Origin of the sequence: Pseudomonas sp. S49 (assembly GCF_009866785.1) — a bacterium.
Classification (GTDB): domain Bacteria; phylum Pseudomonadota; class Gammaproteobacteria; order Pseudomonadales; family Pseudomonadaceae; genus Aquipseudomonas.
On the sequence record NZ_CP019432.1, the window covers coordinates 130,001 to 360,686 of the forward strand.

Sequence of the window (230,686 nt, forward strand, 5' to 3'; positions counted from 1 at the left end):
ACCCTTTAAAGAAAGCGTAATAGCTCACTAGTCGAGTCGGCCTGCGCGGAAGATGTAACGGGGCTCAAACCATACACCGAAGCTACGGGTATCACCTTCGGGTGATGCGGTAGAGGAGCGTTCTGTAAGCCTGTGAAGGTGAGTTGAGAAGCTTGCTGGAGGTATCAGAAGTGCGAATGCTGACATGAGTAACGACAATGGGTGTGAAAAACACCCACGCCGAAAGACCAAGGTTTCCTGCGCAACGTTAATCGACGCAGGGTTAGTCGGTCCCTAAGGCGAGGCTGAAAAGCGTAGTCGATGGAAAACAGGTTAATATTCCTGTACTTCTGGTTATTGCGATGGAGGGACGGAGAAGGCTAGGCCAGCTTGGCGTTGGTTGTCCAAGTTTAAGGTGGTAGGCTGAGATCTTAGGTAAATCCGGGATCTTAAGGCCGAGAGCTGATGACGAGTGTTCTTTTAGAACACGAAGTGGTTGATGCCATGCTTCCAAGAAAAGCTTCTAAGCTTCAGGTAACCAGGAACCGTACCCCAAACCGACACAGGTGGTTGGGTAGAGAATACCAAGGCGCTTGAGAGAACTCGGGTGAAGGAACTAGGCAAAATGGCACCGTAACTTCGGGAGAAGGTGCGCCGGTGAGGGTGAAGGACTTGCTCCGTAAGCTCATGCCGGTCGAAGATACCAGGCCGCTGCGACTGTTTATTAAAAACACAGCACTCTGCAAACACGAAAGTGGACGTATAGGGTGTGACGCCTGCCCGGTGCCGGAAGGTTAATTGATGGGGTTAGCTAACGCGAAGCTCTTGATCGAAGCCCCGGTAAACGGCGGCCGTAACTATAACGGTCCTAAGGTAGCGAAATTCCTTGTCGGGTAAGTTCCGACCTGCACGAATGGCGTAACGATGGCGGCGCTGTCTCCACCCGAGACTCAGTGAAATTGAAATCGCTGTGAAGATGCAGTGTATCCGCGGCTAGACGGAAAGACCCCGTGAACCTTTACTATAGCTTTGCACTGGACTTTGAATTTGCTTGTGTAGGATAGGTGGGAGGCTTTGAAGCGTGGACGCCAGTTCGCGTGGAGCCATCCTTGAAATACCACCCTGGCAACTTTGAGGTTCTAACTCAGGTCCGTTATCCGGATCGAGGACAGTGTATGGTGGGTAGTTTGACTGGGGCGGTCTCCTCCTAAAGAGTAACGGAGGAGTACGAAGGTGCGCTCAGACCGGTCGGAAATCGGTCGTAGAGTATAAAGGCAAAAGCGCGCTTGACTGCGAGACAGACACGTCGAGCAGGTACGAAAGTAGGTCTTAGTGATCCGGTGGTTCTGTATGGAAGGGCCATCGCTCAACGGATAAAAGGTACTCCGGGGATAACAGGCTGATACCGCCCAAGAGTTCATATCGACGGCGGTGTTTGGCACCTCGATGTCGGCTCATCACATCCTGGGGCTGAAGCCGGTCCCAAGGGTATGGCTGTTCGCCATTTAAAGTGGTACGCGAGCTGGGTTTAGAACGTCGTGAGACAGTTCGGTCCCTATCTGCCGTGGACGTTTGAGATTTGAGAGGGGCTGCTCCTAGTACGAGAGGACCGGAGTGGACGAACCTCTGGTGTTCCGGTTGTCACGCCAGTGGCATTGCCGGGTAGCTATGTTCGGGAAAGATAACCGCTGAAAGCATCTAAGCGGGAAACTTGCCTCAAGATGAGATCTCACTGGAACCTTGAGTTCCCTGAAGGGCCGTCGAAGACTACGACGTTGATAGGTTGGGTGTGTAAGCGCTGTGAGGCGTTGAGCTAACCAATACTAATTGCCCGTGAGGCTTGACCATATAACACCCAAGCAATTTGCGTCGAAAGGCCAGATTGCGGTGTGTGAAGACGAAACGAACCGAAAGTTCGATGTTCACAAAACACCTAGCTGTCACATACCCAATTTGCTGAAGCGAGGCCGCAAGGCCACGACTCAGTACCCGAATTTCTTGACGACCATAGAGCGTTGGAACCACCTGATCCCATCCCGAACTCAGCAGTGAAACGATGCATCGCCGATGGTAGTGTGGGGTTTCCCCATGTGAGAGTAGGTCATCGTCAAGATTAAATTCCAAAACCCCTGTCTGCTAACGCAGTCAGGGGTTTTGTTTTAGTAGAAACATCCGTTTTTGCTGGCTTGTTACCGTGTTGACGGGCCAGATACAGAATTTCTTGACGACCATAGAGCGTTGGAACCACCTGATCCCATCCCGAACTCAGCAGTGAAACGATGCATCGCCGATGGTAGTGTGGGGTTTCCCCATGTGAGAGTAGGTCATCGTCAAGATTGAATTCCGAAACCCCTGTCTGCTTACGCAGACAGGGGTTTTGTCATTTCAGGGCCAGGCAACATCAGCGATCAAACCGCTTTGCGTGCCTTGCTGATACGTCGAGCCTGCCATTTACGCCACCAGATGTAGACGCCAGTCCCTGACAACCCTGCAATCAACAGACCTAACACCGCGATCATGACTTGCCCTGTAACGCCAATGATCCGCCCACCATGTATCGGCAATTGCAGCCGATAAAACTGCTCTCCCAACGTTCCCTGCCCTGCAATCTCCTGGCCTAACAAGCGCCCGTCCGTACCATGAAAGAACAACCAGGATTTGCCATGAGCTTCTGTGTCGTGTTGTCCAAATCCTGCGCCGTAAAAGTTGTATTCAAAGCTGTAATACAACTCTCCGATCGCCGCTGTCAGCCCTAGCCTTTTCCCCTCCTGTAATGCCCTCTCGTATGCCTGTTGATAACTCAATCGCGTCACCCCCAAGTCTGCGGGAGGCATTCGTCCTCGTGCCTCATAGACGCTCGGTTCAATCGGCGAAAACAACGAAACCGCTGGTTTGAATACCTGACTCGGCAAGTTCATGGCGACGCTGCTGACCGCGATCGGCAGCAGCAACAACCATAGCCATAAACCCCCGGCGCGATGCAGGTCGAAATTCAGCCGATAGGCATGGCCGCCCTTCACTTTCCAGGCAGTTGACCACTTCTTCCAGAACGGCTTTCCACGCGGCAATGTCAGCCAAAGCGCAATGAAACAATCGATCACCCAGGCAATCGCAACCAAGCCCATCAACAACAATCCCCAGTTCCCCGGCAGCGTCAGGTTGTAATGAAACTCGAGAATGAACGGGACAAAATTCTCCCGCTGAAAACAGCACTCACCCCAGTAGCGCTGGCCCTTTTGCTCAGCATTTACCGGATCCAGATAGAACACCTGATTACGCTCAGCAAATGGTTTGCCGGTCGCCGGATCATTACGCGCGACCGCAGCGAGCAACGCCGTATGCCCCGGCTCATTCGGATACTCCATGTACCAGACCTGCAACCGCGGATGCGCAGCCTGCACGGCATCAACCAAATCACCGGGTGGCAGCCGCTCGCCTACGGCAGACGCCGCATAAAATTCCGGGTTCAACCATTCATCCAATTCATGATTGAACGCCAGAATGCTCCCGGTAATACCTGCCAGCAGCAAAAACACTGCCGTGGCCAAGCCGATATAACGGTGCAACAACACCAAAAACGCACGCATGAGAATTTCCCCACAGAAACGACAAAGCCAGCCCCTGAAACATCAGGGGCTGGCTTTTTTATGCACAGGACAAAGGCCTAGAACTGGTAGCTGACCGTCGCCGCCACGTTGCGCTCTTCGCCCATGTAGCAGAAGTTCAGACTGGCGCAGGAGGCGACGTAGGATTCGTTGGTCAGATTGTTCGCATTCAGACGGACGTCGACGCCCTTCAGACCGACCTTGCCCAAGTCATAACCAATCGAGGCATCAAACAACGTGTAGGAGGGCACCTTCATGGTGTTCTCCGCATCCGCCCAGCTATAGCCGACATACCGCACACCGCCGCCCAGGCGCAGGCCATCGAGTGCGGCACTGTCGAATTTGTAGTCCGCCCATAACGACGCCATATGCCGCGGCGCCTGCGTTGGTGAGTTGCCTTTGTTTTCGATCACGTCGGTTGGCGTGCTCAACGTACTGACCATCGACTTCGAGTATTCGATATCGGTGAAGGTGTAGCTGCCGAGGACTTTGAGGTTATCGGTCAACTGCATGTGCGCTTCCAGTTCCAGACCTTGGGAGCGCACAGCACCGACCGCACGATAGAAGTTTTCCTGCGGCAGCTTGGTCGCCAGGTTCTCCTGATCGATGCGGAACAGCGACGCGGTGAACAGGTTGTCAGTGCCCGGCGGTTGGTACTTCAAACCGACTTCCCACTGCGTGCCATCGGTAGGTGCCAACGGATTACCGGCGCTGTCGGCATAGGAGTTCGGGTTAAACGATTCGGAGTAGCTGATGTACGGCGCCAAGCCGTTATCGAACAGGTACAACGCACCGGCCCGGCCAGTGAGTTTGGTGCGTCGGTCATTGATTTCCGTGCCGACCGGACGTCCGGCTTCAGCGATACGGTTTTCATCCGACGTCTCGACCCAGTCCTGGCGCAGACCCAGCGAGAAACGCCACTTGTCCATCTCGATCAGGTCTTGCAGGTAAACCCCGGTCTGCTCCAGGCGCCGCAGGTAGCTGGTCTCGCCATACATGTCGATCGCCGAGTTGCCATACACCGGATTGAACGCGTTGATCGGCGCGAGTCCGCCACTGGTCCAGTCGACCACGGTTTTACGCCGCTGATAATCCGCGCCCATCAGCACCGTGTGTTTGGTCGCACCAGTAAAAAATTCGGCCTGGAGCATGTTGTCGACGATGAACGCATGCAGGCGCTCATCACCGCCAGTGTAATAGCGGTTCAACTCGTTGCTGGTCGGCGAGGTCCAGCCATACGCGTAGACCTGATCCATGTTTACTTTGGAATCGAGGTAACGGAAATTCTGCCTTGCGGTGAAGACATCGTTGAAGCGATGTTCAAACTGATAACCGAACGATTGCTGATCACGCGAATAGCCATCGACGCCCGGCTCGCCTTCGAAGAAGTGCGGCGAGATGCGGTTGCCGTTGCGCTGATCAATTGTGCCGTCCGCCGGTACGCCACCGTGGTAACCGCCATCCGGATCGTGTTGCAGATAAGCCTGCAGCGTCAGTGAAGTGTCTTCACTGAAATCGATACTGAGGGTCGGTGCGAGGGCGAAGCGCTTTTCCTTGTTGTGGTCGAACTGCGTGTCGGACTGATCCGTTAAGCCAATCAGACGATAGGCAATGCGCTTGTCGTCATCGACCGGGCCACTGAAGTCAAAGCCGACCCCGCGCTGGCCCTGAGTGCCCACCGTGGCTTGCACCTGATGGTAAGCCTCGTACAGCGGTTTTTTGCTGGTCAGCGCCACCAGTCCGCCTGGCGAACTGCGACCGTACAGCACCGACGATGGTCCCTTGAGAATGTCCACGCGCTCAAGGAAATACGGATCGACCTGCATGGTGCTGTAAGTGCCGCTGTCGCCCATCGACTTGAGGCCGTCGAGGTAGATGTTGTCCACCGAGCCGTCGTTGAAACCGCGCATCGCCACATAGTCATAGCGGTGAGTCGCGCCGTACGGGTTGGTCAGCACGCCTGGGGTGTAGCGCATTGTCTGCGAGACAGTCTGCGAGCCCTGGTCATCCATTTGCTCGCGAGTGACCACGGACACACTTTGCGAGGTTTCCAGTAGCGCAGTACTGGTCTTGGTGGCGATCTGGCTGTGAGTGGCGTTGTAGCCGTCCATACTGCCCAATGCGTTACCGAGGGCGAAACCTTTGATATCGGTGGTTGGCAGGGCCAGTACTTCGGATTCAGCGAGCGGACGCAGGATGTAACTGCTGCCGTCCTGGCTGACCGCTTCCAGGCCGGAGCTGCCGAGCAAATGGCTCAGCGCCTGATCGGTCGAATAATCGCCCTGAACGCCTGGCGATTGCCGGCCTTGAGTTTGCTGCGGGGTCATCGACAACGTGATGCCGGCCTGACGGGCAAACTGATTCAGCGACTCTCCCAGCGGACCCGCGGCAATGTTGTAGCGATGGCTGACTTCACTGGCCGCCGGATTATCCGCCATGCTCAAACCGGGCATCACACTAACGCCCAGCGCCGTGGAAAAAAGCGCTGCCCGAACGGCGTGGCGCAGCAGGCCCGATTCGGCAGTTAAATTCAGAGTGTTCTTACAGGTGGCGCGGACAGTCATTGTAGGTTTCCGTAGGAAGTCGCAAACGCTTGAATTGAAGTGCTTACTGACTAAGCCGGACCTGCAGCAAAAACCCGCCAAAATAATTTCAGGCGACGCGCTCCAGCGTCACCCACCAGCGCGTGCGATAGCGCAATTGCACTGGCAACGTCTGCGGCAGGATGGCCAACAGCTTGTCGGTGTCTTCCAGGCGGAATACCCCGGACAAGCGCAGATCTGCCACCTCCGCCGCGCAGTTCAGAAAGCCCTGACGATAACGCCCGACTTCAGCCATAAAGTCGCCCAGACGCATGTTGCGCGTGACGATCAAGCCGTCGACCCAGGCGCCGGCATCCATAGCCAGCGGCGGCGCCGGGCGAACCCTATGGTGATCGATCAGATAACTTTGCCCCGCCAGTGCCTGTACCGAAGTGCTGCCGGAACGGATCGCAACCTGACCATGGGTGACGCTGAGCAGAGTGCAATCATGTTCCTGACGCAGGATGAATCGGGCGTCGAAAGGTTCGTAAGTGCCGTGACGGTTTTGTATCCGCAGCGGTCGATCAGACGACGCCCCCTGATCAGCGCCGCCACAGGTGACGATGATCTCGCCGCGCGTCAGTTTGATCAGCCGCCGCTGCGCGGTGTAATCCAGATCCACTGCACTCGCGGTGTTGAGTTCGATCCGCGTGCCATCCGGCAACTGGAAGCCGCGCCGCTCGCCCGTCGCTGTAGCGTAATCGGCGCTCCATTGCTGCCAAGCGGCAGTGTCCTTGGCCAGCCATGCAGCGGAGCCCATCAGCAATGCGCCAGACAACAACTTCAAGGCCTGTCGCCGGCCCAAACCCTGAGCACTGTTTTCCAGAGTGTTGAACGCCACTTGCGCACCAGGCACCGCGCGCAGGTTATTGCTCAATTCGGCTTGCAGCGACTGCACCCGTTGCCAGGCCAGTTCATGCTCATGATGTTCGGCGCGCCACTGTTCACACTGGCGGTTCAGGCGCGGATTGCCATGATTGTTGCGCAGGCGCAACAGCCAGTGAATGGCCTGTTTGACCACCTGTTGCTGCGGCTCGGTGCGACGGCCAAGAGAAAGATTATCCACAGGCATCAGTTTTCGTACCGCAGCACGTAGCAGTGATACAGCGCGCCGGCGATGTAACGTTCGACCGAGCGCAACGACAGGCCCATCTGTTCGGCGATCTGCTTGTGGGTCAAACCTTCGCACTGCGCCAGCAGAAACGCCTGACGCACTTTCGGCTTCAGTCCTTCAAGCATCCGCGCGATGCTTTCCAGCAATTCGATCACCAGTGCGCGGGCTTCGGCGCTTGGCGTTTCGGCTTCGGGTAGATGCGCGATGGTTTCCAGATAGGCGCGTTCGATTTCCTCGCGACGCCAATGATCAATCACCAGACCACGCGCGATGGTGCGCAGAAAGGCGCGAGGTGCTTTGAGTTCGAGGCGTTCGGTGCGTTGCAACAGGCGTACGAAAGTATCCTGGGCCAGATCCGCCGCATCCGCCGCGTTGCCCAAACGGGCGCGCAACCACGCGTTAAGCCAGCCGTGATGACTACTGTAAAGCGTCTGTACTGCAAACTCGGGTGAGGACATGAACGCGAACGTCACAAATGATAATTACTCGCATTGTCATCAAGGGTTACGAAATTTGCAACTGTCACCCGAACATCAGCACTGAAAAACATCGGGCAGAACGCTCTGGCACGCCGTTCGGCGGGAATCCGGCAGAAATGCCATCCATTTCCCACTCAGCCCTAAGATTTCTCCGACACGTGCCGACAGACTGGTGAGACATGCGTGCACCAAAGTAGAGCGGCCAGAAGAACGCTGCCTGCGCTGTACATGGAATGTTGCATCCGGAACGCATCCCCACTTTTGGCATAAGAAGTCCCATGAAATGAATCTCAAGTTCAGCCATAAAATCCTGTTGGCCGCCTCGGGCGTCGTGGTCCTGGCGTTCGCGCTGTTCACCCTCTACAACGACTATCTGCAGCGAAACACCATTCGTCAGAACCTTCAGTCCTCCGTGCAGCAGGCCGGTGATCTGACCGCCAGCAGCGTGCAGAACTGGATGAGCGGGCGGATTCTGGTGCTGGAAAACCTCGCGCAGAACGTTGCCCATCAGGGCAAGGACGCCGACTTCCCGGGTCTGGTCGATCAACCGGCCTTCACTTCGAATTTCCAGTTCACCTACGTCGGTCAGGCCAACGGTGTGTTCACCCAGCGCCCTGACGCGAAGATGCCGGACGGCTACGACCCGCGTCAGCGCCCTTGGTACAAGCAAGCCGTTGTGGCTGACAAAACCATGCTGACGCCGCCGTACATGGCCGCTGTCGGTGGCCTGGTAGTGACCATCGCCATGCCGGTGAAAAAGAACGGCGAGCTGCTCGGCGTGGTCGGTGGTGACCTGAGCCTGGAAACCCTGGTGAAGATCATCAACTCGGTGGACTTCGGTGGCCTTGGCCATGCGTTTCTGGTCAGCGCCGACGGTCAGGTGATCGTCAGCCCGGACAAAGACCAGGTCATGAAGAACCTGAAAGACATCTACCCGAACACCAGCGTGCGCATCGAGAAGGGCAACCAGAACGTGGTGCTCAACGGCCAGGAACGCATTCTGTCGTTCACCCCGGTCAGCGATCTGCCGAATGCGCAGTGGTACATCGGTCTGTCGATTGATCGTGATAAAGCCTATGCCGCACTCAGCCAATTCCGTACTTCGGCACTGATCGCGATGTTCGTTGCGGTGGCCGCCATTGCACTGCTGCTGAGCCTGTTGATCAACGTGTTGATGCGTCCGCTGACCACCATGGGCCGCGCGATGCAGGACATTGCTCAGGGTGAAGGCGACCTGACTCGCCGTCTGGTTGTGGAAAGCAAAGACGAGTTCGGTGAATTGGGCAGCGCGTTCAACCAGTTCGTTGAGCGGATTCACGCGTCGATTTCCGAAGTCTCCTCGGCGACTCGCCATGTGCATGACCTGTCGCAACGGGTGATGGCTTCGTCCAATGCCTCGATCGTCGGCTCTGACGAGCAAAGTGCACGCACCAACAGCGTCGCTGCGGCGATCAACGAACTGGGCGCTGCTACTCAGGAAATTGCGCGCAACGCCGCCGATGCTTCGCAGCACGCCAGCGGCGCCAGCGAGCAGGCCGATGACGGTCGTCAGGTGGTCGAGCAGACGATTCTGGCGATGACTGAACTGTCGCAGAAGATCAGCCTGTCGTGCACGCAGATCGAAACCCTGAACGCCAGCACCGACAACATCGGCCACATCCTCGATGTGATCAAAGGCATTTCGCAGCAGACCAACCTGTTGGCGCTCAACGCCGCGATCGAAGCAGCGCGTGCCGGTGAAGCCGGACGTGGTTTTGCCGTGGTGGCGGATGAGGTGCGTAACCTCGCCCATCGCACCCAGGAATCGGCGGAAGAGATCCACAAGATGATCACTTCCTTGCAGGTCGGTTCGCGTGAAGCGGTGACCACGATGAATGCCAGTCAGGCCTCCAGCGAGCAGAGCGTGGAAGTGGCCAACCAGGCCGGTTTGCGTCTGGTCAGCGTGACCCAGCGCATCGGCGAAATCGACGGTATGAACCAGTCGGTGGCAGCGGCCACTGAAGAGCAGACCGCCGTGGTGGAAACTCTCAACGTCGACGTTAACCAGATCAACCTGCTGAACCAGCAGAGCGTGGCCAACCTCAATGAAACATTGAAGGATTGTGATGCGTTGTCGCAGCAGGCCAACCGCCTGAAGCAATTGGTCGACAGCTTCAAGATCTGACCTCAAGTCAGACCGCGTTATCGTTCTTCGCGAGCAGGCTCGCTCCCACATTTGGAATGCATTTCCCTGTGGGAGCGAGCCTGCTCGCGAAAGCGGTGGTGCATTCACCGCAAAGCCGAAGCCTTAAACAAACAGCCTCAGCACATTCCCCATCGCATCATCCGCAAACCCCTGCACAAAATCCTTGAACCCCGGCAGCGCCTCTTCGCCGCCCGAGGCCGGCTCGGCAATGATCGTCCACGTCGCGCGAGACTTGTCTGCGCCCAGCGCTTCCACATTCATCGCCGCCCACAGATTCGCCACCCCCAAGGTGTTGTAAATCGTTGTCCAGGTCATGCTCCGCGCGTGCTCATCGCGGGAGTTGAGTTGCTCGACCACCACGTTGCCATCCTTGAAGCATTTCTTGCGCAGCGAGGACACGCCTTCGCCGATTGTTTCGATGTGCGACAGCGCCGGAATGAAACGGTCGAAACCGCCGAAGCTGCCGACCAGCGCCCAGACTTGCGCGGCGTCCGCCGGCACTTCTACCGAAGAGACAACGTGGCAGCCGTGCGGGTTTTTGATCAGGGTATCGGGTTGCAGAGTGCTCATGGTGTTGCTCCTTTTGTTGGATCAGATGAAGTTGATTTCTTTCAGGTAGTCGCAGCCACGACGCAGCAGCGCCGGGGATTTCTGCGGGTAATGCGCGCCCATCTGCTGGACGCCGGCTTCAGCGTTGGCGTGGCCGATCAGGGAGATGTCGCCGATGTCTTCTTCAAAGCCGTTGAGGTAGAAACCGAGCACGCCGAACAGCGCGTTATCGGCGTCGACCCGAGCCAATTGCTGTTGCCAGTCGGCGACGCTGACCAGCGCGAATTCGCTGCCGGTTTCACGGAACGAAGCGACGTAGGCGTCCCAGCTCAGCGGCTCGGGGTTGTGCAGGTTGAACACCGCCCGCTCGGGTGAATAACGGCTGGCGTGGAAGGCGATGAAACGGGCGAGAAAGTCCACCGGCATCAGGTCGAAGTTCAGCGCGAAGGCCGGCACCTGACCGAGCTGGATCGAGCCCTTGAGCATCAGCATCAAACGGTTTTTGTGCGGCTGACAAACACCGCTCAGGCTGTTGAAACTGATATTGCCGGGACGATACAGATTGACCCGTACGCCGCGTTCCCGCGCCCGTTCGAGGATGCGCTCGCCGACCCATTTCGACAGGTTGTAGCCGTTGCGAATGTAGATCGGTGGCGTCAGCGCGGCGGGCAGTTCCAGCACCCGTCCCGCATCATCGACCGTGCTTGAAGCCGACAGCGTCGAGACAAAATTGAAGACCTTTTTGCTCTGCCCTTCGCACAGGCGCAGCAGGGCGAAAACCGGCTCGACGTTGTCCGCTGCCAGTGACTCGTAATCGAGTACGTGATTAACGTTGGCAGCGTTGTGCACCAGCGCACCGAACTCGCGATCGAGGCGCTGATAATCTTCGTCGTTCAGGCCCAGTTGCGGGCGCGAAATATCTGCCGCGTAAACCCGCACACGACTCAGATCCAGATGTTCCAGACGGTTTTCCCGCAGCGAATCGGCAAAGCGCTGCGCCGCTGTTTTCCCGTCGCCATCACGCACCAGACACGCCACCTCGCTGGCGCCCCAACCGAGCAGTGCCTCGACGATGTGCACGCCGACAAAGCTGTTGGCGCCGGTGACGATGACCTTGTGCACATCGCCCATGCGGCTGATCGGCAGCGGTTCGATTTGCAGTGCACGCTCGGCGTCGGCCATGGCCTGGGCGCTGAGCACCGCGCTGTCATCGGTGCCGCGCACCAGCGTTGCGAGTTTGATGATGGTCGGCAGTTCGATGAAGCGATTGATCGAAATGCTGCGACCGAATTCCTCACGCAAACGCAGCAACATCCGCGACAGCAAAATCGAGTGACCACCCAGATTGAAGAAACTTTCATCGGTGGAAATATCGCTGTTCGGCAGCTCCAGCAACTCCGCCCAGATCTCCAGCAGCAGTGCTTCATCAGCATTCGCCGGCAGGCATTTCGGCCCGCTGCCCTGCACGCTTACCGGCAGGTCCAGCAGCGTTTTACGGTCGACCTTGCCGTTGCTGGCGAACGGCATGCTCGACAGCTCAGTCCACGCCACGGGTTGCATGTAGTCGGGCAGAAACTGGCGCGCGTGGGCCTTCAGTGCTTCGCGCGCGGTGTCCGATTGCGGCTGGGCGAGGAACGCCAGAATCCGACGCTGAGTGTCGATTACTACTGCGATTTGCCGGTACAACTGGCTCTCGCGCAGGCAGCGTTCGATCTCTTCCGGCTCGACCCGAAAACCACGGATCTTCACTTGATTGTCGCGCCGTCCGCACAGCTCGATACCGTGCTCGCCCCACTTGGCCATGTCGCCGCTGCGGTAGGCGCGCAGCGTCTGCCCGTCCGGCAGATTCAAGGTCAGATAACGCTCGGCGGTCTGCTGTGGATTGTTCAGATAACCGAGGCAGACGCCGGGGCCGACGATGAACAATTCGCCGACGGTGTGCTCCGGCACCGGTTGCAAATCATCATCGAGAATCAGCACCTGGCTGTTGGCGATCGGCGCACCGAGGCTGCGGTTGCTGTCGCCGGGTTTGAGCAGGCGTGCGGTGATCAGCACCGTGGCTTCGGTCGGTCCGTAAAGGTTGTGCAGCGTGCCCTGACGGGTCAGTTGCTCGATGACGAATGGCTCGCAGACATCGCCGCCGGTCATCACTTGCACACCCTCCAACTGCTCCAGCGGCAGGATGCTCAACAGCGCTGGCGGCAGGAATGCGTGGGTCAGTTGCCGGCGGCGGATCAGCGCGACCAGTTGTAGCGGATCGCGCCGTTGCGTGTCGTCGGGCACCACCAGTTCGGCGCCTTCGAGCAGGGTCGGGAAGATGTCGATCAGTGATGAGTCGAAGCTCAGCGATGAGAACTGCAAGACCCGACTTTCTGCCTGCAACTGCACGTAATCGGCATACCACACGGTGAAGTGCGCAAGATTGGCCTGACTGAGCAAAACACCCTTCGGATGCCCGGTGGTGCCCGAGGTATAGAGCGCCATGCACGGTGCGTCGAGTTCAGGGTGGCGGCGCATCAGCGGGTGGCTGAGATCTGCCTCGGCGCTGTCGATACAACTGACATCCAGCCCCGCCATTGTTGCGCTCAGTGGATGCACGCCATCATGCAGCAACAGCACTGCACCGGCGTTTTGCAAAATGTATTGCTGGCGCTGCAATGGATGGCTCGGCTCCAGCGGCAAGTAAACCGCGCCGCTGCCGAGGATTGCCAGAATCGAGGCGAACAGCGCCGGGCTTTTCTGCAGGCAGACGCCCACCACCCACGGTTGCGGATGTTGCTCGAGCAAGGGCTGCAAACGCTGCTGGATCGCGCGACTGTGGGCGTGCAATTGCCGATAGCTGATCGACTGTTCGGCGAGGTGCAGCGCCGGTCGTTCGGCATGCCGGATCAGGCTCTGTTGCAGGCGCTCGATCACTGGGAGCTGCGCCTGCTTCAGCAGCGCCGGATTGGCCGTCTCATTGAGGCGATGGACGTACGTCAGGCTGTCGAGAAACAGCAGGTTTTCCATCCGCTCGAAATCCGGCGCAGGCACAGATACGGCCCGCTGAAGATATTCCGCATCACGGGAGACGCGGCTGACCAGCAACGCCACTTCGTCCACCACCTGCGTCAGCACCCTTTGCCGCAGGGCCTGACCGTTGCCGGACGGCTCATCGGCAATCGGCACGCGGCTGATCAGTGACGAGCCGAGGAAGCACAGCAAATCGAGCGATGGCAAACCGCCAAGGCTCGGCGCGCCAACCCCCAGACGCAGATGCAGGTGCGGGATCGCGCAGAAGTCACCAGCGCCAATGAAGCCATCGTCGATGATCAGATCCACCGTCGATGCCGCAACGCCGCTGCGCTGTAATGAGTGACCGTGTTGTTCAAGTTCCAGCGCCAGGTCGGTCATGGCCTGGCTGGCGCCAATCAGCAAAATGTCGAGACGTTTCATGTCGGCCTCCTTGTCAAACCAGGTAATCGCGCAGGGCGTGCTGCACGCACGGTGTGTCGAGCAGCGAACTGTTGTGGAAGAACTTGACGATGTTGCCCACCAAGGGATGGTGGCGATTGATCGGGAACGCGAGCCCGGCCATTTCATCCCTGAGCGAACGGCGCGTGGTTTCGCTGACCGGCAGTGCGTCGATCAGGCGCAGGTCGAAGGATTTCTGGATGTCGTTGGTCAGGTAATGGCCGATGAACACCGGCAGAATCTGCGCGATGGTTTCGCGATCCGCCGCGCTGGCGGTGTGCCAATAGATGCGCACCATTCGCGCCCAGAAACTCGAATGGCGACCCTCATCGAGCAAGTGATCGGCCATCAGGCCTTTGATCGACGGCTTGACCGTGTCGTCGCGGGCGAACGCCGCGACATCACCGGTCACGGTGTTTTCGGCGATGGCCACGCAAATCAATTCCATCGCGCTGCGCAGGTGTTCCGGTGCCAGCGCGACGGCGGCGGGAATAGCCCGGCTCAGTTCGATTTCATCGGGCAACTGAATCGGTTCGATGCCGGTCATCGCGACCGTTTGCTGCATGAAATCCATCGCCACCAAGGCGTGGTAATCCTCGTCGACCACCACGGTCATCGCGTCGTAACGGCAGGCAAACGGGAAGGTCACAGCGAAGCGGTTCTTGGCGATGCTGCGCGCAGTCTTGTCGACGATCTCGGTCTCGAAAATCACCACATCGTTGATGAATTTGTACAACGTCTGCACCAAGGCGAAATCACGTTGCTGCGGACACTCGCGCAGGAAGGTTTCGCTGAGCACCAGCGGTTGACGGCTGAGCGGGTAGATCAGGCGTTCATCGTCTTCCAGCACGCGACGCGGGCGGGTGCGGATGGTGGCGCGGTTCTCCCAGGCATCGGCAAAGGATTGATAGTCGGCGGCGTTCATTGGGCGACCTCCGCCAACGGTTCGCGCATGCTCAGGCGCAGGCCGTCCCACAAGGCTATGCGGCTTTCCACGGCGGCGATGGCACTGGCGTAGACCTCGGCCTCGCGCTGCGGATCGCCGTCGACCAGACGCTCGAGCAGGTGTTCTGCTGCCGGGCCGTGATCTTCGGAGTCGACCTCGATGTGCCGTTCCAGGTAATAGCGGAAGGTCGGCGCCTGCTCGATACCGATGCCCCAGTCGTCGAGGATGCGCTGGAACATGGTCGGGATCACGCTCTCACGGCCATGCAGAAACGCCGCCGCCACGCTGTGCCCCGGGGCATGCAGGGCGGTGCGCAAGGTGTCGCGGACAAACTGCGCGGCGGCCGGATCAACCTCGATGCTTTGCAGCGCGACGTCATAGCTCACGCCTTCCTGTTGCAGGGCGATAAAGCGCTCCACGGCGGTGGTACTCGCGCCGATTTCGCGCATGGCATCCAGGTACAACTCGAAATGGCTGTAATGCCCTTCGGTCAGACAATCATCCGATTCCTCACCCAGAACGATCTCGTTGATCAACCGGGCGGCGTGAGGATCACGCGGCGGCAACCACGGCAACCGGGTGCAAGTCAGCTCCTGCTGCAGGCGTTTGGTCAGCGACATGAAATCCCACACCGCAAATACGTGGGTTTCCATGAAACGTCGCAATACCGATAGCGAAGTGATCTCGGAAAAGATCGGGTGAATGCTAAGTTCGGCTTTCTTTAGGGCGAGTTGGTTCTTGGTGGGCATCATGATGTCCTTTATCGTTGATATGTAATGGAACTGCTCGGGTAACTGCGCAATCTGTGAAACCACGACTTACTTGTTTTCTGTCGGCGGACGACAGCCTTCCTTCCTGATAGGTAAGTGCGGACCGGATATATCTGTGACATGGCTTCATGTCTGCCCATAAGGCGCTGCTGTTGTACCGCAGGCATTGGGTGGGTGCCGAGGTGAAGGGTGAAGTTCAAACTTGGCGAGGAAAAACTAATACACCGACAAAGTATTTAACAAGTACATTTTTAATTATTTTAAGTTGGCTGTTTTTTGAAGTTGAGTAGTTCCGATAAAACTTTTGGCTGAAGTTTTATTTGGGCGTAGTTGCTCCTTTCGGCGAATAACTGCCAAAATTGATCGATAAGAGTGAATGCCTCACTCGAAGCAACTTTCCAGTAATAAGAGTTGAATGATTTAAAAGGGGCGGAAGTTGGCCGTGACCCCGCGCCATGACTTCCTTTTTCCCGTGGCAAGGCTCCTTCCGTAGGTTCCTGGTGCGGGGACTGCGCCGTCAGTGCGGCGCGTCGCCCGTTCTTTATGGGGTTGGCCGTTCAAGAGTGCGGGTAAATGATCGCCACGGCTATTCCCGTTTCAACATCGGCAAGGTGCAAATTTCGGACTCAACGGCGCAGGGAGGTTAGAGCGGGCACGCGGATCCGCCCACCCGAGGGCTGGCAGATCGCTTGGGGATTTGTAAGAGAGTTATTCGCGGAGGGTGCGCGCTCAGCGCGCGGCTTTGCGGCTTTGCGCGGCGGGGGTAGCCAGATAGCGGGTAATCACCTCGACGCCCCGATTAAGGTGCTGCTCGAGGAGTTCGATCGACCGTTCAGTGTCGCGATCCTGCACGGCTTGCAGCATCGCCCGGTGATCGTCCTGGGACAATTTGCCCAGGCTCATGGCCTCAAGGTTGAAACGCAGAAAACGTTCTTCTTCGTTGAGTCCGTCTTCGACCAGTCGCAGCAAGCGTTTGTTGGGCGCCTTGCTGTAAAGGGCCATGTGGAACAAACGGTTGAGCCGGCCGATTTCCGTGTAGTCGTGTTGCGCCTCCAGCTCTTCGATGTAAGCCGCTGCCCGTGCGTGATCGGCAGCGGTCAACAGCGGAACCGACTGGCGCATGGCTTCGGATTCGAGGAGGATGCGCAGCTCGTAGGTTTCAGTGGCATCGCCCTGAATCAACGGCGCAACCACTGCGCCTTTATGCGCAGTAACGCTGAGCAGTTCCTGGGCTTCGAGCTGGCGCAAGGCTTCGCGCACCGGCATGCGGCTGACGCCGAACAAATCGGCCAGATCCTGCTGACGCAGCGCCGTGCCGCAGGGCAGACGCCCATCAAGAATTGCCGAGCGCAGGGTTTCTTCGATCACCGAACGGGCCAGATGCGCAGGAATCGGTCCGTCGACTTTAATGCTGTCCAGCGGTTTGGGCTTCTGTGTCACGACTACGCACCCTGTATGTCGGCCTGATTTGGATCCAAATGACACTAGTGATTGCTCTACAGGTTGTCAAACCTTGTAAAACATTGCGCTGGCAAATGAAGTTTAGCGTGCCGTGGATGATCTCATGGTGCCATTGTTTTTTGCCGGGCTAAGCTTCACCATCAAACGCTTTCTATCCTGCCTTCTGGAAACCTGCTGTGGCGGTACGTTTCGCGATCCCCCGGACGTTGCGCTGGCTAGGCTGCGCACTGTTGCTGGCCGGCATGATGCTGGGCGGCCTGCATGCCGATTGGGATTTTTCCGCGATCAGCCGCAAAGCCACGGCACTCTATGGGCCGCTGGGTGCCGGGCAGCAGCGCATCGATGCCTGGCAGAACCTGTTGGCCACGCAGAAGCAGGTCAGCGAGATGGAAAAGCTGAAAGTGGTGAACCTGTTTTTCAACAAACAGGTGCGCTACGTCGAAGACATTGATCTGTGGCACGAAGTCGATTACTGGGAAACACCCATCGAGGCGCTGTGGAAGGGCGCCGGCGACTGTGAAGACTACGCGATCGCCAAGTATTTCAGCCTGCGCCACCTCGGGGTTTCCAGTGACAAGCTGCGCATCACCTATGTCAAAGCGTTGCGCCAGAACCGCGCGCACATGGTCCTGACTTACTATGCCACCCCCGATGCCATGCCGCTGGTGCTCGACAGCCTGATCGATCCGATCCAGCCGGCGTCGCAGCGAACCGATTTGCTGCCGGTCTACTCTTTCAATGCTGAAGGTCTGTATTTGCCGGGGGCCAAAGGCAACAAGAAGGTCGGTGACACCAAACGCCTGTCGCGCTGGCAGGATGTCTTGAAGAAAATGCAGGCCGAAGGTTTCCCGGTCGAGACGACTAACTAGGAGCACGCGCTCAGATGTCTTTGTTCAAACAGCTGTTGATCGCTATCTGTCTGTTCCTGGTGGTCGCCTTCACCGGCAGCTTCATGGTCAGTCTGGAAAGCTCGCGCACCCAGTACGTCAACCAGTTGCGTTCCCACGCCCAGGACGCCGCGACGGCGCTGGCTTTGTCACTGACGCCGAATATCGACGACCCGGCGATGGTCGAGTTGCTGGTCAGCTCGATTTTCGACAGCGGTTATTACGCGAGCATCCGCGTGGTCGATCTGAAAACCGATCAGACGATCGTCGAGCGCAACGGCATTCCGGCCGTCACTAACGTGCCGGACTGGTTCGTCAAACTGATTGGCCTGGAACCTGCCGGTGGTGACGCGCTGGTCAGCCGTGGCTGGGAACAGGCGGCGCGGGTCGAGGTGGTCAGCCATCCGATGTTCGCCGTGGCCAAACTCTGGCAGAGCGCGTTGGGCAGCCTCGGCTGGCTGCTGATCTGCGGTGCGATCAGTGCCGTCCTCGGTGCGCTGTTGCTGCGCCGGCAGTTGAAGCCACTGGATTACATGGTCAAGCAATCCCACGCCATCGCCCGGCGCGAATTCCTCAGCCTGCCGGATCTGCCGCGCACGCCTGAGTTGCGTCGCGTGGTGCAGGCGATGAACCAGATGGTCGAGAAGCTCAAGGCACTGTTTCAGGAGCAGGCCGAGCGCAGTGAAAAACTGCGCGCCGAGTCCTATCAGGACAACCTCACCGGGCTGGCCAACCGGCGCTATTTCGAAATGCAGTTGAACAATCGGGTGAGCAACCCGGAGCAGGCCAGTTCCGGTTATCTGCTGCTGTTGCGGGTCAAGGATCTGGCCGGGCTCAACCAGCGTTTGGGCGGTCAGCGCACCGATGAATTGCTCAAAGCGGTCGGCGAGCAGCTGTCGCGCGAATGTGCCAAATATCCGGAAACCCAGAACCTTGTCACACGTATTCGTGGCGGTGAATTCGCTGTGCTGGCGCCGGGGCTGGTTCGTGAGGAAGCGCTGCAACTGGCGCAGAACCTCGACAGTGCCCTCAGCAGTCTGCACGCCACCGGCGCGACCGACGTCGCAGCGGTGGCGTCGATCGGTCTGGCGCCGTTCACCCACGGCGATTCGCCGCAACAAGTGCTGACGCTCGGCGATCAGGCGCTGGCGCAAGCCGAAGGACAGGGCGAGCAGAACTGGGCCTGCATCGATCAGAGCCTGACGGCGGACGTTGGCGACGATCACCACGCCTGGCATCGCTTGCTCGATCAGGCCTTGAGTCAGCAGCGTTTCGAGCTGTATTTCCAGCCGGTGGTGGCTGCCGCCGACACGCAACTGGTGCTGCATTACAAAGTGCTGTCGCGCTTGCTCGATGATCAGGGCCAGACCATTCCGGCCGGGCGCTTCTTGCCATGGCTGGAGCGCTTTGGCTGGACCGCGCGACTGGATCGGCTGATGCTCGAACGCGTGCTGGAACAGATGAAAGCGCATGAGGATTCGCTGGCGCTGAACCTGTCTTCGGCTACCTTGGCTGATCCGCAAGCGCTGAATAAAATCTTCGAGATTCTGCGCGCGCATTCCAACCTCGGCGCGCGCCTGACCCTTGAGATCGGCGAGGAGCAGTTGCCGGAGCAAGCGGTACTGGAGCAGTTGACCCGGCGCCTGCGTGAACTCGGTTTCTCCCTGAGTCTGCAGCGGTTTGGGGGGCGCTTCAGCATGATCGGCAACCTGGCGCGGCTGGGGCTGGCGTACTTGAAGATCGATGGCAGCTACATTCGTGCGATTGATCAGGAGGGCGACAAGCGCTTGTTCATCGAGGCGATCCAGCGGGCGGCGCACAGCATCGATCTGCCGCTGATTGCCGAGCGGGTCGAGACGGAAGGCGAGTTGGCGGTGATTCGCGAGATGGGCTTGTATGGGGTTCAGGGGCAGTTGTTGGGTGAACCGAAGCCTTGGCGGTGAGTCATCGCAAAAGCAACCCTCACCCTAGCCCTCTCCCAGAGGGAGAGGGGACTGATTGGGGGATATTCGGGAAATACGCCGACGTGAGCGATTTGCGCTGAATCCATAATCGACTCGATTTCTCAGGTCGATGTACAGCGCCAGACACCTCGGTCGGCCCCGTCCCTCCGTGAGAGCGGACTGATTGGGGATATTCGGGAAATACGCCGACGTCAGCGATTTGCGCTGGATCCATAATCGCCCCGGTTTTTCAGGTCGATGTATGACGCCAGACACCTCGGTCAGCTCCCTCTCTCACCGGGAGAGGGCTGGGGTGAGGGTAGGCTTTTGATTACGGGAGGTCAGATCAACCCGCCTTCATCCTCATCAATCAACTGACTCAACCCACCCAACGCTTCCCGCGCCTGGGTCCGGTCCATCAGTTTGGCCTGGGCCGCCGGTGGCAGATCGGTGACGCGGATCACGCCTTTCTGGGTCAGCACCTGAATCAGGTCGTCGAGGACCCGAATCATTTCGAAGTCGCTCTGCTTGAGCTGTTTGAGGCTGGTTTCCACCACTTCGTTGGCGAACCAGGCCTGGATTTCATGGCTGTCGGCCGGCAGGGTTTCCGTGGCCTCGGCGTAGGCCGCGGCTTCCACGCGAATCAACAGACCTTGCGCATCGCGTTGCACGTAAAACATTGAGCATCCCTCGGAAATGAACCAGCGTCATGCTGTCAGCAGCATAGCCAACTGCGCGCGAGTATGCGGTGCGGCGACGTAATCGTCACCGTCGCGGTAAGCGCAAACGTGACGGCCGCCCCAGAAGGGCGGCCGTTTTTGTTCACGTATCAGCTGTTGTTGTGGTCGACTTTGATCGTCGGGTCGCTGCCGGCAATCAGGTTGTGAATGTTGGCGCTCGACCAGTTGTTGCCTTCCAGTTTGATCGTCACGTCCGGGGTTGCCGCCGCAGCGTCGCCGGAGTTGAACTTGCCCGCCGAGCTGACTTGCAGCGACGACGTGCCATCGACCGTGGTGATCTTCAGGAAGTTATCGATGGTGCTGCCGGTCTCGCCCTGCAACAGATCGCGCAGGTCGATGCGGTCACCTTCACTGGCCTTGAAGTCCTTGATCACGTCATTGCCGGTATCGCCCGCCTTCCAGACGAAGGTGTCGGCACCCGAACCACCGATCAGGATGTCGTTGCCCTGACCGCCGATCAGCGTGTCGTTGCCAGTGCCGCCGAGCAGGATGTCATTGCCTTTGCCGCCATCGAGCCAGTCGTTGCCGCCCGAACCGAAGAGGATGTCATTGCCCGCGCCACCCAACAGCGTGTCATTGCCGTCATGCGCACCGGACACATCGAACGCCTGATAGTGCTCGGTGATGTACTGGTGCACGTTGCTGGTGGTGACTTTGCTGACGTCGACCCCGGTTTCCTTGGCCACGAACGCCTGCATCGCCTGATAACCCTCGCCGGCAATGCCGTTGAAGCTCACCAGGTCGCCGAACAGGATGTCGTTGCCGTCGCCACCGCTGACGGTGTCGTTGCCCGGCATCGTCGCTTCGGTGTGGCCGATGATCGAGTTGGCCAGGTCCTTCGGATCGATGTTGGTCTGCGGCGTTTTGTCCGAGTCGTAAGGCTTCAGATCGTTGAGGCTGACATCGTTGTTCAGACCGATAGCCTCGACGTTCGACAGACCGCTGAGCAAGGCAAAGCCACTGGTCGAGTTACTGGTCGTTGACGAGTTGGTGCTGTTACCGGTCCCCGCCAGACTCGACAACTCATAGGTGCCGTCGCCCTGCGCGTGGATGGTGCCCAGATTAGAGCTGCTCCAGCCCCACCACGAATTGTAGGTTTGCAGGGTCACGGTGCCGGCGCTGTTGATCGTCAACGCGTGGGTATTGTCGATGTAGGTGCTGAAGGTGTCGCCCGGCTTGTAATTGCTGGTTTTCACCACATCGTCGAGCTTCACGTTGCCGTACAGCGTCGGGTTGGTCTGCTCGCCGCTCTGGTAGTAGGTCGGCTGGCCATCGGTGATGAAGTACGTGAGGTTCTTCGCCCCGGTGTTGGCCACCGCGTCAGCGCTCTGGAACCAGTTGGCCGTGGTCTTGAACACATCCTCGTAGTTGGTGCCGCCACCGGACGCCATCGAATCCAGTACCGCTTTGAGCTGGGTCAGCGCGTTCGGGTCGTTGAGGTTCACCGACACCGACTTGTTGACCTGGGTATCGAAGTCGACGAGGAAAATGTTCACCGTGCCCGAGTTGCTGCCGCCCAGGCTCTGCTTGAGGCTGTTGAACACCGAGGTCAGTGAGTCTTTGGCCGCGTTGAGCGACGAACTGCTCATGCTGCCGGAGCTGTCGACCATGAACGCGATGTTGTAGTTGGTGCCCGGCACCACGGTCAGGCCACCGATGTCGGCGACGATGATGTCGTTGCCATCGGTGCCGGTGACAGTGTCGTCGCCCGAGGTTGCCACGACCGCGTTGTAGACCGCCGGCACCACGGTGACCGGAATGGTCGCGGTGCTGCTGGCCGAGCCGCCGACCATCTCGGTGGAGGTCGAGGTCACGGTCAGGTTGAACTGGCCGTTGTAGTACGGCGGTGGCGTTACGGTCAGGCTGCCGAGGTTCCAGCCGGTGACGTTGGCGTCGCCGCTGCTGGCGGTGACGGTGAAGGTATGACCCGCGCCATCGCTGAGCACCGAGCCGACCGGTGCGCCGCTGATCTTCACGCTCAGGGTTTCCGAGCCGTCGGTGTCGGTCAGGGCGGTGGTGATCGCCGAGAGTTTCACCGTGGTGCCTTCGGCGCCGGTGTTGAGTTTGTAGCCGTCGTAATAGCCTTCGCCGTTGCTGCCGTGCAGATCGGAGACGGTCACGCCCGAATTGATCAGATCCTGCACGCCGGTGTAGATCGGCACGCCGGCGCTGCTCAGGTCGATTGGCGTGCTGCCGTTGACCGACAGGTTGACGTCGTAGCTGCCCGGGCCGCTCTGGTTGTGGTGGTAGATGTCCAGGGTGTAGTAGCCGCTGGTGGTCGGGGTGAACGAGCCATTGATGGCGCCGCCCGCGCCCCAGGTCCCCGAAGCCACACTCTTGCCGCCGATCGTGATCAGCAAACTGTCATCGGCAATACCGCTGAAGGTGTAGGTCTTGCCGGCTTCCAGATAAATCAGGCCTGACGTCTTCGATGCCGTGCCCGCCGCAACGCTACCGTCGGACTGCACATTGGTGACCGAGCCACTGGAGTTCGGTTTCCCGGCGCCGTCGATGACGTTTTTCAACGTGGTCGAATCCGCGCCATTGCCGTTGGTGCCCAGACCCGAGAGACCAGTCCAGACTTCCTTGATCAGGCCGGTGGACTTCACGCTGTTGTCGGCCACGCTCACGGTCGGCGCATCCGCCACTGGCGTGATGTCGATTTTCACGGTGCCGGTGTTGCCCAGCAACTGGCCGTCGGTTGGCTGGAACTTGATCTGCGCATAGTCCGCCTGGTTGTTGCCCAGGCCGCTGCCGCCGTAACCGTTGACACCCGATTCGTTGGCATCCGGCAGGAAGCGCAGCTTGCCCGCGTCGATGTCAGCCTTGCTGAAGGTCTGGTTGTTGGCGACGTCTTTCCAGGTCGAGCCGTCCAGATACTGCAGTTTGCCTTCACCCGGCAGTTGGGTGATTTTGATGCCGAGGCTGCTGGCCGGGCTGTCGACGTCAGTTACACCGAAAGTCGACCAGCCGAGCACCAGCGGCGTGTCTTCGGTGCCGGTGACATTGCTCGGTGCAGCTACCGGTGCGTCGTTGACCGCCACCACGTTGACCGTGGTGGTCGCGGTGTTGGAGTAGTTGCCGCCATCGGTCACGGTCACGGTGATGATCCGTGGCACGGTGCTCGGGTTTTCACTGCCGTTGGTGAAGCTGATGTTCTTGATGGCCTGCATGTAGTCGGCCAGTGTCGCGTTGCCCGACAGCGTCAGGGTCACGGTGCCGTTGGTGCTGTTGGCATTGATGGTGATGCCGTTGACGCTGTTGCCGAGGTTCAGCGCATCGCCGTCCTGACGGTTGGTCAGGACCACGGTGGCACCGGTCAGCAGGGTGCTGTCCGGGTCGGTGATGCTGATGTCGGTGTCGGCAATCGACACGCCGGCGCCCGGGGTGTTTTCGGTGAAGGTCACCTTGTAGTCGGCACCGGTGGCGCCGCTGGAGTTGTTGGCATCCAGGTCGAGCACCGGCGGCGCATCGTTGTCGATGATCGAGGTGCTGACGCTGCCGTTGGTGCTGCTGACCGCGAGGTTTTCGAAGTTGCCGCCGGTGGCGGAATCGATCTTGACCACGAAGTTCTCGGTGCCTTCGGTGATCTTGTCATCGATGGTGGCGACGTTGAACTGCGCGCTGCTCGCACCTGCCGGAATCTTCACGGTGTACACGCCGGTGAAATCAGAACCGTCGGCGGCGGTACCGCTGTAGACGATTTTCAGGGTCACTTCGGTTTGCGCCGGGTGGTTCAGGCTGACGGTGTAGCTGGCCGTCTGGCCTTCGGTCACCGAGCTGCTGCCAGTGATGCTGACGGTGGTGGTATCGACCGTGTCGGTGACGTTGGTCACGGCTGGCGTGTTGTTGGTCACCAGATTTTCGAAGCCGCCGCCGCTGGTGCCAGTGATGGTTGCCTGCACGGTGCCGGCGTCTTTGTAGACGTCGTCAGCCGGAGCCGGGACGGTCACGGTGCCGGTGGTTTTGCCAGCGTCGATGGTGATTACCGAGCCGTTGCTCAGGGTTACGGTGACTGGCGAGCCAGCGGCGTTGGTCAGGGTCGCGGTGTAGGTGATCTGGCCACCTTCGGCCACTGTGCCGGTCGCGGACAGCGACAGGTTGGTGGTGTCGACGGTGTCGGTGACGGTAGTCGAAACCGGGGTCTTGTCGGCCACCAGATTCTCGTAGTTGCCGCCCGTGACGTTGGTAATCGAATTGGTCAGCGGCGCGTGACCGGTTAATGCATCGTTCGGCGCAGTGGTGGTCGCGGTGCCCGTGGTCTGGCCGATGCCGATGGTGATGGTCTGACCGTTGGCCAGGGTCACGACGACTGGCGAACCGGTTACCGGTGCGCCAACCGTGGCGGTGTAGACGACGTTGCCGCCTTCAGCCGCTGTACCGGTGGCGGTCAGTTTCACGGTGGTGGTGTCGATGGTGTCGGTGACGCTGGTCACGGCTGGCGTGGTGCTGGTCACCAGGTTCTCGAAGCTGCCCCCAGTGGCGGTTTTGATCGTTGCCTGAACGTTGCCGGCGTCTTTGTAGACGTCATCGGCTGGCGCTGGAACGGTTACGGTGCCAGTGGTTTTACCGGCGTCGATGGTGATTACCGAGCCGTTGCTCAGGGTTACGGTCACTGGCGAGCCAGCGGCGTTGGTCAAGGTTGCGGTGTAGACGATCGAACCGCCCTCGGCTACGGAGCCGGTCGCACTGAGCGACAGGTTGGTGGTGTCGACAGTATCGGTCACGTTAGTGCTGACCGGGGTTTTGTCGGCCACGAGGTTCTCGTAGTTGCCGCCCGTGACGTTGGTGATCGAGTTGGTCAGCGGCGCATGACCGGTCAACGCATCATTCGGTGCGGTGGTGGTCGCGGTGCCGGTGGTCTGGCCGACGCCAATAGTGATGGTCTGACCGTTGGCCAGGGTCACGACAACCGGCGAACCGGTGACTGGCGCGCCGACAGTCGCGGTGTAGACAACGTTGCCGCCCTCGGCTGCAGTTGTGGTTGCAGTGAGTTTTACGGTGGTGGTGTCGATCGTGTCGGTGACGCTGGTCACGGCCGGAGTCGTGCTCGGCACGAGGTTTTCGAAGTTGCCACCGGTGGCGGTGCTGATGGTCGCCTGCACGGTACCCGCGTCTTTGTAGACGTCATCGGCTGGCGCTGGAACGGTTACGGTGCCAGTGGTTTTACCAGCGTCGATGGTGATCACGGCGCCGTTTGACAAGGTGACGGTCACTGGCGAGCCAGCGGCGTTGGTCAACGTCGCGGTGTAAACGATCGAGCCGCCTTCAGCCACAGAACCGGTCGCACTGAGCGACAGGTTGGTGGTGTCGACAGTGTCGGTCACGGTAGTGCTGACCGGCGTTTTGTCAGCCACGAGGTTTTCGAAGTTACCGCCGGTCACGTTGGTGATCGCGTTTGTCAGCGGTGCATGACCGGTCAATACGTCGTTTGGCGCGGTAGTGGTCGCGGTGCCGGTGGTCTGGCCAACACCAATGGTGATGGTCTGACCGTTCGACAGGGTTACCACGACTGGCGAGCCAGTCACTGGCGCGCCGACAGTTGCGGTGTAGACGACGTTACCGCCTTCAGCGGCAGTGGCGGTCGCGGTCAGTTTCACCGTGGTGGTGTCGATGGTATCGGTGACGCTGGTAATAGCCGGAGTCGTGCTCGGCACCAGATTTTCGAAGTTGCCACCGGTGGCGGTGCTGATCGTGGCCTGCACGGTGCCAGCGTCTTTGTAAACGTCGTCTGCAGGTGCTGGAACGGTCACGGTGCCGGTGGTTTTGCCGGCGTCGATGGTGATTACCGCGCCGTTGGACAGGGTCACGGTCACTGGTGAACCAGCGGCGTTGGTCAGCGTGGCGGTGTAAACAATCGAACCGCCTTCAGCCACAGAACCGGTCGCACTGAGCGACAGGTTGGTGGTGTCGACAGTGTCGGTCACGTTGGTGCTGACCGGGGTCTTGTCGGCCACGAGATTTTCGTAGTTGCCGCCGGTCACGTTGGTGATCGCGTTGGTCAGTGGTGCATGACCAGTCAATGCATCGTTTGGCGCTGCGGTGGTTGCGGTGCCCGTGGTCTGGCCTACACCGATGGTGATGGTTTGACCATTGGCCAAAGTCACGACAACTGGCGAGCCGGTAACCGGCGCGCCTACGGTAGCGGTGTAGACAACGTTGCCACCCTCAGCCGCCGACTCGGTGGCCGTCAGTTTCACGGTGGTGGTGTCGATGGTGTCGGTAACGCTGGTGACGGCGGGAACAGTGCTCGGCACCAGGTTTTCGAAGTTGCCACCGGTGGCGGTGCTGATGGTCGCTTGCACGGTGCCGGCGTCTTTGTAGACGTCGTCAGCCGGGGCCGGAACGCTTACGGTGCCGCTGGTTTTGCCGGCGTCGATGGTGATCACCGCGCCGTTGGACAGGGTCACGGTCACTGGTGAACCAGCGGCGTTGCTCAGGGTCGCGGTGTAGACGATCGAGCCACCTTCAGCGACCGAATTGGTAGCGCTGAGTGACAGATTGGTCGTGTCGACGGTGTCGGTGACATTGGTCGAAACCGGGGTCTTGTCGGCCACCAGGTTCTCGAAGTTGCCACCTGTTACGTCAGTGATCGCGTTGGTCAGCGGAGCATGGCCAGTCAATGCGTCGTTTGGTGCCGTGGTGGTCGCGGTACCGGTGGTCTGGCCGACGCCGATGGTGATCGTCTGACCGTTGGCCAAGGTTACGACAACCGGCGAGCCGGTGACTGGCGCGCCGACAGTCGCGGTGTAGGTGACGTTGCCACCCTCAGCTGTCGACTCGGTGGCGGTGAGTTTTACGGTGGTGGTGTCGATGGTGTCGGTGACATTGGTGACGGCGGGAACAGTGCTTGGCACCAGGTTCTCGAAGTTGCCACCGGTCGCGGTCGAAATGGTTGCTTCGACTTTGCCTGCATCTTTGTAAACGTCATCCGCCGGCGCAGCGACGGTGACGGTGCCAGTGGTTTTACCCGCCTCAATGGTGATCACGGCGCCGTTCGACAGGGTCACGGTGACTGGCGAGCCAGCCGCGTTGGTCAGCGTTGCGGTGTAGATGATCGAACCACCTTCAGCAACCGAACCCGTCGCGCTCAGCGACAGGTTAGTGGTGTCGACGGTATCGGTGACCGTGGTTGAAACCGGGGTCTTGTCTGCCACCAGATTTTCGTAGTTGCCGCCAGTGACACCCGTGATCGAGTTGGTCAGTGGCGCCTGACCGGTCAGCGCATCGTTCGGTGCGGTGGTGGTCACGGTGCCGGTGGTTTTGCCAACTTCGATGGTGATGTTCTGGCCGTTGGCCAAGGTCACGACAACCGGCGAACCGGTTACTGGCGCGTCGACAGTGGCGGTGTAAGTGACGGTGCCGCCTTCAGCGACCGACGTATCAGCCGTGAGTTTGACGGTCGAGGTGTCGATGGTATCGGTGACCTCGGTCACGGCCGGAACAGCGCTCGGCACCAGGTTTTCGAAGTTGCCACCGGTAGCGGTGGAGATCGTCGCTTCAACCTTGCCGGCGTCTTTGTAGACGTCATCGGCCGGGGCTGGAACGGTCACGGTGCCAGTGGTTTTGCCGGCGTCGATGGTGATCACCGCGCCGTTGGACAGGGTCACGGTCACTGGCGAGCCAGCCGCGTTGGTCAGCGTCGCGGTGTAGATGATCGAGCCACCTTCAGCAACCGAACCAGTCGCGCTCAGCGACAGGTTGGTGGTGTCGACAGTATCGGTGACGTTGGTGCTGACCGGCGTCTTGTCGGCCACGAGGTTTTCGTAGTTGCCGCCGGTTACGCCAGTAATCGCGTTGGTCAGCGGTGCGTGGCCGGTCAGCGCATCGTTCGGCGCGGTGAAGGTCACGGTGCCAGTGGTTTTACCGACTTCGATGGTGATGTTCTGACCATTGGCCAGCGTCACCACGACAGGCGAGCCGGTCACTGGAGCGCCGACAGTGGCGGTGTAAGTGACGGTGCCGCCTTCAGCGACCGACGTATCAGCCGTCAGTTTGACGGTCGAGGTGTCGATGGTGTCGGTGACTTCGGTCACGGCCGGAACGGTGCTCGGCACCAGGTTTTCGAAGTTGCCACCGGTAGCGGTGGAGATCGTCGCTTCAACCTTGCCGGCGTCTTTGTAGACGTCATCGGCTGGCGCTGGAACGGACACGGTGCCAGTGGTTTTGCCGGCTTCGATGGTAATCACCGCACCGTTCGACAGGGTCACGGTGACTGGCGAGCCAGCTGCGTTGGTCAATGTCGCGGTGTAGATGATCGAGCCGCCCTCAGCCACAGAACCGGTCGCGCTGAGCGACAGGTTGGTGGTGTCGACGGTGTCGGTCACGGTGGTGCTGACCGGTGTCTTGTCGGCCACGAGATTTTCGTAGTTGCCGCCAGTGACACCCGTGATCGCGTTGGTGATCGGCGCGTGCCCGGTCAGCGCATCGTTCGGTGCAGTGAAGGTCACGGTGCCAGTGGTTTTACCGACTTCAATGGTGATGTTCTGGCCGTTGGCCAAGGTCACGGTGACCGGCGAACCGGTGACTGGAGCGCCGACAGTGGCGGTGTAGGTGACGGTGCCACCTTCAGCGGCAGTCTCGGTCGCCGTCAGTTTCACGGTCGAGGTGTCGATGGTGTCAGTCACTTCGGTGACCGCTGGAACAGTGCTCGGCACCAGGTTCTCGAAGTTGCCACCGGTGGCGGTGGAGATCGTCGCTTCGATTTTGCCGGCGTCTTTGTAAACGTCATCCGCCGGAGCTGGAACGGTGACTGTGCCGGAAGTCTTGCCCGCTTCGATGGTGATCACGGCGCCGTTGGACAGCGTCACGGTGACTGGCGAGCCAGCCGCGTTGGTCAGCGTCGCGGTGTAGATGATCGAACCGCCTTCAGCCACGGTGCCGGTTGCAGTCAGCGACACGTTAGTGGTGTCGACGGTGTCGGTGACGTTGGTCGAAACCGGCGTCTTGTCGGCCACCAGATTCTCGTAGTTACCACCACTCACTTCGATGATCGCATTGGTAATCGGTGCGTGACCGGTCAATGCATCGTTCGGGGCGGTAGTGGTTGCGGTCCCGGTGGTTTGGCCAACGCCAATGGTGATGGTCTGACCGTTAGCCAGGGTCACGACCACAGGCGAACCGGTGACTGGCGCGCCGACGGTGGCGGTGTAGGTAACGGTGCCACTCTCAGCCGCCGATTCGGTCGCGGTGAGTTTGACGGTGGTGGTGTCGATGGTGTCGGTGACGTTGGTCACTGCCGGTACGGTGCTCGGCACCAGATTCTCGAAGTTGCCGCCGGTTGCATCCTTGATCGTCACTTCGACTTTGCCGGCGTCTTTGTAGACGTCATCGGCTGGAGCCGCGACGGTTACGGTGCCGGTGGTTTTGCCGGCTTCGATGGTAATCACCGCACCGTTCGACAGGGTCACGGTGACTGGCGAGCCAGCTGCGTTGGTCAATGTCGCGGTGTAGATGATCGACCCGCCTTCAGCCACCGAATCGGTTGCGGTCAGGTTCAGGTTGGTGGTGTCGGTAGTGTCCGAAACCGCGGTGTCGGCGGACTTGCCGTCGACCGCGAGTTTTTCGTAATTGCCGCCAGTGGCGCCGTCGATGGTCACGCTCAGCGAGCTGCCGCCGGCCAATGGGCTGTTCGGCGCAACGAAGTTCACCGAGCCGGTGGTTTCACCGACGGCAATGGTGATGGTCTGGCCGTTGGACAGAGTTACGACAACCGGCGAACCAGTCACTGGCGCGGTCACGGTCGCGGTGTAGACCACGGTTTCGCCTTCGGCGACGTTCGCCGTGGCAGTCAGTGACACGGTGGAGGTGTCGATGGTGTCGTTGACGGTGGTGACGGCCGGCGCTGTGCTGGTGACCAGGTTTTCGAAGTCGCCACCGGTCGCTCCCTTGATGGTCGCTTCAACAGTGCCGGCGTCTTTGTAAACGTCGTCTTTCGGTGCGTCGACGGTGACAGTGCCAGTGGTTTTGCCGGCGTCGATGGTGATCACAGCACCGTTCGACAGGGTCACGGTGACCGGCGAGCCAGCGGCATTGGTCAGGGTCGCGGTGTAAGTGATCTGACCGCCTTCGTTCACCGAACCGGTGGCGCTCAGCGACAGGTTGGTGGTGTCGACAGTGTCAGTGACGGTGGTGCTGACCGGGGTTTTGTCGGCCACGAGGTTTTCGTAATTGCCGCCGGAAACGTCAGTGATCGCGTTGGTCAGCGGAGCGTGGCCAGTCAACGCATCGTTTGGCGCGGTGGTGGTCACGGTGCCCGTGGTTTTACCGACTTCGATGGTGATGTTCTGACCGTTGGCCAGGGTCACCACAACTGGCGAGCCAGTGACTGGCGCACCGACCGTGGCGGTGTAGGTGACGGTGCCACCTTCAGCCGCAGACTCGGTGGCGGTCAGTTTGACCGTCGAAGTGTCGATGGTATCAGTGACGTCGGTAACGGCTGGCGTGGTGCTCGGCACCAGGTTCTCGAAGTTGCCGCCAGTGGCGTCCTTGATGGTCACTTCGACCTTGCCGGCGTCTTTGTAGACGTCATCGGCTGGCGCAGGAACCGTCACGGTGCCGGTGGTTTTGCCGGCCTCGATGGTAATGACCGAGCCGTTCGACAGGGTCACAGTCACCGGCGAGCCAGCCGGGTTGGTCAGCGTCGCGGTGTAGATGATCGAACCGCCCTCGGCGACCGAGTTGGTGGCGCTGAGCGACAGGTCAGTGGTGTCGACGGTGTCAGTGACCGTAGTCGAAACCGGGGTCTTGTCAGCCACCAGGTTTTCGTAGTTGCCGCCGCTCACACCCGTGATCGAATTACCCAGCGACGCCTGACCGGTCAACGCATCGTTCGGCGCGGTGAAGGTCACGGTGCCAGTGGTCTTGCCGACTTCGATGGTGATGCTCTGACCATTGGCCAGGGTCACCACGACCGGCGAACCGGTGACCGGCGCGCCGACAGTGGCGGTATAGGTGACAGTGCCACCTTCGGCCACAGTGGTGTCGGCCGTCAGCTTCACGGTCGAGGTGTCGATGGTGTCAGTCACTTCGGTCACGGCCGGGACAGTGCTCGGCACCAGATTCTCGAAGTTGCCGCCCGTGGCGTCTTTGATGGTGACTTCGACTTTGCCTGAGTCTTTATAGACATCATCGGCAGGCGCCGGAACGGTCACGGTGCCGGTGGTCTTGCCTGCCTCGATGGTGATCACCGAGCCGTTGCTCAGGGTCACGGTGACCGGGCTGCCAGCGGCATTGGTCAGGGTCGCGGTGTAGGTGATCTGGCCGCCTTCAGCCACAGTTCCCGTCGCGCTCAGCGACAGGTTGGTGGTATCAGTGGTGTCGGTGACGGTGGTGCTGACCGGGGTTTTGTCAGCCACGAGGTTTTCGTAATTGCCGCCGGAAACGTCGGTGATCGCATTGATCAACGGTGCATGGCCAGTCAGCGCATCGTTCGGTGCGGTGGTGGTCACGGTGCCGGTGGTTTTGCCGACTTCGATGGTGATGTTCTGGCCGTTGGCCAAGGTCACGACGACAGGTGAACCGGTGACTGGCGCGCCCACGGTAGCGGTGTAGGTAACGGTGCCACCTTCAGCCGTCGACTCGGTAGCGGTCAGTTTGACCGTCGAGGTGTCGATGGTGTCAGTGACGTCGGTTACGGCTGGGGTGGTGCTCGGAACGAGGTTCTCGAAGTTGCCGCCAGTGGCGTCCTTGATGGTCACTTCGACCTTGCCGGCGTCTTTGTAGACGTCATCGGCCGGAGCTGGAACGGAGACAGTGCCGGTGGTTTTGCCGGCTTCAATGGTGATCACCGAACCGTTGCTCAACGTCACGGTCACTGGCGTGCCAGCCGGATTGGTCAGCGTCGCGGTGTAAACGATCGACCCGCCTTCCGCCACGGTGCCGGTCGCAGTCAGCGACAGGTTGGTGGTGTCGACGGTGTCAGTAACAGTGGTCGAAACCGGGGTTTTGTCGGCGACCAGATTCTCGTAGTTACCGCCGCTCACATCAGTGATCGCATTGGTGATCGGCGCGTGGCCGGTCAATGCATCGTTCGGTGCGGTGGTGGTCGCGGTGCCGGTGGTCTGGCCTACGCCAATGGTGATGGTCTGACCGTTAGCCAGGGTCACGACCACAGGCGAACCGGTCACTGGCGCGCCGACGGTTGCGGTGTAAATCACGCTGCCACCCTCAGCCGCCGACTCGGTCGCGGTGAGTTTGACGCTGGTGGTGTCGACGGTGTCAGTGACGTCGGTTACGGCTGGGGTGGTGCTCGGAACGAGGTTCTCGAAGTTGCCGCCAGTGGCGTCCTTGATCGTGACTTCGACCTTGCCGGCGTCTTTGTAGACGTCATCTGCTGGCGCAGGAACCGTCACGGTGCCGGTGGTTTTACCGGCTTCGATGGTGATCACCGAGCCGTTGCTCAAGGTAACGGTCACTGGCGTGCCGGCCGGGTTGGTCAGCGTCGCGGTGTAAACGATCGAACCGCCTTCCGCCACGGTGCCGGTCGCAGTCAGCGACAGGTTGGTGGTGTCGACGGTGTCAGTGACAGTGGTCGAAACCGGGTTTTTGTCGGCGACCAGATTCTCGTAGTTACCGCCGCTCACATCAGTGATTGCGTTGCTCAGCGGGGTGTGGCCGTTCAACGCATCGTTTGGCGCTACGGTGGTTGCGGTGCCCTCGGTCTGGCCAACACCGATAGTGATGGTTTGGCCGTTGGCCAACGTCACGATCACTGGCGAACCGGTCACTGGCGCGCCGACAGTCGCGGTGTAGGTAACGGTGCCACCTTCAGCGGCAGTCTCGGTGGCGGTCAGTTTGACGGTGGTGGTGTCGACGGTATCGGTCACGTCGGTGACGGCCGGAACGGTGCTCGGCACCAGATTCTCGAAATTGCCGCCGGTGGCGTCCTTGATCGTGACTTCGACTTTGCCGGCGTCTTTATAGACGTCATCAGCGGGCGCCGGAACGGTCACGGTGCCAGTGGTTTTGCCGGCTTCGATGGTGATCACCGAACCGTTCGACAGGGTCACGGTAACAGGCGAGCCTGCGGCGTTGGTCAGGGTCGCGGTGTAAGTGATCTGACCGCCTTCAGCCACGGTGCCTGTTGCGCTGAGCGTCAGGCTGGTGGTGTCGGTGGTGTCAGTCACGGTGGTGCTGACCGGGGTTTTGTCGGCGACGAGGTCTTCGTAATTGCCGCCGCTCACGCCCGTGATCGCGTTGGTGATCGGCGCTTGGCCGGTCAACGCGTCATTCGGTGCAGTGGTGGTCACGGTGCCGGTGGTTTTGCCGACTTCGATGGTGATGTTCTGACCATTGGCCAGGGTCACGACAACAGGCGAACCGGTCACCGGCGCGCCAACAGTGGCGGTATACGTGACAGTGCCACCTTCAGCCGCCGACTCGGTGGCGGTCAGCTTGACCGTGGTGGTGTCAACGGTATCGGTCACGTCGGTGACGGCTGGAACGGTGCTCGGAACGAGGTTCTCGAAATTGCCGCCGGTAGCGTCCTGGATGGTCACTTCGACCTTACCGGCGTCTTTGTAGACGTCATCGGCAGGCGCCGCAACGGTCACGGTGCCAGTGGTTTTGCCGGCTTCGATGGTGATCACCGAACCGTTCGACAGGGTTACGGTAACAGGCGAACCTGCGGCGTTGGTCAAGGTCGCGGTGTAAGTGATCTGGCCGCCTTCAGCCACAGAACCGGTTGCGCTCAGCGACAGGTTGGTGGTGTCGGCGACATCGGTAACGCTGGTCGAAACCGGGGTCTTGTCGGCCACCAGATCTTCGTAATTGCCACCCGAAACGCCAGTGATCGAATTGGTCAGCGGCGCATTGCCGGTCAACGCATCGTTAGGGGCGGTAGTGGTCACGGTGCCGGTGGTCTTACCGACTTCAATGGTGATGCTCTGACCGTTGGCCAGGGTTACCACGACAGGCGAACCGGTCACCGGCGCACCGACGGTGGCGGTGTAAGTGACGGTGCCACCTTCAGCAACCGAGGTATCAGCCGTCAGTTTCACGGTAGAGGTGTCGATGGTGTCGGTCACTTCGGTCACGGCCGGGACAGTGCTCGGCAGCAGATTCTCGAAGTTGCCGCCCGTCGCATCCTTGATCGTGACTTCGACTTTGCCGGAGTCTTTATAGACATCATCTGCAGGCGCCGGAACGGTCACGGTGCCAGTGGTTTTGCCCGCCTCGATGGTGATCACCGAGCCGTTGCTCAGGGTCACGGTGACTGGTGTGCCGGCAGGATTGGTCAGGGTCGCGGTGTAAACGATCGAGCCGCCTTCAGCAACGCTGCCGGTCGCTGACAACGACAGATTGGTGGTGTCGATCGAATCGGTAATTGTGGTGGTCGCTGGCGTGGTGTTTGGCACCAGGTTTTCGAAGTTGCCACCGGTTGCGCCGGTAATCGTGGTGCTGACGGTGCTGCCATTGTTGTAAACGTCGTTGGCCGCGGTTGGCACGTTGACGGAGCCGGTGGTCTTGCCGGCTTCAATGGTGATGGTCGAGCCGTTCGACAGGGTGATCGTCACCGGGGTTTGCGCGGCGTTGGTCAGCGTCGCGGTGTAAGTGATCTGGCCGCCTTCGACGACGGTACCGGTGGCGGTGAGGCTGACGCTGGTGGTGTCGATCGAATCGGTAACGGTGGTGGTCGCGGGTGTGGTGTTTGGCACCAGGCTTTCAAAGTTGCCGCCGGAAGCTCCGGTAATGGTGGTGCTGACGGTGCCGCCATTGTTGTAGACGTCATTGGCCGCGGTCGGCACGTTGACGGTGCCGGTGGTCTGGCCGGCTTCAATGGTAATGGTCGAACCGTTCGACAGGGTGACGGTTACTGGCGTCTGCGCCGGGTTGGTCAGGGTCGCGGTGTAGGTGATCTGACCACCCTCGACCACTGTGCCGGTGGCGGTCAGGGTCAGGTTGGTGGTGTCGATCGAATCGGTGATGGTGGTCACCGCTGGCGTCGGGTTCGGCACCAGGTTTTCGAAGTTGCCGCCAGTTGCACCGGTAATCGTGGTGGTGACGGTACTGCCGTTGTTATAGACGTCGTTGGCCGGGGTCGGCACGTTGACAGTGCCGGTGGTCTGGCCGGCGCCGATGGTGATGGTCGAGCCGTTCGACAGGGTGACGGTCACCGGGGTTTGCGCCGGGTTGGTCAGGGTCGCGGTGTAAGTGATCTGGCCGCCTTCGGTGACACTCGGCCCGGCCGTCAGGGTGACGGTGGTGGTGTCGATGGTGTCGGTGACCTGGGTCGTGGCCGGAGTCGTCGGCGGGGTCACGGTGATGCCATTGCCGCCGGTGGTTCCGGTAACGGTTACATCGATCTGGCTCGGGTCGTTATAGACGGTGTCGTTCGGCGCCAGCGGCACGTTGACCGTGCCGGTGGTTGCACCTGCCGGAATCACAATCACCGCGCCGTTGGACAGGGTGATGGTCAGGTCGGTCAGCGGCGCCTGGGTCAGGGTCGCGGTGTACACCAGCACGCCGCCGGCTTCGGTGATGCTCGGCGTGGCGCTAAGGCTCAGGGTCGACTCACGCAGAGCATTGGTGGTGGTGTCGGTGGTCTGGCCGCCAGTAATGTTTTGCGCGGCCTGGCCGGCAGCGTTGATCCCTGCGGTCGGGAAACCAATGGTTGGGTCAACACGGCCAGCGGTGGCGTCGAGCATGACGAAGCTGTGGCCGCCACCAGCAGCACCGCCCGTACCTGCGGCGCTCGGGCCGGCAGCGGTGGCGTCAAGCGCGGTGGTCGGGTCGACACCGGCGGCAATGGCTTGCTGCAGTTCGGCTACTGACGGCGCAGCCTGCGCGGTGGCTTCTGCCAGGTCAGTGCTGGAGTCGGGGGCGGTGGCGCTCCACTGAGTTTCACGGCCCAGATCGAGGGTGCGACCATCTGCCAATTCAAGCGACACGGCGCCGGAGAGGCCGGTGTCGATCTGGTCGCCGACAAACAGGCGATCGCCTTCAACGAGTACGCGGCGCACGCCCTCTGGGGACACCACGAATACCTGACCGACAATGCTTTTGACGATGGCAACAACACTGCTCATTGAAGACTCTCCGGGGTGTCACGTTCAGTTGACTTCCATGGACCTGAGGGCATGGGCGCCGATTCAGTCTGGACGTACTTTAAAAATTTGCGAAACAAGTTTGACGCATGTTTTCGTCAATATTTTGGCTAGATTCTTTCGCTATTAACTTTATGCCAAACTATTGACCTTCTGGGTGCCATCCTAAACAATCGTCCCACTAATGTCACATTGATATTTCCGCGGCGACCTGTCCTTCAGCGTGTGATCCAGTTCTTGTTTTGAACTTTCCGACATACGGTCAATCTGGTTGCCATCATCCGACGCAGCGCCACGTTTTGCTGTGATTCAAGACAAGAAGTTCTGGGAAATTCCTACCATGCGTTCGCCCCTGTTTCTGGCTGTACCCTTCGCTCTCGCCGCCTCTTTTGTACAAGCACAATCCTTACCAGAAGCCATGCAGCAGGCATTGGATGTCCATCCGGAAATCCAGGCAGGGGTAAATAGTCGTTTGGCCGCGGATTATCAATTAAGAGCGGCGAAAGGTGGATACCTGCCCAAGGTCGATCTGCTCGGCGGTTATGGCCGTGAAGGCACCGACAGCGTCACCACCCGCGCCAATTCCGGTAACCACTACGAAACCCTGAATCGTAGCGAGTCAAGTTTACGTCTCTCGCAAATGGTCTTTGACGGTTTTGCGACGTCCAGCGAAGTCGGGCGTCAACAAGCCACCGTCAACTCCCGCGCTTACTCGCTGCTCGGTACTTCCGAGCGCACCGCGCTGACCGTCGCCCAGGTTTACCTGGACGTGCTGACCCGCCGCGAATTCGTGCGTCTGGCCGAAGAAAACCTCAAGAGCCACCAGCGCATCTACGACCAGATCCAGCTGCGCACCCAGCGTGGCGTCGGCAGCGGTGCCGACCTCGATCAGGCCGAAGCGCGGATGGCCCAGGCCCGCAACAACCTGATCACCGAGCAGACCAATCTGGCCGACTCGGAAACCAACTTCCTCAGCGCCGTCGGCCAGATGCCCGATCAACTCGAGCGTCCGGCGCCGTTCATGGCGATGATGCCGGCCAACCTCAATGAAGCGCGCCAGCAGATGCTGGAAAACAGCCCGATCCTGCGTTCGGCCGAATCCGACATCGCCGCTGCCGAGAAGCAGTACGAAACCGCCAAGTCGACCTTCTACCCACGTTTCGACGCCGAACTGGGCCGCACTGCCGACAACGATCTCGACGGCCAGAACGGTCACAACAACGAGTGGCAGGCGATGCTGCGCATGCGCTTCAACCTCTATTCCGGTGGCAGCAACAAGGCCGATCTGGAATCCAAGTCGTACCTGTCGAACCAGGCGCTGGACATCCGCAACAACGCTTTGCGTCAGTTGAACGAAGAACTCGGTCTGGCCTGGAACGCCTTGAACAACGCCAACGCGCAGGTGCCGATCGCGCAGCAATACGTCGACCACAGCACCTCGGTGCGCACCGCTTACCAACGTCAGTTCAGCCTTGGCGAACGTACCTTGCTGGATTTGCTCGACAGCGAAAACGAGTTGTTCACCGCTTCGCGGCGTCTGGCTGAAATCAAAAACATTCAGTTATTTACTCAGTACCGAATCAAGGCGACCATGGGCGAGTTGCTCAGAAGCCAGGGAGTGGTCGCACCGTTGGCATCCGTTGTGCAAAACGACGTGAAGCCCAAGGTCCAGCTGCCTGGGATGAATTGAGTTATCCCTTTTCAACTGTCAAAGAGTGTCGAGCGTGGAATCAGAAGTCAGTCGAGTTCAACTCAGTCATGATCCACGCGCGTTGCACGACGATCCTTTACTGGACGGACTGCTCGCCCTTTGCATGCTTCATCAGAAACCCGCCAGCGCGGCGATGCTGACCACCGGCCTGCCGCTGCCCAAACAACGCCTGAGTGTCGAGTTGCTGCCCCGTGCGGCGGCTCGCGCCGGCCTGCAAGGTCGGGTGCTGCAACGCAAACTGGAAGAAATTCCGGCGATCGCCATGCCGGCCTTGCTGCTGCTCAAGGATGGCCGCAGCGCCGTCCTGCTCGGCTGGCAGGGCGACAACGAAGCGCGGGTGCTGCTCAGCGAAACCGACGGCGGCGAGTCCATCGTCAGTCGCGAACTGCTCGCCGACGATTACACCGGCAAAGTCTTCTTCGCTCAGCCGCAACACAAATTCGACGTCAATCACGGCACGCTGATTCCGCGTGCACGCTCGTGGTTCCGCGACACCCTCAAGCGTTCGCGCTGGCTGTATGCCGATGCGATCGCCGCGAGTTTCCTGATCAACATCATCGCCATGGCCGCGCCGCTGTTCGTGATGAACGTCTACGACCGCGTGGTGCCGAACCAGGCCGAAGCGACCCTGTGGGTGTTGGCGCTGGGCATCACCGGCGCCTACCTCTTTGACCTGATCCTCAAGAGCCTGCGCAGTCTGTGCCTGGATCTGGCCGGGAAGAAAACCGACCTGATCATCTCGGCGACGCTGTTCGAACGCATCGTCGGCATGTCGATGAAATACCGCCCGGCGCGGGTCGGCAGCTTTGCGCAGAACATCCACGAGTTTCAGAGCCTGCGCGACTTCCTTGCCTCGCTGACCCTGACCAGCCTGATCGACCTGCCGTTCACCATCCTCATCTTCATCGTCATCGCCATTCTCGGCGGGCATCTGGTGTGGATTCCGGTGCTGGCGTTCCCGATTGCGTTGCTGATCGGCTACGCCTTGCAGAAGCCGCTGGTGGCCACCATGGAACGCACCATGGCCCTCGGTGCCGAGCGCCAGTCGAGCCTGATCGAAACCCTCGCCGGCCTCGACGCGGTCAAGGTCAACAACGCCGAAAGCGAACGTCAGTACCAGTGGGAGCAGACCATCGGCACCCTCAGTCGCCTCGAACTGCGGGTGAAAATGCTCTCCGGCCTGGCGATGAACATCACCCTGCTGATCCAGCAACTGGCCGGGGTGATCATGATCGTCTTCGGCGTCTACCAGATCATTGCCGGCAACCTGAGCATGGGTGGTCTGATTGCCTGCTACATGCTTAGCGGCCGCGCCCTCAGTCCGCTGGCCTCGCTGTCCGGTCTGTTGACCCGTTATCAGCAGGCACGGGTAACCATGACTTCGGTCGACCAGATGATGGAGCTGCCGCAAGAGCGCAACTTCGAAGAGCGCCCGTTGAGCCGCAAGGTTTTGCAGGGCGCGATCGAATGCCGCCAGCTCAACTTCACCTACCCGGAACAACAGAACCCGGCGCTGAAGAACATCAATCTGGTGATCCGCCCCGGCGAGAAAATCGGCATTATCGGCCGCAGCGGCTCGGGCAAGAGTTCGCTGGCGAAACTGCTGGTCGGCCTGTATCAGCCGGACGACGGTGCGTTGCTGGTCGACGGTGTGGATATCCGCCAGATCGACGTCAGCGAGTTGCGCTACAACATCGGCTACGTGCCGCAAGACATCCAACTGCTGGCCGGCACCCTGCGTGACAACCTCGTCTCTGGCGCACGCTATGTAGAAGACGAGCTTGTTCTGCAGGCGGCCGAACTGGCCGGCGTCCACGAATTTGCCCGTCTGCACCCGCAAGGCTACGAGCTGCAAGTCGGCGAACGCGGGCAGAACCTCTCCGGTGGCCAACGGCAGAACGTCGCGCTGGCCCGGGCGCTGTTGCTCAATCCACCGATCCTGCTGATGGACGAGCCGACCAGTGCGATGGACAACACCGGTGAAGAACGCCTCAAGCAACGCCTCGCCGCCGTGATTGAAAACAAGACCGTGGTGCTGGTCACGCACCGGGCTTCACTGTTGTCGCTGGTCGATCGTCTGCTGGTGATCGATCGTGGACAAATTCTCGCCGATGGCCCGAAAGCCGCCGTGATGGAAGCGTTGAAGAAGGGGCAGATCAGTGTTGCTTAAGTCGGGTTTCAAGGATTCGATCCGTCGCTACTTCAAGGGTTCGGCATCGTTGCAGGGCCAACCGCTGCCGGAGGTCAACAAAGCGCTGATCGAAGACGCCCCGCGCGTCGTGCGCCTGACCATCTGGGCGATCATCGGCTTCTTTATCTTCCTGCTGCTGTGGGCCAACTTCGCCGTGATCGACGAAGTGACCAAGGGCGACGGCAAGGCGATTCCGTCGTCGAAGATCCAGAAAATCCAGAACCTTGAGGGCGGGATCATCTCTGAACTGTTCGTCAAGGAAGGCCAGATCGTCGAAGCCGGCGCACCGTTGATTCGTCTCGACGACACGCGATTCGCCTCCAACGTCGGCGAAACTGAGGCCGATCGTCTGTCGATGCTGCTGCGCGTTGAGCGTCTCAGCGCAGAGGTCGACGACCGTCCGCTGAATTTCCCCGAGGACGTGCTCAAGGCTGTTCCGGGTCAGGCAAAAAGCGAAGAGTCGCTGTACATCAGCCGCCGCCAGCAACTGCATGACGAGATCGGTGGTTTGCAGGAGCAGTTGATTCAGCGTCAGCAAGAGCTGCGCGAATTCGCCTCCAAGCAAGCGCAGTATCGTCAGCAGCTCGGCTTGCAGCGTCAGGAAATCAACATGTCCGAGCCGCTGGTGGCCCAGGGCGCGGTGTCCCCGGTGGAAGTCTTGCGTCTGAAGCGTGCCGAGGTGGAAACCCGTGGTCAGCTGGATGCGACGACGCTGGCCATCCCGCGTGCCGAATCGGCGATCAAGGAAGTGCAGCGCAAGATTGATGAAACCCGTGGCAAATTCCGCAGTGAAGCGCTGACCCAACTCAACGAAGCACGCACCGACCTGAACAAGGCCAGCGCCACCGGCAAAGCGCTGGAAGACCGCGTCAGCCGCACGCTGGTGACATCGCCGGTGCGCGGCATCGTCAACAAGCTGCTGGTCAACACCATCGGCGGCGTGATCCAGCCGGGCAGCGACATGGTCGAAATCGTACCGCTGGACGACACCTTGCTCGTCGAAGCGAAGATCCGTCCGCAGGACATCGCCTTCCTGCACCCGGGGCAGGAAGCGATCGTGAAATTCACTGCCTACGACTACACCATCTACGGCGGGCTCAAAGCCAAGCTTGAGCAGATCGGTGCCGACACCATCACCGACGAAGACAAGAAAACCACGTACTACATCATCAAGGTGCGCACTGAGCGTAGCCACTTGGGTACCGATGAAAAGCCGTTGCTGATCATCCCGGGGATGGTTGCGTCGGTGGATATCATTACCGGCAAGAAGTCGGTGTTGAGTTATTTGCTCAAGCCGATCATCCGCGCGCGGGCTGAGGCGTTGCACGAGCGTTGATTTTTTAGTGACCTCACTGGCCTCATCGCGAGCAGGCTCACTCCTACAGTAACCGCATTTCTCCAGATGGAATGCGATCCCTGTAGGAGTGAGCCTGCTCGCGATGGCGGCAGCCCAAACACCACATCTCTGTCAATAAGTGACAAAAACCGTCACTCACCACTCAGTCCATTCCTCACCATTCGCCATATCGTTATTCAATAACGGTATTTAATCTCCAGTTCTTATAGCTATAAAGTCATCCCCCTGCGTACCTGCCGACCAATCGGCGCGCCGCACGACCTGAACCAACACGCAATCCAGCGTGAGTGTCTGATCGACGAGCGCGCCCGTGAGCGCGCCGTGCGTGGGAGATGGAAAGATGTCCGCAGCTACTGCTTCCCCAAGCGCCGCGACCGCCGCGCCGCAATCCTTTGAAATCCGCCCGTTCAGCGGTGCCGTCGGCGCCGAAATCATCGGCCTCGACCTCACCCGGCCGATCAATGATCAAGACTTCGCGCGCATCCATCGCGCGCACCTGGATCACCACGTCGTGGTGTTCCGCGACCAGCAAATCACCCCGCAGCAACAGATCGACTTCAGCCGCCGCTTCGGCGTGTTGCAGATCCATGTGCTCAAGCAATTCCTGTTGGCCAACCACCCGGAAATCCTCATCGTTTCCAACATCGTCGAAAACGGCCAGAACATCGGCCTCGGCGATGCCGGCAAGTTCTGGCACTCCGATCTCTCCTATAAAGAACTGCCAAGCCTCGGCTCGATGCTTCACGCGCAAGAACTGCCGTCCGAGGGCGGCGATACGTTGTTCGCCGATATGCACAAAGCCTGGGACAACTTACCCGAAGCGTTGCGCAAAGCGGTCGAAGGCCGCAGTGCTGCGCACTCCTACACGGCGCGTTACAGCGAAACCAAATTCGAAGGCAACTGGCGCCCGACCCTGACCCCGGAGCAATTGGCTCAAGTCGCCGAAGTGGTGCATCCGGTGGTGCGTACGCACCCGGAGAACGGACGCAAGGCGCTGTTCGTCAGCGAAGGTTTCACCACGCGCATCGTCGGCCTGCCGGAAGACGAGAGCCAGCAACTGCTGAGCGAGCTCTATGCCCACAGCGTGCTGCCGCAAAACATCTACCGCCATCAGTGGCAGCCCCACGACCTGGTGTTCTGGGACAACCGCTCGCTGATCCATCTCGCCGCCGGCTGCCCCGCGCACCTGCGCCGCAAGCTGTATCGCACGACCATTCAGGGCGACGCGCCTTTCTGATTCGCCGGAGATTGATCAAAAAATGAACGCTCCCTTGCCAGGCCACGCGGCCAGCAACCCGATCGCCCGCAGCGACGCGTTGCTGGCGGTCGATCATGTCAGCCTCGAATACCGCACGCCGCAACGCGTAGTGCGCGCCACCCACCAAGTCAGTTTTGAAATCGACCCGGCCGATCGCTACGTGCTGCTCGGCCCGTCCGGTTGCGGCAAATCCACCTTGCTCAAAGCGGTCGCCGGGTTCATTCAGCCGTGCGAAGGTGAAATCCGCCTGCAAGGCCAGCGCGTCGACGCACCGGGGCCAGACCGGATTGTGGTGTTTCAGGAATTCGATCAGCTGCCACCGTGGAAAACCGTCAAACAGAACGTGATGTTTCCGCTGCTCGCTTCGCGCACCCTGAAGAAAAAAGCAGCTGAAGAGCGCGCGCTGCACTATCTGGAAAAGGTTGGGCTGGCGGCGTTTGCCGATGCCTACCCGCATACCTTGTCCGGCGGCATGAAAGCGCGCGTGGCGATTGCCCGGGCGTTGGCGATGCAGCCGAAAATCCTCTTGATGGACGAACCGTTCGCCGCGCTCGATGCACTGACCCGACGCAAGATGCAGGAAGAGTTGCTGCTGCTCTGGGAAGAAGTGCGTTTCACCCTGTTGTTCGTTACCCACTCGATTGAAGAAGCGTTGGTGGTCGGTAATCGCATCCTGCTGCTGTCGCCGCATCCCGGCCGAGTGCGCGCCGAAGTGCACAGCCATCAATACGACTTGCACAGCTTGGGTGGCGTGGCGTTTCAGGAATCGGCGCGGCGCATTCATCGCCTGCTGTTCGACGAAGGCCAGTCGCCGGAAACCGAGCGTGACCACGACTTCAACGACATTCGCATCGCCTATTGAGCGGCCAGGAGGACAACCCGATGAGCCAATCATCATCCGTGCGTGAAGAATTCGAAATTGTGCTGGAGCCGCTGACTGAAGTGCCGGTTGAGCGTGATCTGTCGCTCGGCACGCGGCTGTGGCAACAGGGCTGGCTGCGTAAAGGCCTGATCCTGATTGTGCTGGCGGTGCTGTGGGAAGTGGTCGCGCGGATTCAGAACAATGACCTGATGCTGCCGAGTTTCCTGCAGACCAGCCACGCGCTGTTCGAGGGTCTGCTCAGTGGTGAGTTGTTGGCCAAGGTGTGGATATCGCTGGTGGTGCTGATCAAGGGCTACCTCATCGGCATCGTTCTGGCGTTTGCCCTGACCACGCTGGCGGTGTCGACGCAATTGGGCCGCGATCTGCTGAGTACGATGACCTCGATGTTCAACCCGCTGCCGGCGATTGCTCTGTTGCCGCTGGCGTTGCTGTGGTTTGGCCTGGGGCAGAACAGCCTGATTTTCGTGCTGGTGCATTCGGTGTTGTGGGCCCTGGCGCTGAACACCTATGCCGGGTTTCTCGGGGTTTCGGACACCCTGCGCATGGCTGGGCGCAATTATGGTCTGAAGGGTTTGCGACTGGTGCTGTTCATCCTGATCCCGGCGGCGCTGCCGTCGATTCTCGCCGGGTTGAAGATCGGCTGGGCGTTTGCCTGGCGCACGTTAATCGCCGCTGAGCTGGTGTTTGGCGCGACCAGTGGCAAGGGTGGGCTGGGTTGGTACATCTTTCAGAATCGCAATGAGCTGTACACCGACAAGGTGTTTGCCGGGTTGGCGGTGGTGATTCTGATTGGCTTGCTGGTGGAGAATCTGGTGTTCGATACGCTGGAGCGGGTGACCGTCAAGCGTTGGGGGATGCAGCGGTAATTTTTGGCGTGACGGCTGGCTCCTTCGCGAGCAGGCTCGCTCCCACATTTGATCTCCTGTGGGCACAGGTTTTATGAACGACTGAAGTCCATTGTGGGAGCGAGCCTGCTCGCGAAGGCGTCTTTGAAGGCGCCGCCAAAGCTGAGGATGTTTGCTAGCATTGCGCCCAGATCAATCCTGATCAGCCAAGAGTGCTCAGTATGCAACTCCCGGACATGAACCTTCTGGTCGCCCTCGACGCCTTGCTCGACGAGGGCAGTGTGGTCGGCGCCGCGCGGCGGATGAACCTCAGTCCGGCGGCGATGAGCCGCACGCTGACGCGAATCCGCGAAGCTATCGGCGATCCGATTCTGGTGCGAGCCGGTCGGGGTCTGGTGCCAACGCCCAAAGCCCTGGAATTACGCGAGCAGGTGCGCGATGTGGTCGAGCAGGCCGCGCTGTTGTTCCGCTCCGCCGACACCGTGGAGCTGGGCACGCTGCGTCGGCGCTTCAGCATCCGCGCCAATGATTTTTTCATTGGCGTTTACGGCGGCAAGCTGTTCGACACCCTCGATCAACTGGCGCCGCACTGCGAGTTGCGCTTTGTCCCGGAAGGCGATGGCGATGATGAAGCCCTGCGAGAAGGGCGCATCGATCTGAGCGTCAGCAACACCCGGCCCGTCACCCCTGAAGTCAAAGTGCAGAACCTGTTTTCTACGCACTTTGTGGGCTTGGTACGCGAAGACCATCCCTTGCTCGACGGCGAAATCACTGCCGAGCGCTATGCCGGGTTTTCCCACATCAGCATGTCGCGCCGCGGCATCGCTCGCGGCCCGATTGATACCGCGCTGAATGCGCTGGGTCTGGAGCGGCGCGTCGCGGTGATCGCGCCGAGTTTCCATGCGGCGATGTTTGCGTTGCCTGATTCCGACCTGATCCTGCCGGTGCCCAAGGAAGCGCTGCTGAGTGTGCGCCGGCTGGGTTTGAAACTGCGTTCGTTCGACCTGCCAATCCCTTTGCCGACGCTGATGCTGACTCAAGCCTGGCATCCCCGATTCGACAAGGATCCCGCGCACCGCTGGCTGCGCGAAACCCTCAAGGCCTGTTGCGACGAAACGTGGCTGGCGGCCCAGCCTTAATCCCCGAGAAAACACAAAACCCTGTGGGAGCGAGCCTGCTCGCGAAAGCGCTGGATCAGTCACCCATGATATTGACTGACCCGACGCCTTCGCGAGCAGGCTCGCTCCCACAAGGGAAGTTCATTGTTGTGTCTGGCGCACTTATAACCTGCCAATAAGTCAATTTTCGTCATTGCCAAGCCCGACTAAGATGCTCCGGTATTTTTCCCTCCGGAGTGTGAATTCATGACATCCCTGACGGCAGCAGCGCCCATCGCTGCGGCCAGCCCGGCGACGGCGGCCACGCCACCGGTGTTCGGGGCGCGGATCATCATTGGCCTGGTCGGCGTGCTGCTGGCGGTGCTGGTGTCGGGCCTCAACGAGATGGTCACCAAAGTGGCCCTGGCCGACATCCGTGGCGCGCTGAGCATCGGTTACGACGAAGGCACCTGGCTGGTTGCCAGTTACACCGCCACCTCGGTCGCGGCCATGGCCTTCGCGCCTTGGTGTTCGGTGACCTTCTCGCTGCGCCGCTTCACCCTCTGCGCGATCGGTCTGTTCACGTTGCTCGGCGTGCTGTGCCCGTTCGCACCCAATTACGAAAGCCTGTTGCTGATGCGCATCCTGCAAGGCCTCGCCGGCGGTGCGTTGCCGCCGATGTTGATGACCGTGGCCCTGCGGTTTCTGCCCGCCAACATCAAGCTTTATGGTCTGGCTGGTTATGCGCTAACGGCGACATTCGGCCCGGGTCTGGGCACGCCGCTGGCCGGTTTATGGACCGAATACGTCGGTTGGCAATGGACGTTCTGGCAGATCATCGTGCCGTGCCTGATCGCCATGGCGGCTGTGGCGTATGGCTTGCCGCAGGATCCGCTGCGCCTGGAACGCCTCAAGTCATTCAACTGGAAAGGCCTGCTGCTCGGCTTTCCGGCGATCTGCATGCTGGTGATCGGTTTGCTGCAAGGCAATCGACTGGACTGGTTCGAGTCGAGCCTGATCTGTGGATTGCTCGGCGCCGGCTCGTTGCTGCTGGTGGCGTTTTTGATCAACGAGTGGTCGCAGCCGATTCCGTTTTTCAAATTGCAAATGCTCGGTATCCGTAACCTGTCGTTCGCGCTGATGACCCTGGCCGGTGTGCTGATAGTTCTGCAGGCGGTGGTGTTGATTCCGTCGAGTTATCTGGCGCAGGTGCAGGGTTATCGCCCGGCGCAGACCGCACCGATCATGCTGATCGCCGCATTGCCGCAGCTGATTGCGCTGCCGTTGGTGGCAGCGTTGTGCAACCTGCGCTGGGTCGATTGCCGCTGGGTGCTTGGCATGGGTTTGAGCATGTTGACGCTGTCCTGCCTGGGCGGATCGCTGCTGACTTCAGAATGGATTCGCGACAATTTCTACGTCCTGCAATGGCTGCAGATCTTCGGTCAGCCGATGTCGGTGTTGCCGCTGTTGATGTTGTCCACCGGCAGTATCCAGCCGCAGGACGGGCCGTTCGCCTCCGCGTGGTTCAACACGGTGAAAGGCTTGGCGGCCGTGGTCGCTACCGGGGTGATCGAAGCGCTGACCACCGCGCGTCTGCATTTCCATTCGACCATGTTGGTCGACAGCCTCGGCAATTCACCGCTGGCCGATCGCAGCGATCCGGGCCTCGCCCATCGCCTGCACGAACAGGCCGTGGTGCTGACTTCTTCCGATCTCTACGTGTGCATGGCTGGCGTCGCAGTGGCGTTGATCCTGCTGATTTTCTGGCTGCCGACGCGGATTTATCCGCCGCGCGCACCGACCTGATTGCTGCACTGAACAATGAAGGTTTTTATGACGACTCAAGCAAAGCAAAAACTTGCGGTAGCCGTGGCGGCCGCGCTGGCCGTAGGCGTACTGGTGTATCTGGCGCTGCCCGGTGTGTTTGGCAAACGTACCCAGCAAAATACCAACGACGCGTTTGTGTCCGCTGATTACACCCTGGTGGTGCCGCGTGTGGCCGGCTTCATCAAGGAAGTGCTGGTGGAAGACAATCAGCAGGTCAAAGCCGGGCAGTTGCTGGCGCTGATCGATGATCGCGATTTGCGTGCGTCGGCTGAAGCGGCGGATGCGCAAACTCTGGTGGCGCGGGCGCAGTTGCAGAACGCCAAGGCGACGCTGGAGCGCCAGACTTCGGTGATCGCTCAGGCGCAAGCCTCGGTAGTCTCGGCCAAGGCGGAAATGGCGTTCGCCCAGCAGGAATTGAATCGCTATAACCACTTGGCGGGCGTTGGCGCCGGCACCGTGCAAAACGCGCAACAGGCGCGCACGCGCATCGATCAGGCCACGGCTCATCTCGACACCGCCACGGCGAAACTGGCGGCAGAGCGCAAGCAGGTCGACATTCTTACCGCTCAACGAGATGCGGCCGAGGGCAGTTTGAAGCACGCACAAGCGGCGCTGGAAATCGCCAGTTTCGAACTCTCCTACACGCGCATCACTGCGCCGCAGGACGGCATGATCGGCGAGCGTGCGGTGCGCGTCGGCGCCTATGTGACGCCGGGCAGCAAGCTGCTGGCCGTTGTGCCGCTGAAACAGGCTTACGTGGTGGCCAATTTTCAGGAAACACAACTGACTGACGTGCAGCCGGGGCAAGAGGTGCAAGTACGCGTCGACAGCCTAGGTGGTGAAGCGCTGACCGGTCGCGTCGAGAGTATCGCCCCGGCGACGGGCGTGACCTTTGCGGCGGTGAAGCCGGACAACGCCACCGGCAACTTCACCAAGGTGGTGCAACGGATTCCGGTGAAGATCATGCTCGAACCGGGTCAGCCGTTGGCCGAGCGCTTGCGCGTGGGGATGTCGGTGGAAGCGAGTATTGATACCGCCAGTTCGGCGATGTCGGTGCGTGAGGTGACTCAGCGATGAGCATTATTGACCGAACCGACGCCTTCGCGAGCAGGCTCGCTCCCACAGGGAAAACGCAATCCAAAATGTGGGAGCGAGCCTGCTCGCGAAGAGGTCAGTGGCAGCAAATCAGTTTGAGTGCCTTGCTAACAGTAAGCCTCACCGCCTGCACTGTAGGCCCAGACTTCCAGAAGCCCGAAGCCCCACAAATCGCCGACTGGGCCAAACCCGCCAAGTCCGCCCCCAGTCAAGCCGTCAGCGAACCCCTCAACGAACGCTGGTGGGAAGTCTTCCACGACCCGCAACTCTCCGCACTCACTCAGCGTGCGGTGCAGAGCAACCTCGACCTGCAACTGGCCAGCAGTCGTCTGCAACAAAGCCGTGCCGCGCGCCAAGTTATCAGCGCTGACCGTTATCCGAGCACCGCCGCCACGGGCAGTTACGTGCGCAAACGCAACAGCGGCGAGGGCCTGAACGACCCGTCCGGGCACAACGGCGATTCCGCCTTCAACCTGTGGGATGCCGGTTTCTCCGCCTCATGGGAACTGGATTTCTGGGGCCGCGTGCGCCGCGAAACCGAAGCCGCCGACGCCAACCTCGAAGTCGCCGAAAACGACCGCCGTGGCGTGTTGCTTACTGTGCTTGCTGATACCGCACAAAACTACGTTCAGTTGCGCGGCGTGCAGAACACTCGCGCGGTCACCGAGCAGAACCTCGATGTCGCCCGGCACAGCCTCAAGCTCTCGCAATTGCGTCTGGCCGACGGCGTGGCGACGGACCTCGACGTCGCCGAAGCCGCCGCGCAAGTCGCGGCCATCGAATCGCGCTTGCCGGCACTGGAACAACGTCAATCGCAGTTGATCAACGCCATCAGCCTGCTGATGGGCGAACCGCCACAGGCCCTCGCAAAAGAGTTATCCACCGACGCCGCCGTGCCGCAGTCGCCGCTGCAAGTCGCCATCGGCCTGCCGTCGCAACTGGCCGAACGGCGCCCGGACATCCGCCAGGCCGAAGCGCGACTGCACGCGGCCACCGCCAACATCGGCGTGGCCAAGGGTGATTTTTATCCACGCATCACCTTGTCCGGCAACCTCGGCTCGCAAGCCATGCAACTCAGCGATTTCGGCTCCTGGGGTTCGCGTGCCTTTGGCATCGGCCCGCAATTCAGCCTGCCGCTGTTCGACGGCGGACGCCTGCGCGGCGTGCTGCAATTGCGTGAAGCGCAGCAGCAGGAAGCGGCCATCGCCTACCAGCAGACCGTGTTGCGCGCCTGGCATGAAATCGACGATCAGTTGACCGCTTACAACGCCAGCCAGCGCCGCCGCGACAGCCTTGCCGAAGCCGTACGTCAGAACCAGATCGCCTTGCGCACCGCGCAACAGCAATACGTCGAAGGCGTGGTCGATTTCGTCAACGTTCTCACCGTGCAAGGCGCACTGCTGGCAACGCAGGAGCAATGGGTGGAGAGCTCCACCGGCGTGTCGCTGGCCATGGTCGGGCTGTACAAGGCTTTGGGCGGCGGTTGGCAATCGGTGTATCCATAGGCGAAAATCGCCGCCGGGTTGCCGGGTGTCGTGAAAGCGCCAACCGGCATCGACGGTTCCGCCGTGGCTGACCTAAAGTGATGGGCAGGTTGGCGCGTCATACTCTCGTGGCGCTGCGGCGCGGCAAGAGGAAGCGATGGCGGTCAACAGAGTCACGCCAATGGGCGACACGCAAGATCCGTTTGCCGCGCCCGGTTCCTGGTTCGGCAGCCTGCGTTGGGTGCGCTGGGTAAAAAATCACTGGCTGTGGCCAATTCTGGCGCTGGCCGCGTTCGTGCGTTTTTATGACCTGACGGCGGCGGCGATCTGGGGCGATGAAGGCTCCAGCCTGCTGCTGGCGCGCTACTCGCTGAGTGAAATCTGGCAACACGCTGCGTTCGATGTGCATCCGCCGCTGTACTTCATGCTCTTGCATGGCTGGATCGGGTTGTTCGGGGACGGCATCTTTGCGCTCCGCTGTCTCAGTGCGCTGGCCGGCATTACGGCGGTCGGACTGGGCATTTGGCTGGTGGACCGTCTGGCCACTCGACGCGCCGCGTTTATCGCCGGATTGTTGCTCGCACTGCTACCGACCGCGGTGCGTTACAGCCAGGAAGTGCGCATGTACGCGCTGCTCGGTGCGCTGCTGCTCGCCGCGAGCCTGGCGCTGGTCTACTGGATCCGGCGCCCGCAACGCCGTGACTATCTCGTGGTTTACGTGGTGTTGATGAGTGCGGCGTTCTACACCCATTATTTCGCCGTGATGGCCGCACTGTGTCACTGGGTTTATCTGCTCGGCATTCGCGTGCAGCGCGGTTATCGCTTCCGGCATATCCAGCGCGCGGACTGGTGGTTGGCGAATCTGGCAATAGGCGTGCTGTATCTGCCCTGGTTGCCAAAACTGCTCGACTTGATGCAGCACATGCAACAACTCGAAGTCGGCGGCGATGTCGGTTGGGAGCCAGCGGTGACGCTGGGTTCGCTGCCGTCGATGATCTGGTCATGGCTGATTCAGGACGATGGCGAGAGTCTGCCGCTGCTGGTCTTTGGCGCGCTGCCGTTGGCACTGCTGGTGCTGGCAGTTGTCGCCGTCATGCGCGATCGCAGTGTGTCGCGCGGCAGCATTCTGCTGGCGCTGTACACCGGTCTGCCGCTGTTGCTGGTGTATCTGGTGTCGTTCATTACGCCAGTGTTCATCGAGCGTTATCTGACGGCGTACGCCCTCGGCCTGCCGATGCTGACGGCGTTGGCGATCGACCGTTTGTACAACCGCGTGCGGATGTTGGCATTGGCGGTGCTGCTGTCGTTGATCGCTGTGGAACTGGTCGGCGTGAACAACAACGCCACGGTCGACAGTCATGATCAACTCGACACGGTAGTGACGTACGTCAACCAGCATTTCCTGCCCGGTGACCGCATCGTCACCAGCGACATGCTCTGGTATCTGAGCTACGTCTACTACGATCGCACTGGGGCGCAGGTGCGCCTCTTCACGCCACCGAAAGCCGATGGCCAATCGACGCGGCCAAATGAGTACGGGTTCGGCACGCTGGTGACGAGTGATGTCTATTTGAACAGCCTGACGGAGCTGCCAGCCGGAGGCCGGGTCTGGCTGGTCGGAACCGTCGACGAGCCACAAGAGTTCTCACCGCTACCCGCAACCTGGCAGCCCAGCGCTGAAGTCCATGCGGGCGGGATGCAAGCACGCTTGTTCGTGCCCAAACCTGCGGGTGAATAGGCGGGTCAGGATTTCCCCGACAAATCCGCCATGCCCTTGAGCAATTCAATCGGCAACGGAAAGACAATCGTCGAACTCTTGTCACCGGCAATCGAACTCAAGGTCTGCATATAGCGCAACTGCATCGCCCCGGGCTGGCGACCGAGCATTTCTGCTGCTTGCATGAGTTTTTCCGAAGCCTGCAATTCGCCTTCGGCGTGGATCACCTTGGCCCGCCGCTCGCGCTCGGCTTCAGCCTGTTTGGCAATCGCCCGCACCATCGATTCGTTGAGGTCGACATGCTTGATTTCGACGTTGGCGACCTTGATGCCCCAGGCATCGGTCTGCGCATCGAGCACTTGCTGGATATCGATGTTCAACTGCTCGCGTTCGGCCAGCAGTTCATCCAGTTCATGCTTGCCGAGCACCGCACGCAGGGTGGTCTGGGCTAACTGGCTGGTAGCGGAAAGATAGTCCTCGACCTGAATAATCGCCTTTTGCGGGTCGAGTACGCGGAAATACAGCACGGCATTGACCTTGACCGACACGTTGTCACGGGTGATCACGTCCTGCGGCGGCACGTCGAGCACCACGGTGCGCAGGTCGACCCGAACCATTTGCTGCACCACCGGAATCAGCAGGATCAGCCCTGGGCCTTTGACTTGCCAGAAACGTCCGAGCTGGAACACCACGCCGCGCTCGTATTCACGCAGGATGCGGAACGTCGAGCCGGCGAGAACAATCACCAACAGCAGCAGCGCAACAAAACCGATTTGCAGACCCATGATCACTCTCCGAGCGGTGCCGCGTCAGTCGCGGCCACTTGCAGCAACAATCCCTTGCGACCCACCACTCGCACCGATTGCCCGGTGTGCAGCGCAGTGGCGCTGAGCACTTGCCAGCGCTCACCTTGCAGTTGCACCCAGCCATTACGGGCATCGCCCGGTTGCACCGTGGTGATCGCGGTGACACTGCCGAGCAGGCCGGCATCGCCACTGACCGCGTGCCGGGGGCGGGTTTTCAGGGCGCGAATCAGCAGCGCAATCAACAACAGAGCGCTGATCAGGCCAAGGCCGATCATCATCGGCACCGGCAACTCGGCGTTGCTCAGAATCAGCGCGCCGATGACGAACATGATGATCCCGCCCAGGCCAATGACGCCGTAATTGGGCAGTGCAGCTTCAGCGATCAGGAACACGATACCCAAGGTGATCAGCCACAAACCGACCGGACTCATCGGCGGCAATGAAGTGTCGGCAGCGAGGGTTGAACCGCTGATCAGCAGGAGCAAGGCAAGCGCACAACATCGGCTGTTCACGTGACCCTCCGTGAGCGTCATGTCTGTTATTACAGTCTAGTTGAGGGTTGCACTGGCTGAGTTTTGATCAATGTGCGGATGTGTCCAGTGGGCGGAATTCTCTGCACCAACCCCTCGCCGAACTAGACTCAAAGACACGGCAACCACCGTTCAGCGCGACACCGAGGTGCATCATGCGCATGGCAAGAAAAGTACAGAGCAGCCTGAACCGGGCGCACTGCGAATACGACGTCGTCGCTCACCGGCATTCATCGAGCAGCCTGGAAACCGCACGGGTCGCCGGGGTGCCTGCCGAGCGGGTGGCCAAATCGATCATCCTCGACGACCACCATGGGCATTACCTGATGGCCGTGCTCCCGGCCAGCCGTCACCTGGACCTGAGCAAAGTGCGCACCAGCGGCGAATGGCAACTGACCCGCGAAAGCAATCTGGCGCACATTTTCGATGATTGCGAACGCGGCGCGGTGCCGCCGCTGGGTGGCTCTTATGGCCTGGACATGGTCATCGACCCGTTGCTGACGCGGCAGAAGGATATTTATCTGGAGGCGGGCAACCACAACTATCTGCTACACATGAGCATGCCGGAGTTTCTGAAAATGGTGCCGCATGCCGAGGTGCGGGAGTTGAGTGATTAGGTTTCGTGGCGCCGGCACTGACGCCTTCGCGAGCAGGCTCGCTCCCACAGGTTGATCGCATTCCCCTGTGGGAGCGAGCCTGCTCGCGAATAATCTTCCAAACACCCCATTCATCAAGGAATTGCTCAATGGAAAGCCCAACGCACAGCTTGCCATCCCTGTTCAAACAACTCGGCCTTCCCGACGATCCGGTCAACATCGACAAATTCATCGCCACCCATTCCCCGCTCAAACCCAAACTGCATTTGGCTGATGCGTTTTTCTGGACGAAGAGCCAAGCGGATTTTTTGCGTGACGAGATTTTGGATGACGCCGATTGGGCGGAGGTGGTGGATCAGTTGGATGTGTTGTTGCGTAAGGGCAGAAGTGTGTAAAAAAAATTGTAGGAAAAGGCTGTAATGTAAAAAAAACATGCGCGATGTAAAAAAAACTGGGCTTTAATCGTCGCAGTGAATTTTTTATGTGGACGATGACGATGCCAACTGTTGGATATGCCCACCTGCGTGATGCGCTGAAGCTTAATGCATTTGCCCCCAAGCGCATTGCGATGATCAAACCGGTTACCCGGATTACCTTGATCGGTGAGTGTCTAGCGGTTCCAAACGGCGTCGCGCCGGCACAGGGTTCGACACTTGAGCACATCTTGTTTGCTCTGAAGCATGAGGGAATAAACCTGTGCATTCTTGCTCAAGCGCTTGAAACCGTTGAAGCGGACGAGTTGCTAGGTGAGTTGAGCCGATCACCTAACGGGGTATTTATCCGCAAAGCCTGTTTTCTTTGGGAAAGTTTCACGGGCAAACAGCTGGAATATTCCGTACCGGTTCGGGGCAACGTTGTCGCTTTGTTTGATCCCAAGCGTTATGTCACCGGGCCTGCAATTCGAAATAGTCGTTGGCGGGTAGATTTTAACGGGTTGGGGTCAATGCGTTACTGCGCCACAGTCGAGCGTACGACGGAGCTGCAGGCGCTGCTTGATCTGGACATCCTTGGTCGAGCCCAGGCTTTTATGGCGACGTTGCCGCCGGAAATGATGGATCGGGCAATCAATTGGGCCTATCTGCATGAGACCCGCGATTCTTTCGCCATTGAGAAAGAAGAGCCCAACGAAGAAAAGTCGCGCCGTTTTGTTCGGCTTCTCCGCCAAGCCCATGAGCGAACAGAGTTGAGCGAAGACTATTTGGTCGAGTTGCAGAACAGTACGGTTTCCAATCCTTTCGATAAAGCTGTGCTTTTCCGTCATGAACAGAACCATTTACACAACGGCTTGAGAGGCGCAGCTGGCGTCAGCTATGTCCCGCCTCCACCGCAATTGTGCAGGGAGTTGATGGACGAGTTGATGAGTTTTGCCAATCACTCAGCCAAGCAGGTTGATCCGTTGATAGCTGCAGCGGTTGTGGCTTTCGGGTTTGTCTTTCTTCACCCGTTCATGGATGGCAATGGTCGACTTTCACGTTTCCTGATTCACCAGACGCTTTGCCACTCTGGCGCTCTAAAAAATGGTTTGTTGTTACCGGTTTCCGTAGCGATGAAACACGAAGAGTCTGGCTATCTCGAAGCGTTAAAGGAGTTCTCGAAACCAGCAAGAGAGTTCTGGAATGTCACTTGGCTGGACGCTGATCAGATGGCTTTCGATTTTATTGGGCACGACTCAATCTATCGATTCTGGGACGGGACTCAATGTGCAGAATTTACCTTGCAGATGGCCTTGCGAGCATTGGAAGTGGAGCTGCGCGAGGAGACCGAGTTTCTTGAAAAATACGACTACGTCATCAAAGAGGTGAATGGGCGTTTTGACGTACGGGGGAGCGACCTCTCGAAACTGGTAATGATGTGTCTGGACAACGGTGACAAAGTTTCAAAGCATCGACGTAAGCAGTTCCAGTTCAGCGTGCCGGAGGAGGTTTTCGATTTCATTGAGCAGATAGCGGGTGATTTCGATTCGGTAGGCTAACCCTGAACAGGCAATTTGTTTCAAAACTTGACTGAAATTCCCCTCCAATGCGATATTGATAGTTAGCAAACTAACAGTGTGCATTTCCCCTTGCCGAACGATCTCGACGCTCTCCAGATGAACATCAGCAGTGCCATGGTGGTGGCCGCCAGGCATTGGCGGAAGATCTGCCAGACCACGCTGGTCAACTATGGAATCTCCGAAGCCTGCGCCGTCCCGCTGCTAATGATCGGGCGTCTGGGCGAGGGCGTGCGCCAGGTGCAAGTGGCGCAGGCGGCCGGGATGGAGAGTCCGTCGCTGGTGCGTCTGCTCGATCAGTTGTGTCATTCCGGCTACGTCTGCCGCACCGAAGATGCCCAGGATCGCCGGGCCAAATGCCTGAGCCTGACCGACACCGGGCGTGAACTGGTGCAAGCGGTGGAGATCGAACTGGTGCGCTTGCGTCACGAGGTGCTCGAAGGCATCGAGCAAAGCGATCTGGAAGCTACGCTTCGGGTACTCAGAGCTTTTGAGGCGGCCAGTCCGCCTTTGGTGGTCAATTCTTGAACGGTTTTTTCTCCGGCATTCCGCCGGCCCGTGACTGGTTCTACGGGGTGCGGACTTTTGCAGCGTCGATGATTGCGCTGTACATCGCCTTGCTCATGCAAATGCCGCGTCCGTATTGGGCGATGGCCACGGTGTATATCGTCTCCAGCCCGTTTCTCGGGCCGACCAGTTCCAAGGCGCTGTACCGTGCCATCGGTACCTTTCTCGGTGCCGCGGCGGCGGTTTTTTTCGTGCCGATGTTTGTGCAGAGCCCGTATGTGCTGGTGGTAGTCATCGCGCTGTGGACGGGGATTTTGCTGTTCCTGTCTCTGCAACTGCGCACGGCCAACAACTACGCATTGATGCTTGCCGGTTACACCTTGCCGCTGATTGCCTTGCCGGTGGTGGATAACCCGCTGGCGGTGTGGGACGTGGCGGAAGCGCGGACCGAAGAGATTTTCCTCGGCATCGCCGTGGCTGCGGTGGTCGGCGCGATGTTCTGGCCACGCCGTCTGGCGCCGGTGTTCAACGACGCGGTGAGCAAGTGGTTCGCCGACGCAACGACCTATAGCCTGAAATTCCTCAGCCGCGATGTGCAGCCCGAAGAAGTCACCGCACTGCGCATGGCCATGGTCGCTAACTTCAACAGCCTTGAATTGATGATCGGCCAGTTGCCCCACGAAGGCGCGCGACCGCAAACCGTGCGCAACACCAAAGAATTGCGCGGGCGGATGATTCATCTATTACCGGTGATCGATGCGCTGGAAGATTCGCTCTACGCCCTAGAGCGGCGCACACCAGAGCTGGTCGAAAAATTCGCACCGCTGCTGGCCGCGACCCGTGAATGGCTCGGTCATCAAGATGCTGATCTCGACCGCTGGCAAGCGCTGAAAGATCAGCTCGAAGCCCTGCAACCGAGCGTCGAGGCGCTTGAGGATCGCAGGCAATTGCTGTTCTCCAACTCGATTTATCGCCTCGGCGAATTCATCGATTTATGGCAGGACTGTCGCAGTCTGCAGGACGCGATTCTTTGCGAACGCCAGGACAGCTGGCGCGCGGTGTATCGCCACTGGCGCCTGGGTCGTCTGACGCCGTTCATTGATCGTGGGCTGATGCTCTACTCGGTGGCCTCGACCGTTCTGGCGATCATCACCGCCTCGGTGCTGTGGATTCTGCTCGGCTGGCCGGACGGCGGTAGCGCAGTGATTCTGGCGGCGGTGGCCTGTAGCTTCTTCGCCTCGATGGACGACCCGGCACCGCAGATTTACCGGTTCTTTTTCTGGACCGGCATGTCGGTGCTGTTCGCCAGCCTTTATCTGTTTTTGATTCTGCCCAACCTGCATGACTTCCCGATGCTGGTGCTGGCGTTTTCCATCCCGTTCATCTGCGTCGGCACGCTGACGGTGCAGCCGCGTTTTTTCCTCGGCATGCTGCTGACGCTGGTCAACACCTCGTCGTTCATCAGCATTCAGGGCGCTTACGATGCGGATTTTTTCGCCTTCGTGAACTCCAACCTCGCTGGACCGATCGGCCTGCTGTTCGCTTTCATCTGGACGCTGGTGGCGCGTCCGTTCGGCGCCGAGCTGGCGGCCAAGCGCCTGACCCGTTTCAGCTGGAAAGACATCGTCCATATGACCGAACCGGCCAACCTTGCCGAACACCGCAAATTGGGCGTGCAGTTGCTCGATCGACTGATGCAGCACCTGCCGCGTCTGGCCCTCACCGGCCAGGACACCGGCATCGCCATGCGCGAAGTGCGCGTCGGCCTGAACCTGCTCGATTTGCTCGCCTACACCCCACGGGTGACCGGCGCGCCGAACGCGCTGTTGCAGCAAGTGGTCAGTGAAGTCGGCGAGTATTTCCGCGCCTGCCTCAAGGCCGGCGAACGCTTGCCGGCGCCAGCGCCGTTGTTGATGACCCTCGATCGCACTCGTCGCGCACTCAATGGCCACGGCGACGATGAAACCCGTCTGAATCTGTTGCACGCCTTGAGCGGTTTGCGTCTGGCGCTGTTGCCCGGCGTCGAATTCGTCTCCAGTGCCGACTCCGAAGAACCGCTGCCCGATGGAGCGCCCCTATGATCGGTGATCTGGACATCAGCGGCATTTTCCTGCCGACCCTGCTGGTGTTGATGGGCATCACTTATGTGCTGTTTTTGCTGGTGCATGCCGTGCTTACGCGCGTGCACTTTTACCGTCTGGTCTGGCACCGGGCATTGTTCAACGTGGCCCTCTACGCCGTGCTTCTGTACGGCGTGGACTCACTCAGTCGATACCTGATGACATGAAAAAACCGTTCTTGACCATCGGTCGCGTGGTACTGACCCTGCTGATCGTGACTTTTGCCGTTGTCCTCGTCTGGCGCATGGTGATGTATTACATGTTTGCGCCGTGGACCCGTGACGGCCACATTCGCGCCGACATCATCCAGATCGCCCCGGACGTGTCCGGATTGATCCAGCAGGTTGAAGTGAAAGACAACCAGTTGATCAAGCGTGGCCAGGTACTGTTCAGCATCGATCAGGATCGCTTCAAACTGGCGCTGCGTCAGGCCAAAGCGGCTGTCGCCGACCGCGAAGAAACCCTCGCTCAGGCCCAGCGCGAAGCCAAGCGTAACCGTGGTCTCGGCAACCTGGTGCCCGCCGAGCAACTGGAAGAAAGCCAATCGAAGGTTGCCCGCGCGCAATCGGCACTGGCCGAAGCCATGGTCACCGTGGACAGCGCCCAGCTCAACCTCGACCGCTCGGTGATCCGCAGCCCAGTCGACGGTTACGTCAACGACCGCGCGCCGCGTCCGCAGGAGTTCGTCACCGCCGGGCGTCCGGTATTGTCGGTGGTCGACAGCAATTCGTTCCACATCGACGGCTATTTCGAAGAGACCAAACTCGACGGAATTCATGTCGGCCAGTCGGTGGATATCCGCGTGATCGGCGACCGCGCCAAACTGCGTGGGCATGTCGAAAGCATCGTCGCCGGCATCGAAGACCGCGACCGCAGCAGCGGCAGCAACTTGCTGCCGAACGTTAACCCGGCATTCAGCTGGGTGCGGCTGGCGCAGCGGATTCCGGTGCGGATTGCCTTTGATGATGTGCCGGCAGATTTCCGCATGATCGCCGGGCGCACTGCCACCGTTTCGATCATCGACGATCAGAAAGCCGACGACCGCAAGCAGGAGCCCGTGCAATGAACCGGGCGCTGATGATCGCCGGGTTGGGCGTGATGCTCTCGGCCTGTCAGATGGTCGGGCCGGACTATCAGGTGCCTGAGGATGCGGCGGTGCAGCGCAAGGATTTTCAGGGTGAACTGGCCGTGGCCGGCAAACCGGTAGTCTCGGCGCCGGTGCCGGCCGATTGGTGGCGTCTTTATAAGGATGCGCGGCTGGATCAACTGGTGCAGCAGGCCATGGCCTCCAACACCGATTTACGCGTCGCGGCGGCGAACCTGCAGCGGGCTCGCGCTCAGGTCGATGAGGCCGAAGCCGCGGGCGGCTGGAGCGCAGGCGTGAAGATGGGCGCGCAGCGTTTGCAAGAGTCTGGTCAGGCATTCTTGCTGCCGGAAAAAGTCCCGGTCGATAACGTCGGCGACATCGGCATCAGCGCTTCTTATCAGTTCGATCTGTGGGGCACATTGCAGCGTGGCATCGAAGGCGCAAAGGCCAATGCCGACGCGACCCAGGCCGCGGCAGACACGGCGCGGATCACCTTGGTGGCAGACGTCGTGCGTGCTTACACCCAAGTCTGCGCGGCCAACGAAGAACGGGAAATCGCCGAGCATTCCCTCGACCTGCAATCGCAAAGCACCACGCTGACCCAGCGTCTGCGCGACGCTGGACGTGGCGATGAAACTCAGGTGACCCGCTCGCAAACCCAGTTCAAATCCTTGCGCGCCGAACTGCCCCGCTATGAAGCCGCGCGTCAGGCAGGGCTGTTCCGTCTGTCGATGCTGTTGGCGAAACCGGTCGATCAATTGCCGGCCGGTACCGCTACCTGCGCAGAACTGCCTAAAATCGCCCAACTGGTACCAGTCGGCGATGGCGCTGCGCTGCTCAAACGTCGCCCGGACATTCGCCAGGCCGAACGTCGTCTGGCCGCTTCGACCGCCGGGATCGGCGTCGCCACTGGCGAGTTGTATCCGGACATCAGTATCGGCGCGACCATCGGCACTGTTGGTCTCATCGATGACTTGGGTGATCCGTCGACCAACCGCTGGGGCTTTGGCCCATCGCTGAGCTGGAAGGTTCCGACCAACGGCGCCCGCGCGCGAATCCGCGAGGCAGAAGCGGCGACCCAAGGCGCCTTGGCGCACTTCGACGGCGTGGTGCTCAACGCCATTCGCGAAACCCAGACCGGTCTGGCCCAGTACAGCGCGCTGTTGCAACGCCGTGATGCGCTGGCCGATGCCGAGCAATCGGCGAAACTGGCCGCCGACCAGACCCACCGCTTCTTCCAGGCCGGCCGCGAGTCGTTCCTGGCTGACCTGCAAGCAACCCGCACCTACACCGATGTGACCGCGCAATTGGCCGCCGCCAACACCCAGGTTGCGATGAGTCAGATCGATTTGTTCCTCGCTTTGGGCGGCGGCTGGGAAAGCGGACGAACGCACGCGACAAGCGCCAGCAAACCCTGAGGCCGTTGCTATGCTTTGAAGTGTTGAAGGGGCGCCCCGTGCACAGCGCCCCTTCAGCGCACATTGCTAGCGCTGGTCTAGGGGAAACCAATAATGAAAAACCCTTACGCTCTCGGCTTCTGGTGCGCCCTGGTAGCGTTGGTGCTGCTCTCGGCCACTTATTTCTACGGCATCATGCTGGCTCACCAGATCGACAAGGCCATGGTCTTCCTCGACAGCGCCGTCGCGCTGATCGCGGTCATGGCAATCGTCGTCGTGGCGTGGGCGTCGGTTCAGGTGCAACGGGTCAAGAAACGGCAGCTTGAACAAGGCAAGACTCTGGTGCTGATCTGGGACACCAAAGTCGCTCTGCGCCGGGTCGAAACCGTGTTCGACCGGTATTTCTGGGGTAGCTACTGGCAACCCGGGCGGACCTTCGCCGAGGTCATGGGCGAGCTCACCGGCACGCCACTGGAAAAAAGCCTCGAAGCGCTGAAAAAGCAGTGTCTGGAACTCGACAAGCAGATTGATGGCGAGGGCTGGCACTGGCTCAACAATGCCCGGGAATTGTCCGACGTCGCCACGGCTATGGCCCGTGAACGCTATCAACTGGATTTTTGCGACCCGCGCGCCGACGGGCCGGGCGGGGCGGTGATTGATCGGGACTTTGAAGTGCTGGTGTACACCTGGACCGCGCGGCTGAAAAGCTTTGATCATCAGCTGGATGAGATCGAGGTTCAGTATTCCTGATTCTCTGCTGAATCATCTGGCCCCTTCGCGAGCAGGCTCGCTCCCACAGGTACAGTGTTGTCCTTGTGGGAGCGAGCCTGCTCGCGAAGGCGGACTGAAAAACACCGAAACTCTTCCCGCCTGTCGACTGTCCACAATTCCCATAGACACTCTTTAACCTTTAAACATTGGGCCAGCTCACGCGCCCGGTGCTAATCTCCACCGCTGAATTCAGCGCAGTCGAGCCGCGACCCGGTCACGGGTTCAGGGAAGACGACACTCACAGCCACGGAAATCGATCAGGTCATTCATGAATAAATCAGCAGGCGTGCTCCTCGGAATTGTTGTTGCCATCGGCGCGATCAGCGCAGGCGGGGCCTGGTACACCGGGACCAAGATCGAAGGCGTGCTGAACAACGCCGTCACCAACGCCAACCAAGAGCTGCAAACCGCGATGGCCGGCTCCAACGGCACCGCATCGCTGGAGCTGGTGTCGCTGGAACGCCACACCTTCACCAGCACCGCGCACTACCGCCTCAAAGGCGAAGGCGAGATGTTTGGTGATGCGCCGGTCGAACTGCTGTTCGTAGACCACATCGAACATGGCCCGCTGCCGTTCTCGCGTCTGGTTTCGCTGAAATGGCTGCCGGTCATGGCCACCAGCAACTACGAGCTGGAAAAGAACCCGGCCACCGAGAAGTGGTTCGCCGCCACCAAGGGCGCCGCGCCGCTCAAAGGCGTGACCAGCCTCGGCTACGACGAATCGACCACCAGCACCCTCGACCTGCTGCCGTTCGAAACTGCGCTGGATGAGCAGTCGAGCCTGAAGTTCTCCGGCCTGACCATGAATATCTCTGCTAATGCCAAAGCGCAGAAGGTCAAGGCGGACGGCTACATGGACAACCTGAAACTGGTCACCGTGGCTGAAGACCAAGCGCCGGTGCAGGTCGAACTCAACGGTCTGACCCTGGCCAGCAACCTCGCCAAGAGCAGCTATGGCTACTACACCGGGGAAAACACCCTGGTGCTGACCAACAGCAAAACCACCTTCGGCACCAAGCAATCGGTGCTTGGCGTGAAGAACTTCGAAATGAAGAACCTCACCGAAGAAAACGGCAGCAATGCCTCGGGTCGTGCTGACTACAAGATTGGCGAAGTCAGCCTCAATGACAAGAAAGTCGGCTCGGCGAACATGGCCATGAGCCTGAAAAACCTCGACATCCCGTCGACGATGTCACTGATGCAGATCTACCAGACCAAATTGCAGCCTTATGAAAAAGCTGCCGCCGAGGCAGCAGCCCAAGGCTTGCCAGCGCCAGAGCTGAACCTGACCGAAGCGGAAAATGCGCAGGTCAAAGCCGATCTGCAAAAACTGCTGGCCGCCGGCCCACAGTTTGCGCTGGAAAATCTCTCGTTCAACACCGCCAATGGCGAGAGCAAGGCCAATCTGGTGATCGACCTGACCAAACCGCAATCGATGGATCTGCCGCCGGATCAGTTGGGCAAACAACTGATCGCGTTGCTGGACCTGAATATTCAGGTATCGAAGCCGATGCTGGTCGATCTGCTCAGCGTGCAGGCGCAACTGGATGGTCAGACTGACGCCAAGGCGATCGTCGATCAGTCCAAGGAAGCGGCCGATATGTTCGCCGGCATGGCGGTCGGTTCGCAGCTGGCGGTCGTCGACGGCAGCAACGTCGTGACCAAGTTGCATTACGCCGCCAATCAGGTCGAATTCAACGGCCAGAAGATGACCGTCGAGCAGTTCGTCGGCTTCCTGATGAACAAGTTCGCCGGCGTCACGCAAGTGCAGTAATCCTGCGTTCTTGATAGCAACGCCCGGCCTCTGTATCGCACAGACGCCGGGCGTTTTGCTGTCTGGCGTTCGGGTTTTCGGCTGAACCGCCAGCACGATTCTGAACAATTATTGTGTTCTGGATATTGCTCTGCGCTTGCGTGCAAAACTGCCTGACTAAGCTTGGCCGTTGCATGTGCATTGGCGGCCACCGTTACGAAAGGGCAAGGAGGGCATTGCGACCCGGCTGGCCATGTAAGGATGCTGACGAATGCCGCGGATTGATGTTCCCGTATTACATCGTGGTTTACGCCCTTTGTTTCGAGTCGCGCTGTGCAGCCAGTTGCTCTGGCCGGCGCTGGCGTTTGCCGACACACCCTACGATCAGATGGTGCGCGACGCCCGTGCCGGGCAAACCACACCTGCGCTAACGGTTTTGCGTCAGGTGCCGCTCGGCCAGTCGACCACCGGGCAGATCAGCGATCACCTGCAGATCGCCAGTTGGGCCGGACTCGACGCCGAAGTGGTGCAGGTCTATGAAACCCAGGGCCGCGACCGCGTGCTGCCGGTTCAGGCGCTGACCGCCACTGCGCGCGCCTACCGCAACCTCAAGCGCTGGGATCAGGCGACTCAGGTCTACAACAAGGCTTTGGCGTTGGAGCCGGATAACGCCGACCTGCAACTGGGCCTGGCCCTGACTCAGGCTGACGCCGGTAAACCCGACGAAGCGGTGAGCCGCGCCAAAGCGCTGGTGGCGGCCAAACCTGATGATCCGTCGCGCCGCCTCGCCTTGGGCTACGCCCTGACCCGTGACAACAAACCTTACGACGCCCTGTTCGAATACGATCAGGCCTTCAAACGCTCCGGCAGCAAACCGGAAGTCGCCCGTGAATACGTGATCGCCCTGCAAAAGGCGCGTCTGCCGGAGCCAGCGCTGCGTCTGGCCAATCAGCGTCCGGGCCTGATCGATCCGGTGACCCTGCGTCGCCTCGAAGGCGATCTGGCCGCCGAGCGCGTGCGCCTCGCCGAACTCGCCACCCGCAGTGAAAAAGAACGCTACGTCATCGCCGATCGCGCGCTGGCCGACTACGACAAACTGCTCGCCAGCTGGACACCCGACGCGACCGCTCACGACGACGTGATTCGCTGGCGCATCGACCGCATGGGCGCGCTCAAGGCCCGGGCGCGTACCGCCGACGTCATCACCGAATACCAGAAGCTGCAAGCCGAGGGCGTGAGGATTCCGACCTATGCCCTGCGCTGGGTGGCCGCGTCTTATCTGGATCAGCGTGAGCCGGAAATCGCCACCGACCTGTATCGCCAAGTGCTGGCGGCGCCGGACGCCGATGTCGGTGATCGACTCGTAGACACCACTGCGCTGTACTACTCGCTGCTGGAAAGCGACCGCGCTGATGAGGCGCGCAAAGTCGCCGAGGACGCTGCCAAATCCCAGCGCCCGCGTGTCGAACTCAAAGGGCTGCCCATTGGCAACCCCAACGATGAATGGATGGACGCCCAGCAACTCGCTGCTCAGGCCGGCACTTACGGTTCCGACTTGCCGCACGGTGAGGAGCGTTTGCAAACCCTGGTCGATCAGGCGCCGGGCAACATCGGCTTGCGCCTCGCTCAGGCCGATCTGTACCTGGCCCGCCAATGGCCGCGTCGCGCGGAAAACCAGCTCAAGGAAACCGAGAGCATGGTGCCGCGCGACATGGGCCTGGAAATCGGTCAAGCCCACACAGCCATGGAACTGCAGGAATGGCGGCAGATGGATGTGCTGACCGACGATGTCGTCGCCCGTTATCCGGACAACCGCCAAGTGCAGCGTCTGGCCCGCGAACGTGAAGTGCATGACATGTCCGAACTGCGCGTCGAAGCCTACGGCGGCAAGGCCAACGGTGGCGGCAGTGGCGATGCCGGAGCCGTCAGCGGCAGCCGCGATTTTGGCATCCAGACCACCCTGTATAGTTCGCCGATCGATGAAGACTGGCGCGTCTTCGCCGGCGTCGGTTATGCCACCGGCGACTTCGCCGAAGGCACCGGGCACCACCGCTTTCAGCGAGTCGGCCTGGAACGCCGCACTCGTGACATGACCCTTGAAGCCGAAGTGTCCAATCACGATTACGGTTTCGGCGACAAACAGGGTGCGCGGCTGGCGATCGCCCGTGACATCAACGATCACTGGCAGTACGGCGGCAGCCTTGAATACCTCTCGGCAGAGACCCCGCTGCGCGCGCTCAACAGTGACATCAAGGGCAACGGCGGCAGCGGTTTCATTCGCTGGCGCGCCAATGAAAGTCGCGAGTGGCGCCTGTCGGTGAGCCCGTCGCACTTCAGTGACGGCAACAACCGCGTCGAAGCCTTGCTCACCGGCCGCGAGGGCGTTTACAGCGCGCCGAACGTGCAGGTCGATGCGGGACTGGAAGTCGGCACCAGCCACAACTCCAAGTCCGATGACGTGCCGTACTTCAACCCCAAATCCGACTTCAGCGTGATGCCGCTGGTCAACGTCAATCACGTGCTCTACCACCGCTACGAAACGGCCTGGAGCCAACAATTCCAGGCCGGCGCGGGGACGTACAGCCAGCGTGAGCACGGCACCGGCGGCATGGCGTTGCTCGGTTACGGCCAGCGCTATGCCTGGAACGACGTGTTCGAGGTGGGCGGTTTGCTCAGTGTGATCAACCGGCCCTACGACGGGGATCGGGAGACCGATCTGCGTCTGCTCGTCGACCTCACTTTCCGCTTCTAGAAGAGTTTGAAGATGCCTTTGATTTCGCGTTTCATCCTTCTGCTGGGAGCGCTGCTGGTCAGCGCCTGCGCCCAGCAAGCTCCGGCCTTCGCGCCGCCGTCCGAGCGTCCGCTGGCGGCCAGCGAAAAACCGTGGCCGAAAAACCACGTGCTCGGTATTGCCTATCACGACGTTGAAGACCGCGATCCTGATCAGGCCGTAGTTGCGGTGCGCACCGAGCGCCTGATCGAGCAACTCGCTTGGCTGCGCGAGAACGGCTACAAACCGGTCACCGTCGACCAGATCATGGCTGCGCGCAAGGGCGGCCCGGAGCTGCCGGCGAAAGCGATTCTGCTCAGTTTCGACGACGGTTATTCGAGCTTCTACACTCGCGTGCTACCGGTGCTGCGTGCCTATAACTGGCACGCGCTGCTGGCGCCGGTCGGCAGCTGGATCGACACGCCGCTCAATCAGCCAGTGGATTTCGCCGGTGCTCCGCGTGCGCGTTCCGACTTTCTGACCTGGGATCAGATTCGCGAAATCTCACACTCCGGGCTGGTGGAAATCGCTGCTCACACCGACGCCAATCACAAAGGTATTTTGGCCAACCCGCAGGGCAACCTGCAGCCTGCGGCGGCCACCCGGCGTTATGACCCAGTGACCAGACGCTATGAATCCGAGGCTGATTTCCAGGCGCGGATCCGCACTGACGTGAACAGCATCTCGGAAAAAATCCGCAAGGTCACCGGCAAGAAACCACGCGTCTGGGTCTGGCCGTATGGCGCGGCGGACGGCACATCGCTGACGGTGGTCGGCGAGGAGGGCTACGAAATGGCCCTGACCCTCGAAGACGGTCTCGACGCCCTCGACAACCTGATGAGCAGCCCGCGCTTTCTTGTCGCTTCGGATCCTGACGGCGAGCGTTTCGCCAACAGTATCGTCGACGTGCAGTCGGATTTCGTCATGCGCGTTGTGCATGTTGATCTGGACAACGTTTACGACCCGGATCCGGCGCAGCAGGACATCAACCTCGGAAAACTGGTGCAGCGCATCGCTGACTTGGGCGCCAACACGGTGTTCCTGCAAGCCTTCGCCGATCCCAAGGGCGATGGCCTGGTGCATTCGCTGTACTTCCCCAACCGTCACTTGCCGGTGCGTGCGGATATTTTTAACCGCGTCGCCTGGCAACTGCGTACCCGCGCTAACGTGAAGGTCTTCGCGTGGATGCCGGTGCTGAGTTTTGGTCTCGACTCGAAACTGCCGCGCGTGACCCGTTGGGACCCGAAAACCGGCATCACCTCGGTGGATCCGGATCAGTACCAACGCTTGTCGCCGTTCGATCCTGAAGTGCGACGGATCATCGGTGAAATCTACGAAGACGTGGCGCGCCTGACCTCGGTCAACGGCATTCTTTACCACGACGACGCGGTACTGTCGGATTTCGAAGATGCCGGTCCTGAAGCCTTGAAAGCCTACGCTGCCCACGGTTTGCCGGGTTCGATTGCCGCATTGCGCGACGATCCGGCAGCGATGCAGCGCTGGACGCGCTTCAAGAGCCAATACCTCATTGACTTCACCAACGAGCTGACCGCCAAAGTCCGTGCGATTCGCGGTCCGCAAGTGCAGACCGCACGCAACATCTTCGCCGAACCGATGCTCAATCCCGAGAGCGAAGCATGGTACGCACAGAACCTAGATGACTTCCTTGTGACTTACGACTGGACCGCGCCGATGGCCATGCCGCTGATGGAAAAACAGACCCAGGCAGAGTCCGGCCCGTGGCTGGAAGCGCTGGTGGCCACGGTCAGGAAACGCCCCGGCGCGCTGGATCGCACGGTGTTCGAATTGCAAGCACGGGACTGGACGAAAAAGGATCAGGCCGACATCGACGGTGCCCTTCTGGCGGACTGGATGGGCCGTCTCAAGCGTCAGGGCGCGACCAGTTTCGGCTACTACCCGGACAACTTCCTCGACAACCTGCCGGACCTGAAAACCGTAAGGCCTGCGCTCTCCAACAAATGGAATCCATAACATGCTGGATAGACTGTTAGCCCTGCTTGTTCTGGCGCTCGTCCTCGGCGTGCCGCTGGGCCTGATCTTCCTGGTGACCGGGCAGTTCTTGATGGACTTCGTGTTCTTCTACCCGTTGTTCATGTCCGGGTTGTGGATCGCCGGTGGCCTGTATTTCTGGCTGCACTGGGAGCGCCACTGGCCGTGGCAGGACGACACCCTGCCGCCGCCACTGGAAGGCGAGCCGCTGATCTCGATCCTGATCCCTTGCTACAACGAAGGTGACAACGCCGCCGACACCATCCACGCGGCGCTGGCCCAGCATTACCCGAACATCGAAGTCATCGCGATCAACGACGGCTCCAAGGACAACACTGCCGAAGTGCTCGACGCGCTGGCCAAGGAAGATCCTCGTCTGCGCGTGCTGCATCTGGCGGAAAACCAGGGCAAAGCCGTCGCATTGCGCATGGGCGCCATCGCGGCGCGCAGTGAGTATCTGGTGTGCATCGACGGTGACGCGCTGCTGGCGCCGAACACGGCAGCCTATCTGGTCGCGCCGATGCTGGATAACGCACGCCTTGGCGCGGTGACCGGCAACCCACGGATTCGTACGCGCTCGACGCTGGTCGGGCGGGTTCAGGTGGGCGAGTTCTCGTCGATTATCGGTCTGATCAAACGAACGCAACGGGTGTTCGGGCGGATCTTCACGGTCTCTGGGGTGATCGTCGCGTTTCGCCGCACGGCGTTAAACCGGGTTGGCTACTGGAGCCCGGACATGATCACCGAAGACATCGACATCAGCTGGAAGCTGCAACTCGATCACTGGAGCATCTTCTACGAGCCGCGCGCGCTGTGCTGGATCCTCATGCCGGAAACCCTCGGCGGCCTGTGGAAGCAGCGTCTGCGCTGGGCCCAGGGTGGCGCCGAAGTGCTGTTCAAGAACATTCGCGGCATCTGGCAGTACCGTCATCGTTACCTGTGGCCGCTGCTGTTTGAATACTGCCTGTCGACCGGTTGGGCGTTTACTTTCCTGTTGTCGGTGATTTTCTGGGGCGTGGGCAAGTTCGTGGTCATGCCAGAGGCTATTGCGGTGGATCACCTGATGCCACCGGCGTTCACCGGACTGCTGCTGGCGTTTGTCTGCCTGGTGCAGTTCGCGGTCAGCATCGTCATCGACCGACGCTATGAGCCGGGGTTGGGCAAGACCATGTTCTGGGTGGTGTGGTACCCGATCGCGTTCTGGTTTGTCAGTCTGCTGACCACGCTGGTCAGCTTCCCGAAAGTGCTGTTCGGCCAACATCAGAAACGTGCGCGTTGGGTCAGTCCCGACCGGGGTATCAAGCCGATTGGTGACGACGAAGAGGAGGTCATCAAATGAAAATCATCCGGACTCGCCAGCGGCCTTTTCTGGTCGTGGTCGATGTGGTGCTTACCGTGGTGGCGTGGGTGGGGCTGCTGTTTCTGCTGATCCGTGGCTTGTGGCCGCTGGTCGAAACTCACGCGGGCGGCCCGCTGATCGATAAATCTGCGTTCGACGCGCTGGGCACCCTGCAGATTTATCTTTGGATTGCCTTGGTCAACGCGGTGATTCTGATTTCCTGGGCACGTTATCAACAGCGCAAGAGTCGCAGTTTCGCGCAACGCCGGTTGCCTTCGCCGGTGATCGACGATGAAGGGTTGAGCAAGAGTTTCAAACTCTGCGATGACCGCTTTCAGAAACTGCGCACGCCCGGGGTGATGACCATTCACAACGATCAGGAAGGCGATATCAGTCACGTGGTGACGCATTTCTGGCCGGTGCAAAAGGAAGAATTGCCACCGCCGCTGGCACCGCTGGAGCACCCGCGCGTGATCTTTCTGCATGCCGAAGATGACGATAATCGCGAACCCCTTACCCGGCTTTGATCGTTCCCACGCTCTGCGTGGGAATGCCTCTTGGGACGCTCCGCGTCCAGTGACGTGCATTCCCACGCAGGAGCGTGGGAACGATCAATCGGCCGCTAATCGCGGATCAGTTCCCAAGCCTCTTCCATCGGCAGCGGTTGCTTCATGCGCTCGGTGAGTAACGCCATCGCTCTTTCTTTCTCGCAAGCCACGGCGGCAACTACCATACCGTTTCTACCGAACAGACCAATAAATGGCGGATGTTCAGGCTCGCCGAGAAACTCCACCTCATCCCAATGCTCGGCGTGGCCGAGGTAGTCGTAGTTCTTGCCGAAATGCCAAGTCCAGAAGAACGGCACGTCGAGGTAACGTTCGTCGCCACCGAGCATGTTGGCGGCAGCGATACGTGCGTGCTGCTGGGCCAGGCGCCAGTGCTCGATGCGTTGTAACTGGCCGTTCAACGGGAACGTGGCGATGTCGCCGATGGCCCACAGATTTTCGCTCACACGCAGGCCATCATCGACGCGCAATGACTGATCTTTTTCCCTCGGCAATGACGCGAAAGCTTCGGTGGCCGGGTGCACACCGATCCCCGCCAGAACCAGATCCGCAGAAAGCCGCAGGCCATTGTCCAGCAGCACGGCCTCTACCTTGTCGTCGCCGATGATCTCGGTGGCTTCGTGTTCGGTGATGAATCTCACCCCGTTCTGTTCGTGCAGCGCGCGGATCGCCTTGCCCACGGCTTCGCCGAACTGCGCAGCGAAGGGAATTGCGTGCCGAGCCAGCACTGTTACGTCGAGGCCATACTGGCGCAGGGCCGAGGCGCATTCGAGAGCGATGAAACTGTCGCCGATGATCACCGCGCGTTGCTCGGGTTTGGCGGCATTCATTATTTGCTCTGCCTGGGCTTTTGAACGCAGGACGAAGACCTGCGGCAGGTCGGCGCCGGGAAATTCCAATGGATTGGGTTCACCGCCGGTGGCGAGCACGGCCGCGTCATAACGCAGGGACTGACCGTCGTTCAGATGCAACGTCTGGTTTGCAGCATCCAGAGAGGTGATTTGTTTTTCCAGTCGCTCGATGCGCTGCTCTTTATAGAAAGTTTCATCTCGCAGCGGCGGCGCTTCCTCGGGTGGCATTTCCCCGGCGAGGACAAATTTGCTCAGCACCGTGCGGTCGTAACCGGCATCGGTCTCGCGGTCGATCATGACGATGCGGCCACCGAAACCCTTTTCCCGCAGCGCCGCTGCACATGCCGTACCAGCGGCGCCCGCGCCGACAATCACGAACGTACGCGAATCATCCGCCGGAGGAGTATGCGCATCGGGCAACGGTTGTTCATCGACCCAAACCTCATCGCCGCGCAGCTCCAGTGGATACCGCTTGAGGCTGTCGAGCGCTGGCGGCTCACATAGTGCGCCGTCTTCTGCGCGAAACGCCGCCTTGTGCCACGGGCAGATCAGCCGTCCGTGACACAACGCGCCGTCAGCCAGCGGCGCCCCGGCATGTGGGCATTCGCCCTGAAAGGCGCGTAACTGCCCACCGGCGCGCAGCAGCACAATCTTGCACTCGCCGATTTCAACTTGCAGGCCACGGTCTTCAGGGACATCGGCGATACGGGCGACACGGTGCAGGGACATGATCGGCTTCCTCGCGGGCATTTCTCTTGTGAGTTTGCGCCGCAGGGCGAGGTTCAGCCATTTGCCACTGCCACGGCACGAACGGTACAGCTATAGTTTGCAGGCCGACGACGGCCCAACTGCACAAGGTGCTCCCGGAATGACCCGATTGACCTCTCTCAACCCCTGGCTGGCGGCCATTGCCGTCACCCTTTGCGTGCAGTTTCCAGCGCAGGCGCAGGAGCGTTTCACCCTGAGCATTCCGGGTGTTTCCGATAACCGCCTGTTTACCTCGGCAGCGGCCAGCGATGCCGCCGGTTGTGGCGGCAAGAACCAGTCGCCGGCCCTGAGCTGGAACGCAGGTCCTGCCGGCACCCAGAGTTACGCGATCGTCATGCACGACCCGGACGGCCAGAAAGGCCTGGGCGTCGATCACTGGATTCACTACGGCATCAAGTCCACCACGCGGCAGATTGCAGCGGGCGTCGGCGCTAAATCCGCATTCGAAGGTGTCGGCGGCACCAACAGCAAGGGCAACACCCACTACATGGGGCCGTGTCCGCCAGTGGGCGACAGTGCGCACCACTACATCATCCAGATCTACGCGCTGGATCTGGCGCCGGATGCCTTGCCGGCCGGTTTGACCCGCGCCGAGCTGATGGAAAAAATCAAAGGTCACGTGCTGCGTAACAGCAGTGCGGTGCGGCGTTATCACCGCTGAAAATATTTTTAGCGGCGTTTAACCCGAACTGAAAGGGCTGCCCGTCTCAGTGGATGAATGATCAATTTCATCCCGAGGTCAGCCCCCATGTCACTTCCTCTCTTGCGTCCTGTTGCGGTTGCTGTGCTACTGGCGCTCGCCGGTTGCGGTGCTTCGTCCACACCCGATTCCGTCGCTGTGCCAGCGCCGGCGCAGCCTGAGGTGCTGGTTCAGCAGGAGGCGGTCATGGCTGACACCTCAATGGCCAAGCGCGCGCTGTACAGGATGCCCAATGCGGGCAGTGCGCCGATGCCGTTGAGTGAAAGTTATCCACAGGGCTATCGCGATACGCAGCGCGAGCAGTATCAGGCGCTGGCCGACAACCCGATCCATAGCGTCGTCGAAACCCCGGTTTCAACGTTCAGTGCTGACGTCGATACGGGCGCTTATGCCAATGTCCGTCGCCTGCTCAATCAAGGCCGATTGCCGCCGGAAGGCGCGGTGCGGCTGGAGGAAATGGTCAATTACTTCCCCTACGAGTACGCGCTGCCCAGCGACGGCTCGCCGTTTGGCGTGACCACAGAATTGGCTGCGTCACCGTGGAACCCGCACACTCGCTTGTTGCGCATCGGCATCAAGGCGTCCGACCGTGCCGTGACGGAACTGGCCCCGGCCAATCTGGTGTTTCTGGTCGATGTGTCCGGCTCGATGGATCGCCGCGAAGGCCTGCCGATGGTCAAAAGCACGCTGAAATTACTGGTCGATCAATTGCGCGATCAGGATCGCGTTTCGTTGGTGGTGTATGCCGGCGAATCGAGAGTGGTGCTGGAGCCGACTTCTGGACGTGAAAAAGCGAAAATTCGTACAGCCATTGAGCAATTGACTGCGGGCGGTTCGACCGCTGGTGCCTCCGGTATCGTACTGGCCTACCAAATGGCGCAGCAGGCCTTCATTCCCAAAGGCATCAACCGCATCCTCCTGGCCACCGATGGCGATTTCAATGTCGGCGTCAGCGACTTCGATAGCCTCAAACAAATGGCTGTGGATAAACGCAAAAGCGGGATTTCGCTGACGACCTTGGGTTTTGGTGTGGATAACTACAATGAACACTTGATGGAGCAACTGGCCGACGCCGGCGACGGTAACTACGCCTATATCGATAATCTGCGCGAGGCGCGCAAAGTGTTGGTGGATCAGTTGAGTTCGACCCTCGCCGTGGTGGCAAAAAACGTCAAACTGCAGGTGGAATTCAACCCGGCGCAGGTCAGCGAATATCGCCTGCTCGGCTACGAAAACCGTGCGTTGAAGCGTGAGGATTTCAGCAATGACAAAGTCGATGCCGGCGAAATCGGCGCAGGACACACGGTCACCGCGCTGTACGAAATTGTTCCGGCGGGTGAAAAGGGCTGGCTGGAGCCGCTGCGTTACGGCAAGTCGGAACCGGTTGTTTCCGGGAAAAGCGGAGAATTGGCGATGCTGCGTGTGCGTTATCAACAGCCTGAAGGTGAGAAAAGTCTGCTGATCGAGCGGCCGATCGCCAATCAGACCGCGCCGGCTAGCGAGGATCTGCGTTTTGCTGCTGCTGTTGCCGCGTTTTCCCAGCAGCTCAAGGATGGCCGTTACACCGGCGACTTCAGCCTGAAAGACACGGAGACACTGGCCCGTGGTGCTCGTGGCGATGATCGCTTCGGTTTGCGTAACGAGTTCGTGCAATTGGTCGAATTGGCGCAAAGTCTGCGCACCTCGATCGCTTCGAACGCGCTGGCCACTGAACGACGGATTGAATAAGTGAGTCGTCTGAAAGGCTTCATCAGTCAGCTGTTTGCCTCGGCAGACAGCTCAACCGCCAGCAGCGATGAGTCGCTGCTGGCGCGTTATCGCGAGGGCGACGGCGCGGCGTTCGAGATCTTGTACGCGCGCCATCGCCAAGGCTTGTACCGGTTTCTGCTCGGATTGAGCGGCAAACCGGAACAGGCCGACGAAGTATTTCAGGAGACCTGGCTGAGCCTGATCCGCAGCAGCAGTCGGCCACAAGGTCGGGCGACCTTTCGTACATGGCTGTTCCAGATCGCCCGCAATCGCTTGATCGATTACTGGCGTAAACACGGCGCCCGACAACCGCTACACGACAGCTATGACGAACAAGCGCATGCCGTCAGCGATGAAGCGAATGATCCCGAACAACTGCTCAGCCTCAGCCGTGACAGCCAGCGCCTGGAAAACGCCCTGCAAAGCTTGCCCGTCGACCAGCGCGAAGTGTTCTTGCTGCGCGCCCACGGCGACCTCGACCTGGCACAAATCGCCAGCCTCACCGAAACACCGCTGGAAACCGTCAAAAGCCGCTTGCGCTACGCCCAGCAAAAACTGCGTCGGCTGCTGGCCGAGGAGGTACTGACATGACTGACGCCCGCCAGACACCCGAAGATCCGCTAATCAAGCATGTGCGTGAACAGCACAATGCCGAACCGCCAGCGCACCTTGATGCGTTCATCCTCAACGCCGCGCATCGTCAAACCCCTGCGCCGAAATCAACCTTGTGGCAACGCTGGCTGGAGATCTGCCGCAAACCACGCTGGCAAGTCGCGTTTGCCAGCCTCGTCGGCGTGGCATTGATGTTGTCGCTGGTACAGCGCGCCCCTGAACCGCTGCGCCAGTACGACTACGCCCCAGCCCCCGAACTTGCCGTACCCATGACCGAAACGGACTCAGCGCAACTGCACCGACTGTCCGCCCCGGCCGGCGCCCTGCCGGCACCTGTGCCGATGATGGAAATGGCCGCGCCGATGCAAGATCAAGCGATCAGCGTCGATGAAACCAAACTCAGCAAACGCGCCGCTGCCCCGGCCAACGGCCTCGACGAACAACTGCGCGAAGTCCTGCGTCTGCGTGAATCCGGCCAATTGCAAGCCGCCGACAGCCTGTTCAACAACCTGCACAAACGCTACCCGAACGCCGATCTCGACGCCCGACTCGAACAGTTGCAGAAAAAATGACCGCCTGATCCCCCAGCCATTTGGCATTACCCCGCAAAAACGCGCACTATCGGGCTATTGCCAATGCGCTGGAGGACAACGTGGCAGCAAAAATTGACCGCATCGCCCAACTGCTCAACTGCCCGGAGAAGGGCGAAGAGATGCGGCGCGCGATAACTGAAGCACGTAAGGAATTTCTGCTGAATCAGCCGGAAGAGGATGTCGTTGATGAAGACGAGGTTTTCGAAGAGGAGGTTGAGGAGGAAGAAGACGAAGATGAGGATTACGATGAGTTTGACTGGACGACGGAGTGACGTCGTCCCAGTCTCTTTGCATCGCCCACAAAAAAGCCCCGGACCATCACAGTCCGGGGCTTTCTCGTTTAAATCAATGGTGCACCAGGCGGGATTCGAACCCACGACCCCTGCCTTCGGAGTCCTAAAAGTCGGCGTTTGGAATCAGTACGTTAGCGGGGATTAGCCGGAAAATCAATGAGTTGAGTTAGCTGGGGTTAGCGGGTTTTCGCCTCGGTTAGCTGGGCGAGTGTGGCAAAAATGTGGCACTTCAACCAGTTAGCCAAACGTAACCACACACACCTAATCGACCGATTTAGTCAGAGTGGTGAAGGGCAGTGAGCGGCCAGAAGTTGGACGGGGCGCTGCACCACCGCTTCGCTTATCAACAATGTTAAAAATTGTCGCTCAGGACCTACAGATCGTCCCTAGTGAGTTGCCGCACTACGATGAGCCTGTTCTGATAAACCTGTAATTTTTACGTGCATAACGAAGCGTAAGCGTCCCTGCCGTGCTGTGTGGTCTGACTATATGGCTTGGCGGCCTACACCAACAGCGGCAGTCCAAGCTCTTTCAGGAACGCGTTGTGTTTGTCTCGTGCCGTCTTTATAGACTCTTCCAGCGCGACCAGCTCGTCATTGACAGCCTTTAACTCAATCTCTTGCTCGATGCTGACGGTGCTGATGTAGCGGGAAATATTCAGGTTGTAGCCATTTTTCTCGATCTCCTCCATTTCCACCCTACGTGCATACCGGGGTTCTTCCTCGCGGAACTGGTAGGTCTCGATAATCTTGGCTATGTGCTCTTCGGTCAGCTGGTTTTGCCGTTTGCCTTTGTTGAAATGTTCCGCCGCGTTGATGAACAACACGTCATCCGGTTGTTTGCACTTTTTCAGCACCAGAATGCACACCGGAATACCCGTGGAGTAGAACAGGTTCGAGGGGAGGCCGATTACCGTGTCGATATGACCGTCCTTGAGAAGCTTGGTGCGGATTCGCTCCTCGGCGCCGCCTCGGAACAGCACGCCATGGGGCAGGATAATGGCCATCACGCCTTGGTCTTTCAAAAAGTGAAAGCCATGCAGCAGAAAGGCAAAGTCCGCAGCCGATTTTGGCGCCAGGCCGTGATTCTTGAAGCGCACGTCATCCGCCATGGCTTCGCTTGGGTCCCAGCGGTAACTAAAGGGTGGATTGGCGACCACAGCATCGAACACTGGTTTTTTCGCCGGGTTCAGCTCGCGCAGAATGTCCCAGTCGTTGCTCAGGGTGTCGCCGTGATAAATCTCAAACTCGGTGTCTTTGACCCCATGCAGCAGCATGTTCATCCGGGCCAAGTTATAGGTGGTGATGTTCTTTTCCTGGCCGTAAATCTTGCCGATGCCATGGGCGCCCATGCGCTTGCGTACGTTAAGCAGTAGCGAGCCGGAGCCGCAGGCGAAGTCCAGCACACTTTCCAGGCGTTTCTTGGTGCCGGTCTTTGGGTCTTGGCTGTCGAGGGTGACGAGGGCGGAAAGGATGTCGGATACCTGTTGTGGGGTGTAGAACTCGCCCGCCTTCTTGCCCGAACCAGCAGCAAACTGGCCGATCAGGTATTCATAAGCATCGCCCAGTGCATCAATATCTGTGGAGAAGTCCGCCAGCCCCTCAGCGATTTTCTGGATGATGGTACAGAGCTTGGCGTTGCGCTCCGTGTAGTTTCTACCCAGCTTAGGGGAACCCAGATCGATTTCTGAGAAAAGGCCTTGGAAGGTGCTCTCAAAAGACTCTGTCTCGATATATTTGAAGCCTGCTTGCAACGTGGCGAGCAGTTCATTGTCCTGAGTGCGGGCCAAATTGGCGATGCTGTTCCACAGGTGTACTGGCTCAATGACGTAATGCACCTTGCGGCGCATCTGTTTCTCGAAGGCGGAGACATCCGATTTGTTCTCCTCATACCAGACTTGTAAAGGAGTTGATGCCCCCGTTTTTAGCAAAACGTCAGTGGCTAGTTCTGGATAGTCTCTCCCAAGTTCCTTCTTAGCCGCTATCTCGTAGTTGTCCGAAAGGTAGCGCAGGAAGAGGAAGGACAGCATGTAGTCGCGAAAATCATCCGCATCCATAGCGCCGCGCAGTTGGTCGGCAATGGCCCAAAGGGTTTGGCCAAGTTGTTTTCTATTGGTGTCATTCATATGCTGGATTCGCTTATGGGCCTGGGAATGGTGCTGACGCCGCTACGGCTGGTTTAGCACCCGGTAGGTCAGGCAGGGCAAATTTAAATGTACTGATGAAGTCATTGAGAATGAGGCGGAACAGATTTTTATTGTCCTCGCCCATTTCGGTCGGCTCATGGATGGCGTACTTGCCATGGCTTAGCAATTGGAGGGCACGGTTGTAGAGCGCAGTATCTTCTTCGCTCGCGAGTGCTTTAAGGCAGAAGGAAATATCGGTATGACCAAAGAATGAGGCCGTTTTTTCCATGATGGTGCGCAGCGCATTGAAGTGGAAGGTGAAGAGCCTGCCAGAGGCGGGATTGGCGGCCGCCTGTAATTCTGCGAGTGCCGCAACGTGGTGGAAAAACGGAGTGTCGTCGGTGGCCCGCAGGGTAAAGGTATCTTCACCATTCACACGGTGCAGGTTGTAACGTTTGTGAGACACCTTCGGCTCCCCTTCCTTCGCTCGCCCAATCTCATTGCACATCACGTTGAAAAAGAGGGCGTGATGGGAGGAAAAGACAATCTTCATTGGAGCCGCTGCGCCACTCTGGCCTGCTCTGCTCGCTGCACGACGAAGAAGTTTGGCGAGGTCGCATGCGACGGATATAGCATTATTATCGTCCAGTGATGAAATCGGGTCGTCGATATAGACGTGCTTCACCGCCGGATAAGCGTCGGGATATTTCAAAAGCTGTTCAAAGATGGCCATGAAGACGCACCAAATAAAAATGTTCTGCTCACCGCGGGAAACTTTGATGTGCGACTGCTCGCCTTTGCGGAAACTTACGAACACAGGTCTGGAAAAAGATTCGTTGCCCTGCTGCACTTCTTGGAACGTGAAATCAAAGTCAAAGTCTGCGTAGCGCTTCAAATATTCATGAATAGCCGGCTCTAGAGGCTCATTCTTGAATCCATCAAAGAACCGCGATGACTGGTTTATTTCTAGGCCACGAGCGGTGTCATTTTCAATATCATTGTCCCAAGTGAACAGATCTTCAGTATAGGCGTTGAAGTATAGGGTATCTGCGATTCCATCCGGATTCTTTTTCGTCTTACGCTTTCCGATGTTCTTGAACTCCATCGAAAGCCGCGTCTTACCGGTGCGGTTGTAGGCATATACAAGAATGAGATCTGCGCCACCTAGATCGTCACGTAGCTTCCTTGCGAGCGTATTATGATTGGTATACTTGTTGATCTTTGGCTTGTTGCTCATGCCTCAGCCACCTCTATGCTCGGAAAAATCTGTTGGATCAGTCCTTTTTTGTACGTTTTGAGGGCTTCTAGCTTTTGGATATGCGCGGCGATGAGGTCGTCAAGGGTATTGAGGCAACCGGTGATGCGTTGTTGTTCGAGCATCGAGTTGGGAAAGGAGAAAACAACTTCGCCAATTTTTGTCGGCGATGTATGTCGCACCTTTGCGCCGGATGAGCTGGCATGAATCGCCTTCCGGACCGGTTGGGTGTTGAAAACGTGGAAGAAGAATTCGGTCATCCATGCGACCCCGGGCTTTTTCGTAACAAGACCTAGTCGCTGGTTGTGCAGAAATTTATCGGACTCTGGAACGAGTATTGGGCTGCCAAGCAAACCGGCAGCTTGCTCTGTCATGGCTAGGAGCAAGTCTCCACAATTGAGTATGTAGTCTCGGGGGATCTCGCCGCTGTAGTATTTTTGTTTCTCGCCTCGGTCTCGGTAGCCGCCTTCTTCGTAAAAGTTACCGGGCGTGAGGAGTACATACTCGCCTTCGTTGGTGAAAAACGTTCCATCGAAGGCGAAGCCGTGTTTGATGCTGCATAGATTTGAAAAAGATTTCTCCTCCCACTCACCAGAGCCCATGAATTCTGGGAAGCGGAGGCGAGGTTGGGTTTCGCCTTCGCGCGGGAAAAGCTGCTGCATCAGCCCTTTTTTATGGGTTTTGAGTGCATCCACTTTGCTGGCTTGCGCAGCGATTAGTTCGTCTAGCGAACTAATGCAGTCGGCGATCTTTTGTTGCTCATCGGGTGACGATACAGGCACAGGCATTGCCATAAAGTCGGAGCTTGATATGGCCATTCTATCATGGCGTGCACCAGTGCTAGATGCCTGTCGCATGTAAGTGTGCCAGCCAGTAGTTTTGAAAAAGTGTTCGTAGAATTCATTCCTGTCGTCTTTGAATTTGAAAACTATATAGAGTGGCGACATTACGCCTATGCCGATTTTGTTTTTTGATATGGGGCCTACAGGCGCGATTGAAGATATGCGTGGGTTATATACGTAGCTCCCGCGCTCAACAACAATATAGCCCTCAAGTTTTCCTTGAATGGCGATGTCCTTATCAAAAAAATCTCGCTGATCCACTATGCCAAACTCAGCAGAGTTGGTTAGTGCGCGTTTAATTTTTTCGTCTCGATTCTTCTGTTTAGCTCGAATCGCTAAGCGATTCAGAGAGATATATTTCCACCCCTCCGCCTTCCGAAACTCCGGAAAGCGTAATTTCGACACCAATGTTGGGTTGTTATCTTCCATCGCGTCGCTTGCTTTTTGCTTACTGCTCATACGCGCTCAGTCCTGAAATCTCGCGGCCTTGGGCGCGTTTGTTAAGAAGGGAGTGCAGGTCTTTCATCAGCGCCTGTTCAGCCTGGGCACGGGCTTTCCAACCCAGATCAAGCGGGGCCATCAGGTCGCTGAGTCGTTCGCCGTCGAAGATCCTGCGTTGAAGGATGCCCTCGACAAACTCTTGCAGGGCGTCTTGGGCGAGCTGGTGTTTGCTGGCAATCGCTGCAAGTTCGGCGGAATCCTTGTGTTGCTTAAAGTTGCTGTAGCCCTCCCGGATTGCGCTTTCGCTCAGGCCTTCGCCAGCCTTGAGGGTGGCGATATAGGCGGCAATGTCGTCGCGCTCGTTGATGAACTTGGCATCGGCCTGGATCAGGCCGATCAATTGTTCGCGGCTCATCTTCTGCTTGCTCGGCTCTTGCTGCGAGAAGCGTGACATCAGCCCCATGATGTAGTCGTAATCGATAACGGCAGAGGCGAAGAGCACGAACTCGAAGTCGAGCTGATCCACGGCTTCGCTGTTGCCAACTTTGGACTTTTCGTTCTTTTCCTGCAGGGTCTTGAGCCGCTGGGCTGTTTCCAGATAGGCACCGCGAAAGCCCAGTAGGCTTTCCTTGGGCAGAATCTGTTCGATGGTGGCGGCGTTGTCGGCGGTGAGGTCGGTGTATTGGTCGAGCTGAGTTTTCAGGCGCTGTACTTCTTTGAAGCGGCCGATGAACGCAGCACGGGCATCATCGCCTTTCAGGTTGTGTACGTCTTCCGGTGCACAGGCCAGGCCTTGGGAGCGCATGAAGTCGTCCAGCTTTTGCACGGCGGCCTGGAGTTTTTCAATCACCACCGGGGCTTTGTCCACCAGCCAGATTTCGCGGGCCTGCTCGCCGGTCTGTTCGCCAGAGAAACGGGTTATGGCGGTGTCGACTGCATCCTGCTGCTGGCGGAAATCCAGAATGTTGCCGTAGGGCTTGGTGCTGTTCAGTACACGGTTAGTGCGTGAGAAGGCCTGGATCAAGCCGTGGTACTTGAGGTTCTTGTCCACGTACAGGGTGTTCAGGTGCTTGGAGTCGAAGCCGGTCAGCAGCATGTCGACCACGATGGTGATGTCGATTTTCTGCGCATGGGGGTAGTCGGTATTGGGCCACTGCTGGTCTTTGATACGCTTTTGCACGTCTTGGTAATAGAGGTCGAACTCGCCGATGCTGTGGTTGCTGCCGTAGCATTCGTTGTAGTCGGCCAGGATGGCTTTGAGTGCAGCTTTCTTGCCTTCCGGGTCTTCGTCGTTGTCCTGCTTTTCTTGTGGCAGATCTTCCTGAATCTGTTTGACGTCGGCATTGCCTTCGGCAGGCGGCGAGAATACGCAGGCGATATTCAGCGGCTGGTAGTCCGGGTCGGCCAGGCGTTTGGCTTGTTGCACGTCGGCAAACATGCCGTGGTATTCGATGGCGTCATTGATGCTTGCCGTAGCCAGAATGGCATTGAAACGGCGTTGGGCGGTGGCCATGTCGTGTTTGGTGAGAATAGCCTCGACCACGGCGCGCTTGGCCAAGGCTTCCCCTGGCTTGGGCGTTTTCTTGCCCTCTGGCTTGAAGTAGTCGATATGAAAGCGCAGTACGTTGGTGTCTTCAATCGCGTGGGTGATGGTGTAAGCGTGGAGCTGCTTCTCGAACAGCTCATCGGTGGTTTGGTAAGACGCTTGCTCGCCTTCCACTTTTACCCGTGTGGCGTTCTCTTCGAAGATGGGGGTGCCGGTAAAACCAAAGAGCTGGGCCTTGGGGAAGAACTCCTTGATGGATTTGTGGTTTTCGCCGAACTGGGAGCGGTGACATTCATCGAAGATAAACACCATGCGTTTTTCGCGCAGGGGGGCCAGCAGCTCTTTGTAGGTGGGCTGGTCGTTGCGTTTGCGCTGTTTGTTGCGCTTGCTGCTTTCATCCAGGGCGAGGCCAAGTTTTTGGATGGTGGTGACGATGACTTTGTTGGCATAGTCCTCGGACAGCAGTCGGCGTACCAAGGAGGCAGTGTCGGTGTTTTCCTCGACGCAGCCTTCCTGGAACTTGTTGAATTCCTCACGAGTCTGGCGGTCGAGGTCTTTACGGTCGACCACGAACAGACATTTCTCGATCTCGGAGTTGTCCTTGAGCAATGTGGAGGCCTTAAAGGACGTGAGGGTTTTGCCGCTGCCGGTGGTGTGCCAGATATAACCGTTGCCGCAGTTTTGCTCTATGCACTCGACAATGGCTTTCACCGCATAGACCTGATACGGGCGCATCATCATGAGCTTCTGCTCGCTGGCGATCAGCACCATATAGCGACTGATAGTCTGGCCAAGCGTGCATTTAGCGAGGAAGGTCTCGGCGAAGTGGTCGAGGTCGGTGATCTTTTTGTTCGCCTCGTCGGCGAACTGATAGATGGGCAGGAAGCGCTCATCGGCGTTGAACGAGAAGTGTCGGGTGTTGTTATTAGCGAAATAGTAAGTGTTGTCGCGGTTGCTGACTATAAACATTTGCAGGAAGCACAGCAGGGTTTTGCTGTAGCCGTTACCGGGATCGTTCTTGTATTCGACGATTTGCTCCATGGCGCGGCGCGGATTGACCCCCAGAGTTTTCAGCTCAACTTGAACGCACGGCACACCGTTGATGAGGATTAGCGCATCGAATCGGTGATGGCTATTATCGGTGTTGATACGGAGCTGGTTGACCACCTCGAAGCTGTTCTTGCACCAGTCTTTGATATTGACCAGCGTGTAGTTCAGCGGGGTGCCATCTTCGCGGGTGAAGGCATTACGCTCGCGTAGGATACGGGCTGCTGTGAACACATCAGGGGTAACGATCTCGTCAAGCAGGCGGGCGAATTCACCATCGGTCAGATTGACGCGGTTGAGTGCCTCGAACTTCTCGCGAAAATTGCGCTCTAGCGAGGCGCGGTCGGTGATGTCATCACGGTAGGTGTACTTGAGCTCAACTAGCTTGTCGATAAAGCCCTGCTCGATTTTTTTCTCACTCATTGAGGATGCTCTGCGATCGTATGGCCCGTAGTAAACATGGCTGCACTGAGTGGCCACGTGTTGGCGAGAAAGGGCAGGGTTGTAGTCACTGGGCCAGATGACCTGCACGATAACTATCCCTTGGCACGTACTGAACGATAGCGCAGGCATAATGCGGGTTTGGTATAGGTAAGCCCAGCCGCGTCACGGCCGACTAGCATCCACTCCTGGTCGCTAATCGCGGGTGAAGAGCGCCTACACGGGGGGAAGCGCTTTTTCGTGTCTACACATTATCATGGCTGAGTGCATGCTCGAAGGACTTGGTAAAGCCGATAAGGTCAGTGCCGAGGACAAGACACAGATCACGAAGCTGGACCATGTCCAGCCGTCTGATTCCCCTTTCCACATCACTCATGAACGACTGCGGCCTCCCCAGTGCGGCGGAGCACTGAGCTTGGGTCATCCCCGACTCAACACGTATGCGCTTTAGCTCCTGCAGGAAGATCACGTGCTCACGTCGATAGATAGCTTTGGTCATGGCCGTATCCGGGCAAGGGGCGGCTGATCAAGCTATATCTGCTTTTGGGATATCTGATTTTCAGTTATTTTGTGCTGAACAGTTGATTCAGGAAAACGTGATGAGAGTGCTGTGGGAGCTTTTTAGAGTGATGTGGGCTGTCGGGTGCCTACCGGTTGGTGCGCTGCTGCTGGTAGTGGTCGTTTTGTGCGGTTTCAATCTGCCGTTTTTTTTGGGTTTTTCCGGTGGCGCCGATCCAGCCGTTCGATGGTTGTTCTGGGCTCTGGTTTTCTACTTCGCAGGTGGGGCATGGCTGTTCTGGCGTGTTAACGAGCGCTATGCCGAGAAGCTGAAACAACTGGTCGCCGGGTTCAAGGGTGCAGGTTTTCAACCGAACCTTGAGTTGTTCGCGAAAATGAATGATGCCTACCTAGGTATCGATGGTTCAGCGCAGCAGTTGCTAGCCTACCCAGTAGACGGCGCGGAGCAGTTCTTTAAGTTTGATGAAGTTAGTTCTTGGCGGATCGTACCGGCAGGGAAGCACAATCATCGATTGGAGGTGCTGACCAGTAATCTTAATATTCCTGCCTTCAGCCTCGTGCTGAGGTCGAGAGAGGTGCTCAATACTGAGGCGCGGCTCAATACGTTGCTGGGTGCATGACGGAACGTATCAGTCAGGAATTCTTGAGGGACGACGCATGAGCAAGTCAATTAAAAATAGCGCAGTGCTGGCTGATATTTCTCGCCTGGAGCAAGCCAATGCAATGATGCGCTCGGTGAATCACGCGATTGCCCGCGATGATATCGGGGCGCTCGAGGCCTTGGGGTTTACTCATCCGCATATTGAGCAACTGAAGTGTACTGGAGGTTTCCGCTCTACTTCCATTGGTCAAAACTCAAGACTGATCACCCGACTCCTCAAGGAAGGAGATGCAGATGATCAGTAACAATAGGCCACTGTCGATTGCTGCCCGCGTTCTGAGGAGTACCACAATTGAATCCCTTCTGCGATCTCCGTCTTTCCACGCGGGGAGCTGGCAAATACTTGATCGATGGGCATTCAACTCTCCAGATAAGCTTCGTCTGCTGGAAGCGGATGGTGAGGTCGTTTTGTTGGGGCGGCTACTAGAACAGCAGATTTTCGAACATGAAGCGTTGAGCTCTGCTGCAGGTTTAGAGTATCGCCATCAGGGTCTGACAGTGCATGAGGCTCTGTCGCTTCATGGGGTCGTTACCGAGTTTTGAACCAAAGGATAGTGGTGGACTGTGGCGATCTGGTGGGGTCTCGGGGCTTGCCCTGAGCAGGGGGGTAGGAAGCGAGGAGGGAGTCTAACGACTGAAGCGCTGTCGGTTGCACGATCGCCATCCATGGCGGGAGTACAAACCCTACCTTGTCCTAGCCTTTCCTTTCAGAATCTAGATGAGCTTTGCACTATCCAGGTACAGTCGAGATGCAAGAGGCGCTGGCATTGAGGGGGGAATATGGGTACGAAAAAAAGACGAATTCAAAACGATTACATAAGCAAAAAATGCATCATCCATCAGTAGCTGAGGATACGACGATTGGACGGCGAGAAAGACGCTAGAGCGACAGCTAGGATTTACCGAATTACCCCTGGCCTTGCGTGACTTTCTGATACAGAGGGAGGGTATAAACAGCATGCGTGCATGTGTGACGTTCATAAGCGTGAGACGATTTTTGGACGGTTGTGGTGATGCGGAGGCACAAAGGCTAAAGTGACGAGTCTGAGGGAGCTATTTGACACTGGCGTGTAGATCTCAGGTAATTCTCTCAGGATACCTTGGAGACAGTTATGGAACAGTCCAGTGACTCCGAAAGTAGCTTCGCCGAGATTATGGATCTGAAGCGCTCCAATCGTGAGCGGTTGATTCGTGCTATCCAGAACGCCTCCTCCGAAGAGCTCGAGATTTCTGCTCAGTGCATCAAGGAAGTTCTGCTTGACTCTGTCAATCCAAGCCAGCGCCGACAGCGCATTGCCCCGCCAGCGTTCGCTAAGAGCAAATAGCTCCTCACATATCGAAAGTTTTTTGAGAGAGCTGCGGCATGCGGGTCGTCGTATTCATTGCGGAGTTCGCACGTTTCACAGAGTAGTGCGAGGTCATTATCAATTAGTGATCAGGCTGGCTGCTACTGCCCAGGCTCTGCATGGGCGGTCGTAGGCAGCAACTGTCTTTTGGATTCACTCCACGATCATCAGACACAGACCTCAAACATAATTTTCCAAACTCCGGATAACATGCGGCGTACCACATTTGCCCACGCTGGCAACCTTGCGAAGGGAATCCTGATGTCCGTTCCTACATACGACAAATTCATTGAGCCGATCTTGCGCTACCTGGCGGCGAATCCGGAAGGCGCGACAGCACGCGACGCGCATGAAGCTGCGGCCCGGGCTTTGAATTTATCTGAACCACAGCTTCAAGAGCTGATTGCGAGTGGGCAAGCGACCTATAAGAACCGCGCTGGATGGGCTCACGACCGTCTCAAGCGCGCAGGGTTATCCTCCAGCGCCAAACGAGGCTACTGGAGACTCACCGAAGCTGGCACTGCTTATTCCACACAGCACCCGTCACCGCTCACGGCGAATCAGGTTGAACAACTCGCCATCGGTTTCATGGACGTGAAGCTTAGGAGCCCCACAGATGCCGTCCCGCTAGATGGGCTAGAGCAGGGTGCAGATACACCGGTATCAGCGACTGTGAGCCCAGACGATCGGTTGGAACAGGCTCTGCGTGAGCTACGCGATGCAACAGCAGCAGATCTACTGGATAACCTGCTACAAGTCAGTCCCAACCGCTTCGAAGTTATTGTGCTCGACGTGTTGCACAGCCTTGGCTACGGGGCTAGCCGAAACGATTTGCAGCGTGTTGGTGGTAGCGGAGATGGCGGAATTGACGGGGTAATCTCGCTCGATAAGCTCGGGCTGGAAAAAGTCTATGTCCAAGCAAAACGCTGGCAAGGCACTGTAGGCCGTCCTGAGCTGCAAGCTTTCTATGGAGCACTTGCCGGGCAAAAGGCCAAGCGAGGGGTATTTATTACTACGTCAGGTTTCACTGCTCAAGGAATCGACTTTGCCCGTTCAGTGGAAGGCATGGTGCTGGTGGATGGCATCCGCCTGGTCAACCTGATGATGGACTACGAGGTTGGGGTAACGTCCCGGCTTCTCAAACTGCCGAAACTGGATAGCGATTACTTTGACGAGGAATGAGGATTTTGGACCTTGTCATAGTTTCTTGGCGCCGGGGGCAGGGCTAGTAAATGAGCATTGGACACTAGCGCTCCGATGATCAAAAAACCATTACCAATCAGACTCCAGCTCGGTGCTTAGGTGGATAAACATAACCTTTGCCTTGCGATATCTCAGCGGCTCCGCATTGATCTCCAGGGCGACAAGTCGACTTGCAGCGATGACTAAGCTGTTGAAGCGGTCATTGTGAACGGCGACATATACGATGAGTTTTTTGCCAGTCGCCTGCATGGAACCGATGCAGCGAGGAACCGACTTGTCGCTTAGGAGTAATGGGTCAACGTATAGGTAGCATTCTAGGGCTGGGTATTTGAATGCTTCAGGGTATCGGACGGAGCCGTAAAGCTTGATCGCAGTGTGCTCTGAATAATGGTGTCCGATTCGCCTGGTATCGGTCGGCGTGGCCATGCTGAACGACCAGGACATATCCCATCCCCATATCCGGGCTTGGAGAATTATTCGCTCAACGGTGGTACGACTCCGGTTAGCCATAGCATTCATCTTCCGCGTTTGAGCCGGCTGCGGACAATCTCTCGACTGCTCGTTAGGGGCTGAACTTCCGTCCGAGATCCGATTAGTACTGATTAGGTTAAGATTAGTTTTTACAGGGGCACATGCTGCGGCCTTTGTGCTATCAGGCTGACAGGCACTATTGACTGTGGATAGCCTACCTTTTGGAACGGGCTACACTACCCGCTGCAACGGCAAGCGTTACCTGCTAGAACGGTATTCTCTACCCGCTAGGACGGCACGCATCATTTTTGTTTTTTCCACCCTCGAGAGATGTCGGCACTGTGTCAGGCTTTCCTGTCTTTGGACGTGTACCAAATCACCTCGAATGGCGTACTCGAATGATTTACCGTGTTTGTTGTAGGCAGCGCTCAAAGCGTCAAACGCGCGACATAACGTTTGGGTGAACTTCCAGATTTCGCGGGCTTCGCTTCCACAGAGCTGGTGCAGTGTGCTTACTTTAAGTCCGTAAGCTTTTGCATGGCTCGAATAAAATCCATGAAGCCATTGGGCGAGTGGCTGGCCATCCAATGCAGACCGAATACTCCAATCGATGTAACTGAAGCCAGACTTGGAGAACAGTGCGTTTAGCCTGGCGTCAAGGATTACGACGTATTCCAAGCTATTCTCGTCCTTATAGAAGTGCTTGATCAGGCTGCCGGTGTAGGAAATATCACCCAGCACTACCTCAACGGTGCACGCTGCCAATCGCAGCAAGCGATCGTGCAGCAGCTTCCTATTCTTACCCGTGTCGGTCTTTTTCATGAGTTTAAGCACGCCGTAAGCCTTGTAGCGGAGCTCCTGGCCTAGCATTTGCTGTCGAGAGAGGTGCAAGACGCTTAGCCATACGGAAAGGTCAATCTGGTCGAGACGCGTTCCTGTATAAGAAATTTGCACGCCCCCGATTGAGTTTATCGCCACCCTTTTTAGATCAATCCGACTGCCCTTCCTTACTGCTCCGAAAAGTGCCGACCGCAAGAACGCATTCGGTACGCCGCGAAATTCATCCGGCCATGTTCTAAGCGTTGGATTTTTAATCGCAGGCTTTGGCTTGAGCTGCGCCTTATTAGCCGCTCTTGCTTGAGCTTCAAGTTTGGCGAGCTGTGCAAGGCGCCTGCTCCCTGAATTCGCGATGTCATTCGTATGGAGCTCTGGCGACATTAGCGGCTCGTTAATAAACGAAGTGACCACTGCTTAATTTTGAATGGAGGCAGGTGTACGAGTGCTCATTTTCTAGCCTCGACTTGCTCTTTTTTTGTGGGGCGGCCAACTCGATTTCCTGGCGTAGTTTTTAACACTGGCTTGACTGGCGAAGTCGAAGTGCATTCGGGACCATGGCGCATCCACTGGCGAAGATCGCCGAGACGCCAGCGTAACCGCGATAGTCCCGGAAGGGGATCAAGCCCCGGCAGTTTGCGCTGACGCACGGTTAACACGCTGAATCCTGTCAGCGCCGCGACCTCGGCTACGCCTATCAGCACGTCATCTGAAAGCTTCTGGATTTTTTGAATGGTTTCGTAATCGACGCTCATCGCTAATGTCGCTCGGTTGCTATGGAGTAAGTGCAGCTTTCGCCAATCGACGACCGATCAACTAGGACACCTTTTTGACAGATGCGGCTGTTAGCCAAAGAATGGGCACATGCAGCCATCATCCTTTGAGTCCGATATCAATCCCGAAGAAATCTTTCAGCTCGTTTTCCGTGAGATAGAAAATCACCAGGAAACCGGTCGGAAAAACTTTGTTGTCCGTGTTCCGGTGGATCTGGTGGAGTACCTGTTCTCCGGGATATTGCAGAAGTCTGGTATGTCGAAGGTCGCGCTAGAGCGATTGCTTACGGACCTCGGGATTTACGGTTTCAAGGATGCAGATGGGCGGATTCTGCGGCGGTATCTGAGTGGCCAAACGCGCATGGCTTGGGATACCTACCAGCGGCTGTTGTTTTGGGCTTTATCGAAGGCGTGGGTCAGCGATTGGACTTTTCGCGACTTGCTGTTGAGGACGTATCTGCGGGAGGCGGCTCAGCTCAGTGCGCGCAATATTCTGAACACCCTCAAGCGCCGGGTATCGATCTCGGACTTAACCCGTGAGCAGGTTATCGAGTGTTTCAACGAGGTTTATCTGCTCAAGCAGCGGGAACGCGAGGAGACAGCGCTAACCCGTGTGCGAACGGATTCAGAGACCAGAGAGCTGGCTCGCTCCCTGGGTCTTGAGATTATCGACAGACCATCAAGCTAGCTTCGCCGCGAGTTCTTCTGCGGTGATGTTGTAGTAACGCTTCAGCATGTTCACCTCGCGGTGTCCCGTCACGCTGGCCAGCTCAATCAGATTGGGAAGTTTGGTGGCCAGTCGGCAGGTGGCCTCATGGCGTAGGTCGTGGAAGCGCAGATCGAGCAGAAAGTCTTCCTGGGGCGTTACCAGAGCGCGTTCGCAATCTCCTAAGTATTTCGTCCTTGCTCGCTCCAAACCGCGTGTGAAGGCCTTCTTGAGAGCGTCTGCGGTGGTGGGGAAGACTCGGCCGCAACGTGAGCGTGGCAAGTCCTTGAGCAGCTGAATAGCTCGCGGGGAGAGTGGGACGGTTCTTGGTAGCCCGTTCTTGGTCGCTGGAAGATGAGCGGTTTTGCGATCTAGATTCACATGCTTCCAGCGCAACTCGAATAGCTCGCCACGGCGCATGGCGGTTTCAATTGCCAGCTGCACAATGGACCGTATCCAAGGGTTGTGCGAGGCGTCCGCATAGGTTCCATCGGCACGGCGCTCCCGAAGCTCCAAGGCGTTAAGGATGTATTGTTCTTCAATTGGGTCCAGGCGTCGCGAGCGTTCGTCGTTATAGCTAGGGCGGCTGACCATCCGCACCGGATTCTCGGCAAGATGGATTCCCCATTCGCGGCGAGCGACCTCAATCACGCATTGAAACAATGCCAGCTCACGCTTGACCGTATTGCCCTTGCGGATCTTCAGGCGCTCGTCACGGTAGCGGGCAAAGTCGGAGGAGGTGAGGGTGGCAACGATGCGCGTAGCCAGCGGATGACGCTTGAGCGCTTCCAGACGTTTGATTTCCGAATAGACGCCTTTGTGCTTCGGAGCGATCTCTGAGATGTAGCGATCAATGAGTTGATGAAAGGCGGTGCGTTCAGCCTCGACGCGAGAGACAAAAATGCCTCGGTCGATTTCGCTTTCGATCATGCGTGCCCAGGCTTGGGCATCGGCTTTAGTTTCGAAGGTTTTTCTTTGGGCTGGATAGCCCTTGCGGCGGATTTGCGCTTCCCACTGATACTCGCCGCGATTCCTGATTGTTGCCATTTCGACCATTCCCGCCACGTTCAAGTGTGGCAAATTTGTGGCAAAAACGACTTTCAGGACTAGGACAGGTTTCTGTCAGGAGCGCTATCCCCTTGTAATACAAGGGAAAGAAGATGGTGCACCAGGCGGGATTCGAACCCACGACCCCTGCCTTCGGAGGGCAGTACTCTATCCAGCTGAGCTACTGGTGCAGCGGGCGACATCATACCTAGGTCGGCTCGGGGCGTCCATGCTGGGTTTGAGCAGGTATTGTCAGTGCGCGTGTCGGCGCAAATCGCGGTATTCCATAAAGCGGTAACGTCCTGCAAAACCCTCGCTTGGCGCTTTCTCGGGACTGTTCTATGGTTTTGTTGCGGCTGAGGCTTTTGGTTCGTTGATCTGAAAAATTCCACAAACACGCCGTTTTTGTTCTTTTTTTCGAACGACCTATTGTCCTTTAACCCCTTTGATCCTACGATCCGTTTGAGATTTCAAACGCTCGTTGACCGGGCGTTGAAGCGCCGGTGTTTCGAATCGTGCACTGTCGATGCGCCACGCCCGGTCACTGATTTCCCTGACGGCAGCCTTGCGAGGCGCCTTTCTACAATCATAATTTGCTCCGCGCGGGCCGCGGTGCTGTTAAGGAAAGCCGACATGCAGCTTAAAGACACCCTGTTGTTCCGCCAGCAAGCCTTCATTGATGGCGCTTGGGTCGATGCGGACAACGGTCAGACGATCAAGGTCAACAACCCGGCCACCGGCGAAATCCTCGGTACCGTGCCGAAAATGGGCGCCGCCGAAACCCGCCGTGCCATTGAAGCCGCTGACAAAGCGCTGCCGGCCTGGCGTGCACTGACCGCCAAAGAACGTGCTGGCAAGCTGCGTCGCTGGTTCGAACTGATGATCGAGAACCAGGACGACCTCGCGCGCCTGATGACCCTCGAACAGGGCAAGCCGCTGGCCGAAGCCAAGGGCGAAATCGTTTACGCCGCTTCGTTCATCGAGTGGTTCGCCGAAGAAGCCAAGCGCATCTACGGTGACGTGATTCCGGGTCACCAGCCTGACAAGCGCCTGATCGTGATCAAGCAGCCAATCGGTGTGACCGCTGCGATCACCCCGTGGAACTTCCCGGCGGCGATGATCACCCGCAAGGCCGGTCCAGCGCTGGCTGCCGGTTGCACCATGGTGCTCAAGCCTGCTTCGCAAACTCCATTCTCCGCTTTCGCCTTGGCCGAACTGGCCCAGCGCGCGGGTATTCCTGCGGGCGTGTTCAGCGTGGTGTCCGGCAGCGCCGGCGACATCGGCAGCGAGCTGACCAGCAACCCGATCGTGCGCAAGCTGTCCTTCACCGGTTCGACCGAAATCGGTCGTCAACTGATGTCGGAATGCGCCAAGGACATCAAGAAAGTCTCGCTGGAACTGGGCGGCAACGCGCCGTTTATCGTGTTCGACGACGCGGACCTGGATAAGGCCGTCGAAGGCGCGATCATTTCCAAGTACCGCAACAACGGCCAGACCTGCGTCTGCGCCAACCGTCTGTACATTCAGGATTCGGTCTACGACGCGTTCGCCGAGAAGCTGAAAGTGGCTGTGGCCAAACTGAAGATCGGCAACGGTCTGGAAGACGGCACCACCACTGGCCCGCTGATCGACGAAAAAGCCGTGGCCAAGGTGCAAGAGCACATCGCTGACGCTGTAGCCAAAGGCGCCACCGTGCTGGCTGGCGGCAAGGCGATGGAAGGCAACTTCTTCGAGCCGACCATCCTCACCAACGTGCCGAAAAATGCCGCCGTGGCCAAGGAAGAAACCTTCGGTCCACTGGCGCCGCTGTTCCGCTTCAAAGACGAGGCCGAAGTGATCGCGATGTCCAACGACACCGAGTTCGGTCTGGCTTCGTACTTCTACGCTCGTGACCTCGGTCGTGTGTTCCGTGTCGCTGAAGCGCTGGAATACGGCATGGTCGGCGTCAACACCGGGCTGATCTCCAACGAAGTCGCGCCATTCGGCGGCATCAAGGCTTCGGGCCTGGGCCGTGAAGGCTCCAAGTACGGCATCGAAGATTACCTGGAAATCAAATACCTCTGCCTGGGCATCTAAGCTCGGACGAGGATCGCTGCAAACGCAAAGGGCACGAGAGCGCTGTCCCTTTGCGTGGTTTCAAACCGGAATTTTCTCTGCGGCCAGGAACGCCGTGGCAGTCGATCATCGCATGCTGCCACCGTCGATTTCTCCCGCTTAATCCTTGAGCCACGCCGCCCGATGAGCGGCGAATGAGGACTGTAATGAGCAAGACTAACGCTGAACTGATGGCCCGTCGTACCGCAGCTGTTCCACGTGGTGTTGGCCAGATTCACCCGATCTTCGCTGAATCGGCCAAGAACGCTACCGTGACTGACGTTGAAGGTCGTGAGTTCATCGACTTCGCTGGCGGCATCGCTGTACTGAACACCGGCCACGTGCACCCGAAAATCATCGCCGCCGTGACCGAACAGCTGAACAAGCTGACCCACACTTGCTTCCAGGTGCTGGCTTACGAGCCGTACGTTGAGCTGTGCGAAAAAATCAACGCCAAGGTTCCGGGTGATTTCGCCAAGAAAACCCTGCTGGTCACCACCGGTTCCGAAGCCGTGGAAAACGCCGTGAAAATCGCCCGTGCCGCCACTGGCCGCGCTGGCGTGATCGCCTTCACCGGCGCTTACCACGGTCGCACCATGATGACCCTGGGCCTGACCGGTAAAGTCGTGCCGTACTCGGCCGGCATGGGCCTGATGCCAGGCGGCATCTTCCGCGCGCTGTACCCGAACGAACTGCACGGCGTGAGCATCGACGATTCGATCGCTTCCATCGAGCGCATCTTCAAGAACGACGCCGAGCCGAAAGACATCGCCGCGATCATCATTGAGCCGGTTCAGGGCGAAGGTGGTTTCTACGTTGCGCCGAAGGAATTCATGAAGCGTCTGCGCGCGCTGTGCGACCAACACGGCATCCTGCTGATCGCTGACGAAGTACAGACCGGCGCTGGCCGTACCGGTACGTTCTTCGCCATGGAGCAGATGGGCGTTGCTGCCGACCTGACCACTTTCGCCAAATCCATCGCTGGCGGCTTCCCGCTGGCCGGCGTGTGCGGCAAGGCCGAATACATGGACGCCATCGCGCCAGGCGGTCTGGGCGGTACCTATGCTGGTAGCCCGATCGCTTGCGCCGCTGCACTGGCAGTGATGGAAGTGTTCGAAGAAGAGCAACTGCTGGATCGCTGCAAGGCTGTCGGCGAGCGTTTGGTCACTGGTCTGAAAGCTATCCAGGCCAAGTACCCGGTGATCGGTGAAGTCCGTGCCCTGGGCGCGATGATCGCGGTCGAGCTGTTCGAAAACGGCGACAGCCACAAGCCGAACGCTGCAGCAGTAGCGTCCGTTGTGGCCAAGGCGCGCGACAAGGGTCTGATCCTGCTGTCCTGCGGCACTTACGGCAACGTTCTGCGCGTCCTGGTACCGCTGACCTCGCCGGACGAGCAACTGGACAAAGGTCTGGCGATCATCGAAGAGTGCTTCTCCGAGCTCTGATCTGCCTGTGATCTGATCGACAAAAAACCCGCTTCGGCGGGTTTTTTTACGCCCTTTGAAACACATCGAGCGCTTTAGCGCTGTATCGAATGGCCAGCATTGGCTAAGGTTCAGGCATTGCAAGGGAGAGCGCGCATGACTGCCGTTGATTTACCTGCCGTACCGCGAGTACTGATTGCTGAGGCCGATCCGTGGTCTCGCGACCTGCTCAAACAAGTGCTGCTGAACGTGCGTTGCGATGCGCGGCTGGACCTGTGTGCCGATGGCCAGCAAGCCATGTCGATGCTCAGCGAAATTCCTTATGACCTGGCCATCGTCGATTGGGAGCTACCCGGCGTCGATGGCTTGAGCGTGTTGCGCAGCGTGCGGCAGCGCAAACGCAATCCGTTGCTGCCGTTTATTCTGATGAGCAGCCGCAATGACAGTGCCAGCGTGCGCGAAGCGATTCCGTTGGCGCCGACGGCGTATCTGACCAAACCACTGAACATGGAAAACCTGACTGAGCGTCTACAGGGCTTGTTGCTGAATGCCGGTGAAGAGGTGTTCTGTGAAGTGCCGGCATTGGCGCCGGGCATGACCTTGTCGGTGTTTCTCGAGCGCCGCCGCGAGCAGGCCGACGGCGCACCGTTGATGACCGATGTGCAGGTGGCGGTGAAGCGCAGTCTCAATCCCAATGGGCTGGATTTGAAGCTGCTGGAAGACGAGATCAAAACCGATCCACAGATCACAGCAGTGCTGATCGCAGCCGCCAACAGCGCGGCGCAGCACCACGGCGCACCGGTGCAAACCTTGGCGCAGGCGCTGCACCGGTTAGGCACCGGGCAGAGCATGAACCTGATTCTGGGGTTGGCACTCAAGCGCAGTGCGAAACTCAGTGTTCCCTGTCTGGCCGATTACGCTGAGCGTTACTGGGGGCTGTCGCTGCACACCGCTGAATACGCGCGCACCCTGGCGCGCCTGCTCGATCTCGATCAGGAGCGCTGTTACTGCGCTGGCATGCTGCATCGCTTGGGTGATCTGGCGTTGCTGCGTTGTCTGCAGGAATGGCAGCAGGCCGGTGGTGAACTGGATGAGCTGGAGGAAGTCGGCGAGGCGCTGGCCGAGTTCGGTGCCGCTTATGGTTCGGCCCTGCGCACCCGCTGGCGTTTGCCGCTGGAATTGCGTGAGCTGATTGCGTCGGTCTACCAACTCGGCGGAGGGGTGTATTCCCGCGAGGCGCTGGTCATGAACATGGCGGCGCAGATGGCCCGCTTGACCGAGCATGAGGGCGTTGAGGAGTTGGCCAAGAGCCGCACGGCGCGGTTGCTCAAGATCGGGCTGCCGGAATTGATGCGGATGCGCAAATAACCTGCATCACCACTGACTCTGTGGGAGCGAGCTTGCTCGCGAAAGCGGTGTGTCATTCAGCGCTATGTTGACTGACAAGACGCCTTCGCGAGCAAGCTCGCTCCCACAGTAGTTATGTGTTGGGTTGAGGTATCGGGTTCAGGCAGAAATGATGCGATTCTTGCCCTGTCGCTTGGCCTCATACATGGCCGCATCCGCGCGGGCGAACAGGCTGTCGAGGCTTTCGTCTGCCTCGGTCAGACTGGTCAATCCTTGGCTGACAGTGATGCCGTACGTCTGGCCGTCATGGCTGAAACTCAAGCGCTGAATCTCCTGCTGCAGTCGCTCGGCCACTTGCATGGCCATGTCCGGTGCGCACCCTGGAAACACCGCCGCAAATTCTTCCCCGCCAATCCGCCCGAACAGATCACCGCGCCGCAACGAGCCACGCCCGCACTCAGCGATCCGCTGCAACACGTTGTCGCCTTCGGGATGGCCGTAACTGTCGTTGATCACTTTGAAGTCATCGATATCCAGCAGCAAAAACGCCATCTGCGAACCATGCACACGTGCCTCTTCGAACTCGCGGTTGGCGCATTCGAAGAAGTGGCGGCGATTGCTGCTTTGCGTCAGTACGTCGGTGGTCGCCAAGCGATGCAGCTCGGTTTCCATCTGCTTCTTGTCAGTGATGTCCTCGGCGATGCCGACGATGATCACCGGTTGCCCCGGCTCGTCCTGACGGTTGATGAAGCACTTATCGCTGAGCCAGCGCACCTGACCGTCGGCGGCGATGATGCGGTATTCGCGATCCTCCACCGCGCCTTTGTGCAGGACTTCGGCAAGGCTGCGTTCGGCGTATTCCAGGTCGTCGGGGTAAATGCTGTCGCGCCATTGGTTGTAGTCGGCGAGCAGGAGGCCGGCGGAGCGACCGAAAATCCGTTCGTAGGCGGGGCTGACGTACAGCACCTGACGGGTTTCCCAGTTGAAAGCCCAAAGCACGGCGTTGACGCTGACCAACAAAGAGCTGAACAGCTGCTCGCGTTCGCTTAGCCGAGCGACTTCGCCTTGGGCGTGCATCAACGCCATGAGGGTTTGCGCGGCCTCGGGCCACTGCGGGAAGGATGAGTCTTTTTGGTTGTTATTGACCATCGGCACAGATCTCAAAGGACGTGCCGCAATTCGACAACGGCCACAGTACAGCCCGCCGGGATGGCGAAGTGTCTTTGAGATAGGCGATTTTTAGCGAAGTTCCGAAGGGTGCACCCGGGAGCCGGGTGCACCGATCAACGGTCTCAGACCGCCGCAGGACGCAGCGAGTAGGTTTTCAACTGGTCAGCGAATTCACGCAGGGACTGGATACCGCTGGCTTCAGCCTCGTGAATCCACTCCTTGATGGCGGCGAGCATGTCGTGGCCATTTGCGCTGGTCTTGACCCAGATCTGCTGCAGGGCCAGGCGTTTTTCGTAAATTACCTTCAACGCCTGACTGTGCTCGAGCATGGTCTGGATGCGCAAGTGATGACGGTCTTCCAGCAGGCTGGTTTCCCGCGACAGCAGACGTTTGGCGCGGTGGAACTGATGACGTACCGAATGATCGACCTTGGCCAGCTCTTGCTTGACCAGCGGGCCGATCACCAGTTTGCGGTACTGGGCCATGATCTGGAAGCGGTTGTTCAGGATCGCCATGGCGGTGTCCATGTCCAGATTGCCCTTGCCTTCGACACGGTGGGCGATCGGCGCGACACGCTGGACCTTGGCCAGACGCAGGAAGCAGAAGACTTTGATCCACGCCCAACCGAGGTCGAACTCCCACTTCTTCACCGACAGCTTGGCCGAGTTAGGGTAGGTGTGATGGTTGTTGTGCAGTTCTTCGCCGCCGATCAGGATGCCCCACGGCACCAGATTGGTCGCCGCGTCGCGGCATTCGAAGTTGCGGTAACCGACAGCATGGCCGAGACCGTTGATTACGCCGGCAGCCCACACCGGGATCCACATCATCTGGATCGCCCAGATGGTGATGCCGATGGTGCCGAACAGCAGCAGGTCGATAACGCCCATGATCGCCACGCCCAGCAGCGGGTAGCGGCTGTAGACGTTGCGCTCGATCCAGTCTTCGGGGCAGTTCTTGCCGTAGATGCGCAGGGTTTCCGGGTTCTGCGCTTCGGCGCGATACAGCTCGGCGCCGGTACGCAGCACGGTGGAAAGGCCTTTGATGACCGGGCTGTGCGGGTCATCTTCGGTTTCGCATTTGGCGTGGTGTTTACGGTGGATGGCGGTCCACTCGCGGGTGTTCTGCGCCGTGGTCAGCCACAGCCAGAAACGGAAGAAGTGCTTCAGCCCGGCATTCAGCTCCAGCGAGCGATGGGCCGAGTAGCGGTGCAGATAGACCGTGACGGCAACAATCGTCACGTGGGTCATCAGCAGGGTGACTGCGACCAGAGACCAGGCCGACAAGCCAAGAAAACCTTCGTACCACATAGGCTATAGGGCCCTCGATAAAGATAAAAACAGCCGTTGCATTATCACCAAGCACACAGATAAAACCAGTCGCCCTTTCAGATAAGAGTCGCTGAATGTTTCTTGACCTATAATTCCAACCTTTTTGTAGGGACATGGACAGCCGAATGCCTGCCACTTACCGCGATGCTTTGCGTGCAGCGCTGCTTTATCTCGTGCTTGCCGCTGCCTGGCTGCAGGGCACTGATCATTTATTAAACAATTTCTTCGATGACTCCGTCGATCTTGCCCGATGGCAACTGATCAACGGTTACCTGTTTGCGGCAGTCAGCGCCGGACTGATTTTCCTGGCGCGAGCGCGTTTGTGGGAGTTCCTCGGGATTGGCGCGCGTTTGCGTGAGCGCCACGCTGATCGCGAACGCTTACGCCAAGCGGCGGCAGTGTTCGATTGCACCCGTGAAGGCGTATTGGTCACCAACCGTGATGGATTGATCGTGCACGTCAACCGCGCGTTCATGGAGATCACCGGCTACCAGCGCGAAGAAGTGCTCGGTCAGCAGCCGAGCCTGTTCAAGTCCGGCCACCATCCGCCGGGTTTTTATCAGGCAATGTTTGCCACCCTGGAATCTCAGGGCGAGTGGAGCGGCGAGATCTGGAACCGGCGCAAAAGCGGCGAGATTTATCCACAGTGGCAGACCATTCGGGTCATTCACGATGATCAGGGCCGGATCAGCCATTACGTTGCGGTGTTTTCCGACATCAGCGCGATCAAGGATTCGGAGCATGAACTCAAGCACCTCGCGCACCACGATCCGCTGACTGATCTGCCCAATCGTTTGCTGTTCAGCGACCGCGCCGAGCAGGCGCTGGCCTCGGCGCAAAACCACAAGCGCGGCTGTGCATTGCTGATGCTCGATCTCGATCACTTCAAGATGATCAACGACAGCCTCGGCCATAACGTAGGCGATCGCTTGCTCAAGGCTGTGGCGGCGCGTTTGCAGGCGCTGTTCGGCCCCGGCATTACCCTGGCGCGGCTCGGTGGTGACGAGTTCGCGGTGCTGGCGGAAAGTTGTCCACAGCTGGTGCAGGCAGCGGCGTTGGCGCAACGGATTCTCGATGCACTGAAGGAGCCGTTCAGCATTGATGGCAATCAGTTGTTCATCAACGCCAGCCTCGGCATCAGCCTGTTCCCCAGTGATGCGTTGAGCGCCGAGCAGCTGTTGCGCAATGCCGACGCGGCGCTGTTCAAGGCCAAAAGTAGCGGTCGCAACGGTTACGCCTTGTATACCGAAGAACTCACTGCTCACGCCCAGCAGCGCGTCGAAATCGCTTTCGAACTGCGCCGCGCGCTGGAACAGCAGGAATTGCGCGTCTACTACCAACCGGTGCATGACTTGAAGACCGGTCGCCTGATCGGCGTCGAAGCCTTGGTGCGCTGGCAGCATCCGCAGCGTGGTCTGGTGTCGCCGGCGGAATTCATCCCGATTGCCGAGCGCACCGGGCTGATTGCCGAAATCGACGCGTGGGTGATGCAGCAGGCATGTCGGCAGATGTGTGAGTGGCAGCAGGCCGGGGTCGTGCTGTCGTTTGTCGCGGTGAATGTTTCGTCACGATTGTTCGCCCGGCGTGAGTTGTATCAACAAGTCGCGCAGGTGCTGCATGACACCGGTCTGGATCCGGCGTATCTGGAACTGGAGGTGACGGAAAGCGCGGTGATGGATGATCCGGAGGTGGCGCTGGAGCAGATGCATCGTTTGCGCGAATTGGGCATTCGCCTGGCCATCGATGATTTCGGCACGGGTTACTCGTCGCTGCTGCGGCTCAAGCGCTTGCCGGTGCAGAAACTGAAAATCGATCAGGGTTTTGTCGCAGGGTTGCCGTGGGATGAGGATGATGCGGCGATTGTCCGGGTGATTATCGCGCTGGCCCGGAGTATGGGCATGCAGGTGCATGCCGAGGGCATCGAGCAGGTTGAGCAGGCGGCGTTTTTGCTGGAGCAGGAATGTGATCTGGGGCAGGGGTACTGGTTTGGGCGGCCGGTTCCGGAGCAGGAGATTGATTGGGCGAGAACTCCGGTGATTGGTTTAAAGATCAAATGATCGCAGCCTGCGGCAGCTCCTACACCGATCCCTGTAGGAGCTGCCGAAGGCTGCGATATTTTGCTTCAACAGGCTGCAAACCCTTGCCCCGCCACATAATGTTTTTCAGTTATATAAACATTCTTAAATAGTCTTTTTAAGAATATCCGTGCCTCTCTTATATTGCTCCTACGCCGAACGCAGTGCCGCCCACTGCCAGGCATATCCCATTCAAAGGAGCAGCACCATGAGCGCATCCCTTCGCAGCGTTGACGGTCAGGACGAAAGCACCATCTTGCGTGAAATCCAGAGCGCCCTGCGCGATCTGCGTTTTGGCGCGGTGGAAATCACTGTGCACAACGCGCAGGTCGTACAGATCGAACGCAAAGAGAAATTCCGTTTGCAGCAACCCGGTAAACAACCGGGCTAAAAGATCGCAGCCTGCGGCAGCTCCTACAGGGGGCTGTGCGTAGGAGCTGTCGAAGGCTGCGATCTTTGAACCGGCAACACGATTTCCGAAATACATAAGAAAAAGCCACCACCAAGAATTTCAGGAGCTTTCACCATGTCGTCGATTCGCCGTTACGCTTTGGCCGCGCTGGCCAGTGCTGTGTTTGCCGGTTCCGCGGTTGCCAAGGATTACGAACTGCTCAATGTGTCGTATGACCCGACGCGCGAGCTGTATCAGGACTACAACGCTGAATTCATCAAGTTCTGGCAGAAAGATCACGCCGGCGACACCGTGAAAGTCCAGCAATCCCACGGTGGTTCGGGCAAGCAGGGTCGTGCGGTGATCGACGGCCTGCGTGCTGACGTGGTGACCCTGGCACTGGCCGGTGACATCGACGAAATCGCCAAACTCGGCAAGACCCTGCCCGCCGACTGGCAGAAGCGTCTGCCGGAAGCGAGCACGCCGTACACCTCGACCATCGTCTTCCTGGTGCGCAAGGGCAACCCGAAAGGCATCAAGGACTGGGGCGATCTGGTCAAGAACGACGTCTCGGTGATCACGCCGAACCCGAAAACCTCCGGCGGCGCACGCTGGAACTTCCTCGCCGCATGGGCCTACGGCCTGAAAGCCAACGGCGGTGACGAAGCCAAAGCCAAAGAATACGTACAGACCCTGTTCAAGCACGTGCCGATCCTCGACACCGGTGCACGCGGTTCGACCATTACCTTCGTCAACAACGGTCAGGGTGACGTGTTGCTGGCCTGGGAAAACGAAGCGTTCCTGGCGCTGAAAGAAGATGGCGGCGCCGACAAGTTCGACATCGTCGTGCCTTCGCTGTCGATCCTCGCTGAACCGCCAGTAGCCGTGGTCGACAAGAATGCCGAGAAGAAGGGCAACGAGCAGATCGCCGAAGCCTATCTGAAGCACCTGTACAGCCCGGCCGGTCAGGAAATCGCCGCAAAGAACTTCTACCGTCCGCGTGACAAGGACGTGGCCGCGAAGTACGCCCAGCAGTTCCCGAAACTGGACCTGGTGACCATCGACAAGGACTTCGGCGGCTGGAAAACCGCGCAGCCGAAATTCTTCAACGACGGTGGCGTGTTCGACCAGATTTATCAGGCGCAGTAATCTGACTTCAGCCACACATCAAGCTTGAAGCCAGGCGCGGAAAATGTGGGAGTGAGCTTGCTAGCGAAAGCGGAGTGTCAGACGACGTAGAGTTGACTGATACTCCCTCCTCGCGAGCAAGCTCGCTCCCACATTGGTGCGTTCAGCGGAATGCTTTTTAACCAAGGACTTTTATGTCGCGTCGTATCTCCCCCGTCATACCCGGCTTCGGGCTGACGCTGGGCTACACCTTGGTGTACCTCAGCCTGATTGTGCTTATCCCGCTGGCGGCGATGTTCGTCCACGCCGCCCAACTCACCTGGGATCAGTTCTGGACGATCATTTCCGCGCCGCGGGTGCTGGCGGCTCTGAAGCTGAGCTTCGGCACCGCGCTGTGTGCCGCAATCATCAACGGCATCATCGGCACGTTGCTCGCTTGGGTGCTGGTGCGCTACACGTTCCCGGGGCGCAAGGTGATCGACGCGATGATCGATCTGCCCTTCGCCCTGCCGACAGCGGTGGCCGGTATCGCGCTGACCGCGCTGTATGCGCCGGCCGGTCTGGTCGGGCAATTCGCCGCTGATCTCGGTTTCAAGATTGCCTATACCCCGCTGGGTATCACCCTCGCGTTGACCTTCGTCACCCTGCCGTTCGTGGTGCGCACGGTGCAACCGGTGTTGGCCGACATTCCCCGTGAAGTCGAAGAAGCCGCCGCGTGCCTCGGTGCGAAGCCATGGCAGGTGTTCCGCCACATCCTCGTCCCCGCGCTGCTGCCCGCGTGGTTGACCGGTTTTGCCCTGGCGTTCGCGCGTGGCGTCGGCGAGTACGGTTCGGTGATTTTCATCGCCGGCAACATGCCGATGAAAACCGAGATTCTGCCGCTGCTGATCATGGTCAAACTCGACCAATACGATTACACCGGCGCCACCGCTATCGGCGTGTTGATGCTGGTGGTTTCCTTCGTCCTGTTGCTGCTGATCAACTTGCTGCAGCGGCGCATCGAAACCCCATAAGGAGGCGCGAACCATGTCCCAATCGTCTATTGCGGCCGCCTCTTCGGCCAACGCCGCGCGTCGTGGCAGTGCCACTTCGCGCAGAATCCTGATCGGCCTTGGCTGGCTGGTCTTTTTCCTGTTTCTGCTGCTGCCGTTGTTCATCGTCGTATCGCAGGGTTTGAAGAATGGCCTCGGCGCATTTTTCACCGCGATCTTTGAACCGGATGCACTGTCGGCACTGAAACTCACCGTGTTCGCCGTGCTGATTTCGGTGCCGCTGAACCTGGTGTTCGGCGTCAGCGCTGCCTGGTGCGTGAGCAAGTACTCGTTCCGCGGCAAGAGCATGCTGGTGACGCTGATTGACCTGCCGTTTTCGGTATCGCCGGTGATCGCCGGTCTGGTCTATGTGTTGATGTTCGGTGCGCAGGGCCTGTTCGGGCCGTGGTTGCAGGATCACGACATCCAGATCGTCTTCGCCTTGCCGGGCATCGTACTGGCGACGATCTTCGTCACCGTGCCGTTCGTGGCCCGTGAGCTGATCCCGCTGATGCAGGAACAAGGCACGCAGGAAGAAGAAGCCGCGCGCCTGCTCGGCGCCAACGGCTGGCAGATGTTCTGGCACGTCACCGTGCCGAACATCAAGTGGGGTCTGATCTATGGCGTGGTGCTGTGTACCGCGCGGGCCATGGGTGAGTTCGGTGCGGTGTCGGTGGTCTCCGGGCACATTCGCGGGGTGACCAACACCTTGCCGCTGCACGTCGAGATCCTCTACAACGAATACAACCACGTGGCCGCGTTCGCCGTGGCGAGCCTGTTGCTGATCCTGGCGCTCTTCATCCTGCTGCTCAAGCAGTGGAGCGAAAACCGTATCAACCGCCTGCGCGCCAGCGCCGCGGAGGAATAATTCATGTCGATCGAAGTGCGTAACGTCAGCAAGAATTTCAATGCCTTCAAGGCGCTGGACAACATCAGCCTGGACATCCACAGCGGTGAGCTGGTCGCGCTGCTCGGCCCGTCGGGCTGCGGCAAAACCACGTTGCTGCGGATTATCGCCGGTCTGGAAACCCCGGATAACGGCAATATCGTCTTCCACGGCGAAGACGTTTCCGGTCACGACGTGCGTGATCGCAACGTCGGTTTCGTGTTCCAGCACTACGCGTTGTTCCGCCACATGACCGTGTTCGACAACGTCGCGTTCGGCCTGCGCATGAAACCGAAAAACCAGCGCCCGAGCGAAAGCCAGATCGCGACCAAGGTGCATGAACTGCTGAACATGGTGCAGCTGGACTGGCTGTCGGATCGTTATCCGGAGCAGTTGTCCGGTGGTCAGCGTCAGCGTATCGCCCTGGCCCGTGCCTTGGCGGTCGAGCCGAAAGTACTGCTGCTGGATGAGCCGTTCGGCGCGCTCGATGCCAAGGTTCGTAAAGAACTGCGCCGCTGGTTGGCGCGTCTGCACGAAGACATCAACCTGACCTCGGTGTTCGTGACCCACGACCAGGAAGAGGCGATGGAAGTTGCTGACCGCATTGTGGTGATGAACAAGGGCGTGATCGAACAGATTGGCTCACCGGGCGACGTCTACGAAAACCCGGCCAGCGATTTCGTTTATCACTTCCTCGGTGATTCGAACCGCTTGTTGCTGAGCGACGACAATCACGTGCTGTTCCGCCCGCATGAAGTGTCGTTGTCCAGACATGAGCTGGAGGATCACCATGCGGCTGAGGTGCGTGATATCCGGCCGTTGGGCGCGACCACGCGGGTGACGTTGAAGGTGGAAGGGCAGACTGATCTGATCGAGGCCGAAGTGGTGAAAGATCACGACAGCCTGATCGGCTTGGCCAAGGGTGAAACCTTGTTCTTCAAGCCGAAGGTCTGGCAGAAAGTCGCCAGCCTTTAACTGATCGTTCCCACACTCTGCGTGGGGATGCATCCCGTGACGCTCCGCGTCACAGTGGACGCGGAGCGTCCATGGCGGCGTTCCCACGCAGAGCGTGGGAACGAGCAGGGTTGAAGTCTAGATAGCCGCACGATTCGGATTGACCCGCACTACCCCCGCCCGCGCCTCGATCTGTTCTTTCAATTCATGCCGCATCCCGAGCATGAATGCCAACTCGGCCACGACAAACAACGGCCCGACAATCAGCCCCGACACGTCATCGACAAACGCCGGTTTGCGCCCTTCATAGTGATGCCCGACAAACTGGATCACCCAGCCAACGACAAACATCGCCAGCCCGCTGCTCAACCAGACCATGGTGCTCTGCTGCGCCAATACATGCCCGGCCCAGACTGACAGGCCCATCAGCACCGTCATCAACACCCCGAGCTTCACTTCCAGGCGCAAGTAAAACCACGCCGACGCCAGCGCCACGATAACGGCCGGAGATATCCACAACCCGCCCAGCGACCATTCCGGACGCGACAACAACACCGCCACGGCCACCACGATCAGCGGAATGCCGATAAAGTGGCTGGCGATGTTGCGCGGATCGCGGTGGTAGGCGGCGTATTGACTGAGATGGTCGACGAGGCTTTTCATTGTTGTTCCTCCGGTAGGGTTGATCGCATCATCCCTCGGGATCGGGGTTCGCTCTGTCAGGCAGGCGACAATCCAGGAGTGTTTATGCAAATTCGTTCGCGATTGATGAGCGGCCAGTGGTTCAGTCATCTGCCGGCATCCTTTCAGGATAGTCTGTTGGCGGCGGCCCGGGAGCGGCGGCTGACGGCAGGGCAGCGCTTGTTTCAGCGTGGTGATGCGCCGTGCGGCTTATACGCAGTACTCGACGGCGCGGTGCGCATCGGTGCGGTGAGTGAGCAGGGCAAAGAGGCGTTGTTGAGTCTGGTGGAGGCGCCGCACTGGTTCGGCGAAATCTGCCTGTTCGATGGCCAGCCGCGAACCCATGACGCTTATGCGGTCGGGCCGTGCACGCTGCTCAATATCCCGCAGGCACCGTTACTGAAGCTGCTTGATGAAAATCCAGTGTACTGGCGACATCTGGCGCTGCTGATGAGCCACAAACTACGCCTGACCTTCATCAACCTCGAACAACTGAGCCTGCTGCCAGCGCCGGCACGTCTGGCTCATCGGTTGCTGATGATCGCCGAAGGCTACGGCGAACTCGACGCGCCGCGTCGTGTACTGCAACTGCCGCAGGAGCAGTTGGCGTCGATGCTGTCGCTGTCGCGGCAGACCACCAACCAGATCCTCAAGGATTTGCAGGGGCAGGGGATTATCGGGCTTGGGTACGGCGAGATCGAAATCCTTGATGCCGCGCGATTGCGTGCCCTGGCCACGATCTAACGGGCACCTGAGATCCCCTGTGGGAGCGAGCCTGCTCGCGAAAGCGGTGGGTCATTCAACTGACATTTCGACTGACCCGACGCCTTCGCGAGCAGGCTCGCTCCCACATTTTTGATCTGTGTTGATTTAGGAACCGCGATAGGTCGAGAAGCCGTACGGGCTGAGCAGCAGCGGGATGTGGTAATGCTGATCGGTCTGCTTCACTTCAAAAATCACCGGAATCTCCGGGAAGAAGGTGTCGTGCTTGATCTTCTTGTAGTACTCGCCGGTCTTGAACACCACCCGATATTCACCCGCTTCAAAAGGCTGTTTGGCCGGGAACAATTCGGCAATCCGCCCTTGTTCATTGGTCGTGCCCTGCGCCAACGGCTGCCAGTTCTGGCCAACGTGTTTTTCCAGGGTCACGTCGATGCCCGGCGACGGCAGGCCGTTTTCCAGGTTGAGCACGTGCACGCTCAACGGATTACCGGCGGCGAGTGCAAGGCTTGAAAACGCGCTCAGGCCGAGCGCGGCGAGGGTCATGCGCAAAGTGCTCATGGATGCATCTCCTTATTGGGAACGGGTAGTGGCCAGACCGGTTTTTCCGGCAGCCTTGATCGCACAGTTTTCGTCTTGCTCACCGCCGCCGGAACCGGCCACGCCAATCGCGCCGACCAGCTCATCAGCGGCGAACAACGGAATGCCGCCGCCGAGCAACAACAACTCGTCGAGGGTGTTGAGGTTGGCGGTTTCCGGATTGCTGCGAGCACGTTCGGCGAACAACCGGGTGGCGGTTTTGGTCGACAGCGCGGTATACGCCTTGCGTTGGCTGGCGGCGGTGTTGTGCGGACCGACACCGTCGCCGCGCAGGGCCACCAACAGATTGCCGCCCCGATCGAGCACCGACACCGTGCCGGTGCAGTTGGCCATTGCCGTGTCGGCGAGAAGGCGTGCAGTTTTCAGGTCGAGGTCGGCGTGACGCGGCAGCTCAGGGCTGGCGACAGCGGCGCCACTGAGGCCGATCATCAGGCCTGCAACGAGGAATTTAACGGTCATGGACAGCCTCCAAAAGCGAAGGTCGCCACCTTAATCGCCGGCCTTCGTCAGAACCTCGTCAGTCTGATTACAAGTTTGTAATGGGCAACGCCGCCGAAGGCGCCTAGCCTGTGTGCCTGATCAATCGAGGTGTGCCATGCGTTTGCTGGTCGTAGAAGATGAAGCCAAAACCGCGAATTTCCTCGCCAAGGGCCTGGGCGAGTCCGGTTTTGCCGTGGACGTGGCGCTCAATGGCCTCGATGGGCGCTACTTTATCGAGCAGCAGGAATATGACCTGATCATCCTCGACGTGATGCTTCCCGGCCTCAACGGTTGGCAATTGCTGCAACTGATCCGTCAGCGCGGCGCCACGCCGGTATTGTTCCTGACCGCCAAGGACGCCATCGAAGACCGCGTGCGCGGGCTCGAACTGGGCGCCGACGATTACTTGCTGAAACCCTTCGCCTTCGCCGAACTGCTCGCGCGGGTACGCACGTTGCTGCGGCGCGGGCCAATGCGCGAAGCTGAGTCGTACACCATTGCCGATCTGGAAATCGATGTGCTGCGCCGCCGCGTCAGTCGCGGTGGTCAGCGCATTGCCCTGACCAACAAGGAGTTCGCCCTGCTGCAACTGCTCGCCAGTCGCCAGGGCGAAGTGCTGTCGCGTACACTGATCGCCTCGCAGGTGTGGAACCTGAATTTCGACAGCGACACCAACATGGTCGAGGTTGCAGTGCGTCGTTTGCGCTCCAAAGTCGATGATCCCTACATGCCGAAACTGATCCACACCGTGCGCGGTGTCGGTTATCAACTGGAAGCGCCCGACGATGCGCTCTAGGTCGATCGCCTGGCGCCTGGCGCTGGCGTTCGCATTGGTCTGCGCCTTGGTGTTGAGTGCTATCGGCGTATTTCTCTACCGCTCGCTGGCCTCGGAAATCGCCTACCGCGACGACCTCGCATTGCTTGGACGACTGGAGCAAGTGCGCGCCTTGCTCGCCGACAGCGACAGCCTCGATGCCTTGCAGGCACGGCCGCGGCTGTATCAGAACATGCTCGGCAATCTCGACAGCCTGCTATTGGTGCGCCGCGCCGATGGCTCCAGTGTGATCGCCATCAACCCACGTCAACGCGATCTACCGAGGCTGAACGCGATCCCCCGCGAGCAGGCGCCGCAGCGCCGCGATGTGCTGACCTGGCAGGCTGCGGATGGTGCCGAACTGGCCCTGTTATCCGGCGATGCACAAGGACCGGACGGTGAGCCGCTGACGGTTATCGCCGGCAAAGTGCTGAGTGAACGCGAGCAGATGCTCGGTAGCTATCGCTTGCGCTTGTACCTGTCCGTTGGACTAGGCGCGTTGCTCGCCTTTGCCCTGGGCTTGCTGTTGTTGCGCCGGGGTCTGCAACCGTTACGGCAGTTGAGCGAAGCGGTACGCGGCATCGATCTGCGCAGCCTCGATCAACGCTTGCCCGCCAACGGCACGCCTGCCGAACTGCTCGAACCGGTGCAGGCGCTCAACGGCATGCTGGCGCGGCTGGACGACAGCGTGCAGCGCCTGTCGCAGTTCTCCGCCGACCTCGCCCACGAGATTCGTACGCCGCTGCACACCTTGCTGGCGAGCAACGGTCAGGCGCTGAATCATCCGCGCAGCACCGAGGAGTATCAGGAAGTGCTGGCGTCGAACATGGAAGAGTTCGAACGGCTCAAGCGCATGGCGGAAAACCTGATGTTCCTGGCCCGCGCTGAGCAGGCCGAGCGCGCGCTCAATCTGCAAACGCTGGATTTGCAAAGCGTTGGCAGTGAACTGTGTGATTACTTTGAAGCCTTGGCCGATGACCGCGAGTTGCGCCTGGACAATCAACTGCATGGCGAACTGCTTGCCGATCAGCAACTGTTGCAACGTGCGCTGGGCAACTTGCTGGCGAATGCCGTGCGCCACGCTGACTCCGGAACCGTGATCAGCCTGCGTCGCCGCGATGAGGCGGGTTGGTGCTGGTTGCAGGTGCACAACCTCGGGCCGACAATTGCGTCGGAGCATCTGGGCAAGCTGTTCGACCGGTTCTACCGCGTTGATCCTTCGCGCGCGGAGCCGGGGGATTCGGGTGGGTTGGGATTGGCGATCGTGCAATCGATCATGCTGTTGCATGGAGGGCAGGTGTGGGTGAACAGTGATGCGGCGGGTACGGTTTTTGAGCTGGGTTTTGTGGTGAATTGAAGGACGTCTTCGCGAGCAGGCTCGCTCCCACATTTGGAATGCGTTTCACATGTGGGAGCGAGCCTGCTCGCGAAGGCGTGGGAGCTGACGACCCAACCCTGGAATCAGTCAGCGCAACCCATCACGAAACTGCCCAGGTGTCAGCCCCGTCCAGCGCTTGAACGCGCGGCTGAAGCTGCTGGTGTCGGCAAACCCGAGCAAATAACTCACCTCACTCAACGAGCACTGCGGATCGCGCAGATGCAGCAACGCCAGATTCTCGCGGCTCTCATTGAGCAACGTGTCGAAGCGACAACCCTCATCCGCCAGATGCCTTTGCAGGCTGCGCAAGCTCAGGTGCAACGCTTGGGCAATCCGTTCAGCACTCGGCTCGCCTTCCGGCAATTGCTCTTCAATGGCATCGCGCACCTTGCGCTCCCATGTCAGCGGTTTGAGCTGGGCCATCGTGCGTTTGAGCACGGCTTCGTTGTGTTCGGCGAGTTCCGGGTTGGCGTCGTCGAGGTGGCTGTCAAAGTCGGCAAGGGCGAACTCCAGGCGATCCTCCGCACAACCAAAATGCACCGGAGCGCGGAAGACCTTGTGCCATTGGTGCGCATCGCTCGGTTCCGGGCGGCGCAGATAAACCGCCAGCGGCGCGTAATCGCGACCAAGACGATTGCGGCAGGTGCGCACGTAGATCGCGGTAAACGCATCGATGGCTTCGAAGGCCGGCGCCGGATTGCCTGACGGAATTTTCAGACGGAATTGATAGCGGTCGTCGCTGCGGCTCAGCTCCAGTTCCAGCGCGTCGCTGACCACCGGGTGATAGCGCACGATGCGCTCGAACACCTCGCGCAAACTGCCGCTGGCGACCAGCGCATAACCGAGGGCATGGAACGTGGTCGGGCTGACAAAACGTGACACACGCAAGCCAATCGCCGGATCGCCGCTGACCTGCACGGCAATTTCCCACAGGCGCGTGGTGCCGGACAGTGGATAGCGCGCGTTGGGGTCGTCCATCAAATTCGGATCGAGCCCGGCCTGCTGACACAGGGCAATGCTGTCCAGTCCCAGCGCATCGAGTTGTTTGCGCAAGGCTCGGGTCCAGCTGGCGAGGGAGGTCGGTTCCTTCATGCTGATTGGCGCTTCCGGTCAACAGGTTGGCGTTTTCGGCTACCGCAATTGAAGCCTTGGCGAGGCACGATGCGAACATCATAAACCCGAGGATGGAAGCATGGACGGTACTTCTGCAAGTCCCCAGCGACACAATGCGGCCCAGCGATCAGCGCATATTCGCCAAGTGGTGCTGGCCAAAGGCGTCGAATTGCGCGAGCGCTACCCGATTCTCAAGCATCAGGACGCGCTGGGCGCGGGGATTCTGGCCTTTGCCCTGATCGGGATGATTGGTTCGGCGGCGCTGTACATCAGCGGCCACATGGCGTGGTGGGCTTGCCTGCTGCTCAATGCGTTTTTCGCGTCGCTGACCCATGAACTGGAACACGATCTGATCCACAGCATGTATTTCCGCAAACAGCGTGTGCCGCACAATTTGATGATGGGCTTGGTGTGGCTGGCGCGGCCGAGCACGATCAATCCGTGGATTCGTCGGCATCTGCACCTCAATCATCACAAGGTTTCTGGCACAGAAACCGACATGGAAGAACGCGCGATCACCAACGGCGAGCCGTGGGGCTTCGCGCGCTTGCTGATGGTTGGCGACAACGTCATGTCAGCGTTCATCCGCATGCTGCGGGCCAAGACCTGGGCGCACAAGTTCAGCATCATCAAGCGCACGTTGAAGGTGTATGCGCCGCTGGCGCTGGTGCATTGGGGCGCGTGGTATGTGTTTCTCGGTTTTCACGCGGCCAATGGCATCGCCTATCTGCTGGGCTCGCCGATCGAATGGTCAGCGACGACGTTGTCGGTGATGCAGGTGATCGATATCGCCGCCGTGGTGATCATCGGCCCGAACGTGTTGCGCACCTTTTGCCTGCACTTCATCAGCTCGAACATGCATTACTACGGCGATGTCGAGCCGGGCAATGTGTTGCAGCAGTGTCAGGTGCTCAACCCTTGGTGGCTGTGGCCGTTGCAGGCGTTCTGCTTCAATTTTGGCAGCAGTCACGGGATCCATCATTTTGTCGTGAAGGAGCCGTTTTACATTCGCCAGATGACCGTGCCGGTGGCGCATAAGGTGATGCGTGAGATGGGCGTGCGGTTTAATGATTTCGGCACGTTTGGGCGGGCGAACCGGTTTGTTCGTCGGGATGAAGTTGCGGTGTCTGGGGAGGCGGTGGAGGCCTGACAGAAGGCGCCCTCACCCTAGCCCTCTCCCGGAGGGAGAGGGGACCGATTGGGGGATATTGGGGAAGTACGCCGACCTGAATGTTCCTCAGTGAATCCATAATCGACCCGATTTTTCAGGTCGATGTATAGCGAAAGACACCTCGGTCGGCCCCCTCTCCCTCTGGGAGAGGGATGGGCGGGCGGCGTTCCGATGAGGGGCTTTTGATCTTCGCCTCAATCCGGCTGAAACGGCGACTCACTGAGAATAACCCCGGTTTCCTCGACATACTGCTGCCAATGCCCAATCAACGCGCTGAGCTTCTCCGGCTGACTCACCGCCAGATCATGAATCTCTCCCGGATCGCTGGCCAAATCATAAAGCTGCCAAGTCGCCGGCCCGACCGGTCCCGGGATCCACACCGCTTTCCAAGACCCCTGTCGAATCGCCCGGCGCCCGAACAATTCCCAACCCGTGACCGTGTGCTCGTCATGCACCTGCGCAGTCTCACCCGACAAGAATCCCAACCAGGATTTGCCACGCAGCGGTGCTACCGGTTTACCGTGCCAGAGCTTGCCCGGATGACGCACACCGGCCAGATCGAGAATCGTCGGCGTGATGTCCATCACCGTGCCGAAGCCATGGCTGATCTGCCCTTTGATCGCCAGCTGCGGATAGTGCAGCAACGCCGGCACGCGAATCCCGCCCTCGGTGGTGAACGCCTTGAACAGCCGCGACGGTGCGGTAGCCACCTGCGCCCAGTTCGGCCCGTACCAGACATAGGAATTAGCCCGACCAATGTTGTCGAGGCTGTTGTCGTAATGCTGGCTGAGATACGTCACCAGTTCCGGGCCGAATTTGGGGAACGCTTCCAGCAGCGCACCTTCGGCACCGTTGTCCGACATGAACAGGATGAACGTATTGTCGAGCTGCCCTTGCTGGCGCAGATAGTCGACGACCCGGCCAATGTTCCAGTCCATGCGCTCGACCATTGCCGCGTAGACCTCCATGGTCCGCGCGGAAATCTGTTTTTGTTCCTCGCTCAATGCGTCCCACTGCTGGGTCAACTGAATCAGTGGATGCGGCTCGACGTCCGGTTCGATCAGGCCGAGGGATTTGAGTTTTTCCAGACGCTCCAGGCGCAGCACTTCAGGGCCCGCGTCATAGCGGCCACGGTATTTTTCGACGATCTCGGCCGGTGCCTGCAACGGCCAGTGTGGCGCGGAGAACGGCAGATAAGCGAAGAACGGCCGGGTCTGGTCACGTTCCTTGAGGTACTGCAGCAACTTGTCGCCAAAGGCATCGGAGGAATAAAAGTCCTTCGGCAATTCATCAAGGAAAGTATCGTCCTCGATGTACAGCGCCGGAGTGGATTTCAGCAGGCCGGGTGTTTGCTCATCGTAGGTTGGCTCGAAACCGTAATGGTTGGCCGCGCCCGGCAGCAGCGAAAACGAACGCTCGAAACCTCGCGCATGGGGCGCCAGTTCAGCCTTCAAACCGAGGTGCCATTTGCCGCTCATCAATGTTTGATAACCGGCGTCGCGCAGCAACTCCGGCAGCGCCACCACGCGATCGTTGAGATAGCCCTCATAACCCGGTTTACCGATCAGTTCCGGCGTCAGCGTTTCGGCCATGGTGCCGATGCCGGCGATGTGGTGATCGGTGCCGGTGAGCAGCATCGAGCGGGTCGGCGAGCAGGTCGGTGCGGTATGAAAGTCGGTGAGGCGCAGGCCATTGTTGGCCAGGGCATCAAGGTGCGGCGTGGCGATTTCGCCGCCGAACGCGCCGATATCGGAGAAGCCTAAATCGTCGGCCAGAATCACCAGAAAATTGGGACGTTGCGGCATCGCAAAACTCCTGTTCAGCAGGCAATGAACGTCAGCGGCAGATCGCGGATCTGCACCGGCACGCTCGGTTGGTAATGGTCGTCACTGGTCAGCTCGTGCAGCAGTTCTTCACGCAGCTGATGGAAGTCGAAACTGCTGCGCTGGCGCGGGTGCGGCAGGGCGATGTCGACCACTTGCTTGATCCGCCCCGGACGCGGCTCCATCACCACCACGCGGTCGGCGAGGAAGATCGCTTCTTCGACGTCATGGGTGACGAGGATCGTGGTGATTTTCGCGCGATCACGGATCGCCAACAGCTCGTCCTGCATCTGCTGGCGAGTCAGCGCATCGAGCGCGCCGAAGGGCTCGTCGAGCAGCAGAATACGCGGGCTGGCGACGAGGCCGCGAGCAATCGCCACACGCTGGGCCATGCCGCCGGACAGCTGGTGCGGATAGGCGCGAGTGAAGTCGCGCAGGCCGACCAGCTCGATGAAGTCGTTGATCCGTTGTTGCTTCTGCGCAGCGCTCAGCGGCTCGTTGACCAGGCCCAGGCCGATGTTGTCCGCGACGGTCAGCCACGGGAATAAACGGTGCTCCTGAAAGACGATGCCGCGCTCGCCGCCGATGCCGCTGACGGCTTTGCCGTCGACTGTGATCTGCCCGCGAAACTGCGTATCAAGACCCACCAGCAAACGCAGCAAGGTAGATTTGCCGCAGCCGCTGGAACCGACAATGGCGACGAATTCGCCTTCGGCAATGTCCAGGTTGAATTCGCGAATCGCCTCCAGTTCGAAACCGTCGACGTCGAAGGATTTGCCTACGTGTTTAAAGCTGACAATCGGTGCGTTCATGCGTGTCTCCAGCGGGTCGCGCGAATTTCCAGGCGTTGGCCAATGAGGTTGAGCAGGGCGCCGGTGAGACCGACGAAAAGCATGCCGGCCATGATCAGATCCATGCGCAACAACTGTTGTGCGCCGATCATCTGGCTGCCGATGCCGCCATTGGACGGCATGAAATATTCCGCACCGATGGTGCCGAGCCAGGCGTAGATCAGGCTCAATCTGAGGCCTGCGAAAATCCCCGGCGCAGCGCCCGGCAACACCAGTCGACGCAGGCGTTGGCCGAGGCTCAGGCGCAACACTTGGCCGGCTTCGCTGAGTTGTGGCGACAGGTTGGCGACGCTGCGCTGCGTGGCGATAAACAGCGGAAAGAACGCGGCGAGGGCGACGAACACCCACTTCGCCAGTTCGCCCAGACCGAACCACGCGGTGAGCAGCGGCACCCAGGCGAAAATGGCGATCTGGCGGAGGGCGGCGAGGGTTGGACCGAGCAGTCGTTCGCTGGTGCGCGACAAGCCCAGCAGCAAACCGAGGGCGAAACCGAGTCCGCCGCCCAACAGCAAACCGCCGAGGGTGCGACCGAGGCTGAGGGCCATACCGCTGATCAACGTGCCATCAAGCAGGCCGTTCCATGCCGTGCTCAAAACGGCCAGCGGGCTGACCAGAATATTGGCATCGACCCACTGCAGTTCGTTTGCCAATTGCCACAGCGCCAACAAGCCTAGCGGCAGCAGCCACGGCTGCAGACGCTGCCAGCCGTCATAACGCGGGCCGCGACGAATTTCGGCGGTGGCCGGATGCGGCCAGTGCACCAGTTTTTTGTCCAGCAGACCGATGCCGCGATCCATTGCCACGCCAATCAACCCGATCACCACGATGCAGACGAAAACGATATCGAGCATGAACAGCTGTCGCGCCCAGACCATCAGGTAACCAATGCCTTCACTGGAGGCCAGCAGTTCGACCGCCAGTAATGAGGTCCACCCGGCGGCCAGTGCCAGACGCACGCCAGCCATAAACGCGGGAAGAGCAGCGGGCAACACCAGGCGGCGCACCAGCAAGTGCGGCGGCAGACGCAGAACCGCGGCGGCTTCACGCAATTTCGGTTGGGCGTCACGCACGCCGACCAGCGTATGCAGGGTCACCGGCACCACAACCGCTTTGATCAGCACCACCAGTTTCAGCACCTCGCCGATACCGAAAAACACCATGAACAGTGGAATCCACGCCAGCGTCGGTATTTGCGAAAGCCCAGCGAAGGTCGGGAAGATCAAGCGTTCAAGACGACGACTGAATCCCAGCGCTGCACCGAGCAATGCCCCCGCAGAAACCCCCGCGAGCAGGCCCCAGAACAAACGTTGCAGACTGATCCACAAATGGCTCCACAGCTCGCCCTGCGACAACTCGACAGCACTGTTCCACACCAGTGAGGGCGCGGGCAGGATCTGTTCGCTCATCCACTCATTGCGCGCGGCCAGCCACCACAGCGCGAACAGGCTCAGGGGCAACAGCCACGGCAACAGACTTTGGTTCAGGCTTGGCCAGGTACGGCGGCTTTTCAGCGGCGGCGCGGGGAGCGGGAGACTGAGCAAGGATTGGCGGGCCATGGGTGACCTCCGTTGTCGGGTTGGCTCAAGATCAAGATCAAAAGATCGCAGCCTTCGGCAGCTCCTACGGGGGAATGCGTCCTTGAATTGACCCCTGTAGGAGCTGCCGAAGGCTGCGATCTCTAGCGGCATTAGCTAAGAGCTAATGGTTATAAATAATCTTTAATAAGTTATTTTTAGAGATAAGCAGCGCCATTTAAGGCTTCCAGCCCACACGCATCCAATGCATTCGAAGAATATTTTCGATGCTGTTAATGCATACGCCGCTGCAAGCCCCGTTGTTGCTTGCTTAGCGTTAAAAGCTATAAAAATGTGCATTTATAGTATTTAAGCGAAGGTATTCATTCGGCCTACTTTCGGCTCCTCAACGCCTGTCGTGATCAAGGAGCTGCACCCATGAACCTCCCCTTCAAACGTGTTTTCAGTCTGTTTGCCGTTCCTGCTCTGGCGGGCCTGCTGGCGTTCACCGCCCACGCTGACGAACTCAAGGAAATCAGAATCGCCGTGCCCGACCTGAGTGCTGGCACCCAGCACAGCGGCGGCGGGGTGGTCGACGTATTGCGAGATCAGCAGATCCTCGAAAAAGCCTTCGCTGATCAGGGCATCAAGATTCAGTGGAGTTTCTTCAAAGGTGCCGGGCCGGTGATCAACGAGGCATTTGCCAATGGCCAGGTTGATCTGGCATATCTGGGCGATCTGGCGGCAATCATCGGCAAGTCCAATGGCCTCGACACCCGCTTGCTCAGTGCCACGGCGCGTGGGGTGAAGCAGTATCTGGGCGTGGTGCCGGGCTCCGGAATCAAGACCCTGCAGGATTTGAAAGGCAAGCGCGTGGCGATCTTTCGGGGCACCGCAACGCAGTTGTCGTTTGATGCGGCACTGGCCAGCCAGGGCTTGAGCGAGAAGGATCTGAAAGTCATCAACCTCGACTTCACTGGCGCGACCGCTGCGCTGGCAGCGAAGCAGATCGATGCATCGTGGGGCAGTTCCGGGTTGGCGGCATTGCAGACCAAGGGCTTGGCCGAGTTGCCGCTCAACACCAAAGATCTCGGCGGTGCTGGCAGCGTCCAATCGGTTCTGGTCGGCACTGGCAAGTTTGTCGATGCACATCCGGAGGCGGTGGCGAAATTGCTCAAGGCGCAGCAGCAGGCAGTGGAGTGGCTGACCCAGGACAGCAACAAGGCTGCCTATGTGCAGTTGGTTTCGGGGCTGGCGAGTTATCCGCCGGTAATCCTCACCGAAGATCTGAAGGATCAGAAATTGAGCGAAGTGTTCCCGTCGACGCTGGATCCGGTGTTCCTTGGCAGCTTGCAGGACAAAGTCGATCTGGCGGCGCAGCAGAAGCTGATTCGCAAGCCGTTCAAGGTGAATGATTGGGTGGCGCCTGAGTTGGCGGCGGCCAAGCTCTAACGTACACCGATCGTTCCCACGCTCTGCGTGGGAACGATCCCCTTAAACAGCGACGCTGACCTCCTGCCGATCCACCGCGACCAACGTCTCGATCATCGCCCGCGCCGCCGGCGACAGCCGAAATCCGGTGCGACTGACAATCCCGCACCGCGCATTCATGCTCTCCAGGTTCTGCGGCAAATTTCGCCAGTGCAGCAACACCAGCGAACCCTTGGCAATGTCCTCGACAAACGCCTCTTCCGTACCGACGCCAATCGCATTCGATTGCAGCACCACTTTCACCAGCGCCGGAAAATGCTCGGTCTCGATGGTCGGGGAGAAATCGATGCGGCCACTGAGGTTCGCCAGCAATTTTCGAATGCCCGGTGGGATCAGCGTCGTCGCCAACGGGTAGTCGAACATGTCGTTGGTCGACAGGCTTTCCTTGGCCAATAGCGGATGCCCCGGCCGGCAGAAAAACACGCCGCGTTTGGGCGTCAGTGCCTGGGTCTGGAAGTTGGGATCGGACTCGAAATGGCGGATGTCGGCGATGAAGAATTCGATCTCTTCACGGCTCAACGCGCGGCTGAGTTTTTCCCAGTTATCCACCTGAAAACAGGTGCGCACTTTCGGGTGCGCATTGATGAATTGCGCCACGGCGTCCGGTACCAGTTTCACCGCCGGCGCCGGGCCGCAACCGAAGTGCACTTCACCGGCATCGAGCTTGGTCATCTGCGTCACTTCAGCGCTGAGTAAGGCTGCGCCCTGCACCAGGCTCAGGGCGTGTTGCAGCACCACCTGGCCTTCGGGCGTGGGGCGCAGATCCTTGTTGCCGCGATCTACCAACACGCAGCCGAACTCCTGCTCGAGCCCCTGAATACTGCGGCTGAACGCTGGTTGAGTGATGCCCATCGCGTCCGCCGCACGGACAAAACTGCGGTGTTCGTTGAGGGCGATGAAGTACCGCAACTGGCGAAGATCCATATGCTTTTCCGGCATCCTAAAAATAGCTCGAAGGCATTTGCGACGAGGGTTGCTAGAGGTTTTAAATGCAAGTTCTTATTCCGTCAACGAAGCATGTGAATATCTATTAGATGTAAATGGAATATAGATAGAGCGTTGTTTCGCTGCCGTCCAAACCGTAAGCAGTCGATGAGGGTCTACCCATGAGCAATGCCGCACTCGCAGTTAAACCCGCTGTCCACGCGCTGGAAATCCATCCGGTGGCCGGTCGTATCGGCGCCGAGATCCGTGGCGTGCATTTGTCCGGTGAGCTGGACGCCGCCACGGTCGAAGCGATTCAACAGGCGCTGGTTCAGTACAAAGTCGTGTTCTTCCGTGAGCAGACCCAGCTTGATGATCAGCGTCAGGAAGCCTTCGCCCATCTGCTCGGCGAGCCAGTGGCGCACCCGACCGTCCCGTCCCGTGAGGGCACCCGTTATCTGCTGGAACTGGACGGCGCTGAAGGCCAGCGCGCCAACTCCTGGCACACCGACGTGACCTTCGTCGACGCCTACCCGAAAGCCTCGATCCTGCGCTCGGTGGTGGCCCCGGCCTTCGGCGGCGACACGCTGTGGGCCAACACTGCGACGGCTTACAACGGCTTGCCAACCGAGCTGCGAGAACTGGCCGACAAACTGGTTGCCGTGCACAGCAACGAATACGACTACGCCAGCGCGAAGCCGGACGTCTCGGCAGAGAAGCTTGAGCGCTATCGCAAGGTCTTCACCTCTACCGTTTACGAGACTGAGCACCCGGTGGTCCGCGTGCATCCGATCAGTGGCGAAAAGAGCTTGCTGCTGGGGCATTTCGTCAAACGTATCAAGGGTTATTCGCAGGCGGATTCGGCGCATCTGTTCGGGCTGTTGCAGAGCCATGTGATCCGCCAGGAAAACACCGTGCGCTGGCGCTGGAAGGCCGGTGATGTGGCGATCTGGGATAACCGTTCGACGCAGCACTATGCGATTGATGATTACGGCACTCAGGATCGGGTGGTGCGTCGGGTGACGCTCAAGGGGGAAGTGCCGGTGGGCGCGAATGGGCAGCGTAGTCAGACCATCAAAGGTCGTGACTGAAGATCAACATCCCCTCATCGGAACGCCGCCCGCCCAGCCCTCTCCCAGAGGGAGAGGGAGCCGACCGAGTTGTCTCCCGTTATGCATCGACCTGAAAGATCTTTATCGATTATGGATTCGGTGAGGCACGATCAGGTCGGTGTACCTCTGAAATATCCCCCATTCAGTCCCCTCTCCCTTTGGGAGAGGGTTAGGGTGAGGGGCTCTTCCCGCTACCAAACACCAATCTGAACAACCTTCTCGGCTTCCGGCTCACCATAGCGAAACCGCTGCCCGCGCAAATCTATCTCCCGATGACTGATCGTGGTGCGCCGCTTCAACCCGCGCACCCACTCAAACAAATACCCCGCATGTTCCTCGCGCACCGCCGCGAACGCCGGGTCATCCCCCAGGTCGCGCAACTCCTGCGGATCATTCAGCAGATCAAACAACTGCGGTCGAAAACCGTCGTACGCCAGGTATTTCCAGCGCTCGCTACGCACCATGGTCATGCGGCAACGGTCGATCGGCTGGCCCAAACGCTCACGCGCCGGCGCCTGGAAGGCGTAGTCGTATTCACTGATTGCATAGCGGCGCCAGTCCGGATGTTCACCGTGCAGAAGCGGGATCAACGAACGCCCTTCAAGCCGATGCTCCGCCCCCGGCAATCCCAATGCCTGAAGAAACGTCGGCAACGCATCGATGGTTTCTGTCAGTCGATCATCGACGGTTCCCCGGGTGACATCCGCCGCCGCCCGAGGGTCTCGCACGATCAACGGTACCCCCACCGCCTGCTCCAGCAAAAACTCCTTCTCACCGAGCCAGTGATCGCCCAAAAAGTCGCCGTGATCGCTGGTGAACACGATCAGCGTGTCATCCCATCGACCATTGCTCTGCAGAAAATCGAACAGCCGTCCGAGTTGATCATCCACCTGCTTGATCAGGCCCATGTACGTAGGGATTACAGTCAATCGTACTGAATCGCGGGAAAAGTTGAGGCTTTCCTCATGCTGGCGAAAGGCAGCATATACGGGGTGTTTGCTGACTTCGGAGGGCGTCGCGCGGACCGCTTCGAGAATCGATTTCGTACTGTACAAGGCGTGGTACGGCGCTGGTACGATGTAGGGCCAGTGCGGTTTGATATACGAGAGGTGTAAACACCACGAGTTCTCGCCTTGCTCGGTGATGAAGTCGATGGCTCGATTTGTAGTGTAGACAGTCTCTGAGTGTTGCTCGGGAATTCGTGCTGGCAAATTCGCATGACGCATTTTCCAGCCGCTGAGGATTTCACCGTTTTCGCCTTCGGCGGCATTGGCCCAGTCGTGCCAGGGGTTTTTGCCGTCGAAGCCGTGTTCACGCAGGTAATGCGTATAGGGCGCGGATTCGCGTTTGTCGTCGAACAGCGGGTCGTCGGGGTAGATGCCGTCGTGGCGCATGTAGGGTTCGAAACCGACTTCGTTGAGGATTTCGGCTTGCTCGCTTTCGGGATTGATCGCCAGGCGTTGCAAGGCATCGACATTCGCGGTGGCGTGGGTCTTGCCGACCAGTGCGGTACGAATGCCGTGCGGGCGCAGGTAATCGCCAATCGTCAGTTCTTCCAGCGGCAGCGGCACGGCGTTCCACGCCACTTGATGGCTGCTGACATAACGTCCGGTGTAGGCCGACATCCGCGATGGGCCGCAGATCGTGCCTTGGGTGTAGGCGCGGCTGAAACGTACGCCGGCAGCGGCGAGGCGATCGATGTTTGGCGTGTGCAGATGCGGATGGCCGTAGCAGGACAGGTAATCGCGGCGCAGTTGATCGCACATGATGTACAGCACGTTGCGCACGGGGTTTGGCGGGGTGGGCATGGGGTTCACCGGTCAATGGGACAGGCGAGGTATTTCGCTAGGCGTGAGGGTGTTCGGCAAGTGCATTTGGGGAATGGGTTTTATGCAGTGGATGCATCGGTACCTGTGCCGGCCTCTTCGCGAGCAGGCTCGCTCCCACATTTAGACTGCGTTCCCCTGTGGGAGCGGGCTTGCTCGCGAAGAGGTCCGATCAGACGGCGAGATTCTGCAGCGAGCAAACCTCCTCATCCTGCTGATCAATCGCTTTGATCTGCTCAATCATCGCCTCCGCCAACGGCGACAACCGATACCCCGCCCGGCTGACAATCCCATAACGCGTATACAGCTCCTCAAGATCATCGGCCAACCCCTCAATGCGCAAACACACCAGCTCGCCCTTGGCCTGATGCAGTGCATCCGAGTACGCACCGACAATCCCGATCGCATCCGAACGTAGCACCACACTGAGCAGACTCGAGCTGTTCTCACACTCCACATTCGGCGTGAAATCTGGCCGTCCACTGAGATCGACAATGACTTTTCGCAAGTTCGGCGGACGAATGCTCACCGCCAGTGGATAGCTCATCAACTGCTCGGCGCTGACCTTATCGAAAGCCGCCAGCGGATGCCCCGCACGGCAACAGAAATGCCATTTACGCGGCCGCAACCGGTGCGTCAGATAATCCGGATCCGCCTCGAAGTAGCGTGTGTCCGCGACAAAGAATTCGAATTCCTCGCTCATCAGTCGCTTGCTCAGACTCTGCCAATCATCCACCTGAAACTGCACCCGCGCTTTCGGATAGCGCCCGATGAAGCTGCCAATCGCCCGAGGAATCAAACCCGCCGCCGGCGCCGGCCCACAACCGAAGCGCAATTCCCCAGCCTCAAGCCCATTGAACTGGCTGATCTCGTTGGCCATCTGCTGCGCGCCGCTGACCAGTCGCCGCGCGTGTTCGAGCAGCACCTGGCCCTGTTTGGTCGGCGGTAATTCCTTGCGCCCGCGATCAACCAACTGACAGCCGACACTGTGTTCCAGCGCCTGAATGCTGCGGCTGAACGCTGACTGCGACAGATTCACCGCCTGCGCGCCGGCGACGAAGCTGCGTTGTTCAGCCAGGGCGATGAAGTGACGAAGTTGGCGCAAGTCGATATGCATTTTTCACATAAAAAATATCTGGGAAATGCATTGGATATGCATTAGGTCGACTCCTTATAAAGGCAATCTCTTATGCAGTAAATATCTGTAAATACATAAATAAATAACTTAAAAGAATATGCAGCGCTGAAGATGTCTGTGTGTTTTTTGACCAGGAGCCGCGCCATGAGTCCGTTGAACCTTGCGTCACCCTTAACGCCACGACGGCTCAAACGCCTGCCTCTGGCCCTGTTGCTGGCAGGGAGCGCGAGCTGGACTCACGGCTACGCCGCCGATTCTGATACCCCGGCGCCAGTGCCGGCCGGCAAGCCTGCCGCCAACAGTTCGCAACTCGAAACCGTGACCGTCACCACCCGCCGCCGCGAAGAAAGTTCGCAGGATGTACCGACGCCAATGAGCGTGGTCAGCGGGCAGAATCTGGAGACGCAGCGGGTCTACCGGATTCAGGATTTGCAACAACTGGTGCCCAGCGTCAACGTCGCCTACATGCACGCACGCCAGTCCAGCGTGTCGATCCGTGGCCTGGGTAATAACCCGGCCAGCGATGGTCTGGAAGGCAGCGTCGGCCTGTACATCGACAACGTCTATCTGGGCCGCCCGGGGATGGCGGTGTTTGACTTGATGGACATCGAACAGCTTGAAGTCTTGCGGGGGCCGCAGGGCACGCTGTTCGGCAAAAACACCACCGCCGGGGTGATCAACATCAGCACCCGCGCGCCAACCTTCACCCCTGAGCGCAGCATCGAAACCTCGGTCGGTGAGGACGGGTATTTCCAGACCAAGGGCACGATTTCCGGCCCGCTCAACGATCAACTGGCCGGGCGTTTTTCGGCCTACCGCACGCGCAGCGACGGCGACATCAAAAACGAATACGACGGCCATGATTTGAATGGCGGCTCGCGCGAGGGCTTCCGCGCGCAACTGCTGTTCAAGCCCAACGAAGATTTCAACCTGCGCTGGATCGGCGACTACAACGAAGAGGATTCCAGCGCGGGCACCCGTGTGCTCTACAACACCGGGCCGACCATCAACGGCGTCAACCTGTACCAGTCGCGCGCCAACGCCGCCGGGGCAACATTGGTCAACGGTTCGCACCGCAAGGTCAATCTGGACAACGACCAGCATGTCACCGTGCATCAGGGCGGTACCTCGGTGGAGGCTAACTGGACGCTACCGAGCGATTTCACGCTGACCTCGATCAGCTCCTATCGCTTCTGGAATTTCACTCCGCGCAACGACGACGGCCTCAACGTGCCGGCGAGCTACAACGCCGGGGTTTCGGTGGAGGACAAACAGTATTCGCAGGAGTTTCGCCTGGCCTCGCCCAAGGGTGAGTTCTTCGATTACGTCGTCGGCGCCTACTACTTCGGTTCGGATCTGGACAATAAATCCTTCGCCTATTACGGCCCGCAAGCCGATATCTGGAATGGTACGGCGCCCGGTGCGCTGGCCAACGTCACCAGTGTTGGCAACGGCCATATCAAGACCGACAGCTTTGCGCTGTTCGCCCAAGGCACCTGGCATCTTACCGAGCGGCTGGATTTCACCGCCGGGGTGCGTGGCACTTATGAAGAAAAATCCGCCTGGGTCACGCGCAATGCCCCGGTCGGCGGCGCGGCGGTCACGGGGGCGGCGGCCACGGCGCGACGCGGTCGTGCCGGCGCTTACGATTCCGGTGACTTGAATCAGTACAGCTCCAGTCCCTCCGGGCTGCTCAATCTCAGCTACCGGATCACCGACGATGTGCTCGGCTACGCCACGTTATCCCACGGCGAGAAATCCGGCGGGGTTAACCTCGCCGTCGGTTCCGCTCCGGTGGCCGGCGCCGATTCGCTGCTGATCGGCACCGAACGCGCGAACAACGCCGAACTCGGCTTCAAGAGCACGCTGTGGGATCACCGCCTGCAACTCAACGCCAACGTCTTCTGGACCCAGGTCAACGCCTACCAGACCAACGCCTACGACGCCGAAAACCGCGTGCAGTACCTGACCAACGCCGGTTCTGTGCGTTCGCGCGGGGTCGAGTTCGAAAGCACGATGATCCCGTTGCGCGGCCTGACCCTGAACATCAACGGCTCCTACAACGACGTCAGCTACCTGTCGTACAAAGACGCCCCATGCCCGCCGGAAGTCAGCCAGGCGCCGGGTGCTCCAGCGTCTTGCGATCTCAGCGGCCATCAAGTGGTCGGCGCTTCGAAGTGGATCGGTAACGCCAACGGCGAATACAAATGGAATCTGGATAACGGCTTCGAACCTTACGTCACTGCCAGTTATGCCTTCCGTTCGAAAGCGGTCGGCACGGTCGAGGATTCCGACTACGGGCAGATCCCGAGTTACGCCGTGGTCAATTTTTCCACCGGTCTGCGCGGCGACTTCAACCAAGGCCAGTGGGACGTGTCGCTGTGGCTGAAAAACGCCTTCGACAAAACCTACTACACAACCCTGTGGACGGGCGGCAACGGCGGCTATGAAGGCCTGCTCGGCACACCGCGCACCCTCGGCGTCACCGGTCGCTACGACTTCTGATTCGTCACTCAAGGAGCTGCATCATGTTGCGTATCAAAACCGCTTTGCCGGTGTTGCTGTCCGGCGCAGTGCTCAGTGCCGGCGCCTTCGCTGCACCGAGTGTTTACCCGACGGGCGTCACTCGTTACGACCCGAACAAGGCGTTCAACCAGTACGTGATTTTCAGCGGCGCCGACAAGCAGACACACCTGATCGACATGAACGGCAACGAGGTGAAAACCTGGCCACAGGCAGGTTTCCCGTCGGCGATCATCGATCCAAAACTGGTCGGCGGCGAGCGCGGGCATGTGTTGCTGCAACTGAGTGAAAAGGATCCCGGCAAACTCGGTTCGGCCGGCAATGGTCTGGGCAATCAGAGTATCGGTGAGCTGGACTGGAACGGTAAAGTTGTCTGGCAGTGGGGCGACAAGGCGCCCGGTGGCGCGGCGCAACAGCACCATGATCAGCGCCGTTTGAGCAACGGCAACACCGTGGTGCTGGCGAACAAGGTGCACAAGGTCAAAGGCTTCAAAGTGCCCGAGGTGATCGACGATGCGATCTATGAAGTCAGCCCCGAAGGCGCGGTGAAATGGCAGTGGCTGGCCTCGGAGCATCTCAATGAGTTCGGCTTCACCGCCGAGCAGTTGAAGCTAGTGCGCGCCAGCGAAAATCCGGACTACCTGCACATCAACAACCTCAGCCTGGTCGGGCCGAACAAGTGGTTTGATGCCGGTGACAAGCGCTTCAATCCGGACAACCTGTTGATCGATTCACGCAACGCCAACTTCATCGCGATCATCGATAAGAGCAGCGGCAAAGTGGTCTGGCGTCTCGGACCGAATTTGCCGCTGATCAACCCGAAGACTGCACAGAAACTACCGCGTCCGGTGGATCAGTTTGTCGGCCAGCATGATGCGCACATCATTCCGGCCGGATTGCCCGGTGCCGGTAACGTGCTGGTATTCGATAACCAGGGTTCGGCGGGTTATCCGAACGTCACCCTCGGGCTGATTTCCGGTTCGCGGGTATTGGAAATCGACCCGGTGAAAAACGAAATCGTCTGGCAGTACAGCGCGGCGAATTCGAAGCAGCCGGGTTGGGCGTTTTACAGCTCGTTTATCAGCAGTGCGCGGCGCTTGCCCAACGGCAACACGCTGATCGACGAAGGCATGAACGGGCGGTTTTTTCAGGTGACGAGCAGCGGTGAAAACGTCTGGGAATACGTCAGCCCCTATCTCGGCAAAGCGCCGGGCAGCGACGCGATCAGCAACTGGGTGTATCGGGCGCTGCCTGTGAGTTATGACTGGGTGCCAACGGGCACGCCACGCTCCGAGACGGCGGTTAATGCCCCGATTGTCGGTGTGCAGCAAACCAATGCCAGTCGTTAGCTGAATTGGAATTAGTGCTCGAACGAACGGCGATAAGTTATGACCGGGTTGAACAGTGCATATTGCAATTTAGTTAGTTGCCTGCGTGGACAATAATTGAATGTCCAACCATCCTGACTGTCGTGAGTTTCCAGGAGGAAACTTGCTCTCATCGGAAGACACTTATCCCAACGATAAAGGAAATCGAATCATGTCGAGCATTAATGGCACTTATGTCAATTCCAACTCTGGCGCCAAGCTGGTGATTACCGATGGTAATGATTCCAACGGCTCGTTCAGCGGAACGTTGAGTCAGGGTGGCGTGAATTACGACATCCGTTATGGAAACTACCATTTCCAGAACAGTACCGGTAACCCAACCACCATTGCAGTACTTGCTCAGAATGGTAATAGCGGTTATCAGACATGGGCACTGTTTTCGCCGGATCATAACTACGCAAAATTGCGCGCTGCCGGCTCCCGTACAAACTTCGATGGTGATGTGGTGACCCTGGGCGGGGAATTCGTTAAACAGTAGTCTTGTTTAAAAATTTAAAAGGCCGGTGCACGAAAGTGCTCCGGCCTTTTTTGTTATTCAGGAAAAATTATCATCAGTTATCTACTTGGTATTAGTCGTCCTGCAAAACCGTGTCAGTCGTATTTGATGCGTTGCATGAATACTTTTAATGCCTGAAAAGCATGCACTTTTTCACCTGTCGCTGCAGCCCGCGTGGCGCGTGGCTTTGGCGGAATTGATCAATTCGCATATTCCATAATGACCTATGCATAACGTTAAAGATTACTTTCGGAGATAAGCGCCAAGCCCAATGATTCACCCGTCGATCCGCCGTTGGGGGATTCAACAAAACGGTTGATCGGCAGTTTTTGTAGAGAACGCAAAAAGACCGCAGGGAGTGAATCAATGGGCAATGTCCAGACCGCCGCCAGCGCAGAGGAATTGCTGTGGCGTCAGACGCCGGGTGGCGAGTTGGTCGATCTCGGCCGGCCGCATCGTGTGCCGTTGGGGCAGTTGCGTTTGCAGCGTGCGCCCCAGGGCATTCTGAGTCGGCGCGAAACAATTCTGCTCGGCGTGCTCGCGCTGGTGGTGCATGGCGCGGTGATCTATTGGATCAGCCAGAAGCCGACGCCGGTGCTGCCGATCGTGCCGCCGGAAATTCCGCCGATGACCATCGAGTTCTCGCGCCCGGCACCGCCAGCGCCACCGGTTGTCGAGCCGCCGCCACCTGCGCCAGTGGTTGAACCGCCACCGCCGGTAGAAGACGAACTGGCGGTAAAACCGCCGCCGCCAAAACCCGTTCCGAAACCCAAACCGGTGGTTAAACAGGCACCCAAACCAGCACCGAAAGCGGTCGAGCAACCACCGGCGCCGCCACAACCGGCCGCTCCGGTTGCAGCGCCAGCGCCACCTGCGCCTCCCGCGCCGGCACCGGTAACCCCGGCATCAGCGAATGCCGCGTACCTGAAAAACCCGGCGCCGGAATACCCGTCGCTGGCCCAGCGTCGCGGTTGGGAGGGCACGGTTTTGCTGCGCGTACATGTGCTTGCCAGCGGTAAACCGGGCGAGATCCAGATAGCCAAAAGCAGTGGCCGGCAACAGCTCGACGACGCGGCGCTGAATGCCGTGAAACGTTGGAGTTTTGTCCCGGCCAAGCAGGGTGATGTCGCCCAGGACGGCTGGGTCAGCGTGCCCATCGATTTCAAGATTCATTAAACCGAAACCAAATTCGCGCGAAACGTTTACACGAGGGAATACATCATGACGTTACTGGCATCTCCACTGGAATCCATCGAAAGCGCGGTGATCTGGCTGCTGGTGGTTTTTTCCGTCGCCACTTGGGGGCTGGCATTGCTCAAGGCTTGGCAGTTCGGGCGTCTGAAGGCGCAGGACCGGCGTTTTCACAAACGTTTCTGGGCGGCGTCGAGTCTGGATTCCGCCGCTGAATTGAGCGAGACCCAACCCGGCGCAGCCGCGCGGGTGGCACAGGCCGGTTACGCGGCGATTCAGGTGGGCGAGGCGCCGCAGGCCAATGATTTGAGCCAGGCGATCAACCATCAGGATCGACTGGAGCGCGCCTTGCGTCAGCAGATCGTTCGCGAACGGCGTTCGCTGGAGACAGGCCTGGCAGTGGTCGCCAGTATTGGCAGTACGTCGCCGTTCATTGGTTTGTTCGGCACGGTGTGGGGAATCATGGAAGCGTTGAAAGGCATCAGCGCGGCCGGTTCGGCGAGCCTGGAAACGGTGGCCGGGCCGATCGGTGCGGCCCTGGTTGCAACGGGTGTGGGGATCGCCGTCGCGGTGCCGGCGGTGCTGGTTTACAACTACTTTTTGCGTCGGTTGAAACTGACGGCGGCGGATCTGGATGACTTCGCCCACGACTTCTACAGCCTGGCGCAGAAGAGTGCGTTCCGTGTGCTGATTCATCCGACCGCGCACAAGGTTGCAGCAACCGGCAATTCGGCAAAAGTGAAGGAGGCGTCCTGATATGGCCTTCTCCACGCAAGACAGTGACGAGGTGCTCAGCGAGATCAACGTGACCCCGCTGGTGGATGTGATGCTGGTGCTGCTGGTGGTGTTTATCGTCACCGCGCCGCTGCTGACCAATGCGATCCCGATCAACCTGCCGAAGACCGAAGCGGTGGCGCCGGTCGAGCAGAAGGATCCGCTGGTGGTGAGCATTGATGGTGCCGGCAAACTGTTTATCAACAAGGATGAGATTCAACCGGACCTGCTGGAATTCAACCTCAAGTCGGCCAAGGCCAAGGACCCGGAAGTGCGCGTGCAATTGCAGGCCGATGACGGGGTGAATTACGGCGAAGTGGCGCGAGCGATGGCTTCGATTGAGCGGGCGGGGATTACCAAGTTGTCGGTGATTACTGCGCGGTAACAGGATTTACGTTTTTCCGGGGCCGTCTCCTTGGCAGGGTGCGGCCCTTTTTTTTATTTCTGGCGGGGGAGAAAAGCCCCTCACCCTAACCCTCTCCCAGAGGGAGAGGGGACCGACCGTGGTGATTGTTCAAGGTACGCCGACCTGAAATATCCAGTCGAACTCCGGATTGGAAAGGCTAGGTGATCGGCTCCCTTTCCCCCTCGCCCCCTTGGGGGAGAGGGCTGGGGTGAGGGGGAAAAAGATTTCAAGCCATGCATAAATCTCATATTCAATTCAGATCTTAATAAATAGCTTCTTATTCCTTAACGAATATAAATCCCCTCCCTATACTCGTTCAGGAACAGACACGACGCAGGAGAGCTCCCCATGCGCAACGAATCAATCCGCTACCTGATTGTGCCGGGCTGGCAAGGATCGCCAGAAGATCATTGGCAAAGCCACTGGCAGAACAGCCTGCCGAATAGCGCGCGGGTCGAGCAGGCCGATTGGCTGACGCCGCGTCGTGAAGACTGGGTCGCGGCACTGGCCGAGGCGATTGCCGCCGACAGCACGCCGGTGATCCTTATCGCCCACAGCCTGGGCTGCGTCACGGTTGCCCATTGGGCAGCCACTGCGCCGCTGCAATACCTGCGTCAGGTGCGCGGCGCCTTGCTGGTCGCACCGGCCGATGTCGAGCGCCCGGCCTGCGCGCCGGCGCTGCGTAACTTCGCACCGATTCCGACTGATCTGCTGCCGTTCCCAAGCCAGGTCGTCAGCTCCGACAACGACGCCGCCGTCAGCGCACCGCGCGCTCTGGAACTGGCGCGCAACTGGGGTGCCGAGGCGGGGATTCTCGCCGGGGCCGGACACATCAACGTCAAGTCCGGGCATCAGCGTTGGGAGCAGGGTTTTGCCTATCTCTATCGCCTGCAAAACCGCATGGAACACCACGCCCGTCGGCGCGCCTGATTTCTTTTTTCTTTGAACGCCCCCGTCTCCCGGCGGTTTTGGGCGGGAGTCTGCCATGAGTTTCGAAACCTTCGGTCAGCCGTTGCTGACCTTTCCCGATGCTGAAAAAAGCCCCCTGAGCATTCGCGCCAAGGCGCTGGTTTTTGTCGACCCGCGCTCGCGTCAGTTGCGCGAAGAACTGGAGCAGTTGGCGCCGCGTTCGACCTCGGTACTGATCCGTGGCGAGACCGGCACCGGTAAAGAATTGCTTGCCCGGCATATCCATCGCGCCAGCGACCGCAGTGGCCTGTTCGTTTCGGTGAATTGCGGGGCGATCAGCCCGACCTACGCTGATGCCGAACTGTTCGGCTATGCCGCCGGCAGTTACAGCGGCTCGGCCAGCAGCCGTGCAGGCTGGTTCGGTTCGGCCAACGGCGGCACGCTGTACCTCGATGAAATCGGCGATTTGCCGCTGCCGATCCAGATCAAACTGCTCGCCGCCCTGGAGAACCACGAAGTCACCCGTGTCGGTGCACATCAACCGAGTCCGGTGGATGTGCGCCTGGTCGCGGCGACCAGCATCGATCTGGCGCAAGCAGTGGACGCTGGCAAATTTCATGAGCGGCTCTATCACTACTTGAGCGAAGGGCAACTGGAACTGCCCGCCTTGCGCGCGCGTATTGGCGACATTCTTTCGTTGGCCGAGTATTTCCTCGGCATTTATAGCCAGCGTCTGGATCTACCGGTGCCGCTGATCAGCGAAGCAGCGCAACACGTGCTCGAACAACACAGCTGGCCGGGCAACACCCGCGAGCTGGAAAACGTCATTCACTTTGCGTTGTTGGTGAGTACCGGTGACGAGATTCTGCCGGAGCACCTGAATCTGCCCGAGGTGTCTGGGCCGCAGCTTCAGATCGAGCGACTGGTTGCACAAATCAACATCGGCGGCAGCGTCGATGAACGTAAGGCATTGAAAGATTTGCTGATTCGTCTGAGTGCGGCGTTGTAACCGTTTCGTTCAACATGAACAAAATGGAATATGAAGCTGAATAAACGTTATTGTCCGGGAATAAAAAATCCCGGTATTGTCCGACCCACGCCAGCGATATCACTTCACTGGCACACGTATTAATGCCGTCGTCGATGACGACCGTGATTTTCGATAAGGACACTGCATGAAAAAGGTTCTGTTGTTTACCGCATTGGCGGCTGCTCTGACTGCTTCCCTGGCCAATGCCGGTGAGAAACTGGTGGTTGCCGCGACCCCGGTGCCGCACGCTGAAATCCTCGAGCTGATCAAGCCGACCCTGGCCAAAGAAGGCGTGGATCTGGAAATCAAAGTCTTCACCGACTACATTCAACCGAACGTACAGGTTGGCGAGAAGCGTCTGGACGCCAACTACTTCCAGACCCTGCCGTACCTGAACAGCTTCAACCTGGGCAAATACAAGGACGACAAGTCCAAGTACCTGGTGACCGTGCAGGGCGTGCACGTTGAACCGTTCGGCGGCTACTCGAGCAAATACAAGACCCTGGCTGAACTGCCGGACGGCGCCACTATCGCCATCCCGAACGAAGGCAGCAACAGCGGCCGCGCTCTGATCCTGCTGCAGAAGGCTGGCCTGATCGAGCTGAAAGATCCGAAAAACGCTCTGGCAACGCCGAAAGACATCGCCAAGAACCCGCACAACTTCAAGTTCAAGGAACTGGAATCGGCCCTGCTGCCACGCGTTCTGAAGGAAGTTGATCTGGACATGATCAACACCAACTACGCGCTGGAAGCCAAGTTGAACCCGCAGAAAGATGCGCTGGTGATTGAAGGCGCTGACTCGCCGTACGTGAACTTCCTGGTGGCCCGTGAGGACAACAAGAACAGCGACGCGATCCAGAAACTGGCCAAAGCCCTGACCAGCCCGGAAGTCAAAGCGTTCATCGAGAAGAAGTATAACGGCGCGGTACTGCCGGCGTTCTGATCTGACGCTCGAACCACCCCCTTCAAGGTGTGAAAACGCCGATGGCCAGTGATGGGCATCGGCGTTTTTGTGTGTGCGTTGGGAAAGCCCCTCACCCTAACCCTCCCGAAACGTCGGACCGCCCAGAGGGAGAGGGGACTGATCGGGGGATGCTGTAGATGTACGCCGATGTGAAAGATCTCTGCCGAATCCATAATCGACTCGATCTTTCAGGTCGATGTTTGACGTAAGACACCTCGGTCGGCTCCCTCTCCCTCCGGGAGAGGGCTGGGGTGAGGGGCTTTTGATTTACGCTGTGGCCTTCAGCGCCCGCCTCAACGCCACCAACAATTTCACAATTTCCTGCGGATCCAGTCGCTGCGGCACTTTTACGTCCACGTTTTCTTCCTTGTTATGGGTTTGGCCGGGGGAGTCTGGCCAAAAGCTGTTCATCCTTGGAGGGCTTTCGTGAAAAAAAGATCCGTCCTACAGCGCAAAGGAAAATAGCCTTCTTATTCCTTCCCGGCAAACCCACAAGATAGTTTTTTGGGTGATATCAATATGCTTTAACGGTATTTAAATTCTTGTTTTTATACCTATAAAGTCGGTGTCTGCCGGACAGCCATCCGCTGCCCATGGACTGCATCACCGTCGCTTACCGAGCGGCGTCCAGGACGCTTCATGACCTTTGATTACGCTTTTATCCTCAGCACCCTGCCGGCATTTCTCAAAGCCGTGGGCGTGACGCTGCAGGTCGGTTTTATCGCCATTGGCACCTCGTTGTTGGTGGCACTGCTCAACGCGACGATTCTGGTGTTCCGCACGCCTTACCTGCAAAAGCTCGTGGGCCTGTACGTGGAGCTTGCGCGCAACACACCGCTGCTGATCCAGTTGTTCTTCGTCTACTTCGCCTTGCCGGCGCTGGGGATCAAGGTCTCCGGATTCACCGCCGCGATCATCACCATGACCTTCCTCGGCGGCGCCTACCTTACCGAAGTGCTGCGCGCCGGCGTTGATGCGGTGCCGCAGGCGCAACTGGAATCGGGGCGTTCCATCGGCCTGTCCCACGGCCAGTTGCTGCGCTACGTGATCCTGCCGCAAGCGGGGATCCTCAGCCTGCCGTCGCTGTTCGCCAATTTCATTTTCCTGCTCAAGGAAACCACCGTGGTCTCGGCGGTGGCGGTGCCGGAAATTCTCTACACCACCAAGAGCTACATCGCGCTTTATTACAAAACCTACGAAATGCTCGCCGTGCTGACACTGATCTGCGTGCTGTTGTTCTTGCCGCTGTCGCTGTTGCTCAGCCGTCTGGAAAGGAGGCTCCAGCATGGCCAGTTCGGGTCTTGAACTGCTCTGGGTGTCGTTGCCGCAACTGGCCAAAGGCGCCGGGCAAACCCTGTCGATCTCGTTTCTGAGCATCGCCATCAGCACCGTTGGCGGCGTGCTCTACGGTGTGCTGCGAACGCTCAACGTGACGTGGCTGAACGCGATCCTGCGGGTGTATCTGGAGCTGTTCCGGGCGATCCCGGTGCTGGTCTGGCTGTATCTGTTGTTCTTCGGTCTGCCGATTTTCTTTGGTCTGAGCATTCCGAGTTTCTGGTGCGCGGTGCTGGTGCTGTCGTTGTGGGGCGCCAGCGAGGTCGGCGAAGTGGCGCGCGGTGCGCTGCATTCGTTACCGCGCGGGCAGCGTGAAGCGGGGCTGTCGATCGGTCTGAATGCCGCGCAACTCTACGGCTACGTGCTGCTGCCACAAGCGCTGAAGCGCATGACGCCACCGACCATCAACGTCTACACGCGAATCATCAAAACCAGTTCGCTGGCGGTGCTGATCGGTGTGGTCGATGTGATCAAGGTCGGCCAGCAGATTATCGAGCGCACCTACGAATCGGTGCTGATCTACGGCGCGTTGTTCCTGTTTTTCTTTTTCATCTGCTACCCGCTCTCGGCCGCCTCGCGCGTGCTGGAGCGGCGCTGGACGCAAGCATGAGCGCATTGATCGAGTTTCACGGTTTCAACAAATTCTATGGCGAGCAGCAAGTGCTCAACGGCATCGACCTGCAAGTGCAGAGCGGCGAAGTGATCGTTATCCTCGGCCCCAGCGGCTGCGGCAAAAGCACTTTGCTGCGCTGCCTCAATGGTCTGGAAGAAGCCCACAGCGGCAGCCTGAAATTTCTCGGCCGTGAGCTGCTGGACAAGGCCACTGACTGGCGCGAGATCCGTCAGCAGATCGGTATGGTGTTCCAGAGTTATCACCTGTTTCCGCACATGAGCGTGCTCGACAACCTGCTGCTCGGCCCGCTCAAAGTGCAGAAGCGTCAGCGCCGCGAAGCGCAGCAGCAAGCCGAGGCGCTGCTCGAACGCGTGGGTCTGGCCGACAAGCGCGACGCCTTCCCGCGTCAGCTGTCCGGCGGTCAGCAGCAACGCATCGCCATCGTCCGTTCGCTGTGCATGAACCCACGGGTGATGCTCTTCGACGAAGTCACCGCCGCGCTTGACCCGGAGATGGTCAAGGAAGTTTTGCAGGTCATTCAGGGCCTGGCCCGCGAAGGCATGACCCTGCTGATCGTCACCCACGAAATGGCCTTCGCCCGTGCGGTGGCCGACCGCATCGTGTTCATGGATGCCGGGCGCATCCTTGAACAGAACCCACCCGAGATTTTCTTTACGAACCCGCAAACCGCACGCGCGCAGCAGTTTCTGGAGAAGTTCTCCTTCGTTGCAACACCGCCAGAAACGAATCCGACAAAGGAACTGGAACTGTTATGAAAACTGCCGCTTTTTTACTGCCCCTGCTCAGCCTCGCCTTGCTCGCCGGTTGCAGCAAAACCGAAGAACCGCCCAAGCCGAAAGTCGCCAGCGAAAGCACCGCGCCGGCCGGTTACCTGGACAGGATCAAGGCTCGCGACAAATTGATTGTCGGCGTCTTTACCGATAAGCCGCCATTCGGTTTTGTCGATGAGGCCGGGCGCTACGTCGGTTTCGACACTGATATTGGCCGGCGCTTTGCCAAGGATCTGCTCGGCGATGAAAACAAGGTCGAATTCGTCGCGGTGGAGCCGGCAAGCCGCATTCCGTTCCTGCAAAGCGACAAGGTCGACCTGATCCTCGCCAACATGACCGTCACCCCGGAGCGCAAGGAAGCGGTGGAATTCACCAACCCGAACCTCAAGGTCGCGGTGCAGGCGCTGGTGCCGCAAAGCAGCTCGGTGAAAAACCTTGATGACCTGGCGACCCGCACCACTATCGTCACCACCGGTACGACGGCGGATATCTGGCTGACCAAGAATCATCCGGACTGGAAACTGCTCAAGTTCGAGAAAAACTCCGAATCGCTGCAAGCCTTGGCCAATGGCCGTGGCGATGCCTATGCGCAGGACAACCTGGTGCTGTTCAGCTGGGCCAAGCAGAACCCGGGCTATCGCGTACTGGAGGACAAACTCGGTGCAGAAGCGCCAATTGCACCGGCGGTGAAGAAGGGCAATATCGAACTGCGCGACTGGGTGAATACCGAGCTGACCAAGCTGGGTGAGGAGAAGTATCTGCTCAAGCTGTACGACCAATATGTGCGTAAGGAACTGAGCGATGACACCAAGCCTGAGAGCGTGATTGTCGAGGGTGGCAAGTGGCAGGGGTGATTGTCTGTTGAGTCGGTGGTGAGGCCTGCCCCTCACCCCAGCCCTCTCCCGAGGGAGAGGGAGCCGACCGAGTTGTCTTGCATCGGACATCGACCTGCGGAACCGAGTCGATTATGGATTCACAGAGGCATTTTCACGTCGGCGTCACTCTTGAGCATCCCCCAATCAGTCCCCCCTCCCTCTGGGAGTGGGTTAGGGTGAGGGGCTTTTGGCTGGAACGCTCAATCCGGCCAGTTCCACGCCGGCTCATCCAGCACCCGCTGCCCGACAATCCCGGTCTGCCCCAGGGTTTTCTCCAGCACAATGCAGTTGCATTCCGGATCCTCCTGCAACGCCGAAATCAACCGCCGCGCATGTGACACCACCCACACCTGACACTGCTCCGAGGCACGGATAATCAACCGCGCCAACGCTGGCAACAGATCTGGGTGCAAACTGGTTTCCGGTTCGTTCAGTACCATCAATGACGGTGGCCGTGGCGTCAGTAATGCCGCGACGAGCAGCAGATAGCGCAACGTCCCGTCCGACAGCTCCGCCGCCGATAACGGCCGCAACAAGCCTTCCTGATAAAACTCGATGGCAAACCTGCCACCGGCCTGTGCTTCGATATGCACCCGAGCGCCAGGAAACGCATCGGTAATCGCTGCGCGCATCGCATCCCCATCACCAATCTCGATGATGGTCTGCAAAGCCGCTGCCAAATCCCGCCCATCGTGATGCAGTACTGGCGTGCGCGTGCCCAATTGCGGCTGGCGCACCGGTGCATCGGCATCGCTGCGAAAGTGATCGTAAAAGCGCCAGCGGCGAATGAACTCGCGCATCTGAAACACTTCCGGCGAGCTGCGCAGGCTACCGACCTGATCAAACAAACTGTCGAAATTCGGCGTGTGTTGCGCCAGCACGTCCCATTGGCGCTCGGCGCGTGCGCGGATCATCGGGCCGTCGCGATCCACCAGCAGGCTGGCGGGACGGTAAAGCGCGCCGGCCCAGATGCATTCGCGCTTGATCTGCGGGTCGAGGCTGAACCGCGAGGGGATCGGCCGTGAATGTTCGGGCAATATGAAGTGCCCGTTGGAATCGGGCAGGCCGAGGCTGATCGAATAACTGAAATCCTCCCCGGCAAATCCCAGACGCAGGCGCTTCACACCTTGGCGCACCGTCGACTGGATCGGCACTTCGCCGTTGCGCATGCGCCGGCTGATGGTTTCCGGCCCGGCCCAGAAGGTCGATTCCAGTCCACCCTCACGGGCCAGCGCATTGACCACGCCGCCCTGTGCGGTTTCCGCCAGCAGGCGCAAGGCCCGGTAGAGGTTGGACTTGCCGCTGCCGTTGGGGCCGGTGATCAGGTTCAGCCGGCCCAGCGGGATCACCAGTTTGTTGATCGAACGGTAATTGGCCACTGCCAGAGTGTTGAGCATGGAATTCCTTCTCTTGAGACGCCTATTGTAGGAGCTGCCGCAGGCTGCGATCTTTTGATGTTGTTTTTAAAAGATCAAAAGATCGCAGCCTGCGGCAGCTCCTACAGGAAAACATGGGGGGCGAACGGGCGAACGTTGAACCCTGTTCTAAGCTCACAGTCGTATCGTCACTTGCACGTTCGTACACAGGAAGGAGTCTGCATGGCGAGTCCCGGTTTGAAAACAGCGGTCATGCTGAGTCTGTTCACCTTGGTGACCGCATGCGGCGAGAAAAAAGCCCCTGAGGAATACCTGCCACGGGTCTTTGTACAAGAGGTCAAACCCACGGATTACGCGGCTTCGGTGACATTGACCGGTGACGTGCAGGCGCGCGTGCAGACCGAATTGTCGTTCCGCGTCGGCGGCAAGATCATCCAGCGTATGGTCGACGTCGGTGACCGGGTCACGGCCAAACAGGTGCTGGCCAAGCTCGACCCCAAGGATTTGCAGACTAACGTCGATTCGGCTCAAGCCCAGGTCGTCGCTGAACAAGCCCGGGTGAAACAAAGTGCGGCCGCCTTCGTGCGCCAGCAAAAACTCCTGCCCAAGGGCTACACCAGCCAGAGCGAATACGATTCCGCCCAAGCCGCGTTGCGCAGCAGCCAGAGCGCCTTGAGCGCGGCGCAGGCGCAATTGGCCAACGCCAAGGACCAGCTCAGCTATACCGCGCTGATCGCCGATGCCCCGGGGGTGATTACCGAGCGCCAAGCCGAAGTCGGCCAGGTCGTGCAGGCCACGGCGCCGATTTTTTCGTTGGCCCGCGATGGCGACCGTGACGCGGTGTTCAACGTCTACGAATCGCTGCTGGCCGAGCGTCCTGCGGATCCCTCGATCGTCGTCAGCCTGCTCGATAACCCTGCCATCAAAACCACCGGCACGGTGCGTGAAATCACCCCGGCGGTGTCGGCACAGTCCGGCACGGTGCAAGTCAAAGTCAGCCTCGACAGCCTGCCACAAGGGATGCAGCTGGGCTCGGTGGTCAGCGCCACGGCCAAGGGCAGCGGCAAGTCGGCAGTCGAATTGCCATGGTCGGCGCTGACCAAAAACATCAGTGATCCGGCGGTGTGGATGGTCGACGATAAAGGTGAAGCGCAGTTGCACAACGTGACCGTCGGCCGCTACCTGATCGGCAAGGTCATCATCAGCGAAGGCCTCAAGGGTGGGGAGAAAGTCATTGTCGCCGGTGGGCAGTTGTTGCATCCCGGCATGAAAGTCGAAATCGCTGAAAACACCTACAAGGATCTGCAGCCGGGAGCGCAGCCATGAAGCGTCTGGGACTGTTATCCGTGGGCGTGTTGCTGGCGGCCTGCTCGAAAAGCGAGCCACCTCCGGAGCCGGTACGTCCGGTGTTATCGGTCAAGGTTCAAGCGTTGAGCGAGGAAAGCCTCGGGCGTTTCGCCGGCAGCATCCAGGCGCGTTATGAAAGCAACACCGGTTTCCGCGTCGGTGGCCGCATCGCCAGCCGCAACGTCGATGTCGGAACCGAAGTGCAAAAGGGCACGCTGCTCGCCACCCTCGATCCATCTGATCAGCAAAACCAATTGCGTTCGGCCCAGGGCGACCTGGCCAAGGTTCAGGCGCAACTGATCAATGCCCAGGCCAATGCCCGCCGTCAGCAGGCACTGTTCGATCGTGGCGTAGGGGCGCAGGCACAACTGGACATCGCCACCACGGACTTGAAAACCACCCAGGCCTCGCTGGACCAGGCACGGGCGGCGGTCAATCAAAGCAAGGACCAGCTCGGCTACACCGAACTGCGTTCCGACCATAAAGCCGTGGTCACCGCGTGGAACGCCGAAGCCGGGCAAGTGGTGACGGCGGGCCAGCAGGTCGTGACTCTGGCGCAACCGGACATCAAGGAAGCGGTGATCGATCTGCCCGACACCCTGGTCGATCAGATTCCCTCCGACGTGGTGTTTCTGGTGGCCGGGCAACTCGACCCGAGCATCAACACCACGGCAACCCTTCGCGAGATCGAGCCGCAGGCGCAAAGCGCCACGCGTACTCGTCGCGCACGCCTGACGCTGGCCGAGACACCGGACGGTTTCCGCCTTGGCACGGCGATCAGCGTAACCCTCAGTTCAGCGATCAAACCGCGCATCGAATTGCCGGCTACCGCTGTGCAGGAGGTCGACGGCAAACCACGGATCTGGGTCATCGACACCCAGAGCAAAACCGTCAGCCCTCGCGACGTCAGCGTGATCAGCCGCACCGACAGCAGCGTGGTGCTCGCGGGCGGCGTGAAGAACGGCGAGCGCGTGGTCAGCGCCGGCGTCAACAGCCTCAAACCCGGACAATCGGTAAAACTTGACGAGGACAGTCAATGAAAGGCTCTTTCAACCTCTCCGAATGGGCCCTCAAGCATCAGTCATTCGTCTGGTACCTGATGTTCGTCGCGTTGCTGATGGGCGTGTTTTCGTACTTCAATCTGGGCCGCGAAGAAGACCCGTCGTTCACCATCAAAACCATGGTGATCCAGACCAAATGGCCGGGCGCGACCCAGGAAGAAACCCTCGCGCAGGTCACCGACCGCATCGAGAAAAAACTCGAAGAACTCGACTCCCTCGACTACGTGAAAAGTTACACGCGCCCCGGTGAATCGACGGTGTACGTGTACCTGCGCGACACCACCAGTGCCAAGGACATCCCGGAAATCTGGTACCAGGTGCGCAAGAAGATCGACGACATTCGCGGGCAGTTCCCCCAAGGTATTCAAGGGCCCGGGTTCAACGACGAGTTCGGTGATGTGTTCGGCTCGGTCTACGCCTTCACCGCCGACGGCCTGACCATGCGCCAGTTGCGCGATTACGTGGAACAGGCGCGGGCCGAGATCCGCAATGTACCGGGGCTGGGCAAGATCGAAATGATCGGCCAGCAGGACGAAGTGATTTATCTGAACTTCTCTACCCGCAAACTGGCGGCGTTGGGTATCGATCAGCGTCAGGTAGTGCAGAGCCTGCAATCGCAGAACGCCGTGACCCCGGCCGGTGTGATCGAGGCCGGCCCTGAGCGGATTTCCGTGCGCACTTCGGGGCAGTTCGCCTCGGAAAAAGACCTGGCCGAGGTCAATCTCAAGCTCAACGACCGTTTCTATCGTCTGGCTGACATCGCCGACATCACTCGCGGTTACACCGATCCGGCTACCCCGGAATTCCGCTTCGACGGCAAACCGGCCATCGGTCTGGCGATTGCCATGCAGAAGGGCGGCAACGTTCAGGAATTCGGCAAGGCGTTGCACCAGCGCATCGATGAACTGACCGCAGACTTGCCGGTTGGCGTGGGTGTACACACCGTGTCCGATCAGGCGGTGGTGGTGGAGGAGGCCGTTGGCGGCTTTACCAGCGCGCTGTTCGAAGCCGTGATCATCGTGCTGGTGGTGAGTTTTATCAGCCTCGGCGTGCGCGCCGGCCTGGTGGTGGCGTGCTCGATTCCGCTGGTGCTGGCGATGGTGTTTGTGTTCATGGAATACAGTGGCATCACCATGCAGCGGATTTCTCTCGGTGCCTTGATCATCGCCCTCGGCCTGTTGGTGGACGACGCGATGATCACCGTGGAGATGATGGTCACGCGCTTGGAAATGGGCGAGAGCAAGGAGGAGGCCGCGACGTACGCGTACACCTCAACGGCGTTCCCGATGCTAACGGGGACGCTGGTGACGGTCGCCGGTTTCGTGCCCATCGGCCTCAACGCCAGTTCCGCCGGTGAGTACACCTACACGCTGTTTGCGGTGATTGCCGTGGCCATGATTGTGTCGTGGATTGTCGCGGTGTTCTTCGCTCCGGTGATCGGCGTGCACATTCTCAGCGCCAACGTGAAACCCCATGAAGCCGAGCCGGGCCGCGTCGGGCGTGCGTTCAATGGCGGTCTGTTGTGGGCGATGCGCAATCGCTGGTGGGCGATCGGTATCACCGTGCTGCTGTTTGCCCTGTCGATTTTTTGCATGCGCTTTGTGCAGAACCAGTTCTTCCCGGCATCGGACCGTCCGGAAATTCTCGTCGACCTGAACCTGCCACAGAACGCCTCCATCGACGAAACACGCAAGGCCGTCGACAAGCTGGAAGAAACCCTCAAAGGCGACCCGGACATTGTGCGCTGGAGCACCTACATCGGTCAGGGCGCGATCCGTTTCTATCTGCCGCTCGACCAGCAATTGCAAAACCCGTACTACGCACAACTGGTGATCGTCAGCAAAGACTTCGAGGCCCGTGAGGCACTGAGTCAGCGTCTGCGCGAGCGCTTGCACAAGGACTTCGTCGGCATCGGCAGTTACGTCCAGGCGCTGGAAATGGGCCCGCCGGTGGGGCGGCCGATCCAGTACCGGGTCAGTGGCAAGGACATCGATCAAGTGCGCAAGCACGCCATCGATCTGGCCACCGAACTGGACAAGAATTCGCACATCGGCGAGATCATTTACGACTGGAACGAGCCGGGCAAAGTCCTGCGCATCGACATCGCCCAGGACAAGGCACGGCAGCTCGGGCTGTCCTCCGAAGACGTGGCGAACCTGATGAACAGTATTGTCAGTGGCGCGCCTCTGACCCAGGTCAACGACGACATCTACCTGATCAATGTGGTCGGCCGGGCGGTGAATTCGGAGCGCGGTACGCCGGAAACCCTGCAGAATCTGCAGATCGTTACGCCCAACGGCACATCGATTCCGTTACTGGCATTCGCCACTGTGCGCTATGAGCTGGAACAGCCGCTGGTGTGGCGTCGCGACCGTTTGCCGACCATCACCATCAAGGCTTCGGTGCGCGACGAGATCCAGCCGACCGATCTGGTGAAACTGCTCAAGCCGTCGATTGATGCCTTCGCTGACAAACTGCCAGTGGGCTACAAAGTCGCCACCGGCGGTACGGTCGAGGAAAGCGGCAAGGCGCAGGGGCCGATCGCCAAGGTCTTGCCGTTGATGCTGTTTTTGATGGCGACGTTCCTGATGATCCAGTTGCACAGCGTGCAGAAGATGTTCCTGGTGGCGAGTGTCGCGCCGCTGGGGCTGATCGGCGTGGTGTTGGCGCTGGTGCCGACCGGCACGCCGATGGGTTTCGTGGCGATTCTGGGGATTCTCGCGCTGATCGGCATCATCATCCGCAACTCGGTGATTCTGGTGACGCAGATCGATGAGTTCGAGAAGAAGGGCTATGCGCCGTGGGACGCGGTGGTCGAGGCGACCGAACATCGGCGTCGGCCGATCCTGCTGACCGCAGCGGCGGCGAGCATGGGCATGATCCCCATCGCCAGGGAAGTGTTCTGGGGGCCGATGGCGTACGCGATGATTGGTGGGATTGTCGTCGCGACGTTGTTGACGTTGTTGTTCCTGCCGGCGCTGTATGTGGCCTGGTACAAGATTCGCGAGCCGCAAAAGGGTGCCGCTTAAAAGCGAGTGCTGCGCACTCTATTCGCGAGCAGGCTCGCTCCCACAGTTGACCGAGTTGTCCAGGCGGACGCGGTCAACATGTGGGAGCGAGCCTGCTCGCGAAGGCGTCAGAACTGGCTATGCAGATTTACGCCAGACACTCGCCAACCAGGGCTGCTGCTCACGCGGCAGGCCCGCCGGGCGGTAGTAATGCTCAAGTTCGACAAACCCCGCGTCCGTCAGCAACCCTTGCCACGCCGCCAGATCGTGATACGAGCCATAACGCGGCCCGTTCCAGCCCTCACGATTATCCCCACGTGGATTGGAGCTGAACAACACTCCACCGGGTTTCAACGCGCCGTGCAATTGCTTCAATACCCGTGGCAATTCCTGCAACGGCACATGAAACAGCACCGCATTGGCAAAGATCCCGTCGAAACGTTCGGCCGGCAGATCCAGCCTCAGAAAGTCCTGCTGCAACACTTCACAGCCACTGTCTTCGCGGGCCATTCGCGCAAACTCTTGCGAACCATCCAGCCCGACGGCGATGTGACCCATGCGGGTAAACGTCTGCAAATCCCGTCCCGGCCCGCAGCCGAAATCCAGAATCGTCAACGGCGCCACACCTTGAATATGCCGCAGCAGCGCATCGATGTTCTGGCTGACATCGTGGTCGCGGGTGCCTTCACGAAAGTCTTCGGCCACCGAGTTGTAGTGGCCGAGGGTGGTCGCGGTGATCTGTTCGAGATCGTTGGGGGTCTGCTTCATGGTCGAGATACGCGGGCAGTTGGGATTCGCCGAATATACGCCATCGAGTTCGGGGCTGCTGCGCAGCCATTCGCGAGCAGGCTCGCTCCCACAGGGGAACACATTCCAAATGTGGGAGCGAGCCTGCTCGCGAAAGCGGTTTCAAGGGCGTGGCATGAATCCGGATGAGCTCAGCGCTTGTTCAAACCCCGCGCCAACCGATCCCCACCCAACTGAATCACCGCCACCAACGCCACCAGCAACACAATCACCGTCAACATGATCTGGCTGTCAAAGCGCTGATAGCCGTAGCGATAAGCGATATCCCCCAACCCACCGGCCCCAATCGCCCCGGCCATCGCCGAAGAGTTGATCATCGTCACCAGCGTAATCGTGAAACCGCCGACAATCCCCGGCAGCGCCTCCGGCAACAACACATGCCAGACAATGTGCCAACGCCGGCAACCCATCGCCTGCGCCGCCTCGATCAAGCCATGATCAACCTCGCGCAGACTCACTTCGGCAATCCGCGCAAAGAACGGCGTCGCCGCAATCGTCAGCGGCACGACGGCAGCCCAGACACCGTAGGTGGTGCCGACAATCAACCGGGTAAACGGAATCAGCGCGACCATCAGAATCAGAAACGGGATCGAGCGAAACAGGTTCACGAACGCGCCCAGGGCACGGTTGAGTGCCGGCGCTTCATAGATCCCGCCCTTGTCGCTGGTGACCAGGATCACCGCCATGGGAATCCCCACTAACAGCGCTATCAGTGACGACACGCCGACCATCAGGAACGTGTCGATAAAACCCTGCAACAAGCGATCAAACCACATAACCCACCACCTCCACTCGTTGCGCCCATGGTGCGGCGCGTTCGCGCAATTGCTCGGCTCCGAACGCTGAACCACTGACGGCCAGCAACAATTGCCCCAACGCATGCCCCTGAATCCGCTCCACACCACCCTGCAGTAGCTTCACCCGCCCACCCAGTGCGGCGAACAGTGCGGCCAGATCCGGCTCATCACTGGCGCTGCCGGTGAACTGCAAGCGCAGCACCACAGCGGCGTCGGAGGAGGGCGGCTGCTTCTGCAAACGGCTTTGCAACTCCTCCGGCAGCGCGTGTTGCAGCGGCGCGAGCAAGGTCTGGCTGACCTCGTGCTGCGGATTGCCGAACACTTCCCAGACCGGGCCTTGCTCGACCACCCGCCCGTGCTCAAGCACGACGACGCGATCGCAGATTTCGCGGATCACTGCCATCTCATGAGTAATCAGAACGATGGTCAGGCCCAGGCGTTTGTTGATCTCGCGCAGCAAGCCGAGGATCGACTGGGTGGTCTCCGGGTCGAGCGCTGAAGTGGCTTCGTCGCAGAGCAGAATATCCGGGTCATGCACCAGCGCGCGGGCGATGCCGACGCGCTGTTTCTGCCCGCCGGAAAGCTGCGCCGGATAAGCCTTGTGCTTCTCTTGCAGGCCGACCAGTTCGAGCAGTTCGCGCACCTTTTTTTCGCGTTGTGCTTTCGGGACACCCGCGACTTTCAGCGGCAATTCAACGTTCTGCCAAACGGTCTTGGCCGACATCAGATTGAAATGCTGAAAGATCATGCCGATGCGTCGGCGCAAACCGACGAGACGGTCTTCATCGAACTCGCCGATGTCGACCTGATCGATCAGCACTCGCCCCGAGGTTGGTTGTTCCAGACGATTGATCGTACGGATCAGCGATGACTTGCCAGCGCCGCTGCGGCCGATGATGCCGAACACTTCGCCGCGCTGAATGGCCAGATCGATGCCCTGCAACGCCGCGACCGGGCCTTGACGGCCGTTGTAGGTTTTACCCAAGCCGATGAAACGTACGTGGGCGCGATTCAACTCGGGGTGCAGTTCGGTTTTTTCAGCATTGTGTGGCTCTGGAATTTCCAGTCGCCGTTGGATCGCGGCCGTCATGCTCAGCTTTCCCAACCGGCTTGATACAGCTTGCCGTGAGCCTTATCCAGCGCAGCGCGAACGGCTGGTGAGTGCTGGTAGATGTCGACGAATTTGATCAGGCGCGGGTCGGTTTTGCTCTTCGGCTGGATGACGAACTGGATCACGTATTCCTTGTGGTCGAGACCGTCGAACAGCAGCGCCGAACCGGCATCGAAGGTCTTCGCCAGGCGGATGTAGGCCGGGTAGCCCTGGACCAGATCGGCGTCGTCGTAGGCGCGCACCAATTGCACGGCTTCGACCTGGAGGATTTTGATTTTCTTCGGGTTGGCGACGATGTCGTCTTCGGTAGCCTTGTAGCCGACGCCCGGTTTCAGCGTGATCAAACCAGCCTTGGCCAGCAGCTGCAAACCACGGCCACTGTTGATCGGGTCGTTGGCGATGGCGACGCTGGCGCCTTCTGGCAGCTCATCGAAGCTTTTGTATTTTTGCGAGTAGAGGCCGACGTTGTTGATGATCCCCGGGGCGAATGGCACCAGATCAAAACCCGACGCGGCTTTGGCGTTTTCGAGGAACGGAATGTGCTGGAAGTAGTTCACGTCGATGTCGCCGGCGGCGAGGCTGACGTTAGGCGCGATCCAGTCGGTGAACTCCACCAGCTCGACTTTCAGGCCTTGTTTGGACGCTTCTTCGACGGCGGCTTCCAGCGGAATGGCGAAGGCGGCGGTGGTGCCGATTTTCAGAGGAGCATCGGCGGCGAACACGGCCGAGCTGAACAGGCCGAGGGCCAGGGCCAGTGCTTTGACTGGGTGGGACAGGCGTTTTTTGGTCATGATGGTTTTTCCAGTCAGTGCATAAATTTGTGGTGTATTGGATGGCCTCTTCGCGAGCAGGCTCGCTCCCACAGGGGAAATGCATTCCAAATGTGGGAGCGAGCCTGCTCGCGAAGCTTTTAATGCCGGTACGACGATCCGGTGTGTTGTTCGGGCAACTGCGCCGCACCGTGAAACAGCTTCTCGCGCAAGCTGCCGTTGTCGTACGCGGTCTTGTACGACCCACGCCGCTGCAACTCGGGAATCACCAGCTCAATGAAATCGACGTAACTTTCCGGCGTAACAATCCGGGTCAGGTTGAAACCGTCGAGGCCGGTCTCGGCGATCCACGATTCCAGCTCATCCGCGACGTGCTCAGGCGAGCCGACCACGGTGATGTAGCGACCACCGAGGGCGTGCTGGTCGAGCAATTTGCGTCGGGTCCAGTCGTTGTTCTGCAGGTTCTTGGTAGCCGACTGGATCGCATTGCTCTTCACGTACTGGATCGGTTCGTCGATTTCGTACTGGGAAAAGTCGATGCCGGTCGACGCGGAAAAATGCGCTACGCCGGCCTCGGCGCTGGCGTAGCTCAGATACTCAGCGTGCTTGGCCCACGCGGCTTCTTCCGTCGCGCCGACGATGACGTTGAGGCCCATGAACACCTTGATGTCCTCAGGGTTGCGCCCCGCTTCAACCGCGCTGGCGCGGACCTTGTCGACTTGAACTTTGGTCGACGGCTTGTTCTGGCCGCTGATGAACACGCATTCGGCATGACGACCGGCGAAGAGCAATCCGCGATCGGAACTGCCGGCCTGAAACAGCACCGGCGTCCGCTGTGGCGAAGGCTCGCAGAGGTGATAACCCTCGACCTGATAGAACTCGCCCTTGTGCTCGACCTTGTGCACTTTCTGCGGCTGCGCATAGATGCGCTGTTCGCGATCATTGAGCACCGCGCCGTTTTCCCAACTGCCTTCCCAGAGCTTGTAGAGCACTTCCAGGTACTCGTCGGCCTGATCGTAGCGACGGTCGTGTTCGACTTGTTCGCTGAGGCCCATGGCTTTGGCGGCGCTGTCGAGGTAGCCGGTGACGATGTTCCAGCCCACGCGACCACGGCTCAGATGATCGAGCGTGGACATGCGTCGAGCGAACAGATAGGGCGGCTCGTAGGTGAGATTGGCAGTCAGGCCGAAACCAAGGTTTTTGGTCACGGCGGCCATGGCTGAAACCAGCAGCAATGGATCGTTGACCGGCAACTGGATCGACTCTTTCAGCGGGACATCGACCGAGTTCTGATAGACGTCGTACACACCAACGATGTCGGCGATGAACAAGCCGTCGAACAGTCCGCGCTCCAGCAACTGCGCCAGTTCCGTCCAGTATTCGAGGGTGTTGTAGCGCGTCGAGGTGTCGCGCGGGTGCGTCCACAGACCATGGTTGATGTGGCCGATGCAGTTCATGTTGAACGCGTTGAGCAGGATCTTCTTTTTCGCGGCGCTCATCAGATCGTCCCTCGCAACGGAGGGTTTTCATCGTTGAGGTAATAGTTGCCCACCGCGTGATATTTCCAGCGCACCGGGTCGTGCAAGGTGTGCACGCGGGCGTTGCGCCAGTGGCGGTCGAGGCCGTGTTCGATCAGGGTCGCCTGGCTGCCGGCCAGTTCGAACAGCGTGCTGCCGGCGGCCAAAGAGATTTCAGTGCTGATCGCCCGTGCTTCGGCAACGGCAATCGACGCGGCGGCAACGGTATCGGCGTTGGTCTCGGCTTGTGCGGCATCGAGGAACTCACCGGCACGCTCAAGCAGGGCTTCGGTAGCGTGCAGGCGAATGCTCAAGTGACCAAAGCTCTTCAACGTCAGCGGATCTTCGGTAGCTTTGTCGTTACCGGAATCGATCCACGGGCGCGTCTTGCTGCGCACAAAATGCAGCGCATCCTCGTAAGCAGCCCGGGCGATGCCGGTGTCGATGGCGGCGTGAAGGATCTGCGCCAGCGGGCCAACGGTAGTCGGACGTTCAAATGCGCTCTGGAAGGGGATGACGTCTTCGGCGGCGACATACACATCTTCGAACACCACCGAACCGCTGCCGGTGGTGCGCTGACCGAAGCCGCTCCAGTCGTCGATCACGGTCAGGCCTTTGCTGTCACGCGGGACGAAGGCAAGTTGCTGCACACCGCTTTCATCAACCACGGAAGTCGGAATGCGCTGGGCGTAAATCGCCCCGGTCGAGTAAAACTTGCGGCCATTGATGCGATAGCCTTCACCGTCGCGTTTGAGGCTGGTAACGCGGTCGTGAGCCGTTTTGGTGCCCAGTTCTGCCAGGGCATTGCCGAAGCGTTGGCCGGCGAGAACCTCGGCGTACAGCCGTTGTTTTTGCGCATGGCTGCCGTTTACGCGCAGCACTTCCAATGCATAAAAATGATTTTGCGGAATCTGTCCGAGCGAGCCGTCGGCCTGGGCGATCAAGGCGATGACTTTGGCCAACGTCACGTTGGACACGCCAGCGCCGCCGTACTCCTTCGGTACGCTGATGCCCCACAAACCGGAGCGGGAAAATACATCGAGTTCCGGCAGCGGCAGGCGACGTTCACGATCGCGCAGAGCGCTGTCGCGTTTGAAATCTTCGGCCAGGTCGCTGGCGACGATCAGGGCTTGCTCATCGCTGGTGATGACCGCGACGTGATGGGAAAGCGTCATGTTTTTCTCCAGATGTCTGGTTGTCTCAGATCCAGGAATGGCGAGCCGGTAAAGTGCCGTTGAGGCGATAGGCGCCGACCGCGTGATATTTCCAGCGCACCGGGTCGTGCAACGTATGCACGCGGGCATTACGCCAATGGCGGTCGAGATTGAATTCGGCGAGGGTCGCGCGGCTGCCGGCCAGTTCGAAAAGCTTCTCGCTGGCGAGCAAAGAAATTTCGGTGGTGAGCACTTTCGCTTCAGCCACAGCAATCGAGGCGCGGGCGGCGGATTCGGCAGTGAGCGGTGCGGCGTGCACTTGATCCAGGACTTTGCCAGCCTTGCGCAACAGCGCTTCGGCGGCGTGCAGTTCGATTTTCAGTTTGCCGATGTCGGCGATCACGTAGAGGTCATCGCTGGCGCGCTCAACCTTGGCGTCGATCCATGGCCGTGCGCGGGTTTTGACAAACTCAATGGCGTCGTCGATAGCGCCACGGGCGATGCCGGCGTCGATCGCGGCTTGAATCAGCTGCGACACCGCGCCTTGGGTATTCGGGACTTCGTTGATCTTCCAGTTGTCGACCACCAGGTTCGACTCGACACGCACGTTGTTCAGCAAAATCGTGCCGCTGGCGGTGGTGCGCTGACCGAAGCCCGACCAGTCATCAACAATACGCAAACCCGGCGTACCGCGACGAACGAAGGCCAGCACTTGCTTGCCGTCATCGTTGAGTGCCTTGACCGCAACCCAATGCGCAAACAGCGCGCCAGTGGAGTAGAACTTCTGGCCGTTGATCACGTAATCATCGCCATCGGCGGTGATTCGCGCTTTCAGTTCCAGGGTGTTTTTGGTGCCGCGTTCCGGGCCGGCATTGCCGATGCGCCAGCCTTCCAGAACACTCTGGAACAACTGCTTTTTCTGCGCTTCGGTGGCGCTGCCAAGCACCAGATTGATGATGCCGAACTGGTTCTGCGGAATTTGTCCCAGTGCCGGATCGGCTGCAGAAATAATCGCAAAAACCTCGGCCAGTGTGACGAACGAAACTTGTGGCCCACCGTATTCGCGCGGGATGGCGATGCTGCCTAATCCGCTGCGGGTGAACTGTTCGATTTCCGACCACGGCAGCTTGCGCTGACGGTCGCGTTTGGCGGCCTGCACGCGGGCGACTTGCGCCAGCTCATGGGCGGCCTTGATGGCTTGGGCGTCGTTGCGCAAGACCTGCGCGGGCAACAACAACGGGGCGATGTCCAGATCCGACTGGACGTTTGCGTCTGCCAGACTGGACATCAGTGTCGCTCCTTGGCTGCACGCAATGCCCTGGCGATCTGCACTGGGGTGATTGTGTTCCGGACCATACTGCCTACCTCACATCTCATGAAAAACGCCGCAAAAGTGCGGCGAACGAATGAATGTCCGGTGGTCCGGTTCATATACCCTAAGCGTGTATAAATATTAAATAAACTAACTTTTAGGAATATGCATAGAAGGGGTGATGGTCGGATTGGTTAAGCGTTTTCAGGTGAGGGGGCTGAACCCCCATCACCGGCAAAGCACATCAGTCCTTGCGCGATTCGGCTGCCTTGAGTTCCTGCCTCAAAGGGACTGTCAGATAAGGATTTACGCAGCCGATCTTCAAGGTGCGTGGCGGCGCCCAGCGTGAGTTGTTGCCGACCCGATCGAGAATGCAATACGTCACGTCCAGGCGCAGATCCTCGCCGGCTTCGACAATCACCGACGGCGGTACCCAGACCTGAATCGGCAACCCGACATCCGCTGCGGTGATCGGCGCCAGATCCATGCGTACATCGCCCCAGCGCAAGGTAATGGCGTCGTCCTCGGCCATGTTCAGGTATGGCTCGATGGTCAGCGGCACGCCGCGTTTGATCTGATTCGGGTTCACGCCCTGGCGGCGAATCGCGTCGGGGATTGTCACGGGAGCCAGTTGCTGGTTTTCATCCGCGCTCAGCGCTGAAGGCTGCCCACCGGGGCAGTCCAGTTTGACTTGCACTCGCGTCGCCGCCGAAAACGCCGGACCCTGACCGACCTGCATCACCCGGTAGTGAATGCGCGCGGTGCCGTTGGCGATGAAACTCTCCGGAACCCGCAGGCTGACTGCCGTGCCGACGTCATCGGTCGTCAGCACTCTGGAAGCGACATAGCATTTATTCCAGAACAGCTCGATGAGGTCGCCGCTATCCATTTCGGGATAGGGCGACACCTCGATCTGCAGATGGGCGGCGGCGGCCAGATTGATGCCGGTTTTTTGCGCTGGCGCGAGAATCGGCGCTGCCAGCTCGGGGGTGTGCGAAGTACGGGTCATCGATTTCTCTCCTTGAAGCCTTGCAGCGAAGTCCGTTTCTGAAAGAACAAAAGGCGTGAATAAACTGGCAATAAAACGTTAACTTTTATTCAAGTTGAATACGGGGTTGTTGAACTAAGTGGTGCCGGTCGTCGACTAGATAAGAGTGTGTTGGAGGGGGTGTCAATAGACGATATTAGTTAATCGTTGAATTACGAATTAATCAGAAGTTTCCTACGCTGCTGTGGCTGTATGCCTAGGAGCTAGCGCGAAAAAGACCACGGAACGTGCGGCTTTTTGGGGCATTTTGCGCTGATTTATTCGAATGCTGTTATGTCGGGTGATGCGGGGGTCAGGCAGGTATTATCTGTTGCAGAACATATATAGGTAGCGCAGGGAATAAGTTTTTCTGAAAGGGGGCATGTGTGGAAGAGTTTTATAAAAGGTGACTTCCATCCTTGGAAGTTACCCATAACGCAATAAAGTTCTCAGGCGTGATTGAGGAACTTGCTGAGAAACTGTTGAGTGCGTTCTTCTTTCGGGTTGGCAAACAACGCTTTCGCTTCGCCTTGCTCGACGATCACGCCTTTGTCGAAAAACACCACACGGTTGGCCACGTCGCGAGCAAAGCCCATTTCGTGAGTAACGATGACCATGGTGCGTTTTTCTTCGGCGAGACCGCGAATGGTCGCCAGTACTTCGCCGACCAGTTCCGGGTCGAGGGCCGAAGTCGGTTCGTCGAACAGAATCACTTCCGGCTCCATCGCCAGCGCCCGGGCAATCGCCACGCGCTGTTGCTGACCACCAGAGAGACGACGCGGATAAGCGTCTTCCTTACCGGCGAGTCCGACCTTGGCCATCAGCTTTTTGCCCAACGCAATTGCCTCGTCGCGCGGCATCTTCTTGACCACGATCGGGCCTTCGATGACGTTTTCCAGTGCGGTGCGATGCGGGAACAGGTTGAAGTTCTGAAACACGAAGCCAACGTGCTGGCGCAGGTTGCGCACCAGACTCTGCTGCTGGTTCAGCGGGCGGCTGGTATCGATTTCGATATCGCCGACCTTGATCCGGCCGCTGGTGGGTTGTTCAAGGAAATTCAGGCAGCGCAGGAACGTCGTTTTCCCCGAGCCGCTGGGGCCGATGATCGCGACGACTTCGCCTTCCTTGACCTCCAGGTCGATGCCGTCAAGCACGACCTGACCCTTGAATTGCTTGGTCAGTTTTTCCACGACAATCATCGTCAGGACTCCTGGTCGTGCCGATTGACCCGCTCTTCCAGCTTGTTCTGGAAGTGCGAGAGCACCGTGGCCAGAATCCAGTAGATCAGCGCGGCGGCAAGATACATGGTGAAGACTTCGAAAGTCCGGGCGGTAATCAACTGCGCTTGACGGAACAGCTCCGGCACTTGAATGGTAGCGGCCAGCGCCGTGTCCTTGACCAGCGAGATGAAGCTGTTGCCCAGCGGCGGCAACGCCGTGCGCATCGCTTGCGGCAGGATGGCTCGGCGCAAGGTTTGCGCGCGGGTCATGCCGATGCTCGCAGCCGCTTCCCACTGACCACGTTCGATCGAACCGATCGCGGCGCGGAGGATTTCACAGGCGTAAGCGGCCATGTTCAGCGAGAAGCCGATCAGCGCCGCTGGCAGCGGATCCAGTTCGATCCCCAGTTGCGGGAAGCCGTAATAGATCACGAACAGTTGCACCAGCAACGGCGTCCCGCGAAAGAACGACACGTAGACGCGCGCCAGCCAGCTCACCGATTTGAAGCGCGACAAGCGCATCAGCGCCAGGCCAAAGCCGAGCAGCAAGCCGAAGAACATCCCGCCGAGGCTGAGGACTACCGTGTAGTACGCGCCCTTGAGCAGAAAGGGGGCGGAGTCCAGCAACAGCGCCGATGTCTCGGCGATTTGCTGGCTCAACTGCGGGAAGTGCGCTTCGAATTGAAATCCAACTTCCATTATTTAGTGACGTCTGCGTTGAAGTACTTCTCGGACAGCTTCTTCAAAGTGCCGTCTGCACGCAGTTCGTCGATGGCCTTGTTCACGGCAGCCAGCAGTTCCGGCTCACCTTTACGCAGGGCAACACCAGCTTCCTGACGCGAGAAAGCTTCGCCGGCGGCCACGGTTTTCGGGGCTTTCTTGGCGTATTCCAGTGCAGCCAGACGGTCGATCAGGATGGCGTCAGTACGGCCGTTGTTCAGGTCAGCGAACTTGGTCGGATCATCGTCATAAGTACGGACGTCAGCGCCCGGCACGTTGGCGCGAACCCATTGTTCGTAGTTGGTGCCCAGGCCGACACCGACTTTCTTGCCGGACAGGTCAGCGGCGGTCTTGATGTTCAGTGCGGACTCTTTGCTCTTCAGCACCAGCGCCTGAATCCCGGAAACGGTGTACGGCTCGGAGAAGTCATACTTCTTTTTGCGCTCGTCGGAGATGGTCACCTGGTTGACCACGACGTCCAGACGCTTGGATTCCAGCGCGGCGAGGATGCCATCCCACTTGGTCGGCTGGATCTTCGCTTTGACGCCAAGTTTCTGCGCCAGTGCTTCTGAGAGCTCGACTTCGAAACCCGACAGCTTGCCGTCGGCATCGACGAAGCTGAACGGTGGGTAAGTGCCTTCCAGGCCGACGTTGATAACGCCTTTGTCCTTGATCTGTTGCAGCTGTTCACCGGCCACTGCCTGGCCGATCAGACCGGCGCTCAGCGCCAGGCCCAGCGAACCCACCAGCAGATTGCGACGTAGTGCGGAAAAATTCATGACGAGCCCCTGTGTTTTCTTATGGAAGACGCTTAAGGAAAGTTGGCGAATTTATGATTTTCGACGACAGCGCTATCCTGCCTTAAAGCAGCTTATGCGTCTCTCGCGAAATTCGCCTGCGGCGAGACTATAAGATGTCTTCTTTAGACTTGAAAATACTTAATAATTGAAATGTTATTCTTAATTAGAATATGAGGTTCGTTCCCATGCTCTGCGTGGGAATGCCTCTAGGGACGCTCCGCGTTCCAGCTCTCGAAGGGACGCAGAGCGTCTCGGGCTGCATTCCCACGCAGAGCGTGGGAACGATCAGTCAGAGGAAATCCTTGTAGGCAAATAGCGCCGGCGCGCCGCCGGTGTGCAGGAAGATGATCGGGCCTTCATTGAAGCGCTGACGGCCGATACCATCGAGTAACCCAGCCATGGCCTTGCCGGTGTACACCGGATCGAGCAACACCGCTTCCTGGCTCGCCAGCAACTTCACCGCCGCCAACGTCCCGGCATTCGGCTCGCCATAACGCGGGCCGAAATATTCATCCCACAACTCGACCTTGAAACTGGCCGGCAGCTCGACGCCGAGCAGATCCGCCGTGCGTTCCGCCAGGCTCTGAACCTTCGGCCGCTGATTTTCTTCACTGCGCGAAACCGTCACGCCAATCACCGGCAATTGCGGCAGCACTTCAGCCAGGGCCAAGGCCAGACCACTGTGAGTTCCGGCGCTGCCGGAGGCTAGAACCACTGCGGCGAAATCCAGACCGGTGTCCTTGATCTGCTCAGCCAGTTCCAGACCGGCGCGCACGTAGCCCAGCGCACCGAGCGCATTCGAACCACCGATCGGCACGAGATACGGTTTCTTCCCATTGCTGCGCAAACGCACGGCGAGGGCGGCGAGTTGTTCGTCGGCGTTGTCGAGGTTGTCGACCAGTTCGACTTTGGTGTCGAACAGATCCAGCAGCAGGCGGTTGCCGTTGCCGGTGTAGTTGCTGTTGTCGGTGCCCAATGGGTTTTCCAGCAGCGCCACGCAACCCAGGCCCAATTTGGCGGCGAGTGCGGCGGTCTGGCGAACGTGGTTCGACTGCAGCGCACCGGCGGTGATCAGCGTGTCGGCGCCTTGCGCGAGAGCGTCGGCGGCGAGGTATTCGAGTTTGCGCAATTTGTTGCCGCCCATGGCCAGCGGCGTCAGGTCATCGCGCTTGATGTACACCTCGCGGCCGAGCCAGGTGGACAGCCGTTCGAGTTTTTCCAGCGGCGTCGGGTGGTTGAGCAGGTCGAGGCGGGCAAAGCGGTCAAGCTGTTGTTTAATCATGGGTCCGTACTGGCGGAGAAAGATGAAAGGACTATAGGCACGCGCTTTTGCAGGGGCAACCGCCAATCGCTTATAGCCAAATCGACTGAGCCCAGCACTATCGGTTCTTAATTCGCCTTCGCGAGCATGCCGTAAAGTAGGCGCCGTTAACGCGGCCAGACAGTCCGGCCGCCCGTGAGGAGTCTTTACCGTGAGCGAGCGTTCCAGCCATTGGCAATTGCAGACCATCGTCAGTCAACTGCGCAGCGCGCGGGATCAGTGGCGGGCACAGAACGGCCGGGCGTCCGGCGAGCAGGGTGGTCGCGAGCTACCGTCGCGGGCGGCGATGGCGGAGATTCTCGAAGCGTTGTGCGGCGCGTTGTTCCCGATGCGGTTGGGCCCTGTGGATCTGCGTGAAGAGAGTGAAGATTTTTACGTCGGTCACACCCTTGATGTGGCGCTGAATGCGTTATTGGCGCAGACCCGTCTGGAACTGCGTTACGTCGCCCGCCACAGCGCGCAGGCCGACACCGAAGTCGAGGCTCGTGCCATCCAGATCGTGCAGGACTTCGCCTTGGCCTTGCCGGGCTTGCGCACACTGCTCGACACCGATGTACTGGCGGCCTATCACGGTGACCCGGCGGCGCGCAGTGTCGATGAAGTGCTGCTGTGCTATCCGGGGATTCTCGCGGTGATTCACCATCGTCTGGCGCATCATTTGTATCGCGCGGGTTTGCCGCTGCTGGCGCGGATCAGTGCGGAGATCGCCCATTCGGCGACTGGTATCGATATCCATCCGGGGGCGCAGATCGGCCGTAGCTTCTTCATCGATCACGGTACGGGTGTGGTGATCGGCGAGACGGCGATCATTGGTGAGCGCGTGCGGATTTATCAGGCGGTGACCTTGGGCGCCAAGCGTTTCCCGGCAGATGAAGACGGCCAGTTGCAGAAGGGCCATCCGCGTCATCCGATCGTTGAGGACGATGTGGTGATTTATGCCGGGGCGACGATTCTCGGGCGGATCACCATTGGCAAGGGTTCGACCATTGGCGGCAATGTGTGGCTGACACGCAGTGTGCCGGCGGGGTGCAATTTGACCCAGGCGAATCTGCAGCATGATGACGGGACGCAGAAGTAGGGCTTTAACGGCTTACCCTCACCCCAGCCCTCTCCCCGAGGGAGAGGGGGCCGACCGAAGTGTCTTGCGTCATACATCGACCTGAAATACCGAGTCGATTATGGATTCGGTACAGCAGGATCACGTCGGCGTATCTCCCCAATATCCCCCAATCAGTCCCCTCTCCCTTTGGGAGAGGGCTATTGAACGAATACCCTCAAACCCACGTCATACCCATCCTTGAGCTAGCGTAGGAAAACTACCATCTAGCCGTGCGATTAGTCCTTACCACCCCATCCATGTTTAACTTGAACGTTCATTCAAGTTAAACCGGTGGTTCGCTGCCCGCTCACAACAGGAGGCTTGCCTTTGCTGAGTCCGATCATTTCAGCCACGTTTCAACCCCTCGAGGTGCACGTTTCATGAGTGCATCGTCAACTCCCGCCAGCGGTCTGGTACGCATGAATCCGCCGGTGTTCTACTTCGCCGCGACGGTCATTCTGCTGTTTGGTCTCGTTGTTATCGCCATGCCTGAGCAGGCCGGCGCCTGGCTGCTGGAAGCGCAAAACTGGGCGGCCAATACGGTCGGCTGGTATTACATGCTCGCGATGACCCTGTATCTGGTCTTCGTGGTGGTCACCGCCTTATCCGGCTACGGCAAGATAAAACTCGGTGCCGACCACGACGAGCCCGAATTCAGTTACCTGTCCTGGGCCGGCATGCTGTTCGCCGCCGGGATCAGCATCACGCTGTTTTTCTTCTGCGTCTCTGAGCCGCTGACCCACATGCTCCAACCGCCGCAAGGCGAGGCGGGCACGGCGGACGCGGCGCGCCAGGCCATGCAGATTCTGTTTCTGCACTGGGGCCTGCATGGCTGGGGCGTGTTCGCTTTCGTCGGCATGGCGCTGGCGTATTTTGCCTACCGTCACAATCTGCCACTGGCCCTGCGCTCGGCGCTGTACCCGCTGATCGGCAAACGCATCAACGGCCCGATCGGTTACGCGGTGGACGGCTTCGGCATCATCGCCACGGTGTTCGGTCTGGGTGCCGACATGGGCTTTGGGGTGCTGCACCTCAACTCCGGTCTCGACTACCTGTTCGGCATCGCTCACACCCAGTGGATTCAGGTCGGCCTGATCACGCTGATGATGGGCGCGGCGATCATCGTTGCGGTTTCCGGCGTCGATAAAGGCGTGCGGGTAATGTCCGACATCAACATGCTGCTGGCCTGTGCGCTGCTGCTGTTCGTGTTGTTCGCAGGTCCCACCCAGCACCTGCTCAACACCCTGATCCAGAACTTGGGCGACTACCTCGGCGCCTTGCCGATGAAGAGTTTCGACCTCTACGCCTACGACAAACCGAGCGACTGGCTCGGTGGCTGGACAGTGTTCTACTGGGCCTGGTGGATTGCATGGTCGCCATTTGTGGGCCTGTTCATCGCACGGATTTCCCGTGGCCGCACCATCCGTGAATTCGTCTTCGGCGTGCTGTTGATTCCGCTCGGTTTCACCTTGGCGTGGATGTCGATCTTCGGCAACAGCGCCCTTGATCAAGTGCTCAACCACGGCATGAGCGCGCTGGGCATGTCGGCCATCGAGAATCCGTCGATGAGCATTTACCTGCTGCTGGAAACCTACCCGTGGAGCAAAACCGTCATCGCTGTGACGGTGTTTATCAGCTTCGTGTTCTTCGTCACGTCTGCCGACTCCGGCACCGTGGTGCTCTCGACGTTGTCGGCCAAGGGCGGCAACCCTGACGAAGACGGGCCGAAATGGCTGCGGGTGTTCTGGGGCGCGATGACCGCGCTGATCACCAGTGCGTTGCTGTTCTCCGGCAGCATCGATGCGCTGAAATCGGCGGTGGTGCTGACTTCGTTGCCGTTCTCGCTGATCTTGCTGCTGATGATGTGGGGCCTGCACAAGGCGTTCTATCTGGAGTCGCAGAAGCAGATCGCGCAGTTGCATTCGCTGGCACCGGTCTCCGGTTCGCGGCGCGGCACCGGTGGCTGGCGTCAGCGTCTGAGCCAGGCTGTGCACTTCCCGTCGCGTGACGAGGTGTACCGCTTCATGGACACCACGGTGCGCCCGGCGATTGAAGAAGTGACGGCGGTGTTCGTTGAAAAAGGCCTCAACGTGGTCACCCAGCCGGATCCGGCCAATGACAGCGTCAGCCTCGAAATCGGCCATGGTGATGCGCATCCGTTCATCTATCAGGTGCAGATGCGCGGCTACTTCACGCCGTCGTTCGCGCGCGGCGGCATGGGTTCCAAGCAGCTCAACAATCGTCGCTACTACCGCGCCGAAGTGCATTTGAGCGAGGGCAGTCAGGACTACGATCTGGTCGGTTACACCAAAGAGCAGATCATCAACGACATCCTCGACCAGTACGAACGGCACATGCAGTTCCTGCATCTGGTGCGTTGATCGGCGGCTGGGCGCCGGGACGTTTACGACTCGGCGCTCAGCACCATGAACAACACCATCGCCGCCACCGGCACGCCGAATACCGCACTGCCAATGGCTATTTCCGATCCCACGGACTGGCCGGCATGCACCACCCCCACCGCGCCATTAATCACCGTCAACGCCAGCCACAGCGCGGCGAAGCCGTAGGCCATGGTCTGGCGGCTGAAGCCGATGCGCTCGCCGATGTAGAGCATCAGGGCGAGCAGGATCAGGCCGAAGAAAATGATGATGGCGGTGTGCATGGCGGGTTCTCCCTGGTGGATGGGTATCGCCTGAAAGACCGCTATCGCGAGCAGGCTCGCTCCCACAATGGATCCCGGCTGGACATAAATTTCATGTACACAGGAAATCCCTGTGGGAGCGAGCCTGCTCGCGAAGGGGCCACCTCGGTGTTCTTTAGAGCATAGCCAATCCAGTCCCGCCACATCTCCACTGGACATATTTTGCGACCCTTACAGAGAGTCTGGCCGGCGACGTGTTTTTCTTGCTGGCCCAAGCCTGCCGTTGATCTGCCCCATAACCGAGCGATTGTTCAGTGAGCTAATATTTATCTGAGTGTGTATCGTGTGTATCAAAGGCTCCTGCGCCCTCTAGAGTAAATGGCTCTAGCTGTCGAACAGGGCAAAGGAAATGCGTAGTCGGGAAATGATCAGGATGATCGAAGACGATGGTTGGTATCTCGTGGCGGTGAAAGGCAGCCACCACCAATACAAGCATCCGCACAAGCCAGGAAGGGTGACGATCAAGCACCCTGATTCGGATCTGCCCAAGGGCACGATCAACAGCATTTTGAAACAGGCGGGCTTGAAATGAGGCCCGTTATTGGAAACGAAGGCCGTTTTATGGGCCTGTCAGAGGAAGGACTCACTCATATGAAATTCCCGGTCGTTCTGCACAAGGATGCCGACTCAGACTACGGAGTGATCATCCCGGATGTCCCGGGTTGTTTCTCCGCAGGCACTACGGTCGCTGAGGCGTTTGAAAATACTCAGGAGGCATTGGCGCTTCACTATGAGGGGTTGGTCGCCGACAGCGCGCCGTTACCGCAAGTGCGGGACATTGATGCTCATCTCGATAACCCGGATTACGCGGGAGGGATCTGGGGCGTGGTCGATTTTGATATCACCCCGTATTTCGGCAAGTCAGTGCGTTTTAACGCCACGCTGCCGGAGCAGTTGCTTGAGCGTATTGACCAGACAGTCCGCCGTGACCAGCGCTATCGATCCCGTTCCGGATTTCTCGCGGCGGCCGCCTTGCGCGAACTGTCGGTATAGCGAAGTCAGGTGCTTTCCCGTTCGATCACTTGGCACTGCAGCAGGTTCAGCCGCTGCACCTCGTCGCTCGGCAACACGCCAAGGCTTTCCAGCACGCGTGTTGCGGCGAGTACACCGATCTCCAGCGCCGGTGGTTTGATCGTGCTGAGGCTCGGCAAAAGCATCTCGGCGAACGGGTAGTCGCCAAAGCCAAGAACGGCGCAGTCTTCGGGGATTTTCAAACCCGCGCGTTGCCCGGCAAGCAGGCCGCCGGCGGCGAGGTTGTCGTTGGCGAAGATGATCGCGTCGGGGCGCGGTGAGGCGTTCATCAGGGCGTCCATCGCCTGTTTGCCGGCCTCGAATGGTGCGCGATCAGCGTCAGGGGCGTAGACCCAAGGTTCCAGGCCGGATTCGCGCAAGGTCGCCGCGTAACCATCGCGGCGTTCCAATGCGCTGAAGTCGCCCGCAGCGCTGTTCTGCACGAAGGCGATACGTTGGTAGCCTTTTTCCAGCAGATATCTGGCGGCTGTCACGCCCACCTCGAAATGCGAAAAGCCAATCTGCATCGGCTCGCGATCCGGCTGGTAATCCCACGTCTCGATCACCGGCACATCGGCCTCGGCGATCATCTTTTCCGTGCCCGTACTGTGAAAGTGACTGGTCAGCACCAGCGCCGCCGGCGACCAGCCAAGAAACGCGCGCACCGCATTTTCTTCCTGCTCGGTGCTGAAGTAACTCGACGCCAGCAACAGTTGATAACCGTGACGGCTGAGCGTGTCGCTGAAGCCTTGAATGGTATTGGCGAAGATCGGCCCGGAGATGTTCGGGATGACCATACCAACGATTTTGCCCCGCGCCGAGGCCAGCCCGCCGGCCACCAGATTCGGTACATAGCCCAACTCGGCTACTACCGCTGCAATCCGCTCGCGACGCTCGGGCGAAACCTGCTCCGGCTGGTTGAAGTAGCGCGACACGGTGATCGCTGAAACTCCGGCCTCGCGCGCGACGGCATTCAGGGTCACGCGTCCGGCGCCACGGCGTTTGCGGGGTTTTTCTTCGCTCAAGGCTCGATCCTTATTAAAAACCAAATCGCATATAAAAGTAATTTTTCAGTATTGGACGCTCTATGTGTGGCTTGCCAATACTGTCGATGGTAGCGCTAACAAAGCGCGCTGTCTGCTACTCGCTCGAGCGAATGCCCAAGACACCGATTCAGGCGCTGTCGTCGCAGAACGGCAGCGGTTAAGGGCCAATTTCGAGCAGGCAACCATGCACAACATTCCTGGGGCGACACACACACTGGCGCAGTCGATTCGCGCCGCTGGCTGGTTATTCACAGGGTTGGCGGCGCTGCCGTTGCCCAACGCATTCGCTGCCGAGAGCAGTGATCAAGAGCCGACTCTCAAATCGGTGACCGTCACTGCCACGCGCCGCGAAGAGTCGCTGCAAAAAGTGCCGGTGGCGGTCTCGGTGATCGACGGGGAACAGCTTGAGCGCGACAACCGCAACGGCGTGGCCAGTATCGTGCAGCAAGTGCCGTCGCTGAACTTTCGCACTGGCGCTTCGAATAAGGACACCTCGTTGTTCGTGCGCGGCGTCGGTACGATTTCCACCTCTCCCGGCGTCGAACCGACCGTGGCGACGGTGATCGATGGCGTGGTGTATGCGCGTCCGGGTCAGTCCACGCTCGATCTGCTGGATCTGGAACGCGTCGAAGTCTTGCGCGGCCCACAAGGCACGCTGTTCGGCAAGAACGCTTCGGCCGGTGTACTCAACATCACCAGCAAGGCACCCACCGCCGAGACCCACGGTTACATCGATCAGTCGTATTACAGCGGCAACGAAAGCCGCACCCGATTCGGCATCGGCGGCAGCCTGATTCCGGACACGTTGAAAGGCTCGATCAGCACACTGTTCGGCACCTACGACGGCAACGTCGACAACAAACACAACGGTCAGGAGGTCAACGGCTACAACCATCGCGGCGTGCGCGGCAAACTCGAATTCACGCCCAACGACGATGTCACCTTCACCCTGATCGCCGATTACATGCAGTCTCATGACGATGGCCCCAACGGCGTGGTCAGCAAGTCGCTGACGCCGGCTTTCGCCAATGCGCTGAGCCCGGTCAATGCGACTAGCCACAATCGCGATATCAACACCGACACCCGCAGCCATGTCGAGGACATCAACAAAGGCCTGTCCGGCCAGCTCGATTGGCAACTGGGCGATTACACCCTGACCTCGATCACTGCATGGCGCGGTTGGGACAACACCCAGTATCAGGACGGCGACCGGCTCGGTACGGTGACCGCAGCGTTCCCCGGCACTGCGGACAAGGGCGATCTGGCCTTCGATCAATACTCGCAAGAGCTGCGTCTGGCCTCGCCGAAGGGCGAATTTCTCGAATACGTCGGTGGCTTGTTCTACATGCACGGCAAGGACGACGAGACCTATCAGCGCACGCTGACCACCACCACGCGCACCGATCGCGGCGTCGCTGATTACAGCACCACCAGCGACAGTTACGCCGTGTTTGGCGAGAGCACGCTGAACTTCACGTCCGACTTTCGCGGCATCGTCGGCCTGCGCTACACCCACGATGATCTCGAATACGATCACCGCCGCGTCTCGACCTCGGCGACCACCGTCAGTGGCATTCAACCGGCGACCAGCAGTTCCGGTTCAGTGGACGAAGACGGCTGGTCCGGTCGCCTCGGTGTGCAGTACGACCTGAGCGATACGGTCACTACTTACCTGACCTACTCGCGTGGCTACAAAGGCCCGGCCTATAACGTGTTCTTCAACATGCAGCCGCGCGATACCGAAGCGCTGAAACCGGAAACCTCCAACACCTGGGAGGCGGGGATCAAAGCGACGAGCTGGAACAATCGCCTGACCACCAACCTCGCGGTGTTCCACAGCGAGTACGACAACTATCAGGCGAACTTCTTCGACACCGTCGCCGGCCAGGTTGTGACTCGTTTGATCAACGCCGGCAGCGTCAGCACCGAAGGCGTCGAACTCGACTACGCCTTGCAGGCCACCCAGCAATTGAAACTGTCCGGCGCACTCGCCTACACCCGCGCACGGATCGACGAGTTCGCCTGCCCGGCGGGCGCGGCGGCGTCGTGCAACGTCAACGGCAAACCGCTGCCGTTCAGTCCGGACTGGAAAAGCTACGTGCGCGCCGACTACACCATCCCGCTGGATAACGGTCTGGATATCGAACTCGGCACCGATTACAGCTGGCAGAGCGAAGTGCAGTACGACATCAGCCAGAACGCCGACACCAAGCAGGGCGCCTACGGTCTGTGGAACGCCAGTGTTGCGCTGGCCGATTACAGCAATGGCTGGCGCGTCGCGCTGCTGGGCAAGAACCTCACCGACAAGTCTTACTCGCCATTGCTCGCCAGCGGTGGCAATTACATTTATCGCGCCGTGCCACGGGATGACGAGCGCTACTTCGGCGTGCAACTGCGCAAGGATTTCTGACGATGAGCAGACAGTTGAAACTCGGTGCATTCCTCATGGCCACCGGGCACCACGTGGCGGCTTGGCGTCATCCTGATGTGCCGGCGAATGCGGGTCTGGATTTCGCCCATTACAAGCGGCTGGCGCAGATCGCCGAGGCGGCGAAATTCGATGCGTTGTTTGTCGCCGACAGCGTCGCCGCGCCGACCCAGGACATCGCCAGTCGCATGGCACGCTCCGATCACTTCGAACCGCTGACGTTACTCTCGGCGCTGAGTGCGGTGACCGAGCACATCGGCCTGATCGCCACGGCGACCACCAGTTACAACGAGCCGTATCACGTGGCGCGCAAATTCGCTTCGCTCGATCACCTGTCGGGAGGCCGTGCGGGGTGGAATCTGGTGACCTCGGACAACGCCGCCGAGGCGCTGAATTTCGGTCGTGATGAACACATTGGTCATGCCGAACGCTATAGCCGCGCCCGTGAGTTTCATCAAGTGGTCACCGGGCTTTGGGACAGTTGGGAGGATGATGCGTTTGCGCGCGACAAGGCCAGTGGGGCGTATTACGACCCGTCGAAACTGCATGTGCTGGATCACGTCGGCGAGCACTTTCGGGTAAAAGGCCCGCTGAACGTTGCGCGCTCGCCGCAGGGACAACCGGTGATCGTTCAGGCTGGTTCTTCGGAAACCGGGCGTGAGTTGGCGGCGCAGACGGCTGAAGTGGTGTTCACCGCGCAGACTTCGTTGGCCGGTGCCCAAGCGTTCTACGCCGACCTCAAGGGACGTCTGCCCAAGTACGGTCGTAGCGCTGAGTCGCTGAAAATCATGCCCGGTGTTTTTGTCGTCGTCGGCGGCACCGAAGCCGAAGCGCAGGAAAAGTATGAAACGTTTCAGCAATTAGTCGAACCCGAGGTTGGCGTCGCCTTGCTTGGGCGTATGCTGGGCAACTTCGATTTGTCGAAGTACCCGCTGCACGGGCCGTTGCCCGAGTTGCCGCTGACGGACAGCGGCCAGCAGAGCCGGCAGAAACTGCTCACGGAACTGGCAGGCCGGGAGAACCTGAGCCTCGCCGAACTGGGTCGCAAGATTGCCGGCGGGCGAGGGCATTACAGCCTGGTCGGTACGCCGGAGCAGATCGCTGATCGCTTGCAGGAATGGTTCGAACAGGGCGCGGCGGACGGTTTCAACGTGCTAGTGCCGCACTTGCCCGGCGGGCTCGAAGACTTCGCCAATGGCGTGGTCCCGGAACTGCAACGGCGTGGGTTGTTCAGAACTGAGTATGAGGGCCGGACATTGCGCGAGAACCTTGGTCTCGGCCGACCCGGCAATCGATTTGTGTAACACCCAATCGCTAGCAGGCTAGCTCCCACAGGAGACTGCATTCCAATGTGGGAGCTAGCCTGCTAGCGATGAAGTCGACACCCATTTCAAGACAGACAAGAGAGGATTCGATGACTTACACCGCTGCCGAAAACCGCTACGACTCCATCCCTTACCGCCGCGTCGGGCGCAGCGGTCTGGTGCTGCCGGCGCTGTCGCTGGGCCTGTGGCACAATTTCGGTGACAGCACGCCGATCGACACCCAGCGCGCCTTGCTGCGCACCGCGTTCGATCTGGGCATCAACCACTTCGACCTGGCCAACAATTACGGCCCGCCGTACGGCAGCGCCGAGATCAATTTCGGCCGTCTGCTGCGCGAAGACTTCCAGCAATACCGCGATGAGCTGATCATCTCCAGCAAGGCTGGTTGGGACATGTGGCCCGGCCCTTACGGTCAGGGCGGTGGCTCGCGCAAATACGTGTTGGCCAGCCTCGACCAGAGCCTGCAACGCCTGGGGCTCGACTATGTGGATATCTTCTATTCGCACCGCTTCGACCCGGACACCCCGCTGGAAGAGACCGCCAGCGCCCTCGCCACCGCCGTGCAACAGGGCAAGGCGTTGTACATCGGTATCTCGTCGTATTCGGGCGTGAAAACCCGCGAGATGGCGGCGCTGTTGCAAGAGTGGAAAGTGCCGCTGCTGATTCACCAACCGGCGTACAACCTGCTCAATCGCTGGGTGGAAAAAGATCTGCTTGATACCACCGATGAACTCGGCACCGGGGTGATTGCGTTCACCCCGCTGGCGCAAGGTCTGCTCACCGACAAATACCTCAACGGCGTACCGGCGGATGCGCGGGTCAATCGTCCGGGCGGAGGTTCGTTGCAGGCTTCGCATTTGTCCGAGGCCAACATTGCTCATGTGCGGGCGTTGAATGAGATTGCCAAGCGTCGCGGTCAGAGCCTGGCGCAACTGGCGCTGGCGTGGACGCTGCGCGATCCTCGGGTGACTTCTGCGCTGATTGGTGCGAGTCGGCCGGAGCAGATCATCGAGAACGTTGGGGCGTTGAAGAATCTGAGTTTCAGTGCTGAAGAGCTGGCGGAGATTGACCGGTTTGCCCAGGAGGGCGGGATCAATCTGTGGGAGAGGCCTTCGACGGCGGAGTGATGAAGATTGGGTTGGGTCAGCAAGATCCAACCCCCTCACCCCAGCCCTCTCCCCCAGGGGGGCGAGGGGAAAGGGAGCAGATCTTCATGCTTTTCAAAACTTGAATTCAACCCGACATTTCAGGTCGATGTAGCTCGTACAAACACCTCGGTCAGTCCCCTCTCCCTCGGGGCGGTCCGACGTTTCGGGAGGGTTAGGGTGAGGGGCTTTTGGCTTTAAAACGTCTCAACGAAAAAACGGCACATCCCCCAGCACCGTCGCCCGCTGCATCACCCGCCGCGCCGGCCGGTAGTCATCCACCGCGTAATGCTGCGTCACGCGGTTATCCCAGAACGCAATATCGTCCTGCTGCCAGCGCCAGCGAATGGTGAATTCCGGCCGCGTCGCGTGGGCGAACAGAAACTTCAGAATCGCCTCGCTCTCGGTTTCCGACAGCTCATTGATCTTCGACGTGAAGCCTTCATTGACGAACAACGAACGCCGCCCGCTGACCGGATGCGTACGGATCACCGGGTGCGACAGCGGTGGATTCTTGCGCCGTGCCTCTTCCCACTGCGCCAACGCTTCAGGCGTATTGCCATAGCGCTCCAGTGGAAACGAGCGAGTGAAATCGTGGGTCGCGGTCAGCCCTTCGAGCAAGGCTTTCATTGACGCCGACAGCGCTTCGTACGCAGCAATCCCGCTGGCCCACAGCGTGTCGCCACCGAACTCCGGCAGCAACTTGGCGCTGAGCACCGCGCCCATCGCCGGCGTCGGCAGGAAGGTCACGTCGGTGTGCCAGATCGCGTTGTCACGCACGTCGGTGACGGCGGTGTCGAGGATCAACACTTCCGGTTGTTCCGGCACGTTCGGGTAGATCGGGTGAATGTGCAGATCACCGAAGTACGCGGCGAAACGCGCTTGTTGTGGCGGTTCGATTGGCTGGTTGCGGAAGAACAACACTTGATATTTGAGCAGCGCCTGTTCAATGGCGTCGCGGTGTTCCAGGCTCAGCGGCTGGCTGATGTCGACGCCGCTGATCTGTGCGCCGAGGGCCGAGCTTAACGGGGTAATGTTGAGGCTGCTCATGGTCTTTCTCTTCGAATTCGGGGTGTCATGCTTTTGTGGGAGCGAGCCTGCTCGCGAATGCGGAGTGTCAGGCTAAAGTGCAGTGACTGACCCGACGCTTTCGCGAGCAGGCTCGCTCCCACAAGGGAAGTTTCACAAGGCGATTTAGTGGGCCTGGCCGTGCCACGGCACCAGTTTGCGCTGCAGGGCGCGCAGGCCCATTTCCATGGCAAAGGCGATCAGGGCGATGACCAGAATCCCCAGCACCACCACGTCGGTGACGAGGAACTGCGCGGCCGACTGCACCATGAAGCCCAAGCCACTGGTGGCGGCGATCAATTCTGCCGCGACCAATGTCGACCAACCCACCCCCAGACCAATGCGCACGCCCGTCAAAATGTCCGGCAACGCGCTCGGCAAAATCACATGACGAATCAGTTGCACTCGAGTCGCGCCCAACGACTGCGCCGCGCGCAATTTCGCTGGATCAACCGTGCGCACGCCGGTAGCAGTAGCGATGGCAATCGGCGCAAAAATCGCCAGATAAATCAGCAGCACTTTCGACAACTCGCCGATGCCGCACCAGATCACGATCAGCGGCAAATAGGCCAGCGGTGGGATAGGGCGGTAGAACTCGATCAGCGGATCGAGCACGCCACGGGCAATGCGGTTGGCGCCGATAGCGATGCCCACCGGCACAGCGGTCAGAATCGCAAAAACGAGGCCCAGACCGATGCGGCTCAGGCTCGCGCCCAAGTGCTGCCACAACGTCGAATCCATGTAGCCCGTGGTCGCCAGCAACCAGCCCTTTTGCAGCACGGCGGACGGTGGCGGCAGGAACAGCGGTTCGATCAAACCGGTGGCGGTGACCGCCCACCAGATGGCCAACAAAGCGAACAGCGTCAGCAAGCTGATCCAGCGTGTGCTAAGGCTGCGGCGTACTGGAATCGCCACCGGTGCGCTGGCGGGTTTTACCGCAGCCGAGGAAACGTCGTAACTGCTCATGCGCGCTCCTGCCGTTGCCCGGCACTGCGTTGCGAGAACACTTTGCTCAGTACGTGTTCGCGGGTTTCGATAAAGCGCGGATCGGATTTGATCGCGCGGGCGGACTCGCCAGCGGCGTAACGCTGACCGAAATCCAGATGCAGGCGCTCAACGATCTGCCCCGGATTCGGCGCGAGCAGAATCAGGTCAGTGGCGAGGAACACCGCTTCTTCAATGTCATGGGTAATCAGGAAAACCGGCTTGGCCGTGCGCTGCCAGACTTGCAGCAACAGCTCTTGCATCTGCTCGCGGGTGAACGCGTCGAGTGCGCCGAAGGGTTCGTCCATCAGCAATACGCGCGGGTCAGCGGCGAGGGCGCGGGCGAGGCCGACGCGCTGTTTCTGACCACCGGAGAGTTGCCAGATACGGCGGCTTTCGAAACCGCAAAGATCAACCAGCGCGAGCATTTCACGGGCGATCTGTTCGCGTTTGTCCCTGGCGACACCGGCCAGTTCCAGACCGAATGCGACGTTGGCCAATACATCCTGCCAGGGCAACAATGCGTCGTCCTGGAACACCACGCCACGTTCGGCGCTCGGGCCTTTGACCGGCACGCCGTCGAGGGTGATGCGCCCGGCGCTCGGTTCGACGAAACCGGCAATCAGGTTCAACAGCGAAGTCTTGCCACTGCCGGACGGGCCGAGGGCGACCAGCAATTGCTGAGGCCCCAGGGTCAGAGAAATATCCGCCAGCACCGGTGTCGGGCTGCCCGGGTACTGTGCGCTGATGCGCTCCAGCTGTAGCAAGGCCATCGCAGTTAACTCCCGATCAGTTGGTGATGTATTTGGCGCTGACGTACGGCGCGTAGTCCGGCAAAACGGCTTCAACCTTGCCTTGCTCCTTGAGGAACGCGGCGGTGTCGGTGATGGCTTTGGTGGTCGGCGCACCGAGGGTGACAACCTGATCCGCCGCCAGCGGGTAGACGTTGCCTTGCAGCAGCAGTGGAATGTCGCTGGCCTTGGCACCGGAGAGTTTCACCAGTTTGTCGACGTTGGACTGATTGGCGAGCCAGGCTTTCGGGTCTTTGCGGTAGTCGGCGTAGGCGTCGAGGGTGACCTTGGCGAACGCGGTGACGATTTCCGGGTGCTTCTCGGCGAAGTCTTTGCGCACGATCCACGCATCGAAGGTCGGTGCACCGAACTTGGCCAGTTCGCCGGAGGTGATCAGCACTTTGCCGTTTTCCTTGGCCACGCCCAGCGCCGGATCCCACACGTAAGTGGCGTCGATGTCACCGCGTTTCCATGCGGCAATGATCGCTGGTGGGGCGAGGTTGAGCACGGTGACTTTCGAAGGGTCGATGTTCCAGTGCTTCAGTGCAGCGAGCAGGCTGTAGTGACCGGTCGATACGAACGGCACGGCGATTTTCTTGCCGATCAGATCTTGCGGAGTCTTGATGCCGGAACCGTCACGAGCGACCAGTGCTTCGGCAGCGCCGATCTGGGTGGCGATGAGGAAGGTTTCGACCGGGACTTTGCGGGTGATCGCAGCGGTCAGCGGGCTCGAACCGAGGTAGCCGATCTGCACGTCACCGGAGGCGATGGCGGCAATGATGTCGGCGCCGTTGTCGAACTTGCGCCAGGCGATATCGGCTTTGGTGGCTTTTTCGTAAGCGCCGTCAGCCTGGGCGACTTTCGCCGGGTCAACGGTGGTTTGGTAGGCGACGGTGAGGTCGGCGGCCTGAGCCAGAAAACTCGCGGCAGCAAGAGAGGCTACGGCGAGCAGGCGAAGCGGGAAATTCAGTTTCATTGAACAGCTCCATATCAGGCGACCGAGCGTCGGCGTGAAAGGAGACTAAATGATCTAAGAATCGGTAAATAAATAACTTTTTCGAATGAGCTTATGAGCGGAAAAATCTAAGAGCGGGGGAGTTTGTGGGCGTTTCGGATTTATTCGTTCGACGTTAGATCTTTTGCCCCCTCACCCCAGCCCTCTCCCCCAAGGGGGCGAGGGGGAAAGGGAGCCGATCTCTGTGCTTTTCGAGCCTGAGTTCGACTCGGTATTTCAGGTCGGCGTAACTTTCATGAGCACCTAAATCAGTCCCCTCTCCCTCCGGGAGAGGGCTAGGGTGAGGGGCTCTTCAGTTGCTGATCGCAAGAATACTCGCCTGATACGACCCGACAAACACATCGAAATCCCCAACCTCGTTCTGCTCCAGCTCAGCTTGCGCGGCCACAGAAGTACGTGCCAACTCCTCAAACTTCGCCTGTTCATCCGCCGCCAAAGGCTCGCTGCGGAAAAACTCGGCATGCGCCTGGCTCTGACGCAGGGAGAACTGCGCAAAGCTTTCCTTGTGCTCAGCCATCGCCGCCAGGACCTGCGCAGAAGGCGTCAGAGACGGATCGCTGACCTTGGCCAGTTGCGCATCCAACGCCTTGCTGTGCGCATCGCCGCCATGGCTCTGATCCAGCAGCGCCGCCAGCGGGGCAATTTGTTCCAGCAGTTCGGCCGCCCAGGTCTTCATCTCCACCGACTCACCGTCACGCTGCAATTGCAGGCCCGGACGGCGACCTTCTTTCACGACGCTGAGGAAGTTCGATGTGGCATTGCCGCAAGAGGTATTGGTCAGCAACGGACTATCGTTGAGCGCGCAATACAGCAGGAACGCGTCGAGGAAGCGCGACTCGGTCAGGTCGATGCCCATCGGCAGGAACGGGTTGATGTCCAGGCAACGCACTTCAACGTACTGAATGCCACGCGCCACCAGCGCCTGAATCGGCCGTTCGCCGGTATAGGTCACGCGTTTCGGGCGGATGTTGGAGTAGTACTCGTTTTCGATCTGCAGGATGTTGGTGTTGAGCTGCACCCACTCGCCATCCTTGTGCGTGCCGACTTCAACGTACGGCGCGTACGGCGTGGCCACGGCTTTGCGCAGGCTGTCGGTGTAACTCGCCAGATCGTTGTAGCACGGCGTCAGGCCGGCCTGGGCGTTGCTCTGGTAACCGAGGTCGCTCATGCGCAGGCTGGTGGCGTATGGCAGATACAAGGTGTCCGGGTCGAGCTGTTCCAACTGATGCGAACGACCCCGCAGGAAACCGGCATCCAGCGCTGGCGAAGCACCGAACAGGTACATCAGCAGCCAGCTGTAGCGACGGAAGTTGCGGATCAGCGCGATGTAGGAAAACGACTGAAAATCGCGATCAGTGCCGACAAACCCTTCGGTTTCGCGCAGCAGCGGCCAGAGCTTTTCCGGCAGGGAGAAGTTGTAGTGAATCCCGGCAATGCACTGCATGGTCTTGCCGTAGCGCAGGGCCAGGCCCTTGCGATAAACGTACTTGAGCTGACCGATATTGGAGGTGCCGTAATAGGCGATCGGGATGTCTTCCTCGGCCGGCAACGGGCACGGCATCGATGGACTCCACAGGTACTCGTTGCCGAGCTTGCTGTAGGCAAAGCGGTGAATCTTGTCCAGGCTCGCCAGCGTATCAGCCGGGTCGGGCAGGGCGGGCGTGATGAATTCCAGCAGCGACTCGGAGTAGTCGGTGGTGATCTGTTCGTTGGTCAGCGCGGAACCCAAGGCTTCGGGGTGCGGCGTTTGCGCCAGGCGACCTTCGCTGGTCACGCGCAGGCATTCACGTTCGATACCGTGCAGGCACTGCTCGAGCAGAGAGAGGTTAGCGCGCTCGCCGAGCAGAGCCAGGCGGCGGTTGAGAAGTTCGCTCAATTTGGATTCCTTCACGCGTCAGTCGCCCCAATATGGGGGTGGGCAGGACGGTCTACAAGGGTGAAGTTGAAACTGGCGTTTTCGCCTGGTTTTGTAGCGGCAGGCCATTTGCCGGTCAGTCAGGAACTGCACAATCCCTGTGGGAGCGAGCCTGCTCGCGAAGGTGGTGTGTCAGCCAACATCTGCATTGCTGATACACCACCTTCGCGAGCAGGCTCGCTCCCACAGGATTCGTTGCGCCGAAATTAACTCAAATTGATGGCGTCTAGCTACAGGACAGCGAACGTGCCTTGTGCTTTTGCGACCAGTTTGTCGCCCTGCATCACGTCGGCTTCGACCACCAGCGTGCGCCGGCCCGGGTGGATAACCCGCGCCGTGCACATTACCTCGCCATCGGAAACGGCGCGGATATAGTTGATCTTGCACTCGATGGTCGCGCTCTGCTGATCGAAGCCGTGGGTGCTGGAACAGGCCAGCCCCATGGCGATGTCGACCAGACTGAACAGCGCGCCACCGTGCAATTTGCCGCCGCGATTGCGCAGTTCCGGTTCCAGCACCAGGGCGACTTGCGCCACCCCGGTTTCCAGGCTGTGCAGGCGGCAGCCCAACAGCTTGAAAAACGCGCTCTCGACGAGCCCGGCTGGAATTTCCATCAGCGTTTCTTCAATTGCTTGGCGTTGGCGAACAGCGAAGCCATCGCGTTGTTCGCCGGCGCGGCGGTCGCGGTTTCCTTGCGCGGCGCGTTGTTCGAAGGCTGGCGCTGAGCCGAGCCCGGACGCGAGCCACGGGCACCGTCGATTTTCTCGCCCGGAGTGTCACCCATGCGCATCGACAGGCCGACGCGTTTGCGCGGGATGTCGACTTCCATGACCTTCACTTTCACCACGTCGCCGGCCTTCACCGCTTCGCGCGGATCCTTGATGAACTTCTCCGACAGCGCCGAGATGTGCACCAGACCGTCCTGATGCACGCCGATATCGACGAATGCGCCGAACGCGGTCACGTTGGTCACCACGCCTTCAAGGATCATCCCCAGTTGCAGGTCTTTCAGATCTTCGACGCCTTCCTGGAACTCGGCGGTCTTGAACTCAGGGCGCGGGTCGCGGCCCGGTTTTTCCAGTTCCTGGATGATGTCGGTCACGGTCGGCAGGCCGAAGGTTTCGTCGGTGAATTTCTTCGGATCCAGACGCTTGAGGAAACTGGCGTCGCCGATCAGCGAACGGATATCACGGTCGGTTTCAGCGGCAATGCGCTGCACCAGCGGATAGGCTTCCGGGTGAACAGCCGAGGAATCCAGCGGGTTGTCGCCGTTCATCACGCGCAAGAAACCGGCGGCCTGTTCGAAGGTTTTTTCGCCCAGACGTGCGACTTTCTTCAGCGCTGCACGGGTTTTGAACGCGCCGTGCTCGTCGCGGTGCGCGACGATGTTTTGCGCGAGCGTTGCGTTGAGGCCGGAGATCCGCGCCAGCAGCGCCACCGAAGCGGTGTTCACGTCAACGCCGACGGCGTTCACGCAGTCCTCGACCACAGCGTCCAGACCACGCGCCAGTTTCAGTTGCGAGACGTCGTGCTGGTACTGGCCGACACCGATGGATTTCGGATCGATTTTCACCAACTCGGCCAGCGGATCCTGCAGACGACGGGCGATGGACACCGCGCCACGGATCGACACGTCGAGATCCGGGAATTCCTTGGCCGCCAGTTCCGATGCCGAGTACACCGATGCACCGGCCTCGGAAACCATGACCTTGGTCATTTTCATCGCTGGATATTTTTTGATCAGTTCGATCGCCAGTTTGTCGGTTTCGCGGCTGGCGGTGCCGTTGCCTATGGCGATCAGGTCAACCGAGTGCTTGGCGCACAGGGCGGCCAGAATGGCGATGGTCTGATCCCACTTGTTGTGTGGCACGTGCGGGTAAACCGTGGCGTGATCAAGCAGTTTGCCGGTCGAGTCGACCACGGCGACCTTGCAGCCGGTACGCAGGCCCGGGTCGAGGCCCAACGTTGCGCGCGGGCCTGCCGGCGCGGCCAGCAGCAAGTCGTGCAGGTTGTGCGCGAACACGTTGATCGCCTCGGTTTCGGCGCCGTCACGCAGCTCGCCGAGCAGGTCGGTTTCCAGGTGCGTGTAGAGCTTGACCTTCCACGTCCAGCGCACCACTTCGCCGAGCCATTTGTCGGCGGGGCGGTTCTGGTTCTGGATGTTGAATTGCTGACCGATCATGCCTTCGCATGGGTGCATGGTGCCCGGCAGCTCGTCGCCGACTTTCAGCGCGGAGCTGAGGATGCCTTCGTTGCGGCCACGGAAAATCGCCAGTGCGCGGTGCGACGGCATGCTTTTCAGCGGTTCGTCGTGTTCGAAGTAATCGCGGAACTTGGCGCCTTCCTCTTCCTTGCCAGCGATGACGCGGGCACTGAGGATGGCTTCCTGTTTCAGGTAATTACGCAGTTTTTCCAGCAGGCTGGCGTCTTCGGCGAAGCGCTCCATGAGGATGTACTTGGCGCCTTCCAGCGCGGCTTTCACATCGGCCACGCCTTTTTCGGCATCGACGAAGCGCGCGGCTTCGGTTTCCGGGGCCAGATTCGGGTCGTTGAACAGGCCATCCGCGAGGTCGCCGAGGCCGGCTTCCAGGGCAATCTGGCCCTTGGTGCGGCGCTTCTGCTTGTACGGCAGGTACAAGTCTTCGAGGCGGGTCTTGGTGTCGGCGAGTTTGATGTCGCGCTCGAGGGAAGGGGTGAGTTTGCCTTGCTCTTCGATGCTGGCGAGGATGCTGATGCGCCGTTCGTCGAGTTCTCGCAGGTAGCGCAGACGTTCTTCCAGATGACGCAACTGGGTGTCATCAAGGCTGCCGGTGACTTCTTTCCGGTAACGGGCGATGAAGGGAACGGTAGAGCCTTCATCGAGTAGCGCGACGGCCGCTTCGACCTGTTGTGGGCGTACACCGAGTTCCTCGGCAATGCGGCTGTTGATGCTGTCCATAAAACCACCTGACATATTGTGAAAGCAGGCTCTCAGGCGCGCAAATAAAGGCCCGGAGTCTGGTTGAGCGGCTAGAAAATTGCCGCTGCCTGGGTCAAAAGGCAGCCCATTGACCCGTGAAATCGAACAATTACTGCGCGCGACAGGAAAAAAGCCTGCCACCTGCGGTAACGATTCAGACGTTGCCTGGCACAAAACGCCGCGCATTATAACCAGCGTTCTGTCATTCGGGGGCGTTGCAGTCTGTAGGCATAAACCCCGGTTTTCTGGCAGTGAAGGAAAAATCTGCTAACAATGCACACGGTGCGTATAACGGCAGCTACGCCATAATGCGCGCCGAGCTAAAAGGAGCATCCAATGAGCAGCACTGCACAAACTGCTGAAGGCGAAAAAATTCTCATCGTTGACGACGATCCGGGCCTTAGCAGCCTGCTGGAACGTTTTTTCGTCAGCAAGGGCTACCGCGCCCGTACCGTACCGAACACCGAACAGATGGATCGTCTGCTGTCGCGTGAAGTTTTCAATCTGGTCGTCCTCGACCTGATGCTGCCCGGCGAAGACGGTCTGACCGCTTGCCGCCGCTTGCGTGGCGCGAACAATCAGATCCCGATCATCATGCTTACCGCCAAAGGCGACGAGCTGAGCCGCATCAAGGGCCTGGAACTGGGCGCCGACGACTATCTGGCCAAGCCGTTCAACCCGGACGAGCTGATGGCCCGGGTCAAAGCCGTCCTGCGTCGTCAGGCTGCACCCGTACCAGGCGCACCGGGCAGCGAAGACGAAAACGTCACCTTTGGTGATTACGTGTTGTCGCTGGCGACCCGCGAACTGAAACGCGGCGACGAAGTGCACATGCTCACCACCGGTGAGTTTGCGGTACTCAAGGCCCTGGTGATGAACGCGCGTCAGCCGCTGACCCGCGACAAACTGATGAACCTTGCCCGTGGCCGCGAGTGGGATGCCCTCGAGCGTTCCATCGACGTGCAGATTTCCCGTCTGCGCCGCATGATCGAGCCGGATCCATCGAAGCCGCGCTACATCCAGACCGTCTGGGGCGTGGGCTATGTGTTTGTACCCGATGGTGCCGCCACCAAGTGATCGGTGATTTGTAGGAGCGGGTCTGCAGGTTTGGTCGAACGGCCAGCCCGCAGACTCGCAATCCGCAATATGCGAGCATTGCTCGCTCCTGCAAGTGTGTAGCGGTTATAGATGAAAACCCCCGTCTGGTTCCCCCAAAGCTTTTTCTCCCGCACCCTCTGGCTGGTGCTTATCGTCGTGCTGTTTTCCAAGGCACTGACCCTGGTTTATCTGTTGATGAACGAGGACGTGCTGGTCGATCGCCAGTACAGTCACGGCGTCGCCCTGACACTGCGTGCCTATTGGGCCGCCGATGAAGAAAATCGCGCGAAGATTGCTGATGCCGCGACCCTGATCCGGGTGGTCGGCGCCGGTGTGCCGGAAGGCGAGCAGCACTGGCCGTACAGCGAAATCTACCAGCGACAGATGCAGGCGGAGCTGGGCGCTGACACCGAAGTGCGTTTGCGCATGCACTCGCCGCCGGCGTTGTGGGTCCGCGCGCCGAGCCTCGGTGATGGCTGGCTGAAGGTGCCGCTGTACCCGCACCCGTTGCGCGGTCAGAAAATCTGGAACGTGCTTGGCTGGTTCCTTGCGATTGGTTTGTTGTCGACGGCGTCGGCGTGGATTTTCGTCAGTCAGCTCAATCAACCCTTGAAGCGTCTGGTGTATGCCGCCCGGCAACTGGGTCAGGGCCGCAGCGTGCGGCTGCCGATCAGCGACACACCGAGCGAAATGACCGAGGTGTATCGCGCTTTCAATCAGATGGCCGAAGACGTCGAGCAGGCCGGCCGCGAGCGCGAGTTGATGCTGGCCGGCGTGTCCCACGACCTGCGCACACCGTTGACGCGGCTGCGGCTGTCGCTGGAATTGATGGGCGATCGCAACGACCTGACTGACGACATGGTCCGCGACATCGAAGACATGGACGCGATTCTCGACCAGTTCCTCGCGTTCATCCGCGACGGTCGTGACGAGTCTGTGGAAGAAGTGGATCTGACTGATTTGGTGCGCGAGGTCGCGGCGCCATACAACCAGAATGAAGAGAAGGTGCGTTTGCGTCTTGAGCCGATTCAGCCGTTTCCGCTGCGGCGGGTATCGATGAAGCGCTTGCTGAACAACCTGATCGGCAACGCCTTGAACCATGCCGGCGGTCACGTTGAAGTCGCAGCTTATGTGTCGGGTGACGTCAGTGCGCCGTATGTGGTGCTAAGCGTGATGGACCGAGGGGCGGGGATCGATCCTTCGGAGCTGGAGGCGATCTTCAATCCGTTTACCCGTGGCGATCGTGCCCGGGGCGGGAAGGGTACTGGCTTGGGTTTGGCGATCGTGAAGCGGATTGCTTCGATGCATGGCGGCAATGTTGAATTGCGCAATCGGTCCGGTGGAGGACTGGAGGCGCGGGTGAGGTTGCCGTTGGGATTGATGTTGCCGCGAGACGCGGTGTAATCCCCAGCAACCCCTCACCCCAACCCTCTCCCAGAGGAAGAGGGAGCTGACCGAGGTGTCTGGGGTCATACGTCGACCTGAAAGACTGGGGCGATTGTGGATTCGGCACAGCAGGATCAGGTCGGCGTATCTCTTCTGCATCCCCCAATCAGTCCCCTCTCCCTATGGGAGAGGGTTAGGGTGAGGGGCTTTTGCTCTTGGCTCTAGCCCTTGCCTTTGGTCCGGGTCATATTCGGCCCGCCATTCTTCTCAAGATGCTCAATGATGATCCCCGCCACATTCTTCCCCGTGGTGGTCTCGATCCCTTCCAGCCCTGGTGACGAGTTCACTTCCATCACCAACGGCCCATGATTGGAGCGCAAAATATCCACACCTGCCACCGCCAGGCCCATGACCTTGGCCGCGCGCAACGCCGTCATGCGTTCCTCCGGGGTGATCTTGATCAGGCTGGCGCTGCCGCCGCGATGCAGGTTGGAGCGGAACTCACCCGGTTTGGCCTGACGCTTCATTGCCGCGATGACTTTGTCACCGACCACGAAACAACGAATATCCGCGCCGCCCGCTTCCTTGATGTATTCCTGAACCATGATGTTCTGCTTCAGACCCATGAACGCCTCGATCACCGACTCTGCCGCCGTGGCGGTTTCGCACAACACCACACCGATGCCTTGGGTGCCTTCCAGCACTTTGATCACCAGCGGCGCGCCGTTGACCATGTCGATCAGGTCAGGAATGTCATCCGGTGAGTGAGCGAACCCGGTCACCGGCAAACCGATGCCACGACGCGACAGCAATTGCAGCGAACGCAACTTGTCCCGCGAACGGGCGATGGCCACCGACTCGTTGAGCGGGAACACCCCCATCATTTCGAACTGGCGCAACACCGCGCAACCATAAAACGTCACCGACGCGCCGATACGCGGAATCACTGCATCGAAGCCTTCCAGCGGTTTGCCGCGATAGTGGATCTGCGGCTTGTGACTGGCGATGTTCATGTAGGCGCGCAAGGTGTCGATCACTACCATTTCATGCCCGCGCTCGGTTCCGGCTTCGACCAGACGGCGGGTGGAATACAGACGCGGATTCCGCGACAGCACAGCGATCTTCATGCAACACCTGTGGAGGAGGTAGATACCGGGAACACCGGCTTGTCTTGTACATATTTAATGCCCGGATTGACCACCAACTGGCCATCGATCAGGGCTTTGGATCCGAGCAACAGGCGATAGCGCATCGACTTGCGGCAGGCGAGGGTGAACTCGACCGGCCACACTCGATCACCCAAGGCCAGGGTGGTGCTGATCACGTAGCGCACCTGCGCATGGCCGTTGGAGCTTTTGATGGTCTTGCGCGTCACCAGTGGTGCTTCGCAGCGGCGGTGACGCAACTGCACCACCGTGCCCAGGTGCGCGGTGAAGCGCACCCACTTCTCGCCGTCGCGTTCGAACGGCTCGATGTCGGTAGCATGCAGGCTGGAGGTGCTGGCACCGGTGTCGATCTTCGCCCGCAGGCCCGCGACCCCCAAATCCGGGAGCGCCACCCACTCGCGCAGACCGACAATGGTCAAATGGTCAAATGTCTTCAATAGAAAAAACCAACGATTAACGCGTAAAGGCCTCAGGTGAAACCTGAGCCAACGCTTTGAATGCAGGTTTGGCGAACCAGTAGCCCTGCATCAGAAATATTCCACAGTCCGCCAGGAAATCCCGTTCACCGACGCTCTCAATGCCTTCGGCAATGACTGTAACGTCCAACTCCGCACAGATTGTGACAATCCCCCGGACGATCGCCTGACGAACACGGTCTTGATCGACATCGCGGATCAGCGCCATGTCGAGTTTGATCAGGTCCGGTTGGAAATCAGCCAGCAGATTGAGCCCCGAATAACCGGCACCGAAATCATCGATGGCGGTCTTGAAGCCGAATTCGCGGTATTCACGCAGAATATTGGTCAAATGGCGATAGTTATCTACGTGCTCGCTTTCCAGGGTTTCGAAAATCAGCCGGTCGATAGGAAAACGGTGTTTTTTTGCTGCCTCGAGCGTACTGCGAATGCACAGCTCTGGACGATAGACCGCGTTGGGCATGAAGTTGATCGACAAGTGTGTCTGCATATTTAGATTGGCCGCGCCTTCGATGGCGCGGGTCCGGCAGAGCTGGTCGAAACGGTAGCGGTTGTCTTCTGTAACCTGATCCAACACCGTGAAGGCTCCTTCACCGGCCACACCTCGAACCAGCGCTTCGTGGGCAAAAACCGACTGGTCGCGCAGATCGACGATGGGTTGGTAGGCGAAAGAAAAGTCGAAGCCCAGCGGCTCGCTTTGCTGGCAGCCCTGGCAACCGGCCTTGGGCGAGATTAATGAAGACGGAAATTTAGTCACTCGATCACTCCATGCCGATGCACCGGCCAAGATCACAGTCTATCTGGAGGGCCGAGTTCTTGCGCCCGACAGAAACGGTAGTACAGTTCCGACTACTGGCTGAACGAGGAATTCAAATGGCACAAAAAAGCGAAGAGGACGACAAGGTCCGTCTCGACAAGTGGCTGTGGGCCGCGCGTTTTTACAAAACCCGGGCGCTGGCCAAAGCCGCCATTGAAAGTGGCAAGGTGCATTGTCGCGGCGAACGCTGCAAGCCTGGCAAAGAGCCACGGATTGGCGATGAGTTCGAGATTCGTACCGGGTTTGAAGTGCGCACGGTGAAGGTCGAGGCGTTGTCGATTGTGCGGCGCGGCGCACCGGAGGCGCAGACGTTGTACGCGGAGACCGAGGCGAGTATTGCCAAACGTGAAGCGGCTGCGGCAATGCGCAAGGCGGGCGCGCTGGGCGTTACCACGGATGGCAAACCGAGCAAAAAACAGCGGCGGGATTTGTTCAAGTTTCGAGGCGGCAGTAACGACGAATAATCGCGTTGTTGGTGCTGACCTCTTCGCGAGCAAGCTCGCTCCCACAGGAGATTGCATTCCAATGTGGGAGCGAGCCTGCTCGCGAATCGAGGGCACAGCCCTCGCCGAAGACAGCTCGGTATCAGGCGCTACGCACCACACTCATCCGCGCAACCAGCGGCAGCTTGCCCAGCAACGCAAAAATTGGCGCCGTCACTTTCAGCCAGAAGTTCGAGGCGTGATACGCAAACGGCGTGTAGTAACCCCAGCCCAATGCCCACACCGCCAGCAACACGCCACCGATGTAATCGTCCTGACCCCAATGCGCACCGGCCACCAGTCGCGGCAGCATGAACAACAGCGCCAGGCCCCAGATCGTCACAAACTGGCCGACCGTGCGGCTGAACACCCCCATGAACAGCGCCCAGATCAGCAACACCGAAGCGTGGTCACCCGGGAAACTCTGGCCCGAGCGATCCTTCAGCTCCCAGGTTTTCTCCAGGTGCGGGAAGTAATCGCTGATATGCACTGCGCCTTCCAGCACCATTGACGGGCTACTGTGTTGCCAGTCCATATGGTCGGCGAACTTGGAAAACAGCGCGCGGATCACCACCATCAACAGCAGGATCGAGAAAAAACCGAAAAACGCGCGACGCACGTCAATGGCCTTGAACACCCAGTCGCCCTTGATCAGCAGCGTCAACAGAATCAGGCCGACGACGATGTCGAACGGACGCAGACTTGCAATTGCCCAGATGTGGAGCCATATCGGGTTGCTGGCCAGCGGTGCATTGAGCGAGCGGAACAGCCACTCGTCGAAAATCACACACAGCGAGTTGCCCGTAGGCCATAACCAGAAAGCCAGTAGCGCCAACGGCACTACGTTGCACAGAACCAGCCGGCCGAGGTTCCACCTAGATTGGAACAAACCCGGATTGTTCATAAAATGCCTCCCATGGCAGAGCAGTCGGCACCAAAAAGAGTGCCAAGAAGCGCAAATTTTCACGTCTTGTAACCATTTTGTCACCACATTCAGATACCCAAAATTATGACCGACCTAGCGGATACCGATTTCACCCAACGTTTCATCTTCGATGACAGCGATACACGCGGCGAACTGGTTGCGCTTGAGCGCAGCTACGCCGAAGTCCTTGCCAAGCACCCGTACCCGGAGCCGGTCGCGCAACTGCTCGGCGAATTGATGGCGGCCGCCTCGTTGCTGGTGGGCACCCTGAAGTTCGATGGTTTGCTGATTCTGCAGGCACGTTCCGAAGGGCCGATCCCGCTGCTGATGATCGAATGCTCCAGCGAGCGCGAGATCCGAGGCCTGGCGCGTTACAACGCCGAGCAGATCGCGCCGGATGCGACCCTTGCCGATCTGATGCCGGGCGGTGACCTGACCCTGACCGTCGACCCGACTGTCGGTCAGCGCTACCAGGGCATTGTCGATCTTGACGGCGAAACCTTGTCGGAATGCTTCACCAACTATTTCGTCATGTCGCAACAGGTAGGCACGCGTTTCAAATTGTTCGCCGACGGCCGTCGCGCCCGTGGAATGCTCTTGCAGCAACTACCGGCCGACCGTCTGAAAGACGAAGAAGAGCGCGCTGACAGCTGGCAGCACATCACTGCGCTGGCCAGCACCCTGACCGCCGATGAACTGTTGAGCCTGGACAACGAAACCGTGCTGCACCGCCTCTACCATGAAGAGCAGGTGCGTCTGTTCGATGTGCAGAATTTGCGCTTCCGCTGCAGCTGCTCGCGGGAACGCTCGGGCAATGCCTTGGTCAGTCTGGGTCTGGAAGATGCGCAGGCGCTCGTGATTGAGCGCGGTGGTGAAGTCGAGATCGATTGCCAGTTCTGCAATCAGCGTTACCTGTTCGACGCGGCCGATATTGCTCAATTGTTCGCTGGTGCAGGCGTCGACACGCCGTCAGATACCCGGCACTAAAACGGTTCAGCGCAGGTAAATTCACTGCGTAACGACGGAATTTCGCCGTTACGACGGGAGGACCCTACTCTTTTTGGGCTTTTCTGGCATAATCCGGCCCACTTTTTTCGCGGTAGTAGTGCACGACTTTCTACTACAAAACGTTTGGAGCACACTCGGCCACTGGCCGACGGGGAACCTCATGACGCAAGCCAATAACGCCGTGTACACCGATCTGAGTGTTGATGATCTGGTAAAAGAAGCCCTGAACCGCGGTGAGGGCGAGCTTGCCGATACCGGCGCTCTGGTTGTTCGCACTGGTCACCGCACCGGTCGTTCGCCTGTTGACCGTTTCATCGTTGAAGAGCCTTCCACCCAGGCCGCTATTGCCTGGGGCCCGATCAACCGCAAGTTCCCGGCCGACAAGTTCGATGCGCTGTGGGCTCGCGTAGAAGCATTCAACAACGCGCAAGAGCACTTTGTGTCCCACGTGCATGTAGGCGCGGCGGAAGATCACTACCTGGCCGTGAAAATGACCACCCAGACTGCCTGGCAGAACCTGTTCGGTCGTTGCCTGTTCATCAACCCGGCCCAGTACAACCCGGCCGGTCGTGAAGAGTGGCAAGTGCTCAACGTGGCCAACTTCGAGTGCGTGCCTGAGCGTGACGGCACCAACTCCGACGGTTGCGTGATCCTCAACTTCGCACAGAAAAAAGTGCTGATCGCTGGCATGCGTTACGCCGGTGAGATGAAGAAAGCCATGTTCTCCGTGCAGAACTTCCTGCTGCCGGCCGCTGACGTGCTGCCAATGCACTGCGCTGCCAACATCGGCGAAGAAGGCGACGTGACCCTGTTCTTCGGTCTGTCGGGCACCGGTAAAACCACTCTGTCGGCCGACGAAAGCCGTTACCTGATCGGTGACGACGAACACGGCTGGGGCGAAGGCGTGGTGTTCAACATCGAAGGCGGTTGCTATGCCAAGTGCATCGACCTCTCCGAGAAGAACGAGCCGGTTATCTGGAAAGCCATCAAGCACGGCGCCGTGCTGGAAAACGTCGTCATCGACGACGCCAAGCACGCCGACTACGCCGATGTCAGCCTGACCCAGAACAGCCGCGCCGCGTACCCGCTGGAGCACGTTGCCAAGCGTTCCGAGCACAACCTCGGTGGCGAGCCAAACGCGGTGATCTTCCTGACCTGCGACCTGACCGGCGTACTGCCGCCAGTGTCGATCCTCAACGAAGAACAAGCGGCCTACCACTTCCTGTCCGGCTACACCGCTTTGGTGGGCTCGACTGAAATGGGTTCTGGCAGCGGCATCAAGTCGACCTTCTCCACCTGCTTCGGCGCACCGTTCTTCCCGCGCCCGGCTGGCGAATACGCCGAGCTGCTGATCAAGCGCATCCGCGGCTTCGGCTCCAAGGTCTACCTGGTCAACACCGGTTGGACCGGCGGCGGCTACGGCGTCGGCAAACGCTTCAACATCCCGACCACCCGCGCGGTGATCGCAGCGATCCAGAGCGGCGCGCTGATCGGTGCAGCCACCGAACACCTCGACACCATCAACCTCGACGTGCCACTGGCCGTACCGGGCGTTGAAACCAACCTGCTCAACCCGCGCAACACTTGGGCTGACAAGGCTGCGTACGACGAGGCTGCGAAAGCACTGGCCGGTCTGTTCATCGAGAACTTCAAGAAGTTCGAAGTGAGCGACGCGATCAAGGCTGCAGGGCCGAAATTGTAAGATCTGTCGTCAATGAAGAAGCCGCCCTTTGGGGCGGCTTTTTTATAGGTTGCAATAAAGCTTGAACTTTGTGTTGTTTGATGTGCAGATACTTGCTAGGTGCGATAGGAGTACATGCGCTTTATTGTTTGCTAGCTTTAGGAGTTTTGATTTCGAAATTCCAGGTTGGACTATCCAGCATTCATTTTGAACTTCAACATTATTGAGGGCTGTTGTGATTTTTTCAATGAGACTCTCTTTTGTTGAACAAGACTTATCTAAATAAATCGCATTGGCAAAAAGTCGTTCCGATCTAACGCTGTGTGAACTCGGGAATAAGTACTTGATGTTTTTTATAAGTTGTGCTGAAACGACTTGCAGGTCGTCTATTCTCAAGCCTGGACTTTGAGAGGTTGTAAATTTTTCATGAATTAAAATGATCTTATCATCGTAAATGACTAAGTGGTCAGAAATTTCATTTGCTCCGCCATCTTTAATAATTGCGATTATGTTTTCAGTTAGTGCAAGGTTTAGTAAGAATTCTTCGGTTTTGTCTGCGATGGAAATGTGCCCGGGAATACTCGAAGCGGAATCTTCTTTTCTAAGGTCGACATTTGTCCAGCTTATATCTGTATGCACATCTTTATTAAATGGCGTGCTTAAGCGATTATCTTTCCAGAATGAGTTTTCTCTGAAAGCTAGCCTTTCCTCAAAGATAATCGTGAAAGTATCCTCTTTTTTCAAAAACTCGATAAGATCAATTCGGCGACGTTTGCTTAACTCGCTGCCATCTTCTGCCACGATGATTGAAGCTTTTTCGCCTGCTCTAGTGTAACTGAACGTAATTGCGTCGTTCGTAATGCTGGTTATATCTATAGAAATACTATTTATCCCGTCTCCAATGGTAAATCGGGTGTTTGATAATATGCTGCAGTACCAATCAGTTATTTTTACCTTGTTAATTTCTAGTATGACTACGCCCTTGTTTGGGATTACATAATCTAAATAAAAGCTGAGAATTTTTAATTTGTTTGGTGATTTTACGGAGGTCGGGCGGACTAATGTATTTATAAAATCGCCATTATTTACTGATGTCAGTGCAGCTTCTATGTTTTTACATCTTTCTGAAAAGTCGTTAAATCCCTCTGTCCATCCCCCCCAAAATTTTCGTCTTTTGGATGAACAGCCAAATGCTTGCTTGTTACCCGCTGCGTCAATTTGTGCGCCTAAGCAATAACTAAAACTATATCCGGAGTCAAAAGATGGGGTTAGTGATAGTCTTGGGTCTTTTCCTGAATATGACTTGGCCTCTGCGGCTGTACCCCCTGCGCCAAAAGTATTGTTAATTCCTAGCATTTTTATACTAAGATCGATTTCAGCAAGAGCGCTATAAATTTTTTTGATATCTAATTTGTCTTGATCCCAGTCTTCATAGATTATCGTCTTTACGATGTCTTCGAGCTTTCGATTGCTTGAGTGAACATATACATGTGTTTGGGAGTCGTCGATAAGTATGATCGCATTTTCTATGTTCTCTAAAAGCGAGGTCTTAGCGGTTGAGATTGATGTGGTAGTTTCGAGCCAAGATGGGAATTCTCGAAATCTAACTCGTATAGCAAGGACTTTTTTTGTGCTGCTTAACCAGTCAATCTCAGCGCTTTTTTTCTTACTGTTTAATTCTGATATTTTTTTGAATATATCAGTTCGCAATTTTTTTCGTGTGTATTTGTCTTTCCTGAACACTAATACTTGAAAGAAGGGCTCAAGATCATTTAGGGATAGATTCGGTCTAGGTTTTCCTTTTGACATGTCTAATCCTTGTCTTTGCTTCTCGAAGCGGTCGCCTTGTCTGAAATTTTACATCAGTAAAATTTCAGACAAGCATCCTAAAGATAAAGATTAGTCTCTCGTGATTGCTTTTCGCCACTAACTCTGAAAAATAAAAATTATTTCAATGCCTCCTTTGCTCAATTGGGCCTTCCGGAGTGTTGGAAACATCTTTTTTTACAGTGACTTAGTGATTTTGGCTAACCAAAGGGACCCTGAAAGCCCGTTCTATATATTCCTGTTCGCGTCTTGAAATACCTATAGCTTCTGCCAGCAAAGGCCATTCACGGACGGCTGTTTGGAAGCGCTCGATTATCTCCTCCGCTTCACCCCGACTGACTCGGAAATACTCCGCCACTTCCCTCGCTAGCTCCAAATCCAAGGCGTTGTCAGAATCCGTGATGTTCAGCTTCAACCCATCCGCATGCGCCACCGGATTCATGTCGTAGGCTGCCGACAATCGCCATCCCCGACCAGGATCGAGAACAAACCCATGATTGCGTAGGTGGTCGTCGGTGTTGGAGACCAGGATGTTGAAGACAATTCGCGACCAAAGCTCACGAAGGTCGGTGTTGGGTTCCGAGCCGTGTTCCATGATTACTTCCGCCAATTCCAGATAGCTGGCGCCGGTTGATGCGTCGTCGCCGTCGACGCGGTTGGTCATGGTCATGGCTGATGCGAAGTGATGTCGGCCGCCGCGCGCGGTTCGGTCGAAACGCTTCACCAGGAAGCAGTGGTGATCGCTTGCGTAGCGTCGGGCCATGCCGGTCGCAACACGCAGACCACAGTTGACCGCCAAAGCGTTTACTACAAATTCCCAACCACCAACATCGTAGTCATCCCTCGTACTTGGGAATTTGGCGATCCACAGTTGGCCGAACTCGTCGACGACGCTGGCTTTCGGTCTGGCGCCGCCCAGCGAGCCGCCAGGTGCGATGAGCATTCTTAGCCATTCGCGGCCCTCGGTGGCTGTGTTGTCCCTATCGTTTTCCAGGGCGAGACTTGCCTGCTCTAACGCGCGTAGCTCGACAAAGGGTGGGGCGGCAACGCCGTCGCGGTCGTCGAGGAAGTTGCCTTCGTCATTGAGTTTGTAGCGAAGGGCGCCCACACGGAACAGGTCGTGGACGCCAAGCAGGTAATCGGATTCAAACAACTTGCTGTTGCTGGGGAGCAAGCCGTCGCGAATGTCCCTTTCCAATCGGCGTTTCATCAGCAGCTGGCCCCAACGATCGGGGCTTGAGTCTGCAAAGACGCCAAAGCGGCTCTGATGTTCGCCGGGGAATTGGCGGCCTTCGAAGGGGCCGATGCGCGGGTCTAGAGTTATGGAACTCAACTCGGGATCGGCCAACGCCTTAGGGTCGTACTCAAATTCGAACACGTTGGTGTTGCGTGTTTTCCTTGCGTGTAGAAATCCGAGGCGTCTGGCGCCTTTCAAGGATTCCCAGTCTGCATAAACAGCAATCAGTGTCATTCTTCACCTGTCGGGGGGCCGGCCTTTTTCTTCTTGTTCAAAAGGCTGGAGAGTGAGTGTGTGTTGAATGGGAAGTCAGCCGGAATTTTCGTGGTAGTGGCGGCATCGATAACGTTTGAAGTTCCGGCGTGTTCAGATGCGCCCTTTTTTGCCGCACTGACTGCTCGTACTCTCTGGGGCTTTTTCGCTGCGGATCGTGTTGCAGGCATTAACTGCGCATCCTGCAATTGGCGACCCATTTCATCTGCTGCAGCCAGTTTGTTCAGATCCTTTTCCAGCCCCAGCACTTGCATGACCGACAGGTAGGCCCCGATGGTTACGCCTGATCCACCTGACTCCAGATGGCGCAAGGTTGTTAGCGACATGCCAGATCGTTCAGCGACTTGCTTGGCCGTCAATTTTCGGCGCAGGCGAGCCAGCTTCAGGCGTTCACCAAAGTCGACCAGAAGTCGAGCAGTGGAGGGCAAAAGCGGCGCTGTTTTCTTGGCCATGTGGCAGTATTCCTTCATTTTTAAACCTTAACTGCCAGAATAATAGCACTTAAGCTGAAGGACGCTGTTTGCCGCAAGATCCCTGAAAAAACGAAGTTAAGTGGCATTATTCCATCTGTTTTTGGTTCTTATAGCTAGAATACTGCCACGTAAACGTTAGCGCTTCCTCTAGTCAGCCGGTTTTTGCCGGTACTTTTCGACAACCTCCATGCGTGAGGAAAGTGGCTTTTCAGCATCGGCAGGGGTGGTTTCAAAACCTTCAATGCGTAGGCTGGCCAAATAGTTTGATCGGCGAACCTTGTCGTAATGGGCCTGCTTTTGCTGAAACGTCAAAACGCTCGTATCAGTATTCGAGTCTGAATCGCGATGCTTTTTGCGTAAGATCTCCTCCATTTCGATAACGCTTTCCATCAGCTCATCAAAGAATTTGCTCATGGTTGCTCCCATGTTTGATTACCGTTTTTTTGATCGCTCTCACAGAGTGCATAAGAACGATACGATCACTCGATTTCAGGCTGGAGCCTTCCAGTTGAGCATCTGCTGCTGTGCGACTTGCAGCAGGTCACAGCCATCCTGCGTCAGCAGATAGAGGGCGTGGGTGATGTGGGGGATGTCTTCGACGTCGGCTTGTTTGAAGCTGAGGCAGTAGAGGGTGCGTAGCAGATCGGCGGAGGCGCGCAGGCGCTGGACGGCGCATTCGAGGATGTCTTGTGGATTGGCCGTTGTGTCGATGATCAGGGGCTTGGTGTCGGTGAGGTTGGATTCGAGTGGGCGGTAGCGATCAGGGGTAAGCGGATTCCATGCTTTCATTGTTCTTCTCTCTATAGGCGTTCCAATAGCTGCCGCCATCATGACCAAACGATGGGAGGCGACTGTGTTCGGGTTGGTCAACCAGAGAGAGAGAACTCCGTGTACGCCGAAGCGTCCCAAACACAGCCGCCATAAAGCATGCCGCACAATAGATGGCGGCAAGCATACAAGGGCATGCGTAGTTTCTCTCTCTCAATTTCAGGTGACCAAACCCGAGTCGCTGATTTGGCAGCGACAGGCACGACTATAGATTTGGCTTACCAAGCCGCGATAGGCGGCAAGGGAGTCTGGGTTTGTAGGAATGGGACGAATACCAGATAGGCCATTGCTGTAGGTTTTTTCGTCCGTTCACGCGCCCACGGCCTTCAGCCAATAACCCGATACGCCGCCACATCCAGCACACTCGTCGTCAGCCCCGTCGCAGGCGCGTAGATCGGGCCTTTCACCGCCGAGAACGGCACGCCTTTGCTGCCCAGAGACACGTAGCGTTCGCCTTTATCCAGTTCGGTGAAGTAGGTGTAGGAGATGTTGTGCATCCGTTTGTACCGGGCTTCATCGCGGACGATGCCGTTGGTGAGGTTTTGCAGGTCGGTCTGGGTCAGGTTGAGGGTTTTGTTCAGTTGTACGCCCCAGCGCTTGAGGCACGTTTCGGCGTAGTGACGGACCACGCGGCCAGGTTCCACCAGGGTTTTCAGGTCGCTTGCGCTGGCAGGCACGCCACCGTCAGCTGTGGCGTTGCCCGCCATGGTCGCGTGGCGGCCGGCCATGGGGTAGACGCTGGTTTTGGTGCCGGTGGCTGTCTGCGGGATCACGCAACTGAAACCCTTGGAGCGTTCATCGCGGGCATAGAAAGCGACATATTCTTTGACGTTGGCGCCGAGTTTTACCCGGTTTTCCTGGAAGTTTCCGATACCCGGAACAGGGTCCAATGCAAAGATGTTCACCGGAATGTTTTTAAGTTGGCTGTCCTTTAACATCGCATTGGCCAGCATGTGGCAACTTATGCCGCCTCGGCTCCAACCCACCAGATTGACGCGGGTGGGAATAATGCCATCTTTGCGGAACGTTCTGATGATGCCTTCCTGTAACTTCTGTTGAGTAATGCTGCGGTCGCCGTAGTTGTACTTTCGCCACATCCACGAGCCTTCGACTTTGACATCGTCAATAGGAATGCCGGCGGCTTTGAGGCGGTTGTATTCGGCCTCGGTCAGTTGCTGGCGCTGCCAGTCACATTTGCCCTTGATGACGTTGAGGGCGTGCTGAACGTTTTCCTCCCAGCCTTTGCCGAACAGTGTGCCGGTAAGGCCGTACTCCTTGGTTTTGGTAAACAGGTCATCGGCCTGCAGGTTGCCGCTGCCGGGCCCGTCAACGACGATCCATTCGGCGAACTCGCGGCCGGTATGGTTGGAAGCCAGTGTGGAAACCAGTTCGCCGTCCCAGAAGTTTTCATGGTTAGTGTCAAACTTGTTGGAACCGGTGCCGCAAAAAAATATGGTTAAAACTGTCATGGTGTTGCTCTCGTTTAGTTGTAAGAGCGAACAAGTTAGTGTCAGTCGCATGTATAGATAAAGCGTGGTGGTGTTTCCGCATTTGTAATGTGGTTTAGTTGTATGTTGTTTGCGGTGGTTTTTGTTTGGCAACTTCAAGTAAGTCGCAGCCATCCTGTACCAGCAGATAAAGTGCATTGACGATGTTGGGAATATCTTTCACGTCAGCCTGTTTGAAACATAAGCAGTAGAGTGTTTCCAGCAAATCACCGGCCGCGCGCAGGCGCTGATCGGCGGCATTGATCAGGTCAGTCTGGCTGGAGTGGCTGTCGATAAGCAGCATCGGGTTTTCGCTGTAGCAAGTCTTGAGTGGGCGATAGCGGTTGATCATGGTGAGGCGTGTCCTGTTCGAAGGCGCTCGGGCGGGCTGGCAGAGTGTTTGCAGCCGCGCCGGCCACTATAGAAGGGCGTTTCTCTGTGGGACAAGACAGCCGCAATGGACAGTATTCGTAGGGGTTTTTCCGTGGTTTGAGGAAATGCCCTACGTGTTTTCGCAGCTTTTTCAGGCCAAAACCCTTAGGCGTAATAATTCCTACTTGTTTGTCAGGCGATTCGCGGTAAACCGCTGTATCGTGCGCGCCAGAATCTGTAGGGCGTTTCCAAACGTCTGACACGCGCTTAAAGGGAATTAGGTATGCACTGGCTACGAATGGCCGCGATTTTATTGCTCGGGCTTAGCACCTGCCGTTTAACGATGGCCTCTGACGTTGGCAATGCATGGGTGCTGGATCGTCTCGATCGCACTGATTGGCCGGAAGCACTCATCAGCCAGGCGAGCATGGACACGGCGTCGCGCGGTGAAGTGTTGATGTTCGCCAAAGCGCTGTTGGCCAGCGAAGCGCTGGATGAAGAGGGGCTTGAGCAGCGACTCGGTGTGCCGCACGTGCAACTGAAGTCGATTCGCCATGTGCGCGATGGGCTCTGGGAGGGGCTGCTGAGCACCTATCGCAATGCCAGTCAGAACTGTGATGAACAGCCGTTCTGCCCGCGCGTGCGCAGTGTCGCTGACCTGCGCCAGTTGGCGGCAGCGTTCACTGGCGACATCAGCCCGGCCCATGCGCTGTGGGCCAGCAAAAGCCAGGACGTGCATGAGCAGATGCTGAACGAGCAGTTGCGAGTGGCGGTTTTGCGTCCCTGAACTTCAGGATTTTGCGTTGTTCTGACCGGCCTCTTCGCGAGCATGCTCGCTCCCACAGAGACCGTGGCGTTCAAGTAATCGCTGTATCATTCCGAATCGATTTGGCCCCGACCTTTTCTCGACTCGCTGCGATCGCCCGCTAGGCTGTTGGCATGGCAGCAGTCAATGGAGTGACAGCGAATGCACAACACCCTGGAACAGGTTTTTGGTTTTCCACAGTTTCGACCCGGACAAGAGGCTGCGATCAGCGCGGTGCTGGCCGGGCGCTCGGCGGCGGCGATTTTTCCCACCGGTTCCGGCAAGTCGATTTGTTATCAATTGCCGGCGCTGATGCTGCCGCACCTGACGCTGGTAGTCTCGCCGTTGCTGGCGCTGATGCAGGATCAGTTGGCCTTCTTGCAGCGACACGGTATCTCGGCAGGTAGCATCGACTCGGCGCAGAGCCGCGATGACGCCAATGATGTGATGGCCCGCGCCCGTTCGGGTGAGTTGAAGATTCTGATGATCTCGGTTGAGCGTTTGAAGAACGAGCGCTTCCGCAACTTTTTGCAGCAGGTGCCGATCTCGCTGCTGGTGGTGGACGAGGCGCATTGCATCTCGGAATGGGGCCACAACTTCCGCCCAGATTACCTCAAGCTGCCGGACTACCAACGCCAGTTCAACATCCCGCAGACCTTGCTGCTGACGGCCACGGCAACGCCGAAAGTCATTGCCGACATGCAGGCCAAATTCGCTATCGCCGCTGATGATGTGGTGACCACCGGCTTCTACCGGCCCAATCTCAATCTGCTGGTGGAACCGGTGCGTGGTCAGGACAAGCGTCGGCGTCTGGTGGAGTGGATGAGCGAGCGTGCGGGGCAGCCGAGTATCGTTTACGTGACCTTGCAGAAAACCGCCGAGCACATCGCCGAACACCTTGAGCGCAACGGCATTCAGGCTGAGGCGTATCACGCTGGCTTAGCCCATGACAAACGTGAAGCGATCCAGAAACGTTTCATGGCCGGGCAGTCCAATTGCATCGTCGCGACCATCGCTTTCGGCATGGGCATCGACAAGAGTGACATCCGCAATGTGGTGCACTTCGACCTGCCCAAATCCATCGAGAACTACAGTCAGGAAATCGGCCGCGCCGGGCGTGACGGGCAGTCGTCGGACTGTCTGGTTCTGGCCAATCGCGACAGCCTCAATGTGCTGGAAAACTTCGTCTACGGTGATACGCCGGAGCGCGATGGCATTCGCTATGTACTCGATGAACTGAAGGCCTCGGCGCCGGAAGGGCAGTGGGAGTTTCTGCTCGGGCCATTGGCGGATCAGAGCAATATTCGCTCACTGCCGCTGAAAACATTGCTGGTGCAACTGGAGCTGCGCGGTTTGATCGCGCCGCGCTATGCCTACTACGCCGAATACCGTTTCAAATACCTGTTGGAACCCGAAGCGCTGCTTGAGCGTTTCGACGGTGAGCGCAGGGATTTCGTTGCAGCGATCATTCAGACCTCGGCGCGCGCGCGCACTTGGGCCACGGTGAATTTCGAGGCGATGTACTCGCAGTATTCCGCCGAGCGCAATCGAGTGGTGAAGGCGCTCGATTACTTTCAGGAAAAGGGCTGGGTCGAGCTGGAAAGCAAGCAGATGACAGAAGTCTACAGCTTGCTGAATAGTGACTTTGACAGCGATGCCCTGAGCGCTGAACTGCATGACTATTTCACCCGACATGAGCAGGCTGAAGTGGCGCGCATCCACGCGATGCTTGAAGTGTTCGCCACCGAACGCTGCCTGGGGTATCGCCTGGCGGAGTATTTCGGTGATCACAATGCACCTCAGCAGTGTGGGCATTGTTCGGTGTGTCATGGCCAGGTGGCGCGATTGCCGGCGCCGCCGGAATTGCCAGCGCTTGTGGATAAAAATTTTGCGGCGTTGTGTGGTGACTTTATCCACAGGCATGAGCAGCACACCGGGGTCATCCCGACGGCGGAGCGCCTGACACGGTTTTTGTGCGGGATCAGCGTGCCGTTGTTCACCAAGCTCAAGGCGCGGGCGATTCCCGGGTTTGGCGCATTGGAAGAGTATCCCTATGCCGAAGTCCGGAACTGGGCTGACGATCATTTGCTCGGTTGAACATAAATCCTGTGGGAGTCAGGGCGCCTGTATCCATCCGCTGAATGTCGATCATCACGGTAATAAACTTCAAAAACCGTCGTTGGCTGACTATCGTGAGACCAGTCTTTGGATCGCCAACAAGAGAACAACATGAGCCAGACATCCTTCGATATTCAGCAGGCCGCCGTGATCGGTGCGGGCACCATGGGCCGTGGCATTGTCATGTGCCTGGCCAATGCCGGTGTGAGCGTGCAGTGGGTGGATAACAATCCACAGATGCTTGAGCAGGCGCTCGCCACCGTGGCCGAGACTTATGCACACAACGTGCGCCAGGGCCGGATTGATCAGGCCGAGGCGGATGCACGTATCGCGCGGGTCTGTGCGGCGGCGGATTACGCGGCGATTCGCAATGTCGATCTGGTGATCGAGGCGGTGTACGAAAATCTTGAGCTGAAGCAGAAGATCTTTCGTGAACTCGATGGCTTGCTCAAGCCCGAGGCGCTGTTGGCGAGTAATACCTCGGCGCTGGATATCGATGCGATTGCCGCGGCGACCCGGCGCCCGGAGCAAGTGTTGGGCCTGCATTTCTTCAGCCCGGCGCACATCATGAAACTGCTGGAGATCGTGCGCGGCGCGCAGACTTCACCATCAGCGCTGGACGCCGCACTGGCGCTGGGCCAACGCATGGGCAAGGTCAGTGTGGTGTCGGGCAATTGCCACGGGTTTATCGGCAATCGCATGTTGCACCCGTATGTGCTGGAGGCGCGCAAGATGCTGCTTGAAGGCGCTTATCCACAGCAGGTCGACGCGGCGCTGCAAGGTTTTGGTTTTGCCATGGGGCCGTTTCGCATGTACGACGTGGTCGGCATCGATCTGGAGTGGCGTGCACGCGAGCTGGCCGGCAAGGGCCAGGATGCGCCGGAGGTTCAGGTGGATAACCGCTTGTGCGAGATGGGCCGGTTTGGCCAGAAGTCCGGCAATGGCTATTACCATTACGAGCCGGGCAGTCGACAGGCGGAACACGATCCTGAGGTCGATGCGCTGGTGTTGCAGGTCAGCGAAGGGTTGGGTTTCCAGCGCCGTGAGATCGGTCCAGAGGAGATTCTGGAGCGTTGCCTGCTGGCATTGGTCAACGAGGGTGCGAAGATTTTGCAGGAGGGCATTGCCGAGTCGGCACACGACATCGATCTGGTGTATCTGAACGGCTACGGCTTCCCGGCGGACAAGGGCGGGCCGATGGCGTGGGCGGATCAGCAAGGGCTGGCGGACATTCATAAGCGTTTGCTGGCGCTGGAGACGCGGCAGGGGGATCAGTGGAAACCGGCGCGGTTGATTGGAGAGTTGGCGGCGCAGGGTAAGGGGTTTGCAGATCGTTAAGTTTGGCGGCGGTGCTGACGCCTTCGCGAGCAGGCTCGCTCCCACAGGAGAGCGCATTTCAAATGTGGGAGCGAGCCTGCTCGCGAAGGGTGCGGCGCGATTTTGAATTAGACTCGCCCATTAACTTCAGGGATTGTTGAGCAATGTCCAACCCGATGCCACAACGCGCCGACTATCCGCACTTCCAGCCCATCACCACGCGCTGGCACGACAACGACGCCTACGGTCACGTCAACAACGTCACCTACTACAGCTTCTTCGACACGGCGGTGAACACTTACCTGATTCAGGTCGGTGGTCTGGATATCCATGACGGTGAGGTGGTGGGGGTTGTGGTCAGTTCGGCGTGTGATTACTTTGCCTCGATCGCCTTTCCGGATCTGATCGAGATTGGTCTGCGGGTCGGCAAGCTGGGCAACAGTTCGGTGCAGTACGAATTGGCAGTGTTCAAGGTCGGCGAAAGCGAGGCGTGTGCGGCCGGGCGCTTCGTTCACGTATTCGTCGATCGGGCGAGCAATCAGCCAGTGCCGATTCCTGCCGAACTGCGGCAGGCACTGGAATACCTGGTGGTGTAAACGGCAAAAAAAATCGCAGCCCTTGGGCTGCGATTTTGCTTTACCGGCCAGCGAGGTGTTTGAGGCCTCAGTCGCGATGGTACTTGTGATGTTTGCGGTGGCCGTAAGCGTGGCCGCGGCCTGGATGACGGTCGCGGTAATAACCACGGTCACGGTCACGACCGCGATCGTAATGACGATCATCGTCATCGCTTTTGTTACCCATGTAGTTACCCAGCGCACCACCGGCGCCGCCACCTGCTGCGGAGCCGATCAGGCTGCCGGTGGTGCCGCCCATGCTGCGGCCAACCACGTTACCGCCGGCTGCGCCCAGCGCACCACCGATGGCGGCTTCGCCACGGCTGCGCTTGTCGGCGCCGACCGCACTACCACCCGCGCCGCCCAGTGCTGCGCCGATGGTGGAACCTGTATTGCCGCCTAAGGACTGACCGACGACCGAGCCAAGAACCCCGCCCAATGCGCCGCCCACACCTGCTTCGGTGGTGCCGCCTGCAGACGCCAAACCACTGACCAGGCCAAGGGACAACAAGAGAATCGAGGAGAACTTCATAGATGAGCCTCAAAGGGATGACGGCGCCGATCCTGAGGCTGTGTGACAAGCGTGACAATCGAAATCCGACGAATAACACGACTTGTATACAATATTGCAAGTTGCTGTTTTATCAGCGGAACTTAACCGATTTTCGCCGGTCTTTAGCTACTTCGGACAGGCCGTTTTTGTGAAAAGACGGCCTTTTTTGTGGGCGATTGAAAAGCAGAAGCGAAAAGATCGCAGCCTTCGGCAGCTCCTACAGGAACCGGTGTAGGAGCTGCCGAAGGCTGCGATCTTTTGATTTTGAATTAAGCGGATTTGGCCATGATCAATCCAGTCTCACTCGCCGCTTCCAGCCGAATCGCAATGAACTTCGACGTCGGCGTATGGCTGCCATCCCCGGTGCTCTCCAGCGGCACCAGTGGATTCACTTCCGGGTAATACGCCGCCGCTTGCCCGGCCGGAATATCAAACGCCAGCAAGGTGAAGCCCTTCACCCGACGCTCGCGACCATCGTCCCACAGCGAAACGATGTCGGCCTTCTGCCCCGGCCGGAAGCCCAGACGAATGATGTCGGCCTCATTGGCAAACAGCACATCACGCTGGCCTTTCACCCCGCGATAACGGTCGTCGAGGCCATAAATCGTCGTGTTGTACTGATCGTGAGAGCGCATCGATTGCAGGATCAGATCCGGCAATTGTCCGGTCGCGCGGGTGCGTTCGTGCACCAGATCCTTGGGCAGCATGTTCGCGCGGAAGTTGGCCCGGCCCGACGGCGTGTTCCACTTGCGTGCGCCGGCGCTGTTGCCGAGGTAGAAGCCGCCCGGGTTCTTGATCTTCTCGTTGAACTCTTTGAAGTTGGGAATGGTGTCGGCGATCAGTTCGCGGATTCGCCCGTAGTCGGCCACCAACCAGTTCCAGTCCACCGGTTTACTGCCCAATGTGGCAGCGGCGATGCCGGCGATGATCGACGGCTCGGAGCGCATCTGGTTCGACAGCGGCTGCAACTGACCGTTGGAGGCGTGAACCATGCTGAACGAGTCTTCCACGGTGACCGCTTGCGGGCCTTCGGTCTGGATATCGATGTCGGTACGACCCAGGCACGGCAGGATCAGCGCATCTTTACCGTGAGCGAGGTGGCTGCGGTTGAGTTTGGTGCTGATCTGCACGGTCAGGTCGCAATTGCTCAGGGCTTCGAACGTACGCGGGCTGTCCGGCGTGGCTTGGGCGAAGTTGCCGCCCAGACCGATGAAGACTTTGGCGCGCCCTTCGGCCATCGCATGGATCGCTTCGACCACATTGTGGCCGTTGTGGCGCGGCACCTTGAACTGGAAGCGTCGCTCCAGCGAATCGAGAAACGCCACCGGCGGACGCTCGTTGATGCCCATCGTGCGGTCGCCCTGCACGTTACTGTGTCCGCGCACCGGGCACAGACCAGCACCGGGTTTACCGATGTTGCCGCGCAGCAGCATCAGGTTGGCGATTTCCTGGATGGTCGGCACCGAATGGCGATGCTGGGTGATGCCCATCGCCCAGCACATGATCACGTTCTTGCCTTTGGCGTACATGCGCGCGGCTTGTTCGATCTCGACCAGGGTCAGGCCGGATTGCTCGACGATCTGTTCCCACGGCGTGTCATCGACCACGCCGAGATACTCCAGCACGTTGGCGCTGTGGGCATTGAGGAAGTCATGATCGAACACAGCAGGTTCGCCAGCCTTCTGCGCATCGCGCTCCCATTGCAGAAGGAACTTGGCCATGCCGCGCAGCAGCGCCATGTCGCCACCGAGGGCCGGACGGAAATACGCGGTGTTGGTCGGTTTGTCGCCGTTGGTGAGCATTTCGATCGGGTGTTGCGGGTGCTGGAAACGTTCCAGGCCGCGCTCTTTCAACGGGTTGATGCACACCACTTGCGCGCCGCGTTTCACCGCTTCACGCAACGGTTCGAGCATGCGTGGGTGGTTGGTCCCGGGGTTCTGGCCCCAGACGAAAATCGCATCGGCGTGTTCGAAATCGTCGAAGGTCACGGTGCCTTTACCGACGCCGACACTCTGCGCCAACGCCACACCGCTGGCCTCGTGGCACATGTTCGAGCAGTCAGGGAAGTTGTTGGTGCCGTAGGCGCGCACGAACAGCTGATACAGATACGCCGCCTCGTTGCTGGCGCGACCCGAGGTGTAGAACTCGGCCAGATCCGGGCTCGGCAGACTTTGCAGGTGCTTGGCGATCAGGGTGTAGGCGTCGTCCCAACTGATCGGCTTGTAGCGATCGGTTTCGGCGTCGTAAACCATCGGCTCGGTCAGGCGACCCTGATACTCGAGCCAGTAGTCGCTCTGCTCCAGCAGCGAAGTGACGCTGTGTTTGGCGAAAAACTTGGCGTCGACACGGCGCTTGGTGGCTTCCCAGTTCACCGCTTTGGCGCCGTTCTCGCAGAACTTGACCATGCCGCTTTCCGGCGAATCGCCCCAGGCGCAACCGGGGCAGTCGAAACCGCCGTTCTGGTTGGTCTTGAGCATCATGCGCAGGTTTTTCAGGGCGTTGTCGCTGGTCAACCAGGCTTGGGCCACACTGATCAGGGCACCCCAGCCGCCGGCGGCACCTTTGTAAGGCTTGTAGCGCGGAACAGGTTTCTGGTCGGCTTGATGATGTTGGCTCACGCTTGATTCTCCATCGCGGGGCTATACACCCGCGGCGCACTTTTCTGCGGCAGGTGGATGAGATTGAGGTTGTGTCGACGGGCCCATTGCACGGCAAGGCCTGTGGGTGCGGACAGGCTGACCAGGGTCTGGATGCCGGCACGCAGGACTTTCTGGATCAATTCGAGACTGCAACGACTGGTGACAATCGCCAGGCCGCCTTCTGTGGATATCTTCTGGCGGATCAGTCCACCGATCAGCTTGTCGAGGGCGTTGTGCCGGCCGATGTCTTCGCGACCGAGCAGCAATTCGCCGCTGCCATTCATGAACACCGCCGCGTGCACCGCGCCGCAGTGCTGGCCGAGCGGCTGAAAAGCACCGATGCGCTGACGCAGACCGTCGAGCCATTCGATCGGTGGCAGCGGCGCGCCGGGCAGTACTTTCAAATCGGGCAATGCCTGCTCCACCGCTTCAACCCCGCACAATCCGCAACCGCTGGTGCCCGCCATTTGCCGGCGCTGTTGCTTGAGATTCCAGAACGCACGGTTGGCGATGGTCACTTGCGCGTATTGCGCAGATCCGGCCCCTGTCAGTTGCAGGTCATAGATGTCGGTGGCGTCTTCGATGATGCCGCTGCCGAGGCTGAAGCCGACGATGAAGTCTTCCAGGTCGGTCGGCGTCACCAGCATCACTGCCTGACTGATGCCGTTGTAGGCGATCGCCAACGCGACTTCCTCGGCCAGCGCAGTGCTGGTCGATTCCTCGCGGGGCAAATCGCTGTAACTGTACGTCTGGCTGGCGGCGGGCGCGGGCGTTTCGATTGCTGGCGCCGCGCAGGCTGGGCGCTTGGCGTTCATGGCATCACCGACGGTTTGATCAACGTTAAGACTAGGCGCGGCAAGTTGTCGCGTCTAATCGCTACTGTCGATCTATCGATAGATGCCGTCGATCAAGCGTCGCCTGGCGATTGCTGATACAGCGCAAAACAGGCCTCGGCCAGCGCCGAGCGCGGGGCGCCGCGGCGCATGATCAGGCCCAGCGGGGCGAGGGTTTGCGCGTCTTCGATGGGTTGCAGGCGCAGGTGGTCGGTGAGTTTTTCCAGACCGCCGTCGAGCGGCATGATCGCGCAGCAAAAGCCGCCGTGTACCGCTTGTAACAATTGATGCACGGCGTCGGTTTGCAGCAACGGTTGCGGGGTCAGCCCACGGCTGTGGAAGTTGTGGTCGATGGACTGGCGAAAGTGCATGCCGCTGGTGAGCATGCCCAGCGGCAGTTCGATCAGCGATTCCCAGCTCAAGGGGGCGTCGCCAAAGGTGAAAGAGCGTTGGTCGTAGAGCAGGCCCATGCGCGTTTCGCTAAAGGCCAGGGACTCGAAGCGTTCGTTGTCCAGACGATCGAGATACGACACGCCGAGGTCGATGCGGTTGTTCGCCAGGTGTTCGAGGATCTGTTCAGAACTCAGCGCCGACATTTCGAAACGCAGGTTCGGGTGTGCGGCATGCAGGCGTTGCATCAACGGCAACGGATCGAAACTCGACAGCGGCACCACGCCCAGTCGCAGCGTGCCGATGAGGTTGCCGCGACACGCCGCCGCTTCCGCGTGCAAACCGTCATAAGCCGCCATCACCGAGCGCGCCCACGCCAGCACCCGCTCGCCCGGCGCGGTGAAGCCTTCGAAACGCTGGCCACGGTTGACCAGCGGCAGGTCGAGCTCTTCTTCGAGGCTGCGCAGGCGCATCGACAGGGTGGGTTGGGTGATGTGGCACCGCGCGGCGGCCTGGCCGAAGTGGCGGGTTTCGTCGAGGGCGATGAGGAATTTCAGCTGCTTGATGTCCATCTTCGCTCCGGGCGCTGGCAGGGGTGGGCGATTCTACCGCTTGCGCGGTGGCAGGGTCATTGGTCGGCTTGGAACCGGGTTTGTCTGCGGTGGTCTAGGCTTGGACGACTGACCCTTTATTCCATGGAGAGAACCACGATGAGTCTTTTAAGTTTTGTAAAAGAAGCCGGTGAAAAGCTGCTCGATCTGCTGACCCCGGGTAACGCCAATGCCAGTGAGCAGTTGAAGGAACACATCAGCAAGGTCGGCCTGGGCAATCCGAATGTGCAGGCAACGGTGGACGGCGACAAAGTGACCGTTACCGGTGAAGTCGCGAGTCAGGAAGAGAAAGAAAAGATTTTGCTGGCGGTGGGCAATATTGTCGGGGTTGGCAGCGTGGATGATCAGATCACCGTGACCGGTCCGGTGGTGGCTGCAGCAAAATTTGTCGTGGTGAAAAAAGGCGACACCCTCAGCGCGATTTCCCTCGCTGTGTATGGCAACGCCAACCAGTACAACAAGATCTTCGAGGCCAACAAGCCGCTGCTGTCGCATCCGGACAAGATCTATCCGGGGCAGACGCTGCGTATTCCTGAGTAACACGTCGTAACGCCACTAGAAGCAGGCTCGCTCCCACATTGGATCGCATTCCAAATGTGGGAGCGAGCCTGCTCGCGAATGGGCCAACTCGGTATCAAAGCCCTGCAATCAAACTGCGGTAATCCTCAACCGCCGCAAACTCAGCCGTGTCCTTCGGCCCCTTGCGGCTGTCCGGCTCTTTCACCGCCAGCAAATGCGCGACCCCAAAATCCCGCGCACTGCGCAGAATCGGCAAGGTATCGTCGATAAACAGACTGCGCGCCGGATCAAAGCCGATGTCCGCTTGCAATGCATCCCAAAACTGCGGGTTCTCCTTGGGATAACCATAATCGTGGGAGCTGATCAGCCGTTCGAAATACGGCACCAGTTCGATCCGCTCAAGCTTCAGCGACAGTGAGTCGCGGTGCGCGTTGGTGATCATGATCACCCGTTTGCCGGCGCGTTTGATCGCCGCCAGAAAGGTATCGGCATCCGGTCGCAAGGCAATCAGATGCGCAGTTTCCAGCTTCAATTCCCGCACCGACAACTTCAGCTCGGCACTCCAGAAATCCAGGCAATACCACTGCAACTGACCGGCATGGCGTTCGAACAGCGGCTGCAATTCCATCTCGGCCATGGCCCGGCTGACCCCGTGCAGTTCGGCGTAGCGCTGGGGCAGGTGTTCCAGCCAGAAGTGATTGTCGAAGTGCAGATCCAGCAGCGTGCCGTCCATGTCGAGCAGAACGGTATCGATGTCGGACCACGGTAATGAAGGCATGGCAACGTCTCGAGCGGTAGAAAGATATCCGACATAAACAATCGGGAAAGCCGCGTTATAGTAGCGCGTTCACGCCAAGGAGCTTTGCATGCGCCAGAAACCCACCGTACTTGCCCGCGAGATCGTCGCCACCAGTCGCCTGTTTTGCGTTGAAGAACTCAAACTGCGTTTTTCCAACGGCGTGGAACGCACGTATGAGCGTCTGGTCGGCAAAGGTGCGGGTTACGGCGCGGTCATGATTGTGGCGATGCTGGATGCCGAGCACGCGGTGTTGGTCGAAGAGTATTGCGGCGGCACTGATGAATATGAGCTTTCTCTGCCAAAAGGGCTGATCGAGCCTGGTGAAGATGTGTTGGCGGCTGCCGAGCGGGAGCTCAAGGAAGAGGCCGGTTTTGGCGCGCGACAACTGGAACATCTGACCGAGCTGTCGCTGTCGCCCGGTTACATGAGCCAGAAGATTCAGGTGGTCCTGGCGACTGATTTGTACGAGGAACGTCTCGAAGGCGACGAGCCTGAGCCGATGCGTGTCGACAAAGTGAACCTGCGCGAACTGTCGTCGCTGGCGCTCAATCCTCAGTTTTCCGAAGGCCGTGCATTGGCTGCACTGTATCTGACCCGCGATCTGCTGACCGAGCGCGGGTTCTTTCCAGCATGAGTGAGATATCGATGACGTTTCCCCACCCGTTGATGGCGCCGGTCGTTGAGCTGGCATTGCAGGCCGGCGAGGCGATTTTGCCATTCTGGCGCGCCGGCGTTGTAGTCACGGCCAAGTCCGATGACTCGCCCGTGACGGCGGCGGATCTGGCCGCGCACCACCTGATCGTCGCCGGGCTGACGGCGCTGGATCCGAGCATTCCGGTGTTGTCGGAAGAAGACGCCAACATCCCCCAGAGCGTGCGCGCTGGCTGGCAGCGTTGGTGGTTGGTGGATCCGCTGGATGGCACCAAGGAGTTCATCAGCGGCAGCGAAGAGTTCACCGTCAACATCGCGCTGATCGAAAATGGTCGGGTGGTGTTTGGCGTGGTGTCGATGCCGACCAACGGTCGTTTCTACGTCGGCGGCGCCGGGCTTGGGGCGTGGCGTTGCGACAAGGGCGGTACGCCGGTTGCGATTCAGGTGCGTGATGTGCCGGGGCCGGGAGAGGCGTTTACCGTGGTAGCCAGTCGTCGCCATTCGAGTCCCGAGCAGGAGCGCTTGCTGGCGGGGTTGAGTGCGAGCCTGGGTGAGTTGCAATTGGCCAATATTGGCAGCTCGCTGAAATTCTGCCTGCTGGCTGAAGGCGCGGCGGATTGCTATCCGCGCCTGGCGCCGACTTCGCAGTGGGACACGGCGGCGGCGCAGGGTGTGCTCGAAGGGGCTGGCGGTGAAGTGCTGGATCTGCGCGGGGAAGCGTTCTGCTATCCGGCGCGGGAATCGCTGTTGAACGAGTTCTTTTTGGCGCTGCCGGCGAAGGCGGCGTGGCGGGAAAGGTTGTTGGCGTTGGCCCGGGGTTAAGTGGGCTGATCGGCAATCGCCCTCACCCCAGCCCTCTCCCCCAGGAGAGGGGGCCGACCGAGTTGTCTTGCATCACACATCGACCTGAAAGATTGGGTCGATTATGGATTCAGTGAAGCGCCTTCAGGTCGATGTACCTCTGAAGCATCCCCCAATCAGTCCCCTCTCCCTCTGGGAGAGGGCTCGGGTGAGGGGCTTTTGATCTTCAGCGGTGCAAAACGTACTGGCCGGTAAACCTCACGGCATCCTCATCGCTACCCGCATTGACGATCCGCGTATCGAGCGTCAACCGCGCCCGCCCATAACGCTGATACATCGCCAGAAACCTCTTCCACGCCTTCGCGTCAGGCGCCGGGCAAATCGCCGTGGCATCTCCGGTGACCGGAAGCGGATAACTGATCTGCCCTTCCTGAATCACAATGTGCCCGTCGGTGATTCCTTCCTCTTTCAGACGCAAATGCAACCAGCCCCAACCGGCCAGCACCGCGCCGCAGTAAAGACTGCCGCCGAACATGGTGCTTTTGTGATTGACGTTCGGATCGAGTGGCAGGTGCAGACTCAACTGCTGCTCATGCCAGTCGAGCACCTTCAGCCCCATGTCCCGTGTCAGCGGGATGTCGTGATGCAGGACCGACTCCAGATAGCGAGTGTCTGTGCTCATTCGTTCTCGTCCCCATGGCTGCTGTCGCCAAAGTTGAGGCCATGCTTGCGCAACTTGTCATGCAGGGTCTTGCGCGGAATGCCCAAGGCTTCGGCGAGGCTGCGTACGGAACTGTGAGCGCGTGCCAGTTCGGCAGCGATCAGTGATTTTTCGAAGTTTTCCACTTGCTCGCTGAGACCTCCGTTGATGACTTCGACCGTGGTGCTGCCACCGCTTTCGGCGCCAGCGTTATCCAGCGCCAGTTCCAGGCCGAGGGCGAAACGTTCGGCGGCATTCTGCAGTTCGCGCACGTTGCCCGGCCAGGTGTGACGCAGCAGCAAGGCGCGTTGTGCTGGTTGCAGCTCGTGGGGCGGCAGGCCGTGGCGGGCGCTGGCTTCATCGGCGTAATGCTGGAACAGCACCAATGCATCTTCGCCACGTTCGCGCAGCGGCGGAATGCGCAATGGCGCGACGTTGAGGCGGTAGTACAAGTCGGCGCGGAAGCGCCCCTGATCAGCGGCCTGACGCAGGTCTTCCTTGGTTGCGGCGATGACGCGGATGTCCAGCGGGATCAGTTGATTGCCGCCAAGACGTTCGACCACGCGCTCCTGCAACATGCGCAGCAACTTCACCTGCACGTCCATGCTCATGCTTTCGATTTCATCGAGAAACAGCGTGCCGCCATTGGCGAATTCGAACTTGCCGATCCGGCGCTTCTGCGCGCCGGTAAACGCGCCGGGTTCGTGGCCGAACAGTTCGCTTTCCACCACCGACTCGGCCAGTGCGCCGGCGTTGATCGCCACGAACGGGCCGTTACGGCGGCTGGATAAATCGTGCAGTGCGCGGGCGACCACTTCTTTGCCGGCGCCGGTTTCGCCGAGGATCAGCACATCAGCCTTGGTCGCGGCCAGCGCGCCGATCTGCTCACGCAGACGCAGCATCGGCGTTGAGTGGCCGACCAGCCGCGCACTCAATTCATTGCGGTCGCTGAGGGCCAGACGCAGGCTGCGGTTGTCCAGCACCAGTCGGCGCAGGGCCAGCGCGCGACGCACACTGTCGAGCAGCGCGTCGCTGGCGAAGGGTTTTTCGAGAAAGTCATAAGCGCCAGCGCGCATGGCCTGCACTGCCAGCGGTACGTCGCCGTGGCCGGTGATCAGCAGCACGGGCAGCTCGGGGTCTTGCGCGTGCAATTCGCTGAGCAATTCCAGGCCATCCATGCCCGGCATGCGAATGTCGCTGACCACCACGCCCGGCCAGTCACGCTCAAGCTGTGCGGCCAGACCCTTGGCTTCGGACAGCGGCAGAATTTTCAGGCCGGCCAGATCCAGGGTCTGACCGAGGGCCTGACGCAGGTGCGGATCGTCGTCGATCAACACCACCTGAATGCGATTGTCGATGGTCATGCACTTCGATCCTCGGACGGTTGCAGGCTGACCCCGGGCGCACCGGCGCGCAGCCGCAGGGTAATCAAGGCGCCGCCTTGCTTGTGGTTGGCGAACGACAGTTCTCCTCCGAAGGCGCGCATCAGCGTTTCGCAAATGGCCAGCCCCAGGCCAAGGCCCTGCGTACGAGTCTTGGTGGTGTAGAAGGGCTCGCTGGCGCGGCCGAGGGCTTCCATGCAAAACCCCGGGCCGTTGTCGCGAATGTACAGATTGACGCCCTCGGCGGTGGATTCGGCACTCAGCCACAGTTTGCGTGGCGGGCCTTTCTCGGTGAGGGCGTCGAGGGCGTTGGCAAGCAGATTGCCGAGCACCTGGCGCAGACGCGTTTCCCCGGCCTCGACCCACAGGGTGGCGGCGGGCAGGTCGCGGATCAGCTCGACTTCCATGCTCCGGCGCCGTTTTGCGAGCAAGGCCAGCGCATCGTCGAGCGCCGGTTGCAGGGCAACGCTTTCTGGCGCGTGGCGATCACGGCGGGCAAAGGCGCGCAGGTGGGCGATGATCGAGGCCATGCGTCCGGTCAGTTCGCTGATCAGTTTGAGGTTGCCGCGCGCATCGTCGGTGCGCTGATGATCGAGCAGCACTTCGGCGTTTTCCGCGTAGCTGCGGATCGCTGCCAGCGGCTGATTGAGTTCGTGGCTGATGCTCGCTGACATGGTCCCCAGCGCCGACAGCTTGCCGGCCTGGACCAGATCATCCTGGGCGCGCACCAGTTCTTGCTGGGCTTGCTCACGCTCCAGAACTTCTTCCTTCAAACGCCGGTTGAGGCCTTCGAGGTCGCTGGTGCGTTCCGCCACGCGACCTTCCAGTTCACGGCGTGCCTTGGCCTCGAACGCTATACGTTCCAGATAATGGCGGCGGCGCTGCATCATCAGGCCGAGCAGTAACATCACCACCAACAGCGTGGCGCCGCCGATGGCGACCACGGTGCGCACCGGGCGGTCGATCAGCGTGCGCGGGGCGAGAATGCTCACGCTCCAACCGGTTTCGGCGATGTCGTGGGTCTGGATCAACCACGCAGTCGGGCTAAGATTCAGCGGCCGCGGCTCGCGAGTCGGGTAAGGCTGGATAGCGGTGATCGCTGAACGCTCACTGTCGCTCAAATCACGGGTCGAGCGAAAGCGCCATTCCGGGCGCGAGGTGAGGATGACCACGCCGTTGTGGTCGGTGACCAGCAGTTGTTCCGGAGTTTTGCCCCACAGGCTTTCGGTGTGGTCGAGGTCGACCTTGATCACCAGCACGCCGATGATTTTTTCGCCGTTGCGCACGGCGGCGGCGAAGAAATAACCACGCTTGGCCGACGTCGTGCCGAGGCCGAAGAAGCGTCCTAGGCGTCCGGCCATGGCTTCGCTGAAATACGGCCGGAACGAGAAATTGCGGCCGACGAAGCTGTCGTGTTTGTCCCAGTTCGACGCCGCCAGTGTCTGGCCGCTGGTGTCCATCAGGTACATGACTTCGGCGCCAGTCTGCGCGGCAATGTTCTTCAGCAGGCGATTGGCATTGCCTTGGGTGACGCCGTCGTCAGGCGCACCGAGTACCGAGCGCAGCGCCGGCAGGTCGCCGAGGATTTGCGGCAACACTTCATAGCGGTGCAGGGTGCCCAGCAGGTTGGCGACGTACAGGTCGAGGGTCTGGCGGTTCTGCCCGGCCAATTCGCTGCGGTAATAGCGTTCGGCGAGATGTTCCAGCGGCCACAACAGCGGCGCCAGACACAGGGCCAGCAGGGCAAGACTGCGCCAGCGAGGTCTGGGGGGAAGGGTTGGTTTCATAAGCCGGATGCGCCTGAGGTGACAGGCGCATTATGCCCGGCCTCAGGCGAAGACGTCAGCGTCCTTGAGCAGCGCTGCGGCTTGGTCCTTGGCGGACAGCTTCGGCGCTTCGTCCAGCTGCCAGTCGATACCCAGAGCCGGGTCATCCCAGCGAATGCTGCGCTCGGACGATGGGTCGTAGTAGTTGGTGGTCTTGTAGAGGAATTCGGCGAACTCGCTCAGCACCACAAAACCATGGGCGAAACCTTCCGGCACCCACAGTTGACGATGGTTTTCAGCCGACAGACGCACCGCCACCGATTTGCCGAAGTGCGGCGAACTGCGGCGGATGTCCACGGCGACATCCAGTACTTCACCAACGGTCACGCGGACCAGTTTGCCCTGGGTGTTTTGCAGTTGGTAATGCAGGCCACGCAACACGCCTTTTTGCGAGCGCGAGTGGTTGTCCTGCACGAATTGCGTGTCCAGACCGGTGGCGTCCTGGAACGACTTGGCATTGAAGCTCTCGTAGAAAAAACCGCGCTCGTCACCAAACACCTTCGGTTCGATGATCAGGACACCGGGCAGGTCGGTGGTGATTACATTCATGAGGATTTCCATAGGCAGGTGTGAATGGCCGACATTCTTGCGCAAAGTGTCGGAGGGTGCGAGTGCTGCAAGACAAATAGCCCGTATACCTTTGCGCGGTTGGGGGTTGCGGATCCCGTCCAGCAATGGCGATATAGGCGCCTAATAACATTTCAGGGGTCGTTTCATGCCGCTCGCCACGTTGATTCATCGCGCCAGTTTGCCCAGCCCGCAGGTGTCTGCCGAGCAGGCCCGGCAATGGCTGGCGGAACACTACGGACTCAGCGGCACGTTGCAGGCCCTTGGCAGTCAGCAGGATCTGAATTTTCGCGTCGACAGTCCACGCGGGCGGTTCGTGCTGAAAATCTGCCGTGGCGATTACGCCTTGGTGGAGCTGCAAGCCCAGCATGCGGGCCTCAAGTATCTGGCCGAGCACGCGGTGGTGACGGTGCCGCGGGTGATTGCGGCCAATAATAGCGAGGATCTGCTGTCGCTGGAGGTTGGGGGCGAAGCCGTTCATGTGCGGCTGCTGGATTACATCGAGGGGCAGCCGCTCACGCATCTCGATCACTTGGGTCGTGATGTGGTGGCGGGTTTTGGCCGGCTCTGCGGTGAGATGGATCTGGCGCTGGCCGGGTTCGACCATCCGGGCCTTGAGCGCACGTTGCAGTGGGATGCCCGCCACGCCAGTGCACTGATCAGCCATCTGCTGCCGGTGATCAAGGATGAGCAACAACGGACATTGATCGCCGATGCCGCCGAACAGGCCGAGCGCCGTTTGCAGCCGTTGCGGGGCAAGCTGCCGGTGCAGGCGATCCATATGGACATCACCGATGACAACGCCGTTTGGGCGCGCGATGCCCAGCGTCACTGGCAGTTGCAGGGTGTGATCGACTTTGGCGATCTGGTGCGCACCTGGCGTATCACCGATCTGTCGGTGACCTGTGCGGCGTTGCTGCATCACGCCGCTGGCGATCCGTTTGTCATCCTGCCGGCGGTGCAGGCCTACCACGCGGTCAATCCGCTGCAGCATGAGGAGCTGCAAGCGCTGTGGCCATTGATCGTCGCGCGCGCAGCGGTGCTGGTGCTCAGTGGCGAGCAACAGGTCAGCATCGACCCGGCGAATACTTACAGCCGCGACAACCTCAGCCATGAGTGGGAAATCTTCAGGGTGGCGATATCGGTGCCACAGGCGCTGATGGAAGCGGCGATCCTCACTGCCGTCGGTCACGCATTGCCGGCGATCAACAGCGAAGGGTTTGCGCCCTTGCTGCCCGGTCTGGTCGGCCGCGAGTTTGCGCTGATCGATCTCGGTGTCCTGAGTCCGCACTTCGAGGCCGGCAACTGGGAGCAGGAGGGTATCGATCAGCACCTGTTGAACGAAGCGGCGGCGGCCCATGGTTTGGCGGCGAGCCGTTATGGTCAGTACCGTTTGTCGCGCACTCGTCCCGACAGTGCCGTTGAACCGGATACCTTCCCGCTGCACGTGGAATTGCGCGTGCCCGATGGCACCACCGTGGAGGCGCCGTTCGCTGGCGTCGTGCATCAGGCCGCAGACGGTGTGCTGCAACTGGATGGCCCGCAACTCAGTGTTCGTCTGTGGGGCGTGACACCTTCGCTGCACAGCGGCGCGGCGCTGGTCAAAGGGCAAGTACTGGGCGCGGTCAACGGCCCGCTGCGGGTGCAGTTGTGCCGAGGCGCGCAGCTCAATGCGCCGTTGTTTTGCACACCGACGCATGCTCCGGCGTGGCAGGCGCTGTGCCCATCGCCCGCTGCGTTGTTGGGGCTTGCCTGTGATGCCGAGCCGGAGCTGGACGCGAAAACCCTGCTCGAACGCCGCGATGCCAGTTTCGCCCGCACGCAAAAACACTATTACATCGACCCGCCGCGTATCGAACGCGGCTGGCGCAATCATCTGATCGACATGCAGGGCCGCTCCTATCTGGACATGCTCAACAACGTTGCGGTGCTCGGTCACGGTCACCCGCGCATGGCAGCGGTCGCGGCTCGTCAGTGGTCGTTGCTCAACACCAACTCGCGCTTCAATTATGCGGCGGTCGCCGAATTCTCCGAGCGCTTGCTGAAACTGGCACCGGAAGGTATGGATCGAGTGTTTCTGGTCAACAGCGGTAGCGAGGCCAATGACCTGGCGATTCGTCTGGCGTGGGCCTACAGCGGCGGGCGCGACATGCTCAGCGTACTCGAGGCGTATCACGGCTGGACGGTCGGCGCTGATGCGGTTTCGACCTCGATAGCCGACAACCCGCGAGCCCTGGAAAGTCGCCCGGACTGGGTGCATCCCGTGACGGCGCCAAACACCTATCGCGGTGAGTTCCGTGGCCTCGATTCGGCGCCAGAGTATGTGCGCAGCGTTGAGCGTCATTTGGAAAAGCTTGCCGAGCAGAAGCGCCAATTGGCCGGATTCATCTGCGAACCGGTTTATGGCAATGCTGGCGGTATTTCGCTGCCGCCGGGATATTTGAAACAGGTGTACGCGCTGGTCCGTGCGCAGGGCGGTGTGTGCATCGCCGACGAAGTGCAGGTCGGTTACGGGCGCATGGGCCACTTCTTCTGGGGGTTTGAAGAGCAGGGCGTGGTGCCGGACATCATCTGCATGGCCAAGGGCATGGGCAATGGTCAACCGCTGGGCGCGGTCATCACTCGCCGGGAAATTGCCGAAGCGCTGGAGGCTGAGGGTTACTTCTTCTCGTCAGCGGGTGGCAGCCCGGTCAGTTGCCAGATCGGCATGGCGGTGCTCGATGTCATGGAAGAAGAAAAACTCTGGGAGAACGCGCAAGTGGTCGGTGGCCACTTCAAGGTGCGGCTCGAAGCGTTGATCGATAAACATCCGCTGGTGGGGGCGGTGCACGGTTCCGGGTTCTATCTGGGGCTGGAGCTGATCCGCAATCGCGAGACGCTGGAGCCGGCGAGCGAGGAAACCGCGTTGCTGTGCGATCGCCTGCGCGAGTTGGGGATTTTCATGCAGCCGACCGGTGATGATCTGAACATTCTCAAGATCAAGCCACCGATGGTGACGTCGCGTCAGAGTGTGGATTTCTTTGTCGATATGCTCGACCGAGTCCTCAGCGAAGGTCTGTAGAACGAAGCCAATCCCCTGTGGGAGCGAGCTTGCTCGCGAAAGCGGTGTGTCAGTCACTCTATGCAGTTACTGATACACCGCATTCGCGAGCAAGCTCGCTCCCACATTTTGTTTTTGGTTTTTAATTCGATTTGTATCGGCTTTTATTGAATTTATTTAGACGAAAGGCATTTAACAAGCTTCTAAAGCCGATATTTATCGGTTATAAAGTCGCCATCGCTCCGGCATGGCGATCTCATGTCCGGTGCGCGCGTTTTTCTTTTCGGTCGAATTCTCGGCCGTCGAAGCACCTGCCCGGAGATGATTCATGAGCCGTATCGTTACCGTCGCCGCCACTCAGATGGCCTGTTCCTGGGATCTGCAAGCCAACCTCGAAATCGCTGAAAGGCTGGTGCGTGAAGCCGCCGCCAAAGGCGCGCAGATCATTCTGATTCAGGAGCTGTTCGAGGCGCCGTATTTCTGCCAGAAGCCGAACCCGGACTACCTGCAACTGGCGACGACGGTGGAAGACAACGTTGCGATCAAGCACTTCCAGAAAGTCGCCAAAGAACTGCAAGTGGTGCTGCCGATCAGCTTCTATGAACTGGCCGGCCGCGCGCGTTTCAACAGCATCGCGATCATCGACGCCGACGGCAGCAATCTCGGGATTTATCGTAAAAGTCACATCCCGGACGGCCCGGGCTACCACGAGAAGTATTACTTCAACCCGGGCGACACCGGTTTCAAAGTGTGGAATACGCGTTACGCGAAAATCGGCGTGGGCATCTGCTGGGATCAGTGGTTCCCGGAAGCCGCGCGCAGCATGGCGTTGCAAGGGGCGGAAATCCTCTTCTATCCAACGGCAATTGGCAGCGAGCCGCACGACAAGACCATCTCGTCGCGCGATCACTGGCAGCGTGTGCAGCAGGGCCATGCCGGCGCCAACCTGATGCCGCTGATTGCCAGCAACCGCATCGGCAACGAAGAACAGGACGGCTACGACATCACGTTCTATGGCTCTTCGTTCATCGCCAACCAGTTTGGCGAAAAAGTGCAGGAGCTGAATAAAACCGAAGAAGGTATTCTTGTGCACACTTTCAACCTCGACGAGCTCGAACACATTCGCAGCGCGTGGGGTTCATTCCGTGACCGCCGTCCGAACCTGTACGGTGCGTTGAAAACCCTCGACGGTTCCCTGGAGTCCTGATCCCGATGACCACCTTGAAAAGTACCCCGCGCGCCGACGGCTTTCACATGCCGGCCGAGTGGGCGCCGCAGACGCAGACCTGGATGATCTGGCCCGAGCGCCCGGACAACTGGCGTCTGGGCGGCAAACCGGCGCAAGCCGCACACGCTGCGGTGGCCAAGGCCATTGCGCGTTTTGAACCGGTGACCGTGGCCGTGTCCGCCGGCCAGTACGAAAACGCCCGCGCGCGCCTCGACGTGCCGAATATCCGCGTGGTCGAGATGTCCAGCGATGACGCCTGGGTACGCGACAGCGGCCCGACCTTCGTCATCAACAACAGCGGCGAAGTGCGCGGTGTGAACTGGGACTTCAACGCCTGGGGCGGTTTCGACGGCGGTCTGTACTCGCCATGGAACCGTGATTCGCAGGTTGGCGGCAAGATCCTCGAGATCGAGCGCAGCCCGCGTTATCGCACTGAAGGTTTCGTGCTTGAAGGCGGCTCGATTCACGTCGACGGCGAAGGCACGCTGATCACCACCGAAGAATGCCTGCTCAACCGCAATCGCAACCCGCATCTGGGTCGCGAAGAGATTGAAGCGGTGCTCAGCGCCAATCTGACTGTGGATAAAATCATCTGGCTGCCGGACGGTTTGTTCAACGACGAAACCGACGGCCATGTGGATAACTTCTGCTGCTACGTGCGTCCGGGCGAAGTATTGCTGGCGTGGACTGATGATCCGCAGGACCCGAACTACCCGCGCTGCCAGGCGGCAATGAAAGTCCTGCAAAGCAGCACTGATGCCAAGGGTCGCCCGTTCACGGTGCACAAAATGCCGATTCCGGGGCCGCTGTACGCGACCGAAGAAGAGTGCGCCGGCGTCGATCCGGTGGATGGTACACAGGAGCGTAATCCTTCCGTACGCCTGGCCGGTTCTTACGTGAACTTCCTGATCGTCAACGGCGGCATCATCGCGCCGAGCTTCGACGATCCGATGGACGCCCCGGCAAAAGAGATTCTGCAGAAGCTGTTCCCTCAGCACGAAGTGGTGATGGTGCCGGGCCGTGAACTGTTACTGGGTGGCGGCAATATTCACTGCCTTACCCAACAGCAACCCGCGCCGCACAAAGAGTGAGTTGAGTTGTAACAGCTTGAGTTGATTAACAAATCAGCCGGGCAGTGATTAGCTCGCTATGCATCAACTGAGGCCCGCAGCCCGACAGGACTGCGGGCTTCTTTGTATCCGCTTGTCGACAAATGAGAAACCTTGGCATAGGTCTTGTATCCGACAAAGGGCACTAGGGAGGGGGAAGAACTTCAACAGTTCTGTCATAAACCTTGGATAACGTAGCCGCTCACGAACGGGGAGAGAGCGCTGAAATGAACGCCGAAGTGAACGTAGTCAGCGAGCGGACGTTGCATCCCATGGCCGTTAACGGCGAATCGCTCCAGATTGTCGCGCACTGGTTGAAGTCCAATGGAACGCGTCAGATCAGGCAACCTGATCCGCGCCGGATGATGATCGAGCGTTACCCCGCTGACCTGTTCAGCGAGGCCGAACTGGATGCGTTGTGGGCTGTGATGGAGGGATAAGAAGAACAACAGGGATTGGTCAAAGCGCTGCCGGGATGGCGGCGCTTTTTTATGCACGATTATTTTGTACGCACCCACTCAATGTGGGAGCGAGCCTGCTCGCGAATGCGGTGGATCAGTTAACAACGATGTCGACTGACCCTACGCTTTCGCGAGCAGGCTCGCTCCCACAGGGATGTGTGTGAAATCAGAAACTGTAGGTGCCGGTCATCACGACGCTGCGCGGTGCGCCCGGTTGGATTTGATACTGGCTGGTCGCCGATGCGTAGTAATCACGATCGGTGATGTTGTTCAGCGCCGCGCGCAAATCCCAATCCTTGAAGCGGTAACCGAGCAGCGCATCCCAGCGGCCATAACCCGGCAACACGGTGGTGTTGGCGTTATCGGCATAGCGTTGGCCAACCAGAGTCAGACCGGTTTCGCCATACCAGCCCATCTCCGGTTTCCAGGTCAGGAACAGGCTGCCGTTGCGTTTGGCGACGTTGTTGATGCGTTTGCCTTCCAGACCGTTGTTGTCCTTCTCGATGGTCGCATCCTGCACACCGACACCACCGCGCATGTACCAGTTGCCGACGATGTTGCCAGTGGCCGTCAACTCGATCCCGCGCGAGCGCTGCAGACCGGACATCACGGTCAAAGTCGGGTCGTTTGGATCGGTGGTGCGGCGGTTGTAGAGTTCCAGGTCATAGATCGCCAGCGTGGTGCTCAAGCGATCGTCGAACCAGTCGCTCTTCACGCCGATTTCTTTCTGCTTGGTCAGCTCGGGACTGAGGTCGTTGGTGTTGCCGGCCGCACCCGGGGTGATGCCGATCAAGCCACCGCCCACTGGTGAAAACGTCTTCGACCACGAAGCGTAGAACGAATGGTTCTGCAACGGCGTCCAGACCAGGCCGACGCGCGGGCTGGTGCTGTGGCTGTCGCGATCTTCAGAAATGTTGCGCAGCTTGTTGGTCGACTCGATATCGAAGGTGTCGTAGCGCAGGCCGCCGAGCAGTTGCCACTGATCGTTCAGGCGCAGTTGATCCTGCACGTACACCGCGCGGCTTTCGACTTCGGTGTGGCTGCTGCTGGAAACCTGCATGCTGCCGGTGTGGCGCAGATCACGATTCGGCTTGAAGAGGTCGAGCGAAGGTACGGGCTGCGCACCCGGCGTTCTGCCGGTGGCGGCGTTATACAGCGTCGGATCGCGGCGCTGGCTGCCGATCTCGATCCCAGTGAGCAGACGATGTTCCAGGCCGAAGGTATCGAATCCGCCTTCCAGTTCAACGTTGTTGTAGACGTTGCGGGTGGTCAGATCCTGCTGCCAGTGTTGACGCGTGACCTTGTTGGTCGCCGGCGTGTAACCGGTGAGGTAGGTGTTGTCGAAATCGCTGTCGAGATTGAACACGCCGAGGGTCTGGCGCAGTTGCCAGTTGTCGTTGATTTCGTAAGTGAGTTTCGAGCGCAGCGATTGCGACTTATCATCGATGAAGTCGTGATCGTTGCCGTAGGTGGTGCCCCGACCTACATCGGCCGGACGCCCGTTGACCCCAGGGATGCCGCGATCCGGGGTGCGGTTGTAGCGGCTGTATTCGTACTGCACCAGCCAGTTCAGATCCGGCGTCAGTTGCCAGCTCATCGACGGCGCGAACAGTTGGCGGTTGCCGCTGACGCCGTCGCGGAAGCTGTTTTCATCCATGTTGCCCATGTTCAGGCGCAGGCTGATGTTTTCGCTCGGATCAGTGCTGAGGTCGGCGTAAAGGCTGCGCAAATCTTCGCTGCCAGCCTGGGCCTCGATGGTCGAGCGACGGCCGAATTCCGGCATCTTGCTCACGCGGTTGACGATCCCGCCCTGACTGCCACGGCCGTACAGCACGGCGGCCGGGCCTTTGAGCACTTCGACGCGTTCGATGTTGTGCAGGTCGCGCTTGTATTGGCTGTCGTCGCGGATGCCGTCCAGATAGAAATCGTTGCTGGCATCAAAGCCGCGAATACGCAGGCTGTCGAAGCGGGTGTCGGCGCTGCTGCTGACGTTGGGCATGCCGCTCAAGGCGTCGGCGATGTCATTGGTGCCGTAGTTGGCGACGTTCGAAGTCTTGATCGAATCGATCGCCTGCGGCACATAGCGCACGGGCGTCGAGGTGCGGGTCGCGGTGCTGCTGAGCTTTACCCGCGGGTCATCGGCTTGCGCTTCGGCGCTGATCGCGGTGGCGGGTAACTCGGTCGCCGAATAGGCAAAACCACTGGACAGAAAAGCAGAAAGCCCAAGGGTGACGGGCGTAAGACGGAACGGGGCAGGCATTGAAAAGCGCATCCGAGAGGGTGGAGGAATTCGATCGCGCGAATGGTAATGCTTTGCATTTACTTCCGTTAATTATTCCTTATAAGTTCCCTGGTCTGATTGTTTCAATTTGTGTCCAGTTCGACACAATCTGACCGACCAGACAATTCGACCGATTCGCGAAACAGACTGAAAGCCATTCCGGCGTTTTTCTGCACGGGTGCGAGGACTAATCTGCCGCCATCGATTTTCCTGACTTGCTGCCGGAGCTTTCCCATGATTCTTCATTACATCTACGACCCGCTGTGTGGCTGGTGTTATGGCGCCAAGCCGCTGGTTGAAGCCGCGCAACAGGTGTTGCCGGTGATTGCCCATGCCGGGGGCATGATGAGTGGCGCCAATCGCCAGCGCGTTTCTCCACAACTGCGCGATTACGTCATGCCCCACGACCGACGCATTGCCGAATACACCGGCCAGCCTTTTGGCGAGGCGTATTTCGACGGTTTACTGCGCGATCACTCAGCGGTGTTCGATTCGACGCCACCGATTGCGGCGGTCATGGCGGCCGAAGCCATCGACCGAGGCGGTCTGCGCATGTTGGGGCGCTTGCAGACCGCGCACTATGTGGAAGGGCGACGCATTGCTGATTCAGCCGTGCTGTTGGAATTGGCGATGCAGATTGGCTATGCGCAGGAAGATTTCCACATTGCGTTTGAGTCCGTTGATAGCGAGGGGCACATAAAAGCCAGTCGCCAGTTTTTGGCTCAATTGAGCGGCCAGGGTTTTCCAACGATTGCTCTGGAGCAGAAAGGCACATTCCAATTGGTCGACATCAGTCCCTGGCTGGGCAAGCCGCAGGCATTTGCCGATTGGTTGAAACAGGCAATCGTCCTCGATGAGCCAGGCGAAGTCTCTGCACTGTGTGCGATCGATGGGTGTGCGTGACGCACCGGATTCACTGGCTGTGTGCATTTCCCAGCAAGGAGTCAGCGCAAAATTTACGTTTCTTAGACGATTTTTACCTATTTAAAGACGATTCTTGAAATTGACACATTGTTCAGGGCGCGGCTACGATTCGGCCCAACGCCTGTGGCCAACCGCCATGACTCAAAATAAGGAGCAGGCCCGCCATCACGTTCTCGTGGGCGGGCCTTTTTGTTTCGGGGTGAATAAAAGAGTGCAAAAGCGCCGTTTCCGCCGTTCGACACAGCGCGTTTCAACCCGTAATAAGGAAAACAAAATGTTGAACAAGCGAATCAGTCTGATCGCACTGGGGATGTTGAGCGCCACTCAGGCCATGGCTAACGACCAGGCCGAGTCCAAGGGTTTTGTTGAAGACAGCAGCCTCAAAGTGCTGCTGCGCAATGCTTACATCAATCGTGATTACAAAGATGGTCGTCCGGACAAAGCCGAGTGGGGCCAAGCGGCCATCGGTACGTTCTCGTCCGGTTTCACACAAGGCACCGTGGGTGTCGGTGTTGACGCTTTCGGTCTGTACGCACTGCGTCTGGACGGTGGTGAAGGTCGCACCGGCGCGCAAGGTATCGACTTTTTCAAGCAAGCTGATCATGCGCCTGGCGGCAGTGATAAAGCGGCCAATGACCTGTCCAAGGGCGGTGCAGCCGTCAAATTCCGTATTTCCAATACGGTGCTGACCTACGGCGACCAAATGCCGGCCTTGCCGGTACTCAGCTACGACAACTCGCGTCTGTTGCCGGAAAGCTACACCGGTACGTTGATCACTTCCAAAGAGATCAAAGGCCTGGAGCTGAACGCCGGTCGTTTCACCGCTGAATCGCGCAAGAGCGCTGAAGGCCGTGACAGCGGTGGTCTGAAGTCGATCAACGTATTGGGCGGTAGCTACCAGTTCACCGAGAACTTCAAAGGCGCGTTGTACGCTTCCGACGTCGAAGACGTATTGAAGAAACAATACGTTAATGCCAACTACGTGCTGCCGTTCAACAAGGATCAGTCGCTGACCCTGGACTTCAACGGCTACCGCACCAAGCTGGATAGCTCGTACGTTCGCGAAAACACCGTTCCGGGCGAAAGCATCGTGACCGGTCGCGACAACAAGATCTGGAGCCTGGCTGCAACGTTCGCCACTGGCCCGCACTCGTTCACCGTGGCGCACCAACGCTCCACCGGCGACAGCAACCTGGGCTACGCCTACGGCGGCTACCAGAAAGAACAGGGTCGTGTCGGCGACGGCGGCAACACGATTTACCTGGCCAACTCCTACTGGTCCGACTTCAACGCTGAAGACGAACGTAGCTGGCAATTGGGCTACGGCCTCGATTTCGGCGCATTCGGCGTCCCGGGCCTGAGCTACAACTTTGCCTACGTGCGTGGCGACAACATCACCACGTCTACCAGCGAAGGCGGCACCGAGCGGGAAATCTTCAACCAGTTCAAGTACGTCGTGCAAAGCGGCCCGGCCAAAGACCTGAGCGTGAAGTTGCGCAGCTCGATCCTGCGCGTGTCGCAGAAATCCAGCGAGTACAACGTCAGCGGCAACGAGCTGCGTGTGTTCGTGGATTACCCGATCAATATCTTCTGATGCCTGATCAAGTGTAAGAAACATGAGAAAAACCCCGACTGGTTCGGGGTTTTTTTCGACGGTTTTTCGATGAAAACCGGAAAAAAACCGTGTTTTTGTCATGTAAAAGTTGTTTTCAGGTGACTGCAAACGCCGTTTCAAGCAGGGCTTTAAATGCCTGAAATTCTTTCTCATGGACGCAAATTCTCCACCTAATAGATTAGGCCGCTCAACGCAGCGGAGAATTTGGTAATGATCGTTTTGAACAGAGAAGTGGGCGAATCGCTACGGCGCGACAAATATGTCAACGTCCAGGGTGGTGACTTCAATCTCTACGGTCATTTTGCCGACTTCGTCAGACTGACCAAAAGTTGGGAAAACATGGAGCCTGACAGCTACTACGGTCAGGCCGAAGCCGGCATGCGTTACCGTCGTTACAGCGACTTTGAGTACAACCCCAAGACTCGCGAGCTGAAGCAACTCGAGCATCGCGCCTACGTGCAGTCGAAAGAGAACAACGCCTATGTCGGCGGCCTGGTGCGGCACTTCCAGGATTTCTCCGACGAAGTGATTACTTCGCCGGTAATGCGCAGCCTGATCGACACCGATTTTGAAGTGTACAAAAGCGTACTGCCGGAAGAGCTGCACGATGAAATCTGGCAGTGCCAGATCCACCAGATCCGCATCGAGATCAAACCCGGCAAACAACTGGAAATCACCCCTGAAGGCATTCACTGCGACGGCTATCCATTCAGCGGTGTGCACTTCTGGGGCCGCAACAATGTCGAGGGCGCGGAGAGTCGTCTGTACGACATCCACGAGCATCAACTGGCGTCGACTACCTACCAGGAAATTCTCGACACCACTTACTTCCTCGACCGCGACATGCGCCACTACGTGACACCAGCGCGCAACAATCACACCCATGCCATGGCGTATCGGCAGATTCTGGCGATTTCCTTCTCGCGGCCCGGGACCGCTTTCGACATTGTTCGCTAATCAGATCACCCCAATCGACGGCGTCGAGTGCTCGACGCCGGTGGTGCTGCGACGCGCCACGGCCAAGGATGCGCAGCGCATGGAGCGCTTCTTCCGCCAGTTCGACGAAGTGTCCTTCTGCGAATGGCAGGACGCCAAGTGCCTGCGCGGCGTGCTGATCCAGAAAACCACCACGGCCTATCTCGCCTTCGACGTCGCTGGCGAAATCGTCGGCGCGGTGCTCGGTGGCATGCTCGGCAGTCGCGGCACCATCAACCACTTGGCCGTCAGCCCGCGCTATCGCAGCCAAGGCGTCGGTCAACGACTGGTTGAAGCGGCGTCGTCGGACATGAAACGCGTCGGTGTGTTACGGATGTTTCTGTTCGTCGACGATGCTAACCTCGCGGGCAAGCGTTTTTGGACTGCCCAGGGTTTTTGCGAGCCTCATGGCGAACGGACATTTGAGAGGGATCTATGAATGAAACGTCCGGCAGTGCGCCGTTGATGGTCAACCATCAGCCGTCGCGCACGTTTGCCGAAGCCAGCCCGGTGGTCGCCGGTTATTTCACGGTGTCATTCGTGTTCGGGTTGATGGCCGTCAACGCCGGGTTGCCGATGTGGCTGCCAGTGGCGATGTGTTTGTTCGTATATGCCGGCGCTTCGCAATTCGCCGCGCTGGCGCTGATCTCCAGCGGCGCCTCGCTGACGACTATCGTACTGACCACTTTCCTGATCAACGCGCGGCACATGTTGATGTCGGTGTACATGGCCAAAGCCCTGCGCGCCCTCGGTTTGAGCCGCATGGAACGCTGGGCTTATGCCGGCGGCCTGACTGACGAATCCTTCGCTTTCCACAGCGTTAAACTCGGCACTGGCGCGCCGGTCAACGTGCGCTATCTGATCGGCTTCAACCTGTTCTGCCACACCTCGTGGGTGCTTGGCGGTTTGCTCGGCGCGGTCTGCGCGCAGTACGCGGCGCACCTGATCAAGTATCAGCTCGACTACGCCCTGACGGCGATGATGCTCTACGTGCTGGTGTCGCTGTGCAACACCCGCAACAAACTCATCGCCGCTGCGGCCGCTGTGCTGTGCATGGGCGCGTTGAGTCTGGTCGGCAGCTCGCCGTTCAATGTGTTTATCGCCACGTTTGTGGGCTGCGGAGTGGGTGTATGCCTGACCAAACGTTCCTGATTCTGGTGGTCGCGCTGATGATGGCCGTGACCTTCCTGCCACGCGCCCTGCCACTGCAAGTCAATACCGAGCACTGGCCGCCGTTCGTTGCGCGGGCGCTGGAATACCTGCCGGTGGCGATCGTCGCTGCGATCAGCCTGACTCCCTTGTTGATCAAGGATCAGCACATACAGCTCGATCGCCCGGAATTCTATGCCGCAATTCCGACGTTGTTATGTGCGTATTTCAGCAAAAACCTCTTTCTCAGTGTGGCGGTTGGGACGGCTGCGTACATTGCGCTCGGCTCGTTCATGTAGCGGCAGATCGACGACGTCGCTCAGCGCCTGGCTCGACAACTCCGGATTGTTCACCGCCAGGCGAACTTCGAGGAAATCCTCGAACCCGGGGAAAATCGTCAGACCGTTCTTCTGCGCGGCCTCACGGGAGACCATGCCGACCGCGTCCATCTGCGTGATCAGCGACAGCGTCAACGTTTCACTGCACGAATAGACCATGCGCTGGCCGTTCTCGTGATTGCCCAGCCCGGCGTCGAGAAAACGCAAAAAGCTGTGGGAATACGGACAATCTTCCGCAGGACGTACCTGAAATTTGTTGCCCAGCAAGGTCAGTGGATCATTCTCCTGACCGCAATGCGCGCCGACCACCTGCACCTGCACATCGGGCAAGACAATGCTCGGCAAACCCGGCCGCTGCGGGCCGATCAGCACCGCGAGGTCAAAGTCTTCGTTCTTCAGCTTGCTGAGGTTTTCCATCGACTCGGCGTAGCTGAATTCCATCTGATAATCGGGAAACACCTCGATCAGGCGTCCGATCATTCGCCGGTTGAAGTCCGGCGACAGGGTGTTGTTCAACGCAACCTTCAACGTGCGCTGGCCCGGCACTTTCAATGCCTCGACTTTCTCTTCCATCTGTCGCGTGGCAATCAGCACTTTGTCCATATACGGCGTCAGCTCAGTGCCTTGCGGCGTCAGCGTCAGCCCTTTGTTGGAACGTCGAAACAAGCGGAAACCGAACTGCTCTTCGACCTTGTTCAACTGCGCGGCCAACGCCTGCACAGTCAGGCACGAATGCTCGGCTGCGGCCGACAAAGAGCCGGTCTGCACGATGCGCATGAGGTTGCGTAAGGTTCTGCTATCCATGGGTAATGCCCTCTGAAGTGGGCTGGGTATTGTTGTTTACGAGACTGCCGGTCAGGCGCCATATGCTGGCTATATTCCTGTACCTGAGCATAGTTGTCGCGGGTTTAGTAGCGAATCGATGTCCCCGCCGATGGCTGGAGGCTGACACAGGATCGGGGTTTTTGGTGACGTAGGGGTGATGGGGGTCAAAAAAAGTGCGTGGTTTTGGTGCGTAGCGGCGATTTTTCACGGGGAAACGGCTGACAACGTTAGTGGTTTTGGCCTGCGAAATACGTGGATGCGTCCTAGGCGAACTTGCGACCGAGCTGATAGCGGCGACTTGTTAAAGCAGATGAAGTGGCAGTGGGAAGGCATCAAGCCTATGTGGCTGCGGATCTGAATGAGGTGAGCGAATTGAGTACATCACAAGAAGCGGTTGATCTGGACTGCCCAAGTGGCACCCGGCAGCACCAGGTTATTGAGATTCGAGAACGGCCTTCCGTTGCACGAATCCCTACGGATAAGACAGCTCAAGCGATGTTGGAAGCACTGAATATTCTGCAGCGGTTTGAGTCGGTCGACGGAATGCTCAAATAATTGAGGCAATAAAAAACCGACATCGCTGTCGGTCTTTTTTTACTCCCCAAATAGGGAAAGAGGTCTCACCCGGACACTGATCCTCAGGTCATCAGTGGGGTTCCTAACGCCGACTATCGCCACCTGATGGCAGTCGGTTTCGCGCTCTTGGGCCGATTCTCGGCATCGCGAGTAAAGCTGTCAATCTGGGTTTGGGTCATTGTCTCTACGCTTGCGAATCAGATTTATAAATTGGTTCATATCTGTACTAGTATGAAAGCAAATCAAATCAGGAGAGGCGCAATGACTACCTCATCCCCAGCCCTCATCCCACGTGAACAACTTGACGCCCCCGAAGCCGGCCGCGTCGCGCTGAAGTTCTTCTTCAACCTCATGGAGCGCTGGGGCTGCAGCGCCGAGCAGCAGCGTAAATTGCTGGGCGGCGTCGGCAACACCACGTTCTACAAATACAAACACCTGCCGAACGTACGTCTGCCCAATGACACGCTTGAGCGCATCTCTTACCTGATGGGTATTCACAAGGCGCTGAGTATCATCTTCAGCAACAGTCGCGACCGCGCCTACACGTGGGTCAGCAGCCCGAACACGGCGGCGCCGTTCAATGGGCAAACGGCGCTGGAATACATGCTGGCTGGGCGCGTGATCGATATCGCCGACGTTCGCCGCTACCTCGACGGGGTGCGCGGTTGAAAGTGCCTGATTTGGTGGATGTGCAATGGCCGCGAGCCTATCGGATCGTCAACAGCAGCTTCCCGCCGATTGCGCTGTTCGAAGATGTGCTCGATCCCGAAGACCTGGAAGTTGCCTACGCGATTGAAGCGCTGACCAATGATCGCCTGATCGAACAGGCCGGGGTTCTCGCCCGAGTGAGAACCGAAGACCGACTCTCCGGCCCCGGCTCGACTCCGGTGATGGCTGCGTTTACCCACATCGGCAAACGCAGTCGTTTCTGCGATGGCACCTTCGGCGTTTACTATGCTGCGAGCAGCCAAGCCGCGGCCATCTCCGAAACCTGTTATCACCAGGAACGATTTCTTGCGGCGACTCAGGAAGCGGATCTTGAGTTGACCATGCGGACTTACGTTAATCGGGTGGTTAAACCGTTACACGACATTCGTCACGATCACCCCGAGCTGCACAATCCGGATCCGAAGGCTTATGGGCCGTCTCAGCTATTCGCCCGTCAACTGCGCGAAACCGAGTCGTGGGGACTGCTCTACAACAGCGTTCGCCTACCGGGCCATGAATGTGTCGCCGCGTTTCGACCTCCAGCAGTATCGATTCCGAAGCAGGGCAAGCATTTGCGGTATGTGTGGAGTGCGAGTCAGCAGAAGATTTCGTTTGTGCTTGAGATCAGTCAGGTCTGAAACGCAAAAGCCCTCGCATCGGCGAAGGCCTGACACCGGCGTTCACATCAACGGCTTGTCCGCGGCGGATCCATCACTTTCACGACATCATCGATCAGCGCTTTGCTCAATTCCTGCAAATACTGCGAGGCATAAGCGTGAAGATCAGGATCGCGCGAGACTGAAGTGTCCGCAGTGAGTAGTCGAGAGATGTGAAGCAAGTGTGAGGCGTGGGAAAGGGCGGCGATTACCGGCACACCACGATTGGTGCGAAACATTGCTTGATTGGAGTGTAAGGAAAAGTGGGTGAGGCCGAGGGTTTTCAGATCTTGAGAGTTGGTCATTTCGCTTCACCTGCCGTTGAGATAAGCGGGCGTGAAGTGATCGGTGTTGCTGACGGGCGGATTACGGATGGATCAATGGCTTTCATTTTTGAACTCCCTGTATCAAATGAGAGCTGCCATTTCGTTCTCAGGCGAAAGGGTGGCAGCTATGCGCAGGCTGAGAAACCGGAGATACAGGAACCCGGCAGACCCGAAGGTCTCCCACGCACAGCCGCCATTGCACGTGAATGCGGACACTAAAACAGCGTCGGCAATCGTGGTTTGGGGCGCTGGTGCGCCTGCATCTTACGCGGGTTCTCAGGCCCGGTCGCTGAATTGGCAGCGACGGGTTTGACGTTAGCTTGGGGAGTGTCAGGCGTGCAATCGTGGCCAGTAGTGGCTCTGCTTGGCTTCTCGTTACAGCAGATTTCTCAGGATTTCGCGCCATGCGTTTTTGTCGATCACGACTTATCCTTAGCCTTTCTTAAACAACAGAACGAGGAGATCAGCGTTGGTCGATGAACTGCAGGAATTCCAGCAGGACTTACTGGAGTCTGTACGTCAGATGAAGGCCGGTGAGGCCGCGCGCGTAACGCAGATGCTGCTCTCTGCGGCGGAGGAACAAAGCGTCGAGGCATCAAGCACTCTTGGATTGGGAAACCGGGTTGCCATTGACTCCGCCGGTTCAGTGCGCTGAGAACGCCGCTCATGCAATTCCACTTTTTATGGGCGCGCCCTAATTATAGCCATTTCATAGTTTGGCATAAACGCGGAAATTTGAGCGTTTTGCGCAAAAGCCGTGCTTTGTGGGAGAAGGGCGTCTGGCGATTAAATCGACTTGTGCGGAGGAGAGGCACTATTTCTACTGAAGTTGAAACGCTGCAAAAAATGTAAACCACCCAGAAACAACAAAGCCCCTGCATTTCTGCAGGGGCTTTGTTTTGTATGGTGCCGGCACCAGGAATCGAACCCGGGACCTACTGATTACAAGTCAGTTGCTCTACCATCTGAGCTATACCGGCGTTGTGGGCGACGATTATAGCGATTGGGTGGTTTCTGTAAACCCCTGAATTCAGACTATTTTTGCGGGAGGTCGGATCATGCCCTGCGCAGCACGTTGTGCAGTTTCTGCAGAGCACGCCAGGCGCGATTGTTCTGCATGGCGTGGAGTTGCGCTTCGGCGCGTTCAGCGCGTTGTGTGGCGGCGCTGATTTGGGCCAGGGCGTCGGCTTCGCTGGGGCTGACGGGGTGGGCGAAAGGGTGCCCCAGGCACAGCTGGAAGTTGTCGAGCTGGCAGGGCGGCATGTCGAAGGCCGGTTTGAGGTTCAGGTGTTCGTCGGCGAGAAAATAGCTATTGAGGCCGTCGAAGCAGACGTTCTGGTAGCCGGCGTCGGTGACCAGGTGTTCCCAGGTGTGGTCACGTTCGAACGGGGTTTCGATAAGGATAAGCCACGGGCGGAAGCGACTGAAGTCCATGCCGCGCAGCACGGTTTCTTCGTGGCCTTCGACGTCTATTTTGAGGAAATGGATGGGGCGGTGGGCGGCGTGTTCTTCGCAGATCGAGGTCAACGTGCGGGCCTTTACGGTCAGGCTCTGCACCTCCAGGCCACGCTCCTTGCGCTCTTGAGCGATCACCGGGTCGGCGGTGGACAGGCCGGTACCGGGAATGCCGTAGAAGGTGATTTCCCCGGGCGCATCGCTGGCGATGCATTGCAGAATGGTATCGCGTGGGCGTTGTTGGACCAGGGCGTCGTGGAAGCTTTGCATCGGCTCGATGTTGATACCGCTCCAGCCACGATCATAAAAGGCCTTCGTCACTGAATCATGGATTGGATCGTTGGCGCCGACGTCGATGTAGAAGCCGTTTTCAAAGAATTTGAGTGCGCGCCACAGGCGGATGTCTTCGAAATTCTGTGCATATGAAATGAACGTCACGGTCGCTCCCTGTCAGTGGTTTGTTCTTATTGGTTGCAGTGCTGCCTGCCCGGTGTGAGCTTGTATAGCAAGGGCGGAGGGTGGGCGCAATTTACTCCTGAAACAGTCCGTCATTCGGCGGTTATGTCATTTCGATCTGAAGCTTATGCACAACGGGAAGCTGCACCGGGGCGCCTGCGGGGGATTTTGTGGACGCGTTCTCGTTTTGTTCGCAAATCCCTGTTTTACAGGTTTTTTATTTATATGAACAAAAAATGACCAGAGCTGTTAATGGCTCGTAACAGGCGTGGATATTGGATCCATGAGAAATTCATCAACAGAGTTATCCACAGGTTGGAGCGTTTAAGCGCGTTCGGCCAATAGCAGCAAATTACGGGGTGTGAGTCGAGCTGCGCAAAAAGTGCCGAGACGTACAGCGTAGCCTTGTTCTTCCAGAAAAACGGCTCGGTCCAGGTTCAGCCAAAGCTCCAGTGGCCGTCGGAACAATCCTCGGAGCAATTCCAGGTTGCGAACTTCGGCCAACCGCTGCCAACCGGCCGCTTCCAAGGCTGACCAATCTGGCGAGCCGATTGTGGATAACTCTTTGAGCGCGGCCAGATCGCGACAGTAATCGGCGAACGGTTTATCCAGCCAGGCACTGGGCAGAGATGGCGTCGGCAGGTATTCGTCGACGCCGCGCACTTGGCGTTGCAGCAGATCGAATGCCAAACGACGGGCCATCGAGGTGTCACGCTGGCGTCGGACGCGTGCACCGGCGGTGACGGTTTCGCTCATCGGCAGCGCCAGATCCTCCAACGAGAGTTGTAGGAGCGATCGTGATCCGGCGCGGGACAATGCCTGATATTCGCTGCGTTCGATGCGGTTGTAGCAGCAGGGTGCGATCGCCATTTGCTGGCAACCGGCAGCGCTGGCCAGTTGCATCAGACGTACATGCAAATCGCCGCAGGCGTGGAGAGCGACGGGCGTGTGAGTTGAGCTCAATACGGCAGAGGCATCAGTCGTCAGTACGTCTTGCTCCACATGCAAAGCGTGCAAGTGATGACGCTGACTTAACGCCTGACCGCTGGCGACCAATAAAGGATCGTATTCAACGCAAGTCAGTTGCTGCCCCGCGCCCAACAAGCGTCGTCCCAAATGCCCCTTGCCCGAACACCAGTCCAGCCAATGCGTCGGCTGCGAGGCGAAAGACAAACGACTGGCAAACGCCTCGATCTGCTGCCACTTGCGTCCCGGCACATCGACATTCAATCGATGGCCGGCGGCTTCCAGCGCGTGGCCCGGCAACTCACCCACCGCGCTCAACTCAGCCGACAACGCCGCCAATGAGGCGAACGGCTCCGGCGCATCAGCAAGATCAGCAGGTTGGTTGTGAGCGTTTTCTGCGTCTTCCAGCGACCGTCCGCGTAGCCACAAGGCCAGCTCCGGGTAGGACGCTTCCCAGGCAAGCGAAAGATGAGTGAACGGTCGAGGTTTCCACAGCGCTTGATGGGCTGTGAGAAAATCATCCAGCGCCGTGAAACGGGCGAGTAAGTCCTCGCCCGTCAGCACGTGGGAAATGTCAGCGCCCTTGGCAGGCATCGACGCGCAGCCAGCGCTCCAGCAGCTTGAAGCCGCGTACGAGAACGTAAGCCATCAGCAGATAGAACACGCCAGCAGCGAAGAAGATCTCTACCGGCAGATAGGTGCGGGCGATGATTGTGCGTGCCATGCCGGTCAGCTCCAGCAAAGTCACGGTGCTGGCCAGCGCACTGGCCTTGAGCATCAGGATCACTTCGTTGCTGTAGGCCGGCAGGCCGATGCGCGCGGCACGCGGGAGGATGATGTAGAACATCGCTTTGGGCTTGGACATGCCCAAAGCCCGCGCCGCTTCGATTTCGCCGGGTGGAATCGCCTGAATCGCCCCGCGCAAGATCTCGGCGATGTACGCCGCCGTGTGCAGGGTCATGGTCACGGTCGCACACCAGAACGGATCGCGCAGGTACGGCCACAAGGCGCTTTCGCGCACCGCGTCGAACTGCGCCAGGCCGTAGTAGACCAGGAACAGCTGAACCAGCAACGGCGTGCCACGGAAAAAGAAGATGTAAGCGTAAGGCAGCGAGCGTACGTACCACAGCTTCGAAGAGCGGGCGATGCCCAGCGGAATCGCCAGCAGCAGGCCGGCAATCACGGCGATGGCCACCAGTTCCAGGGTCAGGGTCGCGCCCTGCGCCAGTTTCGGCAGCCACTTGATGATGACTTCCCAGTTCATTAAGCGCTCCTCGCAAAGCCGCGAGCGGCGCGTTTTTCCAGGAAGTGCATGCCGGTCATCGCCAGCACGGTCAGGCCCAGGTACATGATCGCGGCGACCATGTAGAAGGTGAACGGTTGTTTCGACACGGTCACGCCGATTTGCGCGTGACGCATGATTTCTTCCAGGCCGATCACCGAGACCAGTGCGGTGTCTTTCATCAGGATCATGAACAGATTGCCCAGGCCGGGCAGGGCGATGCGCCACATCTGCGGCATGATCAACCGGGTGAAGATCCGCCATTTCGATAGACCCAGGGCCTGGCCGGCCTCACGGTGGCCTTTGGGAATGGCGAGGATCGCACCACGGAACACTTCCGTGGCGTAGGCGCCGAAGCACAGTCCGAGTGCGATCACACCGGCGGCGAAGGCGTTGAGTTGCAGGTCGGGGTTGCCGAAGAACTCACCGAGGGCGCGCATAAGGTTGACCGTACCGAAGTAGATCAACAGCACCCAGAGCAATTCCGGGACGCCACGCACCAGGGTCGAATAAGTGCCGCCAAGCCATTGCAGCGGCTTGTACGGGGAAGTCTTGGCCAAGGCGCCGAGCAGGCCGAGCACCAGTCCCAGGCACAGGGCGGTGAGAGCCAGTTGGACGGTCATCAGCGCGCCGGCAGCGAGGGCCGGGCCGAATCCGTAGAGGTCGATAATCATGGGTTTCTGTTCAAATTGCGGCAGGCAAAGTCGGGAGATGGCGCCGTTGCATCACGGCGCCAGTCCCACAGGTCAGGATCAGTAGATGCTGAACGGGAAGTACTTGTCGTTGATCTTCTTGTAGGTACCGTCGGCGACGATTTCCTTCAGGGCGGCGTTCAGCTTCTCACGCAGTGGGTCACCTTTACGCACAGCGATGCCGATCTTGTCGCTTTCTACGACCGGGTCGCCTTTGAACTCGTAGTTCTTGCCGGCGTCGCTTTTCAGCCAGTCATAGTTGGCGTACTTGTCGGCGAGGATCGCGTCGACGCGACCGGAGGTCAGGTCGAGGTAGGCGTTTTCCTGAGTGTCGTAGAGGCTGACCTTGATGTCATCTGCGTAGGTGTCTTCCAGCCAGGTACCGGCCAGGGTCGCACGCTGGGTACCGATGGTCTTGCCTTTCAGCGAGTCCTTGTCGGTTTTGAAGTCGACGTTTTTCGGCGCGATGAACTGCAGCTTGTTCGAGTAGTACGGTTCGGTGAAGTCGACCGCGCCTTTGCGCTCGTCGGTGATCGACAGCGAGGAGATCAGGAAGTCGAACTTCTTCGCGTTCAGGGCCGGGATGATGCCGTCCCAGTCGGAAGTGACCACGGTGCACTCGACTTTCATCTTCGCGCATAGAGCGTCGCCGATGTCTTTGTCGAAGCCGACCACGTTGCCGCTGGCATCTTTATTGTTGAACGGCGGATAGGCCGCTTCAATGCCCATCTTCAGGGTTTCAGCCATGGCACCGGCGCTGAACGCGAGGGTGACGGCGGCGGCCAGGAAGACCTTCTTGAAATTCTGCATGCATGTTGCTCCGTTAGCGGTTGCTGGACATGAATTGTTTGCAGCGCGCCGAAAGCGGGTTTTCGAACACCTGCTGAGGCGATCCTTGCTCTTCTATAAGGCCTTGGTGAAGGAACACCACTTCGCTGGAAACCTGACGGGCAAAGCCCATTTCGTGGGTCACGAGCAGCATGGTGCGGCCTTCTTCGGCCAGTGCGCGGATGACACTAAGTACTTCCTGAACCATTTCCGGGTCAAGCGCCGAGGTGGGCTCGTCGAACAGGATAACCTTCGGTTGCATCGCCAGCGTGCGGGCGATTGCTGCGCGCTGTTGCTGGCCGCCGGACAGTTGCGCCGGGTAGGCGTGGCGCTTGTCGGCGATGCCGACCTTGGCCAGCAGCGCTTCAGCGACTTCGATCGCTTCGGCTTTGCTCTGGCCGAGCACGCGGCGCGGTGCCTCGATGATGTTGTCGAGGATGCTCATGTGCGGCCACAGATTAAAGTTTTGAAACACAAAACCAATCTCGGAGCGCAGGCGATTGATCTGTTTGCCATCGGCGGCAACCAGTTCGCCATTCTTGGCGGCCTTGAGCTTGAGTTCTTCACCGGCCACCAGAATCTGGCCCTGGTGCGGGTTTTCCAACAGGTTGATGCAACGCAGGAACGTGGACTTGCCGGAACCGGAGGAACCGAGGATCGAGATCACATCGCCGTCGCGGGCGGTCAGCGAGATGCCTTTGAGCACCTCCAACTGTCCGTAGCGTTTGTGCAAGTTGCGGATTTCAAGCGCGGGCGTGGCCTCAGCCATGTGCGTTCCTCATATATGTTGCGCTCCTGCTGTTGGATGGCCTTCCTGGCGAGGCGGCCAAGCTAGCATAGCGTTTCAATGGCAGCCAACAGCGCTACGAGCGGTTAACGGGTGGCATGTGGCAGGTTGTCGCATCGGCACAGCAGACTGTCGCCCCATCAACAACCGAACGGGTGTTTGATCGTGCAAACCCGTGGGTGTCGCGTAAAAAAAGGCGCGATGTTGCCAGCTTTGGCGGGGTGTTGGAAGCGCTATCCGGCCGAACGTTCCGGATTCGCCCTTTTATTGTGCATCCCACACTTTTTCAGTGTGTTTCTGGTGCGCGAATTCGTCTTGAAAGTGAGTCGCAGGGTAACGCTCTGGCGAATAGCCATTAATCTCAAGGACTTGCGATGACCATCCGGTCGCGCGCAAAGCCGCGAGCCAAAAGACTTTGAAACATTTTGGCGCATTTATTGCGTGCAGAATCCGGAACGCCCTGTTGGTTTCTTTTTACGAGAA

187 protein-coding genes, 2 tRNA genes, 3 rRNA genes and 2 pseudogenes (1 of these 194 only partly in view) are annotated in these 230,686 nt (G+C 59.0%); 106 read left to right on the forward strand and 88 right to left on the reverse strand.

Annotated features, from left to right (window positions below):
* The 3 genes from PspS49_RS00630 to rrf (PspS49_RS00640) form a co-directional block, all read left to right on the forward strand.
* Positions 1 to 1,827 (forward strand): 23S ribosomal RNA (locus PspS49_RS00630) (it extends 1,067 nt beyond the left edge of the window).
* Between the two features lie 149 nt (positions 1,828 to 1,976).
* Positions 1,977 to 2,092 (forward strand): 5S ribosomal RNA (gene rrf, locus PspS49_RS00635).
* Between the two features lie 107 nt (positions 2,093 to 2,199).
* Positions 2,200 to 2,315 (forward strand): 5S ribosomal RNA (gene rrf / locus PspS49_RS00640).
* Positions 2,316 to 2,387: 72 nt separating this feature from the next.
* Here rrf (PspS49_RS00640) and PspS49_RS00645 read toward each other — a convergent pair.
* The 4 genes from PspS49_RS00645 to PspS49_RS00660 form a co-directional block, all read right to left on the reverse strand.
* Complete coding sequence (locus PspS49_RS00645) at positions 2,388 to 3,566, reverse strand: PepSY domain-containing protein (RefSeq protein ID WP_160037693.1); 1,179 nt, start codon at positions 3,564 to 3,566, stop codon at positions 2,388 to 2,390.
* A 77-nt stretch (positions 3,567 to 3,643) separates the two neighbouring features.
* Entirely contained in the window at positions 3,644 to 6,148 is a 2,505-nt protein-coding gene (locus PspS49_RS00650; protein WP_160037695.1) for a TonB-dependent siderophore receptor, read from the reverse strand.
* An 88-nt stretch (positions 6,149 to 6,236) separates the two neighbouring features.
* A complete protein-coding gene (locus PspS49_RS00655) occupies positions 6,237 to 7,238 on the reverse strand; it encodes a FecR family protein (RefSeq protein WP_127925354.1) in 1,002 nt (333 codons plus the stop codon).
* Positions 7,238 to 7,738, reverse strand: coding sequence for a sigma-70 family RNA polymerase sigma factor (locus PspS49_RS00660; protein ID WP_127925355.1), 501 nt, complete (start codon positions 7,736 to 7,738; stop codon positions 7,238 to 7,240). The genes PspS49_RS00655 and PspS49_RS00660 overlap by 1 nt, the downstream gene beginning before the upstream one ends.
* Before the next feature lie 304 nt (positions 7,739 to 8,042).
* Here PspS49_RS00660 and PspS49_RS00665 point away from each other — a divergent pair, with 304 nt between their 5' ends.
* A complete protein-coding gene (locus PspS49_RS00665) occupies positions 8,043 to 9,923 on the forward strand; it encodes a methyl-accepting chemotaxis protein (RefSeq protein ID WP_122597676.1) in 1,881 nt (626 codons plus the stop codon).
* Between the two features lie 123 nt (positions 9,924 to 10,046).
* On the opposite strand, the gene PspS49_RS00670 is transcribed toward PspS49_RS00665, so the two are convergent.
* The 5 genes from PspS49_RS00670 to PspS49_RS00690 all read right to left on the reverse strand — a co-directional run bounded on the left by PspS49_RS00670 (position 10,047) and on the right by PspS49_RS00690 (position 17,102).
* Positions 10,047 to 10,514: an SRPBCC family protein gene (locus PspS49_RS00670; RefSeq protein WP_160037697.1), complete on the reverse strand. Its 468-nt coding sequence runs from the start codon at positions 10,512 to 10,514 to the stop codon at positions 10,047 to 10,049.
* A gap of 21 nt (positions 10,515 to 10,535) precedes the next feature.
* Entirely contained in the window at positions 10,536 to 13,928 is a 3,393-nt protein-coding gene (locus PspS49_RS00675) for a non-ribosomal peptide synthetase (protein WP_160037699.1), read from the reverse strand.
* 13 nt (positions 13,929 to 13,941) lie between these two features.
* Positions 13,942 to 14,871, reverse strand: coding sequence for a diiron oxygenase (locus PspS49_RS00680; protein WP_160037701.1), 930 nt, complete (start codon positions 14,869 to 14,871; stop codon positions 13,942 to 13,944).
* Positions 14,868 to 15,644 carry a DUF3050 domain-containing protein gene (locus tag PspS49_RS00685; protein ID WP_150776561.1) on the reverse strand — a complete coding sequence of 259 codons (777 nt, stop codon included), beginning with the start codon at positions 15,642 to 15,644 and terminating at the stop codon, positions 14,868 to 14,870. Before PspS49_RS00685 ends, PspS49_RS00680 begins: the two co-directional genes overlap by 4 nt.
* A 747-nt stretch (positions 15,645 to 16,391) precedes the next feature.
* Complete coding sequence (locus tag PspS49_RS00690) at positions 16,392 to 17,102, reverse strand: GntR family transcriptional regulator (RefSeq protein WP_127925360.1); 711 nt, start codon at positions 17,100 to 17,102, stop codon at positions 16,392 to 16,394.
* Between the two features lie 197 nt (positions 17,103 to 17,299).
* Between PspS49_RS00690 and lapG the strand changes: the two genes are divergently transcribed.
* Positions 17,300 to 17,992, forward strand: coding sequence for a cysteine protease LapG (gene lapG, locus PspS49_RS00695; RefSeq protein ID WP_127925361.1), 693 nt, complete (start codon positions 17,300 to 17,302; stop codon positions 17,990 to 17,992).
* A 14-nt stretch (positions 17,993 to 18,006) separates the two neighbouring features.
* Positions 18,007 to 19,953 (forward strand): cyclic di-GMP receptor LapD, encoded by a 1,947-nt coding sequence (gene lapD, locus PspS49_RS00700; RefSeq protein WP_127925362.1) that lies wholly within the window; start codon positions 18,007 to 18,009, stop codon positions 19,951 to 19,953.
* Positions 19,954 to 20,294: 341 nt separating this feature from the next.
* Here the strand turns inward: lapD and PspS49_RS00705 are convergent, their stop codons facing one another.
* On the reverse strand, positions 20,295 to 20,633 hold the full coding sequence (locus PspS49_RS00705; RefSeq protein ID WP_007918987.1) for a hypothetical protein: 339 nt from the start codon (positions 20,631 to 20,633) through the stop codon (positions 20,295 to 20,297).
* Between the two features lie 149 nt (positions 20,634 to 20,782).
* Positions 20,783 to 36,721, reverse strand: a complete 15,939-nt coding sequence (locus PspS49_RS00710) for a LapA family giant adhesin (RefSeq protein ID WP_160037703.1) — start codon at positions 36,719 to 36,721, stop codon at positions 20,783 to 20,785.
* Positions 36,722 to 37,079: 358 nt separating this feature from the next.
* Between PspS49_RS00710 and PspS49_RS00715 the strand changes: the two genes are divergently transcribed.
* The 11 genes from PspS49_RS00715 to PspS49_RS00765 all read left to right on the forward strand — a co-directional run bounded on the left by PspS49_RS00715 (position 37,080) and on the right by PspS49_RS00765 (position 52,225).
* Positions 37,080 to 38,429 (forward strand): TolC family outer membrane protein, encoded by a 1,350-nt coding sequence (locus PspS49_RS00715; protein ID WP_127925364.1) that lies wholly within the window; start codon positions 37,080 to 37,082, stop codon positions 38,427 to 38,429.
* 34 nt (positions 38,430 to 38,463) lie between these two features.
* On the forward strand, positions 38,464 to 40,620 hold the full coding sequence (locus tag PspS49_RS00720; protein WP_127925365.1) for a type I secretion system permease/ATPase: 2,157 nt from the start codon (positions 38,464 to 38,466) through the stop codon (positions 40,618 to 40,620).
* The gene (locus PspS49_RS00725) at positions 40,610 to 41,977 is read left to right on the forward strand and encodes an HlyD family type I secretion periplasmic adaptor subunit (protein WP_007918311.1); all 1,368 of its coding nucleotides are present in this window, start codon (positions 40,610 to 40,612) and stop codon (positions 41,975 to 41,977) included. Before PspS49_RS00720 ends, PspS49_RS00725 begins: the two co-directional genes overlap by 11 nt.
* A gap of 361 nt (positions 41,978 to 42,338) precedes the next feature.
* Positions 42,339 to 43,235, forward strand: coding sequence for a TauD/TfdA family dioxygenase (locus tag PspS49_RS00730; protein ID WP_127925366.1), 897 nt, complete (start codon positions 42,339 to 42,341; stop codon positions 43,233 to 43,235).
* 22 nt (positions 43,236 to 43,257) lie between these two features.
* Positions 43,258 to 44,118 carry an ABC transporter ATP-binding protein gene (locus PspS49_RS00735; RefSeq protein WP_127925367.1) on the forward strand — a complete coding sequence of 287 codons (861 nt, stop codon included), beginning with the start codon at positions 43,258 to 43,260 and terminating at the stop codon, positions 44,116 to 44,118.
* Positions 44,119 to 44,138: 20 nt separating this feature from the next.
* Positions 44,139 to 45,005, forward strand: coding sequence for an ABC transporter permease (locus tag PspS49_RS00740; RefSeq protein ID WP_160037705.1), 867 nt, complete (start codon positions 44,139 to 44,141; stop codon positions 45,003 to 45,005).
* A 200-nt stretch (positions 45,006 to 45,205) separates the two neighbouring features.
* Positions 45,206 to 46,123, forward strand: a complete 918-nt coding sequence (locus PspS49_RS00745; RefSeq protein WP_025113444.1) for a LysR family transcriptional regulator — start codon at positions 45,206 to 45,208, stop codon at positions 46,121 to 46,123.
* 225 nt (positions 46,124 to 46,348) lie between these two features.
* A complete protein-coding gene (locus PspS49_RS00750) occupies positions 46,349 to 47,887 on the forward strand; it encodes an MFS transporter (protein WP_150750269.1) in 1,539 nt (512 codons plus the stop codon).
* A gap of 27 nt (positions 47,888 to 47,914) precedes the next feature.
* Positions 47,915 to 48,985, forward strand: a complete 1,071-nt coding sequence (locus tag PspS49_RS00755) for an HlyD family secretion protein (RefSeq protein ID WP_160037707.1) — start codon at positions 47,915 to 47,917, stop codon at positions 48,983 to 48,985.
* Positions 48,982 to 50,508, forward strand: coding sequence for an efflux transporter outer membrane subunit (locus PspS49_RS00760; protein WP_174245033.1), 1,527 nt, complete (start codon positions 48,982 to 48,984; stop codon positions 50,506 to 50,508). Before PspS49_RS00755 ends, PspS49_RS00760 begins: the two co-directional genes overlap by 4 nt.
* 136 nt (positions 50,509 to 50,644) lie before the next feature.
* Positions 50,645 to 52,225, forward strand: coding sequence for a glycosyltransferase family 39 protein (locus tag PspS49_RS00765; RefSeq protein ID WP_160037711.1), 1,581 nt, complete (start codon positions 50,645 to 50,647; stop codon positions 52,223 to 52,225).
* A gap of 5 nt (positions 52,226 to 52,230) precedes the next feature.
* Here PspS49_RS00765 and PspS49_RS00770 read toward each other — a convergent pair whose 3' ends face one another.
* Positions 52,231 to 52,992 carry a slipin family protein gene (locus PspS49_RS00770; protein ID WP_174245093.1) on the reverse strand — a complete coding sequence of 254 codons (762 nt, stop codon included), beginning with the start codon at positions 52,990 to 52,992 and terminating at the stop codon, positions 52,231 to 52,233.
* Positions 52,992 to 53,522 carry an NfeD family protein gene (locus tag PspS49_RS00775; RefSeq protein ID WP_174245034.1) on the reverse strand — a complete coding sequence of 177 codons (531 nt, stop codon included), beginning with the start codon at positions 53,520 to 53,522 and terminating at the stop codon, positions 52,992 to 52,994. The genes PspS49_RS00770 and PspS49_RS00775 overlap by 1 nt, the downstream gene beginning before the upstream one ends.
* A 173-nt stretch (positions 53,523 to 53,695) precedes the next feature.
* Between PspS49_RS00775 and PspS49_RS00780 the strand changes: the two genes are divergently transcribed.
* The 14 genes from PspS49_RS00780 to pgaD all read left to right on the forward strand — a co-directional run bounded on the left by PspS49_RS00780 (position 53,696) and on the right by pgaD (position 70,407).
* Positions 53,696 to 54,157, forward strand: a complete 462-nt coding sequence (locus PspS49_RS00780) for a YbaK/EbsC family protein (RefSeq protein ID WP_127925372.1) — start codon at positions 53,696 to 53,698, stop codon at positions 54,155 to 54,157.
* A gap of 128 nt (positions 54,158 to 54,285) precedes the next feature.
* A complete protein-coding gene (locus PspS49_RS00785) occupies positions 54,286 to 54,531 on the forward strand; it encodes a DUF2789 domain-containing protein (protein WP_127925373.1) in 246 nt (81 codons plus the stop codon).
* A 101-nt stretch (positions 54,532 to 54,632) separates the two neighbouring features.
* A complete protein-coding gene (locus PspS49_RS00790) occupies positions 54,633 to 56,108 on the forward strand; it encodes a Fic family protein (protein WP_174245035.1) in 1,476 nt (491 codons plus the stop codon).
* A 117-nt stretch (positions 56,109 to 56,225) separates the two neighbouring features.
* On the forward strand, positions 56,226 to 56,654 hold the full coding sequence (locus PspS49_RS00795) for a MarR family transcriptional regulator (RefSeq protein WP_127925375.1): 429 nt from the start codon (positions 56,226 to 56,228) through the stop codon (positions 56,652 to 56,654).
* The gene (locus PspS49_RS00800) at positions 56,651 to 58,714 is read left to right on the forward strand and encodes an FUSC family protein (protein WP_127925376.1); all 2,064 of its coding nucleotides are present in this window, start codon (positions 56,651 to 56,653) and stop codon (positions 58,712 to 58,714) included. The genes PspS49_RS00795 and PspS49_RS00800 overlap by 4 nt, the downstream gene beginning before the upstream one ends.
* Entirely contained in the window at positions 58,711 to 58,920 is a 210-nt protein-coding gene (locus PspS49_RS00805) for a DUF1656 domain-containing protein (protein WP_007917703.1), read from the forward strand. The genes PspS49_RS00800 and PspS49_RS00805 overlap by 4 nt, the downstream gene beginning before the upstream one ends.
* A complete protein-coding gene (locus PspS49_RS00810; RefSeq protein ID WP_127925377.1) occupies positions 58,917 to 59,819 on the forward strand; it encodes an HlyD family secretion protein in 903 nt (300 codons plus the stop codon). The genes PspS49_RS00805 and PspS49_RS00810 overlap by 4 nt, the downstream gene beginning before the upstream one ends.
* Positions 59,816 to 61,258, forward strand: a complete 1,443-nt coding sequence (locus PspS49_RS00815; RefSeq protein ID WP_160037713.1) for an efflux transporter outer membrane subunit — start codon at positions 59,816 to 59,818, stop codon at positions 61,256 to 61,258. The genes PspS49_RS00810 and PspS49_RS00815 overlap by 4 nt, the downstream gene beginning before the upstream one ends.
* Positions 61,259 to 61,351: 93 nt before the next feature.
* Entirely contained in the window at positions 61,352 to 61,987 is a 636-nt protein-coding gene (locus PspS49_RS00820) for an NADH:ubiquinone oxidoreductase subunit N (RefSeq protein WP_095113887.1), read from the forward strand.
* A 289-nt stretch (positions 61,988 to 62,276) separates the two neighbouring features.
* The gene (locus tag PspS49_RS00825; RefSeq protein ID WP_160037715.1) at positions 62,277 to 63,782 is read left to right on the forward strand and encodes a YdgA family protein; all 1,506 of its coding nucleotides are present in this window, start codon (positions 62,277 to 62,279) and stop codon (positions 63,780 to 63,782) included.
* A 250-nt stretch (positions 63,783 to 64,032) separates the two neighbouring features.
* On the forward strand, positions 64,033 to 66,513 hold the full coding sequence (gene pgaA, locus PspS49_RS00830; RefSeq protein ID WP_160037726.1) for a poly-beta-1,6 N-acetyl-D-glucosamine export porin PgaA: 2,481 nt from the start codon (positions 64,033 to 64,035) through the stop codon (positions 66,511 to 66,513).
* Positions 66,514 to 66,525: 12 nt separating this feature from the next.
* The gene (gene pgaB, locus PspS49_RS00835; protein WP_160037728.1) at positions 66,526 to 68,523 is read left to right on the forward strand and encodes a poly-beta-1,6-N-acetyl-D-glucosamine N-deacetylase PgaB; all 1,998 of its coding nucleotides are present in this window, start codon (positions 66,526 to 66,528) and stop codon (positions 68,521 to 68,523) included.
* A 1-nt stretch (position 68,524) separates the two neighbouring features.
* On the forward strand, positions 68,525 to 69,880 hold the full coding sequence (gene pgaC, locus PspS49_RS00840) for a poly-beta-1,6-N-acetyl-D-glucosamine synthase (RefSeq protein ID WP_160037730.1): 1,356 nt from the start codon (positions 68,525 to 68,527) through the stop codon (positions 69,878 to 69,880).
* On the forward strand, positions 69,877 to 70,407 hold the full coding sequence (gene pgaD / locus PspS49_RS00845) for a poly-beta-1,6-N-acetyl-D-glucosamine biosynthesis protein PgaD (protein ID WP_160037732.1): 531 nt from the start codon (positions 69,877 to 69,879) through the stop codon (positions 70,405 to 70,407). Before pgaC ends, pgaD begins: the two co-directional genes overlap by 4 nt.
* 95 nt (positions 70,408 to 70,502) lie before the next feature.
* Here the strand turns inward: pgaD and PspS49_RS00850 are convergent, their stop codons facing one another.
* The gene (locus tag PspS49_RS00850; RefSeq protein WP_160037734.1) at positions 70,503 to 72,026 is read right to left on the reverse strand and encodes an FAD-dependent oxidoreductase; all 1,524 of its coding nucleotides are present in this window, start codon (positions 72,024 to 72,026) and stop codon (positions 70,503 to 70,505) included.
* 139 nt (positions 72,027 to 72,165) lie between these two features.
* On the opposite strand from PspS49_RS00850, the gene PspS49_RS00855 reads away from it, so the two are divergent.
* The 5 genes from PspS49_RS00855 (at position 72,166) to PspS49_RS00875 (ending at position 75,991) form a co-directional block, all read left to right on the forward strand.
* Positions 72,166 to 72,726 (forward strand): YbhB/YbcL family Raf kinase inhibitor-like protein, encoded by a 561-nt coding sequence (locus PspS49_RS00855; RefSeq protein ID WP_127925385.1) that lies wholly within the window; start codon positions 72,166 to 72,168, stop codon positions 72,724 to 72,726.
* Positions 72,727 to 72,813: 87 nt separating this feature from the next.
* Complete coding sequence (locus PspS49_RS00860) at positions 72,814 to 74,493, forward strand: VWA domain-containing protein (protein WP_160037736.1); 1,680 nt, start codon at positions 72,814 to 72,816, stop codon at positions 74,491 to 74,493.
* The gene (locus tag PspS49_RS00865) at positions 74,494 to 75,105 is read left to right on the forward strand and encodes an RNA polymerase sigma factor (RefSeq protein WP_160037738.1); all 612 of its coding nucleotides are present in this window, start codon (positions 74,494 to 74,496) and stop codon (positions 75,103 to 75,105) included. It abuts the gene before it with no gap.
* Positions 75,102 to 75,698: a hypothetical protein gene (locus PspS49_RS00870; RefSeq protein WP_160037740.1), complete on the forward strand. Its 597-nt coding sequence runs from the start codon at positions 75,102 to 75,104 to the stop codon at positions 75,696 to 75,698. The genes PspS49_RS00865 and PspS49_RS00870 overlap by 4 nt, the downstream gene beginning before the upstream one ends.
* 20 nt (positions 75,699 to 75,718) lie before the next feature.
* On the forward strand, positions 75,719 to 75,991 hold the full coding sequence (locus tag PspS49_RS00875) for a hypothetical protein (protein WP_174245036.1): 273 nt from the start codon (positions 75,719 to 75,721) through the stop codon (positions 75,989 to 75,991).
* Positions 75,992 to 76,514: 523 nt separating this feature from the next.
* Here the strand turns inward: PspS49_RS00875 and PspS49_RS00880 are convergent.
* From PspS49_RS00880 to PspS49_RS00900, 5 genes are all read right to left on the reverse strand, one after another.
* On the reverse strand, positions 76,515 to 78,137 hold the full coding sequence (locus PspS49_RS00880) for a type I restriction-modification system subunit M (RefSeq protein ID WP_160037744.1): 1,623 nt from the start codon (positions 78,135 to 78,137) through the stop codon (positions 76,515 to 76,517).
* A 13-nt stretch (positions 78,138 to 78,150) separates the two neighbouring features.
* Positions 78,151 to 79,374 carry an anticodon nuclease gene (locus PspS49_RS00885; RefSeq protein WP_160037746.1) on the reverse strand — a complete coding sequence of 408 codons (1,224 nt, stop codon included), beginning with the start codon at positions 79,372 to 79,374 and terminating at the stop codon, positions 78,151 to 78,153.
* Positions 79,371 to 80,693 (reverse strand): restriction endonuclease subunit S, encoded by a 1,323-nt coding sequence (locus tag PspS49_RS00890; RefSeq protein WP_238786313.1) that lies wholly within the window; start codon positions 80,691 to 80,693, stop codon positions 79,371 to 79,373. Before PspS49_RS00890 ends, PspS49_RS00885 begins: the two co-directional genes overlap by 4 nt.
* The gene (locus tag PspS49_RS00895; protein WP_160037748.1) at positions 80,683 to 83,691 is read right to left on the reverse strand and encodes a type I restriction endonuclease subunit R; all 3,009 of its coding nucleotides are present in this window, start codon (positions 83,689 to 83,691) and stop codon (positions 80,683 to 80,685) included. Before PspS49_RS00895 ends, PspS49_RS00890 begins: the two co-directional genes overlap by 11 nt.
* Positions 83,692 to 83,953: 262 nt before the next feature.
* Positions 83,954 to 84,208: a helix-turn-helix transcriptional regulator gene (locus PspS49_RS00900; RefSeq protein WP_160037750.1), complete on the reverse strand. Its 255-nt coding sequence runs from the start codon at positions 84,206 to 84,208 to the stop codon at positions 83,954 to 83,956.
* Here PspS49_RS00900 and PspS49_RS00905 point away from each other — a divergent pair.
* From PspS49_RS00905 to PspS49_RS00925, 5 genes are all read left to right on the forward strand, one after another.
* On the forward strand, positions 84,207 to 84,848 hold the full coding sequence (locus PspS49_RS00905; protein WP_238786314.1) for a hypothetical protein: 642 nt from the start codon (positions 84,207 to 84,209) through the stop codon (positions 84,846 to 84,848). The two genes, PspS49_RS00900 and PspS49_RS00905, sit on opposite strands and share 2 nt — an antisense overlap.
* Before the next feature lie 37 nt (positions 84,849 to 84,885).
* Positions 84,886 to 85,134 (forward strand): hypothetical protein, encoded by a 249-nt coding sequence (locus PspS49_RS00910; RefSeq protein WP_160037752.1) that lies wholly within the window; start codon positions 84,886 to 84,888, stop codon positions 85,132 to 85,134.
* The gene (locus PspS49_RS00915; protein ID WP_160037754.1) at positions 85,124 to 85,432 is read left to right on the forward strand and encodes a hypothetical protein; all 309 of its coding nucleotides are present in this window, start codon (positions 85,124 to 85,126) and stop codon (positions 85,430 to 85,432) included. Before PspS49_RS00910 ends, PspS49_RS00915 begins: the two co-directional genes overlap by 11 nt.
* A 569-nt stretch (positions 85,433 to 86,001) precedes the next feature.
* Positions 86,002 to 86,214 (forward strand): hypothetical protein, encoded by a 213-nt coding sequence (locus PspS49_RS00920; RefSeq protein ID WP_160037756.1) that lies wholly within the window; start codon positions 86,002 to 86,004, stop codon positions 86,212 to 86,214.
* A 282-nt stretch (positions 86,215 to 86,496) separates the two neighbouring features.
* Positions 86,497 to 87,417 carry a restriction endonuclease gene (locus PspS49_RS00925; protein ID WP_160037758.1) on the forward strand — a complete coding sequence of 307 codons (921 nt, stop codon included), beginning with the start codon at positions 86,497 to 86,499 and terminating at the stop codon, positions 87,415 to 87,417.
* 90 nt (positions 87,418 to 87,507) lie between these two features.
* Here PspS49_RS00925 and PspS49_RS00930 read toward each other — a convergent pair whose 3' ends face one another.
* The 3 genes from PspS49_RS00930 to PspS49_RS00940 form a co-directional block, all read right to left on the reverse strand.
* A complete protein-coding gene (locus tag PspS49_RS00930; RefSeq protein WP_238786315.1) occupies positions 87,508 to 87,882 on the reverse strand; it encodes a hypothetical protein in 375 nt (124 codons plus the stop codon).
* A gap of 285 nt (positions 87,883 to 88,167) precedes the next feature.
* Entirely contained in the window at positions 88,168 to 89,127 is a 960-nt protein-coding gene (gene trfA, locus PspS49_RS00935) for a plasmid replication initiator TrfA (RefSeq protein WP_160037762.1), read from the reverse strand.
* 65 nt (positions 89,128 to 89,192) lie between these two features.
* The gene (locus PspS49_RS00940; RefSeq protein ID WP_160037764.1) at positions 89,193 to 89,498 is read right to left on the reverse strand and encodes a hypothetical protein; all 306 of its coding nucleotides are present in this window, start codon (positions 89,496 to 89,498) and stop codon (positions 89,193 to 89,195) included.
* Between the two features lie 109 nt (positions 89,499 to 89,607).
* Here PspS49_RS00940 and PspS49_RS00945 point away from each other — a divergent pair, with 109 nt between their 5' ends.
* Positions 89,608 to 90,204, forward strand: a complete 597-nt coding sequence (locus tag PspS49_RS00945; protein ID WP_160037766.1) for a hypothetical protein — start codon at positions 89,608 to 89,610, stop codon at positions 90,202 to 90,204.
* Here the strand turns inward: PspS49_RS00945 and PspS49_RS00950 are convergent.
* On the reverse strand, positions 90,196 to 91,278 hold the full coding sequence (locus tag PspS49_RS00950) for a site-specific integrase (protein ID WP_238786316.1): 1,083 nt from the start codon (positions 91,276 to 91,278) through the stop codon (positions 90,196 to 90,198). The two genes, PspS49_RS00945 and PspS49_RS00950, sit on opposite strands and share 9 nt — an antisense overlap.
* A gap of 105 nt (positions 91,279 to 91,383) precedes the next feature.
* Positions 91,384 to 91,460 (reverse strand) — tRNA-Arg (locus tag PspS49_RS00955).
* A gap of 442 nt (positions 91,461 to 91,902) precedes the next feature.
* Here PspS49_RS00955 and gabD point away from each other — a divergent pair.
* From gabD to PspS49_RS00970, 3 genes are all read left to right on the forward strand, one after another.
* Positions 91,903 to 93,345, forward strand: a complete 1,443-nt coding sequence (gene gabD, locus PspS49_RS00960; protein WP_007917688.1) for an NADP-dependent succinate-semialdehyde dehydrogenase — start codon at positions 91,903 to 91,905, stop codon at positions 93,343 to 93,345.
* Between the two features lie 185 nt (positions 93,346 to 93,530).
* Positions 93,531 to 94,808 (forward strand): 4-aminobutyrate--2-oxoglutarate transaminase, encoded by a 1,278-nt coding sequence (gene gabT / locus PspS49_RS00965; RefSeq protein WP_007917687.1) that lies wholly within the window; start codon positions 93,531 to 93,533, stop codon positions 94,806 to 94,808.
* Positions 94,809 to 94,943: 135 nt separating this feature from the next.
* The gene (locus PspS49_RS00970; protein WP_160037768.1) at positions 94,944 to 96,155 is read left to right on the forward strand and encodes a response regulator; all 1,212 of its coding nucleotides are present in this window, start codon (positions 94,944 to 94,946) and stop codon (positions 96,153 to 96,155) included.
* A 138-nt stretch (positions 96,156 to 96,293) separates the two neighbouring features.
* Here PspS49_RS00970 and PspS49_RS00975 read toward each other — a convergent pair whose 3' ends face one another.
* The gene (locus PspS49_RS00975) at positions 96,294 to 97,283 is read right to left on the reverse strand and encodes a sensor domain-containing diguanylate cyclase (protein WP_160037770.1); all 990 of its coding nucleotides are present in this window, start codon (positions 97,281 to 97,283) and stop codon (positions 96,294 to 96,296) included.
* 143 nt (positions 97,284 to 97,426) lie between these two features.
* Positions 97,427 to 98,611, reverse strand: coding sequence for a delta-9 fatty acid desaturase DesA (desA, locus tag PspS49_RS00980; protein ID WP_034151820.1), 1,185 nt, complete (start codon positions 98,609 to 98,611; stop codon positions 97,427 to 97,429).
* 146 nt (positions 98,612 to 98,757) lie between these two features.
* Here desA and dibA point away from each other — a divergent pair, with 146 nt between their 5' ends.
* The 6 genes from dibA (at position 98,758) to PspS49_RS01010 (ending at position 105,118) form a co-directional block, all read left to right on the forward strand.
* Entirely contained in the window at positions 98,758 to 100,689 is a 1,932-nt protein-coding gene (dibA, locus tag PspS49_RS00985) for a phosphodiesterase DibA (RefSeq protein ID WP_160037772.1), read from the forward strand.
* Between the two features lie 226 nt (positions 100,690 to 100,915).
* Positions 100,916 to 101,098: a sulfur starvation response protein OscA gene (gene oscA / locus PspS49_RS00990; protein ID WP_007917682.1), complete on the forward strand. Its 183-nt coding sequence runs from the start codon at positions 100,916 to 100,918 to the stop codon at positions 101,096 to 101,098.
* A 135-nt stretch (positions 101,099 to 101,233) separates the two neighbouring features.
* The gene (locus PspS49_RS00995) at positions 101,234 to 102,247 is read left to right on the forward strand and encodes a sulfate ABC transporter substrate-binding protein (protein WP_160037774.1); all 1,014 of its coding nucleotides are present in this window, start codon (positions 101,234 to 101,236) and stop codon (positions 102,245 to 102,247) included.
* Positions 102,248 to 102,420: 173 nt separating this feature from the next.
* The gene (gene cysT, locus PspS49_RS01000) at positions 102,421 to 103,239 is read left to right on the forward strand and encodes a sulfate ABC transporter permease subunit CysT (protein WP_007917680.1); all 819 of its coding nucleotides are present in this window, start codon (positions 102,421 to 102,423) and stop codon (positions 103,237 to 103,239) included.
* 13 nt (positions 103,240 to 103,252) lie between these two features.
* On the forward strand, positions 103,253 to 104,125 hold the full coding sequence (gene cysW, locus PspS49_RS01005) for a sulfate ABC transporter permease subunit CysW (protein ID WP_038367233.1): 873 nt from the start codon (positions 103,253 to 103,255) through the stop codon (positions 104,123 to 104,125).
* A 3-nt stretch (positions 104,126 to 104,128) separates the two neighbouring features.
* On the forward strand, positions 104,129 to 105,118 hold the full coding sequence (locus tag PspS49_RS01010; RefSeq protein WP_095113898.1) for a sulfate ABC transporter ATP-binding protein: 990 nt from the start codon (positions 104,129 to 104,131) through the stop codon (positions 105,116 to 105,118).
* Between the two features lie 117 nt (positions 105,119 to 105,235).
* Here the strand turns inward: PspS49_RS01010 and PspS49_RS01015 are convergent, their stop codons facing one another.
* A complete protein-coding gene (locus PspS49_RS01015) occupies positions 105,236 to 105,760 on the reverse strand; it encodes an Mpo1-like protein (RefSeq protein ID WP_150750248.1) in 525 nt (174 codons plus the stop codon).
* A gap of 84 nt (positions 105,761 to 105,844) precedes the next feature.
* Between PspS49_RS01015 and PspS49_RS01020 the strand changes: the two genes are divergently transcribed.
* Positions 105,845 to 106,522 (forward strand): Crp/Fnr family transcriptional regulator, encoded by a 678-nt coding sequence (locus tag PspS49_RS01020; protein ID WP_160037776.1) that lies wholly within the window; start codon positions 105,845 to 105,847, stop codon positions 106,520 to 106,522.
* Between the two features lie 126 nt (positions 106,523 to 106,648).
* On the opposite strand, the gene uraH is transcribed toward PspS49_RS01020, so the two are convergent.
* Together uraH and PspS49_RS01030 are read right to left on the reverse strand one after the other, a co-directional pair.
* Positions 106,649 to 107,059: a hydroxyisourate hydrolase gene (gene uraH, locus PspS49_RS01025; protein ID WP_160037778.1), complete on the reverse strand. Its 411-nt coding sequence runs from the start codon at positions 107,057 to 107,059 to the stop codon at positions 106,649 to 106,651.
* 12 nt (positions 107,060 to 107,071) lie between these two features.
* Entirely contained in the window at positions 107,072 to 107,557 is a 486-nt protein-coding gene (locus PspS49_RS01030) for a heme-binding protein (RefSeq protein WP_150750245.1), read from the reverse strand.
* Positions 107,558 to 107,693: 136 nt separating this feature from the next.
* Between PspS49_RS01030 and PspS49_RS01035 the strand changes: the two genes are divergently transcribed.
* Together PspS49_RS01035 and PspS49_RS01040 are read left to right on the forward strand one after the other, a co-directional pair.
* The gene (locus PspS49_RS01035; protein ID WP_038367211.1) at positions 107,694 to 108,374 is read left to right on the forward strand and encodes a heavy metal response regulator transcription factor; all 681 of its coding nucleotides are present in this window, start codon (positions 107,694 to 107,696) and stop codon (positions 108,372 to 108,374) included.
* Positions 108,364 to 109,749: a heavy metal sensor histidine kinase gene (locus PspS49_RS01040; RefSeq protein WP_160037780.1), complete on the forward strand. Its 1,386-nt coding sequence runs from the start codon at positions 108,364 to 108,366 to the stop codon at positions 109,747 to 109,749. Before PspS49_RS01035 ends, PspS49_RS01040 begins: the two co-directional genes overlap by 11 nt.
* A 108-nt stretch (positions 109,750 to 109,857) precedes the next feature.
* Here PspS49_RS01040 and PspS49_RS01045 read toward each other — a convergent pair whose 3' ends face one another.
* Complete coding sequence (locus PspS49_RS01045) at positions 109,858 to 110,862, reverse strand: AraC family transcriptional regulator (protein WP_160037782.1); 1,005 nt, start codon at positions 110,860 to 110,862, stop codon at positions 109,858 to 109,860.
* 100 nt (positions 110,863 to 110,962) lie between these two features.
* Here PspS49_RS01045 and PspS49_RS01050 point away from each other — a divergent pair, with 100 nt between their 5' ends.
* On the forward strand, positions 110,963 to 112,033 hold the full coding sequence (locus tag PspS49_RS01050; RefSeq protein WP_150750243.1) for a fatty acid desaturase: 1,071 nt from the start codon (positions 110,963 to 110,965) through the stop codon (positions 112,031 to 112,033).
* Positions 112,034 to 112,248: 215 nt separating this feature from the next.
* Here PspS49_RS01050 and PspS49_RS01055 read toward each other — a convergent pair whose 3' ends face one another.
* Genes PspS49_RS01055 through PspS49_RS01065 form a run of 3 tightly spaced genes read right to left on the reverse strand, consistent with a single transcriptional unit; the run spans position 112,249 to position 116,284 of the window.
* Entirely contained in the window at positions 112,249 to 113,859 is a 1,611-nt protein-coding gene (locus PspS49_RS01055; protein ID WP_160037784.1) for an arylsulfatase, read from the reverse strand.
* A gap of 14 nt (positions 113,860 to 113,873) precedes the next feature.
* The gene (locus tag PspS49_RS01060) at positions 113,874 to 114,689 is read right to left on the reverse strand and encodes an ABC transporter ATP-binding protein (RefSeq protein WP_150750241.1); all 816 of its coding nucleotides are present in this window, start codon (positions 114,687 to 114,689) and stop codon (positions 113,874 to 113,876) included.
* Entirely contained in the window at positions 114,686 to 116,284 is a 1,599-nt protein-coding gene (locus PspS49_RS01065; RefSeq protein WP_160037786.1) for an ABC transporter permease subunit, read from the reverse strand. The genes PspS49_RS01060 and PspS49_RS01065 overlap by 4 nt, the downstream gene beginning before the upstream one ends.
* A gap of 396 nt (positions 116,285 to 116,680) precedes the next feature.
* Here PspS49_RS01065 and PspS49_RS01070 point away from each other — a divergent pair, with 396 nt between their 5' ends.
* Positions 116,681 to 117,694 (forward strand): ABC transporter substrate-binding protein, encoded by a 1,014-nt coding sequence (locus PspS49_RS01070; protein WP_160037788.1) that lies wholly within the window; start codon positions 116,681 to 116,683, stop codon positions 117,692 to 117,694.
* A gap of 42 nt (positions 117,695 to 117,736) precedes the next feature.
* Here PspS49_RS01070 and PspS49_RS01075 read toward each other — a convergent pair whose 3' ends face one another.
* Positions 117,737 to 118,657, reverse strand: a complete 921-nt coding sequence (locus PspS49_RS01075; RefSeq protein ID WP_007917649.1) for a LysR family transcriptional regulator — start codon at positions 118,655 to 118,657, stop codon at positions 117,737 to 117,739.
* A 182-nt stretch (positions 118,658 to 118,839) separates the two neighbouring features.
* On the opposite strand from PspS49_RS01075, the gene PspS49_RS01080 reads away from it, so the two are divergent.
* Positions 118,840 to 119,748, forward strand: coding sequence for a TauD/TfdA family dioxygenase (locus PspS49_RS01080; RefSeq protein WP_095113908.1), 909 nt, complete (start codon positions 118,840 to 118,842; stop codon positions 119,746 to 119,748).
* Positions 119,749 to 119,960: 212 nt separating this feature from the next.
* Here PspS49_RS01080 and PspS49_RS01085 read toward each other — a convergent pair whose 3' ends face one another.
* Both PspS49_RS01085 and PspS49_RS01090 read right to left on the reverse strand, forming a co-directional pair.
* On the reverse strand, positions 119,961 to 121,577 hold the full coding sequence (locus PspS49_RS01085; RefSeq protein WP_160037790.1) for an alkaline phosphatase family protein: 1,617 nt from the start codon (positions 121,575 to 121,577) through the stop codon (positions 119,961 to 119,963).
* Positions 121,578 to 121,767: 190 nt separating this feature from the next.
* On the reverse strand, positions 121,768 to 122,712 hold the full coding sequence (locus tag PspS49_RS01090; protein WP_110720862.1) for a LysR family transcriptional regulator: 945 nt from the start codon (positions 122,710 to 122,712) through the stop codon (positions 121,768 to 121,770).
* Between the two features lie 165 nt (positions 122,713 to 122,877).
* Here PspS49_RS01090 and PspS49_RS01095 point away from each other — a divergent pair, with 165 nt between their 5' ends.
* The 13 genes from PspS49_RS01095 to PspS49_RS01155 all read left to right on the forward strand — a co-directional run bounded on the left by PspS49_RS01095 (position 122,878) and on the right by PspS49_RS01155 (position 136,007).
* Complete coding sequence (locus PspS49_RS01095; protein ID WP_160037792.1) at positions 122,878 to 125,238, forward strand: TonB-dependent receptor; 2,361 nt, start codon at positions 122,878 to 122,880, stop codon at positions 125,236 to 125,238.
* A 23-nt stretch (positions 125,239 to 125,261) separates the two neighbouring features.
* Positions 125,262 to 126,605 carry an aryl-sulfate sulfotransferase gene (locus tag PspS49_RS01100; RefSeq protein WP_160037794.1) on the forward strand — a complete coding sequence of 448 codons (1,344 nt, stop codon included), beginning with the start codon at positions 125,262 to 125,264 and terminating at the stop codon, positions 126,603 to 126,605.
* Between the two features lie 190 nt (positions 126,606 to 126,795).
* Positions 126,796 to 127,122 carry a hypothetical protein gene (locus tag PspS49_RS01105; RefSeq protein WP_127925411.1) on the forward strand — a complete coding sequence of 109 codons (327 nt, stop codon included), beginning with the start codon at positions 126,796 to 126,798 and terminating at the stop codon, positions 127,120 to 127,122.
* Positions 127,123 to 127,506: 384 nt separating this feature from the next.
* Positions 127,507 to 128,316 carry an energy transducer TonB gene (locus PspS49_RS01110; protein WP_160037796.1) on the forward strand — a complete coding sequence of 270 codons (810 nt, stop codon included), beginning with the start codon at positions 127,507 to 127,509 and terminating at the stop codon, positions 128,314 to 128,316.
* Positions 128,317 to 128,361: 45 nt separating this feature from the next.
* Positions 128,362 to 129,087, forward strand: a complete 726-nt coding sequence (locus PspS49_RS01115) for a MotA/TolQ/ExbB proton channel family protein (protein ID WP_127925413.1) — start codon at positions 128,362 to 128,364, stop codon at positions 129,085 to 129,087.
* A gap of 1 nt (position 129,088) precedes the next feature.
* Positions 129,089 to 129,490 carry a biopolymer transporter ExbD gene (locus PspS49_RS01120; protein WP_003220570.1) on the forward strand — a complete coding sequence of 134 codons (402 nt, stop codon included), beginning with the start codon at positions 129,089 to 129,091 and terminating at the stop codon, positions 129,488 to 129,490.
* Between the two features lie 369 nt (positions 129,491 to 129,859).
* Positions 129,860 to 130,441, forward strand: coding sequence for an alpha/beta hydrolase (locus tag PspS49_RS01125; protein WP_077570156.1), 582 nt, complete (start codon positions 129,860 to 129,862; stop codon positions 130,439 to 130,441).
* 55 nt (positions 130,442 to 130,496) lie between these two features.
* Positions 130,497 to 131,429, forward strand: a complete 933-nt coding sequence (locus tag PspS49_RS01130) for a sigma 54-interacting transcriptional regulator (protein WP_127925414.1) — start codon at positions 130,497 to 130,499, stop codon at positions 131,427 to 131,429.
* Positions 131,430 to 131,595: 166 nt separating this feature from the next.
* Entirely contained in the window at positions 131,596 to 132,393 is a 798-nt protein-coding gene (locus PspS49_RS01135; RefSeq protein WP_127925415.1) for a MetQ/NlpA family ABC transporter substrate-binding protein, read from the forward strand.
* A gap of 660 nt (positions 132,394 to 133,053) precedes the next feature.
* A complete protein-coding gene (locus PspS49_RS01140; RefSeq protein ID WP_123375646.1) occupies positions 133,054 to 133,719 on the forward strand; it encodes an amino acid ABC transporter permease in 666 nt (221 codons plus the stop codon).
* The gene (locus PspS49_RS01145; protein ID WP_007918714.1) at positions 133,700 to 134,359 is read left to right on the forward strand and encodes an amino acid ABC transporter permease; all 660 of its coding nucleotides are present in this window, start codon (positions 133,700 to 133,702) and stop codon (positions 134,357 to 134,359) included. Before PspS49_RS01140 ends, PspS49_RS01145 begins: the two co-directional genes overlap by 20 nt.
* Positions 134,356 to 135,138 (forward strand): amino acid ABC transporter ATP-binding protein, encoded by a 783-nt coding sequence (locus tag PspS49_RS01150; protein ID WP_160037798.1) that lies wholly within the window; start codon positions 134,356 to 134,358, stop codon positions 135,136 to 135,138. Before PspS49_RS01145 ends, PspS49_RS01150 begins: the two co-directional genes overlap by 4 nt.
* Positions 135,135 to 136,007, forward strand: coding sequence for a transporter substrate-binding domain-containing protein (locus PspS49_RS01155; RefSeq protein WP_160037800.1), 873 nt, complete (start codon positions 135,135 to 135,137; stop codon positions 136,005 to 136,007). Before PspS49_RS01150 ends, PspS49_RS01155 begins: the two co-directional genes overlap by 4 nt.
* 221 nt (positions 136,008 to 136,228) lie before the next feature.
* Here PspS49_RS01155 and PspS49_RS01160 read toward each other — a convergent pair whose 3' ends face one another.
* A complete protein-coding gene (locus PspS49_RS01160; RefSeq protein ID WP_160037802.1) occupies positions 136,229 to 137,425 on the reverse strand; it encodes an AAA family ATPase in 1,197 nt (398 codons plus the stop codon).
* A 201-nt stretch (positions 137,426 to 137,626) separates the two neighbouring features.
* Between PspS49_RS01160 and PspS49_RS01165 the strand changes: the two genes are divergently transcribed.
* From PspS49_RS01165 to PspS49_RS01175, 3 genes are read left to right on the forward strand one after another with little or no spacing between them, the layout of a single operon-like run.
* Positions 137,627 to 138,730 carry an efflux RND transporter periplasmic adaptor subunit gene (locus tag PspS49_RS01165; RefSeq protein ID WP_007918719.1) on the forward strand — a complete coding sequence of 368 codons (1,104 nt, stop codon included), beginning with the start codon at positions 137,627 to 137,629 and terminating at the stop codon, positions 138,728 to 138,730.
* Complete coding sequence (locus tag PspS49_RS01170) at positions 138,727 to 139,791, forward strand: efflux RND transporter periplasmic adaptor subunit (protein WP_127925420.1); 1,065 nt, start codon at positions 138,727 to 138,729, stop codon at positions 139,789 to 139,791. Before PspS49_RS01165 ends, PspS49_RS01170 begins: the two co-directional genes overlap by 4 nt.
* Entirely contained in the window at positions 139,788 to 142,841 is a 3,054-nt protein-coding gene (locus PspS49_RS01175; RefSeq protein ID WP_160037804.1) for an efflux RND transporter permease subunit, read from the forward strand. Before PspS49_RS01170 ends, PspS49_RS01175 begins: the two co-directional genes overlap by 4 nt.
* Before the next feature lie 117 nt (positions 142,842 to 142,958).
* Here PspS49_RS01175 and PspS49_RS01180 read toward each other — a convergent pair whose 3' ends face one another.
* The 12 genes from PspS49_RS01180 to PspS49_RS01235 all read right to left on the reverse strand — a co-directional run bounded on the left by PspS49_RS01180 (position 142,959) and on the right by PspS49_RS01235 (position 155,336).
* Positions 142,959 to 143,588 carry a class I SAM-dependent methyltransferase gene (locus PspS49_RS01180; RefSeq protein ID WP_160037806.1) on the reverse strand — a complete coding sequence of 210 codons (630 nt, stop codon included), beginning with the start codon at positions 143,586 to 143,588 and terminating at the stop codon, positions 142,959 to 142,961.
* A 170-nt stretch (positions 143,589 to 143,758) separates the two neighbouring features.
* The gene (locus PspS49_RS01185; RefSeq protein WP_160037808.1) at positions 143,759 to 144,403 is read right to left on the reverse strand and encodes a methionine ABC transporter permease; all 645 of its coding nucleotides are present in this window, start codon (positions 144,401 to 144,403) and stop codon (positions 143,759 to 143,761) included.
* On the reverse strand, positions 144,393 to 145,514 hold the full coding sequence (locus PspS49_RS01190) for an ATP-binding cassette domain-containing protein (RefSeq protein ID WP_160037810.1): 1,122 nt from the start codon (positions 145,512 to 145,514) through the stop codon (positions 144,393 to 144,395). Before PspS49_RS01190 ends, PspS49_RS01185 begins: the two co-directional genes overlap by 11 nt.
* Before the next feature lie 2 nt (positions 145,515 to 145,516).
* On the reverse strand, positions 145,517 to 146,326 hold the full coding sequence (locus PspS49_RS01195) for a MetQ/NlpA family ABC transporter substrate-binding protein (protein WP_160037812.1): 810 nt from the start codon (positions 146,324 to 146,326) through the stop codon (positions 145,517 to 145,519).
* A 119-nt stretch (positions 146,327 to 146,445) separates the two neighbouring features.
* Entirely contained in the window at positions 146,446 to 147,804 is a 1,359-nt protein-coding gene (locus PspS49_RS01200) for an LLM class flavin-dependent oxidoreductase (RefSeq protein ID WP_150775765.1), read from the reverse strand.
* A complete protein-coding gene (locus PspS49_RS01205; RefSeq protein ID WP_160037814.1) occupies positions 147,804 to 148,997 on the reverse strand; it encodes an SfnB family sulfur acquisition oxidoreductase in 1,194 nt (397 codons plus the stop codon). The genes PspS49_RS01200 and PspS49_RS01205 overlap by 1 nt, the downstream gene beginning before the upstream one ends.
* Positions 148,998 to 149,022: 25 nt before the next feature.
* A complete protein-coding gene (locus PspS49_RS01210; RefSeq protein ID WP_160037816.1) occupies positions 149,023 to 150,264 on the reverse strand; it encodes an SfnB family sulfur acquisition oxidoreductase in 1,242 nt (413 codons plus the stop codon).
* 268 nt (positions 150,265 to 150,532) lie between these two features.
* Complete coding sequence (locus PspS49_RS01215) at positions 150,533 to 151,297, reverse strand: hypothetical protein (RefSeq protein ID WP_160037818.1); 765 nt, start codon at positions 151,295 to 151,297, stop codon at positions 150,533 to 150,535.
* A gap of 467 nt (positions 151,298 to 151,764) precedes the next feature.
* Entirely contained in the window at positions 151,765 to 152,514 is a 750-nt protein-coding gene (gene tcyN, locus PspS49_RS01220) for an L-cystine ABC transporter ATP-binding protein TcyN (protein WP_150750219.1), read from the reverse strand.
* A 2-nt stretch (positions 152,515 to 152,516) separates the two neighbouring features.
* Positions 152,517 to 153,233, reverse strand: coding sequence for a cystine ABC transporter permease (gene tcyL / locus PspS49_RS01225; protein ID WP_224790092.1), 717 nt, complete (start codon positions 153,231 to 153,233; stop codon positions 152,517 to 152,519).
* On the reverse strand, positions 153,233 to 154,033 hold the full coding sequence (gene tcyJ, locus PspS49_RS01230) for a cystine ABC transporter substrate-binding protein (RefSeq protein WP_127925431.1): 801 nt from the start codon (positions 154,031 to 154,033) through the stop codon (positions 153,233 to 153,235). The genes tcyL and tcyJ overlap by 1 nt, the downstream gene beginning before the upstream one ends.
* 310 nt (positions 154,034 to 154,343) lie before the next feature.
* Complete coding sequence (locus PspS49_RS01235) at positions 154,344 to 155,336, reverse strand: D-cysteine desulfhydrase (RefSeq protein WP_160037820.1); 993 nt, start codon at positions 155,334 to 155,336, stop codon at positions 154,344 to 154,346.
* Between the two features lie 190 nt (positions 155,337 to 155,526).
* Here PspS49_RS01235 and epsC point away from each other — a divergent pair, with 190 nt between their 5' ends.
* Positions 155,527 to 156,453, forward strand: a complete 927-nt coding sequence (gene epsC, locus PspS49_RS01240) for a serine O-acetyltransferase EpsC (protein WP_016983653.1) — start codon at positions 155,527 to 155,529, stop codon at positions 156,451 to 156,453.
* 440 nt (positions 156,454 to 156,893) lie between these two features.
* Positions 156,894 to 158,855, forward strand: a complete 1,962-nt coding sequence (gene betT / locus PspS49_RS01245; RefSeq protein WP_174245095.1) for a choline transporter BetT — start codon at positions 156,894 to 156,896, stop codon at positions 158,853 to 158,855.
* Between the two features lie 23 nt (positions 158,856 to 158,878).
* On the opposite strand, the gene PspS49_RS01250 is transcribed toward betT, so the two are convergent.
* Positions 158,879 to 159,139, reverse strand: a complete 261-nt coding sequence (locus PspS49_RS01250; protein ID WP_095122232.1) for a hypothetical protein — start codon at positions 159,137 to 159,139, stop codon at positions 158,879 to 158,881.
* 388 nt (positions 159,140 to 159,527) lie between these two features.
* Between PspS49_RS01250 and PspS49_RS01255 the strand changes: the two genes are divergently transcribed.
* The gene (locus PspS49_RS01255; protein ID WP_026000492.1) at positions 159,528 to 159,710 is read left to right on the forward strand and encodes a type II toxin-antitoxin system HicA family toxin; all 183 of its coding nucleotides are present in this window, start codon (positions 159,528 to 159,530) and stop codon (positions 159,708 to 159,710) included.
* Positions 159,711 to 159,769: 59 nt separating this feature from the next.
* Entirely contained in the window at positions 159,770 to 160,171 is a 402-nt protein-coding gene (locus tag PspS49_RS01260) for a type II toxin-antitoxin system HicB family antitoxin (RefSeq protein WP_049802102.1), read from the forward strand.
* A gap of 5 nt (positions 160,172 to 160,176) precedes the next feature.
* Here PspS49_RS01260 and PspS49_RS01265 read toward each other — a convergent pair whose 3' ends face one another.
* The gene (locus PspS49_RS01265; RefSeq protein ID WP_160037822.1) at positions 160,177 to 161,214 is read right to left on the reverse strand and encodes a LacI family DNA-binding transcriptional regulator; all 1,038 of its coding nucleotides are present in this window, start codon (positions 161,212 to 161,214) and stop codon (positions 160,177 to 160,179) included.
* Positions 161,215 to 161,419: 205 nt separating this feature from the next.
* On the opposite strand from PspS49_RS01265, the gene PspS49_RS01270 reads away from it, so the two are divergent.
* From PspS49_RS01270 to mgrA, 3 genes are all read left to right on the forward strand, one after another.
* A complete protein-coding gene (locus PspS49_RS01270; RefSeq protein ID WP_160037824.1) occupies positions 161,420 to 163,645 on the forward strand; it encodes a TonB-dependent receptor in 2,226 nt (741 codons plus the stop codon).
* A 2-nt stretch (positions 163,646 to 163,647) separates the two neighbouring features.
* A complete protein-coding gene (locus PspS49_RS01275) occupies positions 163,648 to 164,967 on the forward strand; it encodes an LLM class flavin-dependent oxidoreductase (RefSeq protein WP_160037826.1) in 1,320 nt (439 codons plus the stop codon).
* 110 nt (positions 164,968 to 165,077) lie between these two features.
* A complete protein-coding gene (gene mgrA / locus PspS49_RS01280; RefSeq protein WP_160037828.1) occupies positions 165,078 to 166,115 on the forward strand; it encodes an L-glyceraldehyde 3-phosphate reductase in 1,038 nt (345 codons plus the stop codon).
* Positions 166,116 to 166,340: 225 nt separating this feature from the next.
* Here mgrA and tauD read toward each other — a convergent pair whose 3' ends face one another.
* The 7 genes from tauD to PspS49_RS01315 form a co-directional block, all read right to left on the reverse strand.
* Entirely contained in the window at positions 166,341 to 167,183 is an 843-nt protein-coding gene (gene tauD / locus PspS49_RS01285) for a taurine dioxygenase (RefSeq protein WP_095125273.1), read from the reverse strand.
* Between the two features lie 144 nt (positions 167,184 to 167,327).
* Positions 167,328 to 168,167, reverse strand: a complete 840-nt coding sequence (gene tauC, locus PspS49_RS01290; protein WP_160037830.1) for a taurine ABC transporter permease TauC — start codon at positions 168,165 to 168,167, stop codon at positions 167,328 to 167,330.
* The gene (gene tauB / locus PspS49_RS01295; RefSeq protein ID WP_160037832.1) at positions 168,164 to 168,958 is read right to left on the reverse strand and encodes a taurine ABC transporter ATP-binding subunit; all 795 of its coding nucleotides are present in this window, start codon (positions 168,956 to 168,958) and stop codon (positions 168,164 to 168,166) included. Before tauB ends, tauC begins: the two co-directional genes overlap by 4 nt.
* A 16-nt stretch (positions 168,959 to 168,974) precedes the next feature.
* Positions 168,975 to 169,952, reverse strand: a complete 978-nt coding sequence (gene tauA / locus PspS49_RS01300) for a taurine ABC transporter substrate-binding protein (RefSeq protein WP_160037834.1) — start codon at positions 169,950 to 169,952, stop codon at positions 168,975 to 168,977.
* A gap of 331 nt (positions 169,953 to 170,283) precedes the next feature.
* Complete coding sequence (gene gshA / locus PspS49_RS01305; protein WP_160037836.1) at positions 170,284 to 171,867, reverse strand: glutamate--cysteine ligase; 1,584 nt, start codon at positions 171,865 to 171,867, stop codon at positions 170,284 to 170,286.
* Positions 171,868 to 172,136: 269 nt separating this feature from the next.
* Positions 172,137 to 172,520: a PaaI family thioesterase gene (locus tag PspS49_RS01310; protein WP_053116527.1), complete on the reverse strand. Its 384-nt coding sequence runs from the start codon at positions 172,518 to 172,520 to the stop codon at positions 172,137 to 172,139.
* The gene (locus tag PspS49_RS01315; protein WP_160037838.1) at positions 172,520 to 174,844 is read right to left on the reverse strand and encodes a Tex family protein; all 2,325 of its coding nucleotides are present in this window, start codon (positions 174,842 to 174,844) and stop codon (positions 172,520 to 172,522) included. The genes PspS49_RS01310 and PspS49_RS01315 overlap by 1 nt, the downstream gene beginning before the upstream one ends.
* A gap of 357 nt (positions 174,845 to 175,201) precedes the next feature.
* Between PspS49_RS01315 and ompR the strand changes: the two genes are divergently transcribed.
* Both ompR and PspS49_RS01325 read left to right on the forward strand, forming a co-directional pair.
* The gene (ompR, locus tag PspS49_RS01320) at positions 175,202 to 175,942 is read left to right on the forward strand and encodes a two-component system response regulator OmpR (protein ID WP_064388985.1); all 741 of its coding nucleotides are present in this window, start codon (positions 175,202 to 175,204) and stop codon (positions 175,940 to 175,942) included.
* 111 nt (positions 175,943 to 176,053) lie between these two features.
* A complete protein-coding gene (locus tag PspS49_RS01325; RefSeq protein WP_007917930.1) occupies positions 176,054 to 177,367 on the forward strand; it encodes an ATP-binding protein in 1,314 nt (437 codons plus the stop codon).
* Positions 177,368 to 177,570: 203 nt separating this feature from the next.
* Here the strand turns inward: PspS49_RS01325 and rimK are convergent, their stop codons facing one another.
* Genes rimK through PspS49_RS01340 form a run of 3 tightly spaced genes read right to left on the reverse strand, consistent with a single transcriptional unit; the run spans position 177,571 to position 179,748 of the window.
* Complete coding sequence (rimK, locus tag PspS49_RS01330) at positions 177,571 to 178,476, reverse strand: 30S ribosomal protein S6--L-glutamate ligase (RefSeq protein ID WP_007949201.1); 906 nt, start codon at positions 178,474 to 178,476, stop codon at positions 177,571 to 177,573.
* Complete coding sequence (locus PspS49_RS01335; RefSeq protein WP_174245097.1) at positions 178,473 to 178,934, reverse strand: ATP-dependent zinc protease; 462 nt, start codon at positions 178,932 to 178,934, stop codon at positions 178,473 to 178,475. Before PspS49_RS01335 ends, rimK begins: the two co-directional genes overlap by 4 nt.
* Positions 178,935 to 178,968: 34 nt before the next feature.
* The gene (locus PspS49_RS01340) at positions 178,969 to 179,748 is read right to left on the reverse strand and encodes an EAL domain-containing protein (protein ID WP_127930339.1); all 780 of its coding nucleotides are present in this window, start codon (positions 179,746 to 179,748) and stop codon (positions 178,969 to 178,971) included.
* A 116-nt stretch (positions 179,749 to 179,864) separates the two neighbouring features.
* Here PspS49_RS01340 and PspS49_RS01345 point away from each other — a divergent pair, with 116 nt between their 5' ends.
* A complete protein-coding gene (locus tag PspS49_RS01345; RefSeq protein WP_127925445.1) occupies positions 179,865 to 180,272 on the forward strand; it encodes an RNA-binding S4 domain-containing protein in 408 nt (135 codons plus the stop codon).
* Between the two features lie 121 nt (positions 180,273 to 180,393).
* Here the strand turns inward: PspS49_RS01345 and PspS49_RS01350 are convergent, their stop codons facing one another.
* Positions 180,394 to 181,194: a phosphatase PAP2 family protein gene (locus tag PspS49_RS01350; protein WP_160037842.1), complete on the reverse strand. Its 801-nt coding sequence runs from the start codon at positions 181,192 to 181,194 to the stop codon at positions 180,394 to 180,396.
* 105 nt (positions 181,195 to 181,299) lie between these two features.
* Between PspS49_RS01350 and hslO the strand changes: the two genes are divergently transcribed.
* Both hslO and PspS49_RS01360 read left to right on the forward strand, forming a co-directional pair.
* Positions 181,300 to 182,202: an Hsp33 family molecular chaperone HslO gene (gene hslO, locus PspS49_RS01355; RefSeq protein WP_160037844.1), complete on the forward strand. Its 903-nt coding sequence runs from the start codon at positions 181,300 to 181,302 to the stop codon at positions 182,200 to 182,202.
* Positions 182,203 to 182,383: 181 nt separating this feature from the next.
* Positions 182,384 to 183,925: a phosphoenolpyruvate carboxykinase gene (locus PspS49_RS01360; RefSeq protein ID WP_007917942.1), complete on the forward strand. Its 1,542-nt coding sequence runs from the start codon at positions 182,384 to 182,386 to the stop codon at positions 183,923 to 183,925.
* A gap of 42 nt (positions 183,926 to 183,967) precedes the next feature.
* Here the strand turns inward: PspS49_RS01360 and PspS49_RS01365 are convergent, their stop codons facing one another.
* From PspS49_RS01365 to PspS49_RS01395, 7 genes are all read right to left on the reverse strand, one after another.
* Positions 183,968 to 185,713 (reverse strand): hypothetical protein, encoded by a 1,746-nt coding sequence (locus tag PspS49_RS01365; RefSeq protein WP_150750206.1) that lies wholly within the window; start codon positions 185,711 to 185,713, stop codon positions 183,968 to 183,970.
* Positions 185,714 to 185,918: 205 nt separating this feature from the next.
* Positions 185,919 to 187,202: a HipA domain-containing protein gene (locus PspS49_RS01370; protein WP_150775780.1), complete on the reverse strand. Its 1,284-nt coding sequence runs from the start codon at positions 187,200 to 187,202 to the stop codon at positions 185,919 to 185,921.
* The gene (locus tag PspS49_RS01375; RefSeq protein WP_150794189.1) at positions 187,199 to 187,693 is read right to left on the reverse strand and encodes a helix-turn-helix transcriptional regulator; all 495 of its coding nucleotides are present in this window, start codon (positions 187,691 to 187,693) and stop codon (positions 187,199 to 187,201) included. Before PspS49_RS01375 ends, PspS49_RS01370 begins: the two co-directional genes overlap by 4 nt.
* A 168-nt stretch (positions 187,694 to 187,861) precedes the next feature.
* On the reverse strand, positions 187,862 to 188,026 hold the full coding sequence (locus tag PspS49_RS01380) for a YhfG family protein (protein WP_224794757.1): 165 nt from the start codon (positions 188,024 to 188,026) through the stop codon (positions 187,862 to 187,864).
* A gap of 177 nt (positions 188,027 to 188,203) precedes the next feature.
* On the reverse strand, positions 188,204 to 188,503 hold the full coding sequence (locus tag PspS49_RS01385) for a hypothetical protein (protein ID WP_077570232.1): 300 nt from the start codon (positions 188,501 to 188,503) through the stop codon (positions 188,204 to 188,206).
* 365 nt (positions 188,504 to 188,868) lie between these two features.
* Positions 188,869 to 190,011, reverse strand: coding sequence for a hypothetical protein (locus PspS49_RS01390; RefSeq protein WP_160037846.1), 1,143 nt, complete (start codon positions 190,009 to 190,011; stop codon positions 188,869 to 188,871).
* Between the two features lie 94 nt (positions 190,012 to 190,105).
* Positions 190,106 to 190,381, reverse strand: coding sequence for a hypothetical protein (locus PspS49_RS01395; protein WP_160037848.1), 276 nt, complete (start codon positions 190,379 to 190,381; stop codon positions 190,106 to 190,108).
* 303 nt (positions 190,382 to 190,684) lie between these two features.
* On the opposite strand from PspS49_RS01395, the gene PspS49_RS01400 reads away from it, so the two are divergent.
* From PspS49_RS01400 to PspS49_RS01415, 4 genes are all read left to right on the forward strand, one after another.
* Entirely contained in the window at positions 190,685 to 191,188 is a 504-nt protein-coding gene (locus PspS49_RS01400) for a polysaccharide deacetylase (protein ID WP_127925451.1), read from the forward strand.
* A 180-nt stretch (positions 191,189 to 191,368) separates the two neighbouring features.
* Complete coding sequence (locus tag PspS49_RS01405) at positions 191,369 to 193,303, forward strand: ATP-dependent DNA helicase RecQ (RefSeq protein WP_160037850.1); 1,935 nt, start codon at positions 191,369 to 191,371, stop codon at positions 193,301 to 193,303.
* A 132-nt stretch (positions 193,304 to 193,435) separates the two neighbouring features.
* Positions 193,436 to 194,662 carry a 3-hydroxyacyl-CoA dehydrogenase gene (locus PspS49_RS01410; protein ID WP_160037852.1) on the forward strand — a complete coding sequence of 409 codons (1,227 nt, stop codon included), beginning with the start codon at positions 193,436 to 193,438 and terminating at the stop codon, positions 194,660 to 194,662.
* Positions 194,663 to 194,805: 143 nt separating this feature from the next.
* Entirely contained in the window at positions 194,806 to 195,237 is a 432-nt protein-coding gene (locus PspS49_RS01415; RefSeq protein ID WP_160037854.1) for a thioesterase family protein, read from the forward strand.
* 67 nt (positions 195,238 to 195,304) lie between these two features.
* On the opposite strand, the gene PspS49_RS01420 is transcribed toward PspS49_RS01415, so the two are convergent.
* From PspS49_RS01420 to PspS49_RS01435, 4 genes are all read right to left on the reverse strand, one after another.
* On the reverse strand, positions 195,305 to 195,787 hold the full coding sequence (locus tag PspS49_RS01420; protein ID WP_150692914.1) for a glycine zipper domain-containing protein: 483 nt from the start codon (positions 195,785 to 195,787) through the stop codon (positions 195,305 to 195,307).
* A 290-nt stretch (positions 195,788 to 196,077) separates the two neighbouring features.
* Complete coding sequence (locus tag PspS49_RS01425) at positions 196,078 to 198,426, reverse strand: FdhF/YdeP family oxidoreductase (protein ID WP_034151893.1); 2,349 nt, start codon at positions 198,424 to 198,426, stop codon at positions 196,078 to 196,080.
* Positions 198,423 to 199,262: a formate dehydrogenase accessory sulfurtransferase FdhD gene (fdhD, locus tag PspS49_RS01430; protein ID WP_127925455.1), complete on the reverse strand. Its 840-nt coding sequence runs from the start codon at positions 199,260 to 199,262 to the stop codon at positions 198,423 to 198,425. The genes PspS49_RS01425 and fdhD overlap by 4 nt, the downstream gene beginning before the upstream one ends.
* 92 nt (positions 199,263 to 199,354) lie before the next feature.
* Positions 199,355 to 200,242 carry a LysR family transcriptional regulator gene (locus tag PspS49_RS01435; protein ID WP_160037856.1) on the reverse strand — a complete coding sequence of 296 codons (888 nt, stop codon included), beginning with the start codon at positions 200,240 to 200,242 and terminating at the stop codon, positions 199,355 to 199,357.
* 138 nt (positions 200,243 to 200,380) lie between these two features.
* On the opposite strand from PspS49_RS01435, the gene lysM reads away from it, so the two are divergent.
* Entirely contained in the window at positions 200,381 to 200,821 is a 441-nt protein-coding gene (gene lysM, locus PspS49_RS01440; protein ID WP_160037858.1) for a peptidoglycan-binding protein LysM, read from the forward strand.
* 94 nt (positions 200,822 to 200,915) lie between these two features.
* On the opposite strand, the gene yrfG is transcribed toward lysM, so the two are convergent.
* Positions 200,916 to 201,578, reverse strand: a complete 663-nt coding sequence (gene yrfG / locus PspS49_RS01445) for a GMP/IMP nucleotidase (protein ID WP_160037860.1) — start codon at positions 201,576 to 201,578, stop codon at positions 200,916 to 200,918.
* A gap of 88 nt (positions 201,579 to 201,666) precedes the next feature.
* Between yrfG and nudE the strand changes: the two genes are divergently transcribed.
* Together nudE and cysQ are read left to right on the forward strand one after the other, a co-directional pair.
* Entirely contained in the window at positions 201,667 to 202,233 is a 567-nt protein-coding gene (nudE, locus tag PspS49_RS01450) for an ADP compounds hydrolase NudE (protein ID WP_034151897.1), read from the forward strand.
* An 11-nt stretch (positions 202,234 to 202,244) separates the two neighbouring features.
* Entirely contained in the window at positions 202,245 to 203,072 is an 828-nt protein-coding gene (gene cysQ / locus PspS49_RS01455) for a 3'(2'),5'-bisphosphate nucleotidase CysQ (RefSeq protein ID WP_127925458.1), read from the forward strand.
* A 205-nt stretch (positions 203,073 to 203,277) separates the two neighbouring features.
* Here the strand turns inward: cysQ and PspS49_RS01460 are convergent, their stop codons facing one another.
* From PspS49_RS01460 to rfbC, 4 genes are read right to left on the reverse strand one after another with little or no spacing between them, the layout of a single operon-like run.
* A complete protein-coding gene (locus PspS49_RS01460; protein ID WP_127925459.1) occupies positions 203,278 to 203,733 on the reverse strand; it encodes a YiiD C-terminal domain-containing protein in 456 nt (151 codons plus the stop codon).
* Positions 203,730 to 205,115, reverse strand: coding sequence for a sigma-54 dependent transcriptional regulator (locus PspS49_RS01465; RefSeq protein ID WP_127925460.1), 1,386 nt, complete (start codon positions 205,113 to 205,115; stop codon positions 203,730 to 203,732). Before PspS49_RS01465 ends, PspS49_RS01460 begins: the two co-directional genes overlap by 4 nt.
* Entirely contained in the window at positions 205,112 to 206,920 is a 1,809-nt protein-coding gene (locus PspS49_RS01470; protein WP_150750196.1) for an ATP-binding protein, read from the reverse strand. Before PspS49_RS01470 ends, PspS49_RS01465 begins: the two co-directional genes overlap by 4 nt.
* Positions 206,921 to 206,962: 42 nt before the next feature.
* On the reverse strand, positions 206,963 to 207,508 hold the full coding sequence (rfbC, locus tag PspS49_RS01475; RefSeq protein WP_127925462.1) for a dTDP-4-dehydrorhamnose 3,5-epimerase: 546 nt from the start codon (positions 207,506 to 207,508) through the stop codon (positions 206,963 to 206,965).
* A gap of 166 nt (positions 207,509 to 207,674) precedes the next feature.
* Here rfbC and PspS49_RS01480 point away from each other — a divergent pair, with 166 nt between their 5' ends.
* The 5 genes and pseudogenes from PspS49_RS01480 (at position 207,675) to PspS49_RS01495 (ending at position 213,343) form a co-directional block, all read left to right on the forward strand.
* On the forward strand, positions 207,675 to 210,587 hold the full coding sequence (locus tag PspS49_RS01480; protein WP_160037862.1) for an aminotransferase: 2,913 nt from the start codon (positions 207,675 to 207,677) through the stop codon (positions 210,585 to 210,587).
* A 17-nt stretch (positions 210,588 to 210,604) separates the two neighbouring features.
* Positions 210,605 to 210,691: pseudogene (locus PspS49_RS29750) on the forward strand (metal ABC transporter ATP-binding protein); the annotation flags it as partial.
* 203 nt (positions 210,692 to 210,894) lie between these two features.
* On the forward strand, positions 210,895 to 211,773 hold the full coding sequence (aguB, locus tag PspS49_RS01485; protein ID WP_150750194.1) for an N-carbamoylputrescine amidase: 879 nt from the start codon (positions 210,895 to 210,897) through the stop codon (positions 211,771 to 211,773).
* A gap of 5 nt (positions 211,774 to 211,778) precedes the next feature.
* Entirely contained in the window at positions 211,779 to 212,885 is a 1,107-nt protein-coding gene (gene aguA / locus PspS49_RS01490) for an agmatine deiminase (RefSeq protein ID WP_127925465.1), read from the forward strand.
* A gap of 245 nt (positions 212,886 to 213,130) precedes the next feature.
* A complete protein-coding gene (locus PspS49_RS01495; RefSeq protein WP_016986304.1) occupies positions 213,131 to 213,343 on the forward strand; it encodes a hypothetical protein in 213 nt (70 codons plus the stop codon).
* 187 nt (positions 213,344 to 213,530) lie between these two features.
* Here the strand turns inward: PspS49_RS01495 and PspS49_RS01500 are convergent, their stop codons facing one another.
* On the reverse strand, positions 213,531 to 215,624 hold the full coding sequence (locus PspS49_RS01500) for a TonB-dependent siderophore receptor (protein WP_160037864.1): 2,094 nt from the start codon (positions 215,622 to 215,624) through the stop codon (positions 213,531 to 213,533).
* Between the two features lie 255 nt (positions 215,625 to 215,879).
* Here PspS49_RS01500 and PspS49_RS01505 point away from each other — a divergent pair, with 255 nt between their 5' ends.
* The 6 genes from PspS49_RS01505 to PspS49_RS01530 all read left to right on the forward strand — a co-directional run bounded on the left by PspS49_RS01505 (position 215,880) and on the right by PspS49_RS01530 (position 220,607).
* A complete protein-coding gene (locus PspS49_RS01505) occupies positions 215,880 to 216,548 on the forward strand; it encodes a DsbA family protein (protein ID WP_160037866.1) in 669 nt (222 codons plus the stop codon).
* Positions 216,549 to 216,843: 295 nt separating this feature from the next.
* On the forward strand, positions 216,844 to 218,163 hold the full coding sequence (locus PspS49_RS01510) for an OprD family porin (RefSeq protein WP_038359882.1): 1,320 nt from the start codon (positions 216,844 to 216,846) through the stop codon (positions 218,161 to 218,163).
* Between the two features lie 231 nt (positions 218,164 to 218,394).
* Complete coding sequence (locus tag PspS49_RS01515; RefSeq protein WP_116029292.1) at positions 218,395 to 219,141, forward strand: 2OG-Fe dioxygenase family protein; 747 nt, start codon at positions 218,395 to 218,397, stop codon at positions 219,139 to 219,141.
* Between the two features lie 79 nt (positions 219,142 to 219,220).
* A complete protein-coding gene (locus tag PspS49_RS01520; protein ID WP_008080517.1) occupies positions 219,221 to 219,598 on the forward strand; it encodes a GNAT family N-acetyltransferase in 378 nt (125 codons plus the stop codon).
* Positions 219,595 to 220,311 (forward strand): AzlC family ABC transporter permease, encoded by a 717-nt coding sequence (locus tag PspS49_RS01525; RefSeq protein ID WP_038359884.1) that lies wholly within the window; start codon positions 219,595 to 219,597, stop codon positions 220,309 to 220,311. The genes PspS49_RS01520 and PspS49_RS01525 overlap by 4 nt, the downstream gene beginning before the upstream one ends.
* Complete coding sequence (locus PspS49_RS01530; protein WP_007952614.1) at positions 220,290 to 220,607, forward strand: AzlD domain-containing protein; 318 nt, start codon at positions 220,290 to 220,292, stop codon at positions 220,605 to 220,607. The genes PspS49_RS01525 and PspS49_RS01530 overlap by 22 nt, the downstream gene beginning before the upstream one ends.
* Here the strand turns inward: PspS49_RS01530 and PspS49_RS01535 are convergent.
* Positions 220,524 to 221,450 carry a LysR family transcriptional regulator gene (locus PspS49_RS01535; protein WP_008080520.1) on the reverse strand — a complete coding sequence of 309 codons (927 nt, stop codon included), beginning with the start codon at positions 221,448 to 221,450 and terminating at the stop codon, positions 220,524 to 220,526. The genes PspS49_RS01530 and PspS49_RS01535 overlap by 84 nt on opposite strands.
* A gap of 858 nt (positions 221,451 to 222,308) precedes the next feature.
* Here PspS49_RS01535 and PspS49_RS01540 point away from each other — a divergent pair.
* A complete protein-coding gene (locus tag PspS49_RS01540) occupies positions 222,309 to 222,716 on the forward strand; it encodes an MbcA/ParS/Xre antitoxin family protein (RefSeq protein ID WP_160037868.1) in 408 nt (135 codons plus the stop codon).
* On the forward strand, positions 222,713 to 223,393 hold the full coding sequence (locus PspS49_RS01545) for an RES family NAD+ phosphorylase (RefSeq protein WP_174245037.1): 681 nt from the start codon (positions 222,713 to 222,715) through the stop codon (positions 223,391 to 223,393). Before PspS49_RS01540 ends, PspS49_RS01545 begins: the two co-directional genes overlap by 4 nt.
* A gap of 47 nt (positions 223,394 to 223,440) precedes the next feature.
* On the opposite strand, the gene PspS49_RS01550 is transcribed toward PspS49_RS01545, so the two are convergent.
* Positions 223,441 to 223,716, reverse strand: coding sequence for a DUF3077 domain-containing protein (locus PspS49_RS01550; protein ID WP_160037870.1), 276 nt, complete (start codon positions 223,714 to 223,716; stop codon positions 223,441 to 223,443).
* Between the two features lie 490 nt (positions 223,717 to 224,206).
* Here PspS49_RS01550 and PspS49_RS01555 point away from each other — a divergent pair.
* A pseudogene (locus PspS49_RS01555) lies at positions 224,207 to 224,317 on the forward strand (transcriptional regulator); the annotation flags it as partial.
* Positions 224,318 to 224,641: 324 nt separating this feature from the next.
* Here PspS49_RS01555 and PspS49_RS01560 read toward each other — a convergent pair.
* The 7 genes from PspS49_RS01560 to PspS49_RS01590 all read right to left on the reverse strand — a co-directional run bounded on the left by PspS49_RS01560 (position 224,642) and on the right by PspS49_RS01590 (position 230,185).
* A tRNA-Thr gene (locus tag PspS49_RS01560) sits at positions 224,642 to 224,717 on the reverse strand.
* A 76-nt stretch (positions 224,718 to 224,793) separates the two neighbouring features.
* Positions 224,794 to 225,630: an FkbM family methyltransferase gene (locus PspS49_RS01565; RefSeq protein ID WP_160037872.1), complete on the reverse strand. Its 837-nt coding sequence runs from the start codon at positions 225,628 to 225,630 to the stop codon at positions 224,794 to 224,796.
* Between the two features lie 342 nt (positions 225,631 to 225,972).
* Positions 225,973 to 227,208, reverse strand: coding sequence for a methyltransferase (locus tag PspS49_RS01570; protein ID WP_160037874.1), 1,236 nt, complete (start codon positions 227,206 to 227,208; stop codon positions 225,973 to 225,975).
* Positions 227,189 to 227,878: an ABC transporter permease gene (locus tag PspS49_RS01575; protein WP_007909164.1), complete on the reverse strand. Its 690-nt coding sequence runs from the start codon at positions 227,876 to 227,878 to the stop codon at positions 227,189 to 227,191. Before PspS49_RS01575 ends, PspS49_RS01570 begins: the two co-directional genes overlap by 20 nt.
* Entirely contained in the window at positions 227,878 to 228,570 is a 693-nt protein-coding gene (locus PspS49_RS01580) for an ABC transporter permease (RefSeq protein ID WP_007909165.1), read from the reverse strand. Before PspS49_RS01580 ends, PspS49_RS01575 begins: the two co-directional genes overlap by 1 nt.
* 78 nt (positions 228,571 to 228,648) lie before the next feature.
* A complete protein-coding gene (locus PspS49_RS01585; RefSeq protein WP_127925476.1) occupies positions 228,649 to 229,398 on the reverse strand; it encodes an ABC transporter substrate-binding protein in 750 nt (249 codons plus the stop codon).
* A 13-nt stretch (positions 229,399 to 229,411) separates the two neighbouring features.
* The gene (locus tag PspS49_RS01590) at positions 229,412 to 230,185 is read right to left on the reverse strand and encodes an ABC transporter ATP-binding protein (RefSeq protein WP_007909167.1); all 774 of its coding nucleotides are present in this window, start codon (positions 230,183 to 230,185) and stop codon (positions 229,412 to 229,414) included.
* Positions 230,186 to 230,686: the final 501 nt, after the last annotated feature.

What these genes read in the sequence shown, in the direction of transcription:
- PspS49_RS01050 (WP_150750243.1), top strand. Translation starts at nt 110,963, where the DNA reads ATGGACGGTACTTCTGCAAGTCCCCAGCGACACAATGCGGCCCAGCGA.
- PspS49_RS01020 (WP_160037776.1), top strand. Translation starts at nt 105,845, where the DNA reads ATGCAAATTCGTTCGCGATTGATGAGCGGCCAGTGGTTCAGTCATCTG.
- PspS49_RS00945 (WP_160037766.1), top strand. Translation starts at nt 89,608, where the DNA reads ATGCAGCCATCATCCTTTGAGTCCGATATCAATCCCGAAGAAATCTTT.
- PspS49_RS01095 (WP_160037792.1), top strand. Translation starts at nt 122,878, where the DNA reads ATGAGTCCGTTGAACCTTGCGTCACCCTTAACGCCACGACGGCTCAAA.
- PspS49_RS00750 (WP_150750269.1), top strand. Translation starts at nt 46,349, where the DNA reads ATGACATCCCTGACGGCAGCAGCGCCCATCGCTGCGGCCAGCCCGGCG.
- cysQ (WP_127925458.1), top strand. Translation starts at nt 202,245, where the DNA reads ATGACGTTTCCCCACCCGTTGATGGCGCCGGTCGTTGAGCTGGCATTG.
- PspS49_RS01060 (WP_150750241.1), bottom strand. Translation starts at nt 114,689, where the DNA reads ATGAACGCACCGATTGTCAGCTTTAAACACGTAGGCAAATCCTTCGAC.
- PspS49_RS00950 (WP_238786316.1), bottom strand. Translation starts at nt 91,278, where the DNA reads ATGGTCGAAATGGCAACAATCAGGAATCGCGGCGAGTATCAGTGGGAA.
- PspS49_RS01270 (WP_160037824.1), top strand. Translation starts at nt 161,420, where the DNA reads ATGCACAACATTCCTGGGGCGACACACACACTGGCGCAGTCGATTCGC.
- PspS49_RS01575 (WP_007909164.1), bottom strand. Translation starts at nt 227,878, where the DNA reads ATGAACTGGGAAGTCATCATCAAGTGGCTGCCGAAACTGGCGCAGGGC.
- PspS49_RS01175 (WP_160037804.1), top strand. Translation starts at nt 139,788, where the DNA reads ATGAAAGGCTCTTTCAACCTCTCCGAATGGGCCCTCAAGCATCAGTCA.
- dibA (WP_160037772.1), top strand. Translation starts at nt 98,758, where the DNA reads ATGCCTGCCACTTACCGCGATGCTTTGCGTGCAGCGCTGCTTTATCTC.
- PspS49_RS00705 (WP_007918987.1), bottom strand. Translation starts at nt 20,633, where the DNA reads ATGTTTTACGTGCAACGCGATGCGCAAGGTCTGTTGATTCGCGTGGAA.
- PspS49_RS01195 (WP_160037812.1), bottom strand. Translation starts at nt 146,326, where the DNA reads ATGACCAAAAAACGCCTGTCCCACCCAGTCAAAGCACTGGCCCTGGCC.
- PspS49_RS01150 (WP_160037798.1), top strand. Translation starts at nt 134,356, where the DNA reads ATGAGCGCATTGATCGAGTTTCACGGTTTCAACAAATTCTATGGCGAG.
- PspS49_RS00740 (WP_160037705.1), top strand. Translation starts at nt 44,139, where the DNA reads ATGAGCCAATCATCATCCGTGCGTGAAGAATTCGAAATTGTGCTGGAG.
- PspS49_RS01200 (WP_150775765.1), bottom strand. Translation starts at nt 147,804, where the DNA reads ATGAGCGCCGCGAAAAAGAAGATCCTGCTCAACGCGTTCAACATGAAC.
- PspS49_RS01190 (WP_160037810.1), bottom strand. Translation starts at nt 145,514, where the DNA reads ATGACGGCCGCGATCCAACGGCGACTGGAAATTCCAGAGCCACACAAT.
- PspS49_RS00825 (WP_160037715.1), top strand. Translation starts at nt 62,277, where the DNA reads ATGAATAAATCAGCAGGCGTGCTCCTCGGAATTGTTGTTGCCATCGGC.
- PspS49_RS00790 (WP_174245035.1), top strand. Translation starts at nt 54,633, where the DNA reads ATGCCAACTGTTGGATATGCCCACCTGCGTGATGCGCTGAAGCTTAAT.
- PspS49_RS00710 (WP_160037703.1), bottom strand. Translation starts at nt 36,721, where the DNA reads ATGAGCAGTGTTGTTGCCATCGTCAAAAGCATTGTCGGTCAGGTATTC.
- PspS49_RS01520 (WP_008080517.1), top strand. Translation starts at nt 219,221, where the DNA reads ATGGAGCGCTTCTTCCGCCAGTTCGACGAAGTGTCCTTCTGCGAATGG.
- PspS49_RS00655 (WP_127925354.1), bottom strand. Translation starts at nt 7,238, where the DNA reads ATGCCTGTGGATAATCTTTCTCTTGGCCGTCGCACCGAGCCGCAGCAA.
- PspS49_RS01205 (WP_160037814.1), bottom strand. Translation starts at nt 148,997, where the DNA reads ATGACGCTTTCCCATCACGTCGCGGTCATCACCAGCGATGAGCAAGCC.
- desA (WP_034151820.1), bottom strand. Translation starts at nt 98,611, where the DNA reads ATGTGGTACGAAGGTTTTCTTGGCTTGTCGGCCTGGTCTCTGGTCGCA.
- PspS49_RS01360 (WP_007917942.1), top strand. Translation starts at nt 182,384, where the DNA reads ATGACGCAAGCCAATAACGCCGTGTACACCGATCTGAGTGTTGATGAT.
- PspS49_RS01470 (WP_150750196.1), bottom strand. Translation starts at nt 206,920, where the DNA reads ATGAAACCAACCCTTCCCCCCAGACCTCGCTGGCGCAGTCTTGCCCTG.
- PspS49_RS00645 (WP_160037693.1), bottom strand. Translation starts at nt 3,566, where the DNA reads ATGCGTGCGTTTTTGGTGTTGTTGCACCGTTATATCGGCTTGGCCACG.
- PspS49_RS00665 (WP_122597676.1), top strand. Translation starts at nt 8,043, where the DNA reads ATGAATCTCAAGTTCAGCCATAAAATCCTGTTGGCCGCCTCGGGCGTC.
- PspS49_RS01035 (WP_038367211.1), top strand. Translation starts at nt 107,694, where the DNA reads ATGCGTTTGCTGGTCGTAGAAGATGAAGCCAAAACCGCGAATTTCCTC.
- PspS49_RS01420 (WP_150692914.1), bottom strand. Translation starts at nt 195,787, where the DNA reads ATGAAGTTCTCCTCGATTCTCTTGTTGTCCCTTGGCCTGGTCAGTGGT.
- PspS49_RS00760 (WP_174245033.1), top strand. Translation starts at nt 48,982, where the DNA reads ATGAGCATTATTGACCGAACCGACGCCTTCGCGAGCAGGCTCGCTCCC.
- PspS49_RS01185 (WP_160037808.1), bottom strand. Translation starts at nt 144,403, where the DNA reads ATGTGGTTTGATCGCTTGTTGCAGGGTTTTATCGACACGTTCCTGATG.
- hslO (WP_160037844.1), top strand. Translation starts at nt 181,300, where the DNA reads ATGACCGACCTAGCGGATACCGATTTCACCCAACGTTTCATCTTCGAT.
- PspS49_RS00940 (WP_160037764.1), bottom strand. Translation starts at nt 89,498, where the DNA reads ATGAGCGTCGATTACGAAACCATTCAAAAAATCCAGAAGCTTTCAGAT.
- PspS49_RS01255 (WP_026000492.1), top strand. Translation starts at nt 159,528, where the DNA reads ATGCGTAGTCGGGAAATGATCAGGATGATCGAAGACGATGGTTGGTAT.
- pgaC (WP_160037730.1), top strand. Translation starts at nt 68,525, where the DNA reads ATGCTGGATAGACTGTTAGCCCTGCTTGTTCTGGCGCTCGTCCTCGGC.
- PspS49_RS00745 (WP_025113444.1), top strand. Translation starts at nt 45,206, where the DNA reads ATGCAACTCCCGGACATGAACCTTCTGGTCGCCCTCGACGCCTTGCTC.
- PspS49_RS01040 (WP_160037780.1), top strand. Translation starts at nt 108,364, where the DNA reads ATGCGCTCTAGGTCGATCGCCTGGCGCCTGGCGCTGGCGTTCGCATTG.
- PspS49_RS01115 (WP_127925413.1), top strand. Translation starts at nt 128,362, where the DNA reads ATGACGTTACTGGCATCTCCACTGGAATCCATCGAAAGCGCGGTGATC.
- PspS49_RS01585 (WP_127925476.1), bottom strand. Translation starts at nt 229,398, where the DNA reads ATGCAGAATTTCAAGAAGGTCTTCCTGGCCGCCGCCGTCACCCTCGCG.
- PspS49_RS01010 (WP_095113898.1), top strand. Translation starts at nt 104,129, where the DNA reads ATGTCGATCGAAGTGCGTAACGTCAGCAAGAATTTCAATGCCTTCAAG.
- PspS49_RS00810 (WP_127925377.1), top strand. Translation starts at nt 58,917, where the DNA reads ATGAAAAAACCGTTCTTGACCATCGGTCGCGTGGTACTGACCCTGCTG.
- PspS49_RS00730 (WP_127925366.1), top strand. Translation starts at nt 42,339, where the DNA reads ATGTCCGCAGCTACTGCTTCCCCAAGCGCCGCGACCGCCGCGCCGCAA.
- PspS49_RS00870 (WP_160037740.1), top strand. Translation starts at nt 75,102, where the DNA reads ATGACTGACGCCCGCCAGACACCCGAAGATCCGCTAATCAAGCATGTG.
- tauC (WP_160037830.1), bottom strand. Translation starts at nt 168,167, where the DNA reads ATGAGCAGTTACGACGTTTCCTCGGCTGCGGTAAAACCCGCCAGCGCA.
- PspS49_RS01045 (WP_160037782.1), bottom strand. Translation starts at nt 110,862, where the DNA reads ATGAAGGAACCGACCTCCCTCGCCAGCTGGACCCGAGCCTTGCGCAAA.
- tcyN (WP_150750219.1), bottom strand. Translation starts at nt 152,514, where the DNA reads ATGATTGTCGTGGAAAAACTGACCAAGCAATTCAAGGGTCAGGTCGTG.
- PspS49_RS01120 (WP_003220570.1), top strand. Translation starts at nt 129,089, where the DNA reads ATGGCCTTCTCCACGCAAGACAGTGACGAGGTGCTCAGCGAGATCAAC.
- PspS49_RS01140 (WP_123375646.1), top strand. Translation starts at nt 133,054, where the DNA reads ATGACCTTTGATTACGCTTTTATCCTCAGCACCCTGCCGGCATTTCTC.
- PspS49_RS01515 (WP_116029292.1), top strand. Translation starts at nt 218,395, where the DNA reads ATGATCGTTTTGAACAGAGAAGTGGGCGAATCGCTACGGCGCGACAAA.
- PspS49_RS00895 (WP_160037748.1), bottom strand. Translation starts at nt 83,691, where the DNA reads ATGAGTGAGAAAAAAATCGAGCAGGGCTTTATCGACAAGCTAGTTGAG.
- PspS49_RS00785 (WP_127925373.1), top strand. Translation starts at nt 54,286, where the DNA reads ATGGAAAGCCCAACGCACAGCTTGCCATCCCTGTTCAAACAACTCGGC.
- PspS49_RS01465 (WP_127925460.1), bottom strand. Translation starts at nt 205,115, where the DNA reads ATGACCATCGACAATCGCATTCAGGTGGTGTTGATCGACGACGATCCG.
- PspS49_RS01510 (WP_038359882.1), top strand. Translation starts at nt 216,844, where the DNA reads ATGTTGAACAAGCGAATCAGTCTGATCGCACTGGGGATGTTGAGCGCC.
- PspS49_RS01170 (WP_127925420.1), top strand. Translation starts at nt 138,727, where the DNA reads ATGAAGCGTCTGGGACTGTTATCCGTGGGCGTGTTGCTGGCGGCCTGC.
- nudE (WP_034151897.1), top strand. Translation starts at nt 201,667, where the DNA reads ATGCGCCAGAAACCCACCGTACTTGCCCGCGAGATCGTCGCCACCAGT.
- trfA (WP_160037762.1), bottom strand. Translation starts at nt 89,127, where the DNA reads ATGTCGCCAGAGCTCCATACGAATGACATCGCGAATTCAGGGAGCAGG.
- PspS49_RS00820 (WP_095113887.1), top strand. Translation starts at nt 61,352, where the DNA reads ATGAAAAACCCTTACGCTCTCGGCTTCTGGTGCGCCCTGGTAGCGTTG.
- PspS49_RS01530 (WP_007952614.1), top strand. Translation starts at nt 220,290, where the DNA reads ATGCCTGACCAAACGTTCCTGATTCTGGTGGTCGCGCTGATGATGGCC.
- PspS49_RS01535 (WP_008080520.1), bottom strand. Translation starts at nt 221,450, where the DNA reads ATGGATAGCAGAACCTTACGCAACCTCATGCGCATCGTGCAGACCGGC.
- PspS49_RS00855 (WP_127925385.1), top strand. Translation starts at nt 72,166, where the DNA reads ATGACCCGATTGACCTCTCTCAACCCCTGGCTGGCGGCCATTGCCGTC.
- PspS49_RS01405 (WP_160037850.1), top strand. Translation starts at nt 191,369, where the DNA reads ATGCACAACACCCTGGAACAGGTTTTTGGTTTTCCACAGTTTCGACCC.
- PspS49_RS01145 (WP_007918714.1), top strand. Translation starts at nt 133,700, where the DNA reads ATGGCCAGTTCGGGTCTTGAACTGCTCTGGGTGTCGTTGCCGCAACTG.
- PspS49_RS00795 (WP_127925375.1), top strand. Translation starts at nt 56,226, where the DNA reads ATGAACATCAGCAGTGCCATGGTGGTGGCCGCCAGGCATTGGCGGAAG.
- PspS49_RS01275 (WP_160037826.1), top strand. Translation starts at nt 163,648, where the DNA reads ATGAGCAGACAGTTGAAACTCGGTGCATTCCTCATGGCCACCGGGCAC.
- PspS49_RS01030 (WP_150750245.1), bottom strand. Translation starts at nt 107,557, where the DNA reads ATGACCGTTAAATTCCTCGTTGCAGGCCTGATGATCGGCCTCAGTGGC.
- PspS49_RS01415 (WP_160037854.1), top strand. Translation starts at nt 194,806, where the DNA reads ATGTCCAACCCGATGCCACAACGCGCCGACTATCCGCACTTCCAGCCC.
- tauB (WP_160037832.1), bottom strand. Translation starts at nt 168,958, where the DNA reads ATGGCCTTGCTACAGCTGGAGCGCATCAGCGCACAGTACCCGGGCAGC.
- PspS49_RS00860 (WP_160037736.1), top strand. Translation starts at nt 72,814, where the DNA reads ATGTCACTTCCTCTCTTGCGTCCTGTTGCGGTTGCTGTGCTACTGGCG.
- PspS49_RS01500 (WP_160037864.1), bottom strand. Translation starts at nt 215,624, where the DNA reads ATGCCTGCCCCGTTCCGTCTTACGCCCGTCACCCTTGGGCTTTCTGCT.
- PspS49_RS00680 (WP_160037701.1), bottom strand. Translation starts at nt 14,871, where the DNA reads ATGAACGCCGCCGACTATCAATCCTTTGCCGATGCCTGGGAGAACCGC.
- lapD (WP_127925362.1), top strand. Translation starts at nt 18,007, where the DNA reads ATGTCTTTGTTCAAACAGCTGTTGATCGCTATCTGTCTGTTCCTGGTG.
- PspS49_RS00815 (WP_160037713.1), top strand. Translation starts at nt 59,816, where the DNA reads ATGAACCGGGCGCTGATGATCGCCGGGTTGGGCGTGATGCTCTCGGCC.
- gabT (WP_007917687.1), top strand. Translation starts at nt 93,531, where the DNA reads ATGAGCAAGACTAACGCTGAACTGATGGCCCGTCGTACCGCAGCTGTT.
- PspS49_RS01350 (WP_160037842.1), bottom strand. Translation starts at nt 181,194, where the DNA reads ATGAACAATCCGGGTTTGTTCCAATCTAGGTGGAACCTCGGCCGGCTG.
- PspS49_RS01235 (WP_160037820.1), bottom strand. Translation starts at nt 155,336, where the DNA reads ATGATTAAACAACAGCTTGACCGCTTTGCCCGCCTCGACCTGCTCAAC.
- PspS49_RS01080 (WP_095113908.1), top strand. Translation starts at nt 118,840, where the DNA reads ATGAGCAATGCCGCACTCGCAGTTAAACCCGCTGTCCACGCGCTGGAA.
- PspS49_RS00905 (WP_238786314.1), top strand. Translation starts at nt 84,207, where the DNA reads ATGGCCGTATCCGGGCAAGGGGCGGCTGATCAAGCTATATCTGCTTTT.
- PspS49_RS00900 (WP_160037750.1), bottom strand. Translation starts at nt 84,208, where the DNA reads ATGACCAAAGCTATCTATCGACGTGAGCACGTGATCTTCCTGCAGGAG.
- PspS49_RS01130 (WP_127925414.1), top strand. Translation starts at nt 130,497, where the DNA reads ATGAGTTTCGAAACCTTCGGTCAGCCGTTGCTGACCTTTCCCGATGCT.
- PspS49_RS01070 (WP_160037788.1), top strand. Translation starts at nt 116,681, where the DNA reads ATGAACCTCCCCTTCAAACGTGTTTTCAGTCTGTTTGCCGTTCCTGCT.
- PspS49_RS00890 (WP_238786313.1), bottom strand. Translation starts at nt 80,693, where the DNA reads ATGAGCAGTAAGCAAAAAGCAAGCGACGCGATGGAAGATAACAACCCA.
- PspS49_RS01525 (WP_038359884.1), top strand. Translation starts at nt 219,595, where the DNA reads ATGAATGAAACGTCCGGCAGTGCGCCGTTGATGGTCAACCATCAGCCG.
- PspS49_RS01125 (WP_077570156.1), top strand. Translation starts at nt 129,860, where the DNA reads ATGCGCAACGAATCAATCCGCTACCTGATTGTGCCGGGCTGGCAAGGA.
- PspS49_RS00925 (WP_160037758.1), top strand. Translation starts at nt 86,497, where the DNA reads ATGTCCGTTCCTACATACGACAAATTCATTGAGCCGATCTTGCGCTAC.
- betT (WP_174245095.1), top strand. Translation starts at nt 156,894, where the DNA reads ATGAATCCGCCGGTGTTCTACTTCGCCGCGACGGTCATTCTGCTGTTT.
- PspS49_RS00910 (WP_160037752.1), top strand. Translation starts at nt 84,886, where the DNA reads ATGAGCAAGTCAATTAAAAATAGCGCAGTGCTGGCTGATATTTCTCGC.
- PspS49_RS01365 (WP_150750206.1), bottom strand. Translation starts at nt 185,713, where the DNA reads ATGTCAAAAGGAAAACCTAGACCGAATCTATCCCTAAATGATCTTGAG.
- tauA (WP_160037834.1), bottom strand. Translation starts at nt 169,952, where the DNA reads ATGAAACTGAATTTCCCGCTTCGCCTGCTCGCCGTAGCCTCTCTTGCT.
- PspS49_RS00675 (WP_160037699.1), bottom strand. Translation starts at nt 13,928, where the DNA reads ATGAAACGTCTCGACATTTTGCTGATTGGCGCCAGCCAGGCCATGACC.
- PspS49_RS00850 (WP_160037734.1), bottom strand. Translation starts at nt 72,026, where the DNA reads ATGTCCCTGCACCGTGTCGCCCGTATCGCCGATGTCCCTGAAGACCGT.
- PspS49_RS00885 (WP_160037746.1), bottom strand. Translation starts at nt 79,374, where the DNA reads ATGAGCAACAAGCCAAAGATCAACAAGTATACCAATCATAATACGCTC.
- PspS49_RS01215 (WP_160037818.1), bottom strand. Translation starts at nt 151,297, where the DNA reads ATGACCCGTACTTCGCACACCCCCGAGCTGGCAGCGCCGATTCTCGCG.
- gabD (WP_007917688.1), top strand. Translation starts at nt 91,903, where the DNA reads ATGCAGCTTAAAGACACCCTGTTGTTCCGCCAGCAAGCCTTCATTGAT.
- PspS49_RS01250 (WP_095122232.1), bottom strand. Translation starts at nt 159,139, where the DNA reads ATGCACACCGCCATCATCATTTTCTTCGGCCTGATCCTGCTCGCCCTG.
- aguA (WP_127925465.1), top strand. Translation starts at nt 211,779, where the DNA reads ATGACCACCTTGAAAAGTACCCCGCGCGCCGACGGCTTTCACATGCCG.
- PspS49_RS00975 (WP_160037770.1), bottom strand. Translation starts at nt 97,283, where the DNA reads ATGGTCAATAACAACCAAAAAGACTCATCCTTCCCGCAGTGGCCCGAG.
- PspS49_RS00970 (WP_160037768.1), top strand. Translation starts at nt 94,944, where the DNA reads ATGACTGCCGTTGATTTACCTGCCGTACCGCGAGTACTGATTGCTGAG.
- PspS49_RS01055 (WP_160037784.1), bottom strand. Translation starts at nt 113,859, where the DNA reads ATGCCGCAACGTCCCAATTTTCTGGTGATTCTGGCCGACGATTTAGGC.
- PspS49_RS00930 (WP_238786315.1), bottom strand. Translation starts at nt 87,882, where the DNA reads ATGTCCTGGTCGTTCAGCATGGCCACGCCGACCGATACCAGGCGAATC.
- PspS49_RS01410 (WP_160037852.1), top strand. Translation starts at nt 193,436, where the DNA reads ATGAGCCAGACATCCTTCGATATTCAGCAGGCCGCCGTGATCGGTGCG.
- PspS49_RS01540 (WP_160037868.1), top strand. Translation starts at nt 222,309, where the DNA reads ATGACTACCTCATCCCCAGCCCTCATCCCACGTGAACAACTTGACGCC.
- rimK (WP_007949201.1), bottom strand. Translation starts at nt 178,476, where the DNA reads ATGAAGATCGCTGTGCTGTCGCGGAATCCGCGTCTGTATTCCACCCGC.
- PspS49_RS00995 (WP_160037774.1), top strand. Translation starts at nt 101,234, where the DNA reads ATGTCGTCGATTCGCCGTTACGCTTTGGCCGCGCTGGCCAGTGCTGTG.
- PspS49_RS00685 (WP_150776561.1), bottom strand. Translation starts at nt 15,644, where the DNA reads ATGATGCCCACCAAGAACCAACTCGCCCTAAAGAAAGCCGAACTTAGC.
- pgaA (WP_160037726.1), top strand. Translation starts at nt 64,033, where the DNA reads ATGCCGCGGATTGATGTTCCCGTATTACATCGTGGTTTACGCCCTTTG.
- PspS49_RS00755 (WP_160037707.1), top strand. Translation starts at nt 47,915, where the DNA reads ATGACGACTCAAGCAAAGCAAAAACTTGCGGTAGCCGTGGCGGCCGCG.
- PspS49_RS01155 (WP_160037800.1), top strand. Translation starts at nt 135,135, where the DNA reads ATGAAAACTGCCGCTTTTTTACTGCCCCTGCTCAGCCTCGCCTTGCTC.
- yrfG (WP_160037860.1), bottom strand. Translation starts at nt 201,578, where the DNA reads ATGCCTTCATTACCGTGGTCCGACATCGATACCGTTCTGCTCGACATG.
- PspS49_RS01165 (WP_007918719.1), top strand. Translation starts at nt 137,627, where the DNA reads ATGGCGAGTCCCGGTTTGAAAACAGCGGTCATGCTGAGTCTGTTCACC.
- PspS49_RS01015 (WP_150750248.1), bottom strand. Translation starts at nt 105,760, where the DNA reads ATGAAAAGCCTCGTCGACCATCTCAGTCAATACGCCGCCTACCACCGC.
- PspS49_RS01370 (WP_150775780.1), bottom strand. Translation starts at nt 187,202, where the DNA reads ATGACACTGATTGCTGTTTATGCAGACTGGGAATCCTTGAAAGGCGCC.
- cysT (WP_007917680.1), top strand. Translation starts at nt 102,421, where the DNA reads ATGTCGCGTCGTATCTCCCCCGTCATACCCGGCTTCGGGCTGACGCTG.
- PspS49_RS01160 (WP_160037802.1), bottom strand. Translation starts at nt 137,425, where the DNA reads ATGCTCAACACTCTGGCAGTGGCCAATTACCGTTCGATCAACAAACTG.
- PspS49_RS01345 (WP_127925445.1), top strand. Translation starts at nt 179,865, where the DNA reads ATGGCACAAAAAAGCGAAGAGGACGACAAGGTCCGTCTCGACAAGTGG.
- tcyL (WP_224790092.1), bottom strand. Translation starts at nt 153,233, where the DNA reads ATGGAAGTTGGATTTCAATTCGAAGCGCACTTCCCGCAGTTGAGCCAG.
- PspS49_RS01260 (WP_049802102.1), top strand. Translation starts at nt 159,770, where the DNA reads ATGAAATTCCCGGTCGTTCTGCACAAGGATGCCGACTCAGACTACGGA.
- PspS49_RS01505 (WP_160037866.1), top strand. Translation starts at nt 215,880, where the DNA reads ATGATTCTTCATTACATCTACGACCCGCTGTGTGGCTGGTGTTATGGC.
- PspS49_RS01065 (WP_160037786.1), bottom strand. Translation starts at nt 116,284, where the DNA reads ATGGCCCGCCAATCCTTGCTCAGTCTCCCGCTCCCCGCGCCGCCGCTG.
- PspS49_RS00715 (WP_127925364.1), top strand. Translation starts at nt 37,080, where the DNA reads ATGCGTTCGCCCCTGTTTCTGGCTGTACCCTTCGCTCTCGCCGCCTCT.
- PspS49_RS01395 (WP_160037848.1), bottom strand. Translation starts at nt 190,381, where the DNA reads ATGATCAACCGCTATCGCCCACTCAAGACTTGCTACAGCGAAAACCCG.
- fdhD (WP_127925455.1), bottom strand. Translation starts at nt 199,262, where the DNA reads ATGAACGCCAAGCGCCCAGCCTGCGCGGCGCCAGCAATCGAAACGCCC.
- PspS49_RS00805 (WP_007917703.1), top strand. Translation starts at nt 58,711, where the DNA reads ATGATCGGTGATCTGGACATCAGCGGCATTTTCCTGCCGACCCTGCTG.
- PspS49_RS01110 (WP_160037796.1), top strand. Translation starts at nt 127,507, where the DNA reads ATGGGCAATGTCCAGACCGCCGCCAGCGCAGAGGAATTGCTGTGGCGT.
- PspS49_RS01570 (WP_160037874.1), bottom strand. Translation starts at nt 227,208, where the DNA reads ATGCCTGCCAAGGGCGCTGACATTTCCCACGTGCTGACGGGCGAGGAC.
- PspS49_RS00780 (WP_127925372.1), top strand. Translation starts at nt 53,696, where the DNA reads ATGCGCATGGCAAGAAAAGTACAGAGCAGCCTGAACCGGGCGCACTGC.
- PspS49_RS01435 (WP_160037856.1), bottom strand. Translation starts at nt 200,242, where the DNA reads ATGGACATCAAGCAGCTGAAATTCCTCATCGCCCTCGACGAAACCCGC.
- PspS49_RS01325 (WP_007917930.1), top strand. Translation starts at nt 176,054, where the DNA reads ATGAAAACCCCCGTCTGGTTCCCCCAAAGCTTTTTCTCCCGCACCCTC.
- PspS49_RS01590 (WP_007909167.1), bottom strand. Translation starts at nt 230,185, where the DNA reads ATGGCTGAGGCCACGCCCGCGCTTGAAATCCGCAACTTGCACAAACGC.
- PspS49_RS00880 (WP_160037744.1), bottom strand. Translation starts at nt 78,137, where the DNA reads ATGAATGACACCAATAGAAAACAACTTGGCCAAACCCTTTGGGCCATT.
- PspS49_RS01375 (WP_150794189.1), bottom strand. Translation starts at nt 187,693, where the DNA reads ATGGCCAAGAAAACAGCGCCGCTTTTGCCCTCCACTGCTCGACTTCTG.
- PspS49_RS01385 (WP_077570232.1), bottom strand. Translation starts at nt 188,503, where the DNA reads ATGAAAGCATGGAATCCGCTTACCCCTGATCGCTACCGCCCACTCGAA.
- PspS49_RS01550 (WP_160037870.1), bottom strand. Translation starts at nt 223,716, where the DNA reads ATGACCAACTCTCAAGATCTGAAAACCCTCGGCCTCACCCACTTTTCC.
- PspS49_RS01180 (WP_160037806.1), bottom strand. Translation starts at nt 143,588, where the DNA reads ATGAAGCAGACCCCCAACGATCTCGAACAGATCACCGCGACCACCCTC.
- PspS49_RS01400 (WP_127925451.1), top strand. Translation starts at nt 190,685, where the DNA reads ATGCACTGGCTACGAATGGCCGCGATTTTATTGCTCGGGCTTAGCACC.
- PspS49_RS01310 (WP_053116527.1), bottom strand. Translation starts at nt 172,520, where the DNA reads ATGGAAATTCCAGCCGGGCTCGTCGAGAGCGCGTTTTTCAAGCTGTTG.
- ompR (WP_064388985.1), top strand. Translation starts at nt 175,202, where the DNA reads ATGAGCAGCACTGCACAAACTGCTGAAGGCGAAAAAATTCTCATCGTT.
- PspS49_RS01480 (WP_160037862.1), top strand. Translation starts at nt 207,675, where the DNA reads ATGCCGCTCGCCACGTTGATTCATCGCGCCAGTTTGCCCAGCCCGCAG.
- tauD (WP_095125273.1), bottom strand. Translation starts at nt 167,183, where the DNA reads ATGAGCAGCCTCAACATTACCCCGTTAAGCTCGGCCCTCGGCGCACAG.
- PspS49_RS01100 (WP_160037794.1), top strand. Translation starts at nt 125,262, where the DNA reads ATGTTGCGTATCAAAACCGCTTTGCCGGTGTTGCTGTCCGGCGCAGTG.
- PspS49_RS01075 (WP_007917649.1), bottom strand. Translation starts at nt 118,657, where the DNA reads ATGGATCTTCGCCAGTTGCGGTACTTCATCGCCCTCAACGAACACCGC.
- PspS49_RS01090 (WP_110720862.1), bottom strand. Translation starts at nt 122,712, where the DNA reads ATGCATATCGACTTGCGCCAACTTCGTCACTTCATCGCCCTGGCTGAA.
- PspS49_RS00915 (WP_160037754.1), top strand. Translation starts at nt 85,124, where the DNA reads ATGATCAGTAACAATAGGCCACTGTCGATTGCTGCCCGCGTTCTGAGG.
- mgrA (WP_160037828.1), top strand. Translation starts at nt 165,078, where the DNA reads ATGACTTACACCGCTGCCGAAAACCGCTACGACTCCATCCCTTACCGC.
- PspS49_RS01580 (WP_007909165.1), bottom strand. Translation starts at nt 228,570, where the DNA reads ATGATTATCGACCTCTACGGATTCGGCCCGGCCCTCGCTGCCGGCGCG.
- uraH (WP_160037778.1), bottom strand. Translation starts at nt 107,059, where the DNA reads ATGAGCACTTTGCGCATGACCCTCGCCGCGCTCGGCCTGAGCGCGTTT.
- PspS49_RS01135 (WP_127925415.1), top strand. Translation starts at nt 131,596, where the DNA reads ATGAAAAAGGTTCTGTTGTTTACCGCATTGGCGGCTGCTCTGACTGCT.
- lysM (WP_160037858.1), top strand. Translation starts at nt 200,381, where the DNA reads ATGAGTCTTTTAAGTTTTGTAAAAGAAGCCGGTGAAAAGCTGCTCGAT.
- pgaB (WP_160037728.1), top strand. Translation starts at nt 66,526, where the DNA reads ATGCCTTTGATTTCGCGTTTCATCCTTCTGCTGGGAGCGCTGCTGGTC.
- oscA (WP_007917682.1), top strand. Translation starts at nt 100,916, where the DNA reads ATGAGCGCATCCCTTCGCAGCGTTGACGGTCAGGACGAAAGCACCATC.
- rfbC (WP_127925462.1), bottom strand. Translation starts at nt 207,508, where the DNA reads ATGAATGTAATCACCACCGACCTGCCCGGTGTCCTGATCATCGAACCG.
- PspS49_RS01390 (WP_160037846.1), bottom strand. Translation starts at nt 190,011, where the DNA reads ATGACAGTTTTAACCATATTTTTTTGCGGCACCGGTTCCAACAAGTTT.
- PspS49_RS01085 (WP_160037790.1), bottom strand. Translation starts at nt 121,577, where the DNA reads ATGCCCACCCCGCCAAACCCCGTGCGCAACGTGCTGTACATCATGTGC.
- pgaD (WP_160037732.1), top strand. Translation starts at nt 69,877, where the DNA reads ATGAAAATCATCCGGACTCGCCAGCGGCCTTTTCTGGTCGTGGTCGAT.
- PspS49_RS00920 (WP_160037756.1), top strand. Translation starts at nt 86,002, where the DNA reads ATGGAACAGTCCAGTGACTCCGAAAGTAGCTTCGCCGAGATTATGGAT.
- PspS49_RS01460 (WP_127925459.1), bottom strand. Translation starts at nt 203,733, where the DNA reads ATGAGCACAGACACTCGCTATCTGGAGTCGGTCCTGCATCACGACATC.
- PspS49_RS00660 (WP_127925355.1), bottom strand. Translation starts at nt 7,738, where the DNA reads ATGTCCTCACCCGAGTTTGCAGTACAGACGCTTTACAGTAGTCATCAC.
- PspS49_RS01210 (WP_160037816.1), bottom strand. Translation starts at nt 150,264, where the DNA reads ATGTCCAGTCTGGCAGACGCAAACGTCCAGTCGGATCTGGACATCGCC.
- PspS49_RS00670 (WP_160037697.1), bottom strand. Translation starts at nt 10,514, where the DNA reads ATGAGCACTCTGCAACCCGATACCCTGATCAAAAACCCGCACGGCTGC.
- PspS49_RS01495 (WP_016986304.1), top strand. Translation starts at nt 213,131, where the DNA reads ATGAACGCCGAAGTGAACGTAGTCAGCGAGCGGACGTTGCATCCCATG.
- tcyJ (WP_127925431.1), bottom strand. Translation starts at nt 154,033, where the DNA reads ATGAATTTTTCCGCACTACGTCGCAATCTGCTGGTGGGTTCGCTGGGC.
- PspS49_RS01315 (WP_160037838.1), bottom strand. Translation starts at nt 174,844, where the DNA reads ATGGACAGCATCAACAGCCGCATTGCCGAGGAACTCGGTGTACGCCCA.
- aguB (WP_150750194.1), top strand. Translation starts at nt 210,895, where the DNA reads ATGAGCCGTATCGTTACCGTCGCCGCCACTCAGATGGCCTGTTCCTGG.
- PspS49_RS00735 (WP_127925367.1), top strand. Translation starts at nt 43,258, where the DNA reads ATGAACGCTCCCTTGCCAGGCCACGCGGCCAGCAACCCGATCGCCCGC.
- PspS49_RS00765 (WP_160037711.1), top strand. Translation starts at nt 50,645, where the DNA reads ATGGCGGTCAACAGAGTCACGCCAATGGGCGACACGCAAGATCCGTTT.
- PspS49_RS01105 (WP_127925411.1), top strand. Translation starts at nt 126,796, where the DNA reads ATGTCGAGCATTAATGGCACTTATGTCAATTCCAACTCTGGCGCCAAG.
- PspS49_RS00650 (WP_160037695.1), bottom strand. Translation starts at nt 6,148, where the DNA reads ATGACTGTCCGCGCCACCTGTAAGAACACTCTGAATTTAACTGCCGAA.
- cysW (WP_038367233.1), top strand. Translation starts at nt 103,253, where the DNA reads ATGTCCCAATCGTCTATTGCGGCCGCCTCTTCGGCCAACGCCGCGCGT.